The organism is Pseudomonas sp. VD-NE ins (assembly GCF_031882575.1).
Classification (GTDB): Bacteria; Pseudomonadota; Gammaproteobacteria; order Pseudomonadales; family Pseudomonadaceae; genus Aquipseudomonas; species Aquipseudomonas fluorescens_BZ.
Genome location: NZ_CP134772.1, coordinates 6358310 through 6588995 on the forward strand (window position 1 = coordinate 6358310; position 230686 = coordinate 6588995).

215 protein-coding genes and 1 pseudogene (2 of these 216 cut by a window edge) are annotated in these 230686 nt (G+C 59.2%); 100 read left to right on the forward strand and 116 right to left on the reverse strand.

All coding sequences use genetic code 11. From position 1 onward, the window contains the following. On the forward strand, positions 1-433 hold the 3' portion of the coding sequence (gene elbB, locus RMV17_RS28475; RefSeq protein WP_034152008.1) for an isoprenoid biosynthesis glyoxalase ElbB. The gene continues 236 nt to the left of window position 1, outside the view; 433 of the gene's 669 nt are visible here — the last part of the coding sequence; its start codon lies off the left edge, out of view; the stop codon is at positions 431-433. A 128-nt stretch (positions 434-561) separates the two neighbouring features. Here the strand turns inward: elbB and RMV17_RS28480 are convergent, their stop codons facing one another. The 3 genes from RMV17_RS28480 to RMV17_RS28490 form a co-directional block, all read right to left on the reverse strand. After that, positions 562-1017 carry a YaiI/YqxD family protein gene (locus tag RMV17_RS28480; protein WP_034152009.1) on the reverse strand — a complete coding sequence of 152 codons (456 nt, stop codon included), beginning with the start codon at positions 1015-1017 and terminating at the stop codon, positions 562-564. A gap of 106 nt (positions 1018-1123) precedes the next feature. Next, positions 1124-3019: an FTR1 family protein gene (locus RMV17_RS28485; RefSeq protein ID WP_311884222.1), complete on the reverse strand. Its 1896-nt coding sequence runs from the start codon at positions 3017-3019 to the stop codon at positions 1124-1126. A gap of 75 nt (positions 3020-3094) precedes the next feature. Then, positions 3095-3994, reverse strand: coding sequence for a LysR family transcriptional regulator (locus RMV17_RS28490; protein ID WP_034152011.1), 900 nt, complete (start codon positions 3992-3994; stop codon positions 3095-3097). A gap of 130 nt (positions 3995-4124) precedes the next feature. On the opposite strand from RMV17_RS28490, the gene RMV17_RS28495 reads away from it, so the two are divergent. The 5 genes from RMV17_RS28495 (at position 4125) to RMV17_RS28515 (ending at position 8894) form a co-directional block, all read left to right on the forward strand. After that, positions 4125-5549, forward strand: coding sequence for a hypothetical protein (locus RMV17_RS28495; protein ID WP_311884224.1), 1425 nt, complete (start codon positions 4125-4127; stop codon positions 5547-5549). Between the two features lie 189 nt (positions 5550-5738). After that, a complete protein-coding gene (locus RMV17_RS28500; RefSeq protein ID WP_034152013.1) occupies positions 5739-7133 on the forward strand; it encodes a COG3014 family protein in 1395 nt (464 codons plus the stop codon). A 15-nt stretch (positions 7134-7148) separates the two neighbouring features. Beyond that, entirely contained in the window at positions 7149-7523 is a 375-nt protein-coding gene (locus tag RMV17_RS28505; protein ID WP_311884228.1) for a YcfL family protein, read from the forward strand. 36 nt (positions 7524-7559) lie between these two features. Continuing rightward, positions 7560-8147, forward strand: a complete 588-nt coding sequence (lpoB, locus tag RMV17_RS28510) for a penicillin-binding protein activator LpoB (protein WP_016772610.1) — start codon at positions 7560-7562, stop codon at positions 8145-8147. Positions 8148-8150: 3 nt separating this feature from the next. After that, positions 8151-8894, forward strand: coding sequence for a penicillin-binding protein activator LpoB (locus tag RMV17_RS28515; protein ID WP_311884230.1), 744 nt, complete (start codon positions 8151-8153; stop codon positions 8892-8894). Between the two features lie 113 nt (positions 8895-9007). Here the strand turns inward: RMV17_RS28515 and rhtB are convergent, their stop codons facing one another. From rhtB to abc-f, 3 genes are all read right to left on the reverse strand, one after another. Next, positions 9008-9640 (reverse strand): homoserine/homoserine lactone efflux protein, encoded by a 633-nt coding sequence (gene rhtB, locus RMV17_RS28520; RefSeq protein WP_311884232.1) that lies wholly within the window; start codon positions 9638-9640, stop codon positions 9008-9010. A gap of 121 nt (positions 9641-9761) precedes the next feature. Then, positions 9762-10343 carry a mechanosensitive ion channel family protein gene (locus tag RMV17_RS28525; RefSeq protein ID WP_034152016.1) on the reverse strand — a complete coding sequence of 194 codons (582 nt, stop codon included), beginning with the start codon at positions 10341-10343 and terminating at the stop codon, positions 9762-9764. Continuing rightward, positions 10343-12253 (reverse strand): ribosomal protection-like ABC-F family protein, encoded by a 1911-nt coding sequence (gene abc-f / locus RMV17_RS28530; protein ID WP_311884234.1) that lies wholly within the window; start codon positions 12251-12253, stop codon positions 10343-10345. Before abc-f ends, RMV17_RS28525 begins: the two co-directional genes overlap by 1 nt. 50 nt (positions 12254-12303) lie before the next feature. Between abc-f and RMV17_RS28535 the strand changes: the two genes are divergently transcribed. Further along, complete coding sequence (locus RMV17_RS28535; RefSeq protein ID WP_034152018.1) at positions 12304-12765, forward strand: TIGR02444 family protein; 462 nt, start codon at positions 12304-12306, stop codon at positions 12763-12765. Here RMV17_RS28535 and RMV17_RS28540 read toward each other — a convergent pair. Continuing rightward, positions 12762-13970, reverse strand: coding sequence for an AlgP family protein (locus tag RMV17_RS28540; protein WP_311884237.1), 1209 nt, complete (start codon positions 13968-13970; stop codon positions 12762-12764). The genes RMV17_RS28535 and RMV17_RS28540 overlap by 4 nt on opposite strands. 192 nt (positions 13971-14162) lie before the next feature. Here RMV17_RS28540 and RMV17_RS28545 point away from each other — a divergent pair, with 192 nt between their 5' ends. Beyond that, positions 14163-14828: an FKBP-type peptidyl-prolyl cis-trans isomerase gene (locus RMV17_RS28545; RefSeq protein WP_034152020.1), complete on the forward strand. Its 666-nt coding sequence runs from the start codon at positions 14163-14165 to the stop codon at positions 14826-14828. A gap of 59 nt (positions 14829-14887) precedes the next feature. Here RMV17_RS28545 and RMV17_RS28550 read toward each other — a convergent pair whose 3' ends face one another. The 7 genes from RMV17_RS28550 to RMV17_RS28580 form a co-directional block, all read right to left on the reverse strand. Next, positions 14888-15346: an Rsd/AlgQ family anti-sigma factor gene (locus tag RMV17_RS28550; RefSeq protein WP_034152021.1), complete on the reverse strand. Its 459-nt coding sequence runs from the start codon at positions 15344-15346 to the stop codon at positions 14888-14890. A 183-nt stretch (positions 15347-15529) separates the two neighbouring features. Further along, positions 15530-16081, reverse strand: a complete 552-nt coding sequence (locus RMV17_RS28555; RefSeq protein WP_034152022.1) for a disulfide bond formation protein B — start codon at positions 16079-16081, stop codon at positions 15530-15532. 218 nt (positions 16082-16299) lie between these two features. Further along, positions 16300-17538, reverse strand: coding sequence for a heme biosynthesis protein HemY (locus RMV17_RS28560; protein WP_311884240.1), 1239 nt, complete (start codon positions 17536-17538; stop codon positions 16300-16302). After that, a complete protein-coding gene (locus RMV17_RS28565; RefSeq protein WP_311884242.1) occupies positions 17535-18677 on the reverse strand; it encodes a uroporphyrinogen-III C-methyltransferase in 1143 nt (380 codons plus the stop codon). The genes RMV17_RS28560 and RMV17_RS28565 overlap by 4 nt, the downstream gene beginning before the upstream one ends. Positions 18678-18693: 16 nt before the next feature. Continuing rightward, complete coding sequence (locus RMV17_RS28570) at positions 18694-19455, reverse strand: uroporphyrinogen-III synthase (protein ID WP_311884244.1); 762 nt, start codon at positions 19453-19455, stop codon at positions 18694-18696. After that, on the reverse strand, positions 19452-20393 hold the full coding sequence (gene hemC, locus RMV17_RS28575; protein WP_311884246.1) for a hydroxymethylbilane synthase: 942 nt from the start codon (positions 20391-20393) through the stop codon (positions 19452-19454). The genes RMV17_RS28570 and hemC overlap by 4 nt, the downstream gene beginning before the upstream one ends. A 137-nt stretch (positions 20394-20530) precedes the next feature. Further along, the gene (locus tag RMV17_RS28580) at positions 20531-21277 is read right to left on the reverse strand and encodes a LytR/AlgR family response regulator transcription factor (RefSeq protein ID WP_007911111.1); all 747 of its coding nucleotides are present in this window, start codon (positions 21275-21277) and stop codon (positions 20531-20533) included. 470 nt (positions 21278-21747) lie between these two features. Here RMV17_RS28580 and argH point away from each other — a divergent pair, with 470 nt between their 5' ends. Further along, a complete protein-coding gene (gene argH, locus RMV17_RS28585) occupies positions 21748-23142 on the forward strand; it encodes an argininosuccinate lyase (RefSeq protein WP_311884248.1) in 1395 nt (464 codons plus the stop codon). A 120-nt stretch (positions 23143-23262) separates the two neighbouring features. Here the strand turns inward: argH and RMV17_RS28590 are convergent, their stop codons facing one another. After that, complete coding sequence (locus RMV17_RS28590; protein WP_311884250.1) at positions 23263-23922, reverse strand: glutathione S-transferase; 660 nt, start codon at positions 23920-23922, stop codon at positions 23263-23265. A gap of 123 nt (positions 23923-24045) precedes the next feature. Between RMV17_RS28590 and RMV17_RS28595 the strand changes: the two genes are divergently transcribed. From RMV17_RS28595 to RMV17_RS28605, 3 genes are all read left to right on the forward strand, one after another. Continuing rightward, a complete protein-coding gene (locus tag RMV17_RS28595) occupies positions 24046-24330 on the forward strand; it encodes a hypothetical protein (RefSeq protein ID WP_007911108.1) in 285 nt (94 codons plus the stop codon). Positions 24331-24590: 260 nt separating this feature from the next. After that, positions 24591-24836, forward strand: coding sequence for a TIGR02647 family protein (locus tag RMV17_RS28600; protein WP_008084565.1), 246 nt, complete (start codon positions 24591-24593; stop codon positions 24834-24836). Positions 24837-25019: 183 nt separating this feature from the next. After that, entirely contained in the window at positions 25020-27863 is a 2844-nt protein-coding gene (locus tag RMV17_RS28605) for a class I adenylate cyclase (RefSeq protein ID WP_311884253.1), read from the forward strand. Positions 27864-27870: 7 nt separating this feature from the next. On the opposite strand, the gene rnk is transcribed toward RMV17_RS28605, so the two are convergent. The 3 genes from rnk to cyaY all read right to left on the reverse strand — a co-directional run bounded on the left by rnk (position 27871) and on the right by cyaY (position 28971). Then, complete coding sequence (rnk, locus tag RMV17_RS28610) at positions 27871-28281, reverse strand: nucleoside diphosphate kinase regulator (protein ID WP_034152030.1); 411 nt, start codon at positions 28279-28281, stop codon at positions 27871-27873. Positions 28282-28409: 128 nt separating this feature from the next. Beyond that, complete coding sequence (locus RMV17_RS28615) at positions 28410-28634, reverse strand: DUF1289 domain-containing protein (RefSeq protein ID WP_108224998.1); 225 nt, start codon at positions 28632-28634, stop codon at positions 28410-28412. 4 nt (positions 28635-28638) lie between these two features. Beyond that, the gene (gene cyaY / locus RMV17_RS28620) at positions 28639-28971 is read right to left on the reverse strand and encodes an iron donor protein CyaY (RefSeq protein WP_108225024.1); all 333 of its coding nucleotides are present in this window, start codon (positions 28969-28971) and stop codon (positions 28639-28641) included. 316 nt (positions 28972-29287) lie between these two features. Between cyaY and lptM the strand changes: the two genes are divergently transcribed. The 6 genes from lptM to RMV17_RS28655 are packed head-to-tail and all read left to right on the forward strand — an operon-like array spanning position 29288 to position 33894. Further along, positions 29288-29461 (forward strand): LPS translocon maturation chaperone LptM, encoded by a 174-nt coding sequence (lptM, locus tag RMV17_RS28630; protein WP_007911098.1) that lies wholly within the window; start codon positions 29288-29290, stop codon positions 29459-29461. A gap of 9 nt (positions 29462-29470) precedes the next feature. Beyond that, positions 29471-30718, forward strand: coding sequence for a diaminopimelate decarboxylase (gene lysA, locus RMV17_RS28635; RefSeq protein WP_123376122.1), 1248 nt, complete (start codon positions 29471-29473; stop codon positions 30716-30718). Between the two features lie 3 nt (positions 30719-30721). Then, positions 30722-31552, forward strand: a complete 831-nt coding sequence (gene dapF, locus RMV17_RS28640) for a diaminopimelate epimerase (protein ID WP_064389522.1) — start codon at positions 30722-30724, stop codon at positions 31550-31552. A gap of 13 nt (positions 31553-31565) precedes the next feature. Then, positions 31566-32291 (forward strand): DUF484 family protein, encoded by a 726-nt coding sequence (locus RMV17_RS28645; protein ID WP_108224997.1) that lies wholly within the window; start codon positions 31566-31568, stop codon positions 32289-32291. 2 nt (positions 32292-32293) lie between these two features. Next, on the forward strand, positions 32294-33193 hold the full coding sequence (gene xerC / locus RMV17_RS28650) for a tyrosine recombinase XerC (protein ID WP_034152032.1): 900 nt from the start codon (positions 32294-32296) through the stop codon (positions 33191-33193). Next, positions 33190-33894, forward strand: coding sequence for an HAD-IA family hydrolase (locus tag RMV17_RS28655; RefSeq protein WP_311884257.1), 705 nt, complete (start codon positions 33190-33192; stop codon positions 33892-33894). Before xerC ends, RMV17_RS28655 begins: the two co-directional genes overlap by 4 nt. Positions 33895-34091: 197 nt before the next feature. Here the strand turns inward: RMV17_RS28655 and sutA are convergent, their stop codons facing one another. The 4 genes from sutA to glnK form a co-directional block, all read right to left on the reverse strand. Beyond that, the gene (gene sutA / locus RMV17_RS28660) at positions 34092-34418 is read right to left on the reverse strand and encodes a transcriptional regulator SutA (RefSeq protein ID WP_007920420.1); all 327 of its coding nucleotides are present in this window, start codon (positions 34416-34418) and stop codon (positions 34092-34094) included. 102 nt (positions 34419-34520) lie between these two features. Then, positions 34521-34946 carry a secondary thiamine-phosphate synthase enzyme YjbQ gene (locus RMV17_RS28665; protein WP_129396039.1) on the reverse strand — a complete coding sequence of 142 codons (426 nt, stop codon included), beginning with the start codon at positions 34944-34946 and terminating at the stop codon, positions 34521-34523. Between the two features lie 216 nt (positions 34947-35162). Continuing rightward, complete coding sequence (locus RMV17_RS28670) at positions 35163-36500, reverse strand: ammonium transporter (RefSeq protein ID WP_034152035.1); 1338 nt, start codon at positions 36498-36500, stop codon at positions 35163-35165. Between the two features lie 38 nt (positions 36501-36538). Beyond that, positions 36539-36877, reverse strand: a complete 339-nt coding sequence (gene glnK / locus RMV17_RS28675) for a P-II family nitrogen regulator (protein WP_002555808.1) — start codon at positions 36875-36877, stop codon at positions 36539-36541. A gap of 413 nt (positions 36878-37290) precedes the next feature. Here glnK and RMV17_RS28680 point away from each other — a divergent pair, with 413 nt between their 5' ends. The 6 genes from RMV17_RS28680 to RMV17_RS28705 all read left to right on the forward strand — a co-directional run bounded on the left by RMV17_RS28680 (position 37291) and on the right by RMV17_RS28705 (position 42627). Beyond that, complete coding sequence (locus tag RMV17_RS28680; protein ID WP_311884258.1) at positions 37291-37551, forward strand: accessory factor UbiK family protein; 261 nt, start codon at positions 37291-37293, stop codon at positions 37549-37551. Between the two features lie 364 nt (positions 37552-37915). Then, complete coding sequence (locus tag RMV17_RS28685) at positions 37916-38428, forward strand: Bro-N domain-containing protein (protein ID WP_311884259.1); 513 nt, start codon at positions 37916-37918, stop codon at positions 38426-38428. A gap of 196 nt (positions 38429-38624) precedes the next feature. Continuing rightward, entirely contained in the window at positions 38625-39170 is a 546-nt protein-coding gene (locus RMV17_RS28690) for an N-acetyltransferase (protein WP_311884260.1), read from the forward strand. Positions 39171-39762: 592 nt separating this feature from the next. Next, complete coding sequence (locus RMV17_RS28695) at positions 39763-41256, forward strand: YifB family Mg chelatase-like AAA ATPase (RefSeq protein ID WP_311884262.1); 1494 nt, start codon at positions 39763-39765, stop codon at positions 41254-41256. A gap of 29 nt (positions 41257-41285) precedes the next feature. Then, positions 41286-41906 (forward strand): gamma-glutamyl-gamma-aminobutyrate hydrolase family protein, encoded by a 621-nt coding sequence (locus RMV17_RS28700; protein ID WP_311884264.1) that lies wholly within the window; start codon positions 41286-41288, stop codon positions 41904-41906. 7 nt (positions 41907-41913) lie between these two features. After that, positions 41914-42627 carry a phosphocholine cytidylyltransferase family protein gene (locus tag RMV17_RS28705; protein WP_311884266.1) on the forward strand — a complete coding sequence of 238 codons (714 nt, stop codon included), beginning with the start codon at positions 41914-41916 and terminating at the stop codon, positions 42625-42627. Between the two features lie 12 nt (positions 42628-42639). Here RMV17_RS28705 and RMV17_RS28710 read toward each other — a convergent pair whose 3' ends face one another. Next, on the reverse strand, positions 42640-44616 hold the full coding sequence (locus tag RMV17_RS28710; RefSeq protein WP_311884268.1) for a methyl-accepting chemotaxis protein: 1977 nt from the start codon (positions 44614-44616) through the stop codon (positions 42640-42642). 182 nt (positions 44617-44798) lie between these two features. Next, entirely contained in the window at positions 44799-45719 is a 921-nt protein-coding gene (locus tag RMV17_RS28715; RefSeq protein WP_311884270.1) for a LysR substrate-binding domain-containing protein, read from the reverse strand. Positions 45720-45877: 158 nt separating this feature from the next. Between RMV17_RS28715 and RMV17_RS28720 the strand changes: the two genes are divergently transcribed. After that, a complete protein-coding gene (locus tag RMV17_RS28720) occupies positions 45878-47272 on the forward strand; it encodes a NorM family multidrug efflux MATE transporter (RefSeq protein WP_034152289.1) in 1395 nt (464 codons plus the stop codon). A 108-nt stretch (positions 47273-47380) separates the two neighbouring features. Here RMV17_RS28720 and RMV17_RS28725 read toward each other — a convergent pair whose 3' ends face one another. Beyond that, complete coding sequence (locus tag RMV17_RS28725; protein WP_311884272.1) at positions 47381-49054, reverse strand: bifunctional diguanylate cyclase/phosphodiesterase; 1674 nt, start codon at positions 49052-49054, stop codon at positions 47381-47383. 262 nt (positions 49055-49316) lie between these two features. Between RMV17_RS28725 and rep the strand changes: the two genes are divergently transcribed. Both rep and RMV17_RS28735 read left to right on the forward strand, forming a co-directional pair. Then, complete coding sequence (gene rep / locus RMV17_RS28730) at positions 49317-51326, forward strand: DNA helicase Rep (RefSeq protein WP_311884274.1); 2010 nt, start codon at positions 49317-49319, stop codon at positions 51324-51326. Between the two features lie 59 nt (positions 51327-51385). Then, positions 51386-51958, forward strand: coding sequence for a xanthine phosphoribosyltransferase (locus tag RMV17_RS28735; protein ID WP_034152041.1), 573 nt, complete (start codon positions 51386-51388; stop codon positions 51956-51958). A gap of 72 nt (positions 51959-52030) precedes the next feature. Here RMV17_RS28735 and RMV17_RS28740 read toward each other — a convergent pair whose 3' ends face one another. From RMV17_RS28740 to dadA, 6 genes are all read right to left on the reverse strand, one after another. Beyond that, positions 52031-53953, reverse strand: a complete 1923-nt coding sequence (locus tag RMV17_RS28740) for an acetyl-CoA hydrolase/transferase C-terminal domain-containing protein (RefSeq protein ID WP_311884277.1) — start codon at positions 53951-53953, stop codon at positions 52031-52033. A gap of 323 nt (positions 53954-54276) precedes the next feature. Continuing rightward, positions 54277-54693 (reverse strand): c-type cytochrome, encoded by a 417-nt coding sequence (locus tag RMV17_RS28745; RefSeq protein WP_311887096.1) that lies wholly within the window; start codon positions 54691-54693, stop codon positions 54277-54279. A 181-nt stretch (positions 54694-54874) separates the two neighbouring features. Continuing rightward, the gene (locus tag RMV17_RS28750) at positions 54875-55423 is read right to left on the reverse strand and encodes a cupin domain-containing protein (RefSeq protein ID WP_007920393.1); all 549 of its coding nucleotides are present in this window, start codon (positions 55421-55423) and stop codon (positions 54875-54877) included. Between the two features lie 88 nt (positions 55424-55511). Further along, entirely contained in the window at positions 55512-56585 is a 1074-nt protein-coding gene (alr, locus tag RMV17_RS28755) for an alanine racemase (protein WP_311884280.1), read from the reverse strand. 94 nt (positions 56586-56679) lie between these two features. After that, positions 56680-57033 (reverse strand): RidA family protein, encoded by a 354-nt coding sequence (locus tag RMV17_RS28760; protein WP_034152045.1) that lies wholly within the window; start codon positions 57031-57033, stop codon positions 56680-56682. Beyond that, positions 57005-58309, reverse strand: coding sequence for a D-amino acid dehydrogenase (gene dadA, locus RMV17_RS28765; RefSeq protein ID WP_034152046.1), 1305 nt, complete (start codon positions 58307-58309; stop codon positions 57005-57007). Before dadA ends, RMV17_RS28760 begins: the two co-directional genes overlap by 29 nt. A 156-nt stretch (positions 58310-58465) precedes the next feature. Here dadA and RMV17_RS28770 point away from each other — a divergent pair, with 156 nt between their 5' ends. Further along, positions 58466-58954, forward strand: a complete 489-nt coding sequence (locus RMV17_RS28770) for an Lrp/AsnC ligand binding domain-containing protein (protein ID WP_003177284.1) — start codon at positions 58466-58468, stop codon at positions 58952-58954. Between the two features lie 178 nt (positions 58955-59132). Here the strand turns inward: RMV17_RS28770 and RMV17_RS28775 are convergent, their stop codons facing one another. Next, the gene (locus RMV17_RS28775; protein ID WP_108225023.1) at positions 59133-59486 is read right to left on the reverse strand and encodes a YkgJ family cysteine cluster protein; all 354 of its coding nucleotides are present in this window, start codon (positions 59484-59486) and stop codon (positions 59133-59135) included. A 149-nt stretch (positions 59487-59635) separates the two neighbouring features. On the opposite strand from RMV17_RS28775, the gene RMV17_RS28780 reads away from it, so the two are divergent. Beyond that, positions 59636-60946 carry an FAD-binding oxidoreductase gene (locus RMV17_RS28780; RefSeq protein ID WP_311884284.1) on the forward strand — a complete coding sequence of 437 codons (1311 nt, stop codon included), beginning with the start codon at positions 59636-59638 and terminating at the stop codon, positions 60944-60946. A gap of 142 nt (positions 60947-61088) precedes the next feature. On the opposite strand, the gene RMV17_RS28785 is transcribed toward RMV17_RS28780, so the two are convergent. Continuing rightward, complete coding sequence (locus RMV17_RS28785; protein ID WP_311884286.1) at positions 61089-61334, reverse strand: DUF1127 domain-containing protein; 246 nt, start codon at positions 61332-61334, stop codon at positions 61089-61091. Positions 61335-61513: 179 nt separating this feature from the next. Here RMV17_RS28785 and RMV17_RS28790 point away from each other — a divergent pair, with 179 nt between their 5' ends. After that, a complete protein-coding gene (locus RMV17_RS28790; RefSeq protein ID WP_034152049.1) occupies positions 61514-62935 on the forward strand; it encodes a PLP-dependent aminotransferase family protein in 1422 nt (473 codons plus the stop codon). 60 nt (positions 62936-62995) lie between these two features. Next, a complete protein-coding gene (locus tag RMV17_RS28795; protein WP_108224988.1) occupies positions 62996-64564 on the forward strand; it encodes a phospholipase D family protein in 1569 nt (522 codons plus the stop codon). An 87-nt stretch (positions 64565-64651) separates the two neighbouring features. Here the strand turns inward: RMV17_RS28795 and RMV17_RS28800 are convergent, their stop codons facing one another. Both RMV17_RS28800 and RMV17_RS28805 read right to left on the reverse strand, forming a co-directional pair. After that, on the reverse strand, positions 64652-65797 hold the full coding sequence (locus tag RMV17_RS28800) for an MFS transporter (RefSeq protein WP_311884294.1): 1146 nt from the start codon (positions 65795-65797) through the stop codon (positions 64652-64654). Positions 65798-65989: 192 nt separating this feature from the next. Beyond that, positions 65990-67483, reverse strand: coding sequence for an aldehyde dehydrogenase (locus tag RMV17_RS28805; RefSeq protein WP_007920380.1), 1494 nt, complete (start codon positions 67481-67483; stop codon positions 65990-65992). Between the two features lie 239 nt (positions 67484-67722). On the opposite strand from RMV17_RS28805, the gene RMV17_RS28810 reads away from it, so the two are divergent. Continuing rightward, positions 67723-68085, forward strand: coding sequence for a cupin domain-containing protein (locus RMV17_RS28810; RefSeq protein WP_008086800.1), 363 nt, complete (start codon positions 67723-67725; stop codon positions 68083-68085). A 207-nt stretch (positions 68086-68292) separates the two neighbouring features. Here RMV17_RS28810 and rpmG read toward each other — a convergent pair whose 3' ends face one another. Then, positions 68293-68448 carry a 50S ribosomal protein L33 gene (rpmG, locus tag RMV17_RS28815; RefSeq protein ID WP_003177274.1) on the reverse strand — a complete coding sequence of 52 codons (156 nt, stop codon included), beginning with the start codon at positions 68446-68448 and terminating at the stop codon, positions 68293-68295. Between the two features lie 11 nt (positions 68449-68459). After that, a complete protein-coding gene (gene rpmB / locus RMV17_RS28820) occupies positions 68460-68693 on the reverse strand; it encodes a 50S ribosomal protein L28 (RefSeq protein ID WP_007920377.1) in 234 nt (77 codons plus the stop codon). A 448-nt stretch (positions 68694-69141) separates the two neighbouring features. Between rpmB and RMV17_RS28825 the strand changes: the two genes are divergently transcribed. Beyond that, positions 69142-70728, forward strand: coding sequence for an ABC transporter substrate-binding protein (locus RMV17_RS28825; protein ID WP_311884299.1), 1587 nt, complete (start codon positions 69142-69144; stop codon positions 70726-70728). 135 nt (positions 70729-70863) lie between these two features. Here the strand turns inward: RMV17_RS28825 and radC are convergent, their stop codons facing one another. Beyond that, positions 70864-71538 (reverse strand): RadC family protein, encoded by a 675-nt coding sequence (radC, locus tag RMV17_RS28830; RefSeq protein ID WP_122594517.1) that lies wholly within the window; start codon positions 71536-71538, stop codon positions 70864-70866. A gap of 135 nt (positions 71539-71673) precedes the next feature. Between radC and coaBC the strand changes: the two genes are divergently transcribed. From coaBC to RMV17_RS28865, 7 genes and pseudogenes are all read left to right on the forward strand, one after another. Next, positions 71674-72882 (forward strand): bifunctional phosphopantothenoylcysteine decarboxylase/phosphopantothenate--cysteine ligase CoaBC, encoded by a 1209-nt coding sequence (coaBC, locus tag RMV17_RS28835; protein WP_095119812.1) that lies wholly within the window; start codon positions 71674-71676, stop codon positions 72880-72882. A 5-nt stretch (positions 72883-72887) separates the two neighbouring features. Then, entirely contained in the window at positions 72888-73343 is a 456-nt protein-coding gene (dut, locus tag RMV17_RS28840; protein ID WP_041476635.1) for a dUTP diphosphatase, read from the forward strand. Positions 73344-73667: 324 nt separating this feature from the next. Further along, positions 73668-75044 (forward strand): annotated as a pseudogene (locus RMV17_RS28845) (phosphomannomutase/phosphoglucomutase); the annotation flags it as partial. 17 nt (positions 75045-75061) lie between these two features. After that, the gene (gene argB, locus RMV17_RS28850; protein ID WP_003229488.1) at positions 75062-75967 is read left to right on the forward strand and encodes an acetylglutamate kinase; all 906 of its coding nucleotides are present in this window, start codon (positions 75062-75064) and stop codon (positions 75965-75967) included. Between the two features lie 206 nt (positions 75968-76173). Next, positions 76174-76425: a hypothetical protein gene (locus RMV17_RS28855; RefSeq protein WP_034152057.1), complete on the forward strand. Its 252-nt coding sequence runs from the start codon at positions 76174-76176 to the stop codon at positions 76423-76425. 18 nt (positions 76426-76443) lie between these two features. Then, entirely contained in the window at positions 76444-77016 is a 573-nt protein-coding gene (locus RMV17_RS28860) for a hypothetical protein (RefSeq protein WP_034152058.1), read from the forward strand. Further along, entirely contained in the window at positions 77003-77386 is a 384-nt protein-coding gene (locus RMV17_RS28865; RefSeq protein ID WP_034152059.1) for a hypothetical protein, read from the forward strand. Before RMV17_RS28860 ends, RMV17_RS28865 begins: the two co-directional genes overlap by 14 nt. A gap of 110 nt (positions 77387-77496) precedes the next feature. Here RMV17_RS28865 and pyrE read toward each other — a convergent pair whose 3' ends face one another. After that, positions 77497-78141 carry an orotate phosphoribosyltransferase gene (gene pyrE / locus RMV17_RS28870; RefSeq protein ID WP_034152060.1) on the reverse strand — a complete coding sequence of 215 codons (645 nt, stop codon included), beginning with the start codon at positions 78139-78141 and terminating at the stop codon, positions 77497-77499. An 82-nt stretch (positions 78142-78223) separates the two neighbouring features. Here pyrE and RMV17_RS28875 point away from each other — a divergent pair, with 82 nt between their 5' ends. Then, the gene (locus tag RMV17_RS28875; protein WP_007920349.1) at positions 78224-79003 is read left to right on the forward strand and encodes an exodeoxyribonuclease III; all 780 of its coding nucleotides are present in this window, start codon (positions 78224-78226) and stop codon (positions 79001-79003) included. 78 nt (positions 79004-79081) lie between these two features. On the opposite strand, the gene gltS is transcribed toward RMV17_RS28875, so the two are convergent. From gltS to rph, 3 genes are all read right to left on the reverse strand, one after another. Beyond that, entirely contained in the window at positions 79082-80290 is a 1209-nt protein-coding gene (gene gltS / locus RMV17_RS28880) for a sodium/glutamate symporter (protein WP_311884307.1), read from the reverse strand. A 364-nt stretch (positions 80291-80654) separates the two neighbouring features. After that, complete coding sequence (locus RMV17_RS28885; protein ID WP_007920344.1) at positions 80655-81023, reverse strand: DUF4870 domain-containing protein; 369 nt, start codon at positions 81021-81023, stop codon at positions 80655-80657. A 28-nt stretch (positions 81024-81051) separates the two neighbouring features. Beyond that, positions 81052-81774, reverse strand: a complete 723-nt coding sequence (gene rph, locus RMV17_RS28890; protein WP_016985814.1) for a ribonuclease PH — start codon at positions 81772-81774, stop codon at positions 81052-81054. A gap of 269 nt (positions 81775-82043) precedes the next feature. On the opposite strand from rph, the gene RMV17_RS28895 reads away from it, so the two are divergent. The 6 genes from RMV17_RS28895 (at position 82044) to RMV17_RS28920 (ending at position 87348) form a co-directional block, all read left to right on the forward strand. Further along, a complete protein-coding gene (locus RMV17_RS28895; protein ID WP_108224981.1) occupies positions 82044-82907 on the forward strand; it encodes a YicC/YloC family endoribonuclease in 864 nt (287 codons plus the stop codon). A 12-nt stretch (positions 82908-82919) separates the two neighbouring features. After that, on the forward strand, positions 82920-83540 hold the full coding sequence (gene gmk / locus RMV17_RS28900) for a guanylate kinase (RefSeq protein WP_008078609.1): 621 nt from the start codon (positions 82920-82922) through the stop codon (positions 83538-83540). Between the two features lie 167 nt (positions 83541-83707). Beyond that, positions 83708-83971: a DNA-directed RNA polymerase subunit omega gene (gene rpoZ, locus RMV17_RS28905; protein ID WP_034152063.1), complete on the forward strand. Its 264-nt coding sequence runs from the start codon at positions 83708-83710 to the stop codon at positions 83969-83971. Positions 83972-84028: 57 nt separating this feature from the next. Beyond that, positions 84029-86134: a bifunctional GTP diphosphokinase/guanosine-3',5'-bis pyrophosphate 3'-pyrophosphohydrolase gene (gene spoT, locus RMV17_RS28910; RefSeq protein WP_007920338.1), complete on the forward strand. Its 2106-nt coding sequence runs from the start codon at positions 84029-84031 to the stop codon at positions 86132-86134. 24 nt (positions 86135-86158) lie between these two features. After that, complete coding sequence (locus tag RMV17_RS28915; protein WP_003229509.1) at positions 86159-86539, forward strand: RidA family protein; 381 nt, start codon at positions 86159-86161, stop codon at positions 86537-86539. Positions 86540-86607: 68 nt separating this feature from the next. Next, complete coding sequence (locus RMV17_RS28920) at positions 86608-87348, forward strand: hypothetical protein (protein ID WP_034152064.1); 741 nt, start codon at positions 86608-86610, stop codon at positions 87346-87348. A 139-nt stretch (positions 87349-87487) separates the two neighbouring features. Here the strand turns inward: RMV17_RS28920 and RMV17_RS28925 are convergent, their stop codons facing one another. Further along, complete coding sequence (locus RMV17_RS28925) at positions 87488-88345, reverse strand: SDR family oxidoreductase (protein WP_311884315.1); 858 nt, start codon at positions 88343-88345, stop codon at positions 87488-87490. Positions 88346-88533: 188 nt separating this feature from the next. Between RMV17_RS28925 and exbB the strand changes: the two genes are divergently transcribed. From exbB to RMV17_RS28955, 6 genes are all read left to right on the forward strand, one after another. After that, positions 88534-89487 carry a tonB-system energizer ExbB gene (gene exbB, locus RMV17_RS28930; RefSeq protein WP_311884317.1) on the forward strand — a complete coding sequence of 318 codons (954 nt, stop codon included), beginning with the start codon at positions 88534-88536 and terminating at the stop codon, positions 89485-89487. 6 nt (positions 89488-89493) lie between these two features. Beyond that, positions 89494-89922, forward strand: a complete 429-nt coding sequence (gene exbD / locus RMV17_RS28935) for a TonB system transport protein ExbD (protein ID WP_007920333.1) — start codon at positions 89494-89496, stop codon at positions 89920-89922. Further along, the gene (locus tag RMV17_RS28940; RefSeq protein ID WP_034152067.1) at positions 89919-90665 is read left to right on the forward strand and encodes a TonB family protein; all 747 of its coding nucleotides are present in this window, start codon (positions 89919-89921) and stop codon (positions 90663-90665) included. Before exbD ends, RMV17_RS28940 begins: the two co-directional genes overlap by 4 nt. Before the next feature lie 278 nt (positions 90666-90943). Beyond that, positions 90944-91873, forward strand: a complete 930-nt coding sequence (locus tag RMV17_RS28945; protein WP_007920331.1) for a hydrogen peroxide-inducible genes activator — start codon at positions 90944-90946, stop codon at positions 91871-91873. Positions 91874-91882: 9 nt separating this feature from the next. Next, positions 91883-93958: an ATP-dependent DNA helicase RecG gene (recG, locus tag RMV17_RS28950; RefSeq protein WP_257356604.1), complete on the forward strand. Its 2076-nt coding sequence runs from the start codon at positions 91883-91885 to the stop codon at positions 93956-93958. A gap of 79 nt (positions 93959-94037) precedes the next feature. Beyond that, a complete protein-coding gene (locus RMV17_RS28955; RefSeq protein WP_034152069.1) occupies positions 94038-95438 on the forward strand; it encodes an aminoacyl-tRNA deacylase and HDOD domain-containing protein in 1401 nt (466 codons plus the stop codon). A gap of 151 nt (positions 95439-95589) precedes the next feature. Here RMV17_RS28955 and RMV17_RS28960 read toward each other — a convergent pair whose 3' ends face one another. After that, complete coding sequence (locus tag RMV17_RS28960; RefSeq protein ID WP_016985803.1) at positions 95590-95973, reverse strand: helicase; 384 nt, start codon at positions 95971-95973, stop codon at positions 95590-95592. Between the two features lie 585 nt (positions 95974-96558). On the opposite strand from RMV17_RS28960, the gene RMV17_RS28965 reads away from it, so the two are divergent. Then, on the forward strand, positions 96559-96930 hold the full coding sequence (locus RMV17_RS28965; RefSeq protein ID WP_034152070.1) for a DUF6124 family protein: 372 nt from the start codon (positions 96559-96561) through the stop codon (positions 96928-96930). A 115-nt stretch (positions 96931-97045) separates the two neighbouring features. Here RMV17_RS28965 and RMV17_RS28970 read toward each other — a convergent pair whose 3' ends face one another. The 36 genes from RMV17_RS28970 to tssA all read right to left on the reverse strand — a co-directional run bounded on the left by RMV17_RS28970 (position 97046) and on the right by tssA (position 137659). Continuing rightward, entirely contained in the window at positions 97046-97207 is a 162-nt protein-coding gene (locus RMV17_RS28970; RefSeq protein ID WP_163012154.1) for a hypothetical protein, read from the reverse strand. Positions 97208-97444: 237 nt separating this feature from the next. Continuing rightward, positions 97445-97954 (reverse strand): lysozyme inhibitor LprI family protein, encoded by a 510-nt coding sequence (locus RMV17_RS28975; RefSeq protein WP_311884327.1) that lies wholly within the window; start codon positions 97952-97954, stop codon positions 97445-97447. After that, positions 97951-99024: a hypothetical protein gene (locus RMV17_RS28980; protein WP_311887097.1), complete on the reverse strand. Its 1074-nt coding sequence runs from the start codon at positions 99022-99024 to the stop codon at positions 97951-97953. The genes RMV17_RS28975 and RMV17_RS28980 overlap by 4 nt, the downstream gene beginning before the upstream one ends. A 2-nt stretch (positions 99025-99026) precedes the next feature. Then, on the reverse strand, positions 99027-99875 hold the full coding sequence (locus tag RMV17_RS28985; protein WP_311884329.1) for a tetratricopeptide repeat protein: 849 nt from the start codon (positions 99873-99875) through the stop codon (positions 99027-99029). Next, complete coding sequence (locus tag RMV17_RS28990) at positions 99862-100407, reverse strand: hypothetical protein (RefSeq protein ID WP_311884331.1); 546 nt, start codon at positions 100405-100407, stop codon at positions 99862-99864. Before RMV17_RS28990 ends, RMV17_RS28985 begins: the two co-directional genes overlap by 14 nt. A 4-nt stretch (positions 100408-100411) precedes the next feature. Beyond that, positions 100412-100867: a hypothetical protein gene (locus tag RMV17_RS28995; RefSeq protein ID WP_311887098.1), complete on the reverse strand. Its 456-nt coding sequence runs from the start codon at positions 100865-100867 to the stop codon at positions 100412-100414. Between the two features lie 86 nt (positions 100868-100953). Beyond that, positions 100954-101463 carry a hypothetical protein gene (locus RMV17_RS29000; RefSeq protein ID WP_311884333.1) on the reverse strand — a complete coding sequence of 170 codons (510 nt, stop codon included), beginning with the start codon at positions 101461-101463 and terminating at the stop codon, positions 100954-100956. Then, positions 101460-103910, reverse strand: coding sequence for an alpha/beta fold hydrolase (locus tag RMV17_RS29005; protein ID WP_311884335.1), 2451 nt, complete (start codon positions 103908-103910; stop codon positions 101460-101462). The genes RMV17_RS29000 and RMV17_RS29005 overlap by 4 nt, the downstream gene beginning before the upstream one ends. 9 nt (positions 103911-103919) lie before the next feature. Further along, positions 103920-105314, reverse strand: coding sequence for a TIGR01777 family oxidoreductase (locus tag RMV17_RS29010; protein ID WP_311884337.1), 1395 nt, complete (start codon positions 105312-105314; stop codon positions 103920-103922). Between the two features lie 138 nt (positions 105315-105452). Then, positions 105453-106817: a lysozyme inhibitor LprI family protein gene (locus RMV17_RS29015; protein WP_311887099.1), complete on the reverse strand. Its 1365-nt coding sequence runs from the start codon at positions 106815-106817 to the stop codon at positions 105453-105455. 20 nt (positions 106818-106837) lie between these two features. Continuing rightward, positions 106838-107299: an XAC2610-related protein gene (locus RMV17_RS29020; RefSeq protein ID WP_311884339.1), complete on the reverse strand. Its 462-nt coding sequence runs from the start codon at positions 107297-107299 to the stop codon at positions 106838-106840. A gap of 38 nt (positions 107300-107337) precedes the next feature. Continuing rightward, positions 107338-108267 carry a hypothetical protein gene (locus tag RMV17_RS29025; protein ID WP_311884341.1) on the reverse strand — a complete coding sequence of 310 codons (930 nt, stop codon included), beginning with the start codon at positions 108265-108267 and terminating at the stop codon, positions 107338-107340. A gap of 294 nt (positions 108268-108561) precedes the next feature. After that, complete coding sequence (locus tag RMV17_RS29030; RefSeq protein WP_311884343.1) at positions 108562-109149, reverse strand: hypothetical protein; 588 nt, start codon at positions 109147-109149, stop codon at positions 108562-108564. 322 nt (positions 109150-109471) lie between these two features. Beyond that, positions 109472-109975, reverse strand: coding sequence for a hypothetical protein (locus RMV17_RS29035; protein WP_311884345.1), 504 nt, complete (start codon positions 109973-109975; stop codon positions 109472-109474). 20 nt (positions 109976-109995) lie between these two features. Beyond that, positions 109996-112680 carry a chitinase gene (locus RMV17_RS29040; protein WP_311884347.1) on the reverse strand — a complete coding sequence of 895 codons (2685 nt, stop codon included), beginning with the start codon at positions 112678-112680 and terminating at the stop codon, positions 109996-109998. Between the two features lie 198 nt (positions 112681-112878). Then, positions 112879-114927 carry a type VI secretion system tip protein VgrG gene (locus tag RMV17_RS29045; protein WP_311884349.1) on the reverse strand — a complete coding sequence of 683 codons (2049 nt, stop codon included), beginning with the start codon at positions 114925-114927 and terminating at the stop codon, positions 112879-112881. Between the two features lie 28 nt (positions 114928-114955). Continuing rightward, positions 114956-115957: a serine/threonine-protein kinase gene (locus tag RMV17_RS29050; protein WP_311884351.1), complete on the reverse strand. Its 1002-nt coding sequence runs from the start codon at positions 115955-115957 to the stop codon at positions 114956-114958. Next, positions 115954-116682: a PP2C family protein-serine/threonine phosphatase gene (locus tag RMV17_RS29055; RefSeq protein WP_007920303.1), complete on the reverse strand. Its 729-nt coding sequence runs from the start codon at positions 116680-116682 to the stop codon at positions 115954-115956. The genes RMV17_RS29050 and RMV17_RS29055 overlap by 4 nt, the downstream gene beginning before the upstream one ends. Then, entirely contained in the window at positions 116682-120221 is a 3540-nt protein-coding gene (gene tssM / locus RMV17_RS29060; protein ID WP_311884354.1) for a type VI secretion system membrane subunit TssM, read from the reverse strand. Before tssM ends, RMV17_RS29055 begins: the two co-directional genes overlap by 1 nt. A gap of 13 nt (positions 120222-120234) precedes the next feature. Then, positions 120235-121110, reverse strand: a complete 876-nt coding sequence (gene icmH, locus RMV17_RS29065) for a type IVB secretion system protein IcmH/DotU (protein WP_108224962.1) — start codon at positions 121108-121110, stop codon at positions 120235-120237. Between the two features lie 5 nt (positions 121111-121115). Next, complete coding sequence (tssK, locus tag RMV17_RS29070; protein WP_007920300.1) at positions 121116-122447, reverse strand: type VI secretion system baseplate subunit TssK; 1332 nt, start codon at positions 122445-122447, stop codon at positions 121116-121118. A 2-nt stretch (positions 122448-122449) separates the two neighbouring features. Next, positions 122450-122950, reverse strand: a complete 501-nt coding sequence (gene tssJ, locus RMV17_RS29075) for a type VI secretion system lipoprotein TssJ (protein WP_007920299.1) — start codon at positions 122948-122950, stop codon at positions 122450-122452. A 5-nt stretch (positions 122951-122955) separates the two neighbouring features. After that, the gene (tagH, locus tag RMV17_RS29080; protein WP_034152083.1) at positions 122956-124152 is read right to left on the reverse strand and encodes a type VI secretion system-associated FHA domain protein TagH; all 1197 of its coding nucleotides are present in this window, start codon (positions 124150-124152) and stop codon (positions 122956-122958) included. Between the two features lie 18 nt (positions 124153-124170). Next, positions 124171-124311, reverse strand: a complete 141-nt coding sequence (locus RMV17_RS29085) for a hypothetical protein (RefSeq protein ID WP_034152084.1) — start codon at positions 124309-124311, stop codon at positions 124171-124173. A 93-nt stretch (positions 124312-124404) separates the two neighbouring features. Beyond that, on the reverse strand, positions 124405-125925 hold the full coding sequence (locus RMV17_RS29090; RefSeq protein WP_095113199.1) for a sigma-54-dependent Fis family transcriptional regulator: 1521 nt from the start codon (positions 125923-125925) through the stop codon (positions 124405-124407). Between the two features lie 10 nt (positions 125926-125935). Next, a complete protein-coding gene (gene tssH / locus RMV17_RS29095) occupies positions 125936-128593 on the reverse strand; it encodes a type VI secretion system ATPase TssH (protein ID WP_311884364.1) in 2658 nt (885 codons plus the stop codon). A gap of 11 nt (positions 128594-128604) precedes the next feature. Beyond that, positions 128605-129612, reverse strand: a complete 1008-nt coding sequence (gene tssG, locus RMV17_RS29100) for a type VI secretion system baseplate subunit TssG (RefSeq protein ID WP_034152087.1) — start codon at positions 129610-129612, stop codon at positions 128605-128607. Next, positions 129576-131363 (reverse strand): type VI secretion system baseplate subunit TssF, encoded by a 1788-nt coding sequence (tssF, locus tag RMV17_RS29105; protein WP_007920286.1) that lies wholly within the window; start codon positions 131361-131363, stop codon positions 129576-129578. Before tssF ends, tssG begins: the two co-directional genes overlap by 37 nt. 80 nt (positions 131364-131443) lie before the next feature. Further along, complete coding sequence (locus tag RMV17_RS29110; RefSeq protein WP_311887100.1) at positions 131444-131821, reverse strand: hypothetical protein; 378 nt, start codon at positions 131819-131821, stop codon at positions 131444-131446. Then, on the reverse strand, positions 131818-132669 hold the full coding sequence (locus RMV17_RS29115; protein WP_311884367.1) for a hypothetical protein: 852 nt from the start codon (positions 132667-132669) through the stop codon (positions 131818-131820). Before RMV17_RS29115 ends, RMV17_RS29110 begins: the two co-directional genes overlap by 4 nt. Positions 132670-132673: 4 nt before the next feature. Further along, a complete protein-coding gene (locus RMV17_RS29120) occupies positions 132674-133180 on the reverse strand; it encodes a PAAR domain-containing protein (protein ID WP_093429636.1) in 507 nt (168 codons plus the stop codon). A gap of 11 nt (positions 133181-133191) precedes the next feature. After that, positions 133192-133638 (reverse strand): hypothetical protein, encoded by a 447-nt coding sequence (locus tag RMV17_RS29125; RefSeq protein WP_311884369.1) that lies wholly within the window; start codon positions 133636-133638, stop codon positions 133192-133194. A gap of 4 nt (positions 133639-133642) precedes the next feature. Continuing rightward, positions 133643-134050 (reverse strand): type VI secretion system baseplate subunit TssE, encoded by a 408-nt coding sequence (gene tssE / locus RMV17_RS29130; protein ID WP_041476611.1) that lies wholly within the window; start codon positions 134048-134050, stop codon positions 133643-133645. A 9-nt stretch (positions 134051-134059) separates the two neighbouring features. Further along, entirely contained in the window at positions 134060-135535 is a 1476-nt protein-coding gene (gene tssC / locus RMV17_RS29135; protein ID WP_016772499.1) for a type VI secretion system contractile sheath large subunit, read from the reverse strand. A gap of 25 nt (positions 135536-135560) precedes the next feature. After that, positions 135561-136064, reverse strand: coding sequence for a type VI secretion system contractile sheath small subunit (gene tssB / locus RMV17_RS29140; RefSeq protein WP_003229587.1), 504 nt, complete (start codon positions 136062-136064; stop codon positions 135561-135563). 32 nt (positions 136065-136096) lie between these two features. Further along, the gene (tssA, locus tag RMV17_RS29145) at positions 136097-137659 is read right to left on the reverse strand and encodes a type VI secretion system protein TssA (protein ID WP_007920270.1); all 1563 of its coding nucleotides are present in this window, start codon (positions 137657-137659) and stop codon (positions 136097-136099) included. A gap of 713 nt (positions 137660-138372) precedes the next feature. Between tssA and tssI the strand changes: the two genes are divergently transcribed. The 9 genes from tssI to RMV17_RS29190 all read left to right on the forward strand — a co-directional run bounded on the left by tssI (position 138373) and on the right by RMV17_RS29190 (position 148341). Continuing rightward, positions 138373-140397: a type VI secretion system tip protein TssI/VgrG gene (tssI, locus tag RMV17_RS29150; RefSeq protein ID WP_311884374.1), complete on the forward strand. Its 2025-nt coding sequence runs from the start codon at positions 138373-138375 to the stop codon at positions 140395-140397. Beyond that, on the forward strand, positions 140394-141338 hold the full coding sequence (locus RMV17_RS29155) for a DUF4123 domain-containing protein (protein WP_311884376.1): 945 nt from the start codon (positions 140394-140396) through the stop codon (positions 141336-141338). The genes tssI and RMV17_RS29155 overlap by 4 nt, the downstream gene beginning before the upstream one ends. Further along, complete coding sequence (locus tag RMV17_RS29160; protein ID WP_311884378.1) at positions 141238-142029, forward strand: hypothetical protein; 792 nt, start codon at positions 141238-141240, stop codon at positions 142027-142029. The genes RMV17_RS29155 and RMV17_RS29160 overlap by 101 nt, the downstream gene beginning before the upstream one ends. Beyond that, positions 142026-142862, forward strand: a complete 837-nt coding sequence (locus RMV17_RS29165; protein WP_311884380.1) for a hypothetical protein — start codon at positions 142026-142028, stop codon at positions 142860-142862. Before RMV17_RS29160 ends, RMV17_RS29165 begins: the two co-directional genes overlap by 4 nt. Next, complete coding sequence (locus RMV17_RS29170) at positions 142859-143695, forward strand: hypothetical protein (RefSeq protein ID WP_311884382.1); 837 nt, start codon at positions 142859-142861, stop codon at positions 143693-143695. Before RMV17_RS29165 ends, RMV17_RS29170 begins: the two co-directional genes overlap by 4 nt. Then, the gene (locus RMV17_RS29175; RefSeq protein WP_311884384.1) at positions 143692-146028 is read left to right on the forward strand and encodes a lipase family protein; all 2337 of its coding nucleotides are present in this window, start codon (positions 143692-143694) and stop codon (positions 146026-146028) included. The genes RMV17_RS29170 and RMV17_RS29175 overlap by 4 nt, the downstream gene beginning before the upstream one ends. Positions 146029-146181: 153 nt before the next feature. Continuing rightward, a complete protein-coding gene (locus RMV17_RS29180; RefSeq protein WP_311884387.1) occupies positions 146182-146814 on the forward strand; it encodes a CDP-alcohol phosphatidyltransferase family protein in 633 nt (210 codons plus the stop codon). Further along, complete coding sequence (locus RMV17_RS29185; RefSeq protein WP_311884389.1) at positions 146801-147400, forward strand: lysophospholipid acyltransferase family protein; 600 nt, start codon at positions 146801-146803, stop codon at positions 147398-147400. Before RMV17_RS29180 ends, RMV17_RS29185 begins: the two co-directional genes overlap by 14 nt. Next, entirely contained in the window at positions 147397-148341 is a 945-nt protein-coding gene (locus RMV17_RS29190) for a phosphatidate cytidylyltransferase (RefSeq protein WP_311884391.1), read from the forward strand. The genes RMV17_RS29185 and RMV17_RS29190 overlap by 4 nt, the downstream gene beginning before the upstream one ends. Before the next feature lie 99 nt (positions 148342-148440). On the opposite strand, the gene RMV17_RS29195 is transcribed toward RMV17_RS29190, so the two are convergent. The 3 genes from RMV17_RS29195 to RMV17_RS29205 all read right to left on the reverse strand — a co-directional run bounded on the left by RMV17_RS29195 (position 148441) and on the right by RMV17_RS29205 (position 150243). Further along, complete coding sequence (locus RMV17_RS29195; RefSeq protein ID WP_003213368.1) at positions 148441-148716, reverse strand: HU family DNA-binding protein; 276 nt, start codon at positions 148714-148716, stop codon at positions 148441-148443. Positions 148717-148906: 190 nt separating this feature from the next. After that, the gene (locus tag RMV17_RS29200; protein WP_108224954.1) at positions 148907-150055 is read right to left on the reverse strand and encodes an FAD-dependent oxidoreductase; all 1149 of its coding nucleotides are present in this window, start codon (positions 150053-150055) and stop codon (positions 148907-148909) included. Positions 150056-150075: 20 nt separating this feature from the next. Continuing rightward, positions 150076-150243 (reverse strand): rubredoxin, encoded by a 168-nt coding sequence (locus RMV17_RS29205; protein ID WP_003437744.1) that lies wholly within the window; start codon positions 150241-150243, stop codon positions 150076-150078. Positions 150244-150444: 201 nt separating this feature from the next. Here RMV17_RS29205 and RMV17_RS29210 point away from each other — a divergent pair, with 201 nt between their 5' ends. Both RMV17_RS29210 and ubiA read left to right on the forward strand, forming a co-directional pair. Beyond that, complete coding sequence (locus tag RMV17_RS29210) at positions 150445-151005, forward strand: chorismate lyase (protein ID WP_116028548.1); 561 nt, start codon at positions 150445-150447, stop codon at positions 151003-151005. Beyond that, entirely contained in the window at positions 151005-151895 is an 891-nt protein-coding gene (gene ubiA, locus RMV17_RS29215) for a 4-hydroxybenzoate octaprenyltransferase (protein ID WP_311884395.1), read from the forward strand. The genes RMV17_RS29210 and ubiA overlap by 1 nt, the downstream gene beginning before the upstream one ends. Before the next feature lie 122 nt (positions 151896-152017). On the opposite strand, the gene RMV17_RS29220 is transcribed toward ubiA, so the two are convergent. Continuing rightward, complete coding sequence (locus RMV17_RS29220; RefSeq protein ID WP_250605636.1) at positions 152018-152395, reverse strand: hypothetical protein; 378 nt, start codon at positions 152393-152395, stop codon at positions 152018-152020. A gap of 151 nt (positions 152396-152546) precedes the next feature. Here RMV17_RS29220 and phoB point away from each other — a divergent pair, with 151 nt between their 5' ends. The 3 genes from phoB to RMV17_RS29235 all read left to right on the forward strand — a co-directional run bounded on the left by phoB (position 152547) and on the right by RMV17_RS29235 (position 156112). After that, entirely contained in the window at positions 152547-153236 is a 690-nt protein-coding gene (gene phoB / locus RMV17_RS29225) for a phosphate regulon transcriptional regulator PhoB (RefSeq protein ID WP_007896474.1), read from the forward strand. Positions 153237-153374: 138 nt separating this feature from the next. Next, a complete protein-coding gene (gene phoR, locus RMV17_RS29230; RefSeq protein ID WP_311887101.1) occupies positions 153375-154661 on the forward strand; it encodes a phosphate regulon sensor histidine kinase PhoR in 1287 nt (428 codons plus the stop codon). A 110-nt stretch (positions 154662-154771) separates the two neighbouring features. Continuing rightward, positions 154772-156112 (forward strand): hemolysin family protein, encoded by a 1341-nt coding sequence (locus tag RMV17_RS29235; RefSeq protein WP_007920256.1) that lies wholly within the window; start codon positions 154772-154774, stop codon positions 156110-156112. Between the two features lie 128 nt (positions 156113-156240). Here the strand turns inward: RMV17_RS29235 and RMV17_RS29240 are convergent, their stop codons facing one another. The 8 genes from RMV17_RS29240 to RMV17_RS29275 all read right to left on the reverse strand — a co-directional run bounded on the left by RMV17_RS29240 (position 156241) and on the right by RMV17_RS29275 (position 167072). Next, positions 156241-157137 (reverse strand): M23 family metallopeptidase, encoded by an 897-nt coding sequence (locus tag RMV17_RS29240; RefSeq protein ID WP_311884400.1) that lies wholly within the window; start codon positions 157135-157137, stop codon positions 156241-156243. Between the two features lie 218 nt (positions 157138-157355). After that, positions 157356-158312 (reverse strand): response regulator, encoded by a 957-nt coding sequence (locus RMV17_RS29245; protein WP_123593496.1) that lies wholly within the window; start codon positions 158310-158312, stop codon positions 157356-157358. A gap of 177 nt (positions 158313-158489) precedes the next feature. Then, a complete protein-coding gene (gene phoU / locus RMV17_RS29250; protein ID WP_016985766.1) occupies positions 158490-159251 on the reverse strand; it encodes a phosphate signaling complex protein PhoU in 762 nt (253 codons plus the stop codon). 125 nt (positions 159252-159376) lie between these two features. Then, positions 159377-160210: a phosphate ABC transporter ATP-binding protein PstB gene (gene pstB / locus RMV17_RS29255; protein WP_311884406.1), complete on the reverse strand. Its 834-nt coding sequence runs from the start codon at positions 160208-160210 to the stop codon at positions 159377-159379. Positions 160211-160393: 183 nt separating this feature from the next. After that, the gene (gene pstA, locus RMV17_RS29260; protein ID WP_034152105.1) at positions 160394-162064 is read right to left on the reverse strand and encodes a phosphate ABC transporter permease PstA; all 1671 of its coding nucleotides are present in this window, start codon (positions 162062-162064) and stop codon (positions 160394-160396) included. Between the two features lie 16 nt (positions 162065-162080). Beyond that, positions 162081-164363, reverse strand: a complete 2283-nt coding sequence (locus tag RMV17_RS29265; RefSeq protein ID WP_108224948.1) for an ABC transporter permease subunit — start codon at positions 164361-164363, stop codon at positions 162081-162083. Positions 164364-164536: 173 nt separating this feature from the next. Continuing rightward, on the reverse strand, positions 164537-165538 hold the full coding sequence (locus RMV17_RS29270) for a phosphate ABC transporter substrate-binding protein PstS (protein ID WP_034152107.1): 1002 nt from the start codon (positions 165536-165538) through the stop codon (positions 164537-164539). Between the two features lie 235 nt (positions 165539-165773). Next, complete coding sequence (locus RMV17_RS29275; RefSeq protein ID WP_108224947.1) at positions 165774-167072, reverse strand: MFS transporter; 1299 nt, start codon at positions 167070-167072, stop codon at positions 165774-165776. 375 nt (positions 167073-167447) lie between these two features. On the opposite strand from RMV17_RS29275, the gene RMV17_RS29280 reads away from it, so the two are divergent. Next, positions 167448-167852 (forward strand): acyl-CoA thioesterase, encoded by a 405-nt coding sequence (locus RMV17_RS29280; RefSeq protein WP_003229628.1) that lies wholly within the window; start codon positions 167448-167450, stop codon positions 167850-167852. 57 nt (positions 167853-167909) lie between these two features. Beyond that, complete coding sequence (locus tag RMV17_RS29285; protein WP_311884422.1) at positions 167910-168809, forward strand: D-hexose-6-phosphate mutarotase; 900 nt, start codon at positions 167910-167912, stop codon at positions 168807-168809. A gap of 126 nt (positions 168810-168935) precedes the next feature. Here RMV17_RS29285 and RMV17_RS29290 read toward each other — a convergent pair whose 3' ends face one another. The 4 genes from RMV17_RS29290 to purE all read right to left on the reverse strand — a co-directional run bounded on the left by RMV17_RS29290 (position 168936) and on the right by purE (position 171506). After that, entirely contained in the window at positions 168936-169472 is a 537-nt protein-coding gene (locus tag RMV17_RS29290) for a DUF3299 domain-containing protein (RefSeq protein WP_007920225.1), read from the reverse strand. Between the two features lie 93 nt (positions 169473-169565). After that, positions 169566-169811, reverse strand: a complete 246-nt coding sequence (locus tag RMV17_RS29295) for a GlsB/YeaQ/YmgE family stress response membrane protein (RefSeq protein WP_003229635.1) — start codon at positions 169809-169811, stop codon at positions 169566-169568. A 110-nt stretch (positions 169812-169921) separates the two neighbouring features. After that, positions 169922-171004 (reverse strand): 5-(carboxyamino)imidazole ribonucleotide synthase, encoded by a 1083-nt coding sequence (locus RMV17_RS29300; RefSeq protein ID WP_311884425.1) that lies wholly within the window; start codon positions 171002-171004, stop codon positions 169922-169924. A gap of 10 nt (positions 171005-171014) precedes the next feature. Continuing rightward, a complete protein-coding gene (gene purE, locus RMV17_RS29305) occupies positions 171015-171506 on the reverse strand; it encodes a 5-(carboxyamino)imidazole ribonucleotide mutase (RefSeq protein ID WP_007920220.1) in 492 nt (163 codons plus the stop codon). 462 nt (positions 171507-171968) lie between these two features. On the opposite strand from purE, the gene RMV17_RS29310 reads away from it, so the two are divergent. Next, entirely contained in the window at positions 171969-172565 is a 597-nt protein-coding gene (locus tag RMV17_RS29310) for a reprolysin-like metallopeptidase (protein WP_311884427.1), read from the forward strand. Between the two features lie 54 nt (positions 172566-172619). On the opposite strand, the gene RMV17_RS29315 is transcribed toward RMV17_RS29310, so the two are convergent. Continuing rightward, positions 172620-173531, reverse strand: a complete 912-nt coding sequence (locus RMV17_RS29315; RefSeq protein ID WP_034152111.1) for a LysR substrate-binding domain-containing protein — start codon at positions 173529-173531, stop codon at positions 172620-172622. Positions 173532-173711: 180 nt separating this feature from the next. On the opposite strand from RMV17_RS29315, the gene RMV17_RS29320 reads away from it, so the two are divergent. The 3 genes from RMV17_RS29320 (at position 173712) to RMV17_RS29330 (ending at position 178223) form a co-directional block, all read left to right on the forward strand. After that, a complete protein-coding gene (locus RMV17_RS29320) occupies positions 173712-175136 on the forward strand; it encodes an aspartate ammonia-lyase (protein WP_034152112.1) in 1425 nt (474 codons plus the stop codon). Positions 175137-175585: 449 nt separating this feature from the next. Beyond that, the gene (locus tag RMV17_RS29325) at positions 175586-177034 is read left to right on the forward strand and encodes an alanine/glycine:cation symporter family protein (RefSeq protein WP_311884430.1); all 1449 of its coding nucleotides are present in this window, start codon (positions 175586-175588) and stop codon (positions 177032-177034) included. 172 nt (positions 177035-177206) lie between these two features. After that, on the forward strand, positions 177207-178223 hold the full coding sequence (locus RMV17_RS29330) for an asparaginase (protein WP_311884432.1): 1017 nt from the start codon (positions 177207-177209) through the stop codon (positions 178221-178223). Between the two features lie 72 nt (positions 178224-178295). Here the strand turns inward: RMV17_RS29330 and RMV17_RS29335 are convergent, their stop codons facing one another. Beyond that, a complete protein-coding gene (locus tag RMV17_RS29335; RefSeq protein WP_311884434.1) occupies positions 178296-178640 on the reverse strand; it encodes a hypothetical protein in 345 nt (114 codons plus the stop codon). 308 nt (positions 178641-178948) lie between these two features. On the opposite strand from RMV17_RS29335, the gene RMV17_RS29340 reads away from it, so the two are divergent. The 3 genes from RMV17_RS29340 to RMV17_RS29350 all read left to right on the forward strand — a co-directional run bounded on the left by RMV17_RS29340 (position 178949) and on the right by RMV17_RS29350 (position 185899). Next, on the forward strand, positions 178949-179944 hold the full coding sequence (locus RMV17_RS29340) for an AraC family transcriptional regulator (RefSeq protein WP_108224939.1): 996 nt from the start codon (positions 178949-178951) through the stop codon (positions 179942-179944). 171 nt (positions 179945-180115) lie between these two features. Then, complete coding sequence (locus RMV17_RS29345; protein ID WP_034152117.1) at positions 180116-181141, forward strand: histone deacetylase family protein; 1026 nt, start codon at positions 180116-180118, stop codon at positions 181139-181141. Between the two features lie 612 nt (positions 181142-181753). Further along, on the forward strand, positions 181754-185899 hold the full coding sequence (locus RMV17_RS29350) for a dermonecrotic toxin domain-containing protein (protein WP_311884437.1): 4146 nt from the start codon (positions 181754-181756) through the stop codon (positions 185897-185899). On the opposite strand, the gene RMV17_RS29355 is transcribed toward RMV17_RS29350, so the two are convergent. Beyond that, entirely contained in the window at positions 185856-187409 is a 1554-nt protein-coding gene (locus RMV17_RS29355; protein ID WP_311884439.1) for a PLP-dependent aminotransferase family protein, read from the reverse strand. The genes RMV17_RS29350 and RMV17_RS29355 overlap by 44 nt on opposite strands. 92 nt (positions 187410-187501) lie before the next feature. Here RMV17_RS29355 and RMV17_RS29360 point away from each other — a divergent pair, with 92 nt between their 5' ends. Genes RMV17_RS29360 through RMV17_RS29370 form a run of 3 tightly spaced genes read left to right on the forward strand, consistent with a single transcriptional unit; the run spans position 187502 to position 189266 of the window. Continuing rightward, entirely contained in the window at positions 187502-188125 is a 624-nt protein-coding gene (locus RMV17_RS29360) for an FMN-binding negative transcriptional regulator (protein ID WP_311884441.1), read from the forward strand. 10 nt (positions 188126-188135) lie between these two features. After that, positions 188136-188582, forward strand: coding sequence for a GNAT family N-acetyltransferase (locus RMV17_RS29365; protein WP_034152121.1), 447 nt, complete (start codon positions 188136-188138; stop codon positions 188580-188582). A 12-nt stretch (positions 188583-188594) separates the two neighbouring features. Beyond that, on the forward strand, positions 188595-189266 hold the full coding sequence (locus RMV17_RS29370) for a GNAT family protein (RefSeq protein WP_311884444.1): 672 nt from the start codon (positions 188595-188597) through the stop codon (positions 189264-189266). 98 nt (positions 189267-189364) lie between these two features. On the opposite strand, the gene RMV17_RS29375 is transcribed toward RMV17_RS29370, so the two are convergent. Then, positions 189365-190264 carry a homocysteine S-methyltransferase family protein gene (locus tag RMV17_RS29375; RefSeq protein WP_311884447.1) on the reverse strand — a complete coding sequence of 300 codons (900 nt, stop codon included), beginning with the start codon at positions 190262-190264 and terminating at the stop codon, positions 189365-189367. Between the two features lie 113 nt (positions 190265-190377). On the opposite strand from RMV17_RS29375, the gene RMV17_RS29380 reads away from it, so the two are divergent. After that, positions 190378-191199: an ABC transporter substrate-binding protein gene (locus RMV17_RS29380; protein WP_311884449.1), complete on the forward strand. Its 822-nt coding sequence runs from the start codon at positions 190378-190380 to the stop codon at positions 191197-191199. Continuing rightward, entirely contained in the window at positions 191196-192032 is an 837-nt protein-coding gene (locus RMV17_RS29385; RefSeq protein WP_311884451.1) for an amino acid ABC transporter permease, read from the forward strand. The genes RMV17_RS29380 and RMV17_RS29385 overlap by 4 nt, the downstream gene beginning before the upstream one ends. A gap of 32 nt (positions 192033-192064) precedes the next feature. Here the strand turns inward: RMV17_RS29385 and RMV17_RS29390 are convergent, their stop codons facing one another. Next, positions 192065-192343, reverse strand: coding sequence for a helix-turn-helix domain-containing protein (locus RMV17_RS29390; protein WP_007912084.1), 279 nt, complete (start codon positions 192341-192343; stop codon positions 192065-192067). A 263-nt stretch (positions 192344-192606) separates the two neighbouring features. Here RMV17_RS29390 and RMV17_RS29395 point away from each other — a divergent pair, with 263 nt between their 5' ends. Then, entirely contained in the window at positions 192607-195564 is a 2958-nt protein-coding gene (locus RMV17_RS29395; protein WP_311884454.1) for an autotransporter domain-containing protein, read from the forward strand. A 198-nt stretch (positions 195565-195762) separates the two neighbouring features. Further along, positions 195763-197964: an autotransporter domain-containing protein gene (locus tag RMV17_RS29400; RefSeq protein WP_311884456.1), complete on the forward strand. Its 2202-nt coding sequence runs from the start codon at positions 195763-195765 to the stop codon at positions 197962-197964. Between the two features lie 183 nt (positions 197965-198147). On the opposite strand, the gene oadA is transcribed toward RMV17_RS29400, so the two are convergent. Both oadA and RMV17_RS29410 read right to left on the reverse strand, forming a co-directional pair. Continuing rightward, positions 198148-199956 carry a sodium-extruding oxaloacetate decarboxylase subunit alpha gene (oadA, locus tag RMV17_RS29405; protein ID WP_034152128.1) on the reverse strand — a complete coding sequence of 603 codons (1809 nt, stop codon included), beginning with the start codon at positions 199954-199956 and terminating at the stop codon, positions 198148-198150. Between the two features lie 98 nt (positions 199957-200054). After that, on the reverse strand, positions 200055-201470 hold the full coding sequence (locus tag RMV17_RS29410; protein WP_025112637.1) for an acetyl-CoA carboxylase biotin carboxylase subunit: 1416 nt from the start codon (positions 201468-201470) through the stop codon (positions 200055-200057). Between the two features lie 190 nt (positions 201471-201660). Between RMV17_RS29410 and RMV17_RS29415 the strand changes: the two genes are divergently transcribed. Then, positions 201661-202623: a LysR family transcriptional regulator gene (locus tag RMV17_RS29415; protein ID WP_034152129.1), complete on the forward strand. Its 963-nt coding sequence runs from the start codon at positions 201661-201663 to the stop codon at positions 202621-202623. Here RMV17_RS29415 and RMV17_RS29420 read toward each other — a convergent pair. The 3 genes from RMV17_RS29420 to RMV17_RS29430 all read right to left on the reverse strand — a co-directional run bounded on the left by RMV17_RS29420 (position 202565) and on the right by RMV17_RS29430 (position 206794). Next, on the reverse strand, positions 202565-202768 hold the full coding sequence (locus tag RMV17_RS29420; protein ID WP_080761978.1) for a PA3496 family putative envelope integrity protein: 204 nt from the start codon (positions 202766-202768) through the stop codon (positions 202565-202567). The two genes, RMV17_RS29415 and RMV17_RS29420, sit on opposite strands and share 59 nt — an antisense overlap. 161 nt (positions 202769-202929) lie before the next feature. Next, positions 202930-203796 (reverse strand): transcriptional regulator HexR, encoded by an 867-nt coding sequence (hexR, locus tag RMV17_RS29425; RefSeq protein ID WP_007912071.1) that lies wholly within the window; start codon positions 203794-203796, stop codon positions 202930-202932. 127 nt (positions 203797-203923) lie between these two features. Beyond that, positions 203924-206794, reverse strand: coding sequence for an EAL domain-containing protein (locus RMV17_RS29430; protein ID WP_311884463.1), 2871 nt, complete (start codon positions 206792-206794; stop codon positions 203924-203926). Positions 206795-207051: 257 nt separating this feature from the next. Between RMV17_RS29430 and uvrD the strand changes: the two genes are divergently transcribed. The 4 genes from uvrD (at position 207052) to RMV17_RS29450 (ending at position 211385) form a co-directional block, all read left to right on the forward strand. Then, entirely contained in the window at positions 207052-209235 is a 2184-nt protein-coding gene (gene uvrD / locus RMV17_RS29435; RefSeq protein ID WP_311884465.1) for a DNA helicase II, read from the forward strand. Between the two features lie 111 nt (positions 209236-209346). Continuing rightward, positions 209347-209787 (forward strand): EamA family transporter, encoded by a 441-nt coding sequence (locus RMV17_RS29440; protein WP_016984014.1) that lies wholly within the window; start codon positions 209347-209349, stop codon positions 209785-209787. A 176-nt stretch (positions 209788-209963) separates the two neighbouring features. Beyond that, on the forward strand, positions 209964-210839 hold the full coding sequence (locus RMV17_RS29445; protein WP_077575113.1) for a Tim44 domain-containing protein: 876 nt from the start codon (positions 209964-209966) through the stop codon (positions 210837-210839). A gap of 138 nt (positions 210840-210977) precedes the next feature. Further along, on the forward strand, positions 210978-211385 hold the full coding sequence (locus RMV17_RS29450) for an SMI1/KNR4 family protein (RefSeq protein ID WP_003187120.1): 408 nt from the start codon (positions 210978-210980) through the stop codon (positions 211383-211385). A gap of 21 nt (positions 211386-211406) precedes the next feature. On the opposite strand, the gene RMV17_RS29455 is transcribed toward RMV17_RS29450, so the two are convergent. Next, positions 211407-213170 (reverse strand): cation:proton antiporter, encoded by a 1764-nt coding sequence (locus RMV17_RS29455; protein WP_311884468.1) that lies wholly within the window; start codon positions 213168-213170, stop codon positions 211407-211409. 279 nt (positions 213171-213449) lie between these two features. Here RMV17_RS29455 and RMV17_RS29460 point away from each other — a divergent pair, with 279 nt between their 5' ends. Then, positions 213450-213932 (forward strand): acyl-CoA thioesterase, encoded by a 483-nt coding sequence (locus RMV17_RS29460; RefSeq protein ID WP_003229693.1) that lies wholly within the window; start codon positions 213450-213452, stop codon positions 213930-213932. Positions 213933-214034: 102 nt separating this feature from the next. On the opposite strand, the gene pdxY is transcribed toward RMV17_RS29460, so the two are convergent. After that, entirely contained in the window at positions 214035-214907 is an 873-nt protein-coding gene (pdxY, locus tag RMV17_RS29465; RefSeq protein ID WP_007912061.1) for a pyridoxal kinase PdxY, read from the reverse strand. 117 nt (positions 214908-215024) lie between these two features. Here pdxY and RMV17_RS29470 point away from each other — a divergent pair, with 117 nt between their 5' ends. Then, positions 215025-215438 carry a DUF3301 domain-containing protein gene (locus tag RMV17_RS29470; RefSeq protein WP_034152296.1) on the forward strand — a complete coding sequence of 138 codons (414 nt, stop codon included), beginning with the start codon at positions 215025-215027 and terminating at the stop codon, positions 215436-215438. Between the two features lie 78 nt (positions 215439-215516). Here RMV17_RS29470 and RMV17_RS29475 read toward each other — a convergent pair whose 3' ends face one another. Then, positions 215517-216482 (reverse strand): CobW-like GTP-binding protein, encoded by a 966-nt coding sequence (locus tag RMV17_RS29475; protein WP_311884471.1) that lies wholly within the window; start codon positions 216480-216482, stop codon positions 215517-215519. Between the two features lie 29 nt (positions 216483-216511). Between RMV17_RS29475 and RMV17_RS29480 the strand changes: the two genes are divergently transcribed. Further along, entirely contained in the window at positions 216512-216868 is a 357-nt protein-coding gene (locus RMV17_RS29480) for a hypothetical protein (protein ID WP_034152138.1), read from the forward strand. A gap of 4 nt (positions 216869-216872) precedes the next feature. Here RMV17_RS29480 and RMV17_RS29485 read toward each other — a convergent pair whose 3' ends face one another. Both RMV17_RS29485 and zigA read right to left on the reverse strand, forming a co-directional pair. Continuing rightward, positions 216873-217517, reverse strand: coding sequence for a DUF1826 domain-containing protein (locus RMV17_RS29485; protein WP_311884474.1), 645 nt, complete (start codon positions 217515-217517; stop codon positions 216873-216875). Next, a complete protein-coding gene (gene zigA / locus RMV17_RS29490) occupies positions 217517-218722 on the reverse strand; it encodes a zinc metallochaperone GTPase ZigA (RefSeq protein ID WP_311884476.1) in 1206 nt (401 codons plus the stop codon). Before zigA ends, RMV17_RS29485 begins: the two co-directional genes overlap by 1 nt. 223 nt (positions 218723-218945) lie before the next feature. Between zigA and RMV17_RS29495 the strand changes: the two genes are divergently transcribed. Next, the gene (locus RMV17_RS29495) at positions 218946-219323 is read left to right on the forward strand and encodes a glutamine synthetase (RefSeq protein WP_311884478.1); all 378 of its coding nucleotides are present in this window, start codon (positions 218946-218948) and stop codon (positions 219321-219323) included. On the opposite strand, the gene RMV17_RS29500 is transcribed toward RMV17_RS29495, so the two are convergent. Then, positions 219320-220522: an N-acetylmuramoyl-L-alanine amidase gene (locus RMV17_RS29500; RefSeq protein WP_311884479.1), complete on the reverse strand. Its 1203-nt coding sequence runs from the start codon at positions 220520-220522 to the stop codon at positions 219320-219322. The two genes, RMV17_RS29495 and RMV17_RS29500, sit on opposite strands and share 4 nt — an antisense overlap. A gap of 84 nt (positions 220523-220606) precedes the next feature. On the opposite strand from RMV17_RS29500, the gene folE2 reads away from it, so the two are divergent. The 6 genes from folE2 to RMV17_RS29530 are packed head-to-tail and all read left to right on the forward strand — an operon-like array spanning position 220607 to position 225813. Continuing rightward, positions 220607-221503 carry a GTP cyclohydrolase FolE2 gene (gene folE2, locus RMV17_RS29505; RefSeq protein WP_108224925.1) on the forward strand — a complete coding sequence of 299 codons (897 nt, stop codon included), beginning with the start codon at positions 220607-220609 and terminating at the stop codon, positions 221501-221503. Beyond that, positions 221500-222168 carry an ATP-binding cassette domain-containing protein gene (locus tag RMV17_RS29510; protein WP_311884480.1) on the forward strand — a complete coding sequence of 223 codons (669 nt, stop codon included), beginning with the start codon at positions 221500-221502 and terminating at the stop codon, positions 222166-222168. The genes folE2 and RMV17_RS29510 overlap by 4 nt, the downstream gene beginning before the upstream one ends. Then, positions 222168-223034, forward strand: a complete 867-nt coding sequence (locus RMV17_RS29515) for a metal ABC transporter permease (protein ID WP_311884482.1) — start codon at positions 222168-222170, stop codon at positions 223032-223034. Before RMV17_RS29510 ends, RMV17_RS29515 begins: the two co-directional genes overlap by 1 nt. Positions 223035-223045: 11 nt before the next feature. After that, entirely contained in the window at positions 223046-223921 is an 876-nt protein-coding gene (locus RMV17_RS29520) for a metal ABC transporter substrate-binding protein (protein ID WP_311884484.1), read from the forward strand. After that, positions 223918-224478, forward strand: coding sequence for a carbonate dehydratase (locus RMV17_RS29525; RefSeq protein WP_311884486.1), 561 nt, complete (start codon positions 223918-223920; stop codon positions 224476-224478). The genes RMV17_RS29520 and RMV17_RS29525 overlap by 4 nt, the downstream gene beginning before the upstream one ends. 3 nt (positions 224479-224481) lie before the next feature. Continuing rightward, complete coding sequence (locus RMV17_RS29530) at positions 224482-225813, forward strand: dihydroorotase (protein ID WP_311884488.1); 1332 nt, start codon at positions 224482-224484, stop codon at positions 225811-225813. Positions 225814-225923: 110 nt separating this feature from the next. Here the strand turns inward: RMV17_RS29530 and RMV17_RS29535 are convergent, their stop codons facing one another. Continuing rightward, positions 225924-226442, reverse strand: coding sequence for a DUF3617 domain-containing protein (locus RMV17_RS29535; protein ID WP_034152149.1), 519 nt, complete (start codon positions 226440-226442; stop codon positions 225924-225926). Positions 226443-226573: 131 nt separating this feature from the next. On the opposite strand from RMV17_RS29535, the gene cls reads away from it, so the two are divergent. Then, entirely contained in the window at positions 226574-228013 is a 1440-nt protein-coding gene (cls, locus tag RMV17_RS29540; protein ID WP_311884491.1) for a cardiolipin synthase, read from the forward strand. A 49-nt stretch (positions 228014-228062) separates the two neighbouring features. Here the strand turns inward: cls and cfaB are convergent, their stop codons facing one another. From cfaB to RMV17_RS29555, 3 genes are all read right to left on the reverse strand, one after another. Further along, positions 228063-229250, reverse strand: coding sequence for a C17 cyclopropane fatty acid synthase CfaB (cfaB, locus tag RMV17_RS29545; protein WP_034152151.1), 1188 nt, complete (start codon positions 229248-229250; stop codon positions 228063-228065). An 85-nt stretch (positions 229251-229335) separates the two neighbouring features. After that, entirely contained in the window at positions 229336-230124 is a 789-nt protein-coding gene (locus tag RMV17_RS29550) for a DNA-binding domain-containing protein (protein ID WP_311884494.1), read from the reverse strand. Beyond that, on the reverse strand, positions 230115-230686 hold the 3' portion of the coding sequence (locus RMV17_RS29555) for a DUF692 domain-containing protein (protein ID WP_311884496.1). It continues 274 nt past the right edge of the window; only the last 572 of its 846 coding nucleotides appear in the window; the start codon falls outside the window, past its right edge — the gene reads right to left on this strand; it ends in the stop codon at positions 230115-230117. Before RMV17_RS29555 ends, RMV17_RS29550 begins: the two co-directional genes overlap by 10 nt.

Below are 230686 nucleotides of genomic sequence, written 5' to 3' on the forward strand. Positions count from 1 at the left end.
CCGCGACGCCGATGTCGACGACTTCGATGCGTTGATCGTGCCGGGCGGTTTCGGTGCGGCGAAGAACCTGTCGAACTTCGCCGTCGAAGGCGCTGGCTGCAGCGTGCAGCCTGAAGTGCTGGCACTGGCCGAGGCATTTGCCGAAGCAGGCAAACCGGTTGGCCTGATGTGCATCTCGCCGGCACTCGCGGCGAAGATCTACGGCCCGGGCGTGACCTGCACCATTGGCAACGATGCCGACACCGCCACAGCGATGAACAAGATGGGCGCCACCCATGAAGACTGTGCGGTAACGGAGATTATCGAAGACAAGGCGCGCAAACTGGTAACGACCCCGGCTTACATGCTGGCGCAGAACATCAGTGAGGCGGCTTCGGGGATTTACAAACTCGTGGACCGCGTCCTCGAACTGACCCACGAAAACGACGCCTGATTCCCCGCAGTACACAAATCCCAATGTGGGAGCGAGCTTGCTCGCGAAAGCGGTGTGTCATTCAACACAGCGTTGCCTGATCTGGCGCCTTCGCGAGCAAGCTCGCTCCCACAGGTTTTGTGTACCGCTCAAGACTGGCGCGATAGCCGGGTCAGGATCCGATCCAGTGCATTGGCAAACGCCTGTTTCTCGCGATCGCCGAACGGCGCGGGCCCGCCGCTCATCTGGCCTTGCTCACGCAAATCGGTAAACAGGTTGCGCACGGCCAGCCGCTCGCCCATGTTCTGCGCATCGAACTCCTTGCCGCGCGGATCCAGCGCCGCAACGCCCTTCTTCACCAAGCGATCGGCCAGGGGAATATCGCTGCAGATCACCAACTCCCCGGGCACCGCGTGCTCGACCAGATAATCGTCCGCCGCATCCGGACCGCTCGGTACCACGATCAACTTGACGATGGCCAGCCCCGGCTTGATCTGCGGCTGCCCGGCCACCAGCACCACTTCGAACTGGCGCTTGAGGGCGAACTTCACCACCAGATCCTTCGCCGCCCGTGGACAGGCGTCGGCATCGATCCATACACGCATTTTTCTAACCTCCAAAAACAATTCGCGAGCAGGCTCGCTCCCACAAGGGTAACGCTAAACCTGTGGGAGCGAGCCTGCTCGCGAATGTGAGCCCCAGCGAATGCTGTTAAGCAACTACCCGCCGCTTCTCCGCCATCCAGCTACGCCCATACAACACAACAATCGCCAGAATCGCCACCGCCTGCGCCGTCAGCGAATAGGCATCGGCATGAATCCCCAGCCAATCAAACTCGAAGAACGCCACCGGCCGCGTGCCGAAGATCCCGGCTTCCTGCAACGCCTTCACGCCATGTCCGGCAAACACCACCGACAGCGCGCACAACAGCGCCGCGTTGATGCTGAAGAACAGTGTCAGCGGCAGTTTCGCCGAACCGCGCAGAATCACCCACGCCAGACCGACCAGCAGCACCAGTGCCGTCGCGCCACCTGCAAGCACCGCGTCATGCCCGGCCGGGCCGGCCTGCAACCACAGGGTTTCATAGAACAGGATCACTTCGAACAACTCACGATAAACCGAGAAGAACGCCAGAATCGCGAAACCAAAACGCCCGCCGCCGCCCACCAGACTGCTCTTGATGTAATCCTGCCAGGCCGCTGCGTGGCGACGGTCGTGCATCCACACGCCGAGCCACAAGACCATGACACTGGCGAACAGCGCCGTCGCGCCTTCCAGCAGCTCACGCTGCGAGCCGCTGACATCGATGACGTATGCCGCCAGCGCCCAGGTGCCGAGGCCGGCCAGCAGCGCCAGACCCCAACCGACGTTGACGCTGCGCACCGCCGATTGCTGGCCGGTATTGCGCAAAAAGGCGAGGATCGCCGCCAGCACCAGAATCGCTTCCAGGCCTTCGCGCAGCAGAATCAGCAGTCCGGAGATGTAGCTCAGCGACCAGCTCAAGCCATCACTGCCGAGCAACCCGGCAGAGTCTTTCAACTTGGCCTTGGCCGCGTCCAGACGCTGCTCGGCCTGCTCGACCGGTAAGCCGTCCTGCAACGATTGCCGATACGCCATCAGCGATTTTTCAGTGTCCTTGCGCACATTGGCGTCGACGTTATCCAGCGAGCTCTCGACCAGTTCGAAGCCTTCCAGATACGCCGCGACCGACAGATCGTAGGCCTGATCGTGTTCGCCAGCGCGATACGCGGCGAGGCTCTTGTCCAGAGTTGCCGCGGTGTAGTCGAGCAACTGTGCCGGGCCACGCTTGACCTGGGGCGGCTGCGCGCGTTGCGCACGGAACGTCGCCGCCGCTTGCGCGCCTTCAGCGGCCTGCACTTCGGCCGGAGTCTGGCGCGCCAGATCGGCGATGTTGTAGGTTTTCTCGGACTTGGCCGCCGCCGGATCGGCGCTGAAGCCGGCGATGTAAGTCGCCAGATCCCAGCGCTGACGATCATCGAGCTGATCGGCAAACGCCGGCATGTCGGTGCCTTCAACGCCCTGACCCAGGGTGTTGTAGATCGCGTACAGACTCAGGTGATCCAACCGCGCCGCATCACGCAGATTGGCCGGTGCCGGGCTCATGCCGAGGCCCGCCGGGCCGTCACCGGCGCCGCTGTCGCCGTGGCACACCGAGCAATTCTGCGCATAGAGCGGCGCACCCCGGGTGGGATCGGGAGTGATGATCGGTGCCTGGCTGACTTCATACGCCACGGCCAGTTGCGCGCCCAGTTGGCGCGCCTGACGGGCCACTTCGGCGCCATCCTGCTTCGCGCTGATTGCGCCATGCAATGCTTCAACGCCCTGCTCCAGCGCAGCCTTTTCCGGCTTGGCCGGCATACCGGCGATCAAGCCTTGCAGCGCCCGCGTGAACTCCAGTTGCTCGCGGTATTCGGAATCATCGACAACCTTGCCCGCCGCCACCGTCGGCGGGTAGTCGGCGCTGATGTAGTCGAGCAGGTGCAGCGCTTGCGGTGCGCCTTCCACGGTATCGGCCAGCAGATTGAAGCTGCTCAGGGCAAACAGCGGGAACACCAGCCAGGCCAGGAAACGGGACGAGGCAGTCATGAAGAATTCTCAAATGGAAATGCGAAGTTACATATTGTTCACTTCGAACGCGTTTCCCTCAAGCTTTGTCGGTATTCAGCGCAATCCAGGAGTGACGCTGCGGTAGTGTTCGGCCATGAACTCAACGAACACTTTGACCTTGAGCGCCACATGCCGGGCGTGGGGATACAGCGCGTAATAGTGCCGCTGACCGAGGCTGCAATTGGGCAGCATCTGCACCAGCCGCCCGCTCAACAGATCATCCTGCACCGTCGCCCGGGTGAACGCGGCGATGCCCACACCGGCCAACGCAGCGGCGTGCAGCGAGCTGATTGAGTCGGCCTTGAAGCGCCCAGTCGCACGGATCTGCGTGGTCGCTCCGCGCGCATCGGTCAGCGCCCAGTCGCTGCCACCGGCAAACGCCAGCAATTGATGCCCGGCCAGTTCCCGCACCTGCCGTACCAAACCGTGCCGTGCGATATAGGCCGGTGACGCGACCAGCAGCATCGGCGAAACCGTGAGCAACCGCGCCACCAGTGACGAATCCTCCAACGGCCCGCAAATGCGCAACGCGGCGTCGAAGCCTCCGGCGATCAGATCGACAAAACGATCATCACAGGACAGATCGACTTCAATCTCTGGATAGCGTTGTTGAAAACCCGGCAGCCAATTCGCCAGTTCCAGCGTCCCGATGACCACCGGCGCACTGATGCGCAATACCCCACTGGGTTTTTCATGGGCCTGACCAACCGCCACAGCGGCCTGATCAAGGCGATCGAGAATATCCACGCACGCCGCGTAATACTGCTGCCCCGCCGTGGTCAGGCTGAAGCGCCGGGTATTGCGATTGATCAGGCGTGTGCCGAGCTCGGCTTCCAGTTGCTGCAACTGCCGGGAGATCGTCGAGTGCGTAGTGTCGAGCCGCTCGGCGGCGGCCGTGAAACCGCGACACTCGACGATGCAACGAAATGCACGCATGGCCAGCAGTTGGTTCATTGAGGTTCCGCAGTACGATTGATCAGTGAGCGGGCAAGCGTAGCGCAATCCATAACGCCCGGCAGCTGCAAACCAGCCCTATAATGCGCCACTCCCCCGCCGTTGCCGTTCAAGGAAGACCCCGCCTCCCATGCGCCCTTGCCTGCCGCTATTTCTGCTGTTCAGCACTATCGTGCACCTGAGCGGTTGCGCCGCGCTGCGCAATTACGATCTGGAGATGCAACAGACCACCGATCAGATGACCCAGGGCAATCTCGACGGTGCGCTGGTGTTGATGGAAAGGCATAACCCGTGGGAAGACAAGGATCTGCTGTATTACCTGGAAAGAGGCGCCATTCTCAGCGCCGGCAGTGCGTTGCCGGAAAGCCAGGCAGATTGGCGCACCGCCGACCGCATGATCTTCCAGCGCGAAGAGGCCAACCCTTCCGGCGCCATGAAGCTGCTGACTCGGTTCGGTAATGAAATGGGCACCATGCTCGTCAACGACAAGCTGCTGCGCTACGAAGGCTATGACTATGAAAAAGTCATGCTGACCACGCAAATGGCCCTCAACCAGTTATCCGTCAACGATTTCGATGGCGCCCGCGCCGATATCAAGAAGACCCATGAACGCGAAGCCCTGATTGCCCGCCAGCGCGAAGTGCAATACGAAGAGGCGCAGGCACAGGCCAAGACCCAAGGCATCACCCTGCGTTACAAAGATCTGCAAGGTTATCCGGTGGCGATTCTCGATGCGCCACAGGTGCTCGAACTGAAGAACGGCTATCAAAGTGCGTTCAGCCACTATCTGGCCGGGTTCACCTACGAAGCCTTGGGTGAGCGCGACCTCGCAGCGCCCGGTTATCGCCAAGCCATCGAACTGCGCCCGGACATACCGTTTCTGCAGAACGCTTTGCGTAACCTCGACAAGCCTGCAGCCAAGGCCGATGAAAGTGACGTGCTGATTATTGTACAAAGCGGGCTGGCACCGGCTCGCAGCTCGGTGCAAGTGCCGATTCCGGTGCGCCTGAACGAAAACCTGGTCATCGTCGCGCCGATATCCTTTCCGGTGATGATTCCGGACGCCGTCACCCCGACCTTCAATCACCTGAAGGTTGATGGCCGTAAGCAGCCGTTGACGGTCATCAACAGCGTGACCGACATGGCCATGCGAACACTGCGTGACGACATGCCGCGAATCATCTCGCGCGCCATGTTCCGCGCCAATATGGCCGCCATCGGCCAGGCACAGGAAAACGAGCGCAACCCTGCCAAGGCTTCATTGGTGGTGACAACGCAGGATCCTCTCGAGGAGGCTGACACGCGCACCTGGCGCGCCCTGCCCGACAAGACACTGGTCACCCGTCTGCGCCTGAAAAAGGGCCTGCACAAGATCGACGTCCCCTTCTACCCCCCGGGTCATCCCCTGACCTTACGCGTCGATCAGGATCACCAAATACTCAATCTGCGCGTGTTCCGGGATCAGACCTATTACGTGGGGTCGGCCTATGTTGCTCCTGCGACGCCTTTGCCGGAGAACGTAACCCACTCGAAACAAGTAATGGCACCTAACTAACCAGTGCAATTAAAAAGCTATTACATAGCCATCACCACCCGCTTATAATGCCGCGTCCTCGCTATCGCGAAACGGCATTAAAGCTCCTCAGGTTATGAGGAATTGGCAGGAGGCCAGCGCCACTGCCGATGGGTCACACCAGCCCGACCAGCATTCGCGGCTGTATTACTCCAGGGAAGAAGTACCCCCATGGCATTCCGCGCCCCCACTCTGATCGCGCTCAGCGCCGTCACTTTGCTGTCCGGCTGTTCAGCGTTTCGAAACTATGATTCCGAACTGGCACAGACCAACCAGCAACTGGCCACCGGCAACGTTGACGCCGCGCTGACCCTGCTGGAAAAGAACAACACCGGCCCCGACAAAGACCTGCTCTACTACTTCGAGAAGGGCGAGTTGCTCCGCGCCAAGGGCGACCTGTCCGGCAGCCAGAATGCCTGGACCAGTGCCGATGTGGTGGTCGGTCAGTGGGAAGACTCGGTCAAGCTCGACACCGGCAAGTACCTGGCCCAGTTCGGCAGCTTCATTGTCAATGACAAGGTGCGTCGCTACGAAGGCTACGACTACGAAAAAGTCATGCTGACCACGCAGATGGCCCTGAACCTGCTGGCGGTCAACGACTTCGACGGTGCACGTACTGCGATCAAGAAAACTCACGAACGTGAAGCGGTGATCGCTGACCTGCGTGACAAGGAATACCTCAAGAGCGAGGAAGAGGCCGAGAAAGAAGGCATCAAGACGCAGTACAAGGATCTGCAAGGTTATCCGGTCGCCAGTCTCGACGCGCCGGAAGTGGTTGGCCTGAAAAACAGCTACCAGAGTGCTTTCAGCCATTACCTGTCCGGGTTCGTCTATGAAGCTCTGGGCGAGAAAGGTCTGGCTGCACCGGGCTACCGCAAGGCCGCCGAGCTTCGCCCGAACACGCCACTGCTGGAACAGGCACTGGTCAACCTCGACAAGCCGGGCAAGTCCGACGACAGCGACATCCTGATCGTGGTGCAAAGCGGTCTGGCGCCGGCACGCGACTCGATCCGCGTACCGTTGCCATTGCCGATCTCCAACAACGTGGTGATCACGCCGCTGTCGTTCCCGATCATCAAACCGGACACCTCCACGGCGACTTTCGCGCAGATCGGCGTCGACGGTCAGCAAGTCGATCTGACCGCGCTGAACAGCACCACCGCCATGTCCCGCCGCGCCCTGCGTGACGACATGCCGGGGATAATTCTGCGCACCACCGTGCGGGCGATCACCAAAGGCGTGGCGCAGAAGAAGATCAACGAAACCAACCCGCTGGCCGGTCTCGCCGTCGGTATCTCTTCAGCTGTGCTCGAAGGTGCCGATACCCGTACGTGGCGCACCCTGCCGGACAACACCCAAGTGGTGCGTCTGCGTCTGAAAAAGGGTGAGCATCAGGTTACCCTGCCAAGCGCCGTGGGCGGTTCGGTGGTCAAGGTCACTGTCGATCAGCGTTATCAAGTGATCACTCTGCGCGCCGTGGGCAACCAGGTGTTCGCCGGTGGTCTCGCCGCACACGTCATCCCGAGCGCCGGCGCGACCAACGTCGCCAGCCTCAAACAACCTTAAGAACGGAGTCTTTGCATGCGCTTCAAACTCATCGCCGTTGCCGCCCTCGCCTTGCTGGCGAGCGGCTGCGCCACCCCGCCACCGCCAGAGCCGGGCAGTGCCCCGAGCAAAGTCGTGGCCATGGGTCCGCAGAAACACATCGTCGTCGGCGCCATGCGCGTGGCCCGCGAGAACGGCTTCATGACGGTCAACGTGCAGTTGAGCAACACCCTCAACAGCAACAAGATTTTCTACTACCGCTTCGCCTGGCTCGGCGCGGAAGGTTTCCCGATTGCCGAAGAAGAAGTGTGGAAAAGCCAAATGATGTACGGCGCCCAGACCAGCTTCATTCAAGGCATCGCCCCAACCCCGAAAGCCGTGGACTTCCGTCTGGAAATCAAGACGCCGTAAGCCTGCCACCCTATTCCTGATTTAGAGAGCATTCCCATGTTTGCACGCTTTTCCTGCATCGCCGTCATCGCCCTGCTGGCCTCCGGTTGCGCCAATACTTCGCCGACCCTGGGCAGCAAGAACATCAGCTACGGCGACACCAAAGCGGTTGAAACCGTGACCAACGAATTCGGTTCGACCGACCTGCAAATGATCGCCGAGTCGATGACCCGCTCGCTGGCCCAGTCCGGCATTCTGCAGGGCCGTCCGGTGGTTCAGGTCTACGACGTGAAGAACAAGACCAGCGAGTACATCGACACCCGCGAAATCACCACCAGCATCAAGACCCAACTGATGAAGACTGGCGTAGCGCGCTTCGCCAGCGACAACAACGCCATGCAGAGCCAGGTTGACCAGCTCAAGCTGCAAAACCAGAGCGGCCTGTACAAGAAGAGCACCGTGGCCAAGACTGGCAACATGGTTGCCGCCAAGTACCGCATCGAAGGCTCGATCAGCTCGATCGTCAAGCGCAGCAGCGACTACAAGGACGTCTTCTACAAATTCAGCCTGCAATTGATCGACGTTGAAAGCGGTCTGGCCGAGTGGATGGACGAAAAAGAGATCCGCAAAACCACGGAGCGTTAATTGATGCGCGCATGGATTGGCATGATGGCCCTGGCTTGCGCGTGCAGCGTGCAAGCGGCCCCGAAAGTCGCGGTGACGGACCTGGCGTATCAGGAACGTGTGGAGCAATACATCCACATCGTTTCGGCCCAGAGCAATCATCGCGAGGGTTACTACAGCTCCAGCGGCTCGTCGAGCTACAACGAGATCGAAGCGAGCACCAGCTATATCGAGCAAGGCGAGTTGCGCAAATTCACCGGTGACATCAAGGGTGAAATCCTGCGTACCGGCATGTTCCAGCTGGTGCAAGGCACGCCGTACACCGCGTCGTCCAAGGGTGACGTCTACGACGTGATCAAGCGCATCAAGGCCGGCAACTTCAAAGGCGCCGACTATGTGCTGTTTGGTACGGTGTCGGACATCGACTTCACTCAGGACGTCAACGAGCTGGCGAACACCGACAGCTATTCGGCGGTGCTGGGCCTGACGTTGGTGGCGGACTTCAGCCTGATCAACACCAAGACCTTCGAAATCACCTCGGCCTTCACGGCGATGGGCGAAGCGCAGGACACCAAACTGGTGAACCACCGCGACATCAAGATCTCGCTGAACCGCCCACGGGTGGTGCGTGACGTGTCGAAGGCCTTGGGCGAAGACGTGGCCGGGCAACTGAGCATGCAGCTCGGTGGTGGCGGTTACGAGCAGCCGCGTGAAGCACCGCAGCGCAACAACCTGCCGCGTGATACCGCGCCGGTGATCTTGCGCTGATGAAGGGCCACTGATCATTCCCATGCTCCGCGTGGGAATGCATCCCGGGACGCTCTGCGTCCCAGCCAAAAAAAGGCGACCTGCAAAGGTCGCCTTTTTTGTGCCCGCGATGTTTACGTCGCCGCTTTACGCAACGTTGCCATAAACGCCGCCGCACCGATGAATAGCCCGGCAAACGTGCGGTTCATGCGCTTCTGCTGCTGCGGGGTGCGCAACAGACGCAACACCTTCGACGCCAGACCGGTGTAGCCCGCCATGACGATCAGGTCGACACAAACCATGGTCACGCCGATCACCACGTACTGAATCAACAGCGGCGCATGCGGATTGATGAACTGCGGCAGCACCGCCAGCATGAACACCAGAGCCTTGGGGTTGCTGATGTTTACCAGAAAGCCGCGGAACACCAGCGCCAACGGCTTGCCGATCGGGCGTACCGCGGCGTCATCGCTCATGTCCATGGGCAGCGCGCGCCATTGCTTGATGGCCAGATACACGAGGTAAGCCACACCAAACCATTTGATCGCGTGGAAGGCCGTGGCCGAAGCGGTGAGGATCGCGCCAACACCGGCGCCGACAATCGCAATCTGCACCGCCAGACCGATTTGCAAGCCGAGGGCGTTCCAGTAACCGCGCCAGAACCCGTATTGCAGACCGCTGGACATCGACGCAATGGCGCCAGCACCCGGGGACAGACTGATCACCCAGCAGGCGGCAAAAAACGCCAGCCATGTTTGAAGCTCCATCGCACACCTCGACTCATGCCGTAACAAGTTGTCAAAGCTAATGCGGTTTGGGGCTAAAAGCAAAAGATCGTCCGAAGGCTCGGGCCGCGATCGGACGATCTTTTGATCTTGCTTGGAAAATCTACTTCTCGAAACCGCTCGACGGAAACACATCCGTCCCGCGCCAACGCCGCACCGAGCGCTGGAAGAACAAGCTGTTCGGCACCTGCACCATGGCGCTGCCGGTCCCCAGCTCTTCAGCCTCGATCAACGTCGTGTAGAGCAGATTGATCGCCACCACCCGGCCTTTGACGCCTGGCTTGTCGGTGGTGTCCACCAGCTCGACGATATCGCCCAACCGAAATGGCCCGACCGTGAAGATCAGAATCGCGCAGAGCAGGTTCGACAGCACGCTCCACATCGCAAAGAACGCCACCGCTGCCACCGCAACGAACCCTGACAGCGCCGTCCACAACACAGTGGCCGAAACGCCGAGGCGTTCCAATACGAAAATCAGCGCACTGCCCATGATCAGCCAGCGCAACACGCCGCGCAGCGGCATCAACAATTGCGGCGGAAACGGATAGCGCTCACCCAACCGGGTCAGGCCTTTGGCGACGAAGCGCTGAGTGAGGTAACCGGCCAGCAGAATCAGCAGAATCTGCAGCGTAAACCAGATCGGCTCGACCCACACCGCCGGTAGCGGCAGCTTGAACGCTTCCATCAGGACAGCGCCTCCAGCTCCGCTTGCATGCTTTCCAGCGTCTCGAGGGCTTCCATCCACGCCTCTTCCAGCTCGCCTTCACGAACCTTCAGCTTGGCCTGTTCGGCGAGCAGATCACGCAATTCATTTTTGCGCGCCGGCTCGTAGATGTCGCTGTCGCCGAGGCTGGCGTCGACCTTGGCCAGTTTCTCGTGAAGCTTGCCCAGCTCGGCTTCGAGCTTGTCGGCCTCACGCTTGTGCGGTGCCAGTTGCTGACGTAACGCAGCCGCGGCTTGACGCTGGGCCTTCTTGTCGGTCTTGTCCGGATTCACCGGGGTGTTACTGACCGGTGCATTGCGCTGACGGTACTCCACCAGCCAGCGCGCGTAGTCTTCGAGGTCGCCATCGAACTCTTCGACCTTGCCATCAGCGACCAGGTAGAAGTTGTCGGTGGTGCTCTTGAGCAAGTGTCGATCGTGAGACACCACCAGCACCGCGCCGCTGAATTCCTGCAGCGCCATGGTCAGCGCCAGGCGCATTTCCAGGTCGAGGTGGTTGGTCGGTTCGTCGAGCAGCAACAGGTTCGGCCGTTCCCAGGCGATCAACGCCAGGGCCAGACGCGCTTTTTCGCCACCGGAGAAATTCAGTACTGGCTCGTCGATGCGTGCACCCCGGAAGTCGAAACCACCGAGGAAATCACGCAGGGTCTGCTCACGCTCGGTCGGCGCCAGACGCTGCAAGTGCAGCAACGGGCTGGCCTTGGCATCCAGCGAATCGAGCTGATGCTGAGCGAAGTAGCCGACCACGGTGTTCTCGCCACGGGTCAGGCGCCCAGCGATCGGTGACAGCTCGCCAGCGAGGTTCTTGATCAGCGTCGATTTACCCGCGCCGTTCGGACCGAGCAGGCCGATCCGCGCGCCCGGGGTCAGTTGCAACTTGACCTTCTCGAGGATGGTTTTGTCGCCATAGCCCAGACGCGCATCCGACAGGTCGATCAGCGGGCTGGAGATCTTGGTCGACTCGCGGAAGACGAAGTCGAACGGCGAATCGACGTGGGCCGCCGACAGCTCTTCCATCCGTTCCAGTGCCTTGATCCGGCTCTGCGCCTGACGGGCCTTGGTGGCCTGGGCCTTGAAACGGGCGATGTAGCTTTCCATGTGCGCACGTTGCGCCTGCTGCTTCTCGTAGGCCTGTTGTTGCTGGGCCAGACGTTCGGCACGGGCGCGTTCGAACGCGGTGTAGCCGCCGCGATACAGGGTGATTTTGCGCTGATCGACATGCGCGACGTGATCGACGACTTCGTCGAGGAAATCGCGGTCGTGGGAAATCAGCAGCAAGGTACCCGGGTAGCTTTTCAGCCACTCTTCGAGCCAGATGATCGCGTCGAGGTCCAAGTGGTTGGTCGGTTCGTCGAGCAACAACAAGTCCGACGGACACATCAACGCTTGCGCCAGATTCAGACGCATCCGCCAGCCACCGGAGAAATCGCCGACCTGGCGATCCATCTGCTCGTTGGTGAAGCCGAGACCGGCGAGCAATTTGCGCGCCCGCGCATCGGCGGTGTAACCGTCGGCGCTGTCGAGTTCGGAATGCAGACGGGCCTGAGCGGCACCGTCGTGCGCCGCTTCGGCGGCGGCGAGGTCACGTTGCACCTCGCGTAGACGCAAGTCGCCATCGAGCACATAGTCGACGGCAAGACGCTCGAGTGTCTCGATTTCCTGGCGCATGTGGGCGATGCGCCAATCGGCCGGCAGGAAGCAATCACCCGAGTCGGGGTGCAGCTCACCCCGAATCAGGGCGAACAGGCTCGATTTGCCGGCGCCGTTGGCACCGATGAGGCCGGCTTTGTGGCCGGCGTGCAGGGTCAGCTCGGCGTCTTCTAGCAGACGTTGCGGGCCACGCTGTAAAGTCAGGTTCTGAAGTCGGATCATAATGGCGGCGGAGTCTACCAGCTTCGCTCACAACTGGCGCGAGTAGCACGATGTCCTCTGACCTGTGGAGCTTTTCCCTTGCCACCTACGCCCGCCCGGGTGTGGAAGACGCCTGCCTGCGACTGCAAACGGCGGGCGCGAATGTGTGCCTGCTGCTGTGCGGTTTATGGCTGGAGCAACGTGGCGCAACCTGCGACGAACAACGCGTAAGGCAGCTTCAGGCGCTGACCGAACCGTGGGATATCGACGTGGTGCAGCCACTGCGAACATTGCGCATGCAATGGAAAACGCGGGCGGTGGATGACGCGGTGTTGAAAGGCATGCGCGAGCAGATCAAATCACTCGAGCTTGAAGCTGAACGAGCGTTGCTGTCACGGCTTGAGGGTGTGGCACAGGAGTGGATGCAAAACGACGCAGGCTCGCAGACCTGGCTGGAAGAATTGGCCGGCACGGCGGCCAGCCCGAACCGCGACGCGCTGCAAGTGCTGCGCGTCGCGGCAACCGGCGGTTAGGAAGCGCTGGTTGGGTTGTTGCTGGTGCTCGACACAGCGGCTGGCGATGGCGCAGTCGATGGCGTCGAGGTAGTCGCGGCTGGAGCAGGTGCCGATGGCGCAGCCGACGCTGCCGGTGCGGCAGGCTTAGCGGCAGGCGCGGTAGCCGGTTTAGCGGCAGCTGGTTTGGCAGCGGCTGGCTTTTTAACGGCTGGTTTTGCAGCGGGCTTGGCGGCTGGTTTTGCAGCAACAGGCTTGGCAGCAGCAGTCGCTGGTTTGGCAGCAGCGGCTGGCTTGGCTGCCGGTTTGGCGGCGGCATTCACGGCTGGTTTGGCAGCAGCTTTTGCTGGTGCTTTTGCAGCAGGTTTGGCGGCAGCTGGTTTAGCGGCAGTCTTGGCAGCTGGTTTTGCAGCAGCAGTTTTAGCGGCAGGTTTTGCGGCAGCCTTGGCAGCAGGTTTAGCGGCCGGTTTGGCAGCGGCGGTTTTCGCTGGAGCAGCTTTTGCTGCAGCTGGTTTGGCGGCTGGTTTAGCAGCGGCGGCACGGGTAGCCGGCTTGGCAGCGGCAGTACGCGCAGCAGGTTTTGCCGCCGTGGTTTTAGCCGCTGGTTTTGCAGCGCTCGCCGCAGCAGGTTTCTTCGCGGCAGGTTTTGCGGCCGCTTTGGCAGCTGGTTTTGCAGCGGCTTTCACCGGTGTTTTTGCAGCTGGCTTGGCAGCGGTTTTAGCAGCAGCTTTTGCAGCAGGCTTGGCCGCTGCGGTTTTCGCTGGTGCTTTTGCAGCAGCAGGTTTGGCAGCTGCTTTCTTCGCCGGTGCCGCTGCCGGTTTGGCTGCGCGGGTGGACAATACTTTGCCCACGGCTTCTTGAACGCGACCAACACCCTGAGCCAGTTTCAGGCTTTCCTGGGCATCGCGCTTGAGTTGCAGAATGTAGCTGCGGGTGTCGGACTGGCGTTCCTTCAAGGCATCGAGCAGGTCTTCCAGTTCTTTCACTGCGCCCTTGGCTTTGGTCTGTGCCTTGGCTTTACCGGCGGCAGCTGCGTCCTGCAATTTGGTGCGGGACTTGTGCAGTTTTTCTTGCGCCTTGCCGCGTTGCTTTTCCAGTTTGGCGAGCAGTTTTTCAGCATCAGCCAAGGCTTGGGAGCAAGCGTTTTCCAGATGCTCGAGCAAGCTGCCCGAGAGTTGTTGGAGTAAGTGCAACGGAGTATTTACAGGCTTCTTGGTGGCCGACATGGTTTACCTCCTGGCTGACGTGAGTGCGGCTCATACTAGACCTCTGCAGTTACCGCCGCTAGGGCATCTTGACAGTATCGATTGCGTTGCGTTGCACCGAATCGAAAATGTTCTGCGCGAAGTCAAAAGCAGTTCACCGTTGCAGACGTTCGCGCTGGCATAATCCACCGCATCTCAGGACGGAGTGTGCCCATGTCGCGCTACTTTTTTTTATCCCTCTGCATGGTTTTTTCGGCCGCCCACGCTGACGAAAAAAACAACGCGAACGATGCTCACGATCTGGCCTACAGCCTTGGTGCCAGCCTCGGTGAACGGCTGCGCCAGGAAGTCCCGCAACTGCAGATTCAGGCGCTGGTCGATGGCTTGCAGCAAGCCTATCAAGGCAAACCGCTGGCGCTGAGTGAAGCACGTATCGAGCAGATTCTGGCCGATCATGAAGCGCAAAATGCAGAGCACTCTGCACAGCCGTCGAGCGATGCGGCGATGGAAAACGAACAGCGTTTTCTCACCGCTGAAAAAGCCAGACCGGGCGTGAAGGAGTTGGCCGACGGCATCCTGCTCACCGAGCTCACACCAGGCACTGGCGCCAAGGCCGGCCCCGATGGAAAAGTGCAGGTGCTGTATGTCGGGCGGTTGCCGGACGGCACTGTGTTCGATCAGAACACTCAGCCGCAATGGTTCAATCTCGACAGCGTGATTGCCGGCTGGCGTACCGCGTTGCAGAACATGCCAGTGGGCGCGAAATGGCGTCTGGTCATTCCATCGGATCAGGCCTATGGCGCCGACGGTGCCGGCGACCTGATTGCCCCGTTCACACCGCTGGTGTTTGAAGTGGAATTGCGTGGCGCGACGAGTTGATCGGGCAATAAAAAACGGTGCGCTTTCGGGCGCACCGTTTTTTTGATCAGGGTTCGGGATCAGGCCTGAACCGGATCTTCTTCCTTGTGTGCTGTGTGCAGCACTTCAATCAGACAGTCCTCAAGCTCGAAGCGCTCGTGCAGCAGACCACCGAGTTCCTTGAACTTCTCGGCGACGCATTTGCCTTCATCGCACAGATCGTTGAAGGCGAGCAGCTTCTCGGTGATGACGTCGATGCGCGGATAGATCGTCTCGGCGAGTTCCAGACCACGCGTATCACCGAACGCCTTGGCTTCGCCAGTCAGCTGTTCGTAGATTTCGAAGTGCCCGGCCGAGACATAATCAACCAGCACACCGCAGAATTCCTGCAGAGGCTTGCGGCTCTCGGACAGCGACTCAGGCTGTGCACCGAGTTTGTCGTAGGCACCGATCAGCTCTTCACGCTCTTGCAACCAGCGGTCGATCAGCAGATGAACTCCACCCCAACGTTCCTGAGCATTCTGACAACTTTCGAGCATGGCGATCTCTCTTCCCTTGTGGGTCATGCTGCTCTACACCCGCGCCCCTCTTTTGATTTTGGCTTGGGGGCCGGCCGGGCAGAGCGTCATCGAGCAACATAAATCCAATGACACGTGCGGGCCAGATTATGCCCGCGCGCCTATGGCTTCAAGGTACGCAGGAGATAAAGTTCATACAAGTGTTTAATCCCGCAGCAGCATCGGGTGCGACGCTTCGCCGCTGAGTGGGCGCTGCAGGGCACTCCAGACCAGCCGCAACAATTGATACACCGCCAGAATCGACACCGCGACAAAGAACAGCAGGCTCCACTCCGGGATGCTCAGGTCGAACAGCGTCCAGGAAATTTCCGCACAATCGGCGCCGCCGATAAACATCCCTTGCAGCGCGCAGATCCACGGCAGGCCACCCAATAATCTCTCTGGGACCGGCGCGCAATTGAGCAATTGCAACACGGGGTCACTCTGTATCAGTACCTGCCGCCAGGCAGCCGTGGTGCCTCCCAGGCTCGCCCCCAGGGTCAATAGCCAGTAGAACCACAAGCCGACACGCTTGGGGCCGTGCACCGCCGCCAGACCACTGCAGACGCACAGCAGCGTAAGGAACAGGCGCTGCACCAGGCACAGACTGCACGGCGTCAGACCGACAGCATATTCAAGATAATAGGAAGCTCCCAGAGCAAAGGCCCCCGCAGTGAAAGCCATGAAGAACAAGGAGCGTGAGCAGGCCAACGACATGGCATTTCCGTAACAGTAGAGACAGACGGTTACGGTAGAGGAAAGCGTGTCAGCCTTTCAAGGCGAGGCCCTGCCGACAGTTCACCAGAGGTGTAGGGAAAACCCGACAGGATCAAGAGGAATCGGTGTAGTCAGCTGTAGGATTTGTCCCCGGACTACCACTGAAGTTGAATTTTCAGCCACAAAAGGTAAACGAGGGAGCGAACTCCCTCGCCACTTCAGGCGTGAACGGGCACCGGCAACGGCGCGGCCAGCAGGCGCTCGTCCAGTAAGCCGAGGCCTTCCTGAAACAACTGATTGCTGCGCTCGGTATCGCCCAACTGGGCGAGCAGCCGCGCCAGTTCCGCACAGGCCTCAGGATTGCGCTGCACACGCAGGCTGCTTTCCAGATAATCCCGCGCCTTGCCCCACAGACTGGTCTGCAGACACAGTCGGCCGAGGGTCAACAGCAAGCTCGGATCGTTCGGATGATCCTTCAACCAGCCTTCGGCGGTTTGCAACTGGCGGGCCGGATCGCTGCCCCGCACCAGACCGTAGAGACGGGCCAGATGGCTGTCGTACTTGCGTTTGAGGGCAGTGCGCAGTACTTCTTCCGCTTCGACCTGAGCACCCAACTGCCGCAACTGTTCGGCGTACGCCAGCACCAGCGGTGGCTCCTGACGTTGCGCCGAGGTGAGCTGCTCCCAAGCGCGCGTGAGCGACTGCAAACCAACACTCCCATCCTCTTCACGCTGTGCGGCCAGCGACAGGTTTTCACCCCAGGCGCGGCGCTCAAGTTCTGCCAGCTCGGCGCGCGGCAGGATTTTGTCCTTGCGTAACTCAGGGAGTAAACGAATCACCGCCGACCATTCGCCGCGCTGCTGATACAAGCGCTGCAACTGGCGCAACGTCTGCGCGTTATGTGGATGGCGTTCGTGCATCGCTTGCAGGGTCACCAAGGCACCGTCGGTGTCGCCACGGTCAGTCTGCAACTGCGCATGGCTCAGAGCGATGGCCAGTTCCGCCTGGGGCTGGCGCTCGAGCGCGCGCTCCAGCAAACGATCGCACTCTTCGTAAAGACCTTGCTCGTTGGCCGCGCGGGCGGCACCGAGGTAATAGAGCAACGGCTGGCGTTCGGCTTCAGCCGCTCGAGACAGGTGACGCTGAGCGCTGGCCCAGCGACCTTCGGCCAGATCCAGTTGACCGTGCTCGATCGCCACCTGCACGCGCCGACTGCGGTTGCGCCGCGACCATGGGTTAACCACACCACTGGAAGTCATGACCAATTCGACCAGTGCCTTGATGCCCCAGATCAGCAGCCACAACACCACGATCACCGCCAGCGTCGCCCACAGACTCGACTCGTAACGGAAGCTCTTGTAGGCCACCAGCACGTAACCGGAATGCTCGGCAATCGCCAGCCCCAGTGCCGCCGTCGCCGCGATCACCAGAAACACGATCACATACAGGCGTTTCATGGCGTGGTCTCCTGCGCGGTGTTGGCGGCAGGCTTGGCGAAAGGTTTCACCGACTCTTCGGCGTTGACGTTGCGCCGCTCAAGATAGGCTTGCACCGCACTCAGCGTGCCAGCCAGATCCGGCGTGGCGACCGTGACCGGTTCCTTGCTCAACTCGCCAACCTGTTCGAGCATCACTTTGCTTTGCGGATTGTCCGGGTTGAAATTGCCCTTGAGCACATCGCGCGCCTCGGCCAGCGCCTGGGTGTAGACCGGCGCCTGACCGTTGAGGGCTGCCCACTGCGCCTGTTCAAGGGCAAGGCTCAGGGCCAGACGCACCTGACTCAGACTCTGCCCGGCCAGCAGCGGCCGCACATTCTTGTCGGCATTGAAATCGATACGGATGTAGCGCGAGACCTGATCCCACCACTGCGCCCAACGACTGGAGCCATCACCGTCAGCAGTCAGGCCCAGCAGCGACTCGCCGCGATCCTTGTACTCCGGCGCCAACTCGGTGAGGTCGATGACCTGATCACGCAATGCGCCGAGACGCAGGAACAGACCGGTGCGATCCGGTTGTGCAGTGCTGCGCAGCGCCACCAGGGTTTTCGCCACTTGCTCGCGAGCGGCGAAGGAACCGGGATCGTTTTGCTCACGGAGGATTTCGTCGGCGCCCTGCACCAGCGCCTGAGCGCTGCTGATGTCCTGCAACGCCGAAAGACGCAGGCTGGCCAGACGCAGCAGGTGTTCGGCCTCGGCAAGTCGCCAGTCCTTGCGGCTGGCGCCCAGCACCGTTTCCAGACGTTGATTGAGGCGCTGTTGATCGCCCTGGAGTTGCGTCACCAGACGCTGGCGCTCGGCAAGTTCGTCGGCACCCGGCAACTGCGCGAGGCGCTCGGTCAGACGCTGTTCATTGAGCTTCAGACTCTGCGCCTGATCGTTCAATGCCTGCACTTCACCGGATTGCTGCTGAGTGTTGGTCTGCAGGTGACGGACCTGCCAGACACCCCAGCCACCGATCGCGACGCCGGCAGCGCCGAGCAACAAAGCGACGATGGCCAGTCCATTGCCTCGGCGCGGCTCTTTGGCCGGCGGTGGAGTTTCAACCTGGGGTTCAATCACAGGCTGGACGTCATCTTTTGGCAAGGCTGTTTCGCTCACGTATCCATCCTTTGCATTAGAAAACGGGTTCGGGATGCTCCCGTAACGCCGTCAGCAAAGCCGCGGCACTCGCGCCGCGGCAATCCACAACTGTTTGAGCCCCGGCGGCACGTGCCAGCTCGGCGACTCTTGGGCTTGGTACAAACAACGGCAACGGCGCGATGGTCGGCCAGGCATCGCCGGCCATTTGGCGCAGGTGCTCGAAACCCTGTCCACTGCTGACCACCAGCCCGTTCAAGCGTTCCGCTGCGATCCGCCGTGGCAGCTCATCCGGGGCATAGGCTGGCAGGTCGCGTCGATACAATTCCAGATACTCGACACTAGCACCTAGCTCACGCAAACGCTCGGCGAGCAGTTCACGCCCGCCCTCCCCGCGCAGGATCAACACCTGCGCACCGGGCTGGCTGAGCGCCTCACGCAGACGCGGCAATTGCAGCAAGGCTTCGCTGTCATCGCCGTCAGCCGGGAAGCTGACGTCGAGGCCGTGATCGCGAAGAATCTGCGCGGTTGCCGCACCGACGCTGAACCACGGCATCGTCAGTGCAGGTGAGCCGTCGAGCAAATCCAATGCAATGCGTGCCGCCGGTTTGCTGACCACGATCACCGCGTTGCAGCTCGGCAACTGCGCAATCGCCTGACGTATTTTGTCAGAGACCGGTAGCGGGGCAATTTCCAAAAGCGGCAGGCAACTGCTGAAAATCCCCTGCCCGGCCAACGTCTCGGCCAGCGCCGCACAGTCTTCTGCAGGGCGCGTCAGCAGCAGGCGCCAAGCAGTCACTCGTGACCTGCCTCGCCATAGACCGCTTTGAGAATTTCGTTGGCGCCCTGGCTGAGCAGATCTTCGGCCACCTTCACGCCCAATGCTTCGGCATCGGCACGGGGCGCGCGAGCTTCGGCGCTGAGCAGCTTGCCACCGCTCGGTTCACCGACCAGACCACGCAACCACAACTGCTCGCCTTCGAGCACGGCGTAGCAAGCGATCGGCACTTGGCAGCCGCCATTCAAATGTTTGTTGAGGGCACGTTCGGCGGTCACCCGCGAAGAGGTATCGGCATGATGCAGAGGAGCAAGCAAGGCGTGGATTTCAGTGTCGGCGCTGCGGCATTCGATGCCGACCGCGCCCTGGCCACCAGCCGGCAGGCTGTCATCGACGCTGATCGCGGAGGTGATGCGGTCTTCAAAACCAAGACGGATCAGACCGGCCGCCGCAAGGATGATCGCGTCGTACTCGCCAGCATCAAGCTTGGCCAGACGGGTGTTGACGTTACCGCGCAGGAAGCGGATTTCCAGGTCCGGGCGGCGCGTCAGCAGTTGCGCCTGGCGACGCAGGCTGGAGGTGCCGACAATGGCGCCGGCAGGCAACGCCTCAAGGCTTGCATAGGTATTGGAAACGAAGGCATCACGCGGGTCTTCGCGCTCGCAGATGCAGAACAGACCGAGACCTTCAGGGAAGTCCATCGGCACGTCTTTCATCGAGTGCACGGCGATGTCGGCTTCATTTTCCAGCAGCGCGGTTTCCAGCTCCTTGACGAACAGGCCTTTACCGCCAATCTTCGACAGTGGCGAATCAAGCAGCTTGTCGCCGCGACTGACCATGGGCACCAGCGTCACCAGCAGGCCCGGATGGGCCGCTTCCAGACGGGCTTTGACGTATTCGGCCTGCCAGAGGGCCAGCGCACTTTTACGGGTGGCGATGCGGATTTCGCGAGAGGACATGGATCAATCCGTACTGAATAGATACGGCGGATAATAACAGCTCAGCCAAATCCACTTTGACTTGAATCAGAGTCGGCGCGGCCTCCCTGGCCGGCAATGCCTGGTAAAGGAAAGAGGAGCCGCCCGGAATGACCGGGTTACAGCCCCTGCATCATCTTGCGCACACCGGCCACATGCCGACGGCTGACGATCAGCGCATCACCATTGAGACCTTTGAGGAACAGCTGGAAATGCCCCAGCGGCGTACGTTGCAGCCGCTCGATACGATCGCGGGCGACCAGCGCGTTGCGGTGGATACGCACGAAGCGTTCGCCGAACTCGTCTTCAAGGGCTTTGAGCGGTTCGTCAAGCAGCACCTCGCCGGCCTCGTGACGCAGGGTCACGTATTTGTGATCGGCGATGAAATAGACCACCTGATCCAGCGGGATCAGTTCGATGCCTTTGCGGGTGCGGGCGCTGATATGGCTGCGTGGGCCGGTGCCGCTTTCGGCAGCGGGACGGGTCAAGGCCGAGAGTTGCGCCCGGTTGGGACGTTCAGCCCGTTTCAGGGCGTCATGCAGATGTTCGGTTCGCACGGGTTTCACCACATAGCCCACGGCGCTGGCCTGCAGGGCTTCCACGGCAAATTCATCGGGGCTGGTGCAAAACACCACGGCCGGCGGCGTTTCGCGTTCGCACAGACGGGCAGCGACCTGCAGGCCATCGAGGCCTGGCATGCGGATATCGAGCAGCACGATATCCGGTTTGTGGCTGTCGATCAGTGCCAACGCCTCTTCGCCATTCGTGGCGCTGGGCTCCAGAACTGTATAACCCTCGAGCTCGCTCACCATTCGGCTGAGGCGCTCGCGAGCCAGTGGTTCGTCATCAACGATCAGGACATTCATATTGCGCTGGATTCCTGCGTGAGTCTCGCACAAGGATAGCGTAGACAGGTGAAGTGACGTCCGTCACCGCGATCCACGCTAAGACTAGCCCGAGCGCCAAAAAGTGCCGTACGTCGGCCAGCAATATTTGCCAGTGTCCGGGTCGTACTGCTCAAAGCCCGCTGTTTCCTGCGTTTCTCACGGGGTTTGCCAAAGGACAAAACACCCACCCCCTCTTCTTATAGTCGGCGGCCAGATCTTTGCCCGATCCAAGTCACACCGACCCTTATGTCCAACTGTAGACGCTCGCCGGGCCGATATTGCTCAATCGAAAAATATCGTTGCGCAAAACTCCCGGGGCCAGCGCCGACTATGACGTACACAATGAGAAAAAAACGTATCGACCAGTGTCAGCGACAGGATTGGCAACCCTGTTATTATCCGCGCCAGCGTTTCACGCCTTCTTTCTTCAAGCCGATACGAGCGAATTCATGAGCACTGACAAGACCAATCAGTCCTGGGGCGGCCGCTTCAGTGAACCCGTCGACGCCTTCGTCGCCCGCTTCACCGCCTCCGTCACTTTCGACCAGCGCCTGTATCGCCACGACATCATGGGTTCGATTGCCCACGCCACCATGCTGGCCAAGGTCGGCGTACTGACCGATGCCGAGCGCGACAGCATCATCGATGGCCTGAAGACCATTCAGGGCGAAATCGAGGCCGGCCAGTTCGACTGGCGCATCGACCTCGAAGACGTGCACATGAACATCGAAGCGCGCCTGACCGACCGCATCGGCGTCACCGGTAAAAAGCTGCACACTGGCCGTAGCCGTAACGACCAGGTTGCCACCGACATCCGCCTGTGGCTGCGTGACGAGATCGACCTGATCCTCGCCGAGATCACCCGCCTGCAGAAGGGCTTGCTGGAGCAAGCCGAGCGCGAAGCGGCGAGCATCATGCCCGGCTTCACTCACTTGCAGACCGCGCAGCCAGTGACCTTCGGGCACCACATGCTGGCCTGGTTCGAAATGCTCAGCCGCGACTACGAGCGTCTGGTCGACTGCCGCAAGCGCACCAACCGCATGCCATTGGGCAGCGCCGCGCTGGCCGGCACCACCTACCCGATCGACCGCGAATACACTGCGCAACTGCTGGGCTTCGACGCCGTCGGCGGCAACTCGCTGGACAACGTTTCCGATCGTGACTTCGCCATCGAATTCTGCTCGGCCGCGAGCATCGCGATGATGCACTTGTCGCGTTTCTCCGAAGAACTGGTGCTGTGGACCAGCGCGCAATTCCAGTTCATCGATCTGCCGGACCGCTTCTGCACCGGCAGCTCGATCATGCCGCAAAAGAAAAATCCCGACGTGCCAGAGCTGGTACGCGGCAAGACCGGCCGTGTGTTCGGCGCACTGATGGGCCTGCTGACTTTGATGAAAGGCCAACCGCTGGCCTACAACAAGGACAACCAGGAAGACAAAGAGCCGCTGTTCGACGCCGCCGATACCCTGCGCGACTCGCTGCGGGCCTTTGCCGACATGATCCCGGCGATCAAGCCAAAGCACGCGATCATGCGTGAAGCGGCGCTGCGTGGTTTCTCCACCGCGACCGATCTGGCGGACTACCTGGTACGCCGTGGTCTGCCGTTCCGTGACTGCCACGAAATCGTTGGCCACGCCGTTAAATACGGCGTTGACACTGGTAAGGATCTGGCCGAGATGAGCCTGGAAGAACTGCGTCAGTTCAGCGACCAGATTGAGCAGGATGTGTTTGCCGTGCTGACCCTGGAAGGCTCGGTGAATGCCCGTGACCATATCGGCGGCACTGCGCCGGCGCAGGTCAAGGCAGCGGTGGTGCGCGGTCAGGCGCTGATCGCCAACCGCTAAAAGCATCGCTGACAAGTCAACTCTCACAGGTTCTGCGTCGAACACACATGTTTGTGTCACAACAAAACCTTGTGGGAGCTGGCTTGCCAGCGATGACTGACTTCAAAACGCTACAAAACCTTATTTCTTGGCAGCGATCATCGCCAAAAACGCCGGCATCGCCGCTTCTTTGTCCGCCGCAATCTTCTGCACATGCGGATTCTGCTCCAGCCGCTCCAGCAGCGCCTTCGCCTGCGGCAACTCCGCCAGCAAATCAATCCCGAACAGCTTCTGCCCGACCGCACAGGCCAGCGGCACGCTGTAGAGGAAATACAAATCGGCAATGCTCAGGCTGTCGCCCGCCACGTATGGGGCGAATTTGCCGTGCCGGCCCAGTGCGGCAAAACCCAGCAGCAATTCGGTTTTGGTCTTTTCCTTGATCGCGTCCGGCAGGGTCATGCCGAAGAACGCTTCGCCATAACAAGCGCGGCCCGGCAGTTCGATGTACAGCTCGATTTCCTTGGCAATCGCCAGCACCTGCGCGCGTTCGAACGGATCGCTCGGCAGCAGCGGCGTGCCTTTCTGGGTCTGTTCGAGGTATTCGAGGATGATCGCGGTTTCGTTGATAAAACCGGCGTCTACACCGAGCACCGGCACTTTGCCGCGTGGGCTGATGGCCAGAGACTCGGGTGTCTGCGTCGGGTAGAACGTGACCTCTTCGAACGGCAGGCCTTTTTCCAGCAGCGCCAGTTTGACCATGTTGTAGTAGTTGCTGACTGAGAATCCGTAGAGCTTGAGCATCACATAGCCTCCAGGCCGTGCGGGGTGGGCAGTGCGTGTTTATAGATCGTGCAGGCGAATCGCGCCAGCAGCATCACCCCGCTGAATGCGGGTAAACTGGCGCCTTTCCATGAGGAGCCTGCCATGAGCGAGCCGACAGACATCGACAACGACGAAGAAGAGTTCACCGAGGCTACGTTGATCGAAGCCATCGAGAACCAGATCGAAAGCGACAACCCGCCAGCGGCCAAAGCGACTTTCAACAAGCTGACCCTGGTGGGTGTGGAGCGCGAAGAGATCCTCAACCTGATGGCGCATGTGCTGGCCTACGAGATTGACGCGATGCTTGATGAAGACCGCGCGTTCAATACCGAATGGTACGAAGCGGCGCTGCGTGCATTGCCTGAGCTGCCACCCGAAAAGCAGTAAGCCAAACACATCCCCCTGTGGGAGCGAGCCTGCTCGCGAATGCCGTGCATCAGCAAAAAAAAAGCTAAATGACACATCGCTTTCGCGAGCAAGCTCGCTCCCACACAATTTGTCACCCATCTATCGGCCCTGCGCCTAAGCCCCGACTACACTGGAATCCGCCTCAAGACAAAATCCCTGATCTGAGCACTGGACATGCCGCAAAAGCGGGTTCACCTTAGGGACGCTGTCGTCCAATTCCTAGAAAGTCTGGAGTCCTTATGTCGCTTACCCCTGAGTTGGTTGCCGAACTGGAAGTCCTCGCACTCTTTCCCCTGGACAGTTCCCAGGAAGGTTTGAAAATTCATCAGACCGCTGCCCCGAAACATATTTCTGCCGCCAAACGCCTCTTTGAAAAAGACCTGACCGACCAGCCAGATGGCGGGTATCTGACCAGCCTCGGTCGCGATGCCGCACAAAACGTGCAGACCGTGCTGACCATTCTGAGAGAGCAGGAAACCGCCTGATTCCCCCTGACTTCGCCCACGGGAACTCCTGCCACGGGATTTCCGCGGGCCTGCCCGGTCATCCGCGATAAAAATCTGACGTCAAAAAACAAATTCAGCTTAAAAGTCCCGCTGCGCAAAGGCTAAACTGCCTCCCATTCCGAGACCCTCTTCGTCCGAGCCTGCGAGCCGGTTTGAGCTGACATGACGCGCACCCACGAAATCCGCCCCGACCTGGACGAAGGCATCGACCGCAAGGTACTCAGCCAACTGCGCGCGCGTTTTCTCAAACTCAATGAAGGCCGTCTCGGCCGCGCCCTCGAAGGGCTGTCGACACGTCAACAGAGCGTGTTGACGTTGTTGCCGCTGTTCTTCCACGTCAATCATCCGCTGCTGCCGGGTTACGTCTCGGGCAGTACGCCGGCCGGCCTGTCGAATTACGAGCCCGACGCCAACGTGCTGACCGAAGCACAGCGTCTGACTCGTTCGTTTTCGTACAAACCGCGTCACGGCAGCAATCCGCCGCGACCGATTCACGGCCTGTTCCTGATGGGCAGCCTCGGCACGCTGGCGCAGGCCGATCAGAGCGACATGGACGTGTGGGTCTGCCACGCGCCGGATCTGAGCGAAAGTGAGCTCGTCGAGCTGAGCAAGAAATGCCAGTTGCTGGAAGTATGGGCGGCGAGCCAGGGCGCTGAAGCGCACTTCTTCCTGATCGACCCGGAGCGCTTCGTCAAAGGCGAACGCGACTCACAGCTCAGCTCGGAAAACTGCGGCACCACCCAGCACTATCTACTGCTCGACGAGTTCTACCGCACCGCCATCTGGCTGGCCGGGCGCACGCCGATCTGGTGGCTGGTGCCGGTTTACGAAGAAACCGCTTACGACCTTTACACCCATACCCTGCTGTCCAAGCGCTTTATCCGCGCCGACGAAACCCTCGACCTTGGCCATCTGGCGACGATTCCGCCAGGCGAGTTCATCGGCGCCGGATTGTGGCAGTTGTTCAAGGGCATCGAGTCGCCCTACAAGTCGGTACTTAAACTGCTGCTGACCGAGGTTTACGCCAGCGAACACCCACAGGTGCAGTGCCTGAGCTTGCGTTTCAAGAAAGCCGTGTTTGCCAATCAGCTCGATCTCGATGAGCTGGATCCGTACATGGTCGTGTACCGGCGTATCGAGGAATACCTCACCGCGCGCAACGAGCCGGAACGGCTGGAGCTGGTGCGCCGCGCGCTGTACCTGAAGGTCAACCGCAAGCTCACCGGCAACAGCCGCACCCAGAGCTGGCAACGCACGTTGCTGGAACGGCTTGCCAGCGAGTGGCATTGGGATCAGCGACAACTGACACTGCTCGACAGCCGCAGTCAATGGAAAGTCCGCCAGGTCAGCGCCGAGCGTCGCGCACTGGTCAATGAGCTGAATTACAGCTACCGCTTCCTGACCCAGTTCGCCCGCACAGAACAAACCGTCAGCCTGATCAACAAGCGCGACCTCAATGTGCTCGGCCGCCGGCTCTATGCCGCCTTCGAACGCAAGGCCGACAAAGTCGAGTTCATCAACCCCGGCATCGCCCCGGATCTGGCCGAAGACACCCTGACCCTGGTGCAGTCGCGCAATAAAAAGGAACCGGGACAAACCCAGTGGGGCCTGTATAACGGCAGCCTGACCGCATTGGAGTGGGAACACTTCGCGCCAATCAAGCGCAGCCGCGAGTTACTGGAGCTGCTGACCTGGTGTCACCGCAACGGCGTGATCGACAGCAGCACCCGCCTGGCCTTACATCCCGGCACCAGCGATCTCAGCGAGTTCGAGCTGTTCAACTTGCTCGGCAGCCTGCAACAGTGCATCGCCCTGCCCCTGCCTTCAGTGGCCGAAGAGCCGTTGCTGCGCGCCGCGGTGCCAAGCGAAGTGCTGATTCTGGTCAACGTCGGCGTCGACCCACTCAAGCATCACCGCGACCTCAATATCCTGATGACCACCGAGCGTACCGACTCGCTGAGTTACGCCGGCGTGCGCGAAAACCTCGTGCTGACGCTGGATCAGGTCACGCTCAACAGCTGGAACGAAGTGCTTGTCAGCCGCTTCGACGGCCCGCATGCCCTGCTCGATTGCCTGCGCGACTACCTTAACAATCTGCCGCGCGGGGCCTTGCAGCCGTCGTTGAAGGTGCGCTGCTTCTGCCACAACCGCGCGCAGTTCATCGCCCGCCGCGTCGAGGAAATCATCGACACCGCGCAAAATCTGTTGCTCAGCGAACTGAATCATCGCTACCTGATTCAAGTGCAGCAGCATTATCACGTGCTGGAATTGGTGCCGGGCCAGGTCAACCACGTCGCCCTCGCCACCCTGCCGGCGCTGCTCGACTACCTCGGTGAAGAGCAGCCGCGCTACAGCCCGCTGCATCTGGACCCGATGGCACTGGAAGATCACGATCTAGCACTGATCCTGCCGATGGGTCAGCCGGAATGTATTCAAGTGTTCTACCGGATCACCGAGCAGCAGGCCGAGTTGTACGTGCTGGATGAGTTCAACGCGCTGTGGCAGCAACATTTGCCCTATCACGATGAGCAAAGTCTGTTGGTGCCTTTGCAGCGCTTCCTGCAATCGATCCTGTTCCGCCGCGAAGCCGTGCTGCCGATGGACGCCGGCCCCGAGGCCCGCCTCGAAACTTTGTATTACCAGTTATTGCCTTCCGGCCCGGGGCGCGCGCGACGGGTCGAAGCACGACTAGCACCGCAGACGCCGGTAAACAAGCCGTTCTACGACGTACAGGCGATCGTCGGCAAAGCCGCACCGGGCGAAGTGCAGGTCACGCTGTATTGCAATCAACGGGAATTCAGCGAGCTGGAACATGGCGACCAGCTGTTCAGCGTGGTCGCCCGGGAGATCGTCGAGCAGCGCCGCGAGAGCGAACGCTATCGCTGCTACATCACCGACCTCGACCTTTCGGGCCTGCTCGGTGACGGGCAGAGTTCAAGCAATCTGTATCTGCGCTACAAGGCTGACCTGGAGCGCGCTCTGAACGAGGCACTCGAACAGGTCTGAGGGCGGGTTACTCGCGGAAATCACCGCCGTTGGCCGGCTGCGATTCGACTTCGAGCAAGGTCAGTTTGAGGGTCTTGCCACCCGGTGCCGGCCAGTCGATGTGCTGACCGACCTTCAGGCCCAGCAGCGCACTGCCGACTGGCGCCAGAATCGAGATTTTGCCTTCATCGGCGTTGGCGTCCTTCGGATAGACCAGCGTCAGGTGGTAATCCTTGCCACTGCCTTCTTCGCGGCAATGCACACGGGAATTCATCGTCACGACATCGGCGGGCACTTCATCGTGGCCGACCACGGTATCGGCGCGGTCCAGCTCGGTTTGCAGCGCAATCACGCCCGGCAGCGTGTCATCCAGGCTGTCGATCAGGCGCTCCAGACGTTGCACGTCCAGACGGGTAAGGGTGATGGAAGGTGCGGTCATGATCCGGGCAGACTCCTTTCTTCTGCACACAAAAAAAGCAAAACCCCGCCAAAAAAGACGGGGTTTTCACCAGGCCTCGATGGGTTGAGGCGTGTTCGGACACTATCACAGCTCAAAAAATATACAAGTCACGCCCCGGCGCACTGTTTGCGCTGTGACGCCTGCGCGCAAATCACGCGCCGCCGCTCGTCGTCCGCCGAACGCCATTCGCGAATGTCTTCGACATGCCGGAAGCAGCCGAGGCAGACCTTTTGCTCGTCCAGTCGGCACACACCGCTGCACGGCGAAGGCACGGCCGGGCTGATGTTGCTGTAAAGCGGCTTGGGCGGACGAACAGGCGCAGTGTCAGCCACGGAATCACAGACCTTCGAAGTCGAATTCAGCACCCGCCTGCTGCTTGACGATACGCTCGAGCATTTCGCCCAGTTGCTCTTCGCTCTTGTCGCACATCCAGCGCTCGCTTTCTTCGTCGTAGTCGAAGTGGAAACCACCGGACACCGCCGCCAGCCACAGCTGACGCAGCGGCTCCTGGCGGCTGAAGATCAGCTGCGAGCCGTTTTCGAACTTGACGGTCAAGACACCTGCCGAGCTCTCCAGGTCGATATCCAGGTCGCTGTCATCAAAGATATCTTCCAGTTTTTCCTGGGTTTCATCGACCAGATCGTGGAAACGGGCTTCGGACAAACTCATTGCGGCAACCTCAAAAAATGTCTGATCAGGCTCAAGCGCCGAAAGATACGGACGCTGCCGGCCGATTGCAAAGATTAACGACCAAGCACCGTTTTCCATCCAGCACTGCCCCCTGTGGGAGCGAGCTTGCTCGCGAAGGCGCCGGAAAATTCAACATCGATGGCGACTGACATACCGCTTTCGCGAGCAAGCTCGCTCCCACAGGGTTACCAGTGCTCACGGACGAGCCCCGCCGGACGGGAACCCCCTCGCATAGGCAAGCTGCCGGGTGGCCGGTATACTCCGGCGCAATTAACGCATTTTCAAGGATTTCGCCATGAAGCGCCTGATCTCTTCCCTTGCTGCGCTCGTCGCGGTTGCCTGCCTCGTTTCGGCCTGTGGTCAAAAAGGCCCGCTGTACCTGCCGGATGACGATCAGGACCCGGCCGAGCAAGCCCAGTCTTCGCAGAAGCAGCCGTCCAAAGCACACAAGCACGACGTTTACCAATAAGGGATCGCCATGGACGCTTTTAACTACCGTGGCGGGGAGCTGTTCGCGGAAGGTGTGGCGCTGTCCGCCATCGCCGACCGCTTCGGCACGCCCACCTACGTTTACTCGCGCGCACACATCGAAGCCCAGTATCTGGCCTACGCCGATGCGTTGGCCGGCATGCCGCATCTGGTCTGCTTTGCCGTCAAAGCCAACTCCAACCTCGGCGTACTGAATGTCCTGGCCCGCCTCGGCGCCGGTTTCGACATCGTTTCCCGTGGCGAGCTGGAACGCGTGCTCGCCGCTGGCGGCAGCCCTGACAAAATCGTCTTCTCCGGTGTCGGCAAGACCCGTGACGACATGCGTCGGGCACTGGAAGTCGGCGTGCACTGCTTCAACGTCGAATCCACCGACGAGCTCGAGCGCCTGCAAGTGGTTGCCGCAGAGCTCGGCGTTCGTGCACCGGTATCGCTGCGGGTGAACCCGGACGTCGATGCCGGCACCCACCCGTACATTTCCACCGGTCTTAAAGAGAACAAGTTCGGCATCGCCATCGCCGACGCCGAAGACGTGTACGTGCGCGCCGCGCATCTGCCGAACCTGGAAGTGGTCGGCGTCGATTGCCACATCGGTTCGCAACTGACCACGCTGCCACCGTTCCTCGATGCTCTCGATCGCTTGCTGGATCTGGTCGATCGTCTCGGCGATTGCGGCATTCACCTGCGCCACATTGATCTTGGTGGCGGTTTGGGCGTGCGTTATCGCGATGAAGAGCCGCCATTGGCTGCCGACTACATCAAAGCGGTGCGCGAGCGTCTGAACGGTCGTGATCTGGCGCTGGTGTTCGAGCCGGGCCGCTTCATCGTTGCCAACGCCGGCGTGCTGCTGACTCAGGTCGAGTACCTCAAGCACACCGAACACAAGGATTTCGCCATCGTCGACGCGGCGATGAACGACCTGATCCGCCCGGCGCTGTATCAGGCGTGGATGGACGTCACCGCGGTCAAACCGCGTGATTCCGCTGCGCGTAAATACGACATCGTCGGCCCGATCTGCGAAACCGGCGACTTCCTCGCCAAGGATCGCGAATTGGCCCTGGCCGAAGGCGATCTGCTGGCCGTGCATTCGGCCGGTGCCTACGGTTTTGTGATGAGCTCCAACTACAACACTCGCGGCCGCGCCGCCGAAGTGCTGGTAGATGGCGATCAGGTATTTGAAGTGCGCCGCCGCGAAACCGTGGCCGAGCTGTTTGCCGGCGAAAGCCTGCTGCCGGAGTAACCCATGCTGCTGCGTTTTACTAAAATGCACGGCTTGGGCAATGACTTCATGGTTCTCGACCTGGTCAGCCAGCACGCGCATATTCAGCCAAAGCACGCCAAGCAATGGGGCGACCGCCACACTGGCATTGGTTTCGACCAGTTGCTGATCGTCGAGGCGCCGAGCAACCCGGACGTGGATTTCCGTTACCGGATCTTCAACTCCGACGGCTCGGAAGTCGAGCAGTGCGGCAACGGTGCACGCTGCTTTGCGCGCTTCGTGCTCGACAAGCGCCTGACCGCCAAACGGCAGATCCGCGTCGAGACCAAGGGCGGCATCATTGAACTGGACGTGCGTAACGACGGCCAGATCGGCGTGAACATGGGCGCCCCGCGTCTGGTGCCGGCGGATATTCCGTTCGACGCGCCAGCGCAAGCCATCAGCTATCAGCTGGAAGTCGACGGCACCACGGTCGAACTGGCCGCCGTGTCGATGGGCAACCCTCACGCAGTGCTGCGCGTGCAGGACATCAACAGCGCACCTGTGCATGAGTTGGGACCGAAAATCGAACACCACCCGCGCTTCCCCGCGCGAGTGAATGTCGGTTTTCTCCAGGTCATCGACCGCAACCGTGCACAATTGCGCGTGTGGGAACGCGGTGCCGGGGAAACCCAGGCCTGCGGCACCGGCGCGTGTGCAGCGGCTGTCGCTGCGATCAGCCAGGGGTGGATGGATTCGCCGCTATTGATCGACCTGCCCGGCGGGCGTCTGTCCATTGAATGGGCAGGCCCTGGCCAACCGGTACTGATGACCGGTCCGGCAGTGCGTGTATACGAAGGACAAGTACGTCTTTGAGTGAGCAGAAACCATGACCGATAAGCCTCAGGTACCCGCCCGACAGTCCGACGAATCAGCGTCCGAGAGCCTGGAGGCGGCAGCGGTTGCCGCATACCTGGAGGCTCATCCGGACTTCTTCGTCGAGCACGAAGAACTGCTGCCCGCGATGCGCATTCCCCATCGACGCGGTGACACCGTGTCGCTGGTCGAGCGGCAGATGACCATCCTGCGTGACCGCAACATCGAGATGCGTCATCGCCTCTCGCAGTTGATGGACGTCGCCCGCGATAACGATCGCCTGTTCGACAAGACCCGCCGCCTGATTCTCGCCCTGATGGACGCTGCCAGCCTGGAAGACGTGGTGATCAGCGTCGAAGACAGTCTGCGTCAGGATTTTCAGGTGCCTTTTGTCAGCCTGATCCTGCTCGGTGACAACCCGGCACCGGTCGGCCGTTGGGTCAGCCACGCTGACGCCCAAGTCGCCATCGGCGGTTTGCTCACTGAAGGCAAAAGCGTCAGCGGCAGCCTGCGTGAGCATGAACTGGATTTCCTCTTCGGCGAAGAACAGCGCAAGCAGATCGGCTCAACTGCCGTGGTTGCCGTCAGCCATCAAGGCATCCACGGGATTCTGGCGATCGCCAGCCGTGATCCGCAGCACTACAAGAGTTCGGTGGGTACGCTGTTCCTCAGCTACATCGCCGAAGTCATGGGCCGCGTGCTGCCACGGGTCAACAGCTCCCTGCGCTCGGTACGCTGAACATGGAACGGCAACTGGACGCTTACTGCGAACACCTGCGCAGTGAGCGACAGGTGTCGCCGCACACGCTGTCGGCCTACCGCCGCGACCTCGACAAAGTCCTTGGCTGGTGCGTCAAACAGAACATTGGCAGCTGGGCAGCGCTGGATATTCAGCGCCTGCGCAGCCTGATCGCCCGTTTGCATGCGCAAGGTCAGTCCTCGCGCAGCCTCGCCCGACTGCTTTCGGCAGTGCGTGGGCTTTATCACTATCTGAATCGTGAAGGTCTTTGCGACCACGATCCGGCCACCGGTTTGGCACCGCCGAAAGGTGAACGCCGCCTGCCGAAAACCCTCGACACCGATCGTGCGCTGCAACTGCTTGAAGGTGCGGTCGAGGACGATTTTCTTGCGCGTCGGGATCAGGCGATTCTTGAGTTGTTCTATTCCTCCGGCCTGCGTCTTTCCGAGTTGACCGGGCTCAACCTCGATCAACTCGACCTCGCCGATGGCATGGTTCAAGTGCTCGGCAAGGGCAGCAAGACCCGCCTGCTGCCAGTGGGTAAAAAAGCTCGCGAAGCGATCGAGCAGTGGCTGCCATTGCGCGCGATGACCAACCCGGCGGACGACGCCGTGTTCGTCAGCCAGCAAGGCCGGCGCCTTGGCCCGCGGGCGATTCAGGTGCGGGTCAAACTCGCCGGCGAGCGCGAGCTTGGCCAGAACCTGCACCCGCACATGCTGCGGCACTCCTTCGCCAGCCACTTGCTGGAGTCTTCGCAGGACTTGCGCGCGGTGCAGGAATTGCTCGGCCACTCCGACATCAAGACCACGCAGATCTACACCCACCTGGACTTCCAGCACCTGGCGGCGGTCTACGACAGCGCCCATCCACGGGCCAAACGCATGAAAGGCGATGATTCATGAGCATCCAGTTGATCACCTTCGACCTCGACGACACGTTGTGGGACACCGCGCCAGTGATCGTCAGTGCCGAAGCGGTATTGCGCGAATGGCTGAGCGAACATGCGCCGAATCTGGGCGCGGTGCCAGTGGAGCATTTGTGGGCGATCCGTGAGCGGGTGCTGGCCAACGAGCCGGGACTCAAGCATCGGATCAGTGCGCTACGTCGTCGGGTGTTGTTTCATGCAATGGAAGACGCCGGGTACGCACATGGCGAAGCATCCGACCTGGCCGACAAGGGATTTGAAGTGTTCCTGCATGCGCGGCATCAGATCGAAGTGTTCCCTGAAGTCGAGCCAGTGCTGGAGATTCTCGCCAATCACTATGCGCTTGGCGTGGTCACCAATGGCAACGCCGATGTGCGCCGGTTGGGGTTGGCGGATTACTTCAAGTTTGCGTTGTGTGCGGAAGATATCGGCATCGCCAAACCGGATGCGCGGCTTTTTCATGAGGCTCTGCAACGCGGTGGCGCCACGGCCGAAACCGCCGTGCACATAGGTGATCATCCGGGGGATGACATTGCCGGGGCGCAGCAAGCTGGGCTACGCGCGATCTGGTTTAACCCGGCCGGCAAGGTCTGGGAAGCGGATCGCCTGCCGGATGCAGAGATTCGTAGCCTGACCGATTTGCCAGCCGTACTCGCACGCTGGAATGCCCAGCATTGACCCTAAATTCACCTCATCCCCTGTGGGAGCTGGCTTGCCAGCGATGAGGCCGGTACATTCAACATCAATGTTGTCTGACAGGCCGCCATCGCTGGCAAGCCAGCTCCCACAGGGTCTGCATCGCCTTCAAATTTTTCTTTCGCCCATGAAAAAGCCCGCAGCGACGGCGGGCTTTTTCAGCAAGCAAGCGGCACGCCTCAGATAGGGCGGCTACCGTACTTGTTGTCCGGCTTTTTCGGAGGATCGGCGACCACATTGGCCTCCACTTCCTGAACCTTGCCGCCGCGCGACAGGAACTCTTCCATGGCCTTGGCCAGGGCGTCGCGTTCCTTGTTCTTGGCTTCAATGCTCGGCAACTCGTCTACCGACACCGCAGCCTTGGCTTTGCCTTTGGCAGCCGGGGCCGGCGTATCGTCGCCACCATCGTCATCAGCAACGTCTTCCGCTGCTGCTTCCAGACCTTCCTCGGCCTCGTCTTCGTCGCCTACTTCGAGGTCGTCGTTTTCCAGATCATCGTCGCTCATGTTCTACCTCATGACTTGCGAAAAGCAGATTAGTTATAGACCAGCTTTGGCAACTGTCGAAAGTCGCCGTTAAAAAATCAGTAACCATTGGTGACCAACGGTTTATGCCCCTTCACCGTGCAAGGTGGCGAGGACTTTTCGGGCACCGCCATGATCACGGTGCTCGCCCAGATAAACGCCTTGCCAGGTCCCCAGTGCCAGACGACCTGCCGAAACCGGCAGACTGATCTGGCAACCAAGCACGCTGGCCTTGAAGTGCGCCGGGAGGTCGTCCAGGCCTTCGTCGTTATGCTCATAGCCGTCTGTTCCTTGTGGGATCAGACGATTGAAAAATCGTTCGAAGTCGCGACGTACCGCCGGATCGGCGTTCTCGTTGATGGTCAACGACGCCGAGGTATGCTGCAGCCACAAATGCAACAGACCGACCCGGCACGCCCTGAGTTCAGGCAGCCCTTTGATCAACTCGTCCGTTACCAGATGAAAGCCCCGGGGCCGTGCCCGCAGGGTTATCAGAGTCTGTTGCCACATACAGTTCTCCGCACGTTCGGGGCGCATTCTAGCGCGCTCTGGGAAAAAACAAAGGCCCTAATATTCCTGCAATCATGTAAGCCATTGGCCGCAGAAAAACGCCCGTCGTAAACACGACCAAAGCCGTACGAAAAATCCTTTCAGCCTGTCGCTTAATGACAAATCCCGGACAAAAAAATGCCCGGCGAACCGGGCAATTTTTTTTAGTGCGCGTACTTACAGGTTGTAGCCGCGTTCGTTGTGTTGTGCCAGATCGAGGCCAACCGACTCTTCTTCCTCGGTCACACGCAGACCCATCACGGCGTCCAGGACCTTAAGGATGATGAAGGTGACGATCGCGGTGTAGATCACCGTGAAGCCCACGCCTTTGACCTGAATCCAGACTTGCGCACCGATATCGGTGACGGTGCCGAAGCCACCCAGAGCCGGAGCAGCGAACACACCGGTGAGGATCGCGCCGAGAATACCGCCGATACCGTGTACGCCGAAGGCATCCAGGGAATCGTCATAACCGAGTTTGCGTTTCAGGGTGGTGGCGCAGAAGAAGCACACCACGCCTGCAGCCAGACCGATCACCAGTGCGCCCATCGGGCCTACGGTGCCAGCAGCCGGAGTGATCGCTACCAGGCCGGCAACCACACCCGAGGCGATACCCAGTGCACTTGGCTTGCCGTGGGTGACCCACTCGGCAAACATCCAGCCCAGTGCGGCGGCAGCGGTAGCGATCTGAGTGACCAGCATCGCCATGCCGGCGGTACCGTTGGCCGCCGCAGCGGAACCGGCGTTGAAGCCGAACCAGCCGACCCACAGCATCGCCGCGCCCATCAGGGTGTAACCCAGATTGTGCGGGGCCATCGGCGTGGTCGGGAAGCCTTTGCGCTTGCCCAATACCAGGCAGGCAATCAGACCGGCGACACCGGCGTTGATGTGCACCACGGTGCCGCCGGCGAAGTCGAGCACGCCCCAGTCCCACATCAGGCCGCCGTTGCCGGACCAGACCATGTGCGCGATCGGTGCATAAACCAAGGTGAACCAGATGCCCATGAAGATCAGCATCGCGGAGAACTTCATCCGCTCAGCGAAGGCACCGACGATCAGCGCCGGAGTGATGATCGCAAAGGTCATCTGGAAGGTAATGAACACCGCCTCAGGGAACAAAGCCGCTGGGCCGGTCAGGCTCGAAGGCGTGACACCGGCGAGGAACGCCTTGCCCATGCCGCCGAAGAACGAGTTGAAGTTGACGACGCCCTGCTCCATGCCGGTGGTGTCGAACGCAATGCTGTAGCCATAAATGACCCACAGGATGCTGATCAGACCGGTAATGGCGAAGCACTGCATCATCACGGAAAGAATGTTTTTCGAGCGAACCATGCCGCCGTAGAACAGCGCCAGGCCGGGGATGGTCATGAACAGCACAAGTGCCGTTGAGGTGAGCATCCAGGCAGTGTCGCCGGAGTTGAGGACTGGGGCCGCCACTTCGTCTGCCGCCATAGCAAGGCCGGGCATTACGATAGACAACAGGGCTCCTAGCCCTGCGAATTTACGCAGAGTCATATTGTTTTCTCCTGGGGCGTTGGGGTTTGTGGCGGCGTTTAAATCGCGTCGGTATCGGTTTCGCCGGTACGGATACGAATCGCCTGTTCCAGATTGACCACGAAGATCTTGCCGTCACCGATCTTGCCGGTGTTGGCCGCTTTGGTTATCGCCTCGATAACCCGATCCAGATCCTTGTCGTCGATGGCCACGTCGATTTTCACCTTGGGCAGAAAATCAACCACATATTCCGCGCCGCGATACAGCTCGGTGTGACCCTTCTGCCGGCCGAAGCCTTTGACTTCAGTAACGGTAATGCCCTGCACGCCGATTTCGGACAGCGACTCGCGCACGTCGTCCAACTTGAACGGCTTGATGATGGCAGTGACTAGCTTCATGAAACTCTCTCCCGAATTGGTGGACTTGCCCCAGGAAAACAAACCCGACTCAAGTCTAAGCGCAGTGCCTGGCTTTGTAACGCATCGTCGGCCTTACCTGCCCGACTGACGCCAGCTAACCGCTGCTGACGAAACTCCCCGCTCCGTCTGCCGCACTGCATTCGTCACAGCGACTGCATCAGTGCATGGGTCGAAGGTGACTAAGCAGAAACCTTGCCATCTCGCCAAAATCCCCTGATTTCAATCCCTTGGCCGCTGTCGCAAGCCGTCCCGCACAAAACGCTAACCGGATACGCACAACAACGGTGCGTCGCCGTCCGTCCGCCTGCGCGAAAAGCGTGCATCCCTGACCACGAGATTGACTATAGACACTGCGTGATACACTGCCGGCCATTGTTTCCAGGACATCCACCATGCTCGCGCCCAAAGACTTCCTCGACGCCCTGAGCGGCACCGCCTCCCGCCTCTTCAGCGGCGACACCCCGCTGCCGAAAGCCGAATTCGAAAGCCAGTTCAAGATGCTGCTGCAAAGTGCCTTCAGCAAACTCGATCTGGTCAGCCGTGAAGAATTTGATAGTCAGATGGTCGTTCTGGCCCGCACCCGCGCCCGCCTCGAAAGCCTCGAAGCCAAAGTCGCCGAGATGGAAGCCAAGCTGACACCTCCCGCTGAATAATCCGCGCCCCCTGTAGGAGCTGCCGAAGGCTGCGATCTTTTGATCTCCAGCCCTTCAATCTTCTCGGCAACGTCCTACAACCTGCACCACCGCCGTCCGATTGCGCCGAAAAGCCCAGGTTTCTAAGCTCACCCGATGCTGAATGTTCAGCACCGGGTTTGGCGACCTGGATCGAATTTGACGCAATGCAACTAAACTCACAGAGAGGTTTTTTCTCTCAACGAGTTATGGCGGCTTTGCGTGGGAGACCTCAGGGTCTGCCGGTTTCGAATTCACCGGTTCGCCAACCCGCGCATAGCTGCCACCCTATTCGTTTGGCGACGAACAGAAGCAGTTTTCTTCACTTGAATTCGAGAACTGAACCATGGACGAAAACTACCTGACACCTAATATCTTCACCCGCCACAAACTCCCCCTCCACGCCCTCCTCATCCAGAACCAACCCTGGTTCTGCGCCCGAGACCTGAGCCGCCTGCTGCACATCTACCTCAACGAACGCATGCTGCGAAAACTCGACCCCGACCAATACCAGACCCGCAAAACCCTGATCCACAACCAGATCGAAAACACCCTGCTGATCAGCGAATCCGGCATCTACGCCCTCCTGGTCTACCACTACTGCCCCGAATACCGAGCCCTGCGCGAATGGCTCACCCACCAAGTCATCCCCACCCTGCGCGACGCCCAACATCCCAGCACAAGCGAACGTCCACACCTGAGCCTGCTCAGTTGGCCGGACATGACGTTGAGTTTGTTGCACTGGAATAACCAGCCGTGGATACGGTTGCAAGATGTGCCACACATGGTGACGGAGCGAGAACAGGCAAACCGCACGGTTGTGAACTCATGGTGGAGAAAGGCTCTGCAATTGATCTGAATTTTTGCGCTGCAACCTCACCAAAGGTCATTTCAGCGATACCACTGAAATGACCTTTTTTGTGTCTTCGTTATCTCCACCCCTCCTACTCCGAAATCCTCCACTCACAGAAGTAACGTCCTACAAAACGCGTCCGCCACGTCTGATTTCGCTGCCCCCTCTCTGCTGGCTATCTTCTGCGACCAGATCCAAACAGATGAAAACAATGAGAAGAAAAGGCAAAGCAACGGATCTTCGTAACCAGACATTCAGATCAAACTCGCGAAAGATCGCCTACAAATTCTTTCTCAAGAACATTGCCCCGAGAATCCCAAATATTGATGCAGCAGCGGTCAAGTTTGAGCCAATTACCCCAGCAGCGATAAAGCAATACTTTCTCTGGGAGGGGCCAACAGTTTTCCCTTGGGATGACGTTGCAGACTGGAAAAGTAAAGATGCGAAAGGTCTGGATTTGGCGATATGGTACAAACAGACTCTTTGCGGCATGTGCTATGCGACCCCGCGCGCAAGCTCTATCTGCTTAAAGATTGTTCTGTTGGAAGGGCATCCGGATAGGGCGCACCCGCTTCGCGGCAGGATCGCGCCGATTGCTCTGCTTGTCGCAGATCACTATGCGCGAGCGCTAGGATGCAAAGAAATCGAGATTCAGGATCCTGATCCGAATGTTGTTTTTTACTACCGGAAACTGGGGTTCGAATTCGACCACACCAACCGGCTTGTCATTTCTGTGAACGGTCAATAACATCGAAATCAACAACCCAATCGCACGAGGTGCGTATGAGCCCAAAAAAGCGAAAGGCAAAGCTTCTTCAGATTGTTGAACTACATCTCGAAGCACTCCGGTTGGCTGGGGATATGTCAGCCAACCAACGGCGATTTATTGAAGTTGCTGTTACGTGTGGGCCAGAGCTTGAGCCAAGCGGCCCGCTGGCCGGTAAAAGATCCTGAGTCAAAAATAAAAAGGCGTCCATAGGACGCCTTTTTTGTGTTTGGAGGAGTAGTCGCAGCGATTCTTTAGCTCCTGGCTTTGCAACCATGGGTTCAGAATCCGACGAGCCGGCCCGTCGTCACTTCAGAGAAACCAGCTTTCTCTGCTGCCAAAAATGCGGGGGAGCTTTTACTGGTGCCCAGTCCCGACGAATGCGCAGTTGCAGTCCTCAAGCGGGAGGATCCGTCAATGCCGGGCGAGAGTCAACGCTCCAATTCAGGCAAGCAGTGACTGCCCATCGGGTCTTGATACGTCTTGTAAACCTCTATTTCAGCACTGAAACCCGGCTCAACTACCCTTAAAAAACCCGCAGGAAGCGGCCCCCGATTCAGCTCAAGGAACGACCATGTCTCTCTCCATCGTCCACAGTCGCGCCCAGATTGGCGTGGAAGCCCCCGCTGTCACCGTCGAAGTCCATCTGGCCAACGGCCTGCCGTCGCTGACCATGGTCGGTCTGCCCGAGGCGGCGGTGAAGGAGAGCAAGGATCGGGTGCGTAGCGCGATCATCAATTCCGGGCTGCAGTTTCCGGCGCGGCGGATCACGTTGAATCTGGCGCCGGCGGATTTGCCCAAGGATGGCGGACGGTTTGATCTGGCGATTGCCCTGGGGATTTTGTCGGCGAGTGTGCAGGTGCCGTGTCTGACGCTGGATGAGGTGGAATGTCTGGGTGAGTTGGCGTTGTCCGGCGCGGTGCGGCCGGTGCGTGGGGTGTTGCCCGCAGCACTGGCGGCACGCAAGGCCGGGCGGGCGCTGGTGGTGCCGCGAGCGAATGCCGAGGAGGCCTGTCTGGCGTCCGGGTTGAAGGTGTTTGCGGTGGATCATCTGCTGGAGGCGGTGGCGCATTTCAACGGGCATACGCCGGTGGAGCCTTACGTGTCGGACGGTTTGATCCATGCCGCCAGACCCTATCCAGACCTGAACGAAGTGCAGGGGCAAATGGCAGCCAAACGGGCGCTGCTGATTGCCGCAGCGGGTGCGCATAACCTGCTGTTCAGCGGTCCCCCGGGGACGGGCAAGACGCTGTTGGCCAGTCGATTGCCGGGACTGCTCCCGCCGCTGTCCGAATGCGAAGCCCTTGAGGTTGCGGCGATTCAATCCGTCGCCAGTGGCGTGCCGCTGACCCACTGGCCGCAGCGTCCATTCCGCCAGCCGCACCATTCCGCATCCGGCCCGGCACTGGTCGGGGGCAGCTCAAAACCGCAACCCGGCGAGATCACCCTCGCGCACCACGGCGTGCTGTTCCTCGATGAACTGCCGGAATTTGATCGCAAGGTGCTGGAAGTTTTACGTGAGCCTTTGGAGTCGGGGTTCATCGTGATCGCCCGGGCCAAGGATCGCGTGCGTTTCCCCGCGCGCTTTCAGTTGGTGGCGGCGATGAACCCTTGCCCCTGTGGATATCTTGGTGAACCCAGCGGCAAGTGTTCGTGCACGCCGGACATGGTTCAGCGCTATCGCAACAAGTTGTCGGGTCCCCTGTTGGACCGGATCGACTTACACCTGACGGTTGCGCGGGAGGCGACAGCGCTGAACCCTGCGGTAAAGCCAGGAGAAGACAGCGCCAGTGCGGCCGCGTTGGTAGCCGAAGCCCGCGAACGCCAACAGAAACGCCAGGGTTGTGCCAATGCGTTTCTTGATCTGCCAGGCCTGCGTCGCCACTGCAGGTTATCCACAGCCGATGAGACCTGGCTGGAATCAGCCTGTGAACGGCTGACCCTGTCACTGCGCTCGGCGCACCGGTTGCTCAAGGTCGCCAGGACGTTGGCCGATCTGAGCCAGGAAAAAGACATCACGCGCGAACACCTGGCGGAGGCATTGCAATATCGGCCGGCAACACAGTGAACATCGGCGCGCCGAGTGGAGTTGATGTCATGAAAGTGGTCGCGATCAGCCAGCGTGTCGATACCCACCCTGAGCGCGGCGAAAGCCGTGATGCGCTGGATCAGCGCCTGATCGCGTTTGTGCTGGCGGCAGGCTTTATCCCCGTGCCGGTCCCCAACCGTTGGCAAACCCCTGACGACCTCGATCGTTGGCTGGCAGCGGTAAACCCACAAGCCATCGTGCTGTCGGGCGGCAACGACATCGGTCAGTGCCCGGCTCGCGACTTCACCGAAAACAGGCTGCTGGACCACGCCCATGCACGCCATCTGTCATTGTTGGGAATTTGCCGGGGCATGCAGATGCTTGCGCACTGGTCGGGTGTCTCGCTGAAACCGGTCACCGGCCATGTACGCACCCGGCATCAGCTATCCGGGCAGATCGTCGCCGAGGTCAACAGCTATCACACCTTCGCCCTCGCCGATTGCCCGCTCGGGTTCGAGGTGCTGGCGCGCAGCGAGGACGGCGAAATCGAAGCGATCCGCCACCTGCAACGACCGTGGCAGGGCTGGATGTGGCACCCGGAGCGCGAGAACGATTTCGCGTCGCACGACCTTCAGCGTCTGCAGCAACTGTTTGGCGAAACCGATTCCACTGAAGAATTCACGGGATAGCCCTGTAGTGAAAGCCATTATTCTGGCTGCCGGACGTGGCAGCCGCATGAAAAGCCTCACCGATGAACGCCCAAAATGTCTGGTCGAGTTGCGCGGTAAACCGCTGCTGGAATGGCAGCTGGAGTCATTGCGGGCAGCGGGTATCAGCGACATCGCGGTGGTGACGGGTTACAAGCGCGAGCTGCTGGCAGAGCGTGGCCTGAGCGCGTTTCACAACCCGCACTGGGCCGAGACCAACATGGTTTCGTCACTGGCCTGCGCCGAGTCCTGGCTTCAGGGCGAGCCGTGCATCGTCAGTTATTCGGATATTTTCTACAGCCCTGTGGCCGTACAGTCGTTGATCAACAGCGACGCAACGCTGGCCGTAACCTACGCCCCCAACTGGTTGCAGCTGTGGACCGAGCGTTTCGGCGATCCGCTGCTGGATGCCGAAACCTTTCGCCTGACCGCCGCGCACACGCTGGCCGAAATCGGCAACAAGCCGCAATCGGTGGACGATGTTCAGGGACAGTACATGGGGCTTTTGCGCTTCACGCCCGAAGGCTGGGCGGAAGTCCTGCGGCTGCGTGCAGAACTGTCGCCGCAGCAACGCGACAGCATGCACATGACCAACACCCTGCAACGCGTTATCGATGCCGGTCGTGTGCCGATTGCAGCTGTCGCCTACACCGGCGAATGGGGAGAGGTCGACTCCAGTGAAGACCTCTCGGTGTATCAATAAGGCACCGGCGCCTTAACGGAACCGGTCAACCTCCTGACGCAGTTCGGCCGCCAGACCTTCCAGTTCCTTGGCGGTCACGGCCAGGTTGGACACCACTTCGCGCTGCTCACTGTTGGCCATCGCAATGCTTTGCAGGTTACTGCTCAAAAGAGTCGCGGTGCTGCTCTGCTCCTGCGTCGCGGTGGTAATCGCGGCAAACTGCTGCCCCGCCGAACGGCTCTGCTCATCAATGCGCGCCAGCGCCGAGGCGACGTTGGCGTTACGCGACAAACCTTCCTGCATCAGCACATTGCCCTGTTCCATGGTGCTGATCGCATTGCCGGTTTCCTGCTGGATGCTGTGGATCATGCTGGAAATTTCATCAGTCGCCTGACGAGTACGCGAAGCGAGGCTACGCACCTCATCGGCCACCACGGCGAAGCCGCGACCTTGTTCACCGGCACGTGCCGCTTCAATCGCGGCGTTGAGCGCCAGCAAGTTAGTCTGTTCGGCAATCGAAGTAATCACGCCAACGATGCCGCCGATTTCCTGCGAACGCTGACCGAGGGTGTTGATCACGGTGGCGGTGCTGTTCAGGGCACCAGCGATTTGCTCCAGCGAGGACGACGCTTCTTCCATCGAGCTGCGGCCAATCTGCGTTTGCTGGGCATTTTCCTGCGCCAGACGCTGGGTCGCGCCCATGTTGTCGGCAATGTTCAGCGAGGTTGCGCTGAACTCTTCCACCGCGCCGGCCATGCTGGTGATTTCGCCGGACTGCTGTTCCATGCCTTCGTAGGCACCGCCGGACAAACCGGACAGCGCCTGTGCACGGCTGTTAACTTCTTGCGAGGCACGACGGATGTGCTCAACCATGGTCGATAAAGCCTGACTCATCTGGTTGAACGCGCGCGACAACTGGCCGATCTCGTCATTGCTCGACACGTTCAGGCGCACGCTCAGATCACCGGCGCCCAAAGCCTCGGCCTGACGCACCAGATCCCCCAGAGGCGCCAGTTTGCTGCGCAGCAGCCAGACCACCGAACCGACCGCCAGCAACATCGCCAACAGACTGCCAATCGCCAGTTGCGTGCCGACACTCCAGGTCACCGCGCGGATCTCGGATTTCGGCATGCTCGCCACCACCGACCACGGCCCGCCATCGAACGGCACGGCAATGCTGTAGAAGTCTTCAGCGGTGTCGCTCCAGAACTCACCCTTGCCCGGTTTCGCCGCCAGACCTTTGATCACCGGAACGGCTTGATCCAGCGCTTGCACACCCGCCGGTGCGACCAGCCATTTGTTTTGCTCATCCAGCAACGCCAGCGAACCGCTCTGGCCGATGCGGAAGCGCTTGAGGTTGTCGAACTGGATGTTCTGCGCATCGGTGTAATCGAAGCCGACGAACAACACCGCAATCACCTTGCCGCTGCCGTCACGCACCGGCGTGTACTGAGTCATGTAGGAGCGATCGAACAGCAAGGCGCGACCGACATAGCCCTGCCCCGCCATCAATTTTGCGTAGGCCGGGTGCGCATGGTCGAGCAAGGTGCCGATGGCGCGCGTGCCGTCCTGCTTGGTCAGCGAGGTACTGACCCGCACGAAGTCTTCGCCGCTGCGCACGAACAGGGTGGCGACGCCAGCGGTCATCTGCTTGAACTCGTCGACTTCCTTGAAGTTGTTGTTCAACACTTCGCTGCCCAGGTGCAGTCCCGGGGTCTGGGTGCCGGCGACTGTCACCGGTTCACTGGGGTGAATGCTCAAACCCGCGCTGAAGCGCTTCTCGAACAACCCGCTCAGGCGCTGAGTGCTTTCACGCAGCGTGCCGTGGAAGGTGCTCAGTTGGTCGGCCAGCAGCCGCGCCTCACTGGCCAGATGCTCTTCACGGGTGGCGAGGTTGGCCGAATCCAGCGAACGCAGGGCGAACACCGTACTGCCACTGATGACTATCGCCAGTATCACGGCGAGGGCGAGGCCTAACTGTGAGGCGATCCGAGCGCGAGGTTGAGACATGACAGCTCCTGGCCGAACTTTCCGATCCTCCTTGATCGCAGCTCGGATAATTTTTAATAGTGGGGGTGAATCGTGGATACCGGCACGACGGTTCCACATGCACGTATTCGGCGGTAAAGCCGAATACTTGAGCGAGCAGCAGGGTTATGGCACAAGGCCGGCATTGTGGCGGCTCGAACGTTTCAGCTCAAGCGCGCAACCGCAGGCAACTCCATGGCGCGGACTTCGCCTTGGAGGAAGTCGCTGAGGCGGCGCAAACGTTCACCTCCCGGGCGGGTCTTTGGCCACACCAGGTAATAATTCAGTCCGCTGGCGACGGCGGTCGGCCACGGCAGGCTCAGTCTTCCTTGTGCCACATCTTCGGCGACCATCAACAGATCGCCCATCGATACACCGTAGCCGCGCGCCGCTGCGATCATCCCTAACTCGAGGGTATCGAACACCTGTCCGCCCTTGAGCGAGACCTGATCCGACAGTCCCATGTGCTCCAGCCAACTGCGCCAGTCGCGGCGATCCGGGGTCGGATGGAGCAATTCGGTGGACGCCAGCCGGGCCAGATCCCACGGCTGATCATTCAGCAGGTTCGGCGCACCCACCGGGATCAGCTCTTCAGGAAATAACAGGCTGGCCTCCCAGTCCGGCGGAAAATGCCCGTCACTCAGCAGCACAGCGCAATCGAACGGCTCATCGTTGAAGTCCACCGAATCGACATCCATCCAGGCGCTGGTCAGTTGCACTTCGTTGCCCGGCTGCAAGTGACGGAAGCGACTGAGCCGCGCCAACAGCCAGCGCATGGTCAAGGTCGACGGCGCCTTCATGCGCAGAATGTCGTCTTCGGCACGCAAGGTATTGCAGGCTCGTTCCAGAGCAGTGAAGCCTTCGCGGATGCCGGGCAACAGCAGACGGGCCGCTTCGGTCAGTTGCAGATTGCGCCCGCTGCGATGGAACAGCCGGCAAGCGAAATGATCTTCCAGGGTTCGAATATGCCGGCTGACCGCACTCTGGGTAATCGACAACTCCTCAGCCGCACGGGTGAACGAGCTATGTCGCGCCGCCGCGTCAAATGCGCGCAGGGCATACAAGGGAGGAAGACGACGCGACATACAGAAAGCTCCTATAGCGGGATGCAGCCAGTCTGACAAAATCTGCTCAGGATGAGTTTTAATCATGCAACCCATCCTTTTTATCCCTTTGTGCAAAGCCTGCCAAGGCCTGAGAATCGACGGTCTCCTGTTCCCTCTGAAATTGAGTGGTAATGACCATGCAGCATCCTGTGCGTACCGAACTCTGGGCCATCCTGCGGCTGGCAGGGCCGTTGATTGCTTCACAGTTGGCGCACATGTTGATGGTGCTGACTGACACCCTGATGATGGCGCGATTGAGTCCTGAAGCGTTGGCCGGTGGCGGTCTCGGTGCGGCGAGCTATTCGTTCGTGTCGATTTTCTGCATCGGGGTGATTGCGGCGGTCGGCACTCTGGTCGCGATTCGCAAGGGTGCCGGCGACATCATCGGCGCCGCACGCCTGACTCAGGCTGGTCTGTGGCTGGCGTGGTTGATGGCGCTGGGCGCCGGGTTGCTGCTGTGGAACCTGAAACCAGTGTTGCTGCTGTTCGGCCAGACCGAAACCAACGTCAACGCCGCCGGGCAATTCCTGATTGCCCTGCCCTTCGCCCTCCCCGGCTACCTCAGCTTCATGGCTTTGCGCGGTTTCACCAGTGCCATTGGCCGGGCGACACCGGTGATGGTCATCAGCCTGGCCGGCACCGTAGCGAATTTCCTGCTCAATTACGCGCTGATCACCGGCATGTTCGGCCTGCCGAAAATGGGCCTGACGGGGATCGGCCTGGTCACGGCAATTGTTGCCAACTGCATGGCGTTGGCGCTGGCCTGGCATATCCGTCGGCATCCGGCGTATGACGCTTATCCGCTGCGCGCGGGCCTGTCGCGGCCGAATCGGCAGTACCTGAAAGAGTTGTGGCGCCTCGGCCTGCCAATCGGCGGCACGTATGCGGTGGAAGTCGGTTTGTTCGCCTTCGCAGCTCTGTGTATGGGCACCATGGGCAGCACGCAGTTGGGCGCGCACCAGATTGCCCTGCAAATTGTCTCGGTGGCGTTCATGGTGCCGGCGGGGATGTCGTACGCGATCACCATGCGCGTCGGCCAGCATTACGGCGCCGGGCAACTGAGCGATGCGCGGATGTCCGGGCGGGTCGGGATCGTCTTTGGCGCCGTGGTCATGCTGGGTTTCGCCATGGTGTTCTGGTTGCTGCCGAATCAGTTGGTCGGGTTGTTCCTCGATCACAATGACCCGGCGTTTGCCGAGGTGATTCGCCTCGCGGTGAGCCTGCTGGCAGTGGCGGCGTGGTTCGAGCTGTTCGACGGCACGCAGACGATTGCCATGGGCTGCATTCGAGGGCTCAAGGATGCCAAGACCACGTTTCTGGTCGGGCTCGCCTGCTATTGGCTGATCGGTGCACCGGCGGCATGGTGGATGGCGTTCCATTTGAACTGGGGGCCGACAGGCGTCTGGTGGGGGTTGGCGTTGGGCCTGGCGTGTGCGGCGGTGAGTTTGACGCTGGCGTTTGAATGGAAGATGAAGCGGATGATTCGGCTGGAGCCGCAATCTCAGGGCTTCAACATCCCTCAACCTGAATGAAGTTCCCCTGTGGGAGCGAGCTTGCTCGCGAAAGCGGTGTACCTGACACATGTATATTGAATGTGTCGCCGCCTTTGCGAGCAAGCTCGCTCCCACAGGGTTATGTGTTCAGCTTACGATTTCGAGGGCTGACTGCTGGCTTGAGCCGAAGGTCAGGTACTCAACCAACTCCGCCAACGGCAACGGCCGGCTGATCAGATAACCCTGCACCTGATCGCAGCCAAACCCACGCAACAGTTCTAGCTGTTCAGGGGTTTCCACCCCCTCCGCCACCACTTCCAGATGCAGGTTGTGCGCGAGATTGATCATCGCGTGCACCAGTTTGCGGTTCTCTTCGCGCTGCTCCATGCCGCCGACAAAGCTTTTGTCGATCTTCAGCAAGGTGATCGGCAGGCTGTTGAGGTGCACGAACGAGGAAAACCCGGTGCCAAAGTCATCCAGCGAGAAACGCACACCGAGACGGCCGAGAGCATCCATGGTCTGCTTGACCAGATCACTACGGCGCATCACGGCGGTTTCGGTCAGTTCGAATTCCAGCCACTGCGCCTCAACGCCACGCTCGGCAATCAACCGGCTCAGCGTCGGCAACAACTGACTGTCTTGAAACTGGCGGAACGACAGGTTGATCGCCATGTGCAGTGCCGGCAAACCGCGTTCACGCAAGGCCTGCATATCGCGCAGGGCCCTGGAAATCACCCAGTAACCCAGCGGCACGATCAAACCGCTCTGCTCGGCCAAAGGGACAAATTCACTCGGCGGCAGCAAACCGCGCTCACCATGACGCCAACGTACCAACGCTTCGAGGCCGACAATCTGGCCATCCTGCATATTCAGACGGGGCTGGTAATGCAGCTCCAGCTCATCGCGGCGCAAGGCCCGGCGCAACTCGCTTTCGAGGTCGGCCATGCTTCGCGCGTTGCGGTTGATGCGTTCGTTGAAGATATGAAAGGTGCAGCCCTGCGTACTTTTCGCCTGCTGCATGGCGATGTGCGCGTGCCACATCAGCGGATCGGCGCCGCCCTGCGCGCGGGCATGGGCGATGCCGAGGCTCGAGCCGATCAGCAGGCTTTCGCCATCGACCCAATACGGTTCGGCGAGGGCTTCGGTGATGCGTTCGGCCATCCACTCGGCGCGCTGCGGTGCACGACGGGTGTCGATCAGCAGGGCAAATTCGTCGCTGCCCAGCCGCGCCAGTTGATCGCCGGCCTCCAGCTGACTTTTCAGCCGTGCGACCACTTGCAGGATCAAGCGATCGCCGGCCTGATGGCCGAGGGCATCGTTGGCGTGACGAAAGTTGTCGAGATCGAGATGCCCGAGGGCCAGGCCGCGCCCGTCGTTTTCCGCGAGGCGCGCGGCGAGCAAGGTCTGGAAACCCTGACGGTTGGCGATGCCGGTCAGCGGATCCTGTTCGGCGAGGCGTTGCAGGGTGTTTTCGAGAACGCCGCGTTCGCGGACATGGCGCAGGCAACGGCGTAGCATGCCGGCGTCGAGGGCGTCGAACACTAGCCAGTCACTGACGCCAACCGGCGCGGTTTCCGGCTCGTGTTCCAGCAGCAAGACCGTCGGCAGGCTGCAACGGCCCGGTGCCGGTTGCAATGCCGGAAGGGTCAACAACACCGCATGGCGGTTGTCTTCGAACAAACTGCTGACCGAGTCCCAGCTCGGCGCGCTGATCAGCACCGCCGCGCTCCCCATCGGAGCCAGACACTCGCGCAATAACGCTGTCCACGCTGGCTCTTCGGCCAGTAGCAGCAAACGCAAGGGTTCGACAGGCGTAGACAAGCTAGCTCCCTAGACTCTGCAATGATGTGGGCGGGGCATTATGCCGTTGCGCCGTTCAATGACCAAATGACAACGGTTATCAAAACGTTATTTTGTGTCACGAATGAGAACATTAGCCGCAAAATCACCGCGCATCCTCCGCGAAAGTAACAAAACCGGCAAATTTGAATCGCGTGGTACGTCACAAGTCGGAGAGAGCAGCACAAATCGCTGAGCCTGTTAAAATGCCGGCCCATTTCGTCAACGACTCCCGAATTTTCGTATGTCCCGACTCAATCCCCGGCAGCAAGAAGCCGTGAACTACGTCGGCGGCCCTCTATTGGTGCTCGCCGGTGCTGGCTCCGGCAAGACCAGCGTGATCACGCGCAAAATTGCGCACCTGATCCAGAACTGCGGCATCCGCGCCCAGTACATCGTCGCCATGACCTTTACCAACAAGGCCGCGCGCGAGATGAAAGAGCGGGTCGGCACCCTGCTGCGCGCCGGCGAAGGTCGCGGCCTGACCGTCTGCACGTTCCACAACCTTGGTCTGAACATCATCCGCAAGGAACACGTGCGGCTGGGCTACAAACCCGGTTTCTCGATCTTCGACGAGACCGACGTCAAAGCCCTGATGACCGACATCATGCAGAAGGAATACGCGGGCGACGATGGCGTCGACGAGATCAAGAACATGATCGGCGCCTGGAAAAACGACCTGATCCTGCCGCCTCAGGCGCTGGAAAACGCGCGAAATCCCAAGGAACAGACCGCCGCCATCGTCTACACCCACTATCAGCGCACGCTGAAAGCGTTCAACGCGGTGGACTTCGACGACCTGATCCTGCTGCCGGTAAAACTCTTCGAGGAACATGCCGACATCCTCGAAAAGTGGCAGAACAAGGTCCGTTACCTGCTCGTCGACGAATACCAGGACACCAACGCCAGCCAATACCTGCTGGTGAAAATGCTCATTGGCACGCGCAACCAGTTCACCGTGGTAGGTGACGACGACCAGTCGATCTACGCCTGGCGCGGCGCGCGGCCGGAAAACCTGATGTTGCTCAAGGACGACTATCCGTCCTTGAAAGTGGTGATGCTCGAGCAGAACTACCGTTCGACGAGCCGCATCCTGCGTTGCGCCAACGTGCTGATCTCGAACAATCCGCACGAATTCGAAAAACAGTTGTGGAGTGAGATGGGCCACGGCGACGAGATCCGCGTGATCCGCTGCCGCAACGAGGACGCCGAAGCCGAGCGCGTGGCCATGGAAATCCTCAGCCTGCACTTGCGCACCGACCGTCCGTACAGCGATTTCGCGATCCTCTATCGCGGTAACTATCAGGCCAAGCTGATCGAGCTGAAGTTGCAGCATCATCAGGTGCCGTACCGCCTGAGCGGCGGCAACAGCTTCTTCGGCCGCCAGGAAGTGAAAGACCTGATGGCCTACTTCCGCCTGATCGTCAACCCGGACGACGACAACGCCTTCCTGCGGGTAATCAACGTGCCGCGCCGGGAAATCGGCTCGACCACCCTGGAAAAACTCGGCAACTACGCCACTGAGCGCAAGATCTCGATGTACGCCGCCACCGACGAAATCGGTCTGGGCGAGCATCTGGACAGCCGCTTCACCGATCGCCTGGGGCGCTTCAAGCGCTTCATGGACAAAGTCCGCGAGCAGTGCGCCGGCGAAGACCCGATCTCGGCGCTGCGCAGCATGGTCATGGACATCGACTACGAGAACTGGCTGCGCACCAACAGCTCCAGCGACAAGGCGGCCGACTACCGGATGAGCAACGTCTGGTTCCTGATCGAGGCGTTGAAAAACACCCTCGAGAAGGACGAAGAAGGCGAAATGACCGTCGAGGACGCTATCGGCAAACTGGTTCTGCGCGACATGCTCGAACGTCAGCAGGAAGAAGAAGACGGTGCCGAAGGCGTGCAGATGATGACCTTGCACGCGTCCAAGGGTCTGGAATTCCCTTACGTGTTCATCATGGGCATGGAAGAGGAAATCCTCCCGCACCGCTCCAGCATCGAAGCCGACACCATCGAAGAAGAACGCCGTCTGGCCTACGTCGGCATCACCCGCGCGCGTCAGACCCTGGCGTTCACCTTCGCCGCCAAGCGCAAGCAGTACGGCGAGATCATCGACTGCGCGCCGAGCCGCTTCCTCGATGAGCTGCCGCCGGACGATCTCGCCTGGGAAGGCAACGACGACACACCGACCGAAGTCAAAGCCGTGCGCGGCAACAACGCATTGGCCGATATACGCGCGATGTTAAAGCGCTAGAATTGACCACTTTTTTTACTAGACCTTCGGCGCACAAAGCGCCAAAAGAGGACAGCTTCATGGAAGCATTGCAGCAGAAAATCCGCGAACAAGGCATTGTGCTTTCCGACCAGGTCCTGAAGGTCGACGCCTTCCTGAACCACCAGATCGACCCGGCCCTGATGAAGCTGATCGGCGACGAATTCGCCTCGCTGTTCAAGGATTCGGGCATCACCAAGATCGTCACCATCGAAGCCTCGGGCATCGCCCCGGCGATCATGACCGGTCTGAACCTCGGCGTGCCGGTGATCTTCGCCCGCAAGCAACAGTCCCTGACCCTGACTGAAAACCTGCTGTCGGCGACCGTTTACTCGTTCACCAAAAAGACCGAAAGCACCGTGGCCATCTCCCCGCGCCACCTGACCAGCAGCGACCGCGTGCTGATCATCGACGACTTCCTGGCCAACGGTAAGGCCTCGCAAGCGCTGATCTCGATCATCAAACAGGCCGGCGCGACCGTTGCCGGCCTGGGCATCGTCATCGAGAAGTCCTTCCAGGGCGGCCGCGCCGAACTGGACTCGCAGGGCTATCGCGTTGAATCGCTGGCCCGCGTGAAATCGCTGACGGGTGGCGTCGTTACCTTCATCGAATAACCGCTGAAAGCCGCAAGTTCACCGCAATACCTGTGGGAGCAAGCTCGCTCCCACATGTTTTTTTGTCGTTTGTTACTGCGCGGTGGCTTTGAGGCCGGTGAGGAGCAGGCGTTGGAAGAGGTCTTCTTTCAGGCCTTCCGGGTGGGTGAGTTGCATGCGTTCTAGGTGTTCGGGGTATAGCGATGCTTCGGGGGCGTCGAGGGCTGCTTTGCCGAGTTCGAGGATTTCGGTGAGTTTGAATTTGCTCTTCAGCCAGTTCAGCGCACGCAATAGATCCCGTTCGATCGCGGTGAAATCACAGCCCAGCGGATACTCCGGAAACAGGTTCGGATGCCGTGCGGCGATCGCTTGCAAACGCTGTGGTGTGTTGTCGGCAAAGCGTGGGTCGAGGCGGAAATCCTTTGGCAGTTTGCCGACCTTTTGCGCTTGTTCGATCAGGCCCTGCTGGAAGCGCGAGTCACTGATGTTCAATAGCGATTCGATCACTACGGCATCGCTTTTGCCGCGCAGGTCGGCAATGCCGTATTCGGTCACGACGATGTCGCGAAGGTGCCGGGGGATCGTGCAGTGGCCGTATTCCCAGACGATGTTGGAGCTGACGTCGCCACCGGATTCACGCCAGCTGCGCAGGATCAGAATCGAACGGGCATCGTGCAACGCATGCCCCTGGGCAACAAAGTTGTACTGTCCGCCGACGCCACTGAGCACGCGCCCGTCTTCCAGTTGATCCGCCACACCGGCGCCGAGCAGGGTCATGGTGAACACGGTGTTGATGAACCGCGCATCAAGGCGTTGCAGACGCTTGAGTTCTTCCTGCCCATACAACTCGTTGATGTAGCTGATGCGGGTCATGTTGAATTCGAGGCGTTTGCTCAGTGGCAGTTCACGTAAGCGCTCGTAAAAACTGCGCGGGCCGAGGAAGAAGCCACCGTGCACCGAGATGCCGTCAGTCTGCGCGGCCTCGTCGAGGGTGCCGGCATTGACCTGTTCCTGCGTCAGCACATCGGGGTAGACCTTGCGCCGAATGATCCCGGCATCAGCCAGTACCAGAAGGCCGTTGACGAACATTTCGCTGCAACCGTACAGGCCTTTGGCGAACGGTCCGGTGCCGCCTTCGCGGTTGATCAACTGCGCCCATTGGCTGAGGTTGATGTCGTCGAGCAACGCCTTATAACCGGCATTATCCGCCTGTCGTGCGAGCAGTGCGGCAGTCAGCGCATCACCCATCGAGCCGATGCCAATTTGCAAGGTGCCGCCATCGCGCACCAGCGTACTCGCGTGCAAACCAATGAAATGGTCCTGAAACCCCACCGGCATATTCGGCGTGGAAAACAGCGTGCTGCTGTCCTTGGCGTCGATCAGCAAGTCGAAGGTGTCGATATCGACTTCAGCATCGCCGGGCATGTACGGCAGATCGGTGTGAACCTGGCCGACCAGCAAAATGGTGTCCCCGGCTTGGCGACGCTTGGCGATCATCGGCAACAGGTCGAGGGTGATGTCCGGGTTGCAGCTCAGGCTCAGGCGATCCGGATGTTCGCTGCTGCTGGCCAGTAATTGCGCCACCAGGTTCAGGCCGGCGGCGTTGATGTCGCGGGCGGCGTGGCTGTAGTTGCTGCTGACGTAATCCTGCTGGGCCGGGGCGCTGTTGAGCAGGCTGCCGGGCTGCATGAAAAACTGTTCGATGCGGATGTTGGCGGGCAGGCTGTCGCGGTGCAGGTCGGCTAGGAAATCGAATTCCGGGTAGTCACCGAAGACGCGCTCGACGAAAGGTTCGATGAAGCGCTTTTGCAAACCATCCCCCAAGTTCGGACGGCCAAGGCACAGGGCGGTATAGATCGTCAGTTGCCGCTCGGGCAGGCTTTTGATCCGCCGGTACAGCGCGTTGACGAAGTGATTGGGCTTGCCCAGGCCCAGCGGCATGCCCATGTGGATATGCGCCGGCAAGCGTGCCAGCACGTCGTCCACTGCCTGTTCGATCGAACACAACTGCACCATCTGAAGCCTCCTGCCCGTTCCGTGAATAGGGGTAGACCGAGCTTGCCTTGAGTTTGCTGCAATGAACAGAGTCAGATTCCCCTCACCCTAACCCTCTCCCAGAGGTAGAGGGGACTGAATGGGGGATATTGGGGAGGTACGCCGACGTGAACCTGCTTTGCCGAATCCATAATCGACTTGATGTTTCAGGTCGATGTCGGACGAAAGACAACTCGGTCTGCCCCCTCTCCCTCTGGGAGAGGGCTGGGGTGAGGGTGAGGGGCTCTTGAATCGCAGGCACAAAAAAACCGTCCGAAGACGGTTTTTTTCATCAGAAGCGCGGCTTATTTCAGGCCAGACATCTTCTCGATCGCGCCCTTCAGCTCGGCATCCGAGCAATCGGCGCAGGTGCCTTTCGGCGGCATCGAATTGATACCGGTGATGGCTTTGGCGAGGATGCCATCAAGACCACCCTGATGATCGGCGCGTTCTTTCCAGGCGGCGGCATCACCGATTTTCGGCGCACCCAACAGGCCGGTACCGTGGCAAGCGTTGCAATGTTTGGCAATCACTTCATCCGGGGTTTTCGCCCCGCCACCGCCGCCTGCGGAAGCGGCAACTTCCATCCCCTTGCACTCCTTGCCTTGAACACACACTTGGCCGACCGGCTCGAGGCGTTTGGCAATGTCATCATTCGTCGCAGCTTGAGCGCTGACAGCCCAGAGGGCCAGTACGGTTGCTGGTGCAGCCAGCATTTTCATAATTAGGTTCACGCGTTCACCCTCAATGGTGGCTATTCACGCCTGCGGCCACGGTTCGCAGGCGGGCGGAAGTATAGCGGGTAGCCCGTCACACTGAAACAACCCCATAGTCGAAGGGGTTATACCGCACGGTAGAAAAACTCTCCGGATGCCTTTGCCATCATGGCTTGGCAGCTCTTTGTTAAAAATTCGCCGGCGTGGCTGCGCTGATTAGTCGCGCAGGCGCGTCGAACGGATTACGGAAACGGTGCGGCTTGGTACTTTCAAAGTAGTAGCTGTCGCCGGCTTCGAGAATAAAAGTTTCCAGGCCCACCACCAGTTCCAGACGACCTTCCACCAGAATCCCGGTTTCTTCGCCTTCATGGGTGAGCATTTCTTCGCCGGTGTCGGCGCCCGGCGGGTAGATTTCATTGAGGAAGGCGATGGCGCGGCTGGGGTGCGCGCGGCCGACCAGTTTCATGGTCACGGCGCCGTCGGAAATGTCGATCAGCTCGTTGGCCTTGTAGACGATCTGGGTCGGGACTTCCTGCAGGATTTCTTCGGAAAAGAACTCGACCATGGACATGGGAATGCCGCCAAGCACCTTCCTCAGCGAACTGATCGAAGGGCTGACGCTGTTCTTTTCGATCATCGAAATGGTGCTGTTGGTGACGCCCGCGCGTTTGGCGAGTTCACGCTGGGAAAGCCCTTTGAGCTTGCGGATCGATTGCAGTCGTTCACCGACGTCCAAGGCGGGAGCCTCCTGATGTTGTAAGAATATTGAGCGTTATCATGGCGACAGCGTTCAGTATTTACAACACTTGGCCCCCGCAGCGGCCTTAACCCTCGGAATAGAGCCTTGGCACCCGACGCAGGTTGCAGAAGATCTGGTATGGGATGGTGTCGGCCCACTGCGCCACTTCGCTGGCGAGAATGTTTTTGCCCCACAGCTCCACGGTTGAACCGAGGTCGGCTTCCGGCACATCCGTCAGATCGATGCACAGCATGTCCATCGACACCCGACCGAGAATGCGACTGCGTTTACCCGCCACCAACACTGGCGTGCCAGTCGGCGCCTGACGCGGGTAGCCGTCGGCGTAACCCATGGCGACCACACCGATGCGCATCGGTTTGTCGGTGACGAATTTGGCGCCGTAACCGATCGGTTCGCCGGCCGGCAGTTCGCGTACGCAGATGACTTTCGACTCCAGGGTCATCACCGGCTGCAGGCGATCAGCCACGGCGTTGGCCTCTTCAAACGGGGTCGCGCCATAGAGCATGATGCCCGGGCGAACCCAATCGCTGTGAATCTGCGGCCAGCCGAGCACGGCTGGCGAGTTGCGCAAGCTGACTTCCGCCGCCAAACCCTGACGCGCCGCTTCAAACACCGCGACTTGCTCGGTGCTGCTCTGCGCATGCAATTCATCGGCGCGAGCGAAGTGGCTCATCAACACGATCTTCGCCACTTTGCCGCTGGCCAGCAGACGCTGGTAAGCCGCCGGATAATCCTTTGGATGTAGACCGACGCGGTGCATACCGGAATCAAGCTTCAGCCACACGGTAATCGGCTTGCTCAGCGCTGCCTGCTCGATGGCTTCAAGCTGCCACAGCGAGTGCACCACGGTCCAGAAATCATGCTCGACGATCAGCGCCAGCTCATCGGCTTCGAAGATGCCTTCGAGCAACAACACCGGGGCCTTGATGCCGGCCGCGCGCAACTCCAGCGCTTCTTCGATGCAGGCGACGGCAAAACCGTCGGCCTCGGCTTCCAGTGCCAGGGCGCAACGCACCGCGCCATGGCCGTAGGCGTCCGCCTTGATCACGGCAAGCGCCTTGGCGCCGGTGACTTCGCGGGCAATTCGGTAGTTGTGGCGCAGGGCTTCCAGGTCGATCAGGGCACGGGCAGGACGCATGGCGGCAGACTTCTAGGCGGTCATGGGAAGAAAAACCGGCGCCGACTGACGACGTGAACCGCCAACAGCGCCGGGAGAGGGATCTTTACAACGGTTACGGCAGCGCGGCGACGATAGAGATCTCGACGAGGATGCTCGGCTTGGCCATTTTCGCTTCGACGGTGGCGCGGGCCGGGGCAGCGCCTTTTGGCAGCCACTGGTCCCACACCGAGTTCATCCCGGCAAAGTGCGCCTCGATGTCGTTCAGGTAAATCGTCGCCGACAACAGATGTTGTTTGTCCGTGCCGGCCAGATCAAGCAAACGCTCGATGTTGGCCAGTACGTCGCGGGTCTGCTGTTCAATCCCGGCGTCGAAGTCGTCGCCGACCTGTCCGGCCAGATACACGGTGCCGTTGTGGCTGACGATCTGACTCATGCGCTCATTGGTGAGCTGGCGCTGGATTGACATGTTTTGCGGACTCCTGGGTTTTGTTGCCGTAACGGGAAATATCGAGGCCTTCGGCGCTGATCTGTGGCTTTTTCTTCGCCATCAGGTCGGCCAGCAAACGACCGGAACCGCACGCCATGGTCCAACCGAGGGTGCCGTGACCGGTGTTGAGGAACAGGTTTTTGAACGGTGTGGCGCCAACGATCGGCGTGCCGTCCGGGGTGGTCGGACGCAGGCCGGTCCAGAAACTTGCCTCGGCCAGATTGCCGCCCTGAGGATAAAGGTCGTTGACGATCATCTCCAGGGTTTCGCGTCGACGCGGGTTCAGCGACAGGTCAAAACCGGCGATCTCGGCCATACCGCCAACGCGGATGCGGTTGTCGAAACGGGTGATCGCGACCTTGTAGGTCTCGTCGAGAATGGTCGAGGTCGGGGCCATCGCCGGGTTGGTGATCGGCACGGTCAGCGAGTAACCCTTGAGCGGATACACCGGGGCTTTGATGCCCAGCGGCTTGAGCAACTGCGGCGAATAGCTGCCGAGCGCCAACACGTAGCGGTCGGCGGTTTCCAGCTTGCCGTCGATCCATACACCGTTGATGCGATCACCGGCGTAGTCGAGTTTCTGGATGTCTTGGCCGAAGCGGAATTCCACACCCAGCTTCACGGCCATTTCGGCGAGGCGCGTGGTGAACATCTGGCAGTCGCCAGTCTGGTCGTTTGGCAGGCGCAGGGCACCGGCGAGGATGTCAGTCACACCCGCCAGCGCCGGTTCAACGCGGGCAATGCCAGCGCGGTCGAGGACTTCAAACGGCACGCCGGATTCTTTCAGTACGGCGATGTCTTTGGCGGCGCCATCTAGCTGCGCCTGAGTGCGGAACAGCTGAGTTGTGCCGAGGCTGCGGCCTTCGTAGGCGATGCCGGTTTCGGCGCGCAATTCGTCGAGACAGTCGCGGCTGTACTCGGACAGACGCACCATGCGCTCCTTGTTCACCGCGTAACGGCTGGCGGTGCAGTTGCGCAGCATCTGCGCCATCCACAGGTACTGGTCGATGTCGGCGGTGGCCTTGATCGCGAGAGGGGCGTGACGCTGCAACAGCCACTTGATCGCCTTGAGCGGCACGCCCGGCGCGGCCCACGGCGATGCGTAGCCCGGCGAAACCTGGCCGGCGTTGGCGAAACTGGTCTCCATGGCCGCAGCGGGCTGCCGGTCGACCACCACCACTTCAAACCCGGCACGGGCCAGATAGTAAGCACTGGCGGTACCGATGACGCCGCTACCCAAGACCATTACGCGCATTTTTGTATCCCTCATCGCGGCAGGGCCGCGTACGTCTGTTGTTAGAGCAATGATGCGCGCAGTGTAAAAAAGAAATGCCAGTGCTTTTCACTATATAAGCGCCTATATTTGGCGACAATTCTCGGTAAAAACCCTTTTCACGGAGGCGCATCCCCTATGCGTACCAACACTCAGACCAAACGTGAGCTGGACAAGATCGACCGCAACATCTTGCGGATCCTGCAGGCGGACGGGCGGATTTCATTTACCGAACTCGGCGAAAAGGTCGGCCTCTCCACCACGCCGTGCACCGAGCGGGTACGACGTCTGGAGCGCGAAGGGATCATCATGGGCTACAACGCCCGGCTGAATCCGCAGCACTTGAAGGGTAGCTTGCTGGTGTTTGTCGAGATCAGCCTCGACTACAAATCCGGCGACACTTTCGAAGAGTTCCGACGCGCGGTGCTGAAGCTGCCGCATGTGCTGGAGTGTCATCTGGTGTCAGGGGATTTCGACTACCTGGTGAAGGCGCGGATTTCCGAGATGGCCTCGTACCGCAAGCTGCTGGGCGACATTCTGCTGAAGCTGCCGCATGTGCGGGAGTCAAAGAGTTATATCGTGATGGAAGAGGTCAAGGAGAGCCTGAGCCTGCCGATTCCAGACTGAGCACCGCGACGATCGTTCCCACGTTCTGTGTGGGAATGCCTCTTCGGACGCTCCGCGTTCGGCATTTGGGACGCAGAGCGTCCCGGGCTGCATTCCCACGCAGAGCGTGGGAACGATCATGAAACCTGTGGGAGCTGGCTTGCCAGCGATGGCGTCGACACGGTTCCGAGTGAACCCGTTAAACCAGCACCTGCCGATTCGCCGACATGTACTCGAATATCTGTTTCTCGACACGCGGATGAATCAACTCCACCGGCCGCCGCTCATTCGGGCATGGCAAGGTTTTGGTCGTGCCGAACAGCCGGCAAATCAACGGCCGCTCCTCATACACCGTGCAGCCATTCGGCCCCAGATGCACACAGTTCAGTTCTTCCATCGCCGCATCCTGCTCGGCGCGGGTCTTGCGCGGCAGGCGCGCCATTTCTTCCGGCGAGGTGGTCACCGGCCCGCAGCAATCGTGGCAGCCGGGCACGCATTCGAACGAGGGGATCTGCTGGCGCAAGGTACGGATTTTCTGGCTGTTGCAGCTCATTGCAGCGGTGACCGAGGTGAAATAGACGGCAATTGTGCCGCAAAAGCCGTGATCCAGACACCGCAGGCCGACCAGTGTTGCCCGCGTTCGGGCGTGCGGCTTATGCTCCGTCAAATTTTCTCGACACCCCCCGCCTCAGGATGACGCCCATGACTGCCCGCGCCCACACCCTCGCGAGCCAACCCCACGTTGCCTCTTATTACGCCGCCAGCAGCCTGCCGCAACCGGATCATCCGCGGCTGCAAAGTGAAGTGATTGCCGACGTCTGCGTGGTCGGCGGTGGCTTTTCCGGGTTGAACACGGCGTTGGAACTGGCTGAACGCGGGCTCAGCGTGGTGCTGCTGGAAGCGCACAAGATTGGCTGGGGCGCCAGTGGCCGCAACGGTGGCCAGTTGATTCGCGGCGTCGGCCACGGCCTCGATCAGTTCACCAACGTCATCGGCCCCGACGGCGTGCGCGAGATGAAACTGATGGGCCTGGAAGCGGTGGAAATCGTCCGCCAGCGTGTCGAGCGTTTTCAGATCGCCTGTGATCTGACCTGGGGCTACTGCGACCTTGCCAACAAACCCGCCGACCTTGAGGGTTTTGCCGAAGACGCCGAAGAGTTGCGCAGCCTCGGTTATCGTTACGAAACCCGTTTGCTGCAAGCCCACGAAATGCACACGGTGGTCGGTTCCAAGCGCTATGTCGGTGGTTTGATCGACATGGGGTCAGGGCATTTGCATCCGCTCAATCTCGCATTGGGCGAAGCAGCGGCGGCGCAGCAATTGGGCGTCAAACTGTTTGAACACTCGGCAGTGACGCGTATCGATTACGGCCCCGAAGTCAAAGTCCATACAGCCCAAGGTTCGGTGCGCGCCAAGACACTGGTCCTTGGCTGCAACGCGTATCTCAATGGTCTGAATCCACAACTCAGCGGCAAAGTCCTGCCCGCCGGCAGCTACGTCATCGCTACCGAACCGTTGAGCGAAGAACAGGCTCACAACCTGCTGCCGCAGAACATGGCGGTCTGCGACCAACGTGTCGCGCTGGATTACTACAGGCTCTCGGCGGATCGTCGTTTGCTGTTCGGCGGTGCCTGCCACTACTCGGGACGCGACCCGAAAGACATCGCCGCATATATGCAACCAAAGATGCTGGAGGTCTTCCCGCAACTGGCCGGGGTGAAAATCGATTATCAGTGGGGCGGCATGATCGGCATCGGCGCCAACCGGTTGCCACAAATTGGCCGACTTAATGATCAGCCGAATGTGTATTACGCCCAGGCCTATTCAGGCCACGGGGTGAACGCCACGCACCTGGCGGGCAAGTTGCTCGCCGAAGCGATCAGCGGGCAGCACAGTGGTGGCTTTGATCTGTTTGCCAAGGTGCCGCACATCACCTTCCCGGGCGGCAAGCATTTGCGTTCGCCGCTGTTGGCGTTGGGGATGTTGTGGCACCGGATGAAAGAGTTGGTCTGATGGTTTTGCGGCGCTCATGAGGCCGCCATCGCTGGCAAGCCAGCTCCCACAGGGTTTGGGGTGAACACCGATATTGTGAACATCCACGATAACTGTGGGAGCTGGCTTGCCAGCGATGAGGGCCGCAAGAACAATACAGATCTCAGATCCGCCAGAATGGTTTCAACCCCTCCTCCTGCGCCTGCTCACGGGTTAGCCCGATGTCCTTGAGCTGATCCGCCGTCAGCGCCAGCAACGCCCTGCGCGTGTGCAGACGATGCCACATCAGACCCCAGCGACTCAGGCCGGACGGTGCATTACGCAGGCTCTCATTGCGCGCACGATCCTTCTGCCCTGCCACCAGTTCCTGACTGTGTAACGTCAGCCGCACATCGCTCAAGCCGTTCATTTTTGTCGCTCCTGTTTACTTGGGTAGCCAGAGATTCCATGATGCGCGGGCGAGCAAAACCATTACAGATTCAAAGCAACTGTATTAACTCCATACAGATTTGCCGCTTTACAGACTGAATTGTCGATTTTTGTCACGTCTGTACTGGTTTATCGAATCACCTGCACCGAGGCAGCGCCATGACCCTTTATGTAAACCTCGCCGAATTGCTCGGCACACGCATCGAAAACGGCTTCTATCGACCCGGTGACCGCTTGCCGTCAGTCCGTGCCTTGAGCGTCGAACACGGGGTCAGCCTGAGCACGGTGCAACAGGCCTATCGCATGCTCGAAGACAGCGGTCTGGCGATGCCGAAACCGAAATCAGGCTACTTCGTGCCGGTCGGTCGCGAGCTGCCGGAGCTGCCCGCCGTCGGCCGGCCGGCACAGCGGCCGGTGGAGATTTCGCAATGGGATCAAGTGCTGGAGTTGATTCGCGCGGTGCCGCGCAAGGATGTCGTGCAACTGGGGCGCGGCATGCCGGACATTAGCTCGCCGACGATGAAACCGCTGTTGCGCGGGCTGGCACGGATCAGCCGCCGTCAGGACATGCCCGGCCTGTATTACGACAACATCCACGGCACTCTCGAACTGCGCGAACAGATCGCTCGGCTGATGCTCGACTCCGGCTGCCAGTTGAGCGCCAGCGACCTTGTTGTCACCACCGGATGTCATGAGGCGCTGTCGACCAGTATCCACGCGATCTGCGAGCCGGGCGATATCGTCGCGGTCGACTCACCAAGCTTTCACGGCGCCATGCAGACGCTTAAAGGCCTGGGCATGAAGGCCCTGGAAATTCCCACCGACCCGCTCACCGGCATCAGCCTGGAAGCCCTGGAACTGGCGCTGGAACAATGGCCGATCAAGGTCATCCAGATCACCCCCAACTGCAATAACCCGCTCGGCTACATCATGCCGGAGTCGCGCAAACGCGCGCTGCTCAACCTCGCGCAACGCTTCGACGTGGCGATCATCGAAGATGATGTGTATGGCGAACTGGCCTACACCTACCCGCGCCCACGCACGATCAAATCCTTTGACGAAGATGGCCGCGTGCTGCTCTGCAGTTCGTTTTCCAAGACATTGGCGCCGGGGCTGCGGATTGGTTGGGTTGCGCCGGGCCGCTACCTCGAGCGCGTGCTGCACATGAAATACATCAGCACCGGATCAACCGCACCGCAGCCGCAGATCGCCATCGCCGAGTTTCTCAAATCCGGCCATTTCGAACCGCATTTGCGGCGGATGCGCACGCAATACCAACGCAATCGCGACGTGATGATCGATTGGGTGACCCGCTACTTTCCCGCCGGCACCCGCGCCAGCCGCCCACAGGGCAGCTTCATGTTGTGGGTGGAATTACCGGAAGGTTTCGACACGCTGAAACTGAATCGTGCGCTGCTCGACCAAGGCGTACAGATTGCCGTCGGCAGCATCTTTTCCGCCTCAGGCAAATACCGCAATTGCCTGCGGATGAACTACGCTGCCAAACCGACAGCGCAGATCGAAGAGGCAGTGCGCAAGGTCGGCGCGACGGCAATCAGATTATTGGCCGAAGCCGACTGACTTTTTTCCAGAGAACCGCGTCCATATGCCGACCCTTGCCGCCAACCGGAATGATCCTACGTGAGCTTCAGACAGCCCCTACTCGCTTTGCTGTTACTCGCCTCATTCCTGAGCGGCTGTGCCAGTCTCGATGTTCCGCGTGAGCCCAGTCAGGCGCTGCCAGCATCCGATTCCAGCTTCGGCCGTTCGATTCAGGCGCAAGCGGCGCCCTATCAAGGCCGCTCGGGTTTTCGCCTGCTGTCCAACAGCAGCGAGGCATTCACCGCTCGCGCCGAACTGATCCGCAACGCCCAGACCAGTCTCGATCTGCAGTACTACATCGTCCACGACGGCATCAGCACGCGGATGCTGGTGGAGGAACTGCTCAAGGCTGCCGACCGTGGCGTGCGTGTGCGCATCCTGCTCGATGACACCACCAGCGATGGCCTCGACCAGATCATCGCGACACTGGCGGCGCATCCGCAAATTCAGATCCGTCTGTTCAACCCGCTGCATCTGGGCCGCAGCACTGGCATCACCCGCGCGGCGGGGCGCTTGTTCAATCTGTCGCTGCAGCACCGGCGCATGCACAACAAGCTGTGGCTGGCGGATAACAGCGTGGCCATCGTCGGCGGACGCAACTTGGGCGATGAGTATTTCGACGCCGAGCCGAACCTGAATTTCACCGACATCGACATGCTCAGCGTCGGGCCGGTGGCCGAGCAACTCGGGCACAGTTTCGATCAGTACTGGAACAGCGCCCTGAGCAAGCCGATCGACGAATTCCTCTCCAGCCAACCGACCGCCAAGGACCTGGAGAACACTCGCACACGTCTGGAAGAATCACTGGAAGACACCCGCAAACAGAATCACGCGCTGTACCAGCAGTTGATGACATTCAAGACCGCGCCGCGCATGGACATCTGGCGCAAAGAGCTGATCTGGGCGTGGAATCAGGCGCTGTGGGATGCGCCGAGCAAAGTGCTGGCCAAGGGCGAGCCGGATCCGCAATTGCTGCTGACCACGCAACTGGCACCCGAGCTCAGAGGCGTGAGCAAAGAGTTGATCATGATTTCGGCGTACTTCGTGCCCGGCCAACCGGGGCTGGTGTACTTGACCGGGCGCGCCGATGCAGGGGTTGCGGTGAGCCTGCTGACCAACGCGCTGGAAGCCACCGACGTGCCGGCGGTGCACGGCGGCTATGCGCCGTATCGCAAAGCGTTGCTCGAGCATGGCGTGAAGCTGTATGAACTGCGCCGCCAGCCTGGGGATAACTATGGCAGCGGCCCGCATGTGTTTTACAGCAAGTCGTTTCGCGGTTCCGATTCAAGCCTGCACAGCAAGGCGATGATCTTTGATCGGCAGAAGTCGTTTATCGGCTCGTTCAACTTCGACCCGCGCTCGGTTTTGTGGAACACCGAAGTCGGGGTCTTGGTGGACAGCCCCGAGCTGGCCGAACATGTTCGCGAACTGGCCTTGCAAGGCATGGCGCCGGCGCTGAGTTACCAGGCGAAATTGCAGGATGGCCAGATCGTTTGGGTCACCGAAGACAACGGGCAGATGCATACGCTGAGCAAAGAGCCGGGGAGTTGGTGGCGGCGGTTCAATGCGTGGTTCAGCACCACTGTCGGCCTTGAACGAATGCTTTGAAAAGCAAAAGATCGCAGCCTTCGGCAGCTCCTACAGTTGAAATGCATTCCTCCTGTAGGAGCTGCCGAAGGCTGCGATCTTTTGATGTTAGGCAGGCACGGTCACTGGGCCAAACGCACCCTGACGCAAAAGAAGCAGAACCAACCCAAACGCCCCAATCGCCATCAACAACGGCAACGCATGCCCACTGATCCACTGGCTGCCCGCCCCGGCCGCGAGCGGCCCGACCAGACATCCCACGCCCCACAGCTGCGCAATATGCGCATTCGCCCGCACCAGTGCATCGTCACGATAACGCTCGCCAATCAGGATCAATGACAGGGTGAAAAGTCCGCCGGCACTCGCCCCGAACAACACCCAAAGCGGCCAGATCAGCAGCGTATCGAGCAGCAGCGGAATCGCCAGGCTCGACAGCATCAACACCAGCGCACAACCGGCGAACAACGTACGCCGCGACAGGTAATCAGCCAACGCGCCGATCGGCAATTGCAGCAGCGCATCGCCCACCACCACCGTGCTGACCATCGCCAGTGCAATCTCGGCGGTAAAACCCTGCTGCAGGCAATACACCGGCAGCAGCGTCAGGATCATCGCCTCGAACGCGGCGAACAATGAAACTGCCCAGGCAATCGCTGGCAGCTCACGAGCGAATCCCCACAGGTCACGGAACGTTACGCTGCTCGCTTCGCTGCTTGGTGCACCGCTGCGGCCCAGCAGCAACAAGGGCGAAACCAGCAGCAGGCCGACACCGACCCAAAAGCCGTAATCATGCTCGGTACCCAGCGCACCCAGCAGTAACGGGCCTGAGAGCTGGCTCAACGCATAGCTGCTGCCATACAGCGCCACCAATCGTCCGCGCCAGTTCTCGACCACCAGTTGATTGATCCAGCTCTCGCCGAGGATGAACACGATGGTCAGGATCACACCGATCATCAGCCGCAATACCAGCCAGATCGGATAGCTCGGCAGCAACGCCAACAAGCCAATCGACAGCGCTCCAGCCCACAGACACAGGCGCATCAGGTTGGCCGTGCCGAAGCGCGCGGCCAGATGACTGGAAATCTTCGCGCCCAACAACACGCCAATCGCTGGCATCGCCGCCATCACGCCAATGGCGAAGGAGCCATAACCCCAACCCTCCAGACGCAACGACACCAACGGCATGCTGACCCCCAGGGCCAGACCGACACTCAAGACAGACGCCAACACGGCGAAATACGTCGCCCACCGCATATTCCACGCTCCTGTGGATAATTATTTTTAGAAGCCACATCAAACAAATGTGGGAGCGAGCCTGCTCGCGAAAGCGGTTTCACATTCAGCACAGGGGCTGACTGATACACCGCTTTCGCGAGCAAGCTCGCTCCCACAGGGGATCTGCTTCGTCTGGAGGATCTGCTCTCGCGAACAGCCCCTCCTAACGGCTTACAGCTTGATCCACGTCGCCTTCAGCTCGGTGTACTTGTCGAACGCGTGCAGCGACTTGTCACGGCCGTTGCCCGATTGCTTGAAGCCGCCAAACGGTGCGGTCATGTCACCACCATCGTATTGGTTGACCCACACGCTGCCGGCACGCAGGGCCTTGGCGGTCAGATGCGCCTTGGAGATGTCTTGCGTCCAGACTGCTGCGGCCAGGCCGTACGGCGTGTCGTTGGCGATCTGGATCGCTTCCTCAGCGGTATCGAAAGCGATGACCGACAGCACCGGGCCGAAGATCTCTTCCTGAGCGATCTTCATCGCGTTGCTCACGCCGTCGAAAATCGTCGGTTCAACATAGGTGCCGCCGGTTTCCTGCAGAATGCGTTTGCCGCCGGCGACCAGTTTGGCGCCATCGCTGTGGCCGGACTCGATGTACGACAGCACAGTGTTCATCTGCTGCGTATCGACCAGTGCACCAACGTTGGTGGCCGGATCCAGCGGGTTGCCCGGCTTCCAGGCTTTCAACGCCTCGATCACCATCGGCAGGAATGTGTCCTTGATCGAACGCTCGACCAGCAGACGCGAACCGGCGGTGCACACTTCGCCCTGGTTGAAGGCGATGGCGCTGGCCGCTGATTCGGCAGCGGCTTGCAAGTCCGGCGCATCGGCAAAGACGATGTTCGGGCTCTTGCCGCCGGCTTCGAGCCAGACGCGTTTCATGTTCGATTCGCCGGAGTAGATCATCAGTTGCTTGGCGATCTTGGTCGAACCGGTGAACACCAGCGTGTCGACATCGTTGTGCAGGGCCAGCGCCTTGCCAACGGTGTGGCCGTAGCCCGGCAGCACGTTGAGCACGCCTTTCGGGATACCGGCTTCAACGGCCAGCGCAGCGATGCGGATGGCGGTCAGCGGGGATTTTTCCGATGGTTTGAGGATCACCGAGTTACCGGTCGACAGCGCCGGGCCGAGTTTCCAGCAAGCCATCATCAACGGGAAGTTCCACGGCACGATGGCGCCGACCACACCGACTGGCTCGCGGGTAACCAGACCCAATTGATCGTGCGGCGTAGCGGCCACTTCGTCGTAGATCTTGTCGATCGCTTCACCGCTCCAGCTCAGCGCTTGCGCCGCGCCCGGGACGTCGATATACAGCGAATCGCTGATCGGCTTGCCCATGTCGAGGGTTTCGAGCAGGGCCAGTTCTTCGGCGTGCTGCTTGAGCAGGCCGGCAAAACGGATCATGGTGGCTTTGCGTTTGGTCGGCGCCAGGCGCGACCAGACGCCGGAATTGAACGTGGCGCGGGCATTTTCCACGGCGCGCTGGGCGTCAGCGGCGTCACAGCTGGCGATCTTGCCGAGCAGACGGCCATCGACCGGGCTGATGCACTCGAAGGTCTCGCCGGAGACCGCGTCGGTGTATTCGCCATTGAGGTAGGCGCGGCCTTCGATTTTCAGGTCGCGGGCGCGTTGTTCCCAGTCGGCACGAGTCAGGGTGGTCATTTCGAGTGTCCTCCGCTTGTTGAATACGAGCGCCGCGCGATCTTCGCCAGCGTCCTCAAGAATTCTGCCCGGCCAGCCGGTTTTTCGGCCAGAGGCACCCGCCACCCTAAACCAGCGGCCGGGGTTGTTTCAATATATTTGACATAAGGTGGTCTTACGGCCTTGCGGTGTTGATTTTAATCAACATAGACTTTGGCCCTTTCCAGCCAATCGCGCCGTATTCACGGGGGATAACAACAATGAACATCCAGAACGTCGTCGACATCAGCCTGACCAGCAGCGAAGCCGAACGCTATCGTCCGGACCCGGCCAAAGTGCTTAAGGGTGATCCTGAACAAGCGGTGTTCCATCAATACGACAGCCCGTGTGGGCAGATGGGCGTTGGCGTTTGGGAAGGTGCGGTGGGGCAATGGACGGTGAACTACACCGAGCATGAGTACTGCGAGATCTTGCAGGGCGTTTCGGTGCTGCGTGACAGCGATGGTAACGCCAAGACGTTGCGTGTGGGCGACCGGTTTGTGATTCCGGCGGGTTTCCGCGGCACCTGGGAAGTACTGGAGGCTTGCCGCAAGGTCTATGTGATCTTCGAACAGAAGGCTTGAGGATCTTTGCTGGCTGATCCGGCCCTATCGCTGGCAAGCCAGCTCCCACAGGGGTAATTGGTGTTCACAAAATTGTGTTCAACACAAAAACCTGTGGGAGCTGGCTTGCCAGCGATGAGGCCAGACCAGACACCGCACAAATCAGAGGCAACAAAAAAGGCCCGTATCGTGAGATACGGGCCTTTTTCGTAAGTCGGGAAAAATCAATTACTTGATTTTGCCTTCCTTGTAGATCACGTGCTTGCGAACAACCGGATCATATTTCTTGATCTCGATTTTGTCCGGGGTAGTACGCTTGTTCTTGTCGGTAGTGTAGAAGTGACCAGTACCGGCGCTCGAGATCAAACGAATCAATTCACGCATGATTAGCTCCCTTAAATCTTGCCATCGCGGCGAAGTTCGGCGAGCACGACAGTGATGCCACGCTTGTCGATGATACGCATGCCTTTGGCAGATACGCGCAGACGCACAAAACGTTTCTCTTCTTCAACCCAGAAGCGGTGATGCTGCAGGTTCGGCAGGAAACGACGACGGGTTTTGTTGTTTGCGTGGGAAATGTTATTCCCAGTCACCGGACCCTTACCGGTAACTTGACATACTCTCGACATGCCTCAGCCCTCTAAAACCACATGCCCAACCCGGCATGGGTTGGCCGCTTAATCTCTCAGTCATTTGGCGCCAGGCGCCGCGTTTCTTTAGAGGTCTTACCGGCTACACCTACAGTGAAGGAACCGGGCCCCTAGAAAAGAGCGCTGCTTTATACCAGAAAGACCGGGGTGCAACAACATTCGGTGTGCAATCAATCGGTAAAAAGGCGTTTTTTTGGCCTGCGGACGCTTTGGATAAAGGCTGGCATCGATTTTTACCACTCGTCGCAGAAAACCGCTCTTGCAGACGATCCAGACTTTTTGCCGCGCACCGCGGTCTGAAAAACGGCCATCACTGTGCCCCGAAAATGCAAAAAGGGGATAGTCATTTGTAATCCAGACCACTAGGGTAGGCCTTTTCCAGACTGCACTTGCAGATGGGCCTTCGATCTGTAAAAGGAAACCGACCATGCGCCTCGCTGCCCTACCCCTGTTGCTCGCCCCGCTCCTGCTGAGCCCTCTGGCCCAGGCCGCCGCGCTGAGCGTCTGCACCGAGGCCAGCCCTGAAGGGTTCGACGTGGTGCAATACAACTCGCTGACCACCACCAACGCCTCGGCCGACGTGCTGATGAACCGTCTGGTGGATTTCGACACCGCCAGCGGCAAAGTCGTGCCAAGCCTGGCCGAAAGCTGGGAAGTCAGCACCGATGGCCTGACGTACGTCTTCAAGCTACACCCACAGGTGAAGTTTCATACGACTGATTACTTCAAGCCGAGCCGCGAGCTGACTGCTGAAGACGTCAAATTCAGCTTCGACCGCATGCTCGACCCGGCCAACCCGTGGCACAAGGTTGCTCAAAGCGGCTTCCCCCATGCGCAATCAATGCAGTTGCCAGCGCTGATCAAGAAGATCGACGCCCTCGATCCGCTGACCGTGCGTTTCACCCTTGATCACCCGGATTCGACCTTCCTGGCGACTCTGAGCATGGGCTTCGCTTCGATCTACTCCGCCGAATACGCCGACAAACTGATGAAGGCCGGCGCGACGGACAAGCTCAACAGCCAGCCGATCGGTACCGGCCCGTTCGTGTTCAACCGTTTCCAGAAAGACGCAGCGATTCGTTACAAGGCCAACCCGGATTACTTCGGTGGCAAACCTGCGGTGGATCCGTTGATCTTCGCCATCACCCCGGACGCCAACGTGCGCCTGCAAAAGCTGCGACGCAATGAATGCCAGATCGCCCTGTCGCCGAAACCACTCGACGTACAGGCTGCGCTGAAAGAGCCGACGCTGAAAGTCGAAAAGACTGACGCCTTCATGACCGCTTTCGTTGGCATCAACAGCCAGCATCCGCCACTGGACAAGCCGGAAGTACGTCAGGCGATCAACCTGGCCTTCGACAAGGCCAACTACGTCAAGGCCGTGTTCGAAGACACTGCAGAAGCCGCCAACGGCCCTTACCCGCCGAACACCTGGAGCTACGCGAAGAGCCTGCCGGGTTACCCGCACGATGTCGCCAAAGCCAAGGCGCTGCTGGCCAAGGCCGGATTGAAGGACGGCTTCCAGACCACGATCTGGACACGCCCGTCGGGCAGCCTGCTTAACCCGAATCCAAGTCTTGGTGCACAAATGCTGCAATCGGATCTGGCGGAAATCGGCATTCAGGCGGAAATCCGTGTGATCGAGTGGGGTGAATTGATTCGTCGCGCCAAGGCCGGAGAACATGACCTGTTGTTCATGGGCTGGGCGGGTGACAACGGCGACCCGGATAACTTCCTCACGCCGCAGTTCTCCTGCGCGGCAGTCAAGTCAGGGACCAACTTCGCCCGTTATTGCAACGCCGACCTGGACAAGCTGATCAGCGCCGGCAAGACCACCAGCGAACAAGGCGTGCGCACCAAGCTGTATGAACAGGCGCAGGCGCAGATTCAGCAGCAGGCGTTGTGGTTGCCGCTGGCGCATCCGACGGCCTACGCACTGACGCGTAAAGACGTGCAGGGTTACTTGGTAAGCCCGTTTGGCCGGCAGGACTATTCCAAGGTCAACCTCAAATAACCTTGCTTGCATAGTTCCCAATGTGGGAGCGAGCCTGCTCGCGAAAGCGGTCCGTCAGTAACAAAAATGCTGACTGGCACACCGCCTTCGCGAGCAGGCTCGCTCCCACAGGGGTTTAGCGTTTGTCCCTGAGAACTACATCCAGCCACACTCCGCCATCGATAGCGGCTCTCCGTCACCGACGATGAAGTGATCCAGCACTCGCACATCAATCAGCTCCAGCGCCTTTTGCAGGCGCTTGGTCAGCAGCCGATCTGCCTGACTTGGGTCAGTGTTCCCTGATGGATGGTTGTGACACAGGATCAACGCTGCCGCATTATTGGCCAAACATCGCTTCACAACCTCGCGCGGATGCACGCTGGTGTTGTCGATGGAACCGCGAAACAGTATCTCGAAATTCAGTACTTGATGTTTGGAGTCGAGAAACAGGCAACCAAACACCTCATGCGGTTCGTGACGCAGCATCGACTTCAGATAATCGCGAACGACCTGAGGGTTTTCCAGGGCTGGTTTCTGCCGTGATTTCTCAGCCAGATGCCGCCTGTTCATTTCCTGAGCAGCTTGCAGTTGCGCAAACTTCGCCGGCCCAAGCCCCAATTGTTTGCTGAATGCGTCCTGATCGGCCTCAAGCAGCAAACGCAGGCTGCCGAATTGAGTCAACAGGTTGCGCGCCAAGTCCACAGCACTGAGTCCGGGCAAGCCAGTACGAAGAAAAATCGCCAATAACTCAGCGTCCGAAAGGCTCGCTGCCCCGTGCTCCAATAACCTTTCCCGCGGCCGTTCCGCCGCAGGCCAATCACGAATACTCATACACATTCCCTGTCTGTGAGCGCCGCTGTTCCGTAGCGGTCGCTGTGATATCTTAGCCCATCTTTTTTGCGGGCGAATTCACCCTGGGGAGGGGGTTTCGCCACGTATGTCACCCACGAAATGAAAGGCAGACCTATGCAGCGGCTGTATCGGAAACGCATCGTTCTGGGCGTCGGCGGCGGCATCGCGGCCTACAAGAGCGCTGATCTGGTTCGTCGCCTGATCGACCAGGGCGCCGAAGTGCGCGTGGTAATGACCCATGGCGGCGCCGAGTTCATCACCCCGCTGACCATGCAGGCCCTGTCCGGCCACCCTGTGCACCTCGACCTGCTCGACCCGGCCGCCGAAGCCGCGATGGGCCACATCGAGCTGGCCAAGTGGGCCGATCTGGTGCTGATCGCCCCGGCCACCGCCGACCTGCTCGCGCGCCTGGCGCAAGGCATCGCCAACGATTTGCTGACCACCCTGGTGCTGGCCACCGACGCTGTTGTGGCTGTCGCTCCGGCAATGAATCAGGCGATGTGGCGTGATCCGGCGACCCAGGCCAACCTGCAACTCCTGGAAAGCCGTGGCCTGAAGACCTTCGGCCCGGCGTCTGGCAGTCAGGCCTGCGGCGACGTCGGCATGGGGCGGATGATGGAAGCCACCGATCTGGCGCAATGTGCGGCCGACTGCTTTCAGCGTCAGGCACTGACCGGCAAGCACGTGGTCATCACCGCCGGCCCGACCCAGGAAAACATCGACCCGGTGCGCTACATCACCAACCACAGCTCCGGCAAAATGGGCTTCGCCCTCGCTGAAGCCGCGGTGGAGGCCGGCGCCCGTGTCACCCTGATCAGCGGCCCGGTGCACCTGCCGACGCCGGATCGCGTCACACGCATCGACGTGGTCAGCGCCCGCGACATGCTCGCGGCCTGTGAATCGGCGATCCCGTGCGACGTGTTCATCGCCTCGGCAGCCGTTGCGGACTACCGCCCGGAAGTCGTCGCCCCGCAAAAACTCAAGAAAGATCCTACGAGCGGCGACGGCTTCGTCCTGCAAATGGTGCGCAATCCAGACATTCTGGCCACCATCGCGACCCGTCCCGACCGTCCGTTCAGTGTCGGCTTCGCCGCCGAGACCGAACACCTGCTCGACTACGCTGCACGCAAGCTGAAGGACAAGAATCTCGATTTGATCGTCGCCAATGACGTCGCCAACCCGAGCATCGGTTTCAACAGCGAAGAAAACGCCTGCAGCGTGATTGACCGTGCGCTGCACGCCACGGTTTTCGCCCAGACCAGCAAGAGCAAGATCGCTCGCCAACTGGTCACTTTTATCGCCGAACGTCTGAACCAGGTTTAATTTACATGCACGCTTTGCAAGCCAAGATCCTCGACCCACGCATCGGCAGCGAATTCCCGCTGCCGCAATACGCCACCCCGGGCTCCGCCGGCCTCGACCTGCGCGCCATGCTGGAACAGGACATCGTGATCAAACCGGGTGAAACCGTGCTGATCCCTACCGGCCTGTCGGTTTACATCGGCGACCCGAACCTCGCCGCGCTGATCCTGCCGCGTTCGGGCATGGGCCATAAGCACGGCATCGTGCTGGGCAACCTCGTCGGCCTGATCGACTCCGATTACCAAGGCCCACTGATGGTTTCGTGCTGGAACCGTGGCCAGAGCGATTTCACCATGACCGTCGGCGAACGTCTGGCGCAACTGGTGCTGGTGCCAGTGGTGCAGGCGCACTTCGAAATGGTTGAAGAGTTCGTCGAAACCGAACGCGGCACCGGTGGGTTTGGCCATACCGGCACCAAATAACCGGATGAATATCCTGTAGGAGCTGCCGCAAGCTGCGATCTTTTGATCTCGATCTTAAAAAACAAAGTCAAAAGATCGCAGCCTTCGGCAGCTCCTACAGGGGAAATTTGTGCAGTTTCCGCGACAGGTTTTAACACCGTAAATCAAGGTTTTGCCGGCCGAAAGCCACGCCAGCCGAGGCGTCATGGCCCTTTCATACCACGAACTCTCTGTGGAAAACGCCGTCATACCCTTCAGTTTGAGCCTGCCGTCGAACGATTCGTCGGTCTGTCCCGCCACTTTCGAGATGGAGCATTTCCGTAGATGAGCACCCCAGCCAAGATTGCCCCGAAGCTGCCTGACAGCATTTTCCGCGCCTATGACATTCGCGGCACCGTGCCGGAATTCCTCAATGCCGAGACCGCTTACTGGATCGGCCGCGCCATCGGTTCGCAGAGCCTCGCCCAAGGCGAGCCGAATGTGTCCGTCGGTCGCGACGGTCGCCTGTCCGGCCCGGAGCTGGTGGCCGAGCTGATTCGCGGTATCGCCGAAAGCGGTTGCCATGTCAGCGACGTTGGCCTGGTGCCGACGCCGGCGCTGTACTACGCCGCCAACGTGCTGGCCGGCAAGTCGGGCGTGATGCTCACCGGCAGCCACAACCCGTCGAACTACAACGGCTTCAAGATCGTCATCGCTGGCGACACCCTGGCCAACGAACAGATCCAGGCCCTGCACGAGCGCCTCAAGACCAACAACTTGAGCAGCGGTACCGGCAGCGTCACTCAGGTCGAGATCCTCGACCGCTACAACACCGAAATCGTCCAGGACATCAAACTGGCGCGGCGCATGAAGGTTGTGGTCGACTGCGGCAACGGCGCGGCCGGCGTGATCGCCCCGCAACTGATCGAAGCGCTGAACTGCGAAGTCATCCCGCTGTTCTGCGAAGTCGACGGCAACTTCCCGAACCATCACCCGGATCCGGGCAAGCCTGAAAACCTCGTCGACCTGATCGCCAAAGTCAAAGAAACCAACGCCGACATCGGCCTGGCTTTCGACGGCGACGGCGACCGTGTCGGCGTGGTGACCAACACCGGTAGCATCGTTTACCCCGATCGTCTGCTGATGCTGTTCGCCCGCGACGTCGTGGCGCGTAACCCGGACGCGGAAATCATCTTCGACGTCAAATGCACCCGCCGCCTCGTGCCGCTGATCAAGGAATACGGTGGTCGGCCGCTAATGTGGAAGACCGGTCATTCGTTGATCAAAAAGAAAATGAAACAATCCGGTGCGCTACTGGCCGGTGAAATGAGCGGGCACATCTTCTTCAAGGAGCGCTGGTTCGGTTTCGATGACGGCATCTACAGCGCCGCACGGCTGCTGGAAATCCTCAGCAAGGAAAAATCCACCGCGGAAGAGCTGTTTGCGACCTTCCCGAACGATATTTCTACGCCCGAAATCAATATCCATGTGACCGAAGAGAGCAAATTCAGCATCATTGATGCACTGCACGACGCACAGTGGGGCGCAGGCGCTGACCTGACCACCATTGACGGCGTGCGAGTCGATTACGCCAAAGGCTGGGGCCTGGTGCGCGCATCCAACACCACACCGGTGCTGGTGCTGCGCTTCGAGGCCGATGACGAGGCAGAACTTGCGCGTATCAAGGACGTATTCCACGCCCAACTGAAACGTGTTGCACCTGATCTCCAACTACCGTTCTGATCCACCCGGAGCCCTGAATGACCCTCGAACGCGAAGCCGCCGCCCACACCGCCCAGGTCCTGTCCGAAGCGCTGCCTTATATCCGACGTTATGTCGGCAAGACCCTGGTGATCAAATACGGCGGCAACGCGATGGAAAGCGAGGAGCTGAAAACCGGCTTCGCCCGCGACATCGTCTTGATGAAGGCCGTGGGCATCAACCCGGTCGTGGTTCACGGCGGCGGCCCGCAGATTGGTGATTTGCTCAAGCGCCTGTCGATCGAAAGCCACTTCGTCGATGGCATGCGCGTCACTGACGCGGCGACCATGGATGTGGTGGAAATGGTCCTCGGCGGTCAGGTCAACAAAAGCATCGTCAACCTGATCAACCGTCACGGCGGCAGCGCCATCGGCCTGACCGGTAAGGACGCCGGGCTGATTCGTGCGAAGAAACTGACCGTCACCCGTCAGACGCCGGAGATGACTCAACCGGAAATCATCGACATCGGTCAGGTAGGCGAAGTGGTCGGGATCAACACCGAACTGCTGAACCTGCTGGTCAAAGGCAACTTCATTCCGGTGATTGCGCCGATTGGCGTCGGTGAAAACGGCGAGTCCTACAACATCAACGCTGATCTGGTGGCCGGCAAGGTCGCCGAAGCACTGAAAGCCGAAAAGCTGATGCTGCTGACCAACATCGCCGGCCTGATGGACAAGTCGGGCACCGTACTGACCGGCCTGAGCACGCAACAGGTCGACGACCTGATCGCCGACGGCACCATCTACGGCGGCATGCTGCCGAAGATCCGTTGCGCGCTGGAAGCGGTTCAGGGTGGCGTGGGTAGCTCGCTGATCATCGACGGACGCGTGCCGAACGCGATACTGCTGGAAATCTTCACCGACACCGGTGTGGGCACGCTGATCAGCAATCGCAAGCGTCCTTGATCGGTAATCGCTGAAAAGCAAAAGATCGCAGCCTGCGGCAGCTCCTACAGAAACGTGGTTTTGTACGACGCCCCTGTAGGAACTGACGAAGTCTGCGATCTTTTTTATGCGCGCAAGAAACATCCGATACAACTCAGCGAAACGTCCGACATTCCCTCCGAACAAATCTCCCTAGGATCTTCCCTTAATCCACCGGAGATTTACCCATGCAAAAAAACTACGTCCCTTACGGCAGCGATGTTTCCCCAGGCACTTACGAGTGCGTCGATTGCGGCCATCAGTATTCCAACCAAGCCAAAACCTCGATGCCGCCGTGCCCGCAATTTCGCAAAACGGCGCATGCGTTGAATGGCTGGAAGATCCTCACCGGCCAGGGTGATGCGATCAAAGACCCTTATCCAGAAAAGCCTGCCGACATCAAAAGCGCCAAGGTCATCACGCCCTCGAACAAAAAATAACTCCGGAGCGCCTGAACCATGCAGATCTCGTTCACGATCGACGCCGCTGCTTTCGAGCTGGAACAAAAGGAACCGGTCAAGAAAACCTTGCGCATTGGCGACGCTGAAATCACCCACGCCTTGCAGCGCATTGCCAAGGCCAGCCTGACCGAATACCTGAAAATGCTGGTCGAAGGCGGCATGCCCAGCCGGGCTGACGAGGCCAAACAGGATCGTCTGCTCTACCTGATTCAGAGCTACTTCGGGCAAACATTGCCGACCGAGTCGCAGATCTCGACGATCTTCCAGCTGACCCAGAGTCAAAGCAAAACCCTGCTGAAAAACACCGTGTCACGCTTTCGCAATCAACTCGATGACATTCTGCAACACAGCATGCGTACGGTGATCGAGACGGCCGAACACGCGCAAACCGTGTTTTTGGTGGTCATCAGTTCGGATGTGATTCGCGATGAGCTGAACATGCTGATCACCCAGAACGAGCCGACATTCAAACCCATCACCAAGCGTAAGGGCAGCGCCGGGCAGTTCGAGATCAGCGAGGACAGCCACGCCTTACTCTGCACGACGTTGGGGCTCAATGCCGTTCAGTGACATCGTCGCGGTCAGTGGTTTGCTGCTGACCCTGACCACGTTCATGTTCAATCTGGCGTGGCCGACGCTCAGTGAGGCGTTGGCGCTGGATGAATACCAGTCGGGGCCGCTGAACCGAAAACGCAGTCGAGAGAAAGTACGGACGGCGTTTTATTCGCGGGCGCTGCCGCTGACGTGCGCGTTTGTGGCGTTGTTTTACGTCAATCTACCGGCCGCTGCAGGCATTGTCCGCAGCAGCAAACTGGATCTGTGGGATTTTGATGTGGATCGGACGTTGTACGTGATGGTGGTGCTGGCGCTGCTGGCATTTGCGCTGATCAATGCGGGATTAACCGTGAAACTGATCAGAAAATGGCGAAACCTGCGTTAAATCGAGTCGCCTGTAGGAGCTGCCGAAGGCTGCGATCTTTTGATTTTTTTAGATCAAAAGATCGCAGCCTTCGGCAGCTCCTACAGGGGAAGTGCGACAGACCAGTGTTATTACACGCCGAACCGGGCGCGGTATGCTTCGACGGCTGGCAGGTGTTGCTTGAGCTGCGGATCATCGGCAAGGAATTCCAGCACCTGATTCAGCGAAACAATGCTGATCACCGGGATACCGAAGTCACGCTCTACTTCCTGGATCGCCGACAACTCACCGTTGCCACGCTCCTGACGGTTCAGCGCAATCAGCACGCCGGCTGCCTTGGCGCCGTCCTGGGAAGCGATGATCTGCATCACTTCGCGGATCGCGGTGCCGGCGGTGATCACGTCATCAATGATCAGCACGTCACCGGTCAACGGCGCGCCGACCAGGCTGCCGCCCTCGCCGTGAGCCTTGGCTTCCTTGCGGTTGAAGCACCATGGCAGGTCACGGTCGTGATGCTCGGCCAGCGCGACGGCAGTGGTTGCCGCCAGCGGAATGCCTTTGTAGGCCGGGCCGAACAGAACGTCGAAGGGAATGCCGCTTTCGGCGATGGCTGCCGCGTAGAAACGCCCCAGCTGCGCGAGGGCCGAACCCGAGTTGAACAGGCCGGCGTTGAAGAAGTAAGGACTGGTGCGCCCGGACTTCAGGGTGAACTCACCGAAGCGCAAAACGCCGCGATCGATGGCAAAACGAATGAAATCGCGCTGATACGCTTGCATGAAAAAAACCCCAAATACCACGGATTTAGCTAATTAGCTTGACGCCGTGTATCATACACGCACGCGATTTTTGGGGCCATTTATGCGGATCATCAGTGTGAACGTCAATGGTATTCAGGCTGCAGTCGAGCGTGGTTTGCTCAGTTGGCTGCAAGCACAGAATGCCGACGTCATCTGCCTGCAGGACACCCGTGCCTCCGCCTTTGAACTGGATGACCCAGCCTTCCAACTGGATGGCTACTTCCTTTATGCCTGCGATGCTGAAGTCCCTGCCCAAGGCGGCGTGGCTTTGTATTCGCGGTTGCAACCGAAGGCTGTCATCAGCGGTCTCGGTTTCGAGACGGCCGACCGCTACGGGCGCTACCTGCAAGCAGATTTCGACAAAGTCAGTATTGCCACCTTGCTGCTCCCTTCGGGGATGAACGGCGATGAGGACTTGAACCAGAAGTTCAAGCTCATGGACGATTTCGGCAAGTACCTGGACAAACAGCGACGCAAACGTCGCGAGTACATTTATTGTGGCTCGCTGTACGTGGCGCAGCAGAAGCTCGACATCAAAAACTGGCGCGACAGCCAGCAATCCCCGGGCTTCCTGGCGCCAGAGCGCGCCTGGATGGACGAGATTGTCGGCAACATGGGCTACGTCGATGCCCTGCGCGAAGTCAGCCGCGAAGGCGATCAGTACAGCTGGTGGCCGGACAACGAACAGGCCGAGATGCTCAATCTGGGCTGGCGCTTCGACTACCAGATCCTGACCCCGGGCCTGCGGCGCTTTGTGCGCAGCGCACGCCTGCCACGTCAGCCAAGGTTCTCGCAACATGCGCCACTGATTGTCGACTACGACTGGACGCTGACCATCTAAGCGTCGTTTCGCAGTAAAAAATGCCCGTATCGCAAGATACGGGCATTTTTTATGCCTGCGCTCAGGGCGGAATCGAACTCAGACGGCGGCGAAGAACGGCAACATCAAGTACAGCTTGATCACGACGACATTGATAATGTCGATGAAGAACGCTCCGACCATCGGCACTACCAGAAACGCGATCTGCGAGGGACCGTAGCGCTGCGTCACGGCCTGCATGTTGGCAATGGCAGTCGGCGTGGCACCCAGGCCAAAACCGCAATGCCCCGCCGCCAGCACGGCGGCATCGTAGTTGCTGCCCATCACCCGGAACGTCACGAAAATCGCGAACAGCGCCATGACCAGCGCCTGCACAGCCAGAATGATGAAGATCGGCAACGCCAGTGCGGCCAGATCCCACAACTTTAGCGACATCAGGGCGATCGCCAGAAACAACGACAGGCTGACATTGCCCAGCACCGAGACTTCACGCTCAAACACCTGATACAAGCCCAACGCGGAAAGACCGTTGCGCAGCACCACGCCTACAAACAGAACACACACGAACGTCGGCAACTCGAATGCGCTCCCGTGCAGGAGGCCATTCAATAGATTGCCGACCAGCAGGCTCACTGCAATCAACGCGAGGGTTTCGACAAACGAGAATGGCGTGATCGAGCGCTCCTTGTTCGGCTGCTCAAAACCTTTTGGCAATCGTGGCGCATCCAGTTGCTGGCCGCCGGGCGCCTTCACTCGCTTGATGAGCAAACGCGCGACCGGCCCGCCGATCAAACCACCCAGTACCAAACCAAACGTCGCAGAGGCCATCGCCAGTTCGGACGCAGAGGCCAGACCATACTTCTCACTGAATACAGTGCCCCACGCAGCACCGGTACCGTGACCGCCCGCCAGGGTGATCGAGCCGGTCAGCAGCCCCATCAATGGATCGAGCCCGAGCATTTTTGCCAGCCCGATCCCCATCGCATTCTGCACCACCAACAGCCCCGTGACCGCCAGGAGAAATATCCCCACTATCCGGCCACCTTTCTTCAAGCTGGCAAAGTCTGCGCTAAGACCAATGGTGGCAAAAAAGGCCAGCATCAAAGGTGTCTGCAGAGAAGTATCGAAACGAATTTCAATATCGAACGTTCGTAGCAGCAACAACAGCAAGGCAACTACCAGACCACCCGCTACAGGCTCAGGGATATTGTAACTTCGCATAAAACCAACACGCGTAACGAGCCCGCGCCCTAGCAGAAGTACTAAGGACGCGGCCACAAGTGTTCCGTAAAAATCGAGCTGAATCATTGGGATTATTCTTGGCTATATATTCAGAGGCGCGTTTTTTACCTGCACCCGCCTCATGAACCGGCTGATTGTCTCAACACTGATTACTGTGGAATTCAAGAGCCTTCGTTGGCTTGAATATATCTTAATATTTCAGAAGAAATATTAGCCCGGCAACTTTAACAATCGCCATCTGTGATTCCAAGGCTATGAACCAGAACCAAGCCACTACAGTTGTGACCAAAAGTGTAATTACGCCATTGATATAAAATGTTACTTGCCACTCATCGCAACAAGATTATTCCTACATACCGAAGAGATAACTTTAGTTGCGCAAATAAAAATGCCCTGACATCTCAGGGCATTTTTTAAACTTGGCGAGCTTTTATTTGATCAACCGCCAGGTAAACGGATATCGGTACGGGAAGCCTTCATTAGCCTTCACCCCCGCAATGATCGTCAAAACCAGTGCGCCGATAGCCAGTATTCCCAGCAGAAAGAACCCGATGATCAGCACCATCAGGAGGAAGCAGATCAACGATGCGATGGCGACGGTGATCTGAAAATTCAGCGCCTCTTTACCTTGAGCATCGATGAACGGGTCCGTTTCGCGCTTCATCTGCCAGAGGATCAACGGTCCGATCAGATTGCCGAACGGAATCCAGATCCCCAGCAAGGCGGACAAGTGACAAAACATCGCCCATTGGCGAACCTCCTGGCTCGGCTTGGGCAGTAATTCTTGCTCGTCACTCATCGCGTCCTCCTTGCGGTTATGAACCTGCTCAGTCGGCCAGTGCAGCCTTTTGCAGTTCGAAGATTTCGTTCATGCCTTGCTTGGCCAGTTCCAGCATCGCGTTCAAGTCTTCAGGCTGGAACGGCGCGCCTTCAGCGGTGCCCTGCACTTCGATGAAACCACCGGTGCTGGTCATCACTACGTTGAGGTCCGTCTCGGCGGCGGAATCCTCAAGATAGTCCAGATCCAGCACGGCCTCGCCCTGATACATGCCGACCGATACAGCGCCGATCATTTGCTTGAGCGGATCGCCGCCCTTCAGGCCGCCACGCTTCTTGATCACTTTCAGCGCATCAACCAGTGCAACCATAGCGCCGGTGATCGAAGCGGTGCGGGTGCCACCATCAGCCTGGATCACGTCGCAATCGACGTACAGGGTCACGTCGCCCAGCTTGGACATGTCCAGCGCAGCGCGCAGGGAACGCCCGATCAGACGCTGGATTTCCAGGGTGCGGCCGCCCTGCTTGCCACGGCTCGCTTCGCGCTGGTTACGCTCGCCAGTGGCGCGCGGCAGCATGCCGTACTCGGCAGTCAACCAGCCTTGGCCCTGGCCTTTGAGGAAGCGCGGCACGCCATTTTCGACGCTGACGGTGCAGATGACTTTGGTATCACCGAATTCGACCAGTACAGATCCCTCGGCGTGTTTGGTGTAGTTGCGGGTAATGCGGATCGAGCGGAGCTGATCGGCAGCGCGACCACTTGGACGTTTCATAGGGAATACCTGTACTGGGGACGGAAAACTGCCGAGCATTATAGAGCGCTGCACCGCGCCTGGGCACTCGTTAAAAAATCCAGGCGACGACCGAAGGCCCTGAAACACCCGTTACCGACGGGCTGCAGCCCTTTGTCACACCGTGTGTTTGGGCGCATTCGCCGCACTGCGCTACAATCCTGCGCCTTTGCTGCCAGTCGGCTTAAATTCATTGATATCGAGCCTGCGGAACATCCTGCTGCGCCGATCTGCATTGCGAGGTCACCGCCATGGTACACAGCATGACCGCCTTCGCCCGCGTCGAAAAAGCCGGCGCACAGGGCACCCTGAGCTGGGAACTGCGCTCGGTCAACAGCCGCTACCTTGAACCCCATCTGCGCCTGCCGGAGTCATTTCGCGACCTCGAGGGCGCAGTGCGTGAAGCGCTGCGTCAAGGCCTGTCGCGGGGCAAACTCGAATGCACCCTGCGCTTCACCGAAGAAAGCACCGGCAAAACCCTGCAAGTCGATCGCGAGCGCGCCGCGCAACTGGTCGCTGCGGCCGAGACCATTGCCGGCCTGATCAAGAATCCTGCCGCACTGAATCCGCTGGAAGTGCTGGCCTGGCCCGGAGTGCTGGTAGGCGATGCGACTGACCCGCAGGCATTGAACGCCGACGCGCTGGCCTTGTTCAATCAAGGCCTGAAAGAGCTGAAGGCTGGCCGCGAGCGCGAAGGCGCGGAGCTGGCACGCCTGATCAACGAGCGCCTGACCTCCATTGAAGGAGACGTGGTGACCCTGCGTGAACTGGTGCCGCAGATGCTCGCCACCCAGCGCCAGAAAGTCCTCGACCGCTTCGCCGACATGAAGGCCGAGCTGGATCCGCAGCGTCTCGAACAGGAAATGGTCATCCTCGCGCAAAAGAGCGACGTGGCCGAAGAACTGGATCGCCTGAGCACACACATCATTGAAGTGCGCCGGGTGCTCAAATCCGGTGGTGCCGCCGGTCGGCGCCTGGACTTCCTGATGCAGGAACTCAACCGCGAAGCCAACACACTGGGCTCCAAGGCCTTCGACCCGCGCAGCACCCAGGCCGCCGTCAACCTCAAGGTGTTGATCGAGCAGATGCGTGAACAAGTGCAGAATATTGAGTAAGGCTACCCCGACATGACCCACAGCACCGGCACCCTGTACATCATTTCTGCGCCTTCGGGCGCGGGCAAGAGCAGCCTGGTCAAGGCTTTGACCGACGCCATACCGGAAATTCGCGTTTCGGTTTCCCACACCACCCGCGCCATGCGTCCGGGTGAAGTGGACGGCGTGAACTATCACTTCGTGACCCGCGAAGAGTTCGTGAAAATGGGCGAGCACGGCGACTTCCTCGAACGCGCCGAAGTCTTCGGCAACTTCTACGGCACCTCGCAAAGCCGCCTCCAGCAGACGCTGGACGAAGGTCACGACCTGATTCTGGAAATCGACTGGCAAGGCGCCGAGCAAGTACGCAAGCTGATGCCGCAAGCACGCTCGATCTTCATCCTGCCGCCGTCGCTTCAGGCCCTGCACCAGCGCCTGACCAATCGCGGCCAGGACAGCGATGAGATCATCGACGGCCGGATGCGCGAAGCGGTCAGCGAGATGAGTCACTATGTCGAGTACGACTACCTGATCATCAACGACGATTTTGCTCACGCACTGGACGATTTGAAGGCGATTTTCCGCGCCAATCAGCTGCAACAGAAACGCCAGCAGGTACGTTTCGGCAAATTGCTGGCCGAATTGCTCGGTTAATCAGCACTTCCCAAAACCGCTGCAAGCGCTTTACATTGGTACTTGCAGCGCGTCGAAGGGTCTGGTCAAAAAATCAGCGCTTCCCTAATCGCTGGTGATTTTTTAAACTGCTCAGTCCGCTCGCCCACCCGGGCAGCGCGCATATTGCATTCGCTCCGAGGAATACCATGGCCCGCGTAACCGTTGAAGACTGCCTGAACCACGTGGAAAACCGTTTTGAACTGGTCATGCTGTCCACCAAGCGTGCCCGTCAACTGGCCACCGGCGGCAAAGAGCCACTGGTCCAGTGGGAAAACGACAAGCCTACCGTTGTAGCGCTGCGTGAAATCGCTGAAGGCCTGATGAGCTACGAGTTCATCGCCGAGCAGGAAATCGTCCACGATGAGCCGCTGTTCGCAGCGTTCGAGGACGAGTCCAACGAGGCCGTCTAAGCCTATGCCTGGTCGACGTAGCACGGCGCGGGATCACAGCTTACGGCAGGAGTCATCATGCCGAGCATAGACGCCCTCGCCGATCGCTTATCGACCTACCTCGGCAATGACCAGGTCAACCTGGTCCGCCGAGCGTATTTCTACGCCGAACAAGCCCATGACGGTCAACGCCGTCGCAGCGGCGAGGCGTACGTCACCCACCCTCTTGCGGTGGCAAACATTCTTGCCGACATGCACATGGACCATCAGAGCCTGATGGCCGCGATGCTGCATGACGTGATCGAAGACACCGGTATCGCCAAAGAAGCGCTGCAAGCGCAGTTCGGTGAAACCGTGGCCGAACTGGTCGACGGGGTCAGCAAACTGACCCAGATGAATTTCGAGACCAAGGCCGAAGCCCAGGCGGAAAACTTCCAGAAAATGGCCATGGCCATGGCGCGCGATATTCGCGTGATCCTGGTCAAACTCGCTGACCGTCTGCACAACATGCGCACGCTTGAAGTGCTGTCCGGGGAAAAACGCCGGCGCATTGCCAAGGAAACCCTCGAAATCTACGCGCCCATCGCCAACCGGCTGGGCATGCATGCGATCCGCATCGAATTCGAAGACCTCGGCTTCAAGGCGATGCACCCAATGCGTTCCGCGCGGATCTACCAGGCGGTCAAACGCGCCCGGGGCAACCGCAAGGAAATCGTCAACAAGATCGAAGAATCCCTTGGCCATTGCCTCGCCATCGACGGCATCCAGGGCGAAGTCAGCGGTCGCCAGAAACACCTCTACGGCATCTACAAGAAAATGCGCGGCAAGCGTCGGGCCTTCAACGAGATCATGGACGTCTATGCGTTCCGGATCATCGTCGACAAGGTCGATACCTGCTACCGCGTGCTCGGTGCTGTACATAATTTGTACAAACCGTTGCCGGGGCGCTTCAAGGATTACATCGCGATCCCCAAGGCCAACGGCTATCAGTCGCTGCACACCACATTGTTTGGCATGCACGGCGTACCGATCGAGATCCAGATCCGCACCCGCGAAATGGAAGAGATGGCCAACAACGGCATCGCCGCCCATTGGCTGTACAAGTCCAGCGGTGACGAGCAGCCGAAAGGCACTCACGCCCGCGCCCGCCAGTGGGTCAAAGGCGTGCTGGAAATGCAGCAGCGTGCCGGCAACTCGCTGGAATTCATCGAGAGCGTGAAGATCGACCTGTTCCCGGACGAGGTTTACGTCTTCACGCCGAAAGGCCGGATCATGGAGCTGCCGAAAGGCTCCACGGCGGTCGATTTTGCCTACGCGGTCCACACCGACGTCGGCAACAGTTGCATCGCCTGCCGGATCAACCGTCGTCTCGCACCGCTGTCCGAACCGCTGCAAAGCGGCTCCACGGTCGAGATCGTCAGCGCACCCGGCGCACGGCCGAACCCGGCGTGGCTCAACTTCGTGGTCACCGGCAAGGCGCGCACGCACATCCGCCACGCGCTGAAATTGCAGCGGCGCTCCGAGTCCATCAGCCTCGGCGAACGCCTGCTGAACAAGGTACTCAACGGCTTCGACAGTTCGCTTGAGAAGATCCCGGCCGAACGCGTCAAGGCGATGCTCACCGAGTACCGCCTCGAATTGATCGAAGATTTGCTTGAAGATATCGGCCTGGGCAATCGCATGGCCTATGTGGTCGCCCGCCGCCTGCTGGGCGAAGGCGAACAGTTGCCAAGCCCGGAAGGGCCGCTGGCGATTCGCGGCACCGAAGGCCTGGTGCTCAGCTACGCCAAATGCTGCACGCCGATCCCGGGCGACCCGATTGTCGGGCACCTGTCGGCGGGCAAAGGCATGGTCGTGCACCTGGACAACTGCCGCAACATCAGCGAAATCCGGCACAACCCGGAAAAATGCATCCAGCTCTCGTGGGCCAAGGATGTCACCGGCGAATTCAACGTCGAGCTGCGTGTCGAGCTGGAGCATCAGCGCGGCCTGATCGCCCTGCTGGCCAGCAGCGTCAACGCCGCCGACGGCAATATCGAGAAAATCAGCATGGACGAACGCGATGGTCGCATCAGCGTTGTCCAGTTGGTGGTCAGCGTTCACGACCGTGTGCACCTGGCCCGCGTGATCAAGAAGCTGCGCGCCCTGACCGGGGTGATCCGCATCACCCGCATGCGTGCATAACTCAACCATTACAAGGAGTCATACATGACCAAGACTGTTATCACCAGCGACAAGGCCCCGGCCGCCATCGGCACTTACTCCCAGGCGATCAAGGCTGGCAACACCGTTTACATGTCGGGCCAGATTCCTCTGGACCCAAAAACCATGGAACTGGTTGAAGGCTTCGAAGCCCAGACCGTCCAGGTGTTCGAGAACCTGAAGGCCGTGGCCGAAGCTGCTGGCGGTTCGTTCAAGGACATCGTCAAACTGAACATCTTCCTCACCGACCTGAGCCACTTCGCCAAGGTCAACGAGATCATGGGCAAGTACTTCGACCAGCCGTACCCGGCTCGCGCCGCCATTGGCGTGGCTGCCCTGCCAAAGGGTTCGCAGGTTGAAATGGATGCCATTCTGGTCATCGAGTGATGCGCACGGCGCGGCCTTCAAAGCCGCGCCGACTGCTCTGCAAGAAAAGGTTTTGAAAGGACTCCACCATGCGCAAAGCGCTAGCCCTCCCGCTGCTCGCCATTTTCCTCGGCGGCTGCGCCAGCAACCCTGCCGACCGTGACATCAGCGGCACCTGGATCAATCAGGTGGCGATCGATGCCGCAGCCAAGGGCGGCCCCCTGCGCGAAGCGCTTCAGGCTTACGGCCCGAACCTGGAATGGGACGTCAACACCAAGGCCAGTCAGGCACGCTACACCAACGGTTTTGAGAACGTCGAAGGACGGCTGCTGGGTGAAAAATCCGGCGCCTGGAAAGTCGACTTCTATGGCAGCTCCGCCAGCGAGCTGAAACGCGACGGCGGACAACTGCAGCAAGCCGCCAGCGAGAACGAACCCGAGCAGGTGTTCGACCGTGCACAGATTCCGGTGCCGGAAGGCGCACCGATTGGCGCCAGTTTCGAACGCGCGCTGTATTCCGCCTACATGGGCGGCAACTGGACAATCGCCAGCGGTCAGGGCGAAGGCGGCACCGTGCAGTTCCAGGCTGATGGCCAGGTTTCCGGTTTACCGGGGGCCGACCGTTATGCCCTGTGCCTGGCGGGCGATTGCGCGTCGATGAGCAGCACCAACGACAACATGTGGTTGCAGCTCAACGGTCAGGGCAATGCCTACATCTTTGCGCGCAAGGGCAAGGAACTGGAGATTTTCCAGGCCGTGAACACGGCGCAGGCGGATGAGATGCCGCAGTACACGCCGGGCGAGCGCAAGTGGTTGCTGGAGAAGCAGTAACCCGCTTCTGAAACCGCTGAAGATCAAATGTGGGAGCGAGCCTGCTCGCGAAAGCAGCGTGTCAGTCAAAGCAATGTTGCCTGACCCACCGCATTCGCGAGCAGGCTCGCTCCCACAGTTGTTTTGCGTTGTCAGGAAGTCAGCATTTACCTTCGAGGATCGCGGCGTAGCCTTCGCGGTAACTTGGGTACGTTGGCGTCCAGCCCAACGCTTTCGCCCGGCCATTGCTGCAGCGCTTGCTGCCGGTGCGCCGCACACTGGCATCTTCAGACCATTCGGTAACGCCCAGATACTCACGCAACCAGCCTACGACTTCCGCTAACGGCGCGGGCGCATCGTCGACACCGATGTAGAAATCCTCCAGCTTCACGCCCTGCCGATCTTTCTCCAACAGGAACGCCAGCAATCCTGCCGCGTCGTCAGCATGAATCCGATTGCCATACAGCGGCGGATCAACCGCCACGCGATAACCGCGACGTACCTGGGTCAGCAGCCATTCGCGGCCCGGCCCGTAGATCCCGGTCAAACGCAGAATGCTCGCAGGAATGCCACTGTTCAGCGCCACTTGCTCCGCTTCGAGCATCAACCGCCCGGAATAACCCGCAGCGACCGTCGCCGATGTCTCGTCAACCCACTCACCCTCCTGCTGCCCATAAACACTGCTGCTGGATACAAACAACAGCCGCTCAGGCACCTGCCCATAGTCATCCAGCCAGCTCAGCACATTCTGCAAACCCTGCACATAAGCCGCGCGATAACCGGCCTCATCGTGATCGGTCGCAGCGGCGCAATACACCAGATAGTCCACGGCACCCACCGGCCAGGTCGCCGGGCAGTCTTCGTTGAACAGGTCGCCGGCAACGCCAATCACCCCAGCAGGCAGCTTTGAAACATCCCGGCGCAGGCCATGAACTTCCCAGCCAGCCGCCAGCAATTGCTTGGCCAGACGACTGCCGACATCACCACAACCGGCAATCAAAACAGAAGGCGCGGACATCAAAAAACTCCTATCGGAAAGACACAGACTAGCCTCGGGACAGGACGAGCGGCTAGCAATGCAGGAAAAAAAGATACTCTATTACTTTTGTTAACAAGAATTACTTGCAATAATGCACGCCACTTTTGTTCTCGGCCTCACGAGGCCTGGAAGAGCATCAACGTTTTTCTATCTCAGGTCCGGCCAGCATGACACGTAATCAAATCCCCGCTTCGCCAACCAATCGACCTCGCGCCTGGAGCGCAGTGGTGGCTCTGCTGCTCAGCTTGATGCTGGCGCCGACTGCCGCTTTCGCCGACGCCCAGACACCTGCAACGCCAGCCGCCACCGAACAAAGCACACCAGCCGCCGCTCCGGCTGCCCCGGCCGCTGCCGATCCAGTGCAAGCAGTTGACGCTGCCGACGTTCCTGAAGTTCTCGAAGCCGACAACAGCCTGGGCATGGCCCACGACCTGTCGCCGTGGGGCATGTACCAGAACGCCGACATCATCGTGAAAATCGTGATGATCGGTCTGGCCATCGCTTCCATCATCACCTGGACCATCTGGATCGCCAAAGGCTTCGAGCTGATGGGCGCCAAGCGTCGTCTGCGTGGCGAAATCGCTGCTCTGAAAAAAGCCACCACCCTTAAAGAAGCCAGCGCCACCGCCGGCAAGGAAGGCACCCTCGCCAATCTGCTGGTGCACGACGCGCTCGAGGAGATGCGCCTGTCGGTCAACAGCCGCGAGAAAGAAGGCATCAAGGAACGCGTCAGCTTCCGTCTCGAGCGTCTGGTAGCAGCCTGCGGTCGCAACATGAGCAGCGGCACCGGCGTCCTCGCCACAATCGGTTCCACCGCGCCGTTCGTGGGCCTGTTCGGCACCGTGTGGGGCATCATGAATTCCTTCATCGGCATCGCCAAAACCCAGACCACCAACCTTGCTGTCGTCGCGCCCGGTATTGCTGAAGCGCTGCTGGCCACTGCATTGGGTCTGGTTGCGGCGATTCCTGCGGTAGTGATCTACAACGTCTTTGCCCGCTCCATCGCCGGTTACAAGGCGCAGGTTTCCGATGCCTCGGCAGAAGTGCTGCTGCTGGTCAGCCGTGACCTCGATCACCAGCCTGAGCGCAGCTCGCAGCCGCACATGGTCAAAGTGGGGTAATCGGCCATGGGCCTGCATTTGAAAGAAGGCGCAGACGACGATCTGGCCGAGAACCACGAAATCAACGTCACGCCGTTCATCGACGTGATGCTGGTGCTGTTGATCATCTTCATGGTGGCCGCTCCATTGGCCACCGTAGACATCAAAGTCGACCTGCCTGCCTCGACCGCCAAACCGGCGCCGCGGCCAGAGAAACCGGTGTTCCTCAGCGTCAAGGCTGACCAGCGCCTGTACATCGGCGATGATGAAGTCAAAGCCGAAACCCTTGGCGCCGTGCTCGACGCCAAGACTCAGGGCAAGAAAGACACCACCATCTTCTTCCAGGCCGACAAAGGCGTGGATTACGGCGACCTCATGAGCGTGATGGACAAGCTGCGCTCTGCCGGTTACCTGAAGGTCGGTCTGGTCGGACTTGAGACGGCAGCCAAGAAATGATCACGACGCGCCATAAGCTGACGCGTTACAGCGGTAGCCTGGCCGTGGTGCTGGGCGTGCATGCGCTGGCCATCGCGCTGGCACTGAACTGGACCGCCCGCCCGCCCATCGAATTGCCCCCACAGGCAATGATGGTCGAGCTGGCCCCGGTTCCGGCCCCGCCACCGCCTGCTCCGCCGAAAGTCGTCACACCGCCGCAGCCACCGGCTCCGGTGGAAGAGTTGCCGATTCCGAAGCTGGCCGAAGCACCGAAAGCCGAAATCGCGGTGCAGAAACCCAAGCCAAAGCCCAAGCCTAAACCGCCGAAGCCGGTCGAGAAGAAGCTGCCTGATCCGCCGAAGGAAAAACCTTCCGAGGAAAAACCGGCCGACACCCAACCGACTCAGGCACCGACGGAGAAATCCGCCCAGCCTGCACCGGGTCCGTCGCCGGCTCAGATGGCTGCCAAGGCCAGTTGGCAAGGCACCCTGCTCGCGCATTTGGCCAAGTACAAAAAGTACCCGGCCAGTGCTCAGGCACGCGGCAAGGAAGGCTTGAACCGTCTGCGCTTTGTGGTGGATGGCGAAGGTAACGTATTGTCGTTCGAACTGGTGGGCCGCTCCGGCAACGCTGATCTGGACCGGGCAACCCTGGAAATGATCCGCCGCGCACAACCGCTGCCCAAGCCACCGGCCGACATGCTGAACAATGGCTCGATCGAAATTGTTGCGCCGTTTGTTTATTCCCTGGAACGCCGCCGCTAAGCAACACCGCAATACCCTGTGGGAGCTGGCTTGCCAGCGATTGCAGCGTGTCAGAGTAGGATTTATTGACTGACCCACCGCTATCGCTGGCAAGCCAGCTCCCACAAGGTTCTCCGCCAGCCAAGAGAACCCAGTCAGAAGGCACCGAAAGGTGCCTTTTGCGTATCTGCGAGCGGCAAACCTACATTGCCCGGTGTCGCACTCCCCACTCAGTCTGATAACGTGCGTCTATCGATTGCAGCCGGTATGCTTGGCCCGCATCTTCATGGACGCTTGCTATGACCCTCACAGAATTACGCTACATCGTTACCCTCGCCCAAGAGCAGCATTTCGGCCACGCCGCCGAACGTTGCCACGTCAGCCAGCCGACCCTGTCGGTGGGCGTGAAAAAGCTTGAAGACGAACTCGGTGTGCTGATTTTCGAGCGCAGCAAAAGCGCCGTGCGCCTGACCCCGGTCGGCGAAGGTATCGTCGCCCAGGCGCAGAAAGTCCTCGAGCAAGCGCAAGGCATTCGCGAACTGGCCCAGGCCGGCAAGAACCAGCTGACCGCGCCGTTGAAAGTCGGCGCGATCTACACCGTCGGCCCGTACCTGTTCCCGCACCTGATTCCACAACTGCATCGGGTCGCCCCGCAGATGCCGTTGTACATCGAAGAAAACTTCACCCACGTGCTGCGCGACAAACTGCGCAACGGTGAGCTCGACGCGATCATCATCGCCCTGCCGTTCAACGAAGCCGACGTGCTGACCCTTCCGCTGTACGACGAGCCGTTCTACGTCTTGATGCCGGCGCAGCACCCGTGGACGCAAAAAGAAACCATCGACGCCGGCCTGCTCAACGACAAGAGCCTGCTGCTGCTCGGCGAAGGCCACTGCTTCCGCGATCAGGTCCTCGAAGCCTGCCCGACCCTGACCAAGGGCAATGACGGCGCCAAGCACACCACGGTCGAATCCAGCTCGCTGGAAACCATCCGGCACATGGTCGCGTCCGGTCTGGGCATTTCGATCCTGCCGTTGTCGGCGGTCGACAGCCATCACTACGCCCCGGGCGTGATCGAAGTGCGTCCGCTGTCGCCGCCGGTGCCGTTCCGCACCGTGGCCATTGCCTGGCGCGCGAGCTTCCCGCGGCCGAAAGCCATCGAGATCCTCGCCGATTCCATTCGCCTGTGTTCGGTGGCCAAGCCAGCGGCACCGGTTACAGCCGGTTAAGCGAGCGTCATGACTGAGCTGTCGCAAGTGTCGGTGACGGCACTCAAGGGTGTCGGCGAAGCCATGGCCGAGAAACTGGCCAAGGTCGGCCTGGAGAATCTGCAGGACGTGCTGTTCCACCTGCCGCTGCGTTATCAGGATCGCACCCGTGTGGTGCCGATCGGCGCGCTGCGACCGGGACAGGACGCCGTGGTCGAAGGCACCGTCAGCGGCGCCGATGTGGTCATGGGCCGACGCCGCAGCCTTGTCGTACGCTTGCAGGACGGCACCGGCGGTCTCAGTCTGCGCTTCTACCATTTCAGCAACGCACAGAAAGAAGGCCTCAAGCGCGGCACGCGGGTGCGCTGCTACGGCGAAGCCCGGCCCGGCGCGTCAGGACTGGAAATCTACCACCCGGAATACCGCGCCATTACCGGTGACGAACCGCCGCCAGTCGATGAAACCCTGACCCCGGTCTACCCGCTCACCGAAGGCCTGACCCAAGCGCGTCTGCGTCAGTTGTGCATGCAGACGTTGACCATGCTCAAGCCAGACACCCTGCCCGACTGGCTGCCGACCGAACTGGCGCGCGACTATCAATTGGCGCCGCTGGCCGACGCGATCCGCTACCTGCACAACCCGCCCGCCGATGCCGACGTCGACGAACTCGCCCTCGGTCATCACTGGGCGCAGCATCGTCTGGCCTTCGAAGAGTTGCTGACGCACCAACTGTCACAGCAACGTCTGCGAGAAAGCATGCGTTCTTTGCGCGCGCCGGCGATGCCGAAAGCGAAAAAGCTGCCGCCGAAATATCTGGCGAATCTTGGCTTCAACCCGACCGGCGCCCAGCAGCGCGTCGGCAACGAAATCGCCTACGACCTCAGCCAGCACGAACCGATGCTGCGGCTGATTCAGGGTGACGTCGGCGCGGGTAAAACCGTGGTCGCCGCCCTTGCGGCACTGCAAGCGCTGGAGGCCGGTTATCAGGTTGCGCTGATGGCGCCAACCGAGATCCTCGCCGAACAGCACTTCATCACCTTCAAGCGCTGGCTCGAACCGCTGGGCATTGACGTCGCTTGGCTGGCCGGCAAGCTCAAAGGCAAGAACCGCGTCGCCGCGCTGGAACAAATCGCCAGCGGTACGCCCATGGTGGTCGGCACCCACGCGCTGTTCCAGGACGAAGTGCAATTCAAGAACCTCGCGCTGGTAATCATCGACGAACAGCACCGCTTCGGCGTGCAACAGCGTCTGGCGCTGCGGCAGAAAGGCGTCGGCGGGCGCATGTGCCCGCATCAACTGATCATGACCGCCACACCGATTCCGCGCACATTGGCGATGAGCGCCTACGCCGACCTCGACACCTCGATCCTCGACGAACTGCCGCCCGGTCGAACCCCGGTCAATACCGTGCTGGTCACCGACACCCGCCGCGTCGAAGTCATCGAACGCGTGCGCGGTGCCTGCGCCGAAGGGCGTCAGGCCTATTGGGTGTGCACGCTGATTGAAGAATCCGAAGAGCTGACCTGTCAGGCCGCCGAAACCACCTTCGAAGACCTCACCCTCGCCCTCGGCGAACTGAAAGTCGGGCTGATCCACGGGCGCATGAAACCCGTCGAGAAAGCCGCCGTCATGGCCGAATTCAAGGCCGGCAACCTGCAACTGCTGGTCGCCACCACGGTGATTGAAGTCGGTGTCGACGTGCCCAACGCCAGCCTGATGATCATCGAAAACCCCGAGCGCCTCGGCCTCGCGCAACTGCACCAGTTGCGCGGCCGTGTCGGCCGGGGCAGCGCCGCCAGCCATTGCGTGCTGCTTTACCATCCACCGCTGTCGCAGATCGGTCGCCAGCGCCTGGGCATCATGCGCGAGACCAACGACGGCTTCGTCATCGCCGAAAAAGACCTCGAACTGCGCGGCCCCGGGGAAATGCTCGGCACCCGCCAGACCGGCCTTCTGCAATTCAAAGTCGCCGACCTGATGCGCGACGCCGACCTGCTGCCCGCCGTCCGCGACGCGGCCCAAGCCCTGCTGGAACGCTGGCCAACCCACGTCAGCCCATTACTCGATCGCTGGTTGCGCCACGGGCAGCAATACGGCCAAGTGTGAGCACCGTCGCAGTTTCTGACAGATCGTTCTGACCAAGCTGGTTATACTCCTGCCATTGTTTCAAAAACGGATACAGATCATGACCGAAGCCGCTCTCGCCCCCGAATCCCCGCACGCGCCGTCTGTCATTCGGCTGCTGCTAGGCAAACTGGGCATCGCCTACGAAGAAGTGCTCGACCACCACGGCCTCAATGCATCGCGCAAGGTACAAGCCGTGTTGCTGGACGACGCCGTCGGCGCGCTGATGGTGCTGTTTCCGCAGAGCCAATTGCTCGACCTCAACCGCCTCGCCGAACTGACGGGCCGTCGTCTCACCGCCGTCTCCACCGAGCGCCTGGAAAAAATGCTCGGCAAACATAGCCTGAGCCTGCTCCCAGGCCTGCCAGCGCTGACCAGTTCGCCGTGCCTCTACGAAGAAAGCCTGCTGCGTGAGCCGAAGTTGCTGATCAACTCCGGCGAACCGGGCCTGCTGCTGGAAATCGCCAGCGAAGACTTCAAGACCATGCTGACCAAGGCCAGCGCCGCCAACTTCGGCGAAGCCCTGAGCAGCATCCGCCCGAACCTCGACCGCCCGGACGATGACCGCGAGGAAATCACCCAAGCCGTGCAAGCGTTCACCGCGCGGCGCATTCAGCAGCGTCTGGAAGCGACCATCGAAATTCCGCCGCTGGCCGAAACCGCACAAAAAATCATCAAGCTGCGTGTTGACCCCAACGCTACCATCGACGACATCACCGGCGTCGTTGAAACGGACCCGGCGCTGGCCGCGCAAGTGGTGAGCTGGGCGGCGTCGCCGTACTACGCCTCGCCGGGCAAGATTCGTTCGGTTGAAGACGCGATCGTCCGCGTGCTCGGCTTCGATCTGGTGATCAACCTCGCACTGGGCCTGGCCCTCGGCAAGACTCTGAGCCTGCCGAAAGACCACCCGCAACACACCACGCCGTACTGGCAGCAGTCGATCTACACCGCCGCCGTCATCGAAGGCCTGACCCGCGCCATGCCGCGCGCCCAGCGCCCGGAAGCCGGCCTGACGTATCTGGCCGGTCTGCTGCACAACTTCGGCTACCTGCTGCTGGCCCACGTGTTCCCGCCGCACTTCTCGCTGATCTGCCGCCACCTGGAGGTCAACCCGCACCTGTGCCACAGCTACATCGAGCAACACCTGCTCGGTATCAGCCGTGAACAGATCGGCTCGTGGCTGATGCGCTACTGGGACATGCCGGATGAGCTGGCCACCGCCCTGCGCTTCCAGCACGACCCAAGCTACGACGGCGCCTACGCCGAATACCCGAACCTCGTCTGCCTGGCCGTGCGCCTGTTGCGTAGCCGCGGGATTGGCTCGGGGCCCGACGAAGACATCCCCGACGCGCTGCTCGAACGCGTCGGCCTGACTCGCGAAAAAGCCAACGACGTGGTCAGCAAAGTCCTAGAAGCCGAAGTGCTGCTACGCGAACTGGCCTCGCAGTTCAGCCAGGCCTAAACAAAACAGGCCCGCTCCCCCAAGGATCACCAAAATCCCTGTGGGAGCGAGCCTGCTCGCGAAGAATCCAACTCGGTCTCCCTGACCGCCCCTGATCGTTCCCACGCTCCGCGTGGGAATGCATCCCGTGACGCTCCGCGTCACCAAAGGCTCAAGCCTTAGGCTTAGCCTTCCTCGGCACCAAATACTTCATCAACCCCTGAAACCACATCACCAGCGCCGGATTGCCCTTGAGCTGGATCGACTTGTCCTGAATCCCCTGCATAAACGCCAACTGCTTGTTCTTCGCCTGCATCGTGGCAAAGCCATAACCGGCATCTTTAAACGCAATCGCAAACGCCGGCTCAGCCACCACGCCAGACTTGCTGGTGATGCGCTGATCCTTGACCACGAAATGCCGCGCCACTTTCCCATCCAGCGTCTGCAGCTGAAACACCAGATCCTTGTCACCCAACTGCTGCTGGAACGCAGGATTTGTCCGGCTGGCCTTACCCATCAACAAACCCATCATCCACAGAAGAAAACGAAATTTCATGCGCACAGCCTCAAAAGGGAAATGAACGGCCGGGGCAGTGTAGGGGATTCGCACAATAACGCCACTATCTGCCACTGTTGGAAGAGGATGCGGTCCAATCCCCGCACGATGACCACCAAGTCACGATTCAACGTTCCCCCCTGATCGTTCCCCCGCTCCGCGTGGGAATGCATCCCGAAACGCTCCGCGTCTCACCACTCACCTTTCCTACACCTGTTGAAACACATCCCTGTAGGAGCCGGCGAAGCCTGCGATCTTTTGATCTTCCGGCCCGCGAATCTATGGGAAATTTCCTGCAAAGTGCGGTGCTGTCCATGAACTAGGCGAGTTGGTGCGGTGGGGATAGGCTCTGTGGGTCGCCGCAAAATCGGTGACTCGGACGTGCAAGTCCGGTTCAGGTGCACAATCGTTAGTGGCGTTTCGCCGAGCGTTTTCCTATGCTCCCGATCGTTATGGCGGCTGTGCGTCGGAGACCTTCGGGTCTGCCGGGTTCCTGAACCGGTCTTGCACACCAACGCACAGCTGCCACCTATTCGAAGTGCAAAGCGAATTGGTGTCGGCCTCATAACTTCAGGAAGCTGCACCATGATCAAACCAACACCCAATCCCCCCGAAAACCCAGACGTTTCGCCCTACGAAACCCTGGAATCAAAGAAATTCCACGAAGCCGCCGAGCGCGCCCTCGACCACCATTTCAAACCAGCCGTCGAACCGCATCCCAAACGTGAGAACGGCCTCTTCAAACTCTCCCCCGGCACCGACGCCGAAGCCCTCATGGCCAACGCCTCCGAAGACCTCCTGTCCATCAGCGTCATCGCCTGCGACCTCGCCGACGACCTCCACGGCTCACGCCGCTCGGTGGCACTGGCCCTGAGCAGAATGGCGGACGGCGTGCGACTGATGGTGGAAGGGACGCTCGACCAGATTGAAGTGCGAAGCGTGGCGGCCAAGCCGTAGCGAGATTTGTGGATGAAAAAAGGGGACATTAAGTCCCCTTTCTGCAACTACCTGTAAAAACCCAGACACAAAAAAGCTGCCAATCACGGCAGCTTTTTTGAGAATCCGAAAACCTTCAACCAGCCAGTCGACCGACTGGCTCAAAATCAGAACCTTTGGCCAACGCAACATCCAGAAAGCGGCTGCGCTTACCAGAGCGCTTGGCCAAAACTTCACGAGCTTCAGCCTGGAACCGGGCAGCCATCATCGGCTTTGGTTCATGTTTGGACTTTTTCATAGAGACCCTGCGGGTATCGCGATTTGAGCGGATATTAGAGGCGCGGCTCCCCCAATAACAAGTCAACTACAAGGGAATATTGAGTCCTCTTCTGTCAGCGGACAGGTAAACAAAACGCAGGAAAGGCTTTTAAACCAATCATTGCATCAACGATTCATAGGCAACTGAAAACGCATACGAACAATGCAATAAGCAAAGTCTTCACGAAACAGCCGACCAGCCATTTCGCAGTGCCCATCAGCGTATTGTTTCCAAAGCGGATCGTCGAAGGCGGCTCCACCCAATCGCTCCATCGAAGTCGCCAGACCTTTTTCCCGGTCCTGCCCCAGCCATGGCCGTGGCGGCTTTGTAAAAACCGTCCAGCGGTAAACCGGTTTGCAGAGCAATCAACTCTCCCAAACGTGCGTTGGTTGTTTGCACCAGACACCCAAGCCTATCAATCGGCGCTTCAGCACCCGGGAACGTACCTTGATAGATCTCCTCGCAAAATCCTTCTTTGAAACGCACCCATTTCTTCTGCACTTCTTTGAGTTGCATCTTTTCCGCAGACGACAAACTAACCAGCGCTTTCTTATATTGCTCATTCAAGACTGCATCGACTTTCTCGAATGTCTGCTGACCGCAGATGATCAAATCGCGATTGGTAAAGCTGTCGTGATTGCAGGCTTCCTGCGCATGTGCTGGAACCAGCGAAGCAGCCAAAAAAACACCCGCGATCAGCTCAAAGAACGTCTTGAGTTTGATCATGATCCGGATCCACTAACACTGCGCTCAGTTACCCGCGCAGGAATCTTCGACGCCTTTCCCGCTTCCGACATACGCGATGCGTATTGCTTGTACGCCGGCACCGCTCGTTCTTTATCGTTCATAGCCCAATAGCTATCTGCGAGATTCAGGTAAGCCACCGTCCGCTCTGGGTTGTGTGCAATTACCGCATTCAACAGTTCAATGGACTCTACGTAGTAACCCGCTTCGCCGAGTAAAAAACCAAGGTCGTTGGACCAGCCAGGATGCTGTCGGAAGTAGTACTTTCCGGTGATATAACTCTCCGGAGAGCACGCGCCATGTGAGTCATCCCCCATCAGTGCCTCACTCATCACTCTTTTGAAAGAGCTGCTGTCACCCTTCCGATACGCCGCCAGCGCCGTATCCAGCAGGTCCGCCGAATAGACAGTCATGAGTTTTTTATAACCGCCCTGAGGTCCGCTAATGTTCGCAGCCCGCAGCTTTTGAAGAGCCTCGAACCCATCGAAGGACGCCAGAGTGATAGAGCCCAATGTCCGCACCGGCAACTCCGCCACGCTGATGAGCGAGCGATCGCAATACTCGTTGTTAACCAACTGCAATATATGCTTTAGCTCAAACTGCTTTGAACTTCTATTGAAGGCGAACAACAGGTTGAAGTTGTAAACCGCGTTATCTTCTTCGCTGGTTACCAGCGCGATGTAATCCCCAGCCTCAACGAACGGCTGCTTGACGACAGCTTCCTCAGCCTGCGGATCAATGACTGTCATGACGCCAGGGCGACCTTTGAGTACATGGACGCTGAATACACCCTGAAGCGCAGACGAGTACTGACTCTTGATCAGAGGTAGCGCCTTCGACGTATCGAGCAAGATGTCCTCATTACGTGCCTGCACCGGCGCAATCAACAACCGGTTGGAGGCCTCGTCCGCATCTCCTGCCAGAACAAATACGTTTTGCCGTGATGCATCACCCAGCAAGCTAGCCGGGATTTCCTGGAGGACCTGTGGAGCAGCAAATGCGTATGAAGTGGTGAGCAGCCCAAGGCTCAACACGATAAAGCGGAAGAACATATTCACTGTTTCAGTCCCTGAATTTCAGATCGCTCAACGACGCGTTGCGGAATCTTCTGCGCTTTACCGGCGGCACTCATCGCGTCGCGGTACTCGCGGTAATAACGCTGCGCTTCCTCTTGGCGATCAAGTCGCCATAGCGAATCAGCCATGTTCAGCATCAGCACTGTGCGTTTGCCGACAGCTTCAACGCCTCGATAAAACTTCAGCGCCAACTCATCGTTGCCGCCCTCGGCCAAGTAGAAACCGAGGTCGTTGTAAGTCTGAACATTTTGCGCCGGGGGATGACACGCCATGTAGGATTCCGGGCTTAAAAAGCTCAGGCTCCATTCGATGGACTCCGCTCGGGACTGCGCAGGCTGGATACTCGAAGCATTTTTCAGCAGGTCCTTGGGTGACTTAGTCTCCAAGACAGGATTGAGCACCCCGCCCTCTTCGGAAACCCATTGCTTGCCTACCCATTTTCCCTCACAAAACCGCTCGTAACTCTCAGCAAGCACGCAACCGGTTTCCATCGAGATCACATCGCAATGCCCTTGTGATGTCGCTATTTCCTCACCGTTCTCACCTATGACTACGCCGTATTCCACCGCGGTCGCCAGTAGAAATTTTTTGTCAGGGCTGAGCCAATCAGGATAAGCCTGGCCACCAATGCCGGCATGAAACAACGGGAACGTTTTTCCATTCGCGGTGAACCAGGCAGTGGTAGATTCCACGACGGGTGATGTCCATTTTTTTGCCTGGAACGTCACTGTGTTTCCGGCGGCTCCCACTATTGGCGGGTCAACGGCAAAGACATTGGTAGCGCTGAACAAGCTGCCGATCATCAACACCCACTTAAGGCTGGCCATAGACGATCCTCTTCACCGCCGGACTTTCTGACATTAACTGTCTCTTCGTAACGCCATAGGCCTTGATCAACTCTTCCCGAGATCCCTTCGAGCCAAATGAGCGCTGGTTATTATCAAAGCTGTATTGCTCCAATCGCCCTGTTGTCGAGTAATAGCCGTGCCACTCCCCGCATGCACCACAACCGCCATAGCCGCCTATCGAAACAAGGCTGCCCTTGGTGCCTTCCACACAATCCATTGCCACAACCACATTGCTCAGCATCTTCGTCTTCGCACCGTCGGAAGTGAGCTGCGAAACTTTGCTGATATCGCGTCGAAGCACCTTGCTACCGATATTGATGGTCTGGTCGGAGCAGACCGGGATGACGTGGGTTTCCGTGTCCCGCACTGTCACGGATCGGCAGGACGAAACCAACACCACTTCAACACCGCCACACTGCATGACATCGCGTTGGGTAAAGGCGTCCGAAGGCGCGGCGAGAGCTGGCAGAGAGAGCAGGAGCGAAATACTGCCCGCGAGAAGACGGTTCATCCACTCACTCCTCATCCATCGGCGGCGATTCCACGTCGGTCATGCTCAGCAGCCGAAACTCATTGTTCACAAACTCGTAGTAACGATCCCGGTTGCCGCTTTCCAAAGTATTCCCCTGGGCGTCCTCTTCGCCGTCGAGCGTGATGCCGGAAACGATGATCATGCGGCTGTCGGGCTGATAGGCCATGCCGAAGGTGCTGCCGTCGTAAGCATTCGGCAGACCGCCAACAACCTCACCAGTCTGAGCATCCAGCACTTCGCCGCAAATGGCGCTGCCGCCACAGTCGAGCCTGTGCAGGATGTAATGGCCGGCGAAGTTGACCTTGCCTTTCAGGGCTTGCACCCGTGCCTGATCCATCATTGGGCTGCTGTTTTCTTGCAGCACCAGCTTATGGTTGGGGCCGGTGAAAACTGGCGTGACGGTGTAATCCTTGAAGGTTGGATCGGCAGCGAATGCCATAGACGCGGCAGCCAATATCAAGCTGCCGAGAACAATCGAAAATCCTTTCACGTAGTAACTCCGTAAATGCAGTGCGGACCGTCGGCTTACTCAGCCTGCCCTTCGTAACGCTGTGTCTGCGGGTCGAATTGCCACAGATGGGGTCGGGTCATGGCCTTTTCACCCTTGTAGCGAATCCGCCCGCGCCTGTCCCTGATGTAGGAGTAGATCTCGATGTCCTTGAACTCACCTCCCCCCTTGGGTGGGCCGTCCAGAACTTTGACCCCGGCGAAGTAATCGCCGCCCGAATACCTCAAATAACCACGGCACTGGATCAGGAAGGCAAATGTGCTATCCATTGATGAGCCAATGCCGACGCGGGAATTGAAGATGAAGTCTTCGATGCCATCGCCATTTAGATCGCCGCGAAAAACCACGTGGCCCGGATCGATAGAAAATTCTTTTCCATCGAGACTGGAAAGTATGTCTTCCGGATGTTCACTGCTCTGCGACCATTGCGATAAGAAATATTTTGAGTCAGCTTCCTGATTGCAAACATCTGCCGCCATAACCGCTATCGGCAACCAGCTCACACATAACACCAGCAATCGTTTCACTTCGTATCCTTCGAATTAATCAATTGCAACTCGCCATCCCGATACAACACCTCACACCCCATCCACGCCGGATCAACCTGCGGCATCACCGCCGAAGGCTTACGCAACTCGCGCAACAACGTCGAGCCATGCGACAAGCGCCCACCCATCCGCGCAATCACCGCCCGCGCCGCTTGATAGTGCGCGTGTCGCCCCGGATCGAGGGTGTCTTCGAGCAGAATGTCGGTGCCGAGGATGCCTTGCACCTGCCCCGGATAAATCATGAACCCGGTGGCCTGTTCCGCACCTTCGCGACCGTCCTGCCAGAAGCTGCCGTCGCGGGTGCGCACATCGGGGTGCGGTGCAAACCAGTGCTCGCGATCCGCCAGCGGCATGGCGTGGTGCAGGCGGAAGAAGATGCGCATGAGGTTGTCGCGATACCACTCGCGCACTTGCAGGTAGTAGCCACGCAAGCCCGGCAGGCCGCTCGAATGGGCGAGGCGGATCAGCCCTGACCATTGCGGGAATGGCTGTAGCGGCAGTTCGCTCGATGCGGGTCGAGGTGTAGCCGGATCGGTTTCCCACGGCAATCGATGCGGACTGTTTTCAAGGTTGTCGTAAGCGGTCGGCGGGCGACCCAGCCAATCACCGCCACTGCTGGCCAGCGCCGTGGCAATGCACAGATTGCCTTGCACCACGAACACGTAAAACCGGGTGAACCAGTCCGCGAGTTGTTGGCCATCGGCACCTTGGGCGACAAGTTCGGCCAGCTCCCGTTCGAAGCGCTGCAAACCATTTTCAAGGTTCAGCAAATGCCCGCGAGCCTTGCGTTGCATACGCAAAAACAGCGGCAACGAACGCAGCATCTTCAGCGGTTGCCACGGCAGATGCGGAGTCGCCCCGCCAACTTCACCGGCGTAGTTGCTGGCGCTGATGCCCCAGTCGGCCAACCGGGCGAGGAACAGATCATTGTTGATGTAGGACGCGCCGCCGAACACTGCGGTGAACGGCTCGTTGTCCTGCAACACCCGCGCATCCCAACGCGCCATGATCGCCGGGATACTCACTGCCGCGCGGCGCTGAGCGTATTCCACAAATACGCTCGGCTGCGGTGGCAAGATCTCGGCGATATTGGCGGCAGTCAGGTGCCGGCGCCAGCCGTAGTCGCTGATCGGCCGGTATTGCAGCAACCACAATTGCGCGCCATCCCAGGCCCATTCGACGTCGCCGGGCACGTAGTGGAACACGCGCAGCACGTCTTGCAGAAAGCGCCAGAGCAGGTCTTCGGTCAAACCGTGGGACGGCGTGAACGTGCCGCTGCGCCACGCATCGCCGAGCCGCGAAAGCGTTGCCCGTGAGGGGCTGACGTGACCGTCGGCCAGCGATTCGAGATGCCCTTCAACCCACTCCAGTTCTACCGAGAGATGGCGCACGAACGCGATCCCGGAAACTAGCGGCGTGATGAAGCGCTGCACCACCACTTCCTCGACGCCTCCGGCCGTCAGTTCGGCGATGCGTTTCGGCACATTGGCGGACGGCTCGCGCAGATAGGTGGTGCTCAAACCGGCATTCGCCGAATCGGCCTGATCCTCGCCATAACTGGAGGAGCGCACCGCCCAGGTCACATCAGGTTGGGCGGCGAGAAATGCCGGCAGACGCGGATCGGCACAATCGTTGAGCGTCAGCGCCGCCGGCACCGCTTGCCGCGCCAGTTCAGCCAGGCGCAAACGCCCACCCTTGGTGTGCGCAACAAATCCGCGCTCGCCGGACTCCAGCCACTGCGCGAACTGCGCGGGCGAGTCGATCCACGGGTAATGACCCCAACCGGGTTTGAGGCTGATGGTCAGATCAGCACGGGCGAGAATCGCCGACCACGCCGCCGCTTGCTCGATGCCGAGCACCGCGTCCTGATCGCCCCAAACCAGCTCGACCGGATCGGTGATCCACTCCAGCAGTGGCAACGCGGTATCGGCGCGAATCAGATCCCAGTGCGGCACAAACGCACGGCAGCGCGCATAGCCGGCGCCCATGCGCTGGTACTGCGCGGGCGTCCAGGTCTGGTTGGAAAACTTGCGCGCGAACAGCGTGGGTTTGTTCGACAGCAGCCAGTGGATGGTCTTGCGGATCGGCAGCGGCGACATCAATGCCGGCAAGCGACGCTGCCACAAAAATGCCCCAACCGGCGCCAACAGAACACTGCGCGAAAAGTGCCCGGGCCGACGCTGCAACGCGTGCAGCACCAGCAACGCATTGACCCCGACTGCCATGATCGCGCTGCCCTTCTGCGTCATCGCCAACAAGGTCTGCGCGTAGTCCGCCAGATCCTCGCAGGGTGGCAGCGGATTGGCGCCGAAGCCCGGCAACTCCAGCGGCACCACGTCGTAGCGCTGAAAGTGCGGCAGCGCGTCATCCCACCAATCGGCAGCGCTGCCGTTGCCGGCCAGCAGATACATCAACGGCTTGCTCATGAGCGGCACTCAGGTCAGATCGCGCAGAGCGGCGTCGAGGGTTGGATAGCGGAACGTGTAGCCAGCCTCGGTCAAACGCTGCGGCACCACGCGCTGACCGTCGAAGAACAGCTGCGCCATCTCCCCCGCCATTGCACGCACTGGCGCGGCGGGAATGTGCAACCACACCGGACGCTTGAGGACCTTGCCGGCCTGCTCGGCGAACGCGGCCTGACTGACCGTTTCCGGCGCGACCATGTTGTAGGTCCCGCGCAGAGTGTCGTCGTTGAACGCCCGCGCGATCACCTGAAGCACATCATCGCGATGCACCCAGCTCATGATTTGCCGACCGTCACCCATCCGCCCGCCGAAACCCAGGCGGAACGGCATCAGCAACGGCGTCAACGCACCGCCGGGGCCGAAGACCACGCCAAGACGCAGCACCACCTGACGCACGCCAAATTCCGTGGCTGGTTGCGCGGCGGCTTCCCAGCGCGCACAGAGTTCGGCCATGAAGCCGTCGCCCTTGCTGGCGTGTTCGTCGAGGCTTTCGCTGGCATCGCGCACGCCGTAGAAACCGATGGCCGAGGCTTGAATCCACAGCGTTGGTTTGTGCTTGGTGTTCTTCAGCCAGGTCATCAACGCTTCGGTGGTGCCGACTCGGCTGGCGAGCAGTTGCGCCTGACGTTTGGGAGTCCAGCGTAGGCCGGCGACGGGTGCTCCGGCGAGATTGATCACTACGTCGAAGGCTTCGTCGTGGCTGAGTTCGCTGAGCGAATGCACGCAGTGGACGCGGCCGTTGAATAGATTGGCCGCGCTCAACGGATCGCGCGTCAGTACGCTAACCGAATGGCCCGCGTCGAGTAATTGATTGACCAAGGCTTTACCGATGAACCCGGTGCCGCCGGTGATCAGCACGCGCTTGAAAGCGCTGTCGGCAAACGGGTTGGATTGGCTCGGAGTCTTTACTGCAGGAGACTTTCGGCGGTCATGCCGATAAAGCCAGAACAACGGCGGCAACAACACCAGCAATGCAAAGCCGTCGAGCCACAGGTGCGACCAGACCTGTTGTTGCGCTGAGAGCCACATGTCCTGCGGCGCCCATAACAGGATGCCGGCGCTCAACCAGCCCCACACTGCCGGGGCTTTCAAGCGATTGCCTAGGTGCACCAACGCGAGCATGTACAGCGAATAACTTTGCAGCGTCGCGCCGAACAGCGCGAGCCACCAGACTTGTTGTTCGTGGCCGGCGGCGGGTACCGCATCGGCACCCCAGAATGCGAGTTCGAGATTGTGCAGGTAGCCGTCGAGTAATCCGGAATGACCGGCCCAGGTCAGGGTGAGTCCGGCGAGAATGTGCACGACTGCGGCGGCGTATAGCCAGAGCACTAACGCTGGGCGAAGGGAGTTCGAGGGGGCTGGCATTCCGTGTCCTGAGCGCATTCCTTGGGGGCTGGGAGTTTAAAGGAAAATCGCAGTCGTCAGATGCTCAAAAACTAAACGTTTTACCGGACGGATTCAGACCCAACGACTGCGAAAACGCATCAGACATGACCCAGCATTTCAGATGCAGTGACTGGCCTTGATCGGTTCAGCGCCCTGCGATCCCAATCGCCCCACGTTGAAGATGCCCAACTGATTACCTTTGTCAGCCGCCATTTGATAACAGGCTAACGCCCGGGACATATCCTTCGTTCCAAACTCACCACCTTCAAAGGTCGAGGCCAGATAATTCATCGCATCAGCGGAGCCCATGGAAATAGCACGAATAACCTGCTCTTTTGCCTGCTCGGGATGGAGGCAAGGGCCGTTATAGTCAGTGGAGTTTCCTGAACAAAGAAACGTGGCATAGGCCAACGCGCCACTCGGTATTTTCGAGGCCGCTTTGAACAGCGCCTCAACCTTCGGGGTTTCCAACTGAGACGCCATCTGCGAAAGGCTTAGGCTTGCCGCCGACAGGCTCGCCTGTGCATCACCTGACTCTGCAGCACACACGAAATTTTCCAGGGACGCTTCAATCAACTCCACAGTCAGCGGGTATTGCTCAAGAAACCCCAGCCCACCAAGCGCTTCGGCACGCTGATAACAGAAGTTCTCGGCGCGGCTCATTCCCGGGTTATCTGTTGCGACAAGATCCTTCTCACTGATCGACCAATCCTCAATCCCCTCAAGCACCCAGCACGCCTGACGAGAGAAGTTGAAGATTTTGACATTGCTGTTGCCTGCTCTTTTATCCACCACGTTGACGTGACTGTCGTCGACCTCTTGGATTTCAACTCCAGGTGTCTTGCCGGGTGTGATTGCAGCCATCAGCGGGTAGGTGAACGTAGTTCCACTGACACCCGAAGTCGAAGGCTCAAAGGTACTTCGATCCTTTCCTGCTATCGGTTTCAACACCAGCGATTTGACCGTCATCGCAGTGAGACGGCGTTGTGATTCGCTGTTGGCGGAAAACGCTGTCAGGAAAGGCGCGAACTCCTCCGAGGGGCAAGCGTCGCTGGTGGGAGCCGTCGAAGCGCTCTTATCGGATGCAAGCGCAGGGACAATCTTGTCCAGATACGCCGAGCGCTCGCGACTCATTCTGGCGATGCACGAGTTAACGGCGACCACATGCGCCGGCATCCCAGTCTCGATTTCGAATGCTTCCAAAGGGCAGTTCGCATCGCGCAACTTCAACCACGCACGTTGCGACTCCTTGACCTTCGCCGCGTACTCCGCGCCCAACGCCGGATCTGTTCGATAGTCAGACTCAAGCCGCGTCATCAACTGCTTGTAGCTGACGTTCAATTGCGCATCGGCAGCCTTCTTCGCCGCCTCCGAGCAGGGCACCATTTCCAGACTTGAGGTGACATTGCTGCAGTCGTCCTGCGCATAGGCAGCTGAAGCCGGCAGTAGCACGGCCAGCAGGGTAAAAACAAAACGTTTCACGGTGTTCATCCTTGAGTCATTCAGGTTTTGCGTTTGGTGAATCGGGTGATGCATTGCTTGGGTATGTTCATTTCCCAGTAGGTGCTGAGCAACGCTTTACGCTTTTTGTCGACGCGCAGGTTAACGAAGCCATCGCCGCAGTCCGGCTGTAACTCTTCGAAGGCGCCGGTTTTGACTTGGTAAATGAACACCCGGTAGTAGTGGTAAGTGCCCATGCCGTCATCGAGCTGCCAGATCGCGAAATCCTTGGCGCCGTCGAAATTGAAATCGTCGAACTGCATGTGGAGTTCGTTTTCGGCTTCAAAATCGATTGTTCGCGACTCGCTGTGCGTTTCGCTTTTAACCGCGATGTTCAGCTTGGAGCCTTCGAGAATCAGCGTCGCGTCGACGTCTTTGGTTGGACTGAACGTGGTGGTTTCGGCCAACGCCGAGATTGTCCACATCAGGCCGAGCAGAGATACCGCTAGAGTTTTGAATTGCATGTGCTCGCCCTACTCCTCCCCGTGAAACGCGGCTCGTCTCAATTGCAGTTTTCTCGAGATTTCGCTGCCTGCGGAATACGTTCACCCTTTCCGTTCATTGTCATTTTAGCGATGTATTCCTTATAAAGCGGACATGCGTCGGACTTCATTCCGATATCCCAATAAGCATCTGCCAAATTCAATGTTGCAACGACTCTCTCCGGAAACTTTTTATGAATTCCCCTCAAAAGCAAAGCAGCTAAAACATTGTTTTTGCTACGATACAAATAATAAGCATAGTCATTTAGAGGCCCGACATTATCATTGGAAATTATCAAAATTAGCTCATACACCAGCTCTTGAGGAATACTCCTCCTTACCTTGTTACCGCTATCATCGAGCCCATAAAATAATTCTCCTTTTTCGCCCTGAGGAAGCTTACCAAGAATATATTTGAAGTCTTTCCTGATTTCTGCAAGCTGATCCTCATTACTCAAATAGCTAAAATCGGGCCCATTTTCGGAGAACTGAGAAAACAGGGTGCAACACGCCACACGCTGGACATTAAACTTCTGCGGAAATAGTGCTTCAACTGGTACCCTCTCACCACCCAGGGTATATTTTTCATCTCTACTAGGTTCCGCCCAAGTAGATTTTTTATAGAGAACCCAGTCTTTCCGCGCAGATTCCCATTTAAAACTATACTGCTTAAGATCAGTATTACGAGTATAAAAATCCAGCAACAACGAAAACTCACCTGGTAGATAACCTACAGATAACCCACCGTCTCCAAGTTCAAAAACCCCCGAAACTGACTTGTTACCCCCACCAACATCTATAGTAATTAGCGAAATCGTACCGTCATCCTCAAGTGGGCTAACACCATACGAATCGCAGATTCCATCCCCATTCAGGTCAGCCTCGCAGCTAGAACTCGCATTGACCACTGACGCCATGAGCGCGAAAACTAAAAAAGCTACCACCCTCATTCTAAGGTCCCCTCAAGTGCAACTATGCGCGGTTCGGCGTATTGTTTAGCCGCTGAAAATAAAAATGGACAACAAAGGGGACAGATTTATTTGGGCTCAACGATAAAACAAACAGATAAATAAATCCGCCCCCTTTACCACCTGACTTAAATTGCCAATGTGGTGACGTATGCGCTGGATCATCTGGAAGACTAGATGGCGGTGAAGCAGGAAGTAACACCGCAAGAGGATACACGGGACGGACTCAGCTAAAAATGAACCGCCCCGTTTTCTCTATTGCCGCGCACACAACTTTTAATGCTTTTTGTCCTGCAAGCTAAAGTAATTTTTAATGCTCGCCGCATCTTTATAAGCACAGACCACTTTATTTCCCATTACCAGATCTGCCCCCTCCATACAATTATCTAGAGCTGGGTCAGGCAAATCGCCACTAAAATGAAGCAAGGATACACTTCCACCATCTCTCCTTATTGGGAACTCCATTACCGAATAAGCAAAACCGTCAAATGCCGAGTTCGACAATTTTCTTTTTGTCAACACAAACATAGACTTTCCGGCTCTCGCAGGGGACTTCCACTCGTAGAAAAATACAGAAGCGATCTGATCCCCCTCAACCTTCCAAACATAGTTTAGAGAGGGTTTACCGGAGTTCAATGATGAGTAATATATCTCAGCATCGGCAACATGCTCTTCTTTAGCTATCGCCTTCAGACTATTTTTCAAAAAAAATACAGCGATCTTTTCTTCGCCCAAAGAGGCTACCACCGTAGGATGGAATTCACCTATTGTGGGTGCGGCATCCGCAAACACATTGGACGCTACGAAGCCAAAAGCTACAAACGGAATAAAATGCCGATTAAATAGAGTTAAATATTTTTTCAACTTTATATCCTTTTGAGGAAAGAATGGAACAGACCACGTTTTTCGGGTAATTACTAAAACCGTGGTCTGTCCCCATTTCACCCTCATCGCTTTTGATCGGAAACGCGAACAATATATCCAACATCAGCTTCCTTCAGTGCCAAGAGTTGGACTGAAAGTGATTAGCTCAGCTTGGGCCAAAGCCGCCCATAACAGCCCAAGTAAGAATCCAGTTCCAACTTTAATCGCATGCGCACGTCCGACTTTTACCTACCATCTAAAAAGGCCAGATCCATCTCTAGCTCAGCTAATAAATGAATCTGACCGTTTCATATCTTTACCACTACTTGAAATCTTCAGCACTTTTCGGAAGCGCCTCGATACCTTTCAAGGCGTTCCAATTAATGAACGCGTAGCCACCTTCCTCGCACGACCTTCTAAGAATAAGCTCACCATCTTTTAGCACGGTCAAATAACTCGTAAACGCTTGCGCAACAAAATAAGTATATCGCCCACTATAAAACTTAATTGTATTTAAATTTGCGCTACCCTCAGAGGCATTTACTACATAGAAACGCCCCGCTGGAGGTAACTTACTCTTTGGATACACCAGTTCTAGCTTGCCAGGTACACCATATCTATATTGAACATACCCTGAATTTGGGTCATGGTTTTTTAGAGCGCAGACCGAGACTATTTTCCCGCCCGTGACTGGACAACTAAAGTAAACATCTTCCTGCGACTCGCAAAGCGTAATCTCACCTTCTTCCCCTGCGATAGCTGAAGACGTAAAAAAACTTAAAATCAAAACTACAACTAAAGCCCTGAGACTGCTTGCGTTAAACATATCACATCCTTTATACACACTCACTTAAAGTATTCTCCCTGCCATATTTTCTGAAAATTATCCTTTCTTGCTTGCCGACTATTCGTATTCATATTCACAATATTTGTAATTAAATCAACTACTGCATCTGTCGGTCCATTATCCGCTCTTAAATGCAACTCGCGACCTACCCAAAAATAGCATGCCGAGCGGACAGCATATTTCATCTGCAACAATAAATCAGGCGATTCCACGAAATCTTTATCATCGCCTGGCCATCTGCTTAAATTATTTCTATACCAGATAGTAAATTTACTATAGTTATCCCTACCCGTTAGCTGTTTTAGCCCTCGACCACGAAACTTCCATCCGTCGCCAGTTGCATAATCGCCATTCCCCAAATCATCCCGACCACCATATGCCCGATTAGCGACCTCTCTATAATCTGCCGCCGTCACCGCGGTTCCATCAGCCTTTATCGGCTTTGTAGTTTGATAGCCTAAAGCATGAGCCGCACTTGGATTATTCGTGAAATACGAGAATGTCGCTATCAGAGAGGTAGCCTTCCACAAAAAACTTTCCTCCACACTAAGTGACGGCCCTGTCTCTTGCATTACCTGTGCAAAAAAATGACTCCTGCGCAGTGGTGTATCAAGCTTAAAGAAATCAATATTAGCGTTGAGTTCATCAGCTATCGCCTGAAGATCTACATATTTCGACGGGCCAAGTCCGGGGTAGATCTTTTTCATCATATCCAAAGTAAACTCAAACTTTGGCTTCACCTTGATATATTCAATAAACCCTATCGGATGAAAATGCCAAACAAGTCCATCAGCAGGAACCTCTGCCTTACCAGACAGTTCACTCCAGAACACCAATTTATCGATACGTGTCTTCTCATGGGCGAGCGTCTTTGGTGAGCCTTCCAAAATCTGCGGCAATCTACCCCACTTCGCCTCGCCGGACGTGTCCTTCCACTCAGTTGGATGATAGGCAATAAGCTTTGACCAATGAGACCTAAGCTCAGCATTTTGCAATGCCTTAGGAAAATCCTCTGGTGTAACTTTCCCGTCTGCGTTTCCAAGCCTATCTAGGTCACTGTATAGGCCTTTAAAAAATTCTGGCATATCATCTGGATCAAGGAAGCCATCTGCGACAGCACTCGACTCCTTTACAATCCGAAAGCCAAGCTTTTCCCAATCGTGCTGAGAGATTATCTCCGCTTCGCCTTTTGCGATTAGGCCTGTTTTACTTTGGCCATCCTCTTCAACCTTTGGCTCATACCATTCATCTGGATTTTTGAATATTGGAACTTTACTCAGTTCAATGGCATGGTCCGAAACCAACTCCACAACTCCCGTCTGGGGAGGCTTTTTTAACAAAGTTTTATTAGCGGACAATCGCAAAAATTTCTTCCCAGTGGCCAACCCAGCTGGATTTTTTAAAAACTCTTCCAATTTTTGATCTGTTGTGAAGACCTCGATATGAACCTGGTGCTTGCGAGTTGCCTCACCGCTCTCATCAAGAAGATTTTCCATCAGGCCTAAGTAACCAATAGGATTTCCTGCCTTGATACCGATACTAGTAATGACGACTTTCTCAAAAGCCTCATCAACGGGAGTCACTGTATCCCAGCGCATCGCTGGCGATGGAAGCTCATTTTCGACGCAAGCCCAAAACGTTGGCGGCACCGCTCCGCCCCCTCCGGGGCCGCCGCTAATTAGCGTGCATTCGGCCATGCGCCTAGTCTCTCCAGCGATATTCAGGTTGACAACTTTCTCGCTGTCGAAAGTAACAACACTTGTAGCTACCAATGCTATAGAGCCAACTGGTGGCCCCGCATTTTGCCCGTTGGCTTGTATTGCCGGAGCGCTGTATATCGGTAAAGGTTGTGGCCCTACTGTCGCCTTTACTTTGCCGTGCCAATAATTCGGTTTTTCTCGCTGCGGAGGTAAAACTTCGAACCAACTTGGTCCTGCAATGGCGCCACCAGTTGTTGTTCGAGGATATACCTCACCATTTTTTTTGTAGGCAAACCAAGCCTCCTGACCCACAGAGCGGCCTGCCACACTTCCCTTAAGAATTTTGCCCTTGGCATAAACCTCAACTGTTCCCTTTTTTTCGAGAATCTCAAACTCTGTGCCTGCAGCGATTGCTCCATAAGTATGGCAACCAGGTTCACCCTTAGCGTCGCTACGCGCAGTAAAACCACCGGCGATCATTTTGATTCTTTGATTAGGCGCTTCTTCAGGTGACAATGGATACCGATCAAACGGTAATAAATGCATGTACAAGCTGTAAAATGTCAGCTTGTTCTGTTTACCTTTATTCGCGCCTTCTTCGGTATTTGGTGGTGAATGATATTCGTGACGCACCAAACAGAAAGAATTAGTATACCTCAGAGACTTAGAGCCCTCGCCCTCACCGAAGGTTGATGTCAAGTAATCCTTGCTCAAGCGATAAGCGACAACTTCACCATCAGCAATACAGCGCACAGGTTCCTGCAGTACACATTGAGGCGCACTTAGGTCACTAATATGGATTCCACCATGCCAGAATTTGTTATTTCCCAGTAAATAGTGCCCTGACGTCTCAGTTCCGATAGCCTGATAAATCTCTTCGGCATCTTTAAACTGCTTCCCATCGGACTTTCTTATGGGAAACTCAAACTTAATCGTCGGAACGATTATTTCCGGAGTTGTGCTTTGGGTCGAGGAGTCAGTCATTCTTTGCTTCCTGCAAGCTTACAGTCGAGCTCTTTGACTCAACCCATTCCTGTTTGGCGACCATCGGACTTGATGACTTCGCAGTTAAAGTTGTCATTTTCAATCGCACTTTAGCTCGACCAAAAAACATGCTAACCGGGACAGATGCAGTTGGCATTCCTATAATCAATTTTTTCTCAAAAGCACGATTCATGTCTTTTACTCAGAAAACACAAAAAAAGCCTTCGGCTTAACCTTCTCAGGCGGCGAATTCGCCAACGCCTGATCCATCAAACTCCCCGCCTTATCCTTATCCGCCGCCCCCGGCAGCACCGGCGGTTTAATCCCGATCCCGGTGCCGGAACCAGCCGAGCCACCGGCGTTGATCTTGATCACCGGCCCAACCACCGTCACCCCACCGCCATCGAGCTTGATAAAGCTCCCACCCCCAAGAATGGTCAGCTCTGTCCCCGCCTCAATAACAATCTTGTCCCCAGCCTTGAGGTGAATTTCTTTCCCCACGCTGGTCAGTTGCGCAGTCCCCAGCTTCACATGCTGGTTCTGCCCAATCGTGAGGTGATCATCCAGCTTCGCTTCAATCTTGCGATCGGAAATCGTGGTGCGGTGTTCCTCGGCTTTCAGCTCGGTGTAGGTGTTCTTCACCACTGTGTCGTGACGTTCATTACCGACCCGAATCTTCTGGTCATGCTCAACGTTTTCATCCCAATCCCGCTGGGCATGAATGTAGATCTGCTCCGCACCTTTCTTGTCTTCGATGCGCAGTTCGTTGTACCCACCGCCACCCGGTGAGCTGAGCGTTTTGAACACGCTGCGAGTCTTGTTCGCCGGCAAGGCATACGGCACCGGGTTTTCCTTGTGGTACAGGCAGCCGGTGACGAGGGGCTGGTCGGGGTCGCCTTCGAGGAAGGTGACGAGGACTTCCATGCCGATGCGCGGGATGCTGATGGCGCCGTAGCGGTCGCCGGCCCAGGAGCTGGAGACGCGCAGCCAGCAGCTGGTTTTGTCGTCGGCGAGGCCTTCGCGGTCCCAGTGGAATTGCACTTTGATGCGGCCGTACTGGTCGCAGTGGATTTCTTCGCCTTTGGGGCCGGTGACCATGGCGGTCTGGCTGCCGAGGACGCGTGGTTTCGGGTGTTCGAGGGCGGGGCGGTAGAACACGTCCCACGGGGTGGCGAGGAAGGTGTTGCGGTAGCCTTGGTGAAAGTCGTCCTTGTTGTCGGTGGTGTCGCTGGTTACGCCTTCTTCGAGGACTTGCGGCTGCTTGCCTTCGTGAAAGATTTCGGTGAGCAGCCACAGGTCGTTCCACTCGCTGCGCGGGTGGTCGGACATCGCCATGAAGTGGCCGCTGACCAGTTTGGTCTGGTCGCCGCGACCTTCGGCCTGGCGGTAGTCGGCGCGGTGGCGTTCGAGGGCGCGCTGGCTGAGGAACTTGCCGCGCGCGCGGTCGATGAAGCGGCCGGGGTAGTCGTAGTCTTCGAGATCTGGTTCGGCGTCTTTGCTATCGAGAGCGCCTTCGGGTTTGTAGGCGGCTTCCATTTGCAGGCGCGGTTTTTCGAAGTCGTAATCGCGGCGCGTGGTACGGCTGGTGCGGGTTTCCAGGCGCAGTTTGAAGCCTTTGATCACCGTTTCTTCGGCGACCATGCCGCTGCCTTGTACGTACGCGGTTGGCTGGCCGAGGTCGGGGAACACGGTCTGGTCGTCGCCGAACACCAGCAGGTGGGCTTTTTCGCTGTGCTGGAAGTGGTAGTGAATGCCTTCCTCTTCGCACAGGCGCTGGACGAAGTGCAGGTCGGTTTCGTCGTATTGCACGCAGTAGTCGCGATCCGGGCACGGCTGGCTGAGCTGGAAGCTGTAGGCGTTGCCCTTGATGCCGTGTTCTTCGAGGATCAGCGCGATGATTTTCGGCGCTGACATCTGCTGGTAGATGCGCTGGTTGGTGCGGTGATGCAGGTATTGCAGTTGCGGCACCATCGACACTTTGTAGCGGGTCAGGCGCTTGCCGGCATCGCCTTGGGCGACGCGGTAGATCTGCCCGTGGATGCCGGAGCCTTGCGGATCGAACGCCAGAAACGCCTGCTTGTGCAGCAGTTGTTCGAGGTCCAGATCAGGGTTTTCGCTGACCAGTTCGAGGTCGAAACGAAACGGCTGGCTGATGCCTTCGGTGCCGGTGAACGACAGCACTTGCAGGTCGCCGACGTAGTCTTCGACCTTGAGGCTGAAGTGGGTTTCGTTAGCTGGGTTGAACATAAAGTGCTCCCTGTTCGAATGTCATCCGTTACGCCCGAAGTCGCAGACGTTGCAGCCAGGACGAAGTGGCGCCCAAGGCGTCACGCAATTGTTGGGCAGTGATGCTGCGTGCTGCCGGGTCGAAGCTCAGCGCGGTTCGCAGCGCTGGCCAGCCGTTTTTCGGTAAATTCGCCGGTGCTTGCAGTTCGCGCTCCAGGTGCTCGTCGCGGGCCTGAGTCGAGGGCAAGCGGCGAAACGGGTGTTTACCGCCCGCCAGTTCGTAGATCACGCAGGCCACGCCGTACACGTCCGCGCTGGCCGACAACGGTTGGCCCTCAAGCAGTTCGGGGGCGGCGTAGCCCGGGGTCCAGGCGTTGAAGCGTTCGCGGCTCAGGTGTGGCAGGCCGGGCAAGATGCCCTCCTCTGCCTGACCGAGGCCGAAGTCGAACAGGCGCAGGCCGTCTTCGCTGAGCATAACGTTGCTCGGTTTCAGGTCACCGTGCAGCACGCCGCGACCGTGGGCGTAGGCCAGCGTGTCGAGCAGCGGCAGGACGATGTCGCGCAGTTCGTGCCACGGCAGGCCGAGGGGCCGCTCGCAGAGCAATTTGTCCAGGGTCAGGCCACGCATGTATTCCATGGTGATGAAGGCCCGCTGGCAGTCGGTGTCGACTTCAAAGGTGTGTGCACGCACGACGTTGTCGTGGCGCAGGCGTCGGGTCAGAGCGAACTCGCTGTAGAGCAAGGCACTGGCGTCCGGCGATTCGGCAAATTCTTCGCTGAGGATTTTCAGCGCAATGTAAGGATCGGGATCACCGAACTGTTCGTGCAGCAGATCCCGCGCCCGGTAAACGGCGCCCATGCCACCGGCCCCGAGCAGTCGCTCGAGGTGGTAGCGACCGGCGAGTACATCCGGCAGTGCACCGATGCTGGCCTTGGTTGGCGCCAGCAAAGGTTCTGCCTTGTTCTCCTTGGCGAAGGCGAAGTAGGTCAGGTTGTTGGCCTGTTCTTCGCTCATCAGCAAGTCATCGACTGAGGATTCGATTTCAGTCATTGGCGGATCACCACGGCTGTCAGGTTGTCGCGCGCGGCGCCACGCAGGGCGCCGTCGAACAAACGTTCCAGCGCCACGTGCGGCGCGCTGAGGCTGAGGGCGTTGCCGAGGGCATCGCTGCTCAGGCCCTGATACAAACCATCGCTGCAGAGCAAAAACGCATCGCCCGGATAAACCTCAAGTTCGAGGACATCCAGGGTCAGTGTTTCGGCGGCGCCGACGGCTCGGGTCAACGCCTGAGCCGCCGGGTGCGCTGCCGCTTGTTCGACGCTCATTTGCTGCTCGTCGATCAATTGCTGTTGCAGCGAATGGTCCTTGGACAGCTGATACAGCCGCTGCCCACGCCACATGTAACAACGGCTATCACCGGCCCAGATGCAGGCCGCGCGATTGCCTTCCACCAGCAGCGCCACGACGGTGCTGCCCATGATGCTGTCGTGACGTCCGGCGGTGACCGTCAACTCCTGCCCCAAACGCCGGTTCAGCCAGTGCAGGCACTGGCGGATGGCTTTGAGGCGTTCGTCGAAGTCCTCGTGTTGCGGCAGTTCAGCCAGGCTGGCGACGATCAACTGGCTGGCAATGTCGCCACCCTGATGACCGCCCATGCCGTCCGCGACCACCCACAGCCCCTGCTGTGGCGAGTCGAGGAAGGCATCTTCGTTGCGCGCCCGCACCTTGCCCGGGTCGGTACGCGCCGCGCTGCGCCAGGCACTGGCCACCAGCATCAGAGCTGCACCGGCATACGGAAGGTGCGCAGTACGCCCATGTCGAACGGGTTCGGCGTGCGCTGGCTGGTCAGCAGGTAGTTGGCGCGCAGGCCACCTACATCGGCTTTCAGCACCAGCACGTCGCGACCGCTCAGGTACTCGGTCTGCATCAGGTCGAACAGACGGAACAGCGACCACGGGCCGGAGTTCTTCTCGATGCCGATCGGACGCCCGGCCATTTTGTCCATGACCAGACTGGTGCGACCGTCTTCAGCATCGGTCGGCCACTTGAACGACATTGGCAGGATCGGACCGTGGCGATATTCCATGGTCTTGTCGCCGAACTTGAACTCGGAACGGCTGACCGCCGGATCGAGGGTGTACGGCTCCAGTTTGAACTGCACGGTCGGCTCGGCCGGGTTGATCGAGAAGAAGCTCTGACGAATCGTCAGCGCCGCCGCCATCTGGTCCAGATACATTTTCGACACCGGCAGGCTGTGACCGTCGACGCTGCGCATGCGGTAGTTGCCCGGATCGCCGCTGACGAACGGACGCAGGTAGCTGTCGAAGAAGCGGTCGACGGTGCCTTGCGCGCGGAAGAACTCGCGGAAATCGCTGATCGCCACGTCGCTGGTGCTGCTGGCGCTGAACGGATAACGCTTGCTGATGGTTTTGCCATACACGCTGTACAGCTCGTTTTGATAACGGCCGTTCAGGTATTGGTAAGCATCGTTAAGCACCAGACGCCACGAGTCTTCGGCCAGCACGTTGAACCACACGCTGAGCGGACGCGGCAGACGGCTAGACGCATTGCGCAGGTTGGTCAGCGCATCACGCTGGCCGCTCATGCGGGTTTTCGCCATTTCGAACGCGGCTTGTTCTGGTGTGCTGGAACGGGCCAGACCGGCCAGTTGCAGTTGCAGGTCGTTGAGCGCGCTCAGCGCAGGCGTCAGGTCCGCCGCCGGGCCGTTGTTGTCATCGAGCAAACGATGCAGCGGTTCGAAGCGGCGTTGCAGCGACTTCTTCGCGGTGTCCGGCAGGGTCTTCGCCACGTTCAGGGCCGAAGCCTTGTCCGCCACGGCAGACGCCAGTTTGCCGACTTTACCCAGTTTGCCTTTCTGCCCGGCCAGCGCATCAGCAGCGTCGCCAGCTTCTTCGACAGGATCTGCAGCCGCCTGGAAGCGCGTGTTCTCGCGCACTTCGGTGAGCAATGCGAGCACCGGCGAGTTGGCCGAGGTCAGGCCCGCCAGTTGTTCGGCGCCTTCACCGGCGTCGCTGATCGGCGGCAGGGCAACCTGGCCAACCGCTTCGCTCCAGTAGTTGGCGTAGTCGCGGAAGTACAACTGCTCCAGCTCGACCATCAGGCGACGCAAGTCCATGTCGCTGATGCCCGCACCTTCGCCGAGCACCCAGTTGTCACGCAGGATATCGGTGACCAGCGCCGAACCCTGTACCGAGAAATACTGCTGATAACCGGTTTGCGTGTAGAAGCCCGGGATCACGTATTCGGTGCCGATAAACAGCGAGCCTTGTGGGCCGAGGTGTTGGCTGAAGCGGTAGTCCGGCAGGTTGCGCGCCTGCTCGCGGAGCATGCGGTAAACCACGGTGGCCAGCGATTCGCTGCGCAAGACCTGACGCGCCTGAGTGACCAGTTGGTCGTTCAGCGGGTAGATAAACGGCTGCTTCAGCAAACGCTCCAGATGCGCGCTCAAACCGTTCTGCACCGCGGTGTTGCCGGTGTAGCGCGTCGACCAGTCAGTGGCGACCCAGTCCTTGAGCCACGCGGCATCGCGACGATCCTTCATGTTCAACATCAGGTACGCGCGCAGGCTGTTGAGCAGACGGTCGCGGTCCTTCATGTTGGCGCGGATCTGCCCTTCGAGCATGGTCGCAACCCGTGGCAGCAGTTGCTTTTCAAGCTCGCGCTCGTAAGCCTCTTTGACCACTGGATTGACGTCTTCGCCCTGATACAGACCACCACGTTCGTGGTACGAAACGTCGCCCTTCTTCGGGAACACCTGCGTCGCGGCGTAGCTGGTGTCGAGGGTTTTCAGCACGCCCATGGCGTCATCACGCGGCGACAATGCCGTGCGCTGCTGCGTCCAGTTCTGCGCCAGATTGCGCAGGTTTTCCAGACGCTCGTAGTTGGCCGAGAAACCGCCCGCCCAGAGCATGCCGAACAGTGCCAGGGCCGCCAGTGCGCCGACGTACAACGCACGTTGGCCCCAATGAATACGGCTTCGTTCGCGCTTGTCCAGACCGGCCAAATCGGATTCCGGGAAAATCACTTGGCTGAACAAGTGATGGATAAACCGCGAACGACCGCTGCGCAGGGTCGGCAGCACACCGGCATTCAAGCCGAGGCTGGCACCGATGCCGGCGGTGGTCGAGTCCATCTCTTGAGTCAGGTGCGGTGCGCTGGTCAGGTAGAAACCACGCAGTTGCGTGGCACGCTGATAACGGTTGCCGGTGAACGCCATGTCGACGAACAGGCACAGACGCTCGCCGATCTGCCCCAGTTGATGCGGGAAGTCGAGGATGCGGCCACGGCGCTGGGTATCGCGCTCGGAGTGCATGCGCATGATCACTTGGCTGTTGAGGCGACGCAGCAGTTCTTCGAACTCGTTGCGCAGCACAGCGACGTCGGTGCCGACCTGATCCTTGCGGAAACTGGTGCCGAGCACTTGATCGCTTTCTTCGCGGGTCAGTTGATCGAAGAACTCGTCGAAGCCGAGCAGCTTGTCAGCCTTGCTCAGGACCAGATACACCGGCACGTCGACGTGCAGTTTCTGATGCACGTCTTGCAGACGGCCGCGAATCTGGCGCGCAAGGGTGTCGATGTCCTGCTCACTGCCGCCGAGCAGGGTTTCCACCGGAATGGTCACCAGCACGCCGTTCAACGGACGCCCGCGACGACGCTTGCGCAGCAACTCCAGCAACGTCGTCCAGGCACCGCCGTCGACTTCGACATCCGGTTGCGTGGTGTAACGCCCGGCGGTGTCGATCAGCACACCGTGGTCGGCGAAGTACCAGTCGCAATGACGGGTGCCGAGGGTGTCGCGGGTCAGCTTGCGGTCGATCTTGTTGATCGGGAATTCCAGACCGGAGAAGTCCAGCAGGCTGGTCTTGCCGGAAGCCTGCGGACCGATCAGCAGGTACCACGGCAAGTCACTGCGCCAGCGCTCGCTGCGGCCGCGATACAGGCTCGAGGTCTTGAGGGTTTTCAGCGCGTCTTTGAAGCGCGCCTTCAACTCCTTCTGCTCTTCGTCGATCAGCTCTTCGCGGCGAATGCGGTCCTGGCCGTCCTCGCTTTCTTCTTCGGCTTTCTTGCGGATACCGCTGCGCCAGCTGACGAAGACCATGGTCAGGCCCCAGATCAGGAACAGCACAGCGATGGTCAGCAAGCGCGCGGTCGCACTCTCCCAGAACTTGTAGTCATCAACCGCCAACAACGGGCCGACGAACCACACCAGCAGCGCCACGAACAGCACCAGCAGCAAGGTCCAGACCCAGGTCTGGCGCAGGAAGGCGCCGACTTTCTTGAAAAACTTTTTCATCACACGTCCCTGTTTACGGCTGCGACTGCGGTTGCACCGCGGCCGGATCAAGCGGCTGATAAGGTTGCAGAACGGTGTCGCGCTGCTCGCCCAAGACCCAGGCGAAGCCCGAATACATCACCACCAGACAGACGAAAGTGAACAACACCACCATCCACGCCGGCACGATGCGCACCAGGTTGCGACGCTGATCGTTGAGGCCTTCCCAGTGCGGCGACAACTCGCGCGGCACGTCGCCACGCAATTGACGGATCTGCCGGTACAAGGCGTCACGGATGCCTTCAAGTTCGAGCATGCCGCGTGCCTGTACGCGGTACTTGCCCTCGAAACCGAGGGACAGGCACAGGTACATCAGCTCGAGCATCGGCAGGTGCTTGACCGGGTTCTTCGACAGTCGATCGAGCAACTGGAAGAACTTCTCGCCACCGAAGGTTTCGTTGTGGAAGCTGCTCAGCAGGCTCATCTGCGACCATTCGCTTTCGTTGCCCCACGGTGTGGTCACGACAGCTTCGTCGACCACGGTGCAAAGCACGTAACGCGCGGCCATCACCTGGCTGCTTTCGGCGCCGTTGTGCAGGGCGCGTACTTCAAACAGTTTCAGCCCGGCAGTCAGACGCTCGTTGAGTGCGTACAAGTCTTCGCGGGTTTCGCTGTGCTTGAGGCGCACCACTTCCGAAAGCAGCTCGGACGAGGCCGCCACCAGCGAATTGAGGCTGATGTTGAACGCTTCTGCCGGGCGCAGGCGCGCGGCGTAGATCATGCGTTCTTCCAGTTGCTCGAAACGCGGCGGCGCGGCGAAGTCGGTCAGCGGACTCGTTGCCGGTCCGTGGCCCTGACGATCGAGCAGGACGGTTTTGTCGTCCTGGTTGTAATCCGTTTCCTTGATCATGTCGGTCAGTTCCTGATGGCCCAGAATTTCAGTTCAAGCTCGGCAAATTCGCCGGACACGTGGAACGCGAAACCGCCGGAGCGCTCGAGTTGTGCCAGGTCTTCGGAACTGAGTTCGAGGATGAAATAGGTTTTGTTCGAGTGGAACGCGATCTGCCGCGGGGCCACCGGCAACGGTTTGACCTTGATCCCCGGCAAGTGCAGGTTGACCAGTTGGCGGATGCGCTCCACCGGGCCGACCTTGAGGTGCGCCGGCAAGCGGTGGCGCAGTTCTTCGGAGTCGCAGTTGGCACTGGCTGCCAGCACGAACGACGCCGAGCCAAGCAGTTTGTGGTCGTGCAACGGCGAGACGATGATGCCGTACTGACGCGCTTGCAGGATCAGTTCGATGGCGTGCTGTTCGAGCACCATCGACAGCACCTGACGAATCGCTTCCATCAGCTTGCGGAAGCTGCCGCCCTGGTCAGCGTGGGAGTAGCGGCTGTCCAGACGCGGGCGTTTGCTTTCGCCGGAGAAGGTCGCCAGATCGCCGAGCATGGTCAGCAGCGTGCGGTACAACTCTTCCGGGTGCACTTGCTCCAGACCGAGGTAGTGACGCAGCAGCAGTTCGGTGCGGTTGATCAGTTGCAGCATCATGAAGTCGCCGACTTCGGCACCGCCGACCTTGCCGTTGGAGCGGATGCGCTCGGCAATCGTGTCGCCACGGTGGTTAAGCATGCTGATGACTTCTTTCAGACACGACAGCAAGTAGCTGGAGGCGTGGGCCTGAATGTAGGTCGGCACGAAATCCGGGTCGAGGCTGATCACGCCGTCGGGCGTGGTGTCGAGCACGTCGCAGATCTTCAGCTTCACGTAGGCCTGATCGCTCTGTTGCTCGCCGAGCAACAGTTTGAAGTCCGGGCGCCCGCAGCTGACCTGGCTGGCGGAATCGTCGCCGGCATTGGAGTCGGCCACTTCGGCGTCGTACGCGGTGTAACGCGCGAGCACGTCGGATTGCTCCGGACGGCGCGACTCGATGTGGTTACCGGTGACCAGCGGCAGCGCCAGATAGATCGGCGTGTTGCCGGTGTTCGGCGGCACGTCCAGCGCCAGCGGCTCAGTGTTGCCACCGAGTTCGAACAGGCTGCCGTCCGGCAGAATCCCCGAGGCTTCACTGATCACCAGTTTGCCCATGTTGAGGAACTGCAAGTCGATCTCCAGATTGAGGAAACCCCAGGTGTAGCCACCCAGCAATTGCGTACGGGTTTTCATCTGGTGATCGTAATAACGATCGTTGTGCTGGAAGTGTTGCGGACGCAGCAGCATGCCTTCCTGCCAAATGACTTTATGGGTATTCATGATCAGTCATCCGCCTTGGCGAGCACTTGATTGGTGTTACGGATGCCGGTCTGGTCCAGAGTCAGATCGACTTCGGTGACTTCCAGCGGAGTGATCTGAACGGTGTGGCGCCATTGGGTGTCCGGCAAGTCGCGGTAAGCGGCGAGAACGCCCACATAAAGGCTGCCCTCTTCCACCTTGAGCTTCATCTCCACGGTTTCGCCCGGACGCAGCTCGAGTTCTTCGCTGGCCACCAGATCCGGGTTGAGCGATTCCTTGGCGCGTTCGTAAAGGCTGAAGAAGTCAGCGTTTTCGAAGGTCACCGGGTGCTTGAGTTCGAACAGGCGCACGACGATCGGCGACGGCCGACCGTTGAGGTCCGGGTTGAGCTGATCGCTGCCGGTCAGCTTCAGGTTTATCTTGGTCACTTTCGAGTACGGCGACAGCGACGAGCAACCGGCGAGCAGCACCAGCACGGTGAGCGCAGTCAGCGTCTTGAAAAAAGCGGTCGAGCGGCGAGACATGCGCATCATCCTTGGTGGTCGGTGTGGAGGGTGGAGATCAGGCGAATCTGTTCTTCGTAGGCCTGGGCAAAGTCGCGGGCCAGCAGACGCTCGCTCCAGTCATCGTCCTGACGCAGGGCCTGGTGATAGCGACCGAACGCTCGCCAGCGTCCGCCCGAGGTGGCGATCAACGGCTTGTTGTCGCGCTCGAAACGCAGGGTCAGTTGCTCTGGCGAGAAATGCTCCAGCGTGCCGCGTACGGCGGCGCGGCTGGCGGTCAGCAAGGCCACCTGATGCGCCTGTAGATCGCGGAACGCGCGGGAAATCGCTTGCTCCGCCGGCAGATGGCCGGGCTTGCTTGGCTGCAACAGAATCTGCAGGGCTTCGCTCGGATCGACGGCGAATTTCAGCGGATTCTTGTTGGTGCCTTGCACGGTGGTCTGGGCCAGACGCAGTTCGTTTTTCAACTCGGAACGGGTGCGCAGGCTCTGCTGCAAACCGCCGATGCTTTGGCGCAGCAAACGCGCGGCGTTCAGCGCCAAAGCTTCACGTTCGTCGTGGCTGAGACCTTTGACGTCGACACCCAGCGCCGCACCGAAATGATCCCAGAAACCTTCGCTTTGACGCTCAACGGCTTTCGGTGCCGGAGCAGGCTCAGGTTCGACAGGGGCGGCGATCAGCTCCGGCACCATCAGGCTTTCCATGTCGATGCGCGCGTAGTCGGCACGCTGACGGGAATCCTCAGGCTTGGTGTTCGGCGCCAGCAGCTCGTCAATTTCCGAATACACACGCTCTTGCTGCTCAAGGGCATTGAGCGGATCGAGATCGAGGAACGCGTCGTCCGGGATGATGCTGCCAGCAGCGCGCGGGCGCCCGACTTCACCGTCGAAGGTCGCCGGGTCGCGCACCAGCCGCGCGCGGATCTCGAAGTCACCCAGCACGTAGGTGCTGCCGTGCTCGATACGCACCGGTTCGCCTTTGTGCAGACGTGCGCCGCTCTCGCCGTCCTGAACACCGTTGCTGCTGGTGTCGGTGAGGAAGAACGTGCCCTCGCGGTAGCTGACAATCGCGTGGTGGTTGGACAGGTGACGCTTGCGGTCAGGGATGATCCAGTCGCAGTCCTCGCCCCGCCCGATCACGCCGCCGGCCTGTTTGAAGGTCTTCTGGCACAACTCGGTGGGCACGAACTGCTTGGTGTTCAGCATTTCGAAAACCAATTCCATGTTTGATGCTCCTTGCGGTCACTTGCCGCGATTGACCGCTTGCGGATCACCCAACGGGCGATAGTCGTTGTCGTTGAATTTGTAATTGCCGCTACAGCCGCCAAGGCCGCATAGAACGACGAGGGTCAGCAGGGCAGCTTGCCAGTGACGAACAGACATCAGAGGGTCTCCAGGTGTAGACAAAGCACAAAGCGCCGACCCTTGCGGGCGGCGCTGAAATTGGTTTTTGCGAGGATTTCGATGACGTTTTGCCTACCCATCGAAATCTCCCAGATTGATGTTCAGACGGCCGAGCCGATACAGCAGCGTGCGCCGTGGCAGACCCAGTTCGCGGGCGGCGAGGGTCTGGTTGCCGTCGTTTTTGCGCAGGCAATCGAGCAATAAAGTGCGTTCGACCTGCTCCAGACGTTCGCGCAAATTCAGGTGGCTGTTGTCTTCCGGCATTGCCTCCATGCGCAGGGAGAAATGCTCGGCGAGCAACTCGCCGCCTTCGCACAACAGCACCGCGCGCTCAACGAGTGCCTTGAGTTCACGCACGTTGCCGGGGAAGTTGTAGCCGGACAGATGTTCCAGCGCCGCACTCGACCAGCGCACCGGATCGCGCTGCAAGTACGTGCAGGTCTTCTCGGCAAAGTGCTGGGCCAGTTCGAGGATGTCGCCTTCGCGCTGACGCAGCGCCGGCAGTTCGATCGGGAATTGCGCGAGGCGGTAATACAAGTCCTCGCGGAATTTGCCTTCGCTGACCAGCGTCGACAGATCGCGGTGGGTCGCGGCGATGATGCGTACGTCGATCTTGTGGGTGTCGTTGGAACCCAGCGGACGAATCTCGCCTTCCTGCAACACGCGCAGAATCTTCGCTTGCAACGACAGCGGCATGTCGCCGATCTCGTCGAGCAGCAGCGTGCCGCCATTGGCCGCATCAAACAGACCCGCACGGTCGCGGTCGGCGCCGGTGAACGCGCCTTTGCGATAGCCGAACAGCTCGCTTTCCAGCAGGTTTTCCGGGACCGCCGCGCAGTTCTGCACGATGAACGCCTGGGAACGGCGTGGGCCGCAATCGTGAATCGCTCGCGCAACGACTTCCTTGCCGGTGCCGGTTTCGCCGCGCAACAACACGGTGTACGGGCTGTGCAGGACTTTGCTGATCAGCGAATGGGTCTGGCGCATCGCCGCGCTTTTACCGATCAAGCCATAGCCACTGATGCTCGGCACGCTGCGCGCAACCGTTGCCGACTCTGCCAACGGCTGACGCAAGCGCTGCAACAAATGCAACTGGCCCAGCACGAACGAGCCGAGCTGGCCGAGAGAATCGGCGAAGCCTTGCAGGTGGGTACGACGACGGCTGGCGCACAGCAGCAGACCTTCAACAGCCTTGTGCTGATTGACCAGCGGCACGCACAACAGCGACTGCCACGGCGAGGTCGCCGCCGGCAGAAAACTGGTTTCGTGCAGGCTGCCGCTCAAGTCGTCGAGGCACACCACGCGGTTCTGGCACAGGGCGAATTGCAGCAGTTGCTCACCGTTGTAATCCGCCGGCAGGCTCGCCGCTTCACGCGGTTGCAAGGCGCCGTCGAGGCATTCGGCGTTCATCCCCAGGCACGTGTGGGTAGCGTCGAGCAGATACAGCTGCGTCAATTCGCAACCGCTCAGCTCGGCCAGACCACGCACGAAGTCACCCAGCAACGCAGCACCGTCCGCCGCCCGCGACAGACTGGCGAACTGCGCCAGCAACGCTTCGGCATAGACCAGTGGCTGCGGCACCTGAGTGAACATCACACCCACCTCAGGCGAACTCGCACGTCACGCTGGCTTCACCGTCGAGCGTGGCATGCACACGCTTGAGGCTTTCACCGGTGGCCATGGCGTCGAGCAAACGATCTGCCACCAGCGGCAGCACGTGCTGATCGAGCAGATGGTCGATCAGGCGCGCGCCGCTGTCGCTTTGCGTGCAACGCTCGGACAGGTGATCGACGAGGTTCTGGCACCAGCTGAAATCCAGCTGACGACGATTCAAGCGCTCGCCGAGACGACCGAGTTTGATCTCGATCAGCTCGCGCAGCACCGGGCCGCCAACCGGGTAATACGGCACCACTTTCATCCGCGCCAGCAGCGCCGGTTTGAAGTGTTTGCTCAGCACTGGGCGAATGGTTTCTTCGAGGACTTCGGCAGTCGGGCGTGCGCCGTTTTCGCAGAGGTCGCTGATCTTGTCGCTACCGAGGTTCGAGGTCATCAGGATCAACGTATTGCGGAAGTCGATCTCGCGACCTTCGCCGTCGTTGGCCACGCCTTTGTCGAAGATTTGGTAGAACAGGTTAAGCACGTCCGGATCAGCCTTTTCGACTTCATCGAGCAGCACTACCGAGTACGGTTTCTGCCGCACGGCTTCGGTGAGCATGCCGCCCTCGCCATAACCGACGTAGCCCGGTGGTGCACCGATCAGACGGGAGACGGTGTGCTTCTCCTGGAATTCGGACATGTTGATGGTGGTGATGAAACGGTCGCCGCCGTAAAGCAGATCGGCGAGGGCCAGGGCGGTTTCGGTCTTGCCGACGCCGCTCGGGCCGACCAGCAGGAACACGCCCACTGGTGCGTCAGGCTTGTTCAGACCGGCAGCGGTGGCGCGCATCGAGCGATCCAGGGCGTGCACGGCTTGTTCCTGACCACGGATGCGGGTGCGCAGGTCGGTGGCGAAACTGGCGACTTTGGCGTTGTGTTCGCGAGCCAGTTGCGCCAATGGCACGCCGGTCCAGGCACTGATCACTTCGGCAACCAGACGCGGGCACACTTCGAAGCTGACCAGACGCTCTTTGACCTGTGCGGCGGTCAGGGCGCTGTGGGTTTCGTTGAGCTGGGCTTCCAGCGCTTCGACGCTTTGGCCTTCTTCGACTTCGGCGGCAACGGTTTCGATCACGGTGCCTTCGGCGTCTTCTTCAACGGTCACCACTGGCTCAACGGCTGCCGCTTCACGAGCCTTGGCCAGTTGCTGACGCAGCTCCAGCAGGCGTTCGGCCAGTTGCTTCTGCTCAGTCCACAGGGTTTCCAGCGCGACCATTTCGTCTTCGGCTTCGTCGAGACGAGCTTCCAGAGCCTCCAGCGCTTCGTGGTCGATCAGCAGACCGGCTTCGGCATCGCGGCGCAGGGCCTGACGCTGGCGGCCACCTTCAGCCAGTTCGCCACGTAGACGCTCAAGGCTTTCCGGGGCGGCGGCGAGGCTGATGCGCACACGGGCGCAAGCGGTGTCGAGAACGTCGACGGCTTTGTCCGGCAGTTGCCGACCGGCCAGATAACGTGCGGACAGTTCAGCAGCCGAGACCACCGCGTCATCACGCAGGTAGATGCCGTGGCTTTTCTCGTAAACCTGGGCCAGACCACGGAGGATGGTCACCGCTTCGCTGACGGTCGGTTCGTGCAGTTGCACCGGTTGGAAGCGACGGGCCAGCGCCGGGTCTTTCTCGAAGTATTTCTTGTACTCGGCCCAGGTGGTCGCGGCGATGGTGCGCAGTTCGCCACGGGCCAGCGCCGGTTTCAGCAGGTTGGCCGCGTCGGAACCGCCGGCATTGCCGCCTGCGCCGATCAGGGTGTGGGCTTCGTCGATGAACAGAATGATCGGTTTTGGTGAGGCTTTGACTTCGTCGATCACGCCTTTGAGACGACGTTCGAATTCACCTTTGACGCTGGCGCCGGCCTGCAGCAAGCCCATGTCCAGCGACAGCAGCTCAACGCCTTTGAGCACTTGCGGTACTTCACCGGCGGCGATGCGCGAGGCCAGACCTTCGACGATGGCGGTCTTGCCGACACCGGCCTCACCGACGACGATCGGGTTGTTCTTGCGGCGACGGGCGAGGATGTCGACCATCTGCCGGATCGCGCCGTCACGGCACAGCACCGGGTCCAGTTTGCCGTCGCGGGCCTGCTGGGTCAGGTTGTGGGTGAAGCGCTGCAACAGCGATTCGCCCTGGGCGGCCGGCTTGCCATTGGCCGCTGGTTGCTCTTTTTGCGACAGGGCAAATTCCTTCAGGCGATCGATGTTCAGCTTGGCGAGCAGCGGCTGATAACGGCTGCCGGCGTAGCGCATCGGATTGCGTAGCAGGGCGAGGATCAACGCGGCGTCTTCAACCTGGGTCTGGCCCAGTTCGAGGTTGGCTACCAGCAGCGCATCTTGCAGCCACTGCACCAGTTCCGGGGCGAACACCGGGTTACGCGAAGCGCTGTGTTCGACGCGCGATTGCAGCGCGGCGCTGAGTTCACCGGCGTCGACGTCTGCGTCCTGCAGTGCGCGCGACAACAAGCCATTCGGACGCTCGAGCAGGCCGAGCATCAAATCTTCGACGAGGATCTTGCTGCCACCACGGGCCACGCAACGCTCGGCGGAACGTTCCAGATCACGACGGGTTTCGGCGTCCAGCGCCTGGATAAGTTGTTGCAGGTCTACGTTGATCATGGCTCACGTCCTTAATGAATTTTGCTGCCCAGGGTCACCACGCCGTCCGCTTTTTCGCGGCCCAGCCAACTGGTCCAACCGAGGCGACAGGCGTTCTGCTCACCGATGCGCAGTTCGCGGATTTCTTCCTGGCGCAGAACCAGGCGGATGTCGTAATCGAGCGGGTCACGCAGGGTGAACCGCACCAGCGCGCAGAGCGGCTGGTAACCGAAACCGATCGGCAGGAATTCATGGAATCGCTGCCAGTCGAGTTCGGTGATGTGAATGCGGAATTTGCCGCTGCGGTCGCGCACGTGTTCGCCGAGCACGAGGTCTTCGCCGAGCAGGCTGTTGGCGCGGCCCAAACGATTGCGCTGCTCTTCGAGAATTTCCACGCGGCGCTCGATGCACTGCTCGATGACCAGGTCTTCGTGCTTGAAGTAGTAACGCAGCACGGCTTCGATCAGCGCCGCCGAGTGCGCCCGCAAGCTGAGCAGGCCGAGGTACGGCAACAGACGTTTCCAGTTGAGTTCCTTGGCCTTGCGGATCTCTTCGCCACCGAGGCCGATCAGGGCGAACAGCTGCGATGAGAACGGGTCAATCGCGCCACTCTGGAAGCTTGCGCGATAGCGGTATTTGCGCCAGATCGGCAGCATCAGCCGTTGCAGGCGATGGTGGAACAGGTCGAGGAAGTTACGTGTCGGGTTGCCGTCTTCGCTGTCGCCCAGGGCTTGTTCGCCGTAGAACGCCGGCAACGGCGAGCCCGAGCCGACCAGGCCGATCAGGTTGAAACGCATGCGCGCGCGCATCTGCCCGTGTTCTTCGAAGAACTCCACGCGATCGACGTCGCTGCGCGGAAAGCCCAGGCTCGGGTTGGCCTGGAACTCCACGTGGTCGTACAGATCGTCTTCGCTCAGGTACGGGTGTGCCTCGCGCAGCCGGTCGATCACCAGCAGCACGGCCTGAAACAGCGAGTACTCGCGTATTACCTTGGTCAGCCCGCTTAAAGCAGGGGCTGCAGGCCCATACGTGGTGTCCATTGGTACACCTCTCCCTGTGTGCTTTTTACGCGCAGCTCATGGAATGAATTGAGACTGGCGTAAAGCGCGAAAAACTCGTTAAGAACCGAAGCGAAAACGAACAGGTCGCCTTCGCCGATATACCCTTCCGGGTCGATGGTCAGTTCGGTGCGCAAACCGCGCACCGGCAACCCACGGTGCAAGCGGTCGACGTGGTGATGCTTGATGTGCTTGAGGCCGCCGAGCAGGCGTTTGCTGACCTTCTCCGCATGCTGGTCGTAGTAGCGCGGCAGGTCGTAGGTTTCGAGAATCACCTTCAACGCATTGACGTCGGCCAGCGACAGATAGTTAAGCGACATGTTGCTGATCAGCTTCCACAGGAAGTCACGGTTCAGCGGTGGCGCGAAGCTCGACGTGGCCGGGGTGATGTTGCGGAAACTGAGGAACTCCGGCGTCTCTTCGCAGGCCATGCAGATGTCGCCGAGCTTGAGCTTGCGCGGCAGGTTCTGGTTGGTGCAGATCAGCTCGATCGACAGGGTTTCGTGGGCTTCGGTGTGGCGGATGCCGAAGCTCAGGTAGGTGTCGAGGCCGTCGTGCAGCAAGGACGAACGCTGGCGAATGCTGTAATGCGGACGGCTATTGGGTACGTCGAAACTCGGGTCGTGCTCGAAGGATTCGAACGGCACGTATTCCTGATAACCGAGGCCGCCGGGCTTCCAGCCGGTCACGGTTTCCACCGAAAACACACCACAGTTTTCCAGATCGTATTCCGCTGGCAGCAGCAGGTATTCGTCCTGCTTGCCGTCGAGGCGGATCGGCAGTGCGTCGTGGGCGAACAGGTTGGCAATCGGCGTGCAGAACAGCTTCACGTTATCCAGCGTCGGCCGCATGCGCATGATGCCGCTCTTGCGAATATCGAAGCGCAATTCCAGGCCGCGCATCTGCTTGAGGGTGTCTTCCGGCAGCGCGTTGATGATGTCCAGACCGTTAACGTCGACGAACAGGAACTTGTCCTGGAAGGCGAAGTATTCCTGCAGGTAGCGATAACCACGGAAGGTGTTCAGCGGATACGGGATCAACGCTTCTTCTTCGGCAAAGCCCACCGGTTTGACCCGATCACCGGGAATCTTGAACGCCATCGGCTTGCCGCTGACGCCATCGATCGGTTTGCCGGCACCGTCGAGCGGGATCAGTTCGATGCCTTCAAGGTTGCGCAACAGGCTCAGGTAGAGCATCTGGCTGATGTAGCGCTCACCGGCAAAATGCAAACGCAATTTGCTCAGTTCCAGCTCACCGAGGTGGCCATCGGCACTCATTTCCAGACGCAGGCTGAGCAGCGAGCCGTCGCCCTTCACCGAGTAATTCAGCGCGGCCAGATCCAGCGGCAGCACGTCAGTCGGGTAGCAGGTGCGGAAGCGGCAACGCACGTCTTCGATCGGCTTGCTTTCAATCGGCGTATCACGCTCGACGCGCAACGCCGGCCCGGATCGCTTGAGCGGGTCGAACTGCAAAATGCTGAACGCCGGCAGCGGGCGCATATAGTTCGGCCACAGCAGTTGCATCAGCGAATGGCTGAGTTCCGGTAGCTCGTCATCGAGCTTCTGGCGCAGACGCCCGGTCAGAAACGCAAAGCCTTCGAGCAACCGCTCCACATCCGGATCCCGCCCGGCCTGGCCCAGATACGGCGCCAACGCCGGACTACGCTCGGCGAAACGGCGACCGAGTTGGCGCAGTGCGGTGAGTTCGCTTTGGTAGTAGTGGTTAAAGGACATGTATGGCTGCCTGGGTATTTATTCGTTTGATTTGCAAACTGAAAGCGACTGAGAGCGCAAATATGGGAAAACAAAAAAAATCATTTCGTACTCCGAGCTAGCAAGAACCGTTCAAACTTACCAGCCACCCATATCGCCAGAGCAGTGAGCCCACCTGTAAGAATGCTATAGGCGACCGCTCGAACGGGATAAAGCGGCAACAAGTAAAGCAATATCATCGAAACCATTAAAACAACAACACTAAACTTAAAAAATAGTCTTGGAATTATAGCAACCAATAAGTTAGCAAAAACAAATAGGTAAAAAATCATATACATGGCAATCCCAATGGAAGCGCCACGAGACGTCAAACCACCAAATGAAACTTTATACAGAGAGACCCCGTAATAATTAACAACAACATAAACGACGCAGGCAAAAAAGTGCACGAGCAAGCCCGCTGCTATCCTCGTCATCATCTCTTCCACTCTCCATACTTATCTACAGAGCCCTGAGTGATGGAGCTTCTCAATTTCTGATCGGAAACGCCGAGGTAAACTGTGCTGGTCACCACTTTTTCGCGATAGCCCATTCGCCCAGCAAATACTCTTATAGTTTCAGTGCGTAGCTCAAAATTTTCAGAGGCCCACAAAGCACCGCGCAGCACCATGTAGTTATCGTATTCGTTGGTTTTGTCCTCCTTCGGAAATATAGGGATACCATCACCATACGTCATACCGGTTTCAACGGTTTTCTTGATAGCCGTTTCCGAAGACTTGGTTTCTTCCAAATATAAACGGTAGGTATCGGTCGAGAACGGTATTTGTCCAACACCGTCAGTCCAATAGGGCTCGCCTTCGATCATCACCATTATAAATCCGGCGCCGCCCTCTGAACTATTTTTCCAATCACCGGGCATTCTAGGAGCGAAGCTAATTGACATTCTGTCAACAATTGCAAACTTTATAATTTCTGCCCAGGTAAATTGTTTATAAGCATTGTATGCGTCCGTGCCGGCAGTTTTAGACTCGGGATTCACCCATAACTTTTCCCGGTAGTTATCAGCTAGAGGCTCAAACCATTGGATGGCTTCCGCATAGAGCTTTTCAGCCGTCATGATTCTGAACTGAACATCTGATGCATTCGGTTTTACAGCAAAAAGAGGCACGCCATTGCCTCTGGTTATCAGCCAAACATTTGGCAAAGGAAGCTTTTTCGGTTCTTTATCTTCACTCGGCGTAGTTTCGGCTTTAATTCTCAGCTCCGTTTTTCCATCGGAGGTCTCGAAAACATGTGCGATGCCGTCGATAACAATAGAGGTTTCCACGCGATTACTCCGCCGACACGTAGATGGTAACCATCTCGCCTTGTTTACCAGTGGAGAAACACCCCGTACCCCCAGCTGCCGACGAACATCCTGCTTTTTCTAATCCACTCTCAGAAACCATTCTGTAATTCAAGTTCGCGATTGGTTGTCCGTCCGCTGCATGAAAGGAAAAAACTCGGTTGAAGATCCCAGGAATAACAACGGGCTCCGGCGGCACAAACGGCGCCGGCGAATGCGAATTCCCGATAATCACCGTCCCGGATCCAGCCGTAACCTTGTTGCCATGCGTACCCACCGAATCAACCGTCGCGGCAGGTTTGCCGTTGATCAACACAGTGGTCGCCAAACCTCCCGACATCGCACCACCACACGCCGAGGCATCGCCTTGGCGGGCGGCCGCGAGGCCGTCGAAGAACACGTCGCCGGAACCGGCGGCGATCGGGTTGGTGCCGTGACCGGGGAGCGGGCAAGCGGTGGGGTCGGATACACGTGCCGCGGGTTTGCCAGACATCGGGATTCTCCTTAGTTGACCTTGGCTTGATGACTGTTCATTTCTTGAGCACACACCGGAATATTCCAGCCCTCGTAACCCGTCGCTGTCGGGTAGATCGCGTGACCGTATACCCACTGCGAGCGTTCATCGGTGGTGAACTCGTTCTGCCAGAGCAACCATTCGGACGATTTCAGCAGCGTGCCGTCTTTTGCGTAGACCCGGAAAAAGGCTTCGCTGGCAAACAGCTTGAAAATCATTCCCGGTATGCCGAGGGCCGAATACTGCGGAATGTAGGAGCGGATGAAGCACGTACCCGCATCGTTCCAGTCGGTGGAGTACTCGTGAGCCAGCCGTGCCGCCGTCGTTTTCACGTAACAGGCAGCTGAAACCAGGGCAGCAGCCGTCAGGGCGAGAAATAGCAACACGCCACGCCCCCACTTCGCCAACGCACCCGGATTCACGGCGCTCCCTCGCATGGTCCTAATTCACCTTCACTTGTCCGCTGCCATCCAGGCGCGCGGAAAAACTGACCTGACGCTTGAACCCTTCAACTTCCAGCAAGCCTTCGATACTGAAGGCCAGGCGCAGTTGATCGTGGTCACGCGGCAGGGAAATGACACGCACGTTGCTCAGGCGCGGCTCGTAGGCTTCGATGAAGTTTTCGATGGCCAGACGGGCCTGACTCAGGGAGTCGTGCAGGCTCAGACGCATGTCATTGAGATCGGGCAACCCGTAGTCGGCCAGCGTTTGCACGCTGCCGGCCCGGGTGCTGAGCATTTTGGCCAGATGGGCAGCCACTGACGCCATGGCACAAGCCTCAAGGCTGTTGCCCTTGCGTAGTTGCGCGTCGCCGTTGAGGCGTTCGAACAGGCTGCCGTATCCGTCCATGAGTCGCTCTTACTCTTTGTCCAGCTTGCCAACCAGCGACAGGGTGAAATCGGCACCCATGTACTTGAAGTGCGGACGCACGTTCAAGCTCACGCGGTACCAGCCCGGCTCGCCTTCAACGTCGCTGACGATCACTTGCGCAGCGCGCAGCGGACGACGGCCACGCACTTCGGCGCTCGGGTTTTCCTGGTCGGCAACGTACTGACGGATCCACTTGTTCAGTTCCAGCTCGAGGTCGGTACGCTCTTTCCACGAACCGAGTTGCTCGCGCTGCAGCACTTTCAGGTAGTGAGCCAGGCGGTTGACGATCATCATGTACGGCAGTTGGGTGCCGAGCTTGTAGTTCAGCTCTGCGGCCTTGCCTTCTGCGCTGATGCCGAAGAACTTCGGCTTCTGCACCGAGCTGGCGGAGAAGAACGCCGCGTTGTCGGAGCCTTTACGCATGGTCAGGGAGATGAAGCCTTCCTCGGCCAGTTCGTATTCACGACGGTCGGAAACCAGAACTTCGGTAGGAATCTTGGTTTCGATTTCGCCCATGCTTTCGAAATGGTGCAACGGCAGGTCTTCAACCGCGCCACCGCTCTGCGGGCCGATGATGTTCGGGCACCAGCGGAATTTGGCGAAGCTGTCGGTCAGCTTGGTGCCGAACGCGTAAGCGGTGTTGCCCCACAGGTAGTGCTCGTGGCTGTTGGCAACGGTTTCCTTGTACACGAACGATTTGACCGGGTTTTCTTCCGGATCGTACGGGTTACGCAGCAGGAAACGCGGCACGGTCAGGCCAACATAACGGGAGTCTTCCGAAGTACGGAAGCTCTGCCATTTGGCGAATTGCGGGCCTTCGAAGTGGTCTTTCAGATCTTTCAGATCCGGCAGGCCGGTGAAGCTTTCCAGGCCGAAGAATTTCGGGCCGGCCGCAGCGATGAACGGCGCGTGGGACATGCACGAAACGCTGGCGACGTACTGCATCAGCTTCACGTCTGGCGAGCTTGGCGACATGTAGTAGTTAGCGATGATCGCGCCCACAGGCTGACCACCGAACTGGCCGTATTCAGCGGTGTAGATGTGCTTGTACAGGCCCGACTGCATGACTTCCGGCGAATCTTCGAAATCGTCCAGCAGGTCTTCTTTGGAGACGTTGAGGATTTCGATCTTGATGTTTTCGCGGAAGTTGGTGCGGTCGACCAGCAACTGCAGACCACGCCACGACGATTCCAGCGCCTGGAAATCCGGGTGGTGCAGGATTTCGTCCATCTGACGGCTGAGCTTGGCATCGATCTCGGCGATCATGCGGTCAACCATGGCCTTCTTGACCGGCTCACCGTTGTTCTGCGGCTTGAGCAGTTCTTCGATGAACGCCGACACGCCACGCTTGGCGATGTCGTAGGCTTCGTCGTCCGGAGTCAGACGGGTTTCGGCGATGATGCTGTCGAGAATGCTGTATTCGCCGCTGGCGGCGCTCTTCTCTTGTGCTGCGCTAGTGCTCATTGTGTTGGCTTCCTTGGCTGGAGTCTCAGGCGTCCGGGGCTGCGGCGTTCAGGCCCAGCTCTCCGAGTACGCGACCGCGGGATTCGTCGTCGGCGAGCACGCCTTCGATCGCTTTACGGAACGCAGGTGCGTTACCCAGCGGGCCTTTGAGGGCCACCAGCGCATCGCGCAGTTCCATCAGTTTTTTCAGCTCAGGCACTTGCTCGACCAGGCTGGCCGGGTTGAAGTCCTTCATCGAATTGACGCGCAGTTGCACAGCCAGCTCATCGGCCTCGCCATCTTCCTGCAGACGGTTCGGCACGCTCAGCGTCAGACCCAGTTCTTGCTTGGCCAACACTTCGTCGAAGGTCATCTTGTCGATGCTGATCGGCTTGCGATCTTCGATTTTGCGATCGTCCTTGCGGTGGGTGTAGTCACCGATTGCCAGCAGCTTCAGCGGCAGTTCAATCTCTTCCTGAGCACCGCCGGTGGCGGGTTTGAAGGTGACGTTGATGCGTTCCTTGGGGGCTACCGAGCCTTCTTTGGCCATGGCTTTTCTCCTTGCGGTTGTGGCCCTGGGGCCTATTCGAGTACCACTTCGAGGTCGAGGTGGCACAGCCTGCGATAAATCTCTTCCTTGCGTTCACGTACGGCATGGTTCTGCGGCAACAACTCGCAGCAACTGTGCAGCAGGTGCAGCACTTCCAATGCAAGATCGGGCTCCCAGGCGTGCAGGCCTGAGTCCTGTAATGTCTGATCGAGGGTTTCCAGCTGGTTCTTGGCCAGTTCGTATTTCTTGGCCATGAAGCACAGGCGCGCGAGGGCGAACTGCCAGAAGAAGCGCTCGCGGCCGCCGTGGGCGGATTGCAAACCCTGCTTGAGGGTCTGCACGGCAGGCTTCAGGCCTTCCTTGCGCAGCAGCGGCAGGACTTCTTCAAGAGCTTTTTCCCAGGCTGGCTGGGTTTCGACGTTTTCGCTTTCGACCTTGCGCGGCGCACTGGCGCTTTGCAGGTGCGGCATGACGTTGGCGGCAATCCACGCCCGGGTGGACGGATCGGCAAACGGCGCGCCGTCATGGAAGCGCAACTCGACAATGCCGGGCAGGCGCTGAACCAAAAGCGCGAAGTGGATTTCCACTTCGCGCATTGCCAACTCGGCGTTGAGGTTCTGGAGACATTCCCAGACCATCCTCTGGCCATCGAACCAGAACGGCGCCTTCGCCAGGCTCGCCTCCAGTTCCACCAGCAGGTCGGCGTATTTGCCCTGATCGAAACGGTCCTGATAGAGCTTGAGTTTTTCCAGCGGCAGCCCGCGCAATACGGTGATCTGCTCGGCGTTGCGCTCGGGTACTGCGTCGATGGTCATCCACAGCAGCGTGCGATTGAGGCGCAGGGCGCGCAGGTCGGTGGCTTTCTGCTTGAGCCACCAGGCGCACAACGGACGGGCGCTTTCCTGTTGGGCGCGCAGGGCTTTGTGCGCATCACGTTCGTTGTCGATCGGTGCGCCGGGGGTGAGCAACTGGCTCGCGGCCTGCTTGACCTGCGCCACCGCCGCACCGACCACACCGGGGGCCGGCTGATTGTCGGCCGCGCGCTGGATCATGGTTTTCAGGCGACGCGAGATCGGTAGCAGCAGTGGCGAATCATCGCCCAGATGCTCAGCACATGCCGCCTCAAGGCCGGACAGATGCTCGGAGAGCTGCCGGAACATCGGCAACTGCTCTTTGATCGCAATGTTTTCGGTGATGACCTGCTCGAGACGCGGCACCAGCCAGCCGATGGCGGCGGCACGGGTACGGGGTTTGAGCGGATGAACGTCGGCCCAGTTATTTTCCGACAGATGGTGCAGCAAACCGAGGCCGGCCAGCAGCCCGGGGAAGGATTCGCGCTGGTAAAGCGACCAGGTCAGCCAGGCGCCGACACGCAGATCCTTGGATTGGGTACGCAGCAGATTTTCGCTGTTTTCGCGGATTTTCAGCCAGTCGATCTGCCCGCTTTCGTGCATCGACGAGGCTTTGGCCAGCTCGCTTTCCAGGGCCTCGAATTCGCTCGAAAAACGAACGTCTTCGCCCGCGAAATTCTCTTTGGAAACAGAGACTTTAGCGAGTTCGAGGTAATGGGCGGAAAGTTTGCTTGAGTAGGACATCCATGGCCTTTATTAAGGATTACAGTCAGGCGCCTATTGGAGTAACCGTGGCGCGGGACAGTATCGAAGAGCGGTGGTGCGACTCATCCAATTGAGATGTGCTCTTTCAAGTGGGCGCATCGTAATCACTATGATGGCCACTAGCAAGCATCTGATTAAACAACAAGACGAAGTGTTCATTGGGGCCTGTAGGAGATTGCCCTATATGTCGCAAGGGAATCCCTGATAGTCATTTATATTCGCCACATTTCTCTCTCCCCTGCCAAAGCCCTGAGCTAGAGCGCTTCTGGGCGGCGAGGCGACATCCTGCCGGACGCCCGTCCCATTACAGGGCGGCAAGCATGACAACTCTTGAAAAAAATAGAAGTAGGACACTTCCGAAAATGCATCGGCCTCTTTGAACAATTCAGCGAGGACAATGACGAACAGAAAAAGTGCCATCAATTTGATGGCAAATTACTTTGTGAAACTTTCAGCGGCCGGAAACACTGCACATTCGTGCTAATTCAATAGTTATCGAACTCCCCTCCTACAGTCATTTCCTTCAATTCACACAACACCTTACAACCCGGAAGTCTCTGACAAATGTCAGAGACGGTTCTTACATCAATTTATTTCCCCCGCAGCTAGCGTGCCTTGGCAAATTTTTTACGCGTGGCGATCAGGGACGATCGAACACCGCGCAATGACTCACTTTGCTTAAGGACAAGCGTATGTTCGGTACGGGCAATTGCGCACTGTTTACCCTGCAGATTCCTGCTTTTCGTCACGACTTCAAGGTGCTTTCGTTTAACGGCGCTGAAGCCGTCGGTCAGCTGTATGCCATCCGTGTCGCACTGGTGAGCGAGCGGACTGATGTCGATCTGGAAGCGTTGCTAAGCCGACCTGCGTTCCTGCAATTCGGCGCCAATCAGGAAGGCATTCACGGGCGCATCGAAAACGTAATGCTGGCGGAGCCCGGCAAACGCCTGACTCGCTATGAGCTCACACTGGTGCCCGCGCTGCACTATCTGCAATTCAGTCGCGACCAACGGATTTTTCAGAACCTGACGGTGCCACAAATTGTTGCGCAGGTTCTGCAACGGCAGGGCATTCAGCCCGATGACTTCACCTTCAATGTCACCACCAGTCCGGTGCGTGAGTACTGTACGCAATACGGCGAAAGCGATTTCCGTTTTATCCAGCGCCTGTGCGCCGAGGACGGCATCGCGTGGCATCACCAGCACTCGGTCGACAGGCACTTGCTGGTGTTCAGCGACAGTCAGGTGTTTTTCCCCAAATTGGGTGCGACCCCTTTTCAGCCTGACAGCGGCATGGTTGCAGATTACCCGGTGGTCAATCACCTCACCATGGGCTTCAACACTCGCACCAGCACGGTCACCCGTCGCGACTATGACCTGAAACGCCCGAGCCTGTTGCTGGAGAGTCGCTTCACCGCCGAGTTCACGCCCGAACTTGAAGACTATCGCTATCCGCTGCTCATGACGTCTGAGAAACACGGCAAACGGCAGGTGCGCCAAGCATTGGAGCGGCACCGCAGCGACTATCAATGGATTGAGGGCAAGAGCAATCAAGCGACATTGCGCAGCGGTCATCTTTTCGACCTGACCGAACATCCGCGACCGGACTGCAACGAGATGTGGTTGCTGTTGAACATTGCTCATGAAGGTAAGCAGCCCCAAGTGCTGGAAGAGGCTTTCAGCAGCGATGACAAAACGGCTGATGGTTTCACTCAAGGTTATCGCAACACCTTCAAGGCAATCCCGGCCGATGTGCTCTATCGCCCGCCACTGCCAGCGCTAAGACCTGCGCTCGTCTGCCAGACCGCGCGAGTCACCGGGCCGCCCGGAGAAGAGATATTCTGCGACGAACACGGCAGGGTTCGCGTCGAGTTCCCTTGGGATCGCGCGGAACTAGATAGCGAAAAAAGCAGTTGCTGGTTACGTGTGGCCTCCAGTTGGGCTGGTGAAGGCTTCGGCGCGGTGTCCATTCCTCGGGTCGGGATGGAGGTGGTGGTGACCTTTCAGGAGGGCGATCCGGACCATCCGTTGATCACCGGCTGCGTGGTCAACAAGGTCAACGGCGTCGCTCATCCTCTGCCCGGCAACAAGACCCGAACGGTCTTGCGCAGTCAGAGCTCTCCGCACAATGGCGGGTACAACGAACTGTCGATCGAAGACCGTGCTGGCCAGGAGAAAATCTACCTGCGGGCTCAGCGCGATCTGGAACAACTGATCCTTAACGACAGCCACAGCCTGATTACCCGCGACCGCTTCGAGCAAATTGGCAATGACAGTACCAGCCTGATCGAGGGCAAGACGTTGCGCACCCACCAAGGTGTGCGCAGTACGCAGGTCAACGCCGATGACCTGCTCACGGTTAGCGGCATCAGCAGTCAATCGGTGGGAGCGCTGGTAATTCAGGCCGGCCAGCAGGCGCATGTCACCGCAAGCAACGTGGTGATCGACGCTGGCATGAGCCTGACGCTGTCGGCGGGCGGACACCACATCGTCATCAACGCCGGCGGGATTTTCAGCAGCGTGCCCATCGTCGAGGGCGGTGCGCCGTTGGCGGGCATCGAGCCACTCCAGCCGCTGCAGGCAGTGGGCGGCATCGCCCCTCCTGTCAGTGCCACACCGCTGTCGATCGTCAACAGTGCTCGCCAGCAAGCGGCGGATTATTGCCCGCTGTGCGAAGCCTGTGCGGCTGGGCAGTGCGGCCTGGGAGAAGTCGCATGAACCGGGTAGAACTATGGCTGCACGAGCAGTCCCGCGGCGGACGTGATCTGTTTCTGATGCTCGACTCCGACGGTCAGAGCGAAGCACGCACGGCGCTGGCCTCCGACCTCGGCACTGAGCGATTTCGTCATTTGTACGCGGGCACGGCGGCTGAGTCATTGGCGCAAACCGGCCCGCTGCTTTTGCAGATCGACACGGCGCGCCACCCCGTCATCCTGTCATTGCTCGACACACCCGATCGCCATTGGGGTTGGCTGGCCAGCGCCGAGCATGTCGCTCTGGATGATCTGGCAAGCCATTGGCGCGAGCGCGTGGTGACCGGTGAACGCCCCAACCTGGCGGTGTATCGCGTGCATGACAACCGCGTGCTCGGACGCGCGCTGGCGCATCTGCAACCCGAGCAATACGCAGCGTTGCTCGGGCCGGTCAGCAGCATCTGTTACTGGCATGCCGGGCAATGGAACGTCGCCGACAACCCGGACCCCGGCGAACACCCGCTGCCCATCGACCCGCCATGGCTGCAGACGCCTACACCGGAGCTGATTTACGCAAACGTGCTGTTCGACAACACCCGCCGTTATTTGGTGGGCGAGCACACCGAAGCAATGGCCAAGCTAGCGGAGCACGTCGACATCGATGACTGGCTGTGGGGACAGATTCAACTGACGCGCCTGTGGGGCTGGCAGCAACCGGAGCAAGTGCACTTTTTGCTGGCCCAAAGTCTTCAGCTACCGGGGTATGTGCCGCCCAAGTCATGGTTGCCGAAACCTGAAGAGGGCCCGGCGGCGCATTTTGAGCGGGTGTATCGCATGTGCTGTATTGGCAGGAGAGCGGCCCCCTATGAGACGTGCATTTCAACATCTGGCACTTGGCAGCTGCACTGCATTGATCCTGGGCTGCTCTGCGGTTGGTACGCCGAACACGTTTACTTTTGTTCCTGACTTTCCACCCAACTTCAAATACGACCTGACGGCCACCTATGTTCCCGCCAAAGATCAAACATGCTCGGTACCCGGTGGAAAAGGTACTCAGCTTGGGTTCAACAAAACCAACATGAAATACGCAGGTACCTCTGTAGTCCCGCTTTACAGAACCGTAAGCGACTGCCCGCTGGCGCTGAACCATGTGGAGATCAAGGTCATCGGTGTTTTTGGTCCGGAGCGAAGTGACAGCAGTTATGACTACGCCTCATTTGCGGTGCGCCCGGAGTTGCTGGAGCGACAAATGGGTACTTTCAGAGATGACGAGACAGCTGAGTTCTTCGGTGAGTGTATGTGGTCCTTCCGCACGGTGGGGCCGAAGCGTTACCTGATCAAACTCCTGACCTGCAAAAAAATGGATGCGCAGGGCAATGTCGGGCGAAGCCGTCCTTCAACGGCGTACACGCTGACTCAGCTTTCTGGAAAAAAGGTAATTCTGAAGATCCAATTGTCTGAGCGGGAAAAGCCGGCTTTTGGTGACACCTGGGTAAAAGTGCCAGGCGGATGGAAGCGCTGCATGGGGAAAGCCTTTGAGGATCAGGATGCGTTCTGCTTCGGCAATTACAAAGACTTCAGCACCTTCAGGATGGTGGATGAGCGGATCTGCACCATTTACCCCGGCTGTACGGAAAACAAGGACGAGACCCCATGACGGATCAAAAGACACCGCATTCGCAGGTGTATTCCCCGCACCTCAAACGAGTCCTTCAATGCCTGACATTGAGCACTTGTCTTGCTTTGACATCGGGTTGTTCGGCTGTGGGCAAACCCAACACATTCATCTTTGTTCCCGACCTCCCACCCAACTTCAAATACGAACTGAAAGCCATCTACCTGCCCCTCGAAGGAGAAACGTGCAGAGTCGCGGGAAAGCCGGATTTCTGGGTCAGCTTCAATAAACCCAATATGGAGTACGTCAGCACTGCGGAAATCGAGCTGTACAAAACTGCGAGCGACTGCCCGCTGGTGCTGAACCATGTGGAGATCAAGATCATCGGCGTTTTTGGCCCGGAACGGAGTGATAGCAGCTATGACTACGCCTCATTTGCCGTGCGTCCGGAGTTGCTGGAGCGACAAATGGGTACTTTCAGAGATGACGAGACAGCTGAGTTCTTCGGTGAGTGTATGTGGTTTTTTCGCACCGTCAGTCCCAAGCGTTACCTCATAAAAATGTTGAGATGCAAAAAAATGGATGAGCAGGGCAATGTTGGTCAAAGCCGCCCCTCCACGGCGTACACGCTGACTCAGCTAGCGGGAATAACCGTAAGGCTGAAGATCAAGTTGGCTGATGAAGAAAGGCCCGGCTGGGGTGACACCTGGGTTGAAGTTCCCGGTGGCTGGAAGCGCTGTTTGGGTGAAGGCATGGAAGATCAGCGTGGTTACTGCAATGGGAATTACAAGGACTTCAGCACCTTCAGGATGGTAGATGAGCGCATCTGCACCATTTACCCCGGCTGTACGGAAAACAAGGACGAGAGCCCATGACGGATCAAAAAACACCGCATTCGCGGGTGTATTTCCCCCACTTCAAACGAGTCTTTCAGTGCCTGACATTGAGCACTTGTCTTGCTTTGACATTGGGTTGTTCGGCTGTGGGCAAACCCAACACATTCATCTTTGTTCCCGACCTCCCACCCAACTTCAAATACGAACTGAAAGCCATCTACCTGCCCCTCGAAGGAGAAACGTGCAGAGTCGCGGGAAAGCCGGATTTCTGGGTCAGCTTCAATAAACCCAATATGGAATATGTCAGCACTGCGGAAATTGAGCTGTACAAAACAGCGAGTAACTGCCCGCTGGTGCTGAACCATGTGGAGATCAAAATCATCGGCGTTTTTGGCCCAGGACGTAGTAACAGCAGCTATGACTACGCCTCATTTGCCGTGCGTCCGGAGTTGCTGGAGCGACAAATGGGTACTTTCAGAGATGACGAGACAGCTGAGTTCTTCGGTGAGTGCATGTGGCTTTTTCGCACCGTCGGGCCGAAGCGTTACCTGATCAAACTGCTGACCTGCAAAAAAATGGATGCGCAGGGCAATGTCGGGCGAAGCCGCCCTTCCACGGCGTACACGCTGACTCAGCTAGCGGGAATAACCGTAAGGCTGAAGATCAAGTTGTCCGACGAGGAAGAGCCCTACATGGGTGACACATGGGTAAAGCAGCCAAATGGATGGAAGCGTTGCATGGGGAAAGGCTTCGAAGATCAACATGCTTTTTGTTATGGCAATCACAAGGACTTCAGCACCTTCAGGATGGTGGACGAGCGCATCTGCACTATTTACCCCGGCTGCACGGAAAACAAGGATGAGACCCCATGAGCATTGAACCGTTAGATCCAAACGTCGCAGAGTTTATGCAAGGCAGCATCCACGCCTGCCCAAGGCGCGGGCATTCGACGAGTTTTCAATTAGTGGACGAATTTGGTGATGGCAAACCCTACGCCGGGTTGACCTACGAAATCATTGATCACGAGGACACCGTTTACACGGGCAAACTGGACGCTAAGGGATCCGGAAATGTGAAAAACCATTTTTGTGGGCCCGTGGTACTTAAGCTCACTCATTCGTATAAAGGAAGAAATGATGATTACAGCGAGTTGATTCGCAGGAAACACTACCCCCTCCCCATCACTGAACTCCAAGTGCGCGCCGAAAAAACCCGTTTTTTCCACAAAACAGGCGTACGTACCCAAGCCAACCCAGCAAAAGACCTCGCCGAAACCAATGCTTACTGCCAGATAGAAGTCAGCGAACTGGTAAACCACATTGCGCACTTGCCGCCTCTGGCCCTGCGGCGAGATCCACCGAACATGGTGGTACATAAACTGATGCGCCCGGCGCCAAAATCCAGAAGCTTCGCCGTCGTCGATAGATCCGCGCTTGATGCCGGACTGAGCGTCCTCTTCAGTAAAGCGGATATGGCTACGGTCGAACTTGGATTCTTCCCACCGCCTCCCAAACCCGAGGGCATCGCCCTGTTGCCCAACAAGCATCACGTGCTGGAAGTACGCCCGATGAGGGCACTACGGCCCATGCTGTCGACCGGCGACGAATTCTGCGCACTCAACCTCTATCAACTGTCATTGATGGCCACGCTGAGCTACACCGATTTCGGCCAAGAGCCGAACACCCAACCGGTGAGGACTGACAGCGTGACCTTCACCGTGCAACCCAGCAGCGGCCACTGGTTCGGCCATGCCCTGCCGCAGTTTGATGAACTGTGGAAAGTCGATGCCCTGCAAACGAAGAAGTTCTACCCCTTGTATGAGGAGGTTCCTTACTCGAAACGTCTGGAAGTGGTGCCGTTCGATCCATCGCTCTATCCCGAGGTAAACAACCCGGACTTGGGCGATCAGCAGGAGCACCCGGCCAAACTGCACTTTTTCGATGATCGCGATAAAGACAACAGTACAGACACCCAAGCCTTCATCACTCATCACGACGAATTGATATTAATCAGCGTACGCGGGACCAGTGAACTAAAACCCGATGCGATGCGAGATGGGGATGCCTATCAGGTTCCTTTTGAGGAAGGAGAAGGTAAGGTCCATCGCGGCTTCTACGGCGGTGCCCAAGCGATTTACCCGTTTGTGGTGAGTTATCTGGAGCGATTCTACAGCGGACAAAAACTGCTGATCACCGGGCACAGTCTGGGCGGGGCAATCGCACTGATCTTGTCCGAAATGCTACGGCGCGATCCACAGTTCCTACCGCAGATCGTCCTCTACACCTACGGCGCCCCTCGCGCCGGCGACACCACTTTCATCGAAAGTGCCAAGGCGTTGGTCCACCACCGCATCGTCAATCAGAACGACCCGGTTCCGAGCGTACCCGCCACATGGATGAATACCTTTGCCAACCCCAAGCCAATGTATATCGCCAACGGTGCAGTGCTGGTTATTACCCCGGCCGCCGGTTTTGCCTTGCTTGTCTGGGGAATGACCAACTTCTTTGGTGACGATTACGGCCATCACGGCGCACTGCGCCATTTCATGCCAGTGGTGTTTGGCAAGGAACACCAATCCTCCATTCTCTGGCAGCCGGGCTGCAGCATCATCAACGATCACGGCTGTGCCGAAGCCTTGCGAAATATCAATGGCTTGCCCAAGCGCGGCTCTTTTCTGAAGCAGCTCTTCGCGGCAGGCGATCACTCGATGGTCGGCAGCTACATCCCCGGCTGCTGGGCAAGCCTGCGCCGCTGGCAAGAGGCACAGCAGCTCAAACGCTCTTTGGTCACACCTCGGGAGTTCGAATGGGTCAGCGGCGCATTGGAAAATATCAGAAAGCAACTGCGTGCCGTTGAGCGCGAGATCCAGGCTCACCCCAGCGCCTATGTCCGTCACCAGGAAAGAAATCACAAGACCACGGTTCTCAACAACGAAATAGACAAAATCAAAATGACCCATGACCGCCTGGTCGCCCTGCGCGGCCAGCGGGTCACCGAAGCCGACGTTTACGGCAGCTATGCCGACCAGCCCGAGTGGGTGCAGGAAAACCTGCTGCGCTGGAACGCTCACCCGGAAAACCTCGTTCAGGAACAACTGGCGATGATTCCTCCCGCCGCCGAAGACCACGATGCCGCTATTGCCGCAATGACCGGCGGGCATGCCGTGGGAGCGCCGTATGAGTTGGATATCGATTCATTTGTGTAACGTTTTCCTACTCTTCTACGAACCACATGCTGAATCCGTTCAGGCCTCATTGGGCCTGAAGTCTGTCTTTGCGCCAAAGATAGTCCAACACCAATCCCCGCCGACAGCCACAATATGCACTTGGCACCTCATCACTGATACGGACATTGGCACATGGAAGAAAACAGAAGGCCCATCAAGACGCGTTCGGCGGGTTGGGCAAGGCGCATTACGGATGTGTTGGTCAAACGCGATATTTCCCCTAATCAGATCTCTGTCGTCAGCATGCTCTTCGCGCTGTTTGGCGCGATAACGCTGAACATCGACAACGGCGTGGCAGGTTCGATCTGCTGCATCATCGGCATTCAGTTGCGCCTGTTGTGCAACCTGTTCGACGGCATGGTGGCCATCGAAGGCGGTAAGCAGTCCGCCATCGGCAGTTTGTACAACGAGTTTCCCGATCGCGTGGCCGATAGTCTGCTGATCGTCGGGCTGGGTTATGCCATCGGGCAATCCGATCTTGGCTGGTTTGCTGCACTGGCCGCCGCGCTGACGGCGTATGTCCGGGTATTCGGTGGCTCTCTCGGTCTGACGCAGAGTTTCATGGGGCCGATGGCCAAGCAGCACCGGATGGCAGTGATGACGGTCGCGCTGGTGTTGAACGCGTTAGAAGCCAGCTATTACGCAACCCACTACGCTTTGCTGATCGCACTGGTGATTATTGCCATTGGCTCAGTTGTTACCTGCGGTACTCGAACACTCGCCATCGCCAGACAATTGAAGGGGAACGCTCATGTGGATCAGTAATGCGCTGATTTCGGTGCTGCGCTTCTTGATTGGTGTGACCGCTCGCTGGGAAAGCCCGCCAGACCTCACGCGCCAGCGAATCTACTACGCCAACCACACCAGCCACATGGACACGCTGGCGATCATCGCCGCGTTGCCGCCGGAAGCGCGCCGGAACGTCAAACCGGTCGCTGCTGCCGATTACTGGGGCAAGAACCGCTTCCTTTCGTACATCTCGCAGAAGGGCTTGAATGCGGTATTGATCGAGCGTAATCCGGCGCCCGGCACCAACGTGCTGGAGCCGATTTTCGATGTGGTGCGGGCCGGTCATTCGATCATCATCTTCCCCGAGGGCACGCGTTCCACTCAGGCGCTGCCGGGGGAGTTCAAGTCCGGGATTTTCCGCTTGGCCGAAACCTTTCCCGATGTCGACCTGGTACCGATCTACCTGGAAAACCTGCATCGCTCGATGCCCAAAGGCAAACATGTGCCGCTGCCGATCATTTGTACGATCCGGATCGGCGACCCGCTGCGAAGGATTGCCGGCGAAGAGAAACAGGTTTTTCTGGAGCGCGCGCGTGAAGCCATCGTGAGGTTGTCGAAATGAGTCTGGAAACCAAATTCCTCTGGTTCTTTGCGGCCATCGCCGCCCTGCTGGCGGTGGCTTCGCTTACTGGCCGAGTACTGGCCAAACGGGCCAACAGCGAAAGCTCGATCTCGACCATCGAAAACCTCAATCAGCGTGTCAACGCGTGGTGGGGGATGGTCATTATCTTCTTCGTGTCCTGGCTGCTCGGCCCGAATGCGACGGTGGTGCTGTTCGGCTTCATTTCGTTGTTTGCGCTGCGCGAGTTCATCACTCTGACGCCCACCGCGCGCGGTGACCACAACGCGTTGTTCTCGGCGTTTTTCATACTGATCCCGCTGCAATACCTGCTGATCGGCACCCATTGGTATTCGATGTTCACGCTGCTGGTGCCGGTGTATGCCTTCCTCTTGCTGCCGGCCATTGCCGTGTTGAGCCAAGACACCGAGGGCTTTCTGGAGCGCACGGCAAAAATCCAGTGGGGCGTGATGATCTGCATCTACTGCATCAGTCATGCACCAGCCCTGTTGTTGCTCGATCTTCAGGGATTTAGTGGCCAGAACGCGCTACTGCTGTTTTATCTGGTGTTCGTGGTGCAGATGAGCGATGTGCTGCAGTACGTGTTCGGCAAGCTCTTCGGCAAACACAAGGTCGCGCCGCTGGTGAGCCCGTCGAAGACCGTTGAGGGGCTGATTGGTGGCGGACTGTCGGCCACGCTGATCGGTGGCTGCATGTTCTGGATGACACCGTTCAGCTTTTGGCAATCGTTGCTGATGTCACTGGTGATTGTAGTGATGGGCTTTCTCGGCGGGCTGGTCATGTCCGCGATCAAACGCAGCCTGAGTGCCAAAGACTGGGGCACGATGATCAAGGGCCACGGTGGCATGCTCGACCGCATGGATTCGATCTGCTTCGCCGCACCGATCTTCTTTCACCTGACGCGGTATTTCTTCTCGGCCTGAGCCGGAATTCGCCAGGCACAAAAAATGGGCACCCGACCGCAATCGGTGTGCCCATTTTTTATTACGGTGTTCCCCCGCTATTCAGGGGATCCGCCGCAATTAAGGATTAACGCTGTCTTTCAACGATTTGCCTGGCTTGAACGCAACGGTGTTGCTGGCCTTGATTTTGACCGGTTCGCCGGTCTGCGGGTTTTTGCCGGTGCGGGCGCCGCGGTGGCGTTGCAGGAAGGTGCCGAAGCCGACCAGCGTGACGCTGTCCTTGCGGTGCAGAGCGCCGGTGATTTCTTCGAGAACGGCGTTGAGTACGCGGTTGGCCTGTTCTTTGGTCAGATCTGCTTTTTCAGCGATTGCAGCGGCGAGTTCTGGTTTACGCATTAGTGAAGCCCCTTTGACGGTTTTTTGTTGTTATGTCCGTGCTGTTCTCGTTGGAACAGCGCCCAAGGCGCCGCAGGCTCTACTCTGCGGCAGACGGGAGTGAGAATGGCACGCGGATACCGGCGGCGCCAGTCTCCCCGCGACCTTTGTAGGGGCAAAAGCGGGGTGATTCCGACAGAACGACCGGTATTTATGCCAGCAGGGCCGGAAGCTGTTTGTTCAGGGCGAGTTTTTCCATCACGGCTGCGCCGGTCAGCGCGTAACCGAGCAATTGGCCTTCGGCGCTGTGGCACAGGGCCTTGATGTCGGCGCCCTGCCCTTCAACCGTCCAGACACCTTCGCGGCCCCGTGGCGGTGGGGATACGACCAGCGGGCACACCGGGGTTTTCACGGTGATCGGCATCGGGCCGTAGCTCACGGCGGTCGGGTTTCCGGCGAGGGTTTGTGCCAGTGCTCGCGCACAGCTCATGAGGGGCATCACGTACAGCAGATTCAGCCCGTCGACTTCGGCACAATCACCCAAGGCGTAGATGTTGGCGTGGGAGGTTTTCAGATGGCGATCAACCACCACACCGCGATTGACCTGCACGCCGGCAGCCGCCGCCAGATCGATGCGTGGGCGCAGGCCGATGGCCGACACCACCACGTCGCAAGGAATGACCTGGCCGTCGGACAGATGCGCTTCGAGGCCGTCGGCGACTTTCTGCAATCGGGTCAGCACCGGGCCGAGGTGAAATTTCGCACCCAGGCTTTCCAGCCCGGCCTGCACCGCTGCCGCAGCGGCCGGGTGCAGCAGCATCGGCATGACTTGTTCGCACGGCGCCACCAGTTGCACTTCGTAGCCGCCAAGGATCAGGTCATTGGCGAATTCGCAGCCAATCAGGCCGGCACCGAGCAACAACACACGGCGCTTGCCCGCCGCAGCGGCACGGAAACGCGCGTAGTCTTCGAGATCGTTGATCGGGAACACCAGATCCGCGCCATCGCCTTCGATGGGCACACGCACGGTTTCCGCGCCCCAGGCGAGGATCAGGTCACGGTAATAAACTGCTTCTTCACCGATCCACAGGCGTTTGTGGCCGGCGTCGATGCCGCTGATGCGCGTGTGGGTGCGCACTTCGGCCTTCAACTGCTCGGCCATGGTGCCCGGCTCGGCCATGCTCAGGCCATCGGCGTCTTTGTTCTTGCCGAAACCGGTGGAGAGCATCGGTTTGGAGTAAGAGCGGCCGTCATCAGCCGTGATCAGCAGCAGCGGGGTTTCGCTGTCGAGCTTGCGAAATTCGCGAGCCAGGTTATAGCCCGCCAGGCCAGTGCCAATGATGACGACAGGTGCGCTCATGCCTTACTCCTTGTTTGTGCTTAGTTGATTTCGATCATTTCGAAGTCCATTTTGCCGACGCCGCAGTCCGGGCACAGCCAGTCTTCCGGTACGTCTTGCCACAGGGTGCCCGGCGCAATGCCGTCATCCGGCCAACCGTCGGCTTCGTTGTAGATCAGGCCACAGACGATGCATTGCCACTTTTTCATTCAGGTACTTCCTCAGGGTTCAGGCGTGGTGCCGGCGCGGATGGTCGATGGGTGTTGCGCTGCCATCCGGCTCAGGGCGTTTTGTACTGATGGAACCGGGCAGATGCAAGCGTGTTCGGCGCAACGGCGACCCGGATCAATCAATAGCGCAGCTCACCATGGTAAGCTCGCCGCCTCATTTGCGGCCAATAATGACTCATTGTGCAACATTCAAATGCCTGCCCGACCCCACTCTGGCTGACTCAAAGCCGACTGACGCCCCTCCCCGATTCGTTGACCCTCGACTGGCTGTTCGACGAAGGCTCCCTCACCCGCCGCCTGACCCGGCTGTCCAATGACGGCTTCAGCGTCACGCCACTGTTTGAAGGTTGGGACACCTTGCGCGCTGACGAATGTGCCGCGCTGGATCTGGCCGAGGGCAGCGAAGGCTGGGTGCGCGAGGTGTATTTGCGCGGCCACGGCGAGGCCTGGGTGTTTGCCCGCAGCGTGGCGTCGCGCGCCGCCTTGCAGGGCGATGGCTTGCACATGGATGAGCTGGGCAGCCGCTCGTTGGGCGAATTGCTGTTTTGCGATCAGGCGTTCCAGCGCCGCGCCATCGAAGTGTGCCACTACCCTGAACAATGGCTGCCACAAGCGGCGAAAGCGCCTGAGCTGTGGGGCCGTCGTTCGCGTTTTGACCGGGGCGCGCTGAGCGTATTGGTCGCGGAAATCTTCCTGCCGAGCCTGTGGAGCGCCGCCCGCGCCCATCCGGAGAACTGCTGATGTATCAGAGCCTGCTCAAGTCCCTGAACCGCTTGAACCCGCGCGCCTGGGATTTCATTCAGTTGACGCGGATGGACAAGCCGATCGGCATTTACCTGCTGCTGTGGCCGACGCTGTGGGCGCTGTGGATTGCCGGCAAAGGCTCGCCGTCGCTAGCCAACATCGTGATTTTCGTCCTCGGCGTGGTGCTGACCCGCGCCGGTGGCTGCGTGATCAACGACTGGGCCGATCGCAAGGTCGACGGCCACGTCAAACGCACCGCGCAACGGCCATTGGCGGCCGGCAGAATCAGTTCGAAAGAAGCGATGGTGTTCTTTGCGCTGTTGATGGGCGTGAGTTTTCTGCTGGTGCTGTGCACCAATGCGCCGACGATCTGGCTGTCGCTGGGCGGGCTGGCGCTGGCCTTCACTTATCCGTTCATGAAGCGCTACACCTATTACCCGCAAGTGGTGCTGGGCGCAGCGTTTTCGTGGGGCATGCCGATGGCGTTTACTGCCGAGACCGGTGAGTTGCCGGCGGCGGCGTGGCTGCTGTGGATCGCCAACCTGCTGTGGACGGTGGGTTACGACACCTATTACGCGATGACTGATCGCGATGATGATTTGAAGATTGGCGTGAAGTCGACGGCGATTCTGTTCGGCGAGGCGGATCGGGTAATCATCCTGAGTTTGCAGGCGTTGTCGCTGGGCTGCCTGTTGCTGGCCGGATCGAAGTTCGAGTTGGGCGTCTGGTTCCATCTCGGTTTGCTGGTGGCTGCCGGGTGTTATGCGTGGGAGTTCTGGTACACCCGCGATCGCGACCGCATGCGTTGTTTCAAGGCGTTTTTGCACAACCACTGGGCCGGGTTGGCGATTTTCGTCGGGATCGTGCTGGATTACGCGTTGCGCTGAAAACTCACAACTGTGGGAGCGAACCTGCTCGCAAAGGCGTCGTGTCAGTCAGCCAATGCGTTAACTGACACAGCGCTTTCGCGAGCAGGCTCGCTCCCACAGGGACGCAGTTGCTGCAGGACTCAGTGTTTCGGCATGTGCCACATGTCCTTGAACCCTTCCCCCTTCATGTCGCCTGGTTTTTCATCCATTTTGAAGGTGTAAAGCGGCTTGCCGTCATATGCCCATTGCATCATTCCGTCATCACGCTTGATGGGGGTGAATTTGCCTTCAGCCTTGGCTCCCGCCGGCGCCATCATCGGCGGCCAGTTCTTCGCGCAATCGCCGTTGCACATCGATTTACCGCCCGTGTCCTTGTCGAAGGTGTACACGGTCATGCCTTTGTGGTCGGTCATCATGCCGTCTTTCATCATGACCGGGTCAGCGGCGAACGCCATCGACGGTAATGCAACGGCAGCGGCAAGCAGCAGGGCTTTGAAAGAAACAGTCATTTGAGTCATGGAAACCTTCTTTTGTGGTTGTCAGGATTCGGACTTAGAGCTTAGTTCAGGATTTGCACAATCGCCGCCGGACTAAAATACTGTCACACGACTGCAATAATTCCGTTATCTAATGCGGCGCAAGACAGTTAAATGACAAGAGGATTAAGGCATGGTTGGCAGGAGCATTCTGATCGTCGACGACGAAGCGCCCATTCGCGAAATGATCGCCGTTGCGTTGGAAATGGCCGGCTATGACTGCCTCGAGGCAGAGAACTCGCAGCAGGCCCACGCCATCATCGTCGACCGCAAGCCGGACCTGATCCTGCTCGACTGGATGCTGCCCGGCACCTCCGGCATCGAGCTGGCCCGCCGCCTCAAGCGCGACGAGCTGACCGGGGACATCCCGATCATCATGCTCACCGCCAAGGGCGAAGAGGACAACAAGATCCAGGGTCTGGAAGTCGGTGCCGACGACTACATCACCAAACCGTTTTCCCCGCGCGAACTGGTCGCCCGCCTGAAAGCCGTGCTGCGCCGCGCCGGCCCGACCGACGGCGAAGCGCCGATTGAAGTCGGTGGCCTGCTGCTCGACCCGATCAGCCACCGCGTGACCATCGACGGCAAACCCGCCGAAATGGGCCCGACCGAATACCGTCTGCTGCAATTCTTCATGACCCACCAGGAACGCGCCTACACCCGTGGCCAGTTGCTGGATCAGGTCTGGGGCGGCAACGTCTACGTTGAAGAACGTACCGTCGACGTGCACATCCGCCGCCTGCGCAAGGCCCTCGGCGACGCCTACGAAAATCTGGTACAAACCGTGCGCGGCACCGGCTACCGGTTTTCCACCAAAGCATAAAAAACAGCTGCAAGCTTCTAGCTACAAGCGGCAAGTATCAGCGAGCCGCTCTGACTTGTAGCTTGCAGCTTGAAACTTGAAGCTGCGGCTAAGGACGCCCCCGTGAATCAAAATTGGCATGGCACCCTGATTCGCCACATGCTGCTGCTGGTCACCGCCTGCCTGGTGATCGGTCTGATCACCGGCTATTACGGCTGGAGCCTCGCGGCGGGCCTGGGGATTTATCTGGGCTGGACGCTCAAGCAATTGCTGCGGCTGCACGAATGGCTGCGCCAGCACCAACCCGACGAAGCACCGCCCGACGGCTATGGCCTGTGGGGCGAGGTGTTCGACAGCATCTACCATCTGCAACGCCGCGACCAACGTGTGCGCGGGCGCCTGCAAGCGGTGATCGACCGGGTTCAGGAATCCACCGCCGCGCTGAAAGACGCGGTGATCATGCTCGACAGCGACGGCAACCTGGAATGGTGGAACCGCGCCGCCGAAACCCTGCTCGGCCTCAAGACCCCGCAAGACAGTGGCCAACCGGTGACCAACCTGGTACGCCATCCGCGTTTCAAGGAATACTTCGAACAGGACAGCTACGCCGAGCCGCTGGAAATCCCCTCGCCAACCAATGACCGCGTGCGCATTCAGCTGTACCTGACCCGCTACGGCAACAACGAGCATTTGATGCTGGTGCGTGATGTCACGCGTATTCATCAGCTGGAACAGATGCGCAAAGACTTCATCGCCAACGTCTCCCACGAGTTGCGCACACCGCTGACGGTGATCTGCGGCTATCTGGAAACCCTGCTCGACAACGTCGAAGAAGTGAACCCGCGCTGGAGCCGTGCCCTGCAGCAAATGCAACAACAGGGCGGACGCATGCAGACACTGCTCAACGATTTGTTGCTGCTGGCGAAACTCGAGGCCACTGATTACCCGTCGGACAACCAACCGGTGCAGGTCGACTCGCTGCTGCAATCGATCAAGAGCGATGCGCAGCAATTGTCCGGCGCGAAGAACCAGCGCATCAGCCTCGAAGCCGATACCAGCCTGTTGCTCAAGGGTAGCGAGGCGGAATTGCGCAGCGCGTTTTCCAATCTGGTGTTCAACGCCGTGAAATACACCCCGGCCGAGGGCAACATCCGCATTCGCTGGTGGGGCGACGATCAGGGCGCGCACCTGAGCGTGCAGGATTCCGGGATCGGCATCGACAGCAAACACCTGCCGCGCCTGACTGAACGCTTCTATCGCGTCGACTCCAGCCGCAACTCCAACACCGGCGGCACCGGGCTCGGCCTGGCCATCGTCAAGCACGTGTTGTTGCGCCACCGCGCGCGCATGGAGATCAGCAGCGTGCCCGGACACGGCAGTACGTTCACCTGCCATTTCGCCCCGGCGCAAGTGGCCAGCGCACGGGCGATCAGCACCGCTGAGTAATGTCGCACTAGGCAATCGCCAGGTCAGCCGCTACATTGGCTGACTTGTGCCTGCCTTTCAGGCGCGACTTTTACCTCTCTTGAATCACACGGAACCCGCAAAACTCCATCATGGACCCTTCCCCTGGCTTGTCCCTCGCAACAATATTCGCCGATTTCGGCATGATCCTTTTTGCTCTGATCCTGGTTTTGCTCAACGGCTTTTTCGTTGCGGCGGAATTCGCCATGGTCAAACTGCGCTCGACCCGGGTCGAGGCCATCGCTGACCAGAACGGCTGGCGCGGGCACATCCTGCGCACCGTGCACAGTCAGCTCGATGCGTACCTCTCGGCCTGTCAGCTGGGTATCACCCTCGCCTCGCTTGGCCTTGGCTGGGTTGGTGAGCCGGCGTTCGCACACATCCTCGAACCGCTGCTGAGCGCGGTCGGCGTGCAGTCGCCGGAAATCGTCAAAGGCGTGTCGTTCTTCACCGCGTTCTTCATCATTTCCTACCTGCACATCGTGGTCGGCGAGCTGGCCCCGAAGTCGTGGGCAATTCGCAAACCGGAACTGCTGTCGCTGTGGACGGCGGTGCCGCTGTACCTGTTCTATTGGGCGATGTACCCGGCGATCTACCTGCTCAACGCCAGCGCCAACGCGATCCTGCGTATCGCCGGCCAGGGCGAACCCGGCCCGCACCACGAACACCATTACAGCCGCGAAGAACTGAAACTGATCCTGCACTCCAGCCGTGGCCAGGATCCGAGCGATCAGGGCATGCGTGTTCTGGCCTCGGCGGTGGAAATGGGCGAGCTGGAAGTGGTCGACTGGGCCAACTCCCGCGAAGACTTGATCACCCTCGAATTCAACGCGCCGCTGAAAGAAATCCTGGCGATGTTCCGTCGCCACAAGTTCAGCCGTTATCCGGTGTACGACAGCGAGCGCCAGGAGTTCGTCGGCCTGCTGCACATCAAGGATCTGCTGCTGGAACTGGCGGCACTGGACCACATTCCCGAGTCGTTCAACCTGGCTGAACTGACCCGCCCGCTGGAGCGAGTATCACGGCACATGCCGCTGTCGCAGTTGCTGGAGCAGTTCCGCAAGGGCGGCTCGCACTTCGCCGTGGTCGAGGAGGCTGACGGCAACATCATCGGCTACCTGACCATGGAAGACGTGCTGGAAGTGCTGGTCGGCGACATTCAGGACGAACACCGCAAGGCTGAGCGCGGCATCCTCGCCTATCAGCCGGGCAAGCTCTTGGTGCGTGGTGACACGCCGCTGTTCAAGGTGGAACGACTGTTGGGCATCGACCTTGATCACATCGAAGCGGAAACCCTCGCCGGTCTGGTCTACGAAACCCTGAAACGGGTGCCGGAAGAGGAAGAAGTGCTGGAAGTCGAAGGCCTGCGAATCATCATCAAGAAGATGAAAGGGCCGAAGATTGTGCTGGCCAAGGTGTTGATGCTGGATTGATGTTCTGACCCGGCACCGCGCCGATCCCTTCGCGAGCAGGCTCGCTCCCACCCTCGAATGCATTTCAACTGTGGGAGCGAGCCGGCTCCGGGCGGCGTTCCGACGAATGGGCCCGCAGGTGCAACACGTCACTGCTTGCCCAACGCAAAGTTGGGCAACGCCCCCAGCGGCTGGATGAACTGATACGGAATCGACACCAGCCCCTCCCCCGTATTGCGCTGCACTACAAAGTGCAGGTGCGGGCCGCTGCTGTTGCCGGTATTGCCCGACAGCGCCAGCGGACTCCCCACCGCTACCCTTTGCCCCTCGCGCACACTCACCGAGCCTTGCTTGAGGTGCAGGTACACACCCATGGTGCCGTCGTCGTGCAGCACTCGCACAAAATTGCCGGACGCATCCGAGCCACGCCCGGTTTGTGAATTCTCGGTTTTCACCACCACCCCCGCCCGCGCGGCAATGATCGGTGTACCCACCGGCATGGCGATGTCCATCGCATAGCGATTCTTCGGCCCATAGTGGCTGTACTGACCGTTGGCGCCCTGGCTCAGACGAAACGGTCCGCCACGCCATGGCAGAGGATAGCGATAGCCCTGCGCGATGCCTGTGGGGTCGCCGAGTGAATAATGGAACTGCGGCGTATACACCAGCGGCTGGCTACCCGATATTGCCGTCAGCAGCGCCAGACGCGTATTGCTGCGCGCCGGCAGCACCCGGTGGATGGTTTGTGCCGGGGCGCCGCGCACATTGCTCAGCCCGGTGAATGCCAGGGCAATTTTGACTGGCGCGTACAGATCGTTGCGCACGAAGACCACGTCGGTGCCCTTCTGCTTCTTGATATCGAGGAACACCTGCCGCTCCAGGCGCTCGACCATCCGGTCCTGAAAGACGAACACCTGCGCGCCTTTGCTCGGCCGGTCGCTATACGAGACCACGCCATTGGCATCGGTGGATTTGTAAATGGTCATGGCCACAGCCGAGGTGGAGGCTATGAAGAGACCACAGAAAAACAGCAGGCGCGCGAGCATGGGCAAGAGTCTGTCGAAGTAAGGCCTGGGAGTGAGCCTAGCAGCTGAGACAGACCAGGCTAGTCGACAGATGTTTCAAATTGGCAGGAGCGGGAGATGGGTGGTGTTTTGGCCCCTTCGTCTGAACGCCGCCCGGAGCAAGCTCGCTCCCACATTTGGAATGCATTCCAGGGTGGGAGCGAGCCTGCTCGTGAAGGCGGGCTGTCAGGCGACGAAGATCACGCGCCCGGAACGAAGTGCTTCTGCGCCGTACCGCGAGCGATCAGGCGGGAGATGTAGTCGAGCTTCTGCGCATCCTGATCGACGAAACGGAAGGTCAGTTGCAGCCAGTCGCTGTCCGGTTTCGGCTCAAACGCGACAACGGCGTGCAGGTAGCCGTTAAGGCGGGCGATCTCGGCGTTGTCGCCCTGCTCCAGGTCGAGCACGGCGCTGTCGAGGATCTGCGGCAAGGTGTCGGTGCGTTTCACCACCAACAACGCTTCCTTGATGCTCAGGGCCTTGATCACGCATTGCTGAGTACCGCTTGGCAGGCGCAATTGGCCTTGGCCACGACCGCTGGCCGGAGCCGAAGCGGCGACTGGCGCCTTGACCGGTGGGCTGTTGAGCAAGCCACGGGAAGGTGCAGCGGCGGGCGCTGGCGCGGCAGCAGCCGGTTTGGCGAACGGATTGACCGCAGCAGCTGCCGGCGCGCCGCCGACCACCGCAGGCTTGCCGCCGGTCAAGGCGCTCAGGGAGTCGTTGCCGAACGCCGAGTTCATTTTGGTCGGCGCGCTGTTCATCAGGGTGTCGAGCTTGCCGACCTTGTTCAGCGCCTGCTTGACCTTGGTCAGCAGTTGCTCGTTGGTGAACGGCTTGCTGACGTAGCCGGAAACGCCGGCCTGAATCGCCTGCACGACGTTTTCCTTGTCACCACGGCTGGTCACCATGACGAACGGCATGGTCTTGAGGTTGTCTTGCTCGCGGCACCAGGTCAGCAGTTCGAGACCGGACATTTCCGGCATTTCCCAGTCGCACAGCACCAGGTCGAACGCTTCCCTGGCCAGCATGGCCTGAGCCTTTTTACCGTTGACGGCGTCCTCGGTGCGGATCCCCGGGAAGTAATTACGCAGGCACTTTTTCACCAGGTCACGAATGAACGAAGCATCGTCCACGACCAACACACTGATCTTGCTCATCCAACACCCCTATTAAAATCCCGGCAAGCATAACGCTGGCTGATGGCACATTGCCAAAACTCTTCAGTCACGCCGGGACTTTTCGTTCGCGGGTGCTGCTTTTTAATTCGATCTGCCTTGTGAAAAGCACAAACAAAAACGCCCGGCCAAAGGGCCGGGCGCTTTTCTCAGGCAATCTTACTTATCGTCAGCATTGCCCGGAACATTAGCGGTTTCGCCGCTTGTGCCTTCAACTTCTTCTTTCATGCGCTTGAGGCCCATGTGGCGCACGTCGGTGCCGCGCACCAGGTAAATGACCAATTCGGAGATATTACGCGCGTGGTCGCCGATGCGTTCCAGCGAACGCAGCACCCAGATAATGCTCAAGACCCGCGAGATAGAGCGCGGGTCTTCCATCATGTAGGTCGCCAGTTCACGCAGCGCGGTCTTGTATTCGCGGTCGATGATCTTGTCGTACTGCGCCACCGACAACGCCAGATCGGCGTCGAAACGGGCAAACGCGTCCAGCGCATCACGGACCATGTTGCGCACCTGATCGCCGATGTGGCGAACCTCGACGTAACCGCGCGGCGCTTCGCCTTCTTCGCACAATTGAATCGCTCGGCGGGCGATCTTTGTCGCTTCGTCACCGATGCGCTCAAGGTCGATCACCGATTTGGAAATGCTGATGATCAAACGCAGGTCGGACGCCGCCGGCTGACGACGGGCGAGAATGCGCAGGCATTCTTCGTCGATGTTGCGTTCCATCTGGTTGATCTGGTCGTCGATCTCGCGCACCTGCTGAGCCAGACCGGAATCGGCCTCGATCAGCGCGGTCACCGCGTCGTTGACCTGCTTCTCGACCAGCCCGCCCATGGCCAGGAGGTGGCTGCGCACTTCCTCAAGCTCGGCGTTGAACTGCGCAGAGATGTGATGAGTGAGGCCTTCTTTGGAAATCATGCATTCGCTCCGAAAAAGCGTTTAACCAAGAGCTGCAAGCTACAAGCTGCAAGCTGTTATGTGGTGATCCATGCCGCTTCGCTTCTAACTTGCCGCTTGAAGCTTGCCGCTCGCAGCCGCTTCAATCAGCCATAACGACCGGTGATGTAGTCTTCGGTCTGCTTCTTCGCCGGATTGGTGAACAGGGTATCGGTGTCGCCGAATTCCACCAGTTTGCCCATGTACATGAACGCCGTGTAGTCGGACACCCGCGCGGCCTGTTGCATGTTGTGGGTCACGATGACGATGGTGAACTTGGACTTCAGCTCGTAGATCAGCTCTTCAACCTTCAGGGTCGAGATCGGGTCGAGGGCCGAGCACGGTTCGTCGAGCAGCAGCACTTCCGGCTCAACCGCGATGGTACGGGCGATGACCAGACGCTGTTGCTGACCACCGGACAGACCGAGTGCCGATTCATGCAGACGGTCTTTGACTTCGTCCCACAGTGCCGCGCCTTTCAACGCCCACTCGACCGCTTCGTCAAGGACGCGCTTCTTGTTGATGCCCTGGATGCGCAAGCCGTAGACCACGTTTTCATAGATGGTCTTCGGGAACGGGTTGGGCTTCTGGAACACCATGCCGACGCGACGACGCAGCTCGGCAACGTCCTCGCCTTTGCGATAGATGTTGTTGCCGTACAGGTTGATCGCGCCTTCGACACGGCAGCCGTCAACCAGATCGTTCATGCGGTTGAAGGTGCGCAGCAGCGTCGACTTACCGCAGCCGGACGGGCCGATGAAGGCGGTCACGCGCTGTTTCGGAATGTTCATGCTGACGTCGAACAATGCTTGTTTCTCACCGTAGTACAGGCTCAGGCCCGGCACTTCGATGGCAACGGTTTCCTGTTCGAGACTGAGGCTCTGCTTGTCGCGGCCCAAGGCAGACATGTTGATGCCGTGGGTATGTGCTTCGTGCTGCATGGGAGGCTCCCTGTGCTAACAAATTCGGTTTGTTGAACCGCTGGCCAAACCAGCGGGTAACGCAAATTCAGTTTTTGTCGCGATCCCTGTGGGAGCTGGCTTGCCAGCGATGGCATCACTGCGGTGTAACTGAAACACCGCGTCGCCTGCATCGCTGGCAAGCCAGCTCCCACAGGATTTGTGTTAACTGTCCAAAGCTTTGTATTTTTCGCGCAGGTGGTTGCGGATATACACCGCCGACAGGTTCAACGTGGCGATCACCAGCACCAGCAACAGCGCCGTGGCGTACACCAGCGGACGGGCCGCTTCGACGTTCGGGCTCTGGAAGCCGACGTCATAGATGTGGAAGCCCAGGTGCATGATCTTCTGATCCAGGTGCAGGTACGGGTAGTTGCCGTCCACCGGCAGCGACGGCGCCAGTTTCACCACACCCACCAGCATCAGCGGCGCCACTTCACCGGCGGCGCGAGCCACGGCGAGGATCATGCCGGTCATCATTGCCGGGCTGGCCATCGGGATCACAATCTTCCACAAGGTTTCAGCCTTGGTTGCGCCGAGGGCCAACGAGCCTTCACGCACGGTACGTGGAATCCGCGCCAGACCTTCCTCGGTCGCCACAATCACCACCGGCACCGCCAGCAGTGCCAGAGTCAGCGAGGCCCAGAGCAGACCCGGGGTACCGAAGGTCGGTGCCGGCAATGCTTCAGGGAAGAACAAGCGGTCAACCGAACCACCCAGCACGTAAACGAAGAAGCCCAGACCGAATACGCCGTAAACGATCGCAGGTACACCCGCCAGGTTGTTCACCGCGATACGGATGATCCGCGTCAGGGTGTTCTGCTTGGCGTATTCCCGCAGGTACACCGCGGCCAGTACGCCGAACGGGGTGACGATCATCGCCATGATCAGGGTCATCATCACGGTGCCGAAGATCGCCGGGAAAATCCCGCCTTCGGTGTTCGCTTCACGCGGGTCGTCCGAAAGGAACTCCCAAATCTTGCTGAAGTAGAAACCGACCTTGGTGAAGGTGCTCATCGCGTTCGGCTGGTAAGCGTGAACCACTTTGCCCAGACCGATTTCGATCTCTTTGCCGTTGGCATCACGAGCGGTCAGCGCGTCGCGATTGAACTGCGCATGCAGATCGGCCAGACGCGCTTCGATGTCCTGATAACGCGCATTCAGCTCGGCACGCTCGGACTCCATGTCCGCTTGCGCGGTGGCGTCGAGCTTGCCTTCCAGTTCCAGTTTGCGACCGTGCAGACGGATGCGTTCCAGTCCGGCGTTGATTGCACCGATGTCGGTTTTTTCCAGCGACTTCAGTTGTGCCGCCAGACCGTTTACCCGGTTGATCCGCGCTTGCAGCTCAGGCCATGCAGCCTCGCCTTCGGCGATGACCTTGCCGTCCTGTTTGACGTTGACCAGGTAGCCGTAGAAGTTGCCCCACTCGCGACGTTCGATCGCCATCAATTCTGGCGGCGTAGTCTGGTTGGTCAGCCACTCACCGACGATCCAGGTGAAGTCGTTGCCGTTCAGGTCACGGTTGCCGACCTTGATCAGCTCGCGGGTCATGAATTCCGGGCCTTCATCCGGCACCGGCAAACCGGCGCTCTTCAGACGGGCACGGGGCACTTCTTCTTTCTGTACCACTTCACCGACGACCAGGTGATTGGCCTGACCCGGTACGTCGTAATTGGCGTGGACCAGGTCTGCCGGCCAGAAGTGACCCAGACCGCGCACGGCAATCACTGCCAGCAGGCCAATGGTCATGATGACCGCGATGGACACCGCGCCACCGCTGATCCAGACGCCCGGGGCGCCGCTCTTGAACCATCCTTTCAGGGAGTTCTGTTTCACAGACTTCTACCTTTGCTTAAAGCGACGAGTATTTCTTGCGCAGACGCTGACGAATCAGTTCTGCCAGGGTGTTCATGACGAAGGTGAACAACAGCAGCACCAGCGCCGAGAGGAACAGCACGCGGTAGTGGCTGCCGCCGACTTCCGACTCGGGCATTTCCACCGCGACGTTGGCGGCCAGGGTGCGCAGGCCTTCGAACAGGTTCATTTCCATGACCGGGGTGTTACCGGTGGCCATCAGCACGATCATGGTTTCGCCGACCGCACGGCCCATGCCGATCATCAGCGCCGAGAAGATCCCCGGACTAGCAGTCAGGATCACCACGCGAGTCATGGTCTGCCACGGCGTGGCACCCAGCGCCAGCGAGCCAAGGGTCAGGCCGCGCGGCACACTGAACACGGCGTCTTCAGCGATCGAGTAGATGTTCGGGATCACCGCAAAGCCCATGGCCAGACCGACCACCAGAGCGTTGCGCTGGTCATAGGTGATGCCCAGGTCGTGGGAGATCCACATGCGCATGTCACCGCCGAAGAACCAGTTCTCCATGAACGGGCTCATGTACAGCGACAGCCAGCCCACGAACAGGATCACCGGAATCAGCAGCGCACTTTCCCAACCGTCCGGGACTTTCAGGCGGATCGATTCAGGCAGGCGGCTGAAGGTGAAACCGGCGACCAGAATGCCGATCGGCAGCAACATCAACAGGCTGAAGATGCCCGGCAGATGCCCTTCGACATACGGCGCGAGGAACAGGCCGGCGAAGAAACCGAGGATCACCGTCGGCATCGCTTCCATCAGCTCGATCACCGGTTTGACCTTGCGGCGCATGCCCGGAGCCATGAAGTAGGCGGTGTAGATCGCCGCAGCAACGGCCAGTGGCGCCGCCAGCAACATTGCGTAGAACGCAGCTTTCAGGGTGCCGAAGGTCAGTGGCGAGAGGCTCAGTTTCGGTTCGAAATCGGTGTTGGCCGCAGTCGATTGCCAGACGTATTTAGGCTCGTCGTAGTTCTCGTACCAGACCTTGCTCCACAGCGCGCTCCAGGATACTTCCGGGTGCGGGTTGTCGAGCAGCAACGGTTGCAGCTTGCCGTCGGCTTCGACGATCACACGGTTTGCGCGTGGCGACAGACCGAACAGGCCTTGGCCTTCTACCACTTGATCGACCAGCAAGGTGCGGTGCGCGGTGCTGTGGAACACGCCGAGCTTGCCGCTGGCATCCAGAGCAAGGAAGCCCTTGCGACGCTCTTCGGCAGTAATTTCAACGATCGGCGTGGTGCCCATCTGGAAGGTACGAATCTGCTTCAGGCGTAGCTCGCCATCGGTGTCTCGGGCCATGAACCATTGGGCCAGACCACCCTTGGAGTCGCCGACGATCAGCGAGATACCACCGACCAGTTGTGTGGTCGCGGTGACTTCGGCGTCAGCGTTTTCCAGCAGTTTGTAGCGACCGTTGAGGCTCTTGTCGCGCAGGCTGAAGACGTCGGCCTGAGCGCGACCGTTGACCACGTACAGCCACTGTTGGCGCGGGTCGACGAAGATGTTTTTCACCGGCTCGGTCATCTGCGGCAGATCGATACGCTTCTGCTCGTTGGTGACTTCACCGGTCATCATGTTTTCTTCGCTGGTCAGCGACAGCACATTGAGTTGCGACCCGGTCGAACCGACCAGCATCAGCGTCGTGTCGGTGGCATTCAGGCTGACATGCTCCAGCGCGCCGCCGGCTTCGTTCAGCGCGATCGGTGCCTCACCATATGGATACTCGATGGCCGGGCTGATGGTTTTCTTGCCATCGGGGTAGCTGACTTTATAGGTGTGGCGGAACACCAGCGCCTGACCGTTGGACAGGCCCACGGCTACCAGCGGATGGCCCGGCTGGTCTTCACCAATGGAGGTCACGGTGGCACCGGCAGGCACCGGCAGATCGACGCGCTTCAGCTCAGCGCCACTGTCGATATCAAAGAACAATGCCTGGCCCTTGTCGGAAACGCGCATGGCCACCTGATTCTGCTCTTCGAGCGAAATCATCAGCGGCTTGCCGGCATCCTGCATCCAGGCTGGGGTGATCGAGTCTTTCGCGGTCAGGTCGGCACCCTGGAACAGCGGCGCAACCACGTAGGCGAGGAAGAAGAAGATCAGGGTGATGGCTGCCAGCACCGCGAGACCGCCAACGAGGACGTACCAGCGGGTGAAGCGATCCTTGAGCGCGCGAATGCGGCGCTTGCGTTGCAGCTCAGGCGTATTGAAATCAATGCGCTTGGGAGGATTAGTAGTCATGTGGGAATTGGCCAGATCATTCATGCGCTCACCCTAGCGATCCTGTATGACAGAAAGATGACAATGCAGTGACGCAGCAAATCCACCGCCAGCGGGACTGGCAGAGGATCAAAAATTTGAGGTGTGTAAAAGGCCGGTCTGCGCGCAGATCCGGCCTTTTACCTGAGTCCGGTGGGGTTCACCCCGGACTCAATTTGTTACTTTTTTGCGACTTCAGCGCCGCCTTCCTGCAGACCCAGGTCAGCCAGTGCTTTTGCAGCAACCTTGGCTGGCAGTGGGATGTAGCCGTCTTTCACTACCACTTCCTGGCCCTGCTTCGACAGCACCAGTTTCACGAACTCAGCTTCCAGCGGAGCCAGAGGCTTGTTCGGGGCTTTGTTGACGTACACGTAGAGGAAACGCGACAGCGGGTATTTGCCGTTCAGGGCGTTTTCTTCGGTGTCTTCGATGAAGTCAGTGCTGCCCTTCTTCGACAGCGCAACGGTTTTCACGCTAGCGGTTTTGTAGCCGATGCCCGAGTAACCGATGCCGTTCAGCGAGGAGCTGATCGACTGCACAACCGACGCCGAACCTGGTTGTTCGTTGACGTTCGGTTTGTAGTCGCCTTTGCACAGGGCTTCTTCTTTGAAGTAGCCGTAGGTGCCGGATACCGAGTTACGACCGAACAGTTGTACTGGCTTGTTGGCCAGGTCGCCGGTCACGCCCAGGTCGCCCCAGGTTTTCACGTCGGCTTTGGCGCCGCACAGACGGGTCGACGAGAAGATCGCATCAACCTGTTCCATGGTCAGATGCTGGATCGGGTTGTCCTTGTGTACGAAAACGGCCAGGGCATCCACGGCAACCGGGATAGCGGTTGGCTTGTAGCCGTACTTCTGCTCGAAGGCCGCCAGTTCGGTGTCCTTCATCTTGCGGCTCATCGGGCCCAGGTTGGAGGTGCCTTCAGTCAGCGCAGGTGGCGCAGTGGCGGAGCCAGCGGCCTGAATCTGGATGTTGACGTTCGGGTATTCTTTTTTGTAGTTCTCAGCCCAGAGGGTCATGAGGTTGGCCAGGGTATCGGAGCCGACGCTGGACAGGTTGCCCGACACACCAGTGGTCTTGGTGTAGCTCGGGATAGCAGGGTCAACAGCGGCGAACGCGTTGGCAGTCGCAACGCCAGCAGCGACAAAAGTCATTGCCGCCATCAAACGCTTCAGTTTCATGCCTTACTCCTAGCAGATAGGGTGTGTTAAGTCGGGGCCAAGTATCAGCAGGCCGTGTGAACACTCTATGGCTGAAATATGACAATTGGATGAAAGGCCAGCATCCGGGTTTTTTACTGGATGATTCGTGGTGCCCCCATTCGCGAGCAGGCTCGCTCCCACAGTTGAAATGCATTCCAAATGTGGGAGCGAGCCTGCTCGCGAAGGCGCCGGGACTATTGAGGGAGATTTCGGATCAGCGCCCCTTCTTCCAGAGCCATGCTCCCACCAGAATCCCCATCGCGCACAGCACCGCCACATAGTAGGCAGGCCCCATCGCGCTTTCTTTCAGCAGCAGGCTCACCACCATCGGCGTCAAACCACCAAAGATCGCGTAAGCGACGTTGTACGAGAACGACAACCCGCTGAAGCGCACCACCGGCGGAAATGCTTTAACCATCACATACGGCACCGCACCAATCGTGCCGACCAGAAAACCGGTCAGCGCGTACAGCGGAAACAACCAGTTCGGGTGATCGGCGAGGCTGTGATAGAAGGTCCAGGAGCTGATCAGCAAGCCCAGGCAACCAAATACGAACACACGACCGGCACCGAAGCGATCCGCCAGCGCGCCGGAAATGATGCAGCCGACGCTCAGGAACACGATCGCCAGGCTGTTCGATTGCAACGACTCGGTCGGCGTGAAGTGATAGACCGTTTGCAGCACGGTCGGGGTCATCAGGATCACCACAACGATCCCGGCCGACAGCAACCAGGTCAGCAGCATCGAGATCGCAATCGCGCCGCGATGGTCACGCAGCACTGCGCGCAACGGCACTTCTTCAGCCAAGGCTTTACGCAGTTGCAGTTCGGCAAATACCGGGGTTTCGTGCAGCCAACGGCGCAGGTAGACCGAGAACAGGCCGAACACGCCGCCCAGCAGGAACGGGATCCGCCAGGCGTAATCGGATACTTCCGCCGGCGTATAGATGCTGTTGATCGCCGTGGCCACCAGCGAGCCGAGCAAAATACCGGCGGTCAGGCCGCTGGTGAGGGTGCCACAGGCATAACCCATGTGCTTTTGCGGTACGTGTTCGGAAACGAAGACCCAGGCGCCCGGTACTTCGCCGCCAATCGCCGCGCCCTGAATCACCCGCATCAATAGAAGCAGGATCGGCGCCCACATGCCGATCTGTGCATACGTTGGCAGCAGGCCCATGATCAGGGTCGGCACGGCCATCATGAAAATGCTCAGGGTGAACATCTTCTTGCGCCCCAGCAGATCGCCGAAGTGCGCCATGACGATGCCGCCCAACGGGCGCGCGAGGTAGCCGGCGGCGAAGATGCCGAAGGTCTGCATCAGGCGCAGCCACTCGGGCATGTCGGCCGGGAAGAACAACTTGCCGACCACGGTGGCGAAGAAAACGAAGATGATGAAATCGTAGAATTCCAGCGCACCGCCAAGGGCGGACAGCGACAGAGTCTTGTAGTCATTGCGGGTCAACGGTCGTGCGGGTTGCTCGGGCTGCGCGAGGCTCGAAGGCGCTGTGGTCATGGCAAGGGCTTCTCTTATAGTCGGATCTGCCGCCACAACAACGCTGGCGGTGGCTTGGGCAGGTTCGGCACCATAGCAAATTGTTCGAAAAAGCACATAGAGGCGCGTATTTGACGGTCGAAATGAGAACCGGATGGTCGTCGTGGAGTCTACCGACCGATATACTCGCAACCTGCTCCGGTTTGTAGGGGTTGCTGTGCGAAAACGTCGTTGGCCCGACCTTTGCTCGGGATTAGCCGGTTTCGCAGAGTTTCTCCTTAGGCGCCTGATGGAAAACGTGACGAACGTAGTAGGTTCGGTGCTGAATCGTTTTTCCCGAAGACGGCTACCACCAGCAGTACCAACGAAGAGTCACGGGTCAGAGGCACCCCCGGCATGATAGAGCTCGAACAAGAAGATCCGATCCCGCAAGGCGACCTGGCCTTGCAAATCACCGCACTTCCACGCGAAACCAATGGCTTTGGCGATATTTTCGGCGGCTGGCTGGTGGCACAGATGGATTTGGCCGGCACCGCAATGGCCAGCCGCGTCGCTGGTGGCCGCGTTGCCACGGTTGCCATCGATCGCATGGCGTTTCTCGTGCCGGTCGCTGTCGGCGCGCAATTGTCCTTTTATACCCAGACCCTGGAAATCGGCCGCAGCTCGATCCAGATGATGGTTGAAGTGTGGAGCGACGACCCGCTGTCCAGCGAGTGGCGTAAAGTGACCGAAGCGGTATTCGTCTTCGTCGCCATCGACGGCAGCGGTCGCACCCGCTCGGTTCCGCCACGCGCGCGCTAAACCTCGTGGCCGTTTGACGGTCGATAGTGGTCCTTGTTACTGATCGAGAGCTGTCCCATGAACACGCCCAACGTTGAAGCGGTGAAACTGGATGAACTGAACTGCTGGCGCATCCGCCATGGTCAGGCCGAAGTGCTGGTGGCCCAGCAAGGCGCGCACATCCTCAGTTACCAGATCGATGGCCAGCCGCCGATCATCTGGCTCAACGACAAGGCCGTGTTCAAGACAGGCCAGAGCATCCGTGCCGGTGTGCCGGTGTGCTGGCCGTGGTTCGGCAAGTTCGAACGCAACCCGCAGAACGTGCAGGCCATGTACACCGGTGAGCAACCGGCACCCGCGCACGGTCTGGTGCGGGCGATGGATTGGGAGCTGGGCGGCATCGAATCAGAGGCTGAAGGTGTCAAGGTCGAATTCAAGCTGCCCTACCCCGAAGGTGGCCTGCCGGGCTGGCCGCATCAGGTCGATCTGACCCTGACCCTGCATTTGTCCGAGCAACTGAGTTTCAGCCTGACCAGCCATAACCATGGCAGTGACACCGTCAGCCTGAGTCAGGCACTGCACACGTATTTCGCGGTCAGTGATGTGCGCAATGTGCAGGTCGATGGCGTGGATGGTTTGAACTACATCGAGACGCTGGATGACTGGAAGACCAACAGCCAGCAAGGCGATCTGCATTTTGCCGGTGAGACCGACCGTATCTATCTCGACGCTCCACCACAACTGAGCATTGTCGATCCGGCCTGGGAACGGCGCATTGTGCTGACGGCTACGGGCTCACGCACGGCGGTGATCTGGAACCCGTGGATCGACCGCGCGGCAGCGCTGGCGGATATGGATAACGATGGCTGGCAGCGCATGTTGTGCATCGAGACGGCGAATGTGATGGATGACATCGTGAGCCTGGCGCCGGGCGCGAGCCACACCATGGGCGTCAGTGTCGCCCGCGAACCGCACTAACCAGCACTGCAATACAAAATGTGGGAGCGAGCCTGCTCGCGAAGGCGTTGTATCAGTCAACATTCAAATGACTGATACACCGCTTTCGCGAGCAGGCTCGCTCCCTAAGTTGTTTGGTGGTGATTGTTAGAGATCGGACTCCTGCACCACCCGCACTTTGTCCGCCTCCAGCGCATACGCCGCGTCAGCCAGATCATTGCTGACCTTCTCGACCTTCAGCGTGCCGGTCACCCACAGCGGCGTGTAGATATCGTCCAGCTTCAAACCCTTCGGATAGCGCACCAGCACCAGTTGATTCGGTGGCGGTGGCGGCACGTGGATGCAGGCGCCCGGGTAAGGCACGAGGAAGAACAGCGTGCTGCGGCCCTTGGCGTCGGACTCCAGCGGCACCGGATAACCACCGATGCGGATGTGCTTGTCGTTCATCGACGCCACGGTTTTGGTCGAATACATCACCGCCGGCAGACCTTTGGCCTGCTTCATCCCGCCCTTCTCGGTAAAGGTGCCGGTGGCTTCCGGGGAGTTGTGATCGATTTCAGGCATGGCCTCAAGGGCCTTTTGGTCCGACTTGGGCATCAGTTCGAGCCAGTCGGTTTCCGGCAGTTCGCCGGCGTGGGCCAAACCGCTGCCCAGGAAAAGGAGAGTCAACAGAAGACGGCGCATGAAAGTGCTCGGTATAGAAAGGAAGGAACGCTGAATCGCCGAGCATTCTAGCCCTCCCGGCCACATTGGCAGAGAGGGCTTTGTCGCTTTGGATCAGTTCTTTTTGATCAGGCCGTAGATAACCAGCAACACGATCGCGCCGACCAGTGCGCCGATGAAGCCTGCGCCCTGACCTGCCTGATAGATGCCCAAGGCCTGGCCGCCGTAAGTGGCCGCCAGCGAACCGCCGATACCGAGCAGGATGGTCATGATCCAGCCCATGCTGTCATCGCCCGGTTTCAGGAACCGCGCCAGCAGGCCGACGATCAAGCCGATAAAGATGGTTCCGATAATTCCCATGGCAATTCCCTCTCAGTAGTAGATATGCGAAGCCTAGTCAGACTTTGGCATCCTGCCATGAGAGAACGGCGGCCCCTGAATGGTTCCGCCGCTGCCACATGAAACTGTCGTTACTCGGCGATCAGCGCTTCGACCTTGACGATCTGCGCCTGCAGCGTGGCCATGTCTGCGCAGCGCAGGTTGGCGTGACCGACCTTGCGTCCGGCCTTGAAGGCCTTACCGTAGTGATGCAGATGGCAGTCTTCGATGGCGATGACCTTCTCAACCGGCGGCACAACGCCGATGAAGTTGAGCATCGCGCTCTCGCCAACCTTGGCGGTCGAACCCAGCGGCAGGCCAGCCACGGCGCGCAGGTGGTTTTCGAACTGGCTGCATTCAGCGCCTTCAGTGGTCCAGTGCCCGGAGTTGTGCACGCGCGGGGCGATTTCGTTGGCCTTGAGGCCACCGTCGACCTCAAAGAACTCGAACGCCATCACACCCACATAGTCGAGCTGCTTGAGCACACGGCTCGAGTAGTCTTCAGCCAAGGATTGCAATGGGTGATCGGTGCTGGCAACGGACAGCTTGAGGATGCCGCTGTCGTGGGTGTTGTGTACCAGCGGATAGAACTTGGTTTCGCCATCGCGGGCACGCACGGCGATCAGCGAGACTTCGCCGGTGAACGGCACGAAGCCTTCCAGCAGGCAGGCAACGCTGCCCAGCTCGGCGAAAGTGCCGACCACGTCTTCCGGCTTGCGCAGGACTTTCTGGCCCTTGCCGTCGTAACCCAGGGTGCGGGTTTTCAGCACGGCCGGCAGACCGATCGAGGCAACGGCGGCATCCAGATCGGCTTGCGACTGAATGTCGGCGAAGGCCGGGGTCGGAATGCCCAGATCCTTGAACATGCTCTTTTCAAACCAGCGATCGCGAGCGATGCGCAGGGCTTCGGCGCTCGGATAAACCGGTACGAATTGCGAGAGGAATGCCACGGTTTCGGCCGGGACGCTTTCGAACTCGAAGGTCACCAGATCGACTTCATCGGCCAATTGACGGAGATGATCCTGATCGCCGTAATCGGCCCGCAGGTGTTCGCCCAGCGCGGCCGCACAGGCATCCGGCGCAGGGTCGAGGAAAGCGAAGTTCATGCCCAGCGGGGTGCCCGCCAGGGCCAACATGCGACCCAACTGGCCGCCACCGATTACACCGATCTTCATCTCAACAACCTCAGGCAATACGTGGGTCTGGATTGTCCAGGACGCTGTCTGTCTGCTCGGCACGGAAGGTTTTCAGTACCGCGTGGAACTGTGGATGTTTGGCGCCAAGGATGCTCGCCGACAGCAGTGCGGCGTTGATCGCGCCGGCTTTACCGATAGCGAGAGTGGCGACCGGAATGCCGGCCGGCATCTGCACGATCGACAGCAGCGAGTCGACGCCCGAGAGCATGGCCGACTGCACGGGCACACCCAGTACCGGCAGGTGGGTCTTGGCCGCACACATGCCTGGCAAGTGGGCTGCGCCACCGGCGCCGGCGATAATCACCTCGATGCCGCGGCTTTCAGCCTCTTCGGCGTACTGGAACAGCAGATCCGGGGTACGGTGGGCAGAGACCACTTTGACCTCGTACGGGATGCCGAGCTTTTCCAGCATATCGGCGGTGTGGCTAAGGGTGGACCAATCGGACTTGGAGCCCATGATCACGCCAACCAGTGCACTCATCGTCGCGCCTCTTCTCTCTGGAGCGCCCGCAGGCGCGTCATAAAACAACAAGCCACGCAGGTTGCGTGGCTTGATTGTACGAAAAATGGCCGGACGTGCCGGCCGAAGGCCGCGCAGTATACCGCAAAGAAAGCAATAAACAGCCCCCCGCGCGACCATCTGTCATCTGCTGCAAATGCCCGGTTTTATTGACCTGAAGGTCAGTCATAAACAATCATCCGGCACCAGGTGCAAAGCCATGTGTGAATGGATCAGCAAACAGGAAATTTAAAGAGCCGAATTATCTGCCGCTCAATTTACCGCAAACTTAAGTACAACCGTCCGGCCAAACTCTTACTCCCGCGAAATGTGACGCAATGCTGTGCAATACATATCAAGTTGTCAGAGCTGGCCACGTTGCAATAGGTTGAATCGCGCAATTCTTAACCCATCTGAAAACCACCAACATCAAGGAAATCAAGGATGACTTCCCTTCAGGAAACCCAAAAAAAAGACATTAGAATTGTCGCGATTCTTCATAACGACATTCCGCAGTCAAAACGCAAGACTCTTTATGCCGATTATTTCCAGCCCCTCGTGAAGGAACTGGAAAGCTTCACCGGGCGAAAAGTCGACGTGATTTTCAAAACCGGTGAGCCCCACAGCAGTTTCTACTACAAACGCGACCCCGTGGAGGCCATGGAGCTTTGGATCCCTTTCTGCAACAGACTCATGGAGATAATGGAGGAAGAGGAGGGTTATGATTTTGATGATGAGTTGACCAAGTTTATCCTGGTCACCAACAACGCTCTTGATGGAGGGACCTATGGCGTGGCCAGCATGGATCTCTCACCGACAACCGGCACTGCTGCAATTGCATCCCTGGAAACTTATTCGTGCATAGGTCACGAAATAGGTCACCTGTTGGGCGCCACACATGACGATTCAGAAATTCTGTTCAACGGTTGGTTCGCTGAAACTTACGTAGTACCACAGCGCAACAACCTGAGATCCAATTCTTATACTTTCAGCTCTGCCAATCGACAAAACATCCTGAATTATCTGGCCGATAAAGATTGACCGTTAACCTGCCCGCCGGCAGAGACGATCGATTATCGCCTCTGCCTTCAGAATTCAAAGATTGGCGTTCGCCGCACCACCTTCAAGTTTTCGCCACAGCAGGCGGACGTTGGCCTTGCGCACCAAGGCGCAGCGATACAGGCGAATCTCCAGCGGCACATGCCACTGCGGGCCGCCACACACCACCAGTTCGCCACGGGCCAACTCCGCCCGCACGCTCAGTTGCGGAACCCAGGCAATGCCCAAGCCTTCCAGCGCCATGCTTTTCAGGCTGTCGGCCATGGCGGTTTCGTAGATCGTCGTGAAGCGCAGCTGACGCTGACGCAGCAAGCCATTCACCGAACGACCGAGAAACGCCCCGGCGCTATACGCCAGCAACGGCACACTCGCCTCGCCTTCCAGATCGAACAGCGGCTTGCCCTCCGCATCCGCCGCGCACACAGGCAACATCTCGGTCTGGCCCAAATGCAGTGACGGGAAGATCTCCGGGTCCATCTGCATCGCCGCGTCCGGGTCATAGAACGCCAGCATCAAGTCGCAACCGCCCTCACGCAACGCATGCACCGCGTCACCCACGTTGGTTGCCACCAGCCGCGTGGCGATGTTCAGCCCTTCATTACGCAACTGCGCGATCCAGCGCGGGAAAAAACCCAGCGCCAGCGAGTGCGCCGCAGCGACTTGCATCACTTCGCCCTGCCCGCCTTCCAGATGATGAAGATGGCGCAGCACTTCACCGAGCTGTTCGACCACCGTGCGTGCGGTCACCAGAAACAGCTGCCCCGCCGCCGTCAGCTCGATCGGCGTGCGCGAGCGGTTGACCAAAGTCAGCCCCAGCGCAGCCTCCAGACTGCGGATCCGCCGGCTGAACGCCGGCTGGGTCACGAAGCGCCGTTCGGCCGCCTGCGAAAAGCTGCGGGTGGCGGCCAGAGCACTGAAGTCCTCGAGCCATTTGCTTTCCAGATTCATCACGTCCTCCCGGACACGCACCAAAACAGGTCACACGTCTGCCGCGCACGCGGCGTCACACGGGCATTATGCCGAATGTGCATAGGGCAGTGCTGAACAGCATTGGCCCAAAATTTCCCACAAGCCTAGCATTCGCAGCGTTCCGGCACAGACCGGGTCCATATCGAGATGATTTCTATCATGTCCTCCGCTGCATCTTTCCGCACAGAAAATGACCTGCTTGGCGCCCTCGAAGTACCGGCTCAAGCGTATTACGGCATCCAGACCCTGCGAGCGGTGAACAACTTCCGTCTCTCCGGCGTTCCGATTTCGCATTACCCGAAACTGGTTGTCGGTCTGGCAATGGTCAAACAGGCCGCTGCTGACGCCAACCGCGAGTTGGGTCATCTGAGCGAAGCCAAGCACGCTGCCATCAGCGAAGCCTGTGCCCGATTGATCCGCGGTGATTTCCACGAAGAGTTCGTGGTCGACATGATTCAAGGTGGCGCCGGTACTTCCACTAACATGAACGCCAACGAAGTGATCGCCAACGTTGCTCTGGAAGCAATGGGTCACCAGAAAGGCGAGTACCAGTACCTGCACCCGAACGACGACGTCAACATGGCGCAGTCGACCAACGACGCTTACCCGACGGCAATCCGCCTGGGTCTGCTGCTCGGTCACGACACCCTGCTGGCCAGCCTCGACAGCCTGATTCAGGCGTTCGCAGCCAAGGGCAAAGAATTCGATCACGTCCTGAAAATGGGCCGTACCCAGCTGCAAGACGCCGTGCCGATGACCCTCGGCCAGGAATTCCGTGCCTTCGCCACCACCATGGGCGAAGACCTGGCCCGTCTGAAGACGCTGGCCCCGGAACTGCTGACTGAAGTGAACCTGGGCGGCACCGCGATCGGCACCGGCATCAACGCTGACCCGCGTTATCAAGCGCTGGCGGTACAGCGTCTGGCCCTGATCAGCGGTCAACCGCTGGTTCCGGCGGCCGACCTGATCGAAGCGACTTCCGACATGGGCGCCTTCGTGCTGTTCTCCGGCATGCTCAAGCGCACCGCGGTCAAGCTGTCGAAGATCTGCAATGACCTGCGCCTGCTGTCCAGCGGTCCGCGCACCGGCATCAACGAAATCAATCTGCCGGCGCGTCAGCCAGGCAGCTCGATCATGCCCGGCAAGGTCAACCCGGTGATCCCGGAAGCCGTTAACCAGGTGGCGTTCCAGGTCATCGGTAACGATCTGGCACTGACCATGGCAGCCGAAGGCGGCCAACTGCAGCTGAACGTGATGGAGCCACTGATCGCCTTCAAGATCTTCGACTCGATCCGCCTGCTGCAACGCGCCATGGACATGCTGCGCGAGCACTGCATCGTCGGCATCACTGCCAACGAAGCACGCTGCCGTGAACTGGTCGAGCACTCGATCGGTCTGGTCACCGCACTGAACCCGTACATCGGCTACAAAAACGCCACCCGTATCGCCGGTCTCGCTCTGGAAAGCGGCCGCGGCGTACTGGAACTGGTGCGCGAAGAAGGTCTGCTCGACGAAGCCATGCTCGCCGACATCCTGCGCCCGGAAAACATGATTGCTCCGCGTCTGGTTCCGCTGAAAGCCTGAACCGACACGTAATTTGTAGCACCGCTCACCAGGTCGAGGGACTAGACACCTCTCACCTTTTGAGGGCTTGGGGATGATTCTCCAGGCCCTTTTTTTTAACTTTCTGACCCTGAGACCCGTATGTCTGGGGACTGCTCGCTCTCACAGAAGAGCAGTCCCTGCACAAGCCCGGCGCCGGTAACGCCGGGTGTTTCAAAGCCTCGTTTCGTCGCTTGCACCACGACTGTGCAGACGGGCGCGCCACTGATCGGTATAGTGCCGCCCCTCTTCGCATGAGCGGTCGTCGGTAACGAGGCCATAACCCATGTGAAACCCGAACTAATAACAAACCCGCGATATGGACCGGGACGAAATCTTCGCCTCACCCGTCGTGCCGCGCGCACACCGGTGTAACACGATATTTCTTCCATCCAGCATTTGCTCACACAATAAACAGCGAGGAAAAATCCATGCTCGAAGTCATTAACGACTTCCTCTCAGGGAAAGTACTGATCGTGCTCATTGTCGGGCTCGGTAGCTACTTCACGATTCGCTCGCGTTTCGTTCAATTGCGTCACTTCTTCCACATGTTCGCGGTGTTCCGCGACAGCCTCAAGGGCAGCGCCGGGCAACTCAGCTCGTTCCAGGCCCTGATGCTCAGCCTTGCCGGCCGCGTCGGCGCAGGCAACATCGCCGGTGTCGGCATCGCCGTGACCCTCGGTGGTCCGGGTGCAGTGTTCTGGATGTGGGTGACCGCACTGGTCGGCATGTCCAGCAGCTTCTTTGAATGTACGCTGGCCCAAGTCTACAAGCGCGCCGATGGCGACGGCCTGTACCGTGGCGGCCCGGCCTATTACATCCAGCACGGCCTTAAGTTGAAAGGCATGGCGGTGGTGTTTTCCGTCCTGCTGTTGGTTACCTACGGCTTCGCCTTCATTGGCCTGCAGTCCTACACCGTGACCCACTCGCTGCAGAACGCCTTTGAATTCAACCCACAACACACCGGTATCGTCCTGGCAGTGCTGCTGGCGATCACCTTCATCGGCGGCATCAAGCGCATCGCCTCGGTGTCCGACCTGCTGGTACCGATCAAGACCCTGGCCTACATCGGCGTGACCCTGTACGTGATCGGCACCCAGATCGAACACGTGCCAGCCATGCTGGAAACCATCTTCAAGAGCGCCTTCGGCCTCGACCCGGCCTTTGGCGGCCTGCTCGGCAGCGCCATCGTCATGGGCGTGAAGCGTGGCGTGTTCGCCAACGAAGCGGGCCTCGGCAGTGCGCCGAACGTCGCCGCCGTGGCTGCTGTGAAGCACCCGGGCGCTCAGGGCGTGGTTCAGGCTTTCAGCGTGTTCCTCGACACCTTCGTGATCTGCACCTGCACCGCGCTGCTGATCCTGCTGTCGGGCTTCTACACCCCGGGCTTCGAAGGTGACGGCATCGTCCTGACCCAGAACTCGCTGGCCGCTGTGGTCGGTGACTGGGGTCGCATGTTCGTCAGCGTCGCGCTGTCGCTGTTCGTCTTCACCTGCATCCTCTACAACTACTACCTGGGCGAAAACAGCCTGCAGTTCCTCACCCGCAACCGCGCCGCGCTGATGATTTTCCGCGGCCTGGTGCTGGCGCTGGTGGTATGGGGTTCGATGCAGGACCTGTCGACCGTGTTCGCCTTCGCCGACATCACCATGACCTGCCTGGCCTTCGTCAACCTGGTGGCTCTGGCCATGCTGTTCAAGGTCGGCATGCGCGTAATGCGCGACTACGACGGGCAGCGCCGCGCCGGCGTCAAACAGCCCGTGTTCGACTCCAGCAAGTTTGCCGATCTGGACCTGGACCTGAAGGCCTGGCCGGCCAACCCGTCTGCCGCTGCCGGCAAGACCGAAGCCGAGCCGCAAGGCGTGCCTGCAGCGCAACGCTGACAGGTGAATGACGGGCGCATCCCCTGCGCCCGTCAGTTATTGTGGTGCAATAACTTGTGGGAGTGAGCCTGCTCGCGATAGCTGTTTTTCAGCCAACACCAATGTTGAACGATGAACCGCCATCGCGAGCAGGCTGGCTCCTACAAGGACCTCATCCTTTCGGAGAATCCCCATGAATTCGTCGACCTACCCCGCCGCCCAACACGTCATGGTGCTCTACACCGGTGGCACCATCGGCATGCAGGCCAGCGCCAATGGTCTGGCCCCGGCGTCCGGTTTCGAAGCGCGGATGCGCGATTACCTGCACAGCCAGCCTGAGTTGGTGGTGCCGCAGTGGCGCTTTCGCGAGATGTCGCCGCTGATCGACAGCGCCAACATGACCCCGGCCTATTGGCAGCAACTGCGTGAAGCGGTGGTCGAGGCCGTGGATGTGCAAGGTTGCGACAGCGTGCTGATCCTGCACGGCACCGACACGCTGGCTTACAGCGCGGCGGCGATGAGCTTCCAGTTGTTGGGGCTGAATGCCCGCGTGTGCTTCACCGGTTCCATGCTGCCGGCCGGTGTTACCGACAGCGATGCCTGGGAAAACCTCGGTGGTGCGCTGGTTGCCCTCGGCCAAGGCCTGACGCCGGGCGTGCACCTGTACTTCCACGGCGAACTGCTGGCGCCGACCCGTTGCGCGAAAGTGCGCAGTTTTGGCCGTCATCCGTTCAAACGACTTGAGCGTCAGGGCGGCGGCGTGAAAGCGCCTTCGATTCCAGCGTCGCTGAACTACAACCAGCCGAAGCAACTGGCCAAGGTGGCCGTGCTGCCACTGTTCCCCGGCATCAGTGCCGAAGTGCTCGACGGCCTGCTCGACAGCGGCATTCAGGGTCTGGTGCTGGAGTGCTACGGCAGCGGCACCGGGCCGAGCGACAATCCGCAGTTCCTCGCCAGCCTCGGCCGTGCTCGCGATAACGACGTGGTGGTGGTTGCCGTGACGCAATGCCATGAAGGCGGGGTCGAACTGGATGTGTATGAGGCTGGCAGTCGTTTGCGCGGTGTTGGCGTGCTGTCCGGTGGTGGCATGACCCGTGAAGCGGCGTTCGGAAAGTTGCACGGGCTGCTCGGTGCAGGCCTTGAAACAGCTGAAGTCCGCCGTCTGATTGAACTCGACCTCTGCGGCGAGCTGATCAACCCTGAGGATTAAACCATCATCGTTATGGATTGAAATGACGAGCCGCTCTCATTGAACCTCAAAGACAGCGGCTCGCAACAACTATCAGTCTTCCCATACGTCGAAGATACCGCTCACTGCTTTGGTGATACCGGGCGGAACACTCGCACTGAATTGCGCCGTAAAACTTCCATAATATCTACCGCTGACGGGATCTTTCTTAATCTCTAACAACCTGCCGTCAGTATTCCAAGGAATTGATGCGCCATCAACATTATAGGAAACAAGTAGATGTCCGCCGGTATTACTCACTGATACGTAAACTCCTTCCCGTTCGCCAAAGGCTGCACTAACACCATTATTTTCTTCGATAAAGTAGAAAGCGATAAACTCTTTAGCGTCCTCGTCAACCTCCGCCTTCATCGTGCCGCGAATGGCTTTAGAACTCATAATTGTATTCCCTCACTCAAAAATTTAGACAGTTTTACTACCAAGTAAAACTCTATTGAACGGCAAACACTAAAACGAGAAGAACTTACAACGAATAACAACCCTACGATATACCTACACCGCGCACACCTGACAACTGTCAACATTGACAGTTGTCGACAACTAATTATCTGGCTTATTCTCGCGAGGCAAATCCAGTTTATTTAATGATCCCGGCGCAACAGCAAGATCTTCCTGCTCCCTGATCAGACTGCTGTCCGGCATGCACCTTGCTAACCTTCAATCAGGCCCCTGACCTGGAAGCACACATGCTCCACTCCCACCTCACCACCCTCAACGCCGTCTCGCTGATTCTCAACACCTTCAAGGCCGAAGGCCTGTCGAGCGAAGCGTTGCTGGCCGGCAGCGGCATCAGTGCGGCGGATCTCAGTCGTGCCGACACGCGCATCACCACCAATCAGGAGATGCAAGTCTGCGCCAACGCCGTCGCGCTCAAGCACGACATCGGCCTCGAACTGGGCCGGCGCATGCACGTTTCCTGCTACGGCATCCTCGGTTACGCCCTGCTCACCTGTGCCACCTTCGGTGACGCTTTACGTCTGGCCATCCGCTATCCGGCGCTGTTGGGAACACTTTTCGAGCTGAGTCTGGAAGACGATGGCGAGCGTGTCTGGTTTGTCGCGGCGGATTATCGCGAGAGCCCGGCGATGGCGGTGTTCAATGCCGAATTCTGCATGGTCTCACTGAAAGTGATTTGCGATGACTTGCTTGGACATTCATTGCCACTGCGCGCGACGCGATTCGAACACGCGGCGCCGGACTACCGCGACAGCTATGCCGAACACTTCAGCTCAGCGTTGCACTTCGCCGCCAAGGACAATGCGTTCGCCTTCGACCGGCATTGGCTCGATCAACCGCTGCCGCTGGCCGATGCCATTACGCATCAAGCCATGGCCGAACGTTGCCGCAAGCAGAACCTCGAATTCACCGGACGTCAGGCGTGGCTGGGGCGGATTCGTCAGTTGCTCAGTGCCCAACTGAATGCCGCGCCGGGGCTGGAAGGTCTGGCGCAACAGATGAAGTGCTCGCCGCGCACCCTGCGCCGGCATCTCAAGGACATGGGCAGCAGCTATCAGGAACTGCTCGATGAACTGCGCTTCGAGCGCGCCAAGCAGATGTTGTGTGAGGATCAATTGCCGATCTATCGCATTGCCGAAACGCTCGGGTTCAGCGAGACAGCCAGTTTCCGCCATGCGTTTGTGCGCTGGAGCGGTGTGGCGCCGAGTCAGTTCCGCCCGCACTGATATCACTCCTGCAGGGATTTTTATTTCAGCCCGGATCCCCGACATCAAGGGGCGAATTGCGGTCAGCATTTTTGGCCGTATCCATCCCCTTTTGGCCTTTCCTGCCGTTCTCCGATTCATCTCGCGCCGCAACACTGTGAGCAACCGAATCAGCCCTGCGGAGAACAACAAATGCTGACGATCTACTCAGACGATCACCACCTGCACCATGGCCGCTGCGAACTCATCGATGGCCAGCTCAAACCGTGCTTCGAGATGCCGTCGCGCGCCGACCACGTGCTGCAGCGCGTTAAAAACCAGAACCTCGGCCCAGTCGAAGTGCCGAAGGATTTCGGTCTGGAGCCAATCGCCCGCATCCACAGCCGCGAGTACCTCGACTTCTTCAAAGGTGCGTGGGCGCGCTGGACTGAATTCAACACCGACGGCGATCTGCTGCCCTACACCTGGCCGGCGCGTACCTTGCGTGCAATCAAACCGACCAGCCTGCACGGCCAGCTCGGCTATTACAGCTTCGATGGCGGCGCACCGATCACTGCCGGCACCTGGCAAGCAGCGTATAGCGCAGCGCAAGTGGCCTTGACCGCGCAAGCCGAAATCCAGCGCGGCGCGCGCAGTGCCTTTGCGTTGTGCCGGCCACCGGGACACCATGCTGCCAGCGACTTGATGGGCGGCTATTGCTACCTCAACAACGCCGCCATCGCCGCGCAGGCCTTCCTTGATCAGGGCCACAAGAAGGTCGCGATCCTCGACGTCGACTATCACCACGGCAACGGCACGCAGTCGATTTTCTACGAGCGCAGCGACGTGCTGTTCACCTCGATCCACGGCCATCCGGAAGCGGAATTCCCGTTCTTCCTCGGCTACGACGATGAGCGTGGCGAAGGGGCCGGGGAAGGCTTCAACTTCAACTATCCACTGCCCGCCGGCTCCGGCTGGGACGTCTGGAGTGCAGCGCTGGATCAGGCCTGCGACGAGATCGATCACTACGGCGCCGACGTCATCGTCGTGTCGCTCGGCGTCGACACGTTCAAGGATGACCCGATCTCGCAGTTCAAACTCGACAGCCCGGATTATCTGGCGATGGGCAAACGCATTGCCGCCCTTGGCAAACCGACGCTGTTCGTCATGGAGGGCGGTTATGCGGTGGAAGAAATCGGCATCAATGCGGTGAATGTGCTGGAAGGATTCGAGCAATAAACAGACTCGAAACGCACCTATCAAACCCGGACCCGCCCATGCGGGTCTTTTCAGCCGCAATATCCATGTACCGCACGGCCCCCGCAACCTGCCTCTATCTTGCCCGGAACCGCCGACCTTTCGGCGTCCCCATCAGAGCAGGAGTTGCCCATGCCCGAAATCCCCTCGCCCAGTGCCATCGACGTCTTGACCCAACTGGTGACTGGCCCTTCGATACGAGAAGTTGCTTCGAATACCTTGCGCACGGCGCTCAAGACGCTGTATCCGGATACGCCTATCGACCCGCAGTTGGCCATGGTCGTCAGACCGACCTGGGTCATTGAAGATGATCGCGTCATACCTGGTCGCCCTCAGATCGAATCGTTGACCGACACACTGGTGCGCCTGGGTCTCTCCGGCACCATGGTGACGTACCTTGATGGTGAACATTATCTGACCCTGCAGCCCGATCGGCCGGCAGCCGTGCAGCTACCGGTAAAGATCAGCGCCATCGGCAAGCTGCTCAATGAACTGGCACCGGTGTTGTTCATCGCCTACAAGGAACAACACGTCAACTACTGGGACGATTTCACCTACCCGGGACAGCCACGCTGGCAGCAGTTGTCGCAAGCCTTGCGCAACCTGTGGAACCTCGACGCGAATACTCAGTGGGATGCCGACCAGCGCGCCATGGTCGCGGCGGTTTACAAGCATCCAGACAAACACGAGCGCCTGCCCGCCGACAAATACAAGACACGGGCCTGCCTGATTGACATCGACCGGGACGACGGTGACGCAGAGAGCCACGTGATCCTGCTCGACACTGCGGTGCTTATCGGCACCGACGACAAGCGCACGCTGATCATGACCCACTCGGTAATCTCGGGTTTCGAAAGCTTCGAATCGTTGGAAAAACTCGGAGAAGCCCTGCCGCGTCGTTACTGGAAAGGCGCCTCCAGTGCCGGGTTGAAATGGCGACTGGTCGAACCGCAGGGCAATTTCTTTGACTATCAGGCCTGCACACTGATCGCTCTGGAAGCCGACGCCCTCGGTGACATCAATTTTTTTCAAGGTTCCAGCTCTCGCGAACTTTACCCGCACACCGGGACTTTCGGCGATCCTCGCGAACCGACACCACGCCTCAAACCTCATATCGAGAATCTGCGTCCGATGCTGCCCCCCTGGCTCGATAGCGCGGCCCCTGCCGATCAAACCCGTTTCAGCCGGCACCTGCTGGATCTGGCAACCGTGCAGCATTCGAACAACGGAAAAACCTTCCAGAGCGAAGTTGTCGATCTGCAAACGTTCACCCGTGATGCCTTGCAAAAGGAAATGCTCAAGGATCATCCAACGGCCGGCGAGGTGAAGATCGATAACATCGAAATCAGCACCACCAGCTTGGTGGTGTGGGGCACGTTCGTATTGCCGGGCAATACCCAGACGCTGACACTCTCGCTGATCGAACTTGCCCTGCAGAACCTCGCGGGACAGCCAATAGGCAATAAAACCGTACGTTACAAGGATGGCAGCGAGTTGCCGGAATGGATGAGCGCAAGCTACCTGGAACAATTGGTGAGCCGCGTCAATATCGGCAAGACTTATCCGGCGCACCTGCAAAACCTGCTGGTCGACGACAGCGAGCAAGCAGCGCGGCTTCAAGAGCTCTACACCAGTCAGTTGCCCATCGAACTGCCGCTGCTGGCGCTGCAACACAAAATTCAAGGCAAGGCCGGCATCACTGAGCAGGGTTACCGATATGTCGTCGCCGCACTGGCCAACACCAGTGATGAACGTTATGTCGATCGCGAGGAAATCGTCATTCGCCCACTGGCATTCGTTGCCCATCGCACCCGTTCAACGGCGGACACCGTCAATAACATGTTTGTCATCGGTCCGCGCGAAGTGGATAAAGGACCGTGCCTCCTGTATCGGCCACTGTTCGAAATGGCGCTGATGCAGTTTCCCTCCCATGCCAACTTGCTGTACGAGATCCAGCATTCCCGGAGTTTGCGTGAATCGGTGCTGGCCTGGTTGCCAGACGATGTGCGCTTCAACTACAGCCAGTTCGTGTTCACCGCCAGACTGCCTTCGATATGGACGATCCCGCAATTGCTGGTCAACCCTGCGACTGCCCTCGACATGTCCGGCGTGGTCGCATTGGGTACTGCGACGATCGATCACTTTGTGCTTTCAACACTGCATGAGAGCAATGTCCAGGCTGTCCTCATGCAAGCCGATCGCCAGTCGGTCTCCGATGCAGAGGCTTGCTGGGCAACGCTTAAACACGGCGGCTGGCTGATCTTCAACGCGGCCCTGCCATTCCTGGGGCGCAGCGTCGGTACAGCGGCGTGGATCTGGCAGATCATGGACGATCTGCAGGAGGTCAGTGATGTGGCCAACGAGCAATCCGGCAAGACGGCCTGGGCAGCGATTGCCGACATCCTTCTGGCATTGGGCATGGTGCTCGCCCATCGGGCGGTACTGGGTGACAAGCCGCACCGCGAATCGATCAACATTCAAGAACTCCCGCAGATCAAAACCAGCGAACGCGTCGTCGGCAACCCGTTGCAGTTACCGGACGTCTCCAGCAGCGCACTGCCCGCTGCTCACGAGATGTCGGTCAATCCTTTTGCCGCACTGAAACGATCTCCAGTCGCGCTGGCAGCGTTGCTCGACAGCTTTCAGGTTGCCAAACCAACAGGAATAGGCGATGTCGCCAACGAGGGTTCACACCGGTATCTCTATCCTCGCCAGAAACAATGGTACGCCCCCGTGGGCAGCCGCTGGTTCGAAGTCACCCTCAACGAACACGAAGAAGTCCAGATCATCGACTCCCGCCAGCAGCCGCCGCTTAAAGGCCCGACGCTGGCGCGCACCGCTGGGGGGCAATGGGTGATCGACCTTCGCTTGCGCCTGCGCGGTGGCGGACCAGACAGCGCCCTCAAGAAGATTCAGGACTTCAACAAGATGAGCGTGAGAAAACTGACCGCCAAAATCAGTGCTTTTGACACGACGATGCAAGCCAAGCAGACCCAGCGCAACGCAGACCACGCAGCGTTTGAAGGCTCGCCTGCGCCAGACCGTGCAAAAGCACGCGAGAAGTATCTGGCGACGCTCGATTCACAGCACAAGGCGTATGGCACGAGCATCGAACAGATCAGGGCTTTGAATCACAAAGAGCCCATACCCAACTACCGGATCGTTATGACTGAGCGCCTGGAGATGCAGTTGTTTCTCGGCCAGGAGTGCCTTGCTGAACACTCCACGGAACTTCAAGACAACCTGAAGACGATACAGACAATGCTTGCCAATGAAGCCGGCTTCGCCGCCGAGACGTTTGTTCAGACGTTCGAAAAAATGACCGATCTGACCCAGGCCATCATTGAAAAAATGGAATCGGCCGAGAGTCGTTTTAAAGAACTGACCCGGTTGGGACAAGAGGCTGGCGGAGTTATTCACAAGTATCGCAAGATGTTGCCTGGCTATGATCTCAATGACCTCAAGCTACTGCAGATCAGTCTCGGCCAGGAGATCTGCCTCAAGACCGGTGAGACGACAACTGACGCTAGCGCCTATCAGAGACTTTCCACCCTCATCGAAGATGCTGCGTTGAATATCCAGAGCACGCTGAATCTGACCGCCGACGAAAGTTTGGCCAACCTGCGCGAACGCACGGATACATTGAACAGTGTGACCGAACAATTTACCGCAATCGACCAGCGCTTTGGCGATCTGCTCATCGACTATCCCGAGCAGATCGACAAGCCGCGATTCGAACTCGTGCGTAGTCGGGTGATTGCCTTCAAGGCCCCTGCGGACAAGGCTCTGGCCGATTTGCTGCGCTACAAGCACTTGCTGGCACCGGTGCCAGGACCTTCCCGGCCGGCATCCACATCAACGACACGCCGGATCATCAAGACCAAGTCCAGAGGCACGCTGGTCGGTGTGCGTAAAAAGAGCATCGAGGGCCTCGATACCGACCAGGTGGAAGTACGTACCAACCTGACAGGCGTGATTGCCACATTCCAGGAAGAATCACCCGGCGTGTGGGTCGAACAGCGCGCGCCAAAACCAAAACCAAAACCGCCCAAGACCAGTCCCAACCTGAAGAAAAGTATTCTTGAAGGTCAGGCGCTGATCGACGGTCTCGCCGCCTTCCACAGGCGTATCGAGGCCCAAATCAAACTAGGGCCGCGGATTCCTGTTGCGATCGAAGAGGATTATCACCGGCATGCAGCCATTTTGCGTAAAGCCAACGCCGCAATCGATGAAGCATTGACCGCCAGCAATCTGACCGCTGATCTCAAGAAACCGACCGAAGAGCTCGGCCATAAGCTTGATGAGACCGCAAAAGCGCTTGTCAAAAAAGGCACCAGTACGCGCATCAGACTGGTCAAGCAACAACCCCCGACGGCGGCAGGGGTTCAGTGGCTGAAGGACGAGGGTGAAGTGACGATTTCACAAACCGTGACCCGACACCCACTCAAAAGTCACGCCAATGATTTTCTCGACGAATACAAAATAAGCGACGCCCACACTGGCGAGCCGCTGTGTTACGCACATTTCCATTACAGCAGCGTGGAGGCACCCGTCGCTCCGTTCCCCCCCGGCCACATGAAAACCGTGGCGCAGCAGTATATGAGAGGCGCCTATGAGCCACGCCATCTCAGCGATCAGGCACTGATCGCGATCCACCGCAGCTACATTTCCGACAAGTCTGCACGGGCGTTGTTTGTCACAACTGCCACGCCTGTCGCAGCCGAATCAGCGCCGCTTTGATCGCCGGCTCAGGTACGGCAGCGAAGCCCAGCACCAAGCCGGCACGCCGGTCCAGCGGCACAGTGGAATCAGGCAGCCAGTAACTGCTCAAGCCGTTGATCTCCACGCCCACGCGGGTGGCCTGTTCGATCAGTTGCCGCTCGCGCTCGATGCTGTCGACGGTCACCGTCAAATGCAGTCCGGCGGAAACGGCGGGTAAATCGCCCACACCGGCAATAGCTGCCGGCCATCCGTCGAGCAAGGTATTGCGGCGACTCAGCGCGGCACGGCGCATGCGTCGGATATGCCGCTGGAAATGCCCGGCCGCCATGAACTCAGCCATCACCGCCTGGGTACTCACCTCGGAATGCCGGACATCCACCGCCCGGCGTTGCGAGAAGGCATCGACCAGCGCCGGGGGCAGCACCAGATAACCAAGGCGCAATGCCGGGAACGCAACCTTGCCGAAGGTGCCGACATACAGCACTCGCCCCTGTCGATCGAGTGCTGCCAACGGTGCCAGCGGCGCACCGGTGTAGCGGTATTCGCCATCGTAGTCATCCTCGACGATCCAGCCTTGGTTGCGCTCGGCCCAGGCGAGCAGTTCGAGGCGTCGGGCAAGGCTCATCACCACGCCGGTCGGGTATTGATGAGACGGCGTCACATAGGCCACCCGACAATCGCCGGTGGCTGACAACGCCGAGCAATCCATGCCCTCTTCGTCCACGGCAATGCCGTGCAAACGAGCGCCCGCCACCGCGAACGCATGACCGGCCGCGCGGTAGCCCGGATTCTCGATCGCCACGCCATCGCCCGGCTCTACCAGCAACTGTGCACAAAGGCTGATTCCTTGCTGCGCGCCGCTGGTGATCACTATTTGTTCAGGCGAGCACTGCATGCCGCGCGAACTGCGCAGATAGGCGGCGATCATTGCACGCAGACGCGCATCGCCGGACGGATCGCCATAGCACAGTTGCTCCAGATCCGGTTTGCGCCAGAAAGCCGCATTCAGCTTGGCCCACACCTCAAACGGGAACAGATCAAACGCCGGAACCCCGACCCGAAAGGCACGCGGCGGGCCACTCGGTGGCTTGGACAAATGGTTGTTTTCAATGCGCGAAAAACCACCGCTGTGGATAACTTTACTGGATGGAATCACAGGCAAATCCAGCCAATTTGTGGATAAGGCTGTGGGTAAGCCTGTTGAAAACCCTGTGGATACTTTTGTGGATAATTTTTTCGCAGAGCTCGCTACCGGCATCAATTGTGCGACGTAGGTGCCATCCCCTACCCGCCCTTCGATAAAGCCTTCGGCATACAGTTGATCGTAGGCGCGCACCACGCTGTTGCGGGAAATGCCCAACGCCGTTGCCAGATCGCGACTGGCCGGTAACCGCGTACCACTCGCCAGCCTTCCATCCAGTACCCGCAGGCGCAACGCCTGATAGAGCTGACTACTCAAACCCTGACGGCGATCAAGCTCGATACCCGCAGGGTTGAAGGGCATGGATAACGTCGGCGAATCGGGCATGGCAATGGACCTATGAAATTGGTCATCAATGGCTCTTACAACAGACCAATAGCCTGCCTACGATGCAGGCATTCGCCAAGGAAAATCTGTCCATGTACACGCCACGCGCCTTTGCCATCGAAGAGTTGTCCCAACTGCACGAACTGATTCTCGCCACCCGCCTCGCCATTCTGGTGACCCACGGCGAAAACGGTCTGCAAGCCAGTCATGTGCCAGTGCTGCTGCATTGTGAACAAGGCGAGTACGGCACGCTGTACGGGCACTTGGCGCGCGCCAATCCACAATGGAAAGACCTGCGCGACGGCGCCGAAGCCATGCTGATTTTTGCCGGTGCCGACGCCTACGTCAGCCCGGGCTTTTACCCGAGCAAGGCCGAACACGGCAAAGTCGTGCCGACCTGGAACTACATCGCCGTGCATGCCTATGGCCACGCCGAAACCTTCAGCGATGGCGGGCGCCTGCTCGACATCGTCAGCACCCTCACTGACCGTCATGAATCCGGCCGCGCCCAGCCGTGGTCAGTCGAGGACGCGCCCGCCGATTACATCGACGGCATGCTCAAAGCGATTGTCGGTTTCGCCATTCCCATCGACCGCCTCGAAGGCAAGCGCAAACTCAGCCAGAACCGCAGCGCCGAAGACATTGCCGGCGTGCGCGAAGGCCTGGCGGCCAGCCCCGAGATCAACGATCAAACCCTCGCCCGATTGATGCGCTAAGGAAATCACCATGAGTCAGATCGACATTCGCCCGGTCAGCGCGGACGACCACGCCGCGTGGCTGCCGCTGTGGCAGGCTTACCTGCAGTTCTACAACACCGAACTGCCAGACGCTGTAACCGACAGCACCTGGCAGCGCTTTCTGGACCCGGGCGAGCCAACCCACGCAGCATTGGCGTGGGCCGACGGTAAAGCCGTGGGCATGGTGCATTACATCTACCATCGCTCGAACTGGAGCATCGAAAACTCCTGCTACCTTCAAGACCTGCTGGTGATACCCGAAACCCGCGGCACCGGCGTCGGCCGCCTGTTGATCGAACACGTTTACGCCACGGCCAAGGCTGACGGCTGCTGCAAAGTGCACTGGCTGACCCACGAAACCAACGCCACCGCGATCCAGCTCTACGAGCGCATCGCCGAACGCCCCGGCTTCATCCAGTTTCGCAAAGCCCTTTAAGGAGACGCACGCATGACCGCTTCACTCGCTGACTGGAAAGGCGTCGCCGCCCCCACCGCCACGTTGCTTGAAGGGCGTTTTATTCGCTTGGAAAGACTCGACCCGGCGCGCCACGGTGACCAGCTGTTCGCCGCACTCGAAGGCCCCGGTGCCGACCCGAAACTCTGGGATTACTTGCCCTACGGCCCGTTCCCGGAACGCAGCGTTTTCGACGCTTGGCTGAACAACCACGCGGCCGCCAGCGACCCGTATTTCTTCAGCGTCGTTGATCGCGCCAGCGGTCAGGTACAAGGCCTCCTCAGCCTGATGTCGATTGTCCCGGCCCAGGGCCGTATCGAAATCGGCCACGTCACCTTCGGCGCGCCAATGCAGCGTTCGCCGAGAAGCACCGAAGCGGTGTACCTGCTGGCCAAACACTCCTTCGACCTCGGCTACCGCCGCCTCGAATGGAAATGCAACAACGGCAACGCCCGCTCCAAATACGCCGCCGAGCGTCTGGGTTTCAGTTTTGAGGGTGTGTTTCGCCAGCACATGGTGGTCAAGGGGCAGAACCGCGACACCGCGTGGTACTCGATTCTGGATGGCGAGTGGCCGGCGATTGCGGCAGGTTTCGAGCGGTGGCTGTCCGATGAAAATCAGACGCCCGACGGGCAGGTGAAAGGGTTGGTCGAGTGCCGTTCCTGATTATGTAAAAAGCAAAAGATCGCAGCCTTCGGCAGCTACAAGGTGAACATCAATCCCATGTAGGAGCTGCCGCAGGCTGCGATCTTCTGATCTGTTGTTCACCCCAGCTTTTGCGCAAGCACCGCAATGTGCTCCGGCCCGATCCCGCAGCAACCGCCCAAATGGCTGGCACCGCGCTGCTGCCAATCAATCGCCCAGTGCAAGTAACCCGGCGGATCCAGATCCTCGCGTAGCGGATCGAGTCCATCATTGGCCGTGGCTTCTTTTGGCTGCGGCGGAAACGCGTTGGCGTAAGCACCAATGTTTATCGTCACCCCCAGACGCTCGAAGGTTTCACGCGCGGCATCAATCGCGGCACCGATCACTTCTGGCTGACTGCAATTGAACAACAACGTCTCGACGCCCAATTCAGCCGCCACCGCCGCGGCTTCGGCGACTGGCTCACCAGAGCGCAGGCGCGGCACTTCATCGGTGTCTTCGTCCTTCAAGGTGAACGACAACCAGAACGGTTTGCCATCCTTCGGCAATCCGGCGTGAATGGCTCGCGCCTCGACGATCGAACTCTGGGTTTCCGCCAGCCACAGATCAACGTGCGGTGCCAGGCCATTGACCAAGGGCGCCAGCAACTCGGTCACTCGGTCGGCGTTGAACAGATCCGGACGATAGGAGCCAAACAGCGGCGGCAATGAACCGGCCACCCGCACGGATTTCCCCGAGGCCTGCACCGCACGCCGCGCCAGCTCACCGGCCAACGCGGCCAGCGCCTGCCCTTCGGCGGCGAAACGTTCTTCGCCAATATGGAACGGCACCACGGCGTAACTGTTGGTGGTAATCACGTTGGCGCCACTGGCGATATAAGCGGCATGTACCCCCTCAACCGCTTGCGGCGCCTCGCTTAGCGCCAGTGCCGACCACTCCGGCTGACGAAATGGCGCCCCGGCGCGCTGCAACTCACGGCCCATGCCGCCATCGAGAATAATCGTGCTGCCTGCGCCCATATGCTTTTCACTCATATGCTTATGAAAATAACTCACTATCAGAGTCGTTCTTATAACTATTTAATACGCACCATTCCGTTAAAAACAACCTCTTTTTTACCCAGGGATCGACTGTGAAATTTAAACCGCTACTGGCCCTGGGCCTGACGATTCTGGCCGCTTCCACTCAAGCCTTTGCTGGCGCCACGCTGGATCGTATCGAGCAGAAGAAAGAGCTGGTCGGCGTGCTGATGGAAAGCTATCCACCGTTCTCGTTTCTCAATGATCAGAACCAACTCGATGGCTTCGACGTGGACGTCGCCAAAGCCGTAGCTGACAAGTTGGGCGTCAAGCTACGCCTGGAAACGCCGTCCTGGGACGTCATTGCCGCCGGCCGCTGGAGCGGGCGTTACGATATCTGCATCTGCTCAATGACGCCGAGCAAGGCCCGCGCCGAAGTATTCGACTTTCCGGTCGAGTACTACGCCTCACCCGCCGTGATCGTGGTCAACGCCAAGGATGAGCGGATTCACGCTGCCAAGGATCTGAGTGGCAAAAAAGTCGGCCTCACCAGCGCGTCCAGTTACGAAAGTTATCTGAACAAAAACCTGGTCATTGAAGGCGCCGAAGACACGCAGTTGCAGTACCCGTTCGACGACGTGCAGATCGCGCCGTACGATACCGACAACGTCGCCTTCCAGGACTTGGGGCTAGGCGCTGGCGTGCGCCTGGATGCGATCCTCACCAACCTCGTTACCGCGCAGCCACGCCTGAACCAAGACAAACGCTTCAAACTGGCCGGCGCGCCGCTGTACTCGGAGCCGAACTCGGTGGCCATCGAAAAGGGTGATGCGCAATGGGACGCCAAGGTGCGTGAAGTTTTTGCGCAACTGAAACAGGACGGCACCCTGAGCAAGCTGTCGCAAAAATGGATCGGCGCTGATATCAGCCAATGACTTCTTTCCCGACACCGCCACAGCCACCAAAACCGGTGGCTGAATCACGCCTGCAACGCCTGTTCGGTTTTCGAACGCGGCTGTACCTGACATGGGCAGCGCTGTTCTGCCTGTTCGCCGGGTTCTTCCTGAGCTTCGACCTGAAGTTCTCGATCATCCTCGACAAACTGCCCAATCTGGTCGGCCTGCACCTGGCGCCCAACGGCTTTTTGCAGGGCGCGGCGCTGACGCTTTTCCTCTGTGTATGCTCAATTGTCGCCTCGTCCCTGCTGGGCTTCATCACGGCATTGGCACGCCTGTCGAAAAGCGCCGTGGCGTTCGGCATCGCCAGTTTTTACACCTCGTTCTTTCGCGGCACGCCACTGCTCATTCAGATCCTGTTGATCTACCTGGGCTTGCCGCAACTGGGCATCGTGCCTGGCGCGATCGTCGCGGGCATCATTGCCTTGTCGCTGAACTACGGCGCCTATCTCAGCGAAATCTTTCGCGCCGGCATCCTCGGTGTCGACCACGGCCAACGCGAAGCTTCGCTGGCACTGGGTATGCGCGAGACCGTGATTTTCTGGCGCATTACCCTGCCGCAGGCCATGCGCACGATCATCCCGCCCACGACCAACCAGTTCATTTCGATGCTCAAGGACTCGTCGCTGATTTCGGTGATGGGCGTCTGGGAAGTGATGTTTCTCGCCCAGTCCTATGGGCGCTCAAGCTACCGTTACATCGAAATGCTGACGACGGCGGCGATCATTTACTGGTTGATGTCGATTGGCCTGGAGTTGATTCAGGCGCGCATGGAGCGGCATTACGGTAAGGCTTACGTGCGGCGGAGCTAGGACGACCGGCACATTGCGGGCTGCGTCAGGTTTTAATGGGGCTCTCGGCGTACCCGCACAACGCCCATTTTCAGGCCAAACAATCGGAATATTGAGTCCAACGACCTCAACGTCTGATTACCCTCAGCGTGCTCTATGTGTATCAACGTGCGGACCGAAATTTTGCACATCTTAGCGAATTGGATTTGATGCAGCCCTGTCACCTCAACTCGTAAACGGCGGACGGCTTCGCTGATTTCCAATGTCCCGTCGGCCAACGCCTCTTGAATGCTTTCGATGAGCGCCATGCGTTCGAGAACTGTCATTACCATTTTCCTCTCCAATCTTCGAGCGCCGCATAAGGCTCAATAAACATTAATGGCGCGGGGATTCATTGATGTGAGTGCTTCGGCGTTTGAATCAAAACTTACTGCACCTAATGAGAGGAGCAGGCAAAAAAACTGCAACAAAATGCAGAAATTAATATATTTCAGCGCTGAAGATGCAAAACAATGCAGATCAGCCACCGACATCATTCTGTAAAAACCCTTCGCTATACAGGACGGCCCGCTTATAACAAAAAGGCCGTCCGACCATGCCGTTCCCGCCCCAACGTCTGTCTCTCGCCATCGCCCTGTTGATCGCCGCCACGGCAGCCCACGGCAAAACCGTGCAGATCGACACCGCCACCACTGCAGCACAAACGCTGGGTGGCAGCGACACGTTGACGATTTCCGCGCCGGGCAGCATCACCAATAGCGACAAGGCCGTGAGCCTGAAAGACAAGACCAGTGGTGCGGGTGTGGTGATCGATAACGCCGGCAAAATCGTTTCCAGCGGTGGCCGGGCCATCGACAGCAGCGGCGACCTGAGCCAGGCACGCAACTACACAATCTATAACCGCAGCGGTGGGCAGATTCTCGGCGCCAACGACGCCTTGCGCATCGACAGCAATTTCGTCAGCGGCAGTTTGGTGATCGATAACAGCGGCGTGATTCGCTCCACCACCGGCCAGGGTCTGGACCTCGATGCGCTGCGCAGTGATGGTGTGAAGACCACCATTATCAACCGCGCCGGCGGGCTGATTCGCGGCGACGCCAGCGACGGCATGAAGACCGGCGCCAACGCGAGCATTACCAACTACGGCGAGATTTCCACCGGCGATTCGCACAATGCCGACGAGAAATTCGACGGCATCGATATCGACTCGGCGAGTGGCGTCAGCGTGACCAACTACGGGGTGATTTCCGGCGGCCGCCATGGCATCACCACCGATCTTGGCGCGACGCTGATCAACTACGGGCAGATCACCGGCCGCAATGGTTCCGGCTTCGGTTCCGACGGCGATGGCACGGTGATCAACCACGGCACCATCACCGGCGCTTACTCAGGCTTGCAAGCGAACGGTGACGGCGACGGCGTGGACATCGACAAGATCGCCCATATCGAAAACTACGGGATCATTCAGGGCGTCGGTGCCGGCGGTGTGGACAAGGGCGGTTTCGCCAATGGCAGCGAGGGTATCGCGTTGGGTGGCGGTTACATCCTCAACGCCAGCAACGCTTTGATCAGCGGTGCCGACAGCGCCATTCTGGTCGACGATGGCAGCGGCGGCTCGGGACTGGCGGCGACCACACTGGAAAACTTCGGCACCATCCAAGGCCTCAACGGTTTCGGCGTGAAGTTCGTCGGTGAATTCACCGACAACGTCATCAACGGCGGCACGATCAGCGGCAGCAATGGCCTGGCGCTGGATCTGGGCGGTGGCAACGACAGCCTGACCTTGCGCAACGGCAGTCGCTTTGTCGGCGTGGTGGATGGCGGCAGTGGTTACGACCGGGTGATGATGGATGACACGGCCGGTGGCAGCTTCGGCGCCAGTCGCAACTTCGAATGGCTGGAGGTCAAGCAAGGTGCGTGGACACTCACAGGCAGCGGCGACTTCAGCGACGGCGGTGCCGTGCGCAACGGCGCAACACTGGTCAACCAGGGCGGTATTGCTGGCAACCTGACCATCGACGCCGGCGGTGTGTATGCCGGTGGCGGTTCGGTGGGTAGCCTCAACGTCAACGGCACCTTGCGCACCGACACCCGCCTCGGTCGCGCAACCATCGTTCGTGATTTGAACATGGGCAGCGCAGCCACCCTCGCCTACGGCGTCAATGCCGATGGCAGCAGCGCGCCCGTACAAGTCGGCGGCATCGCCAATCTCAACGGCGCAACGCTCGCAATCAACCCCGGCAGCGGCACCTATCCCTGGCAGAGCCACTACACCGTTCTGCAAGCGGCACAGGTCAACGGCACTTTCGGCACAGTCAGCAGCGACTATGCGTTTCTGACGCCGACCCTCGCCTACACACCCACCCAAGTCGACCTGACCTACACCCGCAATGACGTGGCGTTCAATGAGTTCGCCGCGACCGGTAACGCCAGCAACGCCGCCAACAGCCTGGCCTCGATGAGCAAGAACAATGCGCTGTACAACGCCTTGCTCAATACCAGCCAAAGCACGGCTGGCGCGGCGATCGAGCAACTGGCCGGCGCCAGCAACGCCAACCTCAGCAGCGCCACCCTCGGCGCCAGCAGTCAGGTCGGCAGCAGCATGCTCTCGGCGATGCAGCAAATGGGCGGCAGCCCGGGACTGATGGTTGGCCTCGATCAGCGCGACACACCGGTACTGGCGGCCAATGGCGTGCCGTCCGAGGCGCGCAATCTGAATGATCCGAACGCTCGCGGCCGGCTCTGGCTGCAAGGCATCGGCGGCTACGGCAAACTCGATGGCGAACACGGCAGCAGTGGTCTCGAACAACGCACCAAGGGCAGCGTGCTGGGCGCCGACTGGTCACTGAATCCGGCATGGCGCCTGGGTGTACTGGGCGGCTATTCAAAAACCGATCTGGATGCGACCGGCGTCGACGGCAACGTCGAGAGCTGGCATGCCGGCGTCTACGCGTTGCACCAGAACGGCCCGATCGCTTTGCGCCTCGGCGCGGCGTACAGCGGTCATCAGGGCGAGAGCAAACGCACCATCGCCTTCAATGGTTTCAGCGACCGCCCGAAAGGCGATTACGACGCCGACAGCCAGCAAGCCTTCGCCGAACTCGGCTACGCCATGGGCAGTGGCCGGCTCAGCGCCGAGCCGTTTGCCAGCCTCGGCTATCAGCGCTACCACCGCGATAGCTATCAGGAAAAAGGTGGCGCTGCCGCGCTGCAAGTCGACAGCCAGACCCAAGACAATTTCAGCAGCACCTTCGGCCTGCGCCTGGCGCACTTGAGCAGTCTCGACAACGGCATGAGCGTGACACCGCGCGTGGCCGCTGGCTGGAAACACACCTATGGCGATGTCGGCAGCTCGACGCGTCAGGCGTTTGTGACTGGTGGCACGGCGTTCAGTGTCGATGGCAGCTCGCTGGATCGTGACAGCCTGGTGCTGGAGGCCGGGCTGGATGTGGGAATCTCGGCGCGGCATACCTTGGGTGTGGGATACAGCGGCGAGATCGGCAGCAACAGTCGTAATCACGGGCTGATCGGTCAGTGGCAGATGAGTTTTTGAGGTTGAACAGACGGCGGGGTCTTGTTTGGTTGTAGGAAAAGGGGCCGCTGCAGCCGAGTAAAAGGCTTGGTTGCGGATCTGAGGGTCATTTTCTACAAAACGATGCGATGTCGCCTGCAAGCCTGCGGGAAGCAGCCGACATCGGATTTTTTGGGGCATCAATAGAGTTGGGTCTCCTTTCAGAAAAGGCCTTACCTGATGCCCCTTCAACACACTTTCAAACCAAAACACTTGGCTTTGGCCATTTCGCTGGCGCTGGCTTGTGTAGAGCTTGCCAATGCTCAGCAACCCTCTGAAGTCGCTGATTCAACCGCAATAGCGAATGCTACGAAACAGTCCGAAACCAGCCCTAACGAAATGGCGCTTGAACGACTCAGGGCATTTCTCACTGCCCCAAGTACGGTGCCCATCGCTTTTGAAACCCCTGAAAAAACTTTTAAAGGTACCGCTGTAAACGATTTGATCACGCTCACGGACGGCGCAAGCTTTACGGGCCTGCTGGATGGTGGCGAGGGGGATAACGTGCTGTTCCTGAATGCAGCGGGAGGCGGCGACCTGAAAGACACACGTAATTTCAACGGCCTGTTCGTCAGCCGGGGCGATTGGGCGCTGAGTTCCAAGGGAGACTTCAAGGAGGGCGTGCTGGTCAGCAGCGGTACCGCGTTGACCAACCTGGGGAGCATTAAGGGCGACGTGTATGTCGAGAGCGGTGGCAGCTTTGCCGGTAAAGGTGTGGTGGGAAGCCTGCAGGTCGCCGGCCTGCTCACCGTCAATGAGGTGCTAGGCAGCCCGCGCGTGAAAGGCGACTTGCGCTTGTCCCCGACCGCCGAACTGGCTTATGAGGTCAGCCCCGGTGGCAGTCAAACGATCAAGGTTGATGGCACTGCCAGACTGGATGGTGCAACCCTGAATGTCGTTGCCGTTCCAGGGGAGTATCCGCAAAGTCGCCAGTACAAAATCATAGAAGCCGGCAAGGTAGAAGGTGAATTCGCTAAGGTCCTTAACAACCTCGCCTTCATGACCGCCACTCCGCAATACAACAAAAAGTCCGTCGGGCTGACTTACGCCCGTAACGGTGAGTCGCTTTCGAGCGCTGCCACGACAGACAACGGTCGTGTTGTTGCCGAAAGCATTATCGATCCAACAGTACCTACGCCATCCGCGACGCCAACGCCATTGACGGCGTCTGCACCAGCTCCAGCTCCAATTTCTGTTCCTGTTCCTGTTCCTGTTCCTGTTCCGACTTCAGCGCCGACTCCCATTGCAGAGTCTGTCCCATCGCCAATGCCGGACGAACCCCTTACCGCGCAAGTTAACGAGTCCGCCGAACAGCCCGCACCTGCGCCAATAAAACCCGCAAACGCAGCAGTCGCCGCGCTTCTGACCAGCGACAAAACCACCGCACCGGTCGCCCTCGAACAACTCGCCGCCGGCAGCAATGCCAATCTCGCCAAAGCCACCCTGAGCAGCGTCACTCCGGTGAGCGCGAGCATGCTTTCGGCCATGCAGCAGCTGAATAGCCGTTACGGCTCTGCCTATAGCTCTGGGAACTCGCCACGTCAGGCCGCTGGTGCTGCCGATTCCGGGCGGGTGTGGATTCAGGCGCTCGGCCATGGCGGCAAGGTTGACCGCGAGTTCGACAGCACCCTGAAACACGCGACCCAAGGTCTGGTCATGGGCGCCGACTGGCGGCTCGATGAGCAATGGCATGTCGGCCTGGTTGGCGGAAAATCGCAGACCAGACTCGATGCCCGGCAATATGATGGCGACCTCGACAGCTGGCACCTCGGCGCCTACGCCGTGCGTCAGGACGGACCGTTCTCACTGCGGCTCGGGGCAACCTATGCCAGTCATGACGGCGACAGCAAACGTCGCGTGGCCTTCAACGGCTTCAGCGATCGCCTCAAGGGCAATTACGACGCCAACACCCAGCAAGCCTTTGCCGAACTGGCGGTCAATGTTGGCCGGCACAACGCGACGCTCGAACCGTTCGCCAGCCTCGGCTATCAGCGCTACCAGCGCGACAGCTATAGCGAAAAAGGTGGGGATGCGGCGCTGAAAGTCTTCGGGCAAACCCGCGATAACCTCAGCAGCACCTTCGGCCTGCGCACGGCAAAAATCAATCGACTGGATAACGGCATGACGTTGACGCCGCGCTTCAGTGCCGGCTGGAAACACACCTTTGGCGAGATTGAAAACGACACCCGCCAACAACTGGTCAAGGGTGGCAAACGCTTTGAAATTGCCGGTGCAGCGCTGGATCGCAACAGCCTGGCCTTGGATGCAGGCATTGATCTCGGGCTGTCTGCCAATCACACCGTCGGCGTTGGTCTCACCGGTGAAATGGCCACTGACAGCCGCACCCACGGCGTAATGGGCCAATGGCGCATGGCGTTCTGACTGACACAACACTTTCTGTAGGAGCTGCCGAAGGCTGCGATCTTTTGATCTTTGTTTTTATTAACCCAAAACAACATCAAAAGATCGCAGCCTTCGGCAGCTCCTACAGATGAAAAATTCAGGAAAAAAAAAGGGGAGCACATGCCCCCCCGAGGTTTAAAGCATTGGATCGCGGCGGTTATCTCAGCCTTCGATCTCGATCAGAATTTCACCCGGATTGACCCGATCGCCCTTGGCCACATGAATCGCGGTGACCTTGCCGGCAATCGCTGCCTGGACTTCGGTTTCCATCTTCATCGCTTCGGTGATCAACACAGCCTGGCCGGCCTTGACGGTGTCGCCCTCCTTGACCAGCACATCGACGATGTTGCCGGGCATGGTGGTGCTGACGTGGCCCGGTGCCGAGGCTTGCTTGCGTTTGCTGCTGCCACCGCCGACGAATTCGTTGAGCGGTTCGAACACCACTTCTTCCGGCATGCCGTCGATGGACAGGTAGAAGTGACGCTTGCCTTCAGACTTGACGCCGACACCAGTGATGTCGACGCGGTAGGTTTCGCCGTGCACGTCGATGACGAACTCGGTCGGCACGCCTTCGCCACCCGCTTTTGTCACACCGCCCGCTTCAGGAATCGGCAGCAGCACTTCCGGCGTCAGGGTGCCGGCGGCGCGCTCTTCGAGAAACTTGCGGCCGATGTCCGGGAACATGGCGAAGGTCAGCACGTCTTCTTCCGACTTGGCCAGTGCACCGATGTCAGCGCGCAGCTTGGTCATTTCCGGCTTGAGCAAATCGGCCGGACGTACGTCGATGACTTCTTCGCTGCCGATCGCCTGACGACGCAGTTTTTCGTTGACCACGCCAGGCGCCTTGCCGTAGCCGCCCTGCAGGTAGAGCTTCACTTCGTTGGTGATGGTTTTGTAGCGCTCGCCGGCCAGCACGTTGAAGAACGCCTGGGTGCCGACGATTTGCGAAGTCGGGGTCACCAGCGGCGGGAAGCCGAGGTCTTCACGTACACGCGGGATTTCCGCGAGCACTTCGGCCATACGGTTGAGGGCGCCCTGCTCTTTCAACTGGTTGGCGAGGTTGGAGATCATCCCGCCCGGCACCTGGTTGACTTGCACACGGGTGTCGACCGCAGTGAATTCGCTTTCGAACTGGTGGTACTTCTTGCGCACGGCGTAGAAGTACAGACCAATCTCTTGCAGCAGTTCGAGGTTCAGACCGGTGTCGAACTCAGTGCCCTTGAGCGCCGCGACCATCGACTCGGTGCCCGGGTGGCTGGTGCCCGACGCGAAGCTGGAGATCGCAGTGTCGATGTGATCGGCACCGTTTTCGATTGCCTTGAGCTGGCACATGGTCGCCAGACCGGCGGTGTCGTGGGAATGAATGAACACCGGCAGCGACTGTTCGGCTTTCAACGCGCGAACCAGTTCACCGGTAGCGTACGGGGTCAGCAGACCGGCCATGTCCTTGATCGCCACCGAGTCGCAACCCATGGCTTCCATCTGCTTGGCTTGTGCCACAAACGCGTCGATGGTGTGCACCGGGCTGGTGGTGTAAGCGATGGTGCCTTGCGCGTGTTTGCCGGCCGCTTTCACCGCCTCGATGGCCACGCGCAGGTTACGCACGTCGTTCATTGCGTCGAAGATGCGGAACACGTCGATTCCATTCACCGCAGCCTTGGCGACGAAGGCTTTGACCACGTCGTCGCTGTAGTGGCGGTAGCCGAGCAGGTTCTGCCCGCGCAGGAGCATTTGCAGGCGGGTGTTAGGCAGCGCCGCGCGCAGTTGGCGCAGACGCTCCCATGGATCTTCCTTCAGGAAGCGGACGCAGGCATCGAAGGTCGCGCCGCCCCAGCATTCCAGCGACCAGTAGCCGACTTTGTCGAGCTTGTCGCAGATCGGCAGCATGTCTTCGGTGCGCATGCGGGTGGCGAGCAGCGATTGGTGAGCGTCGCGCAGGATGGTATCGGTAACGAAGATCTTCTTAGTCATTGGTATCTCCTCATAGCGGCAAGCTTCAAGCTACGAGCTGCAAGAAAAAGCCCAGTCGCTCTTGCTTGAAGCTTGTAGCTGACAGCTCGCAGCTGCATTTAAAGGCCTGCGTGGGCGGCGATGGCGGCGGCGATGGCCAGGGCCAGCTCTTCGGGTTTGCGCTTGATCGAGTAGTTGGTCAGTTCAGGGTGGCTTTCAACGAAGCTGGTATTGAATTGGCCGCTACGGAATTCCGGGTTGCGCAGGATTTCCTGGTAGTACGCGGCGGTGGTCTTCACGCCTTGCAGGCGCATGTCGTCCAGCGCACGCAGGCCACGGTCCATCGCCTCTTCCCAGGTCAGTGCCCAGACCACCAGTTTCAGGCACATCGAGTCGTAGAACGGCGGAATGGTGTAGCCGGTGTAGATCGCTGTATCGGTGCGCACACCCGGGCCGCCGGGGGCGTAGTAACGGGTGATCTTGCCAAAGCTCGGCAGGAAGTTGTTTTTCGGGTCTTCGGCGTTGATGCGGAACTGCAACGCGAAACCACGGTGCTGAATGTCTTCCTGTTTCACCGAAAGCGGCAGGCCGGAAGCAATGCGAATCTGTTCGCGGACGATGTCGATCCCGGTGATCTCTTCGGTGATGGTGTGTTCCACCTGCACCCGGGTGTTCATCTCCATGAAGTACACCTCGCCCTCGGCGAGCAGGAACTCCACAGTACCGGCGTTCTCGTAACCGACAGCCTTGGCCGCACGCACCGACAGATCGCCGATGTAGGCACGCTGTTCCGGGGTCAGTTGCGGGCTCGGGGCGATTTCGATGAGCTTCTGGTTGCGACGCTGGATCGAGCAGTCACGCTCGAACAGGTGCACGACGTTGCCGAAGCTGTCGCCGAGGATCTGCGCTTCGATGTGTTTCGGGTTGACGATGCATTTTTCCAGGAACACTTCGGCCGAACCGAAAGCCTTGGTTGCCTCGGAAATCACCCGGGGGAAATTCTGTTCCAGCTCTTCGCGGCTGTTGCAGCGACGGATGCCGCGACCGCCACCACCGGAAGTGGCTTTGAGCATCACCGGGTAGCCGATGCGGTCGCCCTCGGCCAAGGCCTCTTCGATGTCAGCAACGTTGCCTTCGGTGCCCGGCGTCACCGGTACGCCGGCCTTGATCATGCTGCGGCGCGCTTCGGTCTTGTCGCCCATACGGCGAATGACTTCCGCCGACGGGCCGATGAACTTGATCCCGCGCTCGGCGCAGATATCAGCCAGCTCGGCGTTTTCCGAGAGGAAACCGTAACCGGGGTGCAGTGCATCGCAGCCGGTTTCAACCGCCAGGTTCACCAGCTTGCGCGGGTTCAGGTAACCGGCCAGTGGCTCGGCACCGATGCTGTGGGCCTCGTCCGCACGCTTCACATGCAGCGCATGGCGGTCGGCGTCGGAAAAAATCGCAACCGAGCGGATGCCCATTTCGGCGCAGGCTCGCACGATTCGTACGGCAATCTCACCACGGTTGGCGATCAGGATCTTTGTTATCACTTGGAGGTTCCCTTGAGCCGGTGGCACCACGACCTGCTAGACCCAGGTCGACGCGTGACCAAATGTTTCAATTTAGTCGCAGGTCCACACTAGCGCTCATGAGGGATTAACAAAAATGAATAAAAATTGGGTCAGGCATAAGTAAAGACTTATAGTTGAAGCATCCGCCAGCCGTCAGAGCCTGTAAAAAATGCGTAAGTCCTTGATGCGTATGACATTGCGTCAATTGCAGATCTTCAACGAAGTGTGTGATTTACGCTCGTACAGCCGCGCAGCCGAGGAAATGTCCCTCACACAACCGGCCGTCAGCCTGCAGATTCGTCAGCTCGAAGAGCTGATCGGCCAGCCATTATTCGATTATGTCGGCAAAAAACTCTACATGACCGAAGCCGCCGAAGCACTTCAGCGCGCCAGTCGAGACATCTTCGGACGCCTGGAAAACCTCGATATGCAGCTGTCGGACATGCAGGGCTCGCTGCAAGGTCAGCTGAAACTGGCGGTGGAATCCAGCGCCAAATACTTCGTCCCGCACCTGTTCGCCGCGTTCAAGCGCCAGCACCCGGAAGTGAATCTGCAACTGACCGTGGTCAACCGTGGCCAGGTGATTCGCAGGCTGTCCGACAACCGCGACGATCTGGTGATCATGTCGATGGTGCCGCAGGACATGGGCCTGGAATTTTTGCCGTTTCTCAACAACCCGATTGTTGCCGTGGCGCGTCCGGATCACCCGCTGGCACACATGGGCCCGCTGCGCTTGCAGGATCTGGAACCCTACACGCTGCTGATCCGCGAACCCGGCTCGGGTACACGACTGGCCTGCGAAGAATATTTCAAGGAGAAGCGCGTGCACTTCACCCAGACCCAGGAAGTGGCCTCAGCCGAAGCTCAGCGTGAATGTGTGCAGGCGGGTCTGGGCCTGGCGCTGTTGACGCGCCACGCCCTGAACCTGGAGCTTGCGACCGGTGGGCTCGTCGAGTTGCCGGTCGAGGAATTGCCGCTTTTCCGAAGCTGGTGCCTGGTGCAAGCCAAGGCCAAACGGCTGTCACCAGTGGCGCACGCCTTCCTGGCGTTTATCCGCAGCGAGCGCGTGCAGATCAGCGCGCTGGTTGAGCGTTTCGACGGGAAGCTGCGGGCGCTGCCTGCCAGTGAGTGATGTCGGGAAAGTCGCCGATTTCGGCTTGAAGCTGACGAAGTTCGAAACGATCTTCGATAGCGCGGCGAAACTCCATGCGGCGCTGGTCTTCCTGCTGACGACGGGTTTTCGCGGCGCTGTTGCGTTCTTCGTAGGGCTGAGCCATTTCGAGTCTCCCAAGGCGATGACGGGAGTTTCACGATAGGCGGGAGGGATGACGGTTTGATGAAAGTAACCGTCGTAAAGCAAAAGATCGCAGCCTTCGGCAGCTCCTACAGGGATCGCATTCCACATGTAGGAGCTGCCGAAGGCTGCGATCTTTTGATCTTAATCATCCAGCGCTTTGGCGGCTTTTGGCGACAAGCGCAGGCTGCGCAGACTGCGCTTCACGCTCTTGAGGTGATTGACCAGGCTCGGCCCGCGCGCCATGGCCACGCCCATCGCCAACACGTCGATCACCACCAGGTGAGCGATACGCGAAGTCAGCGGCGTATAAATTTCCGTGTCTTCATGTACATCGATCGCCAGATTGACGGTCGACAACTCAGCCAGCGGCGTCTGGCTCGGGCACAGGGTAATCAGCGAAGCGCCACTCTCACGCACCAGATTGGCAGTGATCAGCAGATCCTTGGAACGCCCGGACTGAGAAATGCAGATCGCCACATCAGTCGGCTTCAACGTCACCGCCGACATCGCCTGCATGTGCGGATCGGAATACGCCGCTGCAGTCAGCAGCAAACGGAAGAACTTGTGCTGGGCATCCGCCGCCACTGCACCTGAAGCGCCGAAGCCGTAGAACTCGACGCGCTGCGCCTGCGACATCAGCGTCACCGCGCGCTGCAACTCAACCGGATCGAGCTTCTCGCGAACCTCCATCAAGGTGTGCAACGTGGTGTCGAAAATCTTCAGGCTGTAATCGGCAACCGAGTCGTCTTCGTGGATCGCGAACTGGCCGAAGCTGGCACCGGCGGCCAGACTTTGCGCCAGTTTGAGCTTGAGATCCTGAAAACCGGAACAACCGATGGCGCGACAGAAGCGCACGATGGTCGGCTCGCTGATGCCGACGCTGTGGGCCAGGTCGGCCATGGAACTGTGCATCACCGCCGCAGGGTCAAGCAGCACGTGGTCGGCGACCTTGAGCTCCGACTTGCGTAACAGGTGACGTGACTGGGCGATGTGTTGCAGCAGATTCAAGGGGCTGGACTCTTCTTATGGGCAAGGATGTAGCACGCTTGTAGTTATACTACATGAATTGGCTTTTTGCCTGCTCAATGCGTAACTCCATGTCCCTGTATCAGGCACGATGCCGTGCATGTAGCCCTTAAAACGGTTTGTCCTGTTCGCGCAAAAGCCCGGCCAGACTGGCAGCCTCCACAGGCCGGCTGATCAGATAACCCTGCACTTCATCGCAACGCTCGGCGCGTAAAAATTCCAGCTGCTCCTGGCGCTCGACACCTTCGGCGACCACTTTCAGTGACAGCCCATGGGCCATGGCAATGATCGCGCGAGTGATCGCCGCATCCTCGCTCCCTTCGCCCAACCCGCGAATGAATGCCTGATCGATCTTCACGTAGTCGACCGGAATGCGCTTGAGGTAACTCAACGACGAATAGCCGGTGCCAAAATCATCGATCGCCAGTTTCACCCCCAGATCACGCAATTGCTGGAAGGTCGCGATGATGTGTTCGACGCTGTCGAGCAACTGGCTTTCGGTCAGTTCCAGCTCGAGGTAGTGCGGCGCCAGACCGGTTTCCTCCAGCACCTGGCGCACCAGACTGACCAGCTTGCCCTGGCGCAATTGATGTACCGACAGGTTTACCGAAACACGGATCGGCTCCAGCCCCTGACGTTGCCATTCGCAGGCCTGCCAGCAAGCCTGACGCAGGACGAATTCGCCAATCGGCCCGATCAGGCCGGTTTCCTCGGCAAGCCCAATGAAATCCCCCGGCGGCACCCGGCCCATGGTCGGGTGATCCCAGCGCACCAGCGCTTCCGCCGCATTCAGCCGTCCGGTTTGCAGGCACAGCTTCGGCTGATAAAACACCTTCAGCTGCTTTTCCTCGATGGCTTTGCGCAACTGATTTTCCAGCTGCAAGCGCTCAAGGGTGCTGGCCTGGAGGCTGTCGGTGTAAAACTGGAAATTGTTACCGCCCAAGTGCTTGGCGTGCTGCATGGCCATGTTCGACTGGCTGACCAGCGCAGAAATCTCTCGGGCATTGTCCGGCAGCATGCTGATGCCCATCGAGGCGCTGACCACCAACTCGTGCCCCTCGACCGTCAGTGGCAGGCGCAATTTGCTCGACAGGCGCGTGGCGACCCGAGCCAGACTCGACAGGTTGCCATAGGCGTCGAACAGTACGGCGAACTCGTCGCCGGACAATCGGGCGATGGTGTCGGCTTCCGGCAAAGCGTTGACCAAGCGGCGCGCCATTTTCTGCAGTAATTGGTCGGCAATCTCATGGCCGAGGCTGTCGTTGAGCAATTTGAAGCGATCCAGATTGATGTGCAGCAGCGCCAGACTGCGTCGACCCTGACGCGAACGCTGATGCGCTTCGTGCAAGCGCTCGCGGAACAGTGAGCGGTTGGCCAAACCGGTCAGTTCATCGTAATGAGTCAGATAACGCATGCGCTCTTCGGATTCGCGTCGCGCCGACAGATCGGCGAAGAAGCCGACGATATGGCTGACATTTCCCCGACCATCACGCACTGCATTCAGTTGCAGCCATTGCGGGTAAAGCTCGCCGTTCTTGCGCGTCTCCACCAGTTCGCCCTGCCAACTGCCGTGCTGCTCCAGTGCATGACGGATCGCCACGTAATGGCGGCGGGCATCGCGGCTGCATGGCAGCTCGACGACGTTGCGCCCGAGCATGTCCTCGATGTCGTAACCAGTGACCCGGCTGAACGCTTGATTGATTGCGATCAGCGCGTAGTTCGGATCGAGAATCACGATGCCTTCACTGGCCGCTTCAAACACCGTCGCCGCCAGACGCTGCTGCTCCTCGAGGCTTTTGCTGGCGCTGATGTCGCGGCGGGTGCCGACCATGCGGATGACTCGCCCGCTGTCGCTGCGTTCTACTGCGCGGCCACGGTCTTCAATCCAGACCCAATGGCCATCGCTGTGACGCACGCGGTATTCGATCTGGTAGTCCTCGGTGCGCCCCTTCAAGTGCTCGATCAACGCGTATTTCAGCGTCGGCACATCGTCTGGATGCAGACGTGGCTTGAGGTCGCGCAACAGCGCCGTGACGTATTCCGGAGCGAGGCCGAACAGCTCCTGAATCTGCGTGTGGTGGACTTCGTCGGTTTGCAGGTTCCAGTCCCACAGCCCCAACTCGCTGGCCTTCAGCGCCAGCGCCAGCCGCGCTTCGCTTTTGCGAAGGGCCTGATTGGCCGCGTCCAGTTCAAGGCTGCGCTGTGCCACGCGGTCTTCGAGTTCGACCTGGGCTTCACGCAACTTGCCCTCGGCACAGCGACGCTGGTCGATTTCCCTGGCCAGCTCCTGATTGAGCTGCTCGCTGCGCATTTGCGTCTGTTGCAGGTGTTCGATCAAGTGCTGATTCTGGAAGCGCCGCAGTAAACCGCGATCAATCAGCCGATTGACCTGCCACGCCACCACGCTCAGCGAACCAAGCAGGATCAGGCCGAGCCAGCCCCAACCGCGCGCCTGCTCGTCGCCGCCCCAGAACAGATAACCGATCGCCGGCAACAGGCAGGGCAAGGTAAACGACAGAAACGCCGGCAGGCTCACTGCGTAGGCGACGCTCGCCGACAGAGTCGCGGCGCCAATCAGGCCGAACACCCAAGCCTGTTGCATGAAGTTGTCCGCGGGCACCAGGGCAATGCCGGCACCGGCCAGGGTCAGACCGGTCATGGTCGAGCCAAGCAGAAACATCCGCCGCCAAATCGGCTGCGCCTGACGATCAGGGATTGCCGAGTCGAACGCTGCGACCTGAATCACCCGCAACGCCACCAGCGACAGCAGCCACACCAACCAGACGCTGACCACGAAGTAGCGCTGCGGGCTCCAGAGCAAAGCGGCGCAGACCAGACCATTGATCAACATGAACAGCGTGGGCAGCAACGAGCCCTGATACAGCAGACGCGTGCGCTCGACCGCCATCTCGACGGCATAGTGCTTGCGGATAACCCGGGGTTCCACAGAGGGGCCCGACAGTTCGGAGCTGAGGGTCATGGGCAACGTTCTTGTTCTTATAAGGAGGGCTTGCGCCCGAAACGTGGACGGAGCATACACAAGCCGATCCCGTTGCCAAACTGCTCCAGATCATAATTTCAGCGAAACTTTTCCGTCCTTTGCCACCGGCCAAACCCTTGGAGCGCGGCGGGCCGATGCCTGTAGGCAATGACCGACCGGTCGTCATTCACAGCACTTTCATCGGCTAATGCAAAGCTCGGTTTGCCCGGGCCTGCGGCGCACCCTAGAATGCCCCGATGCGCGATGATCTCTCCCTTCTGCTGAACTCCCTCAACGATGCCCAACGCCAGGCCGTAGCAGCCCCCGTTGGCCGTCAGTTGGTCCTGGCCGGTGCTGGCTCCGGTAAAACCCGAGTGCTGGTGCACCGTATCGCCTGGTTGATCCAGGTCGAAAACACCTCGCCCCACTCCATCCTGTCGGTGACCTTCACCAACAAAGCCGCTGCGGAGATGCGTCATCGCATCGAGCAGTTGCTGGGTATCAACCCGGCCGGCATGTGGGTCGGCACCTTCCACGGCCTGGCGCACCGCTTGCTGCGGGCGCACTGGCAGGAAGCCGGACTGAGCCAGACTTTCCAGATTCTCGACAGCGACGACCAGCAACGGCTGGTCAAGCGGGTGATCCGCGAGCTGGGCCTCGACGAGCAACGCTGGCCGGCCCGTCAGGCACAGTGGTTCATCAACGGCCAGAAAGACGAAGGCCTGCGTCCGCAACATATTCAAGCCAGCGGCGATCTGTATCTGGCGACCATGCGCGGCATCTACGAAGCATACGAGGCGGCGTGCCAGCGTGCCGGCGTCATCGATTTCTCCGAATTGCTCTTGCGTGCCCTCGACTTGTGGCGCGATCACCCGGGCCTGTTGGCGCATTACCAGAAGCGCTTCCGCCATATTCTGGTGGACGAGTTCCAGGATACCAACGCCGTGCAGTACGCTTGGTTGCGCCTGCTCGGCAAGGGTGGCGATAGCCTGATGGTGGTCGGCGACGACGACCAGTCGATTTACGGCTGGCGCGGCGCGAAAATCGAAAACATTCATCAGTACTCGTCCGACTTCGCCGATTCGGTGACCATTCGTCTGGAGCAGAATTACCGCTCCACCGCCGGCATCCTCAAGGCGGCCAACGCCCTGATTGCCAACAATACCGGGCGCCTCGGCAAAGAACTGTGGACCGATGGCGGCGATGGCGAAGCGATCAATCTGTACGCCGCGTTCAACGAACACGACGAAGCACGCTACGTTGTCGAAACCATCGAAAGTGCGCTGAAAACCGGCTTGGCTCGCAGCGATATCGCGATTCTGTACCGCTCCAACGCCCAATCGCGCGTTCTGGAAGAAGCCTTGCTGCGCGAGCGCATTCCGTATCGCATCTACGGCGGCCAGCGCTTCTTCGAGCGTGCGGAAATCAAGAACGCCATGGCGTATCTGCGTTTGCTCGAAGGTCGCGGCAACGATGCGGCGCTGGAACGGGTGATCAACGTGCCGGCCCGTGGCATCGGCGAAAAAACAGTCGAAGCGATCCGCGATCACGCGCGCCACAGCGATGTGTCGATGTGGGAAGCGATGCGCCAACTGGTCGCCAACAAAGGCCTGACCGGTCGCGCTGCCGGTGCGCTGGGTGCGTTTATCGAGCTGATCGAGAATCTCGCCGCCAAGTGCATGGAAATGCCGCTGCACTTGATGACGCAAACCGTCATCGAGCAGTCCGGACTGATCGCTTATCACGAAGCGGAAAAAGGCGAGAAAGGCCAGGCCCGGGTAGAAAACCTTGAGGAACTGGTCAGCGCCGCGCGCAACTTCGAGAACACCGAAGAAGACGAAGAGCTGACGCCACTGGCGGCATTCCTCGGCCATGCTTCGCTGGAAGCCGGGGACACTCAGGCTGACGAGCACGAAGACAGCATTCAGTTGATGACCCTGCACAGCGCCAAAGGTCTGGAATTCCCTTACGTGTTCCTGGTGGGCATGGAAGAAGGCCTGTTCCCGCACAAGATGAGTCTGGAAGAGCCGGGTCGTCTTGAAGAAGAACGGCGTCTGGCCTATGTCGGCATCACCCGGGCGATGCAGAATCTGGTGATGACCTATGCTGAAACCCGACGCCTGTACGGCAGCGAGACCTACAACAAGGTCTCGCGCTTCGTACGCGAAGTGCCGAAGGGTCTGATTCAGGAAGTGCGCTTGTCGAACAGCGTCAGCCGACCGTTCGGCGGCAATCAGTCGATGAGCGGCAGCAACCTGTTCAGCGGCAGCGAAATTCCGGAAACGGGTTTCAGCCTCGGTCAGGCGGTACGCCATTCGATCTTTGGTGACGGCGTGATCCTCAACTTCGAAGGTGCCGGTGCGCAGGCGCGGGTGCAGGTGAACTTCAGCGAAGGCAGCAAGTGGCTGATGCTCGGTTACGCCAAGCTGGAAGCTATCTAAAAGCGAAAAGATCGCAGCCTTCGGCAGCGCCTACAGGGGATTGTGTATCTGTAGGAGCTGCCGCAGGCTGCGATCTTTTGATCTAAACCCACCCGGAACAGGGCAGTGCAAATGGGCTCAGGTTTCTTTTCTTCCTGGACATTCTGGGCCCTGCTCTCGGCCACTTTCGCCGCATTGACGGCGATCTTCGCCAAAGTCGGTATCGAAAACGTCAATTCCGACTTCGCCACCCTACTGCGCACCATCGTGGTACTCGTCAGCCTGGCCTTGATTTTGTACGCGACGGGCCAATATCAGTCTTTGGGATCGATCTCTGCCAAGAGCTATCTGTTCCTGCTGTTGTCCGGACTGGGTACCGGTGCGTCGTGGCTGTGCTACTTCCGTGCACTGAAAGTCGGTCCGGCTTCACTGGTTGCGCCAGTGGACAAACTCAGCGTGGTACTGGTGGCGGTGCTTGGCGTGATCCTGCTGGGCGAGAAACTCGACCTGCGCCAATGGGGCGGCATCGGCTTGATTACAGCCGGTGTGGTAATGCTGGCGTTTCGTCGCTAAGGCGATTTCACACTGAACCTGTCTCGATTTCCTACAGCCAAAAGTACATGGCCTTATTGCCCCGACCGAGCTGAACGTAACCTGTCAGGCAAAAGCCCGAAACACTCTCTCGCTAGCCAGTAACACTTCAGCTGTGCAACATGGCGCGCGTGTCTCCACAAACGGGAATTCCTTTTATGAAACGTTTTCTTAGCATCGCCATGGCGTTGTGCATCGGCCTGACGATGAGCCTCGACGCCAACGCCAAGCGCTTTGGTGGTGGCAAAAGCGCCGGCGCTGCGCCGACGCACCAGACCAGCCAGATGGCTCCTTCTTCTCCAGGTGTCGGCGGCGCGGCTGCGACCGCAGGTGCTGCCGGTGCCGCAGGCGCTGCCGCCAAGGCCGGCGGTGCTTCGAAATGGCTCGGCCCTCTGGCCGGTATCGCCGCCGGTGGCCTGCTGGCGTCCATGTTCATGGGCGGCGGCTTCCAGGGCATGCAGATCTTCGACATCCTGATCATGGCCGTGATCGCGTTCGTGATCTTCCGCTTCATCGCCGCGCGTCGCCGCAAGCAGCAAGAGCAGTTCGCTCCGGCCGGCGCGCCGATGCAGCGTGAAGTGTTCGAGCAAAAGCCTGCCGCCATGGGCTCGATCTTCGGTGGTTCGGCTGCACCTGCTGCCGCCCGTCCGGTGATCAACGCACCGGCCTGGTTCAACGAGCAGAACTTCCTTGAAGCTGCACGCAGCCACTTCCAGTCGCTGCAGCAGCACTGGGATGCCAACGAAATGGACAAGATCGCCGAGTTCGTGACCCCGCAAATGCTCGAGTTCCTCAAGCGTGAGCGTGCGGATCTGGGCGACGCGTTCCAGTCGACCTACATCGACAACCTCCAGGTGCAACTGGATGGCGTGGATGATCGTGCCGACAAGACCATCGCCACCCTGACCTTCAGCGGTGTGTCGAAGTCCTCGCGCTTCGATCAGGGCGAAGTGTTCAGCGAAAGCTGGAACATGGAACGTCCGCAGGGCGAGAACCAGCCTTGGCTGGTTGCCGGTATCCGCCAGAACGGCTGATACCTTCCGGGCGTCACCTGCCGTGATAAAAAACCCCAGCCTCGGCTGGGGTTTTCTATTTCGCGGTTGCATCTATAGCGAGCTACTGTATAAACCGGCCCATATAAACCGCGCCATTCAAGCAAGAGGATCCCGGACGTGGAAGAAATCATCGAACAACTGCGTGAAGCCAACGAACCCGTGCCGGTTCCTTTGGAATTGCCTGACGAAGATCTGCTGGTCGAAATCGAAGAACAGCTGTTCATCGACATCCCGTTTGTCTTCAGAGAATTTTTGCTGACCGTCAGCGATGTGGTGTACGGCAGCCTCGAACCGGTGACTGTTACCGACCCACAATCCCACACCTACTTGCCGGATGTTGCCGCCAACGCCTGGGATGCCGGTGTTGATCGCAGCCTGATTCCAATCTGTCAGGACGGCGACGACTACTACTGTGTCGAAGAGGATGGCACGGTGGTGCTGTGGCAGGCCGAAGAAGAGTTGATTGCCGAGGAAACCTGGGAATCGGTGTGGCACTGGGCACGGGACGTCTGGCTGGAAAGCTGATCGGCCAGCCGCCCCGGCAGGTCAATGTCCCGACGACTCCTTGTGGTTGTCGAGGGTTTCCAGCAGCGCCACCTGCATCCGCGTGTGCACGCGGATGAACCAGCGCCAGAGCAGCGCCGCCACGGCGGCTGCAACCACGGCGATCAGCACCAGCAACTTGTTGGTCGGCAGAATACTGGCCGACAAGGCTGCCAACAGCAGGAAAATCACCAGCAGCGAGAGAATCGGGATCACTTCGGAGATCACTCGACGCACTCGCTGCGTGTGACGCCCGGCCATCTCCGGCTTCACGCCCATCTCCGCCAGCAGCATCGACAACGCCTTGAGCTTGCGATAAGCGGCGATCAAAAACGGCAACGACACCAGCAGCGCCCCGCCCCAGATCAACGCCTTCTGCCAGCTCGGATCGCTGATCCAGTCCTGTAGCCAAGCCGAGAGGCGCGCAGCGAAAAATGCCCCGCTAAAGAAGATCGCAATCACCAACGCCAGATTGACCCCGACCTGTAGCAGGATCTTGCGGATGATCGACGCCAGCATCGCGCCCTCGCCTTGCGGCTGGATACTGCGCAGCCATTCACCATACATGCCCAACACACGCCCCAGAGGCTTGGGCACAGCGCCAGACAGCTTGATCGACAGCGGATCGGCCGCGCGAATCAGATAAGGCGTCAGCAGCGTCGTAATCACCGACACGGCCACAGCGACCGGATAAAGGAAGTTGCTGGTGACCTGCAAGGTCATGCCGAGCGCGGCGATAATGAAGGAAAATTCGCCAATCTGTGACAGCCCCATCCCCACGCGCAGTGAGGTGCGTCCGTCATTGCCGGCGATAAACGCCCCAAGGCCGCAGGACAACATCTTGCCGAGCACAACGGCTACGGTGATCACCGCAATCGGCCACGCATATTCGAGCAGAATCATCGGGTCGAGCATCAGGCCAATAGCGACAAAGAAGATCGCACTGAACAGGTCGCGGACCGGCTCGATCAACCGCTCGATTTTCAGCAACTGGCGCGACTCGGCCATGATCGCGCCGATCAGGAAGGCGCCGAGCACCATGCTGTATTCGAGTTTGACCACCAGCAGGCAGAAGCCGAAACACAGGCCGAGCACGGTGATCAGCAGCATCTCGTTGCTTTCGAATTTGGCCACATAGGCCAGCAGACGCGGCACCAGCAAAATACCGATGACCAGCGCGACGATCATGAACAGCGACAGCTTGCCGACCGTGGAAAACACTTCACCGGAGCTGACGGTGCCGCTCACTGCGATGCTCGACAGTAGCGCGATGATGCCAATGCCGAGAATGTCTTCAACGATCAACACGCCGAAGATCAACTGCGCAAAGCGCTCGTTTTTCATCTTCAGATCGTTGAGCGCCTTGACGATGATGGTGGTCGAGGAGATCGCCAGAATCGCGCCGAGGAACAGCGAGTCCATGGTGTTCCAGTCGAACCAGCGGCCGATTTCGTAGCCGATCCAGATCATCAGGACGATCTCGAGGAACGCCGCAATAAACGCCGTGGCACCGACCTTGAACAACTTGCGCAGGCTGAACTCCAGCCCGAGACAGAACATCAGGAAAATCACCCCAAGCTCGGCGAGGGTCTTGATGGTTTCTTCGTCGTGGATCAGGCCGAACGGCGGGGTGTGCGGGCCGATGATGAAGCCGGCGACGATGTAGCCGAGCACCACCGGTTGTTTGAGGCGATGAAACAACACGGTCACCACACCTGCGACCAACATGATCACTGCCAGATCCTGAATAAAACTGATGGCATGCATGGCGTGGGCTCCTTGAATGACGAGGCTCGCCGGCAGACGTCAGAAAGGTCTGGGAGAGCGAAGTAAAAATCCGCTTTTCGTGTGGGAATTGCCCTTGGAAGAGGCTTTTGCAGGTTAACACCGCGACTTGCGGCTGGAAGGCGGTGCAATATATGGAAACAGATCGATCCCGGCGTGACGGCGGCCCCTCGCCCGGCGTCCCGATAACGGTGCTTTAGAAAAGCGACCAGGCACCCGCAGAGGTGCCTCCAGAAACCAGCCTTGATCCGTGAGAACGTTATGGAACCCGGAAACGCCCAGCTGTCGATGACGGTACTGATGACCCCCGACATGGCCAACTTCTCTGGCAATGTCCACGGCGGCACCCTGCTCAAATACCTCGACGAAGTGGCCTACGCCTGCGCGAGCCGTTATGCCGGCCGCTACGTGGTGACCCTGTCGGTGGATCAGGTGATTTTCCGCGAGCCGATTCATGTCGGCGAACTGGTGACCTTCCTCGCCTCGGTCAACTACACCGGCAATACCTCGATGGAAGTCGGCATCAAAGTGGTGACCGAGAACATCCGCGAGCGCTCGGTGCGCCACACCAACAGCTGCTTCTTCACCATGGTCGCGGTGGATGACCAGCGCAAGCCGGCCGCCGTGCCGCCACTGCAACCGCAGAACAGTGAAGACAAGCGTCGTTATATGCAGGCGCAGCAGCGTCGGCAGATTCGTCAGGAGCTGGAGAAGCGCTATCAGGAGATCAAGGGCGACGCCTGAGATCAAAAGCAAAAGATCGCAGCCTTCGGCAGCTCCTACAGGGTTTTGCATTCCCCTGTCGGAGCTGCCGCAGGCTGCGATCTTTTTTGAACGATAACGCGATTACAAACTGATCGCCGTCGCCTCAAACTTCACCCGCGGATGTGCAATCCGATCCTGCGCCCGCACCAGCTGCAACTCATAACTGGCGCACGCCTGAGTCTCCAGCAGCACTTCATGCACCGCCGCCGCCGTGAATTCGAACGCCGCCACCAGACTGTCGCCCAACAGTACCCGCGCCAGGAACAGGCCGGACGTCAGATCGCCAACGCCCACCGGCTGACGCGGAAACGCCAGCAGCGGGCGGCGCAGATGCCAGCTGCCTTCGGCCGTTACCAGTAGCATTTCAAAGCCATCGGCCGGTTTGCCCGGATAATCCAGATGCTTGACCAGCACCGCTTTCGGCCCACGCGCCAGCAGCGCCCGCGCCATCGCCAGGCAATCGAACAGCGACTGCGGCTTGCGCCCGGAGAAGCTGTCCAGCTCCAACTGGTTCGGACACATGATGTCCGCCACGGCCGCCGCCTCTTCCAGCAGGAAGTCGCTGACCTCGGTCGGCACACTGCAGCCCTTCTCTGGATGGCCCATCACCGGATCACACAGATACAGCGCCTTCGGATTGACCGATTTGATGCGCTCGACACCGCTAAGAATCGCCCGGCCCTGCGCCGCGCTGCCGAGGTAACCGGACAGTACTGCGTCGCAGTTGCCCAGCTCGCCAATGGCCGCGATGCCTTCGACCAGCTCGGGAATCTGCTGCGGCGCCAGCACTTCGCCGGCCCACTGGCCGTACTGGGTGTGGTTGGAAAACTGCACCGTATTGAGCGGCCAGACATTGACCCCGACCCGCTGCATCGGAAAAACCGCGGCGCTGTTGCCGGCGTGGCCGAACACCACGTGGGACTGAATGGCGAGCAGATGAGGCGTACGTTTCATTCGGGTCATTCCGTAAAACGATTGAAATTCAAGCCGCGCAGTATGCGACGAAACGCAGCCTGTACGACAGACCGGCGACGCAGTTAAGCTGACGCTATCTTTTGGAGTTCGATGTTGATGCTGACCCTGGAAAACATCTTCGTGCTGATACTGTTTGCCGCTGCTGGCGCCTGGCTGTGGCACAACCACGGCTTGCGCGAACGCGCGCTGGAGCGGGTCAAGCAGCATTGCCTGAACGTGCGGGTCGAGCTACTCGACGGCAACGTTGCATTAAAGAAGATCGGTTTCATCAAGGACGCCAACGGTCGCCGACGACTGGCGCGGGTGTACAACTTCGAATTCACCGTGACCGGCGAAACCCGGCATAACGGCACCATTACCCAGTTTGGCGCACACAGCGCGCAAATCGAACTGGCGCCCTACCCGGCACCGTACGACGACACGCCACCGGTGGTTGAAGTGCACAAGCCCCGGGCGGAAGTGATCGAGTTGAGCCAGTGGCGGCAGGAACATACGAAGTGGAAGCCTTAAAGATCAAAAGATCGCAGCCTTCGGCAGCTCCTACAGGGAACCGCATGTAGGAGCTGCCGAAGGCTGCGATCTTTTGATCTAACTGTCCCGACACCCCGACAAACCCTGCTGCAGCTTTTCAATGTTTTGCGGATCGACGAAGATCAGCTCGATTCGCGAATCTTTTCGCCATTCGCTGGCTTGCCAGATCAGTTCGGCATTATTCAAAGCGTTCGCGGACACCCAGCCCTCCGAGCTATGGATAACCAGTTTCGCCCGCTGCCAATTGAGGCTGGCTAGCCAGTCAGCCATGCGCCGCTTGTCGAACGTCTGCCCCGGATGCCAGCGCCAACCAATACTCCAGCCCCCCTCCTGCGCCTGACTCAGGCAAATCGGCAGCGTCGGATCAGTCCAGACGGCCGGCATTTGTCCTGATCCCTTGGGTACGGCCAGGTTATCCACACCGTTGACTGCTTTTGCGGTCAGACCCGGCAGTTCGCTCAGGCTCAATCGCGCCTCTCGAGTCCAGACCAACGGCACTGCCGGCAACTGGCTGGCAATTTTTTCCCTGGCCCTGTCATCAAGGTTTTCAGCCTTGTTCAACAACAGCAGACCAGCGGTTTCCAAGGCTTCCTGTTGCGCTGCCGGCAAGGTTTTCCCCGCTTCAAGCGCCTGAGCATCCAGCACCAGCACACACGGTTGCACCGCCAGCACACCCCGCCACGGCGCCTCATGTAACTGTTCAATCAGCTGCGCCGGATGCCCCAGCCCGGAGGGTTCGATGAACAATCGATCCGGCTTCGCCTTGCGCAACAACCGCCCAAGACCAATCTGAAAAGGCGCGCCATTGACGCAACACAGGCAGCCGCCGGCCACTTCGCCCAGTGCGATACCATCGGCGTCACTCGTCAGCAGTGCGGCATCGAGACCGACCTGACCGAACTCGTTGATCAGCACCGCCCAACGCTCACCTTCCGGCCGCTGGGCCATGAGCTGGCGGATCAGGCTGGTCTTGCCGGCGCCCAAAGGGCCAGCAATGACATGGGTAGGAATGTTCTGCAACATGGCCGGAAGCTTTCTTGGGAGATTCAAAGATGCGTTGGATGGGATGGTCGTTGCTGTTGACGCTGCTGTCGAGCGAAGCGTGGGCTCAGGCCTGCGTGGTGCACAGTCAAGGTGAGCGGCTCGACGTCAAAGTCTGTCAGCAGAACCGCAATATTCCTGAAAAACTGTTCAACGACGGCTTCTGTCAGCCAACGCTGGCCGGGCAAAAAGTCGAGGTGCAATACGTCGATCAATGCCCGAGCGGTGCGTTTGGCGTGTGCAGCAACGCGCAAGTCGCCAATATGCCTTATCGCCAGGATATCCACTATTACGGCGTCGCCACGGATGCCGCGTATCTGAAGCCGTACTGCGAAGGCCAGAGTCAGGGTTCGTGGCTCCAGCGTTGAGGCATTAGCCAAGCCAGTCGAGAGTCAGGATCAAACGGCGCTGGTCGGCGGCAGGTTGCGGCGAGCGGTGAATCAGGCCGAAGCCTTCATTGCCATGCCATTTCTCGCCTTTCAACAGCGCCACGTCGCCGCTGTCGAGTTGCTGGATTTGCACGTGGGGCTCGGCGTTGGCCTGCCCCAGTTGACTGCGATCCATCGCACCTTCCTTGAGCCATTGGCTGCCAACGCCCGCATAAGTCGTGATCAGGCGCACCGGGACGTGATCGACATGGAAGCGTGGACACATGGCTTTATCGAGCACCCGCAGGCGCACACCTACCCGCTTTGCTCCCAGTAAGCAGACGAACGCGCTGACCAGCCATTTCAGGTCGGCGATAAAGCCCTCGTAGCCTTCCAGATCACGGAAGCCTGAAGCCACACCGGTGAGATCTGGCTCGGCGTCCTCATCCGGCAACTCGAGGCACAACGAGTCCGCCAAGGGTTCATTGAGCGACAGCAGCAGGTGGGCGAAATCGCTGATGTGCAACGGCAGTTGGCGTTGCCAGACGGCGAGGTTGGTGTCGTCTTCGAGGATTCGCGTCAACGCCTTCGGTGTCGGACCTTGATGCTGATGGCGCGTACGGTTCTGCAGCAGCTTTAGCGCGAGCATCAGGCAGCCTCCTCGTGCCAAGGGCCGAACGGGTCTGGCAACAATCGCCAGCCTTTGACACCGAGCGCCATTTCTTCATCGGTGAGCAGGCAGGCATCCAACTCGGCTGAGAGCTGCAGGAAATCGATGTTCTGACCAATAAACACCAGTTCCTGGCGGCAGTCTCCTACGCTCGGCGTCCAGTTTTCCATGATGGCGGCGGTGCTTTCCTGATCTTGTGGCCACTGCTCCTTTGGCACGAAACGCCACCAGCGCCCGGCAAAACCGTGGCGCATCAAACCACCGGCCTGCGACCAACTACCAGCGTCAGTGGGTTTGCTCGCGAGCCAGAAGAAGCCTTTGGAGCGCAGCAACTTACCGTTCAGCCAAGGACGGTCGATAAAGCTGAAGAAGCGTTGCGGGTGAAAGGGCCGACGGGCGCGATAGGCTGTGGAGGCGATACCGTACTCGTCGGTTTCCGGCACGTGCTCACCGCGTAACTCCTGAAGCCAACCGGGCGCCTGCGCGGCTTTTTCGAAATCGAAACGCCCGGTATTGAGGATTTTTTCCAACGGCACCTCACCCATCACCATCGGGATGATTTCCGCTTGGGCATTGAGACGCTGGAGGATGGCGATCAATTCCTCACGCTCGTGCTGGCTGATCAAGTCGATCTTGCTGATCAATAACACGTCGGCGAACTCGATTTGTTCGATCAACAGATCGGTGATGGAGCGTTCGTCTTCTTCGCCAAGGATCTCGCCACGGGAGGCGAGGCTTTCCGCCGCTTGGTAGTCCAGCAGGAAATTTACCCCGTCGACTACAGTGACCATGGTGTCGAGCCGGGCGATGTCGGAGAGGCTTTGGCCGTGTTCATCGCGGAAGGTAAACGTCTCTGCCACGGGCAATGGCTCGGAAATCCCGGTGGATTCGATCAGCAGATAATCGAAGCGATCTTCACGGGCCAGCTTGCTCACCTCTTCCAGCAGGTCTTCGCGTAACGTACAACAGATACAGCCGTTACTCATTTCGACTATTTTTTCTTCTGCACGATTCAGGCTGACATCACGCTGGACTTCGCTGCCATCAATATTGATCTCGCTCATATCATTGACGATAACAGCTACGCGCAAACCCTCTCGATTACGTAGTACGTAATTCAAAAGTGTACTTTTTCCAGCGCCAAGAAATCCTGAAAGTACGGTGACGGGCAACTCCGCTGACATTGGATAATCCTCTTCAGAAGGCAGGCAATTGGCGCTTTTTGCTGCGCGTGGCGTGTTCGCGCTTCCCATGGTGAATCACGTAGAAAACAAACACTTTGAAATTGGCCTGCCCAAGTCTAATTCGAATTAATGTTATAGTATAACAACGAGAAGACACCAGCCTTCTCTTGTCCTGATCGACAAAGAGCAGGAAGCTGTGCCAATCCCGAGCCCGGAAATCACCATGAAAAATGCGCTGAAATGCTCAATGTTGAGCTTTGGGTTATTGCTGGCCGGCAACGCGAGCGCTCAATTGCCAGCGCTCGCCAGCTGTACACGGAGCGCCAATCTGCTGGCGTGCGTGGACGCCGACGGCAACGCTTATAGCGTCAGCACCGTAGGCAATACCCTTTATCTGCGGGGTTTTGAAAAGAACGGCCGGCGTTATTGGGCGCAGACCAACAGTCGTTTCGGTCAATTGACGTTCTTCACCGGGATCGCCTCTGATGGCGAAGCTTGGGTTGGCTACACTCGACGTGTCGGCTGGACGACCATCAATCGTTTCTCCAGCTCGGGCGGCAGCAGTGCAAAATTCACCTGCAGCCGCATTATTGGCTGCTAAACCGGCGTGTTTTGTTGGGCTTTCTGCCAGGCAAGATAGCTGTCGACAGGCGGGTTCTTTTCAAAGTAACGCTGTAAGCCGTCAAACAAGCCGTTGGCCACAGCCTGCTGATGTCGCGCCGTGACCAGTCGCTGACTGTCGCGTGCGTTGGAAATGAAGCCGGTCTCCACCAGAATCGAAGGTACATCTGGCGATTTCAGGACCGCGAATCCTGCCTGTTCCACCCGTTTCTGATGGAGTGTGGTGATGCCGGCCAGACTCCCCAGAACCGCGCCTCCCAATTGCAGACTGGCGGCGATCGTAGCGTTCATCGACATGTCGAGAATCACCCCGGCCAGCATCGGATCTTTGTCTTTCAGATTGAGCAGGCTGGTGGCGCCGAGCAGATCTGCGCCGTTCTCCCGCTGCGCCATGAAACGTGCCGTTGCCGATGTTGCACCGCCCTCCGAAAGACAATAGACCGATGCCCCGGAAGCGGTCAGACGTGGAGCCGCGTCGGCATGTACTGAGATGAACATGTCAGCCTTATGCTGACGCGCGATCTCCACGCGCTTGCGCAATGGAACAAAAAAATCGTCATTGCGCACCAGTTTCACATCGAAGCCTTTCTCTTTTTTCAGGCGTTTGGCGAGCAACTGAGCAATGGAAAGCACCACATCCTTTTCTCTTTCCCCTTTGGCGCCGACTGCGCCGGGATCCTTTCCGCCATGACCTGGGTCGACGACAACAATGATGTCTCGTCTTGGATGTGCCTTCAGCGCAGGTGTTTCACGTGGAACCATTGGCTTATTTGGTGCGGACTTGGTGCTGACCAAATCGAGAACCAAGCGATGCCCCTGGCCGTCCTGCGGTGCCAAAAGGAAGCTGTTCAACAGCGTTGGGCTGCTCAGATCCAGAACAATCCGCGTATCACCGTGGCCAAAAGGCCCGGAGCGAATCGAACGAATCACTGTACCGTTCAGCGCCAGTTGACTGAAATCTGCGCCAACGCTCGCACCGGACACATCAATGATCAGCCGCTCCGGAGCGCTGAGGGTGAAGGTTTTGTAGCGCACCGGCCCACTCAAATCAAAGACCAATCGCAGTTTCTCATCAGAACGCCATAGCCGCGCGTTGCGAATCTGCGTGGCCGAAGCACTGAAAGGAAGGGCGAAGGCCGCGCTGGCCAGAATCAGATTAAGTAGATGACGTCTGTGCATATGAAAGCTCGTTCATGAAAAAGGCATCGTGATTTGAGTTGTTATAATGTAACATTCAATTCAATCAACACGATGGTTCCGAACATGAATTCGATGACACTCCCGGATATCGCCGCGCAAGTCGCTCGCCAAGCTTTGCCACTCGAATGGGTGGGCATGCGTGGCATCGCGTTACCTGTCTTGATAGAAGGGCAGCGCCTGAGCGCCAAGGCTGATGCCGGGGTCAGTCTTGATGACGGCGAGGCTCGTGGGATTCATATGTCTCGGCTTTATCTGACTCTGGAAGCACTCGAACAAGAGAGCCTTTCTCCAGCCTTGCTGCACCATGTTCTCAAGCGCTTTCTGCAAAGCCACGAGGGTTTATCCAACCGGGCCTACCTGAATATCCATACTGATTTGCTGTTGAAGCGCCCCGCCCTGGTCAGTCCACTGGCCGGTTGGAAATCCTATCCAGCGACCATTTCAGCGAGCCTGAAAAACCAAATGTTCCACGTGGAACTCAAAATCGAGGTGGCCTACTCCTCAACCTGCCCCTGCTCTGCTGCCTTGGCGCGACAGTTGATCCAGCAACAATTCATCGACGATTTCGCCAACAAGACCCTTCAACACGCAGACGTTTTGGCATGGCTTGGCTCGACTCAAGGCATCGTCGCCACGCCTCACAGCCAACGCAGCACAGCACAACTGCATCTTCATCTCGACGAATTCATTGATGAGTTACCTCTGAGCGTGATCATCAATGACGCTGAAGCGGCACTCGGGACCGCCGTACAAACCGCCGTAAAACGCGCAGATGAACAAGCCTTCGCCCTCGCCAACGGACAGAACCTGATGTTCTGCGAAGACGCTGCGCGCCGACTGAATCTCGCCCTTCGCCGCACACCCGGCGTTAACCAGTTCCACCTGCGAGTGATCCACGCCGAGAGCCTTCACGCCCACGACGCCGTTGCCGAAAGCCACTGGCAGCGTGAGCAAGCATGATCCGCTGCCAATCACTGAGCTGGGGCGCGCCCGGCCAACCACTGACTGCGCCCCTAAGTCTAGAACTCGACAGCGGCAGTCTGACGGCGATCATCGGTGCCAACGGCTGTGGCAAAAGCAGCCTTCTTAAGGTTATCGCCGGATTGCAGAAGCCGTTGGCAGGCAGCGTTGCTCTGAGTGTTCCACGTCAGAGCGGATTGTCCTTCCTGCCGCAGCAACAGCACCTGGATCGCCAATTCCCAATCAGCCTCGAAGAATTGGTCGCTGCGGGTTTCTGGGGACGCCGACTCTCAACGCAACTGCGCGCACAACGCCTGAAAGACGCACTGGAAAACTGGCACCTGAGCGGACTCGAACACCGTCCACTCATGGCCCTGTCCGGCGGCGAATTACAGAGCGCCCTGCTCGCTCGATTGAGTCTGACCGACGCCCCGGTTCTGCTCCTCGACGAACCCCATGCCGCCCTCGATGAACTCGGTCAACAATTGCTCTGGCAGCACGTCCATACCTGGCATAACCAAGGCCGAACAATCGTCGTGGTCTGCCACGACCTCGCAGCCGTCCGCCAACACATCCCCCACACCTTGCTGATCAAAAACCGAGAGTGCATGTTTGGCACGAGCGCAGAGCTCATTCAGCAAACACCTCATACGCAGGTGGCCTGATGCTCACCGTCGCCCACCTCTGGCAACCATTCAATGAGTTCGTGTTCATGCGCCGCGCCCTGCTCGGCGGACTGGTCTTGGCGTGCAGTACAGCGCCACTCGGCGTGTTTTTGATCCTGCGACGGATGAGCCTGATCGGTGACGCCGTCGCCCACGGCATCCTTCCCGGCGCTGCATTGGGTTTCTGGTTTGCCGGACTGAGCCTGCCCGCGCTAACGCTGGGAGGCTTGGGCGCCGGTCTGAGCATGGCCGGCCTCGCCGCCTGGATCACCCGCCGCACCGGTTTGCGCGAAGACGCCAGTCTCGCTGCGATCTATCCGATCTCACTGGCCTGTGGCGTACTCATCCTTGGCATCGCCGGCAAACGCCTCGACCTGTTGCACCTGCTGTTCGGCTCAGCACTGGCCGTCGACGGTCCGACCCTCACCGGCATGTTATGGGTCTCGGGATTCAGCCTCCTCGCCATGGCACTGATCTACAAACCTCTGCTGCTCGACACCCTCGACCCCCTGTTCCTGAAAACGGTCAGCCGCCTCGGCCCACTCGCCCATGGCGTGTTCCTGACCCTCGTGGTGCTGAATCTGGTCATCGGTTTCCAGGCCATTGGCGCGCTGATGGTGGTCGGACTGATGATGCTTCCCGCCGCCGCTTCGCGATTCTGGAGCCGCCGTCTGCCGATCCTGATTGCCATCACGTCTGTCATCGGATGCCTCTCGGTGTGGTTCGGCTTGCTGCTGTCGTTCTACTACTCGTTGCCCAGCGGCCCGGCCATCGTGTTGGTCGCAGGCCTTGGCTATCTGTTGTCCGTGGTGTTCGGGCCGGTACACGGTCTGTTGCGCCGCCCACCGTTGCTCACATCCCAATGAGGTGTTTCCCGATGCGCGCTCTACTCGTGCTGTTCAGCCTGATGTTGTCGATGTCATTGTCGGCAGCGGAAAAACTGCCCGTGGTCACCAGCTTCAGCATTCTCGCCGACATGGTCCATCAGGTCGGCGGCGAGCATATCCAGATCACCAACATGGTCAGCCCCGACGCCGACGCACACACTTACGAGCCGACGCCGGACGATGCCAAAGCATTGCTTGGCGCGAAATTGATCATCAAGAACGGCCTCCGTTTCGAGCCATGGCTGGATCGTCTGGTCACCAGTACCGAGACCAAAGCCACGGTCATCAGTGCCAGTCACGGCGTGATTCCACGCTCGCTGGATGAAGACGGCGAAACCGTTCCCGACCCGCATGCCTGGCACAATCTGGCGAACGCCGAGTTGTATATCGCCAATATCACCAAGGCACTGGTCGCTGCGGATCCTGCGAACAAAGCTGACTACGAACGCAACAGCAAAACTTATCTGAAGCAGATCTACGCCCTGCTCGCCGAAGCCAAAACCAAACTCGGTTCGCTACCACCGGGCACCCGCAAGATCGTCACCAGCCACGATGCTTTTGGATATCTCGGCCAGGCGTACGGTATCGACTTCATGGCACCGCAGGGCTTGTCCACCGAACGTGAACCCTCCGCCGCCGAAGTCGCAGCACTGATCACCCAGATTCGTCAGGCCCACGTCAAAGCGGTATTCATGGAAAACATCAAAGACGCACGCCTGCTCAAACAGATCGCCGATGAAAGCGGCGCGCACATCGGCGGCACGCTCTACTCGGATGCCCTCGCTGCGAGTGGCCCGGCCAGCACCTTCACCGGCCTGTTCGAATACAACCTCAATACCCTTTACGACGCGCTGAGCCAACCATGATCCGCAAGAACCCTTCAGGTGATTTGCCACACATTGCCGAGTCGGCCTACGTCGATAAAACCGCAATCATCTGCGGCAAAGTGGTGATCGGCGAGAATGTTTTCGTCGGCCCGTACGCGGTGATCCGCGCCGACGAAGTGGACGCCTCAGGCGAGATGGAGCCGATCACCATCGGTGCCAATTCGAACATTCAGGACGGTGTGGTGATCCACTCCAAATCAGGCGCGGCGGTGACCATCGGCGAATTCAGCTCCATCGCCCACCGCTCGATCTTGCATGGCCCCTGCGTCGTCGGCGATCGCGTGTTCATCGGTTTCAACAGCGTCCTGTTCAACTGCGTCGTCGGCAACGGTTGCGTGGTGCGGCACAACTCGGTGGTCGACGGTCGGGATTTGCCGGATGCCTTCTATGTGCCCTCCACGACTCGTATTGGTCCGAACACCGACCTCTCGCAGTTTCCACCGGTGAGCGTCAGCGCTTCGGAGTTTTCCGAAGACGTGGCGCGCACCAACGTCGATCTGGTGCGTGGCTACAAAGCCTTGCAGAACGAGTTCTGAACCATGAGCAGCGTGCTGATTCGCAACGCAAGGCTGATCAATGAAGGACGCGAGTTCGACGGCGATCTATTGGTCAGCAACGGGCGCATCGTCAAGATTGCTCGCAGCATCGAAGGCGAAAACGCCAAGGTGGAAATCGACGCGAATGGCCAGTGGTTGCTGCCGGGGATGATCGACGACCAAGTGCATTTTCGTGAACCCGGTGCGCCAGCCAAGGGCAGTATTCACAGCGAATCTCGGGCGGCGGTTGCCGGGGGCATCACCAGTTTCATGGACATGCCGAATACAAACCCGGCCACCCTCACCCTTGAAGCGCTGGGTGACAAAAAGCGCCGGGCTGCGATCGGTTCGGTGGCCAACTACGGTTTTCACTTTGGTGTGAGTCAGGACAATCTGGATACAGTGACGGCGCTCAATGCGTGTGAAGTCGCCGGGGTGAAAGTGTTCATGGGCGCATCGACCGGCAACATGCTGGTGGACGATCCCAAGATTCTCGAGCGACTGTTCGCCGAGGTGCCAACGATCCTGTTGGCTCACTGCGAACACACCCCGAGTATCGACGCGAATGCGGCCAATCTGCGTGACCTGTTCGGAGAACGAATCCCGCCCGGTGCTCACCCGCTCATCCGCAATGCCGAGGCGTGTTATCGCTCCTCTTCACTGGCGGTCGAGTTAGCCAAACGTCACGGCACGCGGCTCCATGTTTTGCACCTGACCACGGCGCGTGAACTGGCGTTGTTCGAGGACAAACCGCTTGCGCAAAAACGCATTACGGCGGAAGTCTGCCTGCACCATTTGTTGTTCGACGACCGCGATTACCCATGCCTTGGGAACTTGATCAAGTGCAATCCGGCGATCAAGACTCAGGCCGATCGCGATGCGCTGCGCGCGGCCCTGAACAGCAATCTACTGGACGTGATCGGCAGTGACCATGCGCCACATACCTGGGAAGAAAAGCAGCGAGCGTATGTGCAGGCGCCTTCTGGATTACCGCTGGTACAGCATGCGTTGCCAGCGTTAATGGAGCTGGTGGCGGATGGGGTTTTGCCAATCACCACACTGGTGGCGAAGACCAGCCATCGCGTGGCGGATCTGTTTGCCATTCCGGATCGGGGTTATCTCCGGGAAGGGTATTGGGCGGATCTGGTGTTGGTTGAACGGCAAACGCTGGAAGTCGATCGGCAACCGATTCTGTCGCAGTGCGGATGGACGCCGTTCGCCGGACGCAGCTTTCGCCATCGGGTGAATATGACAATTGTCTCGGGGCAGATTGCTTGGCGGGACGGTCGGGTGAATGAAGGATGTCGCGGGTTGGCGCTGAGGTTTATGCGTTGATTTAAACTCCTGTAGGAGCTGACGAGTGAAACGAGGCTGCGATCTTTTGATCCTTTTGTAAAATCAAGATCAAAAGATCGCAGCGTGCCGCAGCTCCTACATGGAATGTTTTACGCGCGAGGTTTAACGGCGCCGCAGTCCTGGCCCAACCAAACCGCGCGAGTCTCCAGACTGCCCTTCTGATTGATCCCGATCGCGTTGAACGTGCCGTTGGCCACGGTGGTGAATTCACGATCACTGAGGAACGTCGCCACCCCGGTGCCCTGCGCTTTCGGGCAACTGAAACGGAATTTCCACTGGTTGCCGGTGCGATCGGTAATCTGCTGTTTGCAGCCCGATTGCGGGTCGGCCAACGGAATATCGTTGGTCGCCACTTGCTCCGGCGTCAGACACGCGCGGATGCCTTTGCCGCCGATATTGATCCCGTTCTTTTCCAGCGCCGCGCGTTGTTGCGGGGTCATCTGACCTTGCAGCTGGCCGAGGATCGATTGCACATCCATCGGCTGGTCATCAACCTTGACGTTGCTCGATGTCATTTCCCACAGCCCCGGCTGCAGCATCTGCGCCTGTGCAACCACCGGCAATGCCAAACCCAGGCCCAGCGCCAAACCCAGCAGACGAACGTTCATCGAAAAACTCCTGATCAGTAGTGGCCGTTAGACGTCGGCCGATTGCTTCGGTTCATGCACCAATTAAATAGCGACATTCGCGACAGAACATGGTCTGTTAAGCATTGAATCTTCCGGAGCAAGGCTGCCCCATGGATTATTTTGGACCGCACATTTTCGGTTACCTGATCGCCCTGATACACACCCTCGGCTTGATCGCCGCCATTCACGCGGTGCTCACCGTACGCACGGCTCAAGGCTCGATCGCCTGGGCATTGTCGCTGATCTTCATTCCCTACCTCACGCTTATTCCGTATCTGGTATTCGGGCGCAGCACCTTTGATGGTTACATCAAGGCACGACGCCAAGCCAACGAACAGATGCGTCAGGCCATCTCCGAACTGAACTGGCGCCCGTGGGTGGAAGAAGCCCTGACCGCGCGCGCCTCGAATGCCTACGCCTCGTTACGCGCGATGCCCAAACTGGGACGTATGCCATGCCTGGCGAACAATGAAGTGCAATTGCTGGTAAACGGTACGGCTACGTTCGAGGCGATTTTCCAGGCCATCGATCAGGCAAAAGAAGCGGTGCTGATCCAGTTTTTCATCATTCACGATGATCGACTCGGACAACGTCTGCGCGACCTGCTGCTGAAGAAAGCCGCTGAAGGCGTGGCGATTCATCTGCTCTACGACCGCATCGGCAGCCACGCCCTGCCCCACAGTTATGTACAGACGCTGCGCGATGCTCGCGTCGAAGTGAAAGCCTTCGCCACGCGCAGCGGCTGGCTCAATCGCTTTCAAGTCAACTTCCGTAACCACCGCAAGATCGTCGTGGTCGACGGCGTCGTCGGCTTTGTCGGCGGGCATAACGTCGGCGATGAGTACATGGGCGAAAAACCACCGCTTGCGCCGTGGCGCGATACCCATGTGAAAGTACGTGGCCCGGTGGTCGCGTGCATGCAGGAGTCGTTTGCCGAAGACTGGTTCTGGGCTGCGCGTACCCTGCCGCCGCTGATTCTGCCAGACGAGTACCCGGATGACGGCGTGCTCTGCCAATTGCTCGCCACCGGTCCGGCGGATGCCTACGAAACCTGCTCGCTGTTCTTTGTCGAAGCGATCCATGCGGCGACCGAACGGGTGTGGATCACCAGCCCGTATTTCATCCCCGATGAAGCGGTATTTGCAGCGTTAAGATTGGCGGTCTTACGCGGTGTCGATGTGCGATTGCTGCTGCCGTCGCGTCCCGATCACCGCATCGTCTACGCCGCTTCCAGCCTCTACGCCTTTGAAGCCGTGCGCGCCGGCGTGCGGGTATTCCGCTACGAACCCGGTTTCCTGCATCAGAAAGTGGTGTTGATCGACAGCGAGATCAGCGCAATTGGCAGCGCCAATCTGGACAACCGTTCGTTCCGGCTGAACTTCGAAGTGATGCTGCTGACCGTCGACAGCGACTTCGCCGCCAGCGTGGAAAACATGCTTATCGCAGATTTCGAGCAAGCCTACGAAATCGCCAAAGAAGAAAGCCGGGAGATCCACCGCCTGCAACAGGTCGGCATGCGGATCGCCCGGCTGATTTCACCGATTCTCTAAAAACCCCTCACCCTGACCCTCTCCCAGAGGGAGAGGGGATTATTCAGTGTTAAGGGTTATAGATATCGTCGCGCGTCCACGGCAGTTCATGGCTGCCATCCGCATGCGCCTTCACCGCGAGGATCTGGTGCAGGTTGATCCAGCCGCGCGCAAACGCGTAAGCGCAGCCGGCCAGATACAGGCGCCAGATGCGCAGCGCCTGATCCGGCACCAGTTTGCCAGCCGCTTCAAGGTTGTCCTCCAGCCGCTCACTCCAGTGGTCCAGCGTGCGTGCGTAATGCAGGCGCAGACTTTCGACGTCGACAATCTCCAGACCCGCCTCGCTGATTTCCGCCGAGATCATCGCCAGGTGCGGTAATTCACCGTTGGGAAAAACATACTTCTCAATGAAATCCCCGGCACCGCGTCCCACCGGACGGCCATCGGTGTGCTTGGCGGTGATGCCGTGATTCATCACCAGACCGCCCTCCTTCACCGCACCGAACAGGGTTTTGCAATACTCGGCCAGATTGGCGTGACCAACGTGTTCGAACATGCCGACGCTGACCACCTTGTCGAAACGCCCGTCCTGCGGCAGATCGCGATAGTCGAGCAATTGTAGTTCGATCTGGTCTTCCAGGCCTTCGGCCTTGACCCGTTCGCGCGCCAGCTCCAGCTGCTCCTTGCTCAGGGTGATGCCGAAGACCTTGGCACCGAATTCCCGCGCGGCATAACGCGCCAATCCACCCCAGCCGCAACCGACATCCAGCAGATAGTCACCCGGCTGCAAACGCAGCTTGCGACACAGATGGCGGAATTTGGCTTGTTGCGCCTGCTCGAGGGATTCGCTGCCCGTTTCGAAGTACGCGCAGGAATAGGCCATGTCGCTGTCCAGCCAGAGCTGGTAGAACGCATTGGACAGGTCGTAGTGGTAGGAAATGGCTTTGGCGTCGGTTTCCTTGTCGTGCACCGAACGCACTGGCTGATTATCGTCATCTTCGCCGAGCAACGCGTTGCTCAATTCGTCGCAGACCCGAATGACTTCGCTGATCGAGCCCTCCAGTTCCAGCTTGCCTTCAACGAAGGCCGCTCCGAGCGCATCGAGGCTTGGATGGGTGAACTGGCTGACCATCTGCGGGTCCTTGACCACAATGGTGACGCTGGGTGCCGGCCCCAGATTGAACTCATGGCCATCCCAGAGTCGCAAGCGCAGCGGAAGCTGCAGATTCTGTAAGGCCGGTGGAAGTTGCGCGAGCATGGAAAATCCCCCCTTGTTTCAGACGTCAGATCTGAGGGTAGACCATCCCGGAAAAATAGCAGGCTATCGATTTGATTAGCCCTGGCTATCGTTGCAGGCGCTCCAGCAAACCGTCCTGTATCCACTGTTTCAACCAGGTAACAGCTTGAAGTGGTGCGCCCTCACCATAAGTGACTGCTAACTCGACGCACAGTTCGGAGAAACTCCAGCCATCTTTGAGCAAGCCGTTCAGAGCCGTGGCTTGCGCCGGATCAAGGCTGCGGTAACTGCAGATCAACTGGCTGCGCCAGATCAGACAGATTTGTGGGATTTCGAGCGCCATGCTGTCAGGGAATTCCGACTCTTCTTTCACTGCGCGCCACAATGAAAGGCTGTTGAAACGGCACTCCAGCCATTGCGAGGACGGCACCGCTCTGACCCGCAATTCGGGCCATTCCTCCGCGGCCAGGGCCGCCATCGCATCAATCGTCACTGGCTCAGCGGCAGGTGCATCGAAGGCCAATGTGAAGGCCCACTCAAGCGCAATCAACTCAGCCAGTGGCGCACTCTGCTCTGGCACCAAATGCTCGCGGACAAAGCCTTCAAAGCCTTTGCCCAACCAGCGAAGGCTGAAATGTGCTGACGGAGACTGTCGGATGTAAGCCATGGCGAGTCGGTCAAATTCATCGTCGCCCAGCCAGTTCAGGGTCGTCGGAAAGTCATTGCGCAAGACTTCCAGCAAACGCGCCTTGTAAGCATGCTGATAAATCGACAGTCCCGTGCCGACATCCAGTGTCGGGCCACCGGTCAGGCTCTCGCGCAACCTCGGACTCGCGCTGGGGTGTTCTTCGAGCAGAAACGCTTCAAACGCCAGTTGCCACTCTTTCAGGCGCATTGCTGCCTCCCGGCCAGAACCTTGTTGCCGAGCCGACGGGCCGTTTGCAGTTCATCGAGCAGTGCTTCAAAGGGCGGAAAATGGTCATCGCGTTCCAGCAACGTGGCCACCGGGCCGAAATGTTCGAGTGTGCGTTGATAGAGCGCCCAGACCGGATCACTCACCGGATGGTCGTGGGTGTCGATCACGTAATCGCCGTAATCGCTGTGCCCCGCCAGATGCAGTTGACGGACTTTATCGATGGGCAGGGTGCTGATGAAGGCCCACGGATCGAAACCATGGTTGCGTGAACTGACGTAGACATTGTTCACATCGAGCAATAATTCGCAGCCGCTCACACGGCTGAGCAAAGCGAGAAACTCCCACTCGGTGAAATCATCCGAGGCGCCGCGCACGTAACTGGAGACGTTCTCCAGCACCAACGGACGCTGCAGAATGTCCTGAACCTGCATCACGCGAGCAGCGATGTAATCCAGGCTTTCTTCGGTGTAAGGCAGCGGCAGCAGATCATGCAACTGATGGGCATTGCCACGGCTCCAGCACAAATGGTCAGAGATCCATG

Bases quoted from the DNA above. Each gene is read 5' to 3' on its own strand.
- RMV17_RS28480 (WP_034152009.1), bottom strand. From the start codon at position 1,017: ATGCGTGTATGGATCGATGCCGACGCCTGTCCACGGGCGGCGAAGGAT.
- RMV17_RS28485 (WP_311884222.1), bottom strand. From the start codon at position 3,019: ATGACTGCCTCGTCCCGTTTCCTGGCCTGGCTGGTGTTCCCGCTGTTT.
- RMV17_RS28490 (WP_034152011.1), bottom strand. From the start codon at position 3,994: ATGAACCAACTGCTGGCCATGCGTGCATTTCGTTGCATCGTCGAGTGT.
- RMV17_RS28495 (WP_311884224.1), top strand. From the start codon at position 4,125: ATGCGCCCTTGCCTGCCGCTATTTCTGCTGTTCAGCACTATCGTGCAC.
- RMV17_RS28500 (WP_034152013.1), top strand. From the start codon at position 5,739: ATGGCATTCCGCGCCCCCACTCTGATCGCGCTCAGCGCCGTCACTTTG.
- RMV17_RS28505 (WP_311884228.1), top strand. From the start codon at position 7,149: ATGCGCTTCAAACTCATCGCCGTTGCCGCCCTCGCCTTGCTGGCGAGC.
- lpoB (WP_016772610.1), top strand. From the start codon at position 7,560: ATGTTTGCACGCTTTTCCTGCATCGCCGTCATCGCCCTGCTGGCCTCC.
- RMV17_RS28515 (WP_311884230.1), top strand. From the start codon at position 8,151: ATGCGCGCATGGATTGGCATGATGGCCCTGGCTTGCGCGTGCAGCGTG.
- rhtB (WP_311884232.1), bottom strand. From the start codon at position 9,640: ATGGAGCTTCAAACATGGCTGGCGTTTTTTGCCGCCTGCTGGGTGATC.
- RMV17_RS28525 (WP_034152016.1), bottom strand. From the start codon at position 10,343: ATGGAAGCGTTCAAGCTGCCGCTACCGGCGGTGTGGGTCGAGCCGATC.
- abc-f (WP_311884234.1), bottom strand. From the start codon at position 12,253: ATGATCCGACTTCAGAACCTGACTTTACAGCGTGGCCCGCAACGTCTG.
- RMV17_RS28535 (WP_034152018.1), top strand. From the start codon at position 12,304: ATGTCCTCTGACCTGTGGAGCTTTTCCCTTGCCACCTACGCCCGCCCG.
- RMV17_RS28540 (WP_311884237.1), bottom strand. From the start codon at position 13,970: ATGTCGGCCACCAAGAAGCCTGTAAATACTCCGTTGCACTTACTCCAA.
- RMV17_RS28545 (WP_034152020.1), top strand. From the start codon at position 14,163: ATGTCGCGCTACTTTTTTTTATCCCTCTGCATGGTTTTTTCGGCCGCC.
- RMV17_RS28550 (WP_034152021.1), bottom strand. From the start codon at position 15,346: ATGCTCGAAAGTTGTCAGAATGCTCAGGAACGTTGGGGTGGAGTTCAT.
- RMV17_RS28555 (WP_034152022.1), bottom strand. From the start codon at position 16,081: ATGTCGTTGGCCTGCTCACGCTCCTTGTTCTTCATGGCTTTCACTGCG.
- RMV17_RS28560 (WP_311884240.1), bottom strand. From the start codon at position 17,538: ATGAAACGCCTGTATGTGATCGTGTTTCTGGTGATCGCGGCGACGGCG.
- hemC (WP_311884246.1), bottom strand. From the start codon at position 20,393: ATGTCCTCTCGCGAAATCCGCATCGCCACCCGTAAAAGTGCGCTGGCC.
- RMV17_RS28580 (WP_007911111.1), bottom strand. From the start codon at position 21,277: ATGAATGTCCTGATCGTTGATGACGAACCACTGGCTCGCGAGCGCCTC.
- argH (WP_311884248.1), top strand. From the start codon at position 21,748: ATGAGCACTGACAAGACCAATCAGTCCTGGGGCGGCCGCTTCAGTGAA.
- RMV17_RS28590 (WP_311884250.1), bottom strand. From the start codon at position 23,922: ATGCTCAAGCTCTACGGATTCTCAGTCAGCAACTACTACAACATGGTC.
- RMV17_RS28595 (WP_007911108.1), top strand. From the start codon at position 24,046: ATGAGCGAGCCGACAGACATCGACAACGACGAAGAAGAGTTCACCGAG.
- RMV17_RS28600 (WP_008084565.1), top strand. From the start codon at position 24,591: ATGTCGCTTACCCCTGAGTTGGTTGCCGAACTGGAAGTCCTCGCACTC.
- RMV17_RS28605 (WP_311884253.1), top strand. From the start codon at position 25,020: ATGACGCGCACCCACGAAATCCGCCCCGACCTGGACGAAGGCATCGAC.
- rnk (WP_034152030.1), bottom strand. From the start codon at position 28,281: ATGACCGCACCTTCCATCACCCTTACCCGTCTGGACGTGCAACGTCTG.
- cyaY (WP_108225024.1), bottom strand. From the start codon at position 28,971: ATGAGTTTGTCCGAAGCCCGTTTCCACGATCTGGTCGATGAAACCCAG.
- lptM (WP_007911098.1), top strand. From the start codon at position 29,288: ATGAAGCGCCTGATCTCTTCCCTTGCTGCGCTCGTCGCGGTTGCCTGC.
- lysA (WP_123376122.1), top strand. From the start codon at position 29,471: ATGGACGCTTTTAACTACCGTGGCGGGGAGCTGTTCGCGGAAGGTGTG.
- dapF (WP_064389522.1), top strand. From the start codon at position 30,722: ATGCTGCTGCGTTTTACTAAAATGCACGGCTTGGGCAATGACTTCATG.
- RMV17_RS28645 (WP_108224997.1), top strand. From the start codon at position 31,566: ATGACCGATAAGCCTCAGGTACCCGCCCGACAGTCCGACGAATCAGCG.
- xerC (WP_034152032.1), top strand. From the start codon at position 32,294: ATGGAACGGCAACTGGACGCTTACTGCGAACACCTGCGCAGTGAGCGA.
- RMV17_RS28655 (WP_311884257.1), top strand. From the start codon at position 33,190: ATGAGCATCCAGTTGATCACCTTCGACCTCGACGACACGTTGTGGGAC.
- sutA (WP_007920420.1), bottom strand. From the start codon at position 34,418: ATGAGCGACGATGATCTGGAAAACGACGACCTCGAAGTAGGCGACGAA.
- RMV17_RS28665 (WP_129396039.1), bottom strand. From the start codon at position 34,946: ATGTGGCAACAGACTCTGATAACCCTGCGGGCACGGCCCCGGGGCTTT.
- RMV17_RS28670 (WP_034152035.1), bottom strand. From the start codon at position 36,500: ATGACTCTGCGTAAATTCGCAGGGCTAGGAGCCCTGTTGTCTATCGTA.
- glnK (WP_002555808.1), bottom strand. From the start codon at position 36,877: ATGAAGCTAGTCACTGCCATCATCAAGCCGTTCAAGTTGGACGACGTG.
- RMV17_RS28680 (WP_311884258.1), top strand. From the start codon at position 37,291: ATGCTCGCGCCCAAAGACTTCCTCGACGCCCTGAGCGGCACCGCCTCC.
- RMV17_RS28685 (WP_311884259.1), top strand. From the start codon at position 37,916: ATGGACGAAAACTACCTGACACCTAATATCTTCACCCGCCACAAACTC.
- RMV17_RS28690 (WP_311884260.1), top strand. From the start codon at position 38,625: ATGAAAACAATGAGAAGAAAAGGCAAAGCAACGGATCTTCGTAACCAG.
- RMV17_RS28695 (WP_311884262.1), top strand. From the start codon at position 39,763: ATGTCTCTCTCCATCGTCCACAGTCGCGCCCAGATTGGCGTGGAAGCC.
- RMV17_RS28700 (WP_311884264.1), top strand. From the start codon at position 41,286: ATGAAAGTGGTCGCGATCAGCCAGCGTGTCGATACCCACCCTGAGCGC.
- RMV17_RS28710 (WP_311884268.1), bottom strand. From the start codon at position 44,616: ATGTCTCAACCTCGCGCTCGGATCGCCTCACAGTTAGGCCTCGCCCTC.
- RMV17_RS28715 (WP_311884270.1), bottom strand. From the start codon at position 45,719: ATGTCGCGTCGTCTTCCTCCCTTGTATGCCCTGCGCGCATTTGACGCG.
- RMV17_RS28720 (WP_034152289.1), top strand. From the start codon at position 45,878: ATGCAGCATCCTGTGCGTACCGAACTCTGGGCCATCCTGCGGCTGGCA.
- rep (WP_311884274.1), top strand. From the start codon at position 49,317: ATGTCCCGACTCAATCCCCGGCAGCAAGAAGCCGTGAACTACGTCGGC.
- RMV17_RS28735 (WP_034152041.1), top strand. From the start codon at position 51,386: ATGGAAGCATTGCAGCAGAAAATCCGCGAACAAGGCATTGTGCTTTCC.
- RMV17_RS28740 (WP_311884277.1), bottom strand. From the start codon at position 53,953: ATGGTGCAGTTGTGTTCGATCGAACAGGCAGTGGACGACGTGCTGGCA.
- RMV17_RS28745 (WP_311887096.1), bottom strand. From the start codon at position 54,693: ATGAAAATGCTGGCTGCACCAGCAACCGTACTGGCCCTCTGGGCTGTC.
- alr (WP_311884280.1), bottom strand. From the start codon at position 56,585: ATGCGTCCTGCCCGTGCCCTGATCGACCTGGAAGCCCTGCGCCACAAC.
- RMV17_RS28760 (WP_034152045.1), bottom strand. From the start codon at position 57,033: ATGTCAATCCAGCGCCAGCTCACCAATGAGCGCATGAGTCAGATCGTC.
- dadA (WP_034152046.1), bottom strand. From the start codon at position 58,309: ATGCGCGTAATGGTCTTGGGTAGCGGCGTCATCGGTACCGCCAGTGCT.
- RMV17_RS28770 (WP_003177284.1), top strand. From the start codon at position 58,466: ATGCGTACCAACACTCAGACCAAACGTGAGCTGGACAAGATCGACCGC.
- RMV17_RS28775 (WP_108225023.1), bottom strand. From the start codon at position 59,486: ATGAGCTGCAACAGCCAGAAAATCCGTACCTTGCGCCAGCAGATCCCC.
- RMV17_RS28780 (WP_311884284.1), top strand. From the start codon at position 59,636: ATGACTGCCCGCGCCCACACCCTCGCGAGCCAACCCCACGTTGCCTCT.
- RMV17_RS28785 (WP_311884286.1), bottom strand. From the start codon at position 61,334: ATGAACGGCTTGAGCGATGTGCGGCTGACGTTACACAGTCAGGAACTG.
- RMV17_RS28790 (WP_034152049.1), top strand. From the start codon at position 61,514: ATGACCCTTTATGTAAACCTCGCCGAATTGCTCGGCACACGCATCGAA.
- RMV17_RS28800 (WP_311884294.1), bottom strand. From the start codon at position 65,797: ATGCGGTGGGCGACGTATTTCGCCGTGTTGGCGTCTGTCTTGAGTGTC.
- RMV17_RS28805 (WP_007920380.1), bottom strand. From the start codon at position 67,483: ATGACCACCCTGACTCGTGCCGACTGGGAACAACGCGCCCGCGACCTG.
- RMV17_RS28810 (WP_008086800.1), top strand. From the start codon at position 67,723: ATGAACATCCAGAACGTCGTCGACATCAGCCTGACCAGCAGCGAAGCC.
- rpmG (WP_003177274.1), bottom strand. From the start codon at position 68,448: ATGCGTGAATTGATTCGTTTGATCTCGAGCGCCGGTACTGGTCACTTC.
- rpmB (WP_007920377.1), bottom strand. From the start codon at position 68,693: ATGTCGAGAGTATGTCAAGTTACCGGTAAGGGTCCGGTGACTGGGAAT.
- RMV17_RS28825 (WP_311884299.1), top strand. From the start codon at position 69,142: ATGCGCCTCGCTGCCCTACCCCTGTTGCTCGCCCCGCTCCTGCTGAGC.
- radC (WP_122594517.1), bottom strand. From the start codon at position 71,538: ATGAGTATTCGTGATTGGCCTGCGGCGGAACGGCCGCGGGAAAGGTTA.
- coaBC (WP_095119812.1), top strand. From the start codon at position 71,674: ATGCAGCGGCTGTATCGGAAACGCATCGTTCTGGGCGTCGGCGGCGGC.
- dut (WP_041476635.1), top strand. From the start codon at position 72,888: ATGCACGCTTTGCAAGCCAAGATCCTCGACCCACGCATCGGCAGCGAA.
- argB (WP_003229488.1), top strand. From the start codon at position 75,062: ATGACCCTCGAACGCGAAGCCGCCGCCCACACCGCCCAGGTCCTGTCC.
- RMV17_RS28855 (WP_034152057.1), top strand. From the start codon at position 76,174: ATGCAAAAAAACTACGTCCCTTACGGCAGCGATGTTTCCCCAGGCACT.
- RMV17_RS28860 (WP_034152058.1), top strand. From the start codon at position 76,444: ATGCAGATCTCGTTCACGATCGACGCCGCTGCTTTCGAGCTGGAACAA.
- RMV17_RS28865 (WP_034152059.1), top strand. From the start codon at position 77,003: ATGCCGTTCAGTGACATCGTCGCGGTCAGTGGTTTGCTGCTGACCCTG.
- pyrE (WP_034152060.1), bottom strand. From the start codon at position 78,141: ATGCAAGCGTATCAGCGCGATTTCATTCGTTTTGCCATCGATCGCGGC.
- RMV17_RS28875 (WP_007920349.1), top strand. From the start codon at position 78,224: ATGCGGATCATCAGTGTGAACGTCAATGGTATTCAGGCTGCAGTCGAG.
- gltS (WP_311884307.1), bottom strand. From the start codon at position 80,290: ATGATTCAGCTCGATTTTTACGGAACACTTGTGGCCGCGTCCTTAGTA.
- RMV17_RS28885 (WP_007920344.1), bottom strand. From the start codon at position 81,023: ATGAGTGACGAGCAAGAATTACTGCCCAAGCCGAGCCAGGAGGTTCGC.
- rph (WP_016985814.1), bottom strand. From the start codon at position 81,774: ATGAAACGTCCAAGTGGTCGCGCTGCCGATCAGCTCCGCTCGATCCGC.
- RMV17_RS28895 (WP_108224981.1), top strand. From the start codon at position 82,044: ATGGTACACAGCATGACCGCCTTCGCCCGCGTCGAAAAAGCCGGCGCA.
- gmk (WP_008078609.1), top strand. From the start codon at position 82,920: ATGACCCACAGCACCGGCACCCTGTACATCATTTCTGCGCCTTCGGGC.
- rpoZ (WP_034152063.1), top strand. From the start codon at position 83,708: ATGGCCCGCGTAACCGTTGAAGACTGCCTGAACCACGTGGAAAACCGT.
- spoT (WP_007920338.1), top strand. From the start codon at position 84,029: ATGCCGAGCATAGACGCCCTCGCCGATCGCTTATCGACCTACCTCGGC.
- RMV17_RS28915 (WP_003229509.1), top strand. From the start codon at position 86,159: ATGACCAAGACTGTTATCACCAGCGACAAGGCCCCGGCCGCCATCGGC.
- RMV17_RS28920 (WP_034152064.1), top strand. From the start codon at position 86,608: ATGCGCAAAGCGCTAGCCCTCCCGCTGCTCGCCATTTTCCTCGGCGGC.
- RMV17_RS28925 (WP_311884315.1), bottom strand. From the start codon at position 88,345: ATGTCCGCGCCTTCTGTTTTGATTGCCGGTTGTGGTGATGTCGGCAGT.
- exbB (WP_311884317.1), top strand. From the start codon at position 88,534: ATGACACGTAATCAAATCCCCGCTTCGCCAACCAATCGACCTCGCGCC.
- exbD (WP_007920333.1), top strand. From the start codon at position 89,494: ATGGGCCTGCATTTGAAAGAAGGCGCAGACGACGATCTGGCCGAGAAC.
- RMV17_RS28940 (WP_034152067.1), top strand. From the start codon at position 89,919: ATGATCACGACGCGCCATAAGCTGACGCGTTACAGCGGTAGCCTGGCC.
- RMV17_RS28945 (WP_007920331.1), top strand. From the start codon at position 90,944: ATGACCCTCACAGAATTACGCTACATCGTTACCCTCGCCCAAGAGCAG.
- recG (WP_257356604.1), top strand. From the start codon at position 91,883: ATGACTGAGCTGTCGCAAGTGTCGGTGACGGCACTCAAGGGTGTCGGC.
- RMV17_RS28955 (WP_034152069.1), top strand. From the start codon at position 94,038: ATGACCGAAGCCGCTCTCGCCCCCGAATCCCCGCACGCGCCGTCTGTC.
- RMV17_RS28960 (WP_016985803.1), bottom strand. From the start codon at position 95,973: ATGAAATTTCGTTTTCTTCTGTGGATGATGGGTTTGTTGATGGGTAAG.
- RMV17_RS28965 (WP_034152070.1), top strand. From the start codon at position 96,559: ATGATCAAACCAACACCCAATCCCCCCGAAAACCCAGACGTTTCGCCC.
- RMV17_RS28970 (WP_163012154.1), bottom strand. From the start codon at position 97,207: ATGAAAAAGTCCAAACATGAACCAAAGCCGATGATGGCTGCCCGGTTC.
- RMV17_RS28975 (WP_311884327.1), bottom strand. From the start codon at position 97,954: ATGATCAAACTCAAGACGTTCTTTGAGCTGATCGCGGGTGTTTTTTTG.
- RMV17_RS28980 (WP_311887097.1), bottom strand. From the start codon at position 99,024: ATGTTCTTCCGCTTTATCGTGTTGAGCCTTGGGCTGCTCACCACTTCA.
- RMV17_RS28985 (WP_311884329.1), bottom strand. From the start codon at position 99,875: ATGGCCAGCCTTAAGTGGGTGTTGATGATCGGCAGCTTGTTCAGCGCT.
- RMV17_RS28990 (WP_311884331.1), bottom strand. From the start codon at position 100,407: ATGAACCGTCTTCTCGCGGGCAGTATTTCGCTCCTGCTCTCTCTGCCA.
- RMV17_RS28995 (WP_311887098.1), bottom strand. From the start codon at position 100,867: ATGGCATTCGCTGCCGATCCAACCTTCAAGGATTACACCGTCACGCCA.
- RMV17_RS29005 (WP_311884335.1), bottom strand. From the start codon at position 103,910: ATGAGCAAGCCGTTGATGTATCTGCTGGCCGGCAACGGCAGCGCTGCC.
- RMV17_RS29010 (WP_311884337.1), bottom strand. From the start codon at position 105,314: ATGCCAGCCCCCTCGAACTCCCTTCGCCCAGCGTTAGTGCTCTGGCTA.
- RMV17_RS29020 (WP_311884339.1), bottom strand. From the start codon at position 107,299: ATGCAATTCAAAACTCTAGCGGTATCTCTGCTCGGCCTGATGTGGACA.
- RMV17_RS29025 (WP_311884341.1), bottom strand. From the start codon at position 108,267: ATGAGGGTGGTAGCTTTTTTAGTTTTCGCGCTCATGGCGTCAGTGGTC.
- RMV17_RS29035 (WP_311884345.1), bottom strand. From the start codon at position 109,975: ATGTTTAACGCAAGCAGTCTCAGGGCTTTAGTTGTAGTTTTGATTTTA.
- RMV17_RS29040 (WP_311884347.1), bottom strand. From the start codon at position 112,680: ATGACTGACTCCTCGACCCAAAGCACAACTCCGGAAATAATCGTTCCG.
- RMV17_RS29045 (WP_311884349.1), bottom strand. From the start codon at position 114,927: ATGTTCAACCCAGCTAACGAAACCCACTTCAGCCTCAAGGTCGAAGAC.
- RMV17_RS29050 (WP_311884351.1), bottom strand. From the start codon at position 115,957: ATGACTGAAATCGAATCCTCAGTCGATGACTTGCTGATGAGCGAAGAA.
- RMV17_RS29055 (WP_007920303.1), bottom strand. From the start codon at position 116,682: ATGCTGGTGGCCAGTGCCTGGCGCAGCGCGGCGCGTACCGACCCGGGC.
- tssM (WP_311884354.1), bottom strand. From the start codon at position 120,221: ATGAAAAAGTTTTTCAAGAAAGTCGGCGCCTTCCTGCGCCAGACCTGG.
- icmH (WP_108224962.1), bottom strand. From the start codon at position 121,110: ATGATCAAGGAAACGGATTACAACCAGGACGACAAAACCGTCCTGCTC.
- tssK (WP_007920300.1), bottom strand. From the start codon at position 122,447: ATGAATACCCATAAAGTCATTTGGCAGGAAGGCATGCTGCTGCGTCCG.
- tssJ (WP_007920299.1), bottom strand. From the start codon at position 122,950: ATGTCTCGCCGCTCGACCGCTTTTTTCAAGACGCTGACTGCGCTCACC.
- tagH (WP_034152083.1), bottom strand. From the start codon at position 124,152: ATGGAATTGGTTTTCGAAATGCTGAACACCAAGCAGTTCGTGCCCACC.
- RMV17_RS29085 (WP_034152084.1), bottom strand. From the start codon at position 124,311: ATGTCTGTTCGTCACTGGCAAGCTGCCCTGCTGACCCTCGTCGTTCTA.
- RMV17_RS29090 (WP_095113199.1), bottom strand. From the start codon at position 125,925: ATGTTCACTCAGGTGCCGCAGCCACTGGTCTATGCCGAAGCGTTGCTG.
- tssH (WP_311884364.1), bottom strand. From the start codon at position 128,593: ATGATCAACGTAGACCTGCAACAACTTATCCAGGCGCTGGACGCCGAA.
- tssG (WP_034152087.1), bottom strand. From the start codon at position 129,612: ATGGACACCACGTATGGGCCTGCAGCCCCTGCTTTAAGCGGGCTGACC.
- tssF (WP_007920286.1), bottom strand. From the start codon at position 131,363: ATGTCCTTTAACCACTACTACCAAAGCGAACTCACCGCACTGCGCCAA.
- RMV17_RS29110 (WP_311887100.1), bottom strand. From the start codon at position 131,821: ATGATGACGAGGATAGCAGCGGGCTTGCTCGTGCACTTTTTTGCCTGC.
- RMV17_RS29120 (WP_093429636.1), bottom strand. From the start codon at position 133,180: ATGTCTGGCAAACCCGCGGCACGTGTATCCGACCCCACCGCTTGCCCG.
- RMV17_RS29125 (WP_311884369.1), bottom strand. From the start codon at position 133,638: ATGCGAGGGAGCGCCGTGAATCCGGGTGCGTTGGCGAAGTGGGGGCGT.
- tssE (WP_041476611.1), bottom strand. From the start codon at position 134,050: ATGGACGGATACGGCAGCCTGTTCGAACGCCTCAACGGCGACGCGCAA.
- tssC (WP_016772499.1), bottom strand. From the start codon at position 135,535: ATGAGCACTAGCGCAGCACAAGAGAAGAGCGCCGCCAGCGGCGAATAC.
- tssB (WP_003229587.1), bottom strand. From the start codon at position 136,064: ATGGCCAAAGAAGGCTCGGTAGCCCCCAAGGAACGCATCAACGTCACC.
- tssA (WP_007920270.1), bottom strand. From the start codon at position 137,659: ATGTCCTACTCAAGCAAACTTTCCGCCCATTACCTCGAACTCGCTAAA.
- tssI (WP_311884374.1), top strand. From the start codon at position 138,373: ATGTTCGGTACGGGCAATTGCGCACTGTTTACCCTGCAGATTCCTGCT.
- RMV17_RS29155 (WP_311884376.1), top strand. From the start codon at position 140,394: ATGAACCGGGTAGAACTATGGCTGCACGAGCAGTCCCGCGGCGGACGT.
- RMV17_RS29160 (WP_311884378.1), top strand. From the start codon at position 141,238: ATGAGACGTGCATTTCAACATCTGGCACTTGGCAGCTGCACTGCATTG.
- RMV17_RS29165 (WP_311884380.1), top strand. From the start codon at position 142,026: ATGACGGATCAAAAGACACCGCATTCGCAGGTGTATTCCCCGCACCTC.
- RMV17_RS29170 (WP_311884382.1), top strand. From the start codon at position 142,859: ATGACGGATCAAAAAACACCGCATTCGCGGGTGTATTTCCCCCACTTC.
- RMV17_RS29175 (WP_311884384.1), top strand. From the start codon at position 143,692: ATGAGCATTGAACCGTTAGATCCAAACGTCGCAGAGTTTATGCAAGGC.
- RMV17_RS29180 (WP_311884387.1), top strand. From the start codon at position 146,182: ATGGAAGAAAACAGAAGGCCCATCAAGACGCGTTCGGCGGGTTGGGCA.
- RMV17_RS29185 (WP_311884389.1), top strand. From the start codon at position 146,801: ATGTGGATCAGTAATGCGCTGATTTCGGTGCTGCGCTTCTTGATTGGT.
- RMV17_RS29190 (WP_311884391.1), top strand. From the start codon at position 147,397: ATGAGTCTGGAAACCAAATTCCTCTGGTTCTTTGCGGCCATCGCCGCC.
- RMV17_RS29195 (WP_003213368.1), bottom strand. From the start codon at position 148,716: ATGCGTAAACCAGAACTCGCCGCTGCAATCGCTGAAAAAGCAGATCTG.
- RMV17_RS29200 (WP_108224954.1), bottom strand. From the start codon at position 150,055: ATGAGCGCACCTGTCGTCATCATTGGCACTGGCCTGGCGGGCTATAAC.
- RMV17_RS29205 (WP_003437744.1), bottom strand. From the start codon at position 150,243: ATGAAAAAGTGGCAATGCATCGTCTGTGGCCTGATCTACAACGAAGCC.
- ubiA (WP_311884395.1), top strand. From the start codon at position 151,005: ATGTATCAGAGCCTGCTCAAGTCCCTGAACCGCTTGAACCCGCGCGCC.
- RMV17_RS29220 (WP_250605636.1), bottom strand. From the start codon at position 152,395: ATGACTCAAATGACTGTTTCTTTCAAAGCCCTGCTGCTTGCCGCTGCC.
- phoB (WP_007896474.1), top strand. From the start codon at position 152,547: ATGGTTGGCAGGAGCATTCTGATCGTCGACGACGAAGCGCCCATTCGC.
- phoR (WP_311887101.1), top strand. From the start codon at position 153,375: ATGCTGCTGCTGGTCACCGCCTGCCTGGTGATCGGTCTGATCACCGGC.
- RMV17_RS29235 (WP_007920256.1), top strand. From the start codon at position 154,772: ATGGACCCTTCCCCTGGCTTGTCCCTCGCAACAATATTCGCCGATTTC.
- RMV17_RS29240 (WP_311884400.1), bottom strand. From the start codon at position 157,137: ATGCTCGCGCGCCTGCTGTTTTTCTGTGGTCTCTTCATAGCCTCCACC.
- RMV17_RS29245 (WP_123593496.1), bottom strand. From the start codon at position 158,312: ATGAGCAAGATCAGTGTGTTGGTCGTGGACGATGCTTCGTTCATTCGT.
- phoU (WP_016985766.1), bottom strand. From the start codon at position 159,251: ATGATTTCCAAAGAAGGCCTCACTCATCACATCTCTGCGCAGTTCAAC.
- pstB (WP_311884406.1), bottom strand. From the start codon at position 160,210: ATGCAGCACGAAGCACATACCCACGGCATCAACATGTCTGCCTTGGGC.
- RMV17_RS29265 (WP_108224948.1), bottom strand. From the start codon at position 164,363: ATGAATGATCTGGCCAATTCCCACATGACTACTAATCCTCCCAAGCGC.
- RMV17_RS29270 (WP_034152107.1), bottom strand. From the start codon at position 165,538: ATGAAACTGAAGCGTTTGATGGCGGCAATGACTTTTGTCGCTGCTGGC.
- RMV17_RS29275 (WP_108224947.1), bottom strand. From the start codon at position 167,072: ATGACCACAGCGCCTTCGAGCCTCGCGCAGCCCGAGCAACCCGCACGA.
- RMV17_RS29280 (WP_003229628.1), top strand. From the start codon at position 167,448: ATGATAGAGCTCGAACAAGAAGATCCGATCCCGCAAGGCGACCTGGCC.
- RMV17_RS29285 (WP_311884422.1), top strand. From the start codon at position 167,910: ATGAACACGCCCAACGTTGAAGCGGTGAAACTGGATGAACTGAACTGC.
- RMV17_RS29290 (WP_007920225.1), bottom strand. From the start codon at position 169,472: ATGCGCCGTCTTCTGTTGACTCTCCTTTTCCTGGGCAGCGGTTTGGCC.
- RMV17_RS29295 (WP_003229635.1), bottom strand. From the start codon at position 169,811: ATGGGAATTATCGGAACCATCTTTATCGGCTTGATCGTCGGCCTGCTG.
- RMV17_RS29300 (WP_311884425.1), bottom strand. From the start codon at position 171,004: ATGAAGATCGGTGTAATCGGTGGCGGCCAGTTGGGTCGCATGTTGGCC.
- purE (WP_007920220.1), bottom strand. From the start codon at position 171,506: ATGAGTGCACTGGTTGGCGTGATCATGGGCTCCAAGTCCGATTGGTCC.
- RMV17_RS29310 (WP_311884427.1), top strand. From the start codon at position 171,969: ATGACTTCCCTTCAGGAAACCCAAAAAAAAGACATTAGAATTGTCGCG.
- RMV17_RS29315 (WP_034152111.1), bottom strand. From the start codon at position 173,531: ATGAATCTGGAAAGCAAATGGCTCGAGGACTTCAGTGCTCTGGCCGCC.
- RMV17_RS29320 (WP_034152112.1), top strand. From the start codon at position 173,712: ATGTCCTCCGCTGCATCTTTCCGCACAGAAAATGACCTGCTTGGCGCC.
- RMV17_RS29325 (WP_311884430.1), top strand. From the start codon at position 175,586: ATGCTCGAAGTCATTAACGACTTCCTCTCAGGGAAAGTACTGATCGTG.
- RMV17_RS29330 (WP_311884432.1), top strand. From the start codon at position 177,207: ATGAATTCGTCGACCTACCCCGCCGCCCAACACGTCATGGTGCTCTAC.
- RMV17_RS29335 (WP_311884434.1), bottom strand. From the start codon at position 178,640: ATGAGTTCTAAAGCCATTCGCGGCACGATGAAGGCGGAGGTTGACGAG.
- RMV17_RS29340 (WP_108224939.1), top strand. From the start codon at position 178,949: ATGCTCCACTCCCACCTCACCACCCTCAACGCCGTCTCGCTGATTCTC.
- RMV17_RS29345 (WP_034152117.1), top strand. From the start codon at position 180,116: ATGCTGACGATCTACTCAGACGATCACCACCTGCACCATGGCCGCTGC.
- RMV17_RS29355 (WP_311884439.1), bottom strand. From the start codon at position 187,409: ATGCCCGATTCGCCGACGTTATCCATGCCCTTCAACCCTGCGGGTATC.
- RMV17_RS29360 (WP_311884441.1), top strand. From the start codon at position 187,502: ATGTACACGCCACGCGCCTTTGCCATCGAAGAGTTGTCCCAACTGCAC.
- RMV17_RS29365 (WP_034152121.1), top strand. From the start codon at position 188,136: ATGAGTCAGATCGACATTCGCCCGGTCAGCGCGGACGACCACGCCGCG.
- RMV17_RS29370 (WP_311884444.1), top strand. From the start codon at position 188,595: ATGACCGCTTCACTCGCTGACTGGAAAGGCGTCGCCGCCCCCACCGCC.
- RMV17_RS29375 (WP_311884447.1), bottom strand. From the start codon at position 190,264: ATGGGCGCAGGCAGCACGATTATTCTCGATGGCGGCATGGGCCGTGAG.
- RMV17_RS29385 (WP_311884451.1), top strand. From the start codon at position 191,196: ATGACTTCTTTCCCGACACCGCCACAGCCACCAAAACCGGTGGCTGAA.
- RMV17_RS29390 (WP_007912084.1), bottom strand. From the start codon at position 192,343: ATGGTAATGACAGTTCTCGAACGCATGGCGCTCATCGAAAGCATTCAA.
- RMV17_RS29395 (WP_311884454.1), top strand. From the start codon at position 192,607: ATGCCGTTCCCGCCCCAACGTCTGTCTCTCGCCATCGCCCTGTTGATC.
- RMV17_RS29400 (WP_311884456.1), top strand. From the start codon at position 195,763: ATGCCCCTTCAACACACTTTCAAACCAAAACACTTGGCTTTGGCCATT.
- oadA (WP_034152128.1), bottom strand. From the start codon at position 199,956: ATGACTAAGAAGATCTTCGTTACCGATACCATCCTGCGCGACGCTCAC.
- RMV17_RS29415 (WP_034152129.1), top strand. From the start codon at position 201,661: ATGCGTAAGTCCTTGATGCGTATGACATTGCGTCAATTGCAGATCTTC.
- RMV17_RS29420 (WP_080761978.1), bottom strand. From the start codon at position 202,768: ATGGCTCAGCCCTACGAAGAACGCAACAGCGCCGCGAAAACCCGTCGT.
- RMV17_RS29430 (WP_311884463.1), bottom strand. From the start codon at position 206,794: ATGACCCTCAGCTCCGAACTGTCGGGCCCCTCTGTGGAACCCCGGGTT.
- uvrD (WP_311884465.1), top strand. From the start codon at position 207,052: ATGCGCGATGATCTCTCCCTTCTGCTGAACTCCCTCAACGATGCCCAA.
- RMV17_RS29440 (WP_016984014.1), top strand. From the start codon at position 209,347: ATGGGCTCAGGTTTCTTTTCTTCCTGGACATTCTGGGCCCTGCTCTCG.
- RMV17_RS29445 (WP_077575113.1), top strand. From the start codon at position 209,964: ATGAAACGTTTTCTTAGCATCGCCATGGCGTTGTGCATCGGCCTGACG.
- RMV17_RS29455 (WP_311884468.1), bottom strand. From the start codon at position 213,170: ATGCATGCCATCAGTTTTATTCAGGATCTGGCAGTGATCATGTTGGTC.
- RMV17_RS29460 (WP_003229693.1), top strand. From the start codon at position 213,450: ATGGAACCCGGAAACGCCCAGCTGTCGATGACGGTACTGATGACCCCC.
- pdxY (WP_007912061.1), bottom strand. From the start codon at position 214,907: ATGAAACGTACGCCTCATCTGCTCGCCATTCAGTCCCACGTGGTGTTC.
- RMV17_RS29470 (WP_034152296.1), top strand. From the start codon at position 215,025: ATGCTGACCCTGGAAAACATCTTCGTGCTGATACTGTTTGCCGCTGCT.
- RMV17_RS29475 (WP_311884471.1), bottom strand. From the start codon at position 216,482: ATGTTGCAGAACATTCCTACCCATGTCATTGCTGGCCCTTTGGGCGCC.
- RMV17_RS29480 (WP_034152138.1), top strand. From the start codon at position 216,512: ATGCGTTGGATGGGATGGTCGTTGCTGTTGACGCTGCTGTCGAGCGAA.
- RMV17_RS29485 (WP_311884474.1), bottom strand. From the start codon at position 217,517: ATGCTCGCGCTAAAGCTGCTGCAGAACCGTACGCGCCATCAGCATCAA.
- zigA (WP_311884476.1), bottom strand. From the start codon at position 218,722: ATGTCAGCGGAGTTGCCCGTCACCGTACTTTCAGGATTTCTTGGCGCT.
- RMV17_RS29495 (WP_311884478.1), top strand. From the start codon at position 218,946: ATGAAAAATGCGCTGAAATGCTCAATGTTGAGCTTTGGGTTATTGCTG.
- RMV17_RS29500 (WP_311884479.1), bottom strand. From the start codon at position 220,522: ATGCACAGACGTCATCTACTTAATCTGATTCTGGCCAGCGCGGCCTTC.
- folE2 (WP_108224925.1), top strand. From the start codon at position 220,607: ATGAATTCGATGACACTCCCGGATATCGCCGCGCAAGTCGCTCGCCAA.
- RMV17_RS29510 (WP_311884480.1), top strand. From the start codon at position 221,500: ATGATCCGCTGCCAATCACTGAGCTGGGGCGCGCCCGGCCAACCACTG.
- RMV17_RS29515 (WP_311884482.1), top strand. From the start codon at position 222,168: ATGCTCACCGTCGCCCACCTCTGGCAACCATTCAATGAGTTCGTGTTC.
- RMV17_RS29520 (WP_311884484.1), top strand. From the start codon at position 223,046: ATGCGCGCTCTACTCGTGCTGTTCAGCCTGATGTTGTCGATGTCATTG.
- RMV17_RS29525 (WP_311884486.1), top strand. From the start codon at position 223,918: ATGATCCGCAAGAACCCTTCAGGTGATTTGCCACACATTGCCGAGTCG.
- RMV17_RS29530 (WP_311884488.1), top strand. From the start codon at position 224,482: ATGAGCAGCGTGCTGATTCGCAACGCAAGGCTGATCAATGAAGGACGC.
- RMV17_RS29535 (WP_034152149.1), bottom strand. From the start codon at position 226,442: ATGAACGTTCGTCTGCTGGGTTTGGCGCTGGGCCTGGGTTTGGCATTG.
- cls (WP_311884491.1), top strand. From the start codon at position 226,574: ATGGATTATTTTGGACCGCACATTTTCGGTTACCTGATCGCCCTGATA.
- cfaB (WP_034152151.1), bottom strand. From the start codon at position 229,250: ATGCTCGCGCAACTTCCACCGGCCTTACAGAATCTGCAGCTTCCGCTG.
- RMV17_RS29550 (WP_311884494.1), bottom strand. From the start codon at position 230,124: ATGCGCCTGAAAGAGTGGCAACTGGCGTTTGAAGCGTTTCTGCTCGAA.